The organism is Micromonospora fluostatini, from assembly GCF_050410825.1.
In the GTDB taxonomy this organism is placed as follows: Bacteria; Actinomycetota; Actinomycetes; order Mycobacteriales; family Micromonosporaceae; genus Micromonospora; species Micromonospora rosaria.
Window position 1 is genome coordinate 2,696,443 of sequence record NZ_CP191251.1, and the last position, 230,686, is coordinate 2,927,128.

The 230,686-nt window shown below is 71.5% G+C and carries 196 protein-coding genes, 1 tRNA gene and 6 pseudogenes (1 of these 203 cut by a window edge); 89 read left to right on the top strand and 114 right to left on the bottom strand.

Annotation, left to right across the window (positions count from 1 at the left end; all coding sequences use genetic code 11):
- Window positions 1-742, bottom strand: the 5' portion of a protein-coding gene (locus tag ACQUFX_RS11500; protein WP_428965997.1) for a hypothetical protein. 338 nt of this gene lie to the left of the window's left edge; the window shows 742 of its 1,080 coding nt (coding positions 1-742); its start codon is at window positions 740-742; its stop codon lies beyond the left edge, outside the window.
- Window positions 742-891 (bottom strand): hypothetical protein, encoded by a 150-nt coding sequence (locus ACQUFX_RS11505; protein ID WP_428965998.1) that lies wholly within the window; start codon window positions 889-891, stop codon window positions 742-744. Before ACQUFX_RS11505 ends, ACQUFX_RS11500 begins: the two co-directional genes overlap by 1 nt.
- 68 nt (window positions 892-959) lie before the next feature.
- On the opposite strand from ACQUFX_RS11505, the gene ACQUFX_RS11510 reads away from it, so the two are divergent.
- The 9 genes from ACQUFX_RS11510 (at window position 960) to ACQUFX_RS11550 (ending at window position 18,709) form a co-directional block, all read left to right on the top strand.
- Complete coding sequence (locus ACQUFX_RS11510) at window positions 960-2,699, top strand: cellulose binding domain-containing protein (RefSeq protein WP_428965999.1); 1,740 nt, start codon at window positions 960-962, stop codon at window positions 2,697-2,699.
- Between the two features lie 177 nt (window positions 2,700-2,876).
- Window positions 2,877-3,491 carry an HD domain-containing protein gene (locus tag ACQUFX_RS11515; RefSeq protein ID WP_428966000.1) on the top strand — a complete coding sequence of 205 codons (615 nt, stop codon included), beginning with the start codon at window positions 2,877-2,879 and terminating at the stop codon, window positions 3,489-3,491.
- A gap of 185 nt (window positions 3,492-3,676) precedes the next feature.
- Window positions 3,677-7,243, top strand: a complete 3,567-nt coding sequence (locus ACQUFX_RS11520) for a hypothetical protein (protein WP_428966001.1) — start codon at window positions 3,677-3,679, stop codon at window positions 7,241-7,243.
- A 56-nt stretch (window positions 7,244-7,299) separates the two neighbouring features.
- Complete coding sequence (locus ACQUFX_RS11525; protein ID WP_428966002.1) at window positions 7,300-7,524, top strand: hypothetical protein; 225 nt, start codon at window positions 7,300-7,302, stop codon at window positions 7,522-7,524.
- The gene (locus ACQUFX_RS11530) at window positions 7,521-10,124 is read left to right on the top strand and encodes a LamG domain-containing protein (RefSeq protein WP_428966003.1); all 2,604 of its coding nucleotides are present in this window, start codon (window positions 7,521-7,523) and stop codon (window positions 10,122-10,124) included. The genes ACQUFX_RS11525 and ACQUFX_RS11530 overlap by 4 nt, the downstream gene beginning before the upstream one ends.
- A 10-nt stretch (window positions 10,125-10,134) precedes the next feature.
- Complete coding sequence (locus tag ACQUFX_RS11535; protein ID WP_428966004.1) at window positions 10,135-11,490, top strand: ComEC/Rec2 family competence protein; 1,356 nt, start codon at window positions 10,135-10,137, stop codon at window positions 11,488-11,490.
- On the top strand, window positions 11,487-15,944 hold the full coding sequence (locus ACQUFX_RS11540; RefSeq protein ID WP_428966005.1) for a DUF6603 domain-containing protein: 4,458 nt from the start codon (window positions 11,487-11,489) through the stop codon (window positions 15,942-15,944). The genes ACQUFX_RS11535 and ACQUFX_RS11540 overlap by 4 nt, the downstream gene beginning before the upstream one ends.
- On the top strand, window positions 15,937-17,769 hold the full coding sequence (locus tag ACQUFX_RS11545; RefSeq protein WP_428966006.1) for a hypothetical protein: 1,833 nt from the start codon (window positions 15,937-15,939) through the stop codon (window positions 17,767-17,769). The genes ACQUFX_RS11540 and ACQUFX_RS11545 overlap by 8 nt, the downstream gene beginning before the upstream one ends.
- A gap of 145 nt (window positions 17,770-17,914) precedes the next feature.
- Window positions 17,915-18,709, top strand: coding sequence for a class I SAM-dependent methyltransferase (locus tag ACQUFX_RS11550; protein ID WP_428966007.1), 795 nt, complete (start codon window positions 17,915-17,917; stop codon window positions 18,707-18,709).
- Between the two features lie 139 nt (window positions 18,710-18,848).
- Here ACQUFX_RS11550 and ACQUFX_RS11555 read toward each other — a convergent pair whose 3' ends face one another.
- The 3 genes from ACQUFX_RS11555 to ACQUFX_RS11565 all read right to left on the bottom strand — a co-directional run bounded on the left by ACQUFX_RS11555 (window position 18,849) and on the right by ACQUFX_RS11565 (window position 20,718).
- Complete coding sequence (locus tag ACQUFX_RS11555) at window positions 18,849-19,436, bottom strand: hypothetical protein (RefSeq protein WP_428966008.1); 588 nt, start codon at window positions 19,434-19,436, stop codon at window positions 18,849-18,851.
- A gap of 228 nt (window positions 19,437-19,664) precedes the next feature.
- Complete coding sequence (locus ACQUFX_RS11560; protein ID WP_428966009.1) at window positions 19,665-20,309, bottom strand: SRPBCC domain-containing protein; 645 nt, start codon at window positions 20,307-20,309, stop codon at window positions 19,665-19,667.
- A gap of 1 nt (window position 20,310) precedes the next feature.
- Complete coding sequence (locus tag ACQUFX_RS11565; RefSeq protein ID WP_428966010.1) at window positions 20,311-20,718, bottom strand: ArsR/SmtB family transcription factor; 408 nt, start codon at window positions 20,716-20,718, stop codon at window positions 20,311-20,313.
- A 279-nt stretch (window positions 20,719-20,997) separates the two neighbouring features.
- Here ACQUFX_RS11565 and ACQUFX_RS11570 point away from each other — a divergent pair, with 279 nt between their 5' ends.
- Together ACQUFX_RS11570 and ACQUFX_RS11575 are read left to right on the top strand one after the other, a co-directional pair.
- Complete coding sequence (locus tag ACQUFX_RS11570; RefSeq protein WP_428966011.1) at window positions 20,998-25,164, top strand: SpoIIE family protein phosphatase; 4,167 nt, start codon at window positions 20,998-21,000, stop codon at window positions 25,162-25,164.
- Entirely contained in the window at window positions 25,161-25,460 is a 300-nt protein-coding gene (locus ACQUFX_RS11575) for an STAS domain-containing protein (RefSeq protein ID WP_428966012.1), read from the top strand. The genes ACQUFX_RS11570 and ACQUFX_RS11575 overlap by 4 nt, the downstream gene beginning before the upstream one ends.
- On the opposite strand, the gene ACQUFX_RS11580 is transcribed toward ACQUFX_RS11575, so the two are convergent.
- On the bottom strand, window positions 25,447-26,208 hold the full coding sequence (locus tag ACQUFX_RS11580) for a hypothetical protein (RefSeq protein WP_428966013.1): 762 nt from the start codon (window positions 26,206-26,208) through the stop codon (window positions 25,447-25,449). The two genes, ACQUFX_RS11575 and ACQUFX_RS11580, sit on opposite strands and share 14 nt — an antisense overlap.
- A gap of 343 nt (window positions 26,209-26,551) precedes the next feature.
- On the opposite strand from ACQUFX_RS11580, the gene ACQUFX_RS11585 reads away from it, so the two are divergent.
- The 7 genes from ACQUFX_RS11585 (at window position 26,552) to ACQUFX_RS11615 (ending at window position 35,085) form a co-directional block, all read left to right on the top strand.
- Window positions 26,552-28,600 carry a DUF2264 domain-containing protein gene (locus ACQUFX_RS11585; RefSeq protein WP_428966014.1) on the top strand — a complete coding sequence of 683 codons (2,049 nt, stop codon included), beginning with the start codon at window positions 26,552-26,554 and terminating at the stop codon, window positions 28,598-28,600.
- On the top strand, window positions 28,597-29,898 hold the full coding sequence (locus ACQUFX_RS11590) for an ABC transporter substrate-binding protein (protein ID WP_428966015.1): 1,302 nt from the start codon (window positions 28,597-28,599) through the stop codon (window positions 29,896-29,898). Before ACQUFX_RS11585 ends, ACQUFX_RS11590 begins: the two co-directional genes overlap by 4 nt.
- Entirely contained in the window at window positions 29,895-30,836 is a 942-nt protein-coding gene (locus ACQUFX_RS11595; protein ID WP_428966016.1) for a carbohydrate ABC transporter permease, read from the top strand. Before ACQUFX_RS11590 ends, ACQUFX_RS11595 begins: the two co-directional genes overlap by 4 nt.
- Window positions 30,833-31,729, top strand: coding sequence for a carbohydrate ABC transporter permease (locus tag ACQUFX_RS11600; protein ID WP_428966017.1), 897 nt, complete (start codon window positions 30,833-30,835; stop codon window positions 31,727-31,729). The genes ACQUFX_RS11595 and ACQUFX_RS11600 overlap by 4 nt, the downstream gene beginning before the upstream one ends.
- A gap of 3 nt (window positions 31,730-31,732) precedes the next feature.
- The gene (locus tag ACQUFX_RS11605; RefSeq protein WP_428966018.1) at window positions 31,733-32,401 is read left to right on the top strand and encodes a hypothetical protein; all 669 of its coding nucleotides are present in this window, start codon (window positions 31,733-31,735) and stop codon (window positions 32,399-32,401) included.
- A 19-nt stretch (window positions 32,402-32,420) separates the two neighbouring features.
- The gene (locus ACQUFX_RS11610; RefSeq protein ID WP_428966019.1) at window positions 32,421-33,518 is read left to right on the top strand and encodes a substrate-binding domain-containing protein; all 1,098 of its coding nucleotides are present in this window, start codon (window positions 32,421-32,423) and stop codon (window positions 33,516-33,518) included.
- A 121-nt stretch (window positions 33,519-33,639) separates the two neighbouring features.
- Entirely contained in the window at window positions 33,640-35,085 is a 1,446-nt protein-coding gene (locus ACQUFX_RS11615; protein ID WP_428966020.1) for an RICIN domain-containing protein, read from the top strand.
- A gap of 25 nt (window positions 35,086-35,110) precedes the next feature.
- Here the strand turns inward: ACQUFX_RS11615 and ACQUFX_RS11620 are convergent, their stop codons facing one another.
- The 4 genes from ACQUFX_RS11620 to ACQUFX_RS11635 all read right to left on the bottom strand — a co-directional run bounded on the left by ACQUFX_RS11620 (window position 35,111) and on the right by ACQUFX_RS11635 (window position 39,176).
- Window positions 35,111-36,445: an ABC transporter substrate-binding protein gene (locus ACQUFX_RS11620; protein WP_428966021.1), complete on the bottom strand. Its 1,335-nt coding sequence runs from the start codon at window positions 36,443-36,445 to the stop codon at window positions 35,111-35,113.
- A 61-nt stretch (window positions 36,446-36,506) separates the two neighbouring features.
- Window positions 36,507-37,430, bottom strand: coding sequence for a carbohydrate ABC transporter permease (locus ACQUFX_RS11625; RefSeq protein WP_428966022.1), 924 nt, complete (start codon window positions 37,428-37,430; stop codon window positions 36,507-36,509).
- 2 nt (window positions 37,431-37,432) lie between these two features.
- Window positions 37,433-38,344: a carbohydrate ABC transporter permease gene (locus tag ACQUFX_RS11630; protein WP_428966023.1), complete on the bottom strand. Its 912-nt coding sequence runs from the start codon at window positions 38,342-38,344 to the stop codon at window positions 37,433-37,435.
- Between the two features lie 190 nt (window positions 38,345-38,534).
- Window positions 38,535-39,176 carry a ThuA domain-containing protein gene (locus ACQUFX_RS11635; protein ID WP_428966024.1) on the bottom strand — a complete coding sequence of 214 codons (642 nt, stop codon included), beginning with the start codon at window positions 39,174-39,176 and terminating at the stop codon, window positions 38,535-38,537.
- Between the two features lie 246 nt (window positions 39,177-39,422).
- On the opposite strand from ACQUFX_RS11635, the gene ACQUFX_RS11640 reads away from it, so the two are divergent.
- Together ACQUFX_RS11640 and ACQUFX_RS11645 are read left to right on the top strand one after the other, a co-directional pair.
- Complete coding sequence (locus ACQUFX_RS11640) at window positions 39,423-40,949, top strand: RICIN domain-containing protein (protein WP_428966025.1); 1,527 nt, start codon at window positions 39,423-39,425, stop codon at window positions 40,947-40,949.
- Window positions 40,950-41,043: 94 nt separating this feature from the next.
- Window positions 41,044-42,549 (top strand): family 43 glycosylhydrolase, encoded by a 1,506-nt coding sequence (locus tag ACQUFX_RS11645; protein ID WP_428966026.1) that lies wholly within the window; start codon window positions 41,044-41,046, stop codon window positions 42,547-42,549.
- A gap of 124 nt (window positions 42,550-42,673) precedes the next feature.
- Here ACQUFX_RS11645 and ACQUFX_RS11650 read toward each other — a convergent pair whose 3' ends face one another.
- Together ACQUFX_RS11650 and ACQUFX_RS11655 are read right to left on the bottom strand one after the other, a co-directional pair.
- Window positions 42,674-43,852 carry an IS701 family transposase gene (locus ACQUFX_RS11650; protein ID WP_428966863.1) on the bottom strand — a complete coding sequence of 393 codons (1,179 nt, stop codon included), beginning with the start codon at window positions 43,850-43,852 and terminating at the stop codon, window positions 42,674-42,676.
- A gap of 303 nt (window positions 43,853-44,155) precedes the next feature.
- Window positions 44,156-44,716: a TetR family transcriptional regulator gene (locus ACQUFX_RS11655; RefSeq protein WP_428966027.1), complete on the bottom strand. Its 561-nt coding sequence runs from the start codon at window positions 44,714-44,716 to the stop codon at window positions 44,156-44,158.
- 96 nt (window positions 44,717-44,812) lie between these two features.
- On the opposite strand from ACQUFX_RS11655, the gene ACQUFX_RS11660 reads away from it, so the two are divergent.
- The 4 genes from ACQUFX_RS11660 (at window position 44,813) to ACQUFX_RS11675 (ending at window position 49,748) form a co-directional block, all read left to right on the top strand.
- Window positions 44,813-45,721 (top strand): oxidoreductase, encoded by a 909-nt coding sequence (locus ACQUFX_RS11660; protein ID WP_428966028.1) that lies wholly within the window; start codon window positions 44,813-44,815, stop codon window positions 45,719-45,721.
- Window positions 45,722-45,887: 166 nt separating this feature from the next.
- Window positions 45,888-47,735 (top strand): SpoIIE family protein phosphatase, encoded by a 1,848-nt coding sequence (locus tag ACQUFX_RS11665; protein ID WP_428966029.1) that lies wholly within the window; start codon window positions 45,888-45,890, stop codon window positions 47,733-47,735.
- A gap of 302 nt (window positions 47,736-48,037) precedes the next feature.
- Window positions 48,038-49,189, top strand: coding sequence for a PP2C family protein-serine/threonine phosphatase (locus ACQUFX_RS11670; protein WP_428966030.1), 1,152 nt, complete (start codon window positions 48,038-48,040; stop codon window positions 49,187-49,189).
- 121 nt (window positions 49,190-49,310) lie between these two features.
- Window positions 49,311-49,748, top strand: a complete 438-nt coding sequence (locus ACQUFX_RS11675; RefSeq protein WP_428966031.1) for an ATP-binding protein — start codon at window positions 49,311-49,313, stop codon at window positions 49,746-49,748.
- A 163-nt stretch (window positions 49,749-49,911) separates the two neighbouring features.
- Here ACQUFX_RS11675 and ACQUFX_RS11680 read toward each other — a convergent pair whose 3' ends face one another.
- The 4 genes and pseudogenes from ACQUFX_RS11680 to ACQUFX_RS11695 all read right to left on the bottom strand — a co-directional run.
- The gene (locus ACQUFX_RS11680) at window positions 49,912-50,889 is read right to left on the bottom strand and encodes a hypothetical protein (protein WP_428966032.1); all 978 of its coding nucleotides are present in this window, start codon (window positions 50,887-50,889) and stop codon (window positions 49,912-49,914) included.
- A gap of 103 nt (window positions 50,890-50,992) precedes the next feature.
- Window positions 50,993-52,366, bottom strand: a complete 1,374-nt coding sequence (locus ACQUFX_RS11685; protein WP_428966033.1) for a DUF6357 family protein — start codon at window positions 52,364-52,366, stop codon at window positions 50,993-50,995.
- Entirely contained in the window at window positions 52,357-53,010 is a 654-nt protein-coding gene (locus ACQUFX_RS11690) for a hypothetical protein (RefSeq protein ID WP_428966034.1), read from the bottom strand. The genes ACQUFX_RS11685 and ACQUFX_RS11690 overlap by 10 nt, the downstream gene beginning before the upstream one ends.
- Window positions 53,011-53,150: 140 nt before the next feature.
- Window positions 53,151-53,375: pseudogene (locus tag ACQUFX_RS11695) on the bottom strand (IS5/IS1182 family transposase); the annotation flags it as partial.
- A gap of 172 nt (window positions 53,376-53,547) precedes the next feature.
- On the opposite strand from ACQUFX_RS11695, the gene ACQUFX_RS11700 reads away from it, so the two are divergent.
- Together ACQUFX_RS11700 and ACQUFX_RS11705 are read left to right on the top strand one after the other, a co-directional pair.
- Window positions 53,548-53,946 (top strand): hypothetical protein, encoded by a 399-nt coding sequence (locus ACQUFX_RS11700; RefSeq protein WP_428966035.1) that lies wholly within the window; start codon window positions 53,548-53,550, stop codon window positions 53,944-53,946.
- Window positions 53,946-54,167 (top strand): helix-turn-helix transcriptional regulator, encoded by a 222-nt coding sequence (locus tag ACQUFX_RS11705; protein ID WP_428966036.1) that lies wholly within the window; start codon window positions 53,946-53,948, stop codon window positions 54,165-54,167. Before ACQUFX_RS11700 ends, ACQUFX_RS11705 begins: the two co-directional genes overlap by 1 nt.
- Before the next feature lie 2 nt (window positions 54,168-54,169).
- On the opposite strand, the gene ACQUFX_RS11710 is transcribed toward ACQUFX_RS11705, so the two are convergent.
- From ACQUFX_RS11710 to ACQUFX_RS11730, 5 genes are all read right to left on the bottom strand, one after another.
- Window positions 54,170-54,547, bottom strand: a complete 378-nt coding sequence (locus ACQUFX_RS11710; protein ID WP_428966037.1) for a DUF5956 family protein — start codon at window positions 54,545-54,547, stop codon at window positions 54,170-54,172.
- A 152-nt stretch (window positions 54,548-54,699) separates the two neighbouring features.
- Window positions 54,700-55,185: a hypothetical protein gene (locus ACQUFX_RS11715; protein WP_428966038.1), complete on the bottom strand. Its 486-nt coding sequence runs from the start codon at window positions 55,183-55,185 to the stop codon at window positions 54,700-54,702.
- Between the two features lie 256 nt (window positions 55,186-55,441).
- A complete protein-coding gene (locus ACQUFX_RS11720; protein WP_428966039.1) occupies window positions 55,442-56,212 on the bottom strand; it encodes a phosphotransferase in 771 nt (256 codons plus the stop codon).
- 46 nt (window positions 56,213-56,258) lie between these two features.
- Entirely contained in the window at window positions 56,259-56,678 is a 420-nt protein-coding gene (locus tag ACQUFX_RS11725) for a mycothiol transferase (protein WP_428966040.1), read from the bottom strand.
- Window positions 56,656-56,838 (bottom strand): mycothiol transferase, encoded by a 183-nt coding sequence (locus tag ACQUFX_RS11730; RefSeq protein ID WP_428966041.1) that lies wholly within the window; start codon window positions 56,836-56,838, stop codon window positions 56,656-56,658. Before ACQUFX_RS11730 ends, ACQUFX_RS11725 begins: the two co-directional genes overlap by 23 nt.
- Window positions 56,839-57,288: 450 nt before the next feature.
- Here ACQUFX_RS11730 and ACQUFX_RS11735 point away from each other — a divergent pair, with 450 nt between their 5' ends.
- The 6 genes from ACQUFX_RS11735 (at window position 57,289) to ACQUFX_RS11760 (ending at window position 62,597) form a co-directional block, all read left to right on the top strand.
- Window positions 57,289-57,498 carry a hypothetical protein gene (locus tag ACQUFX_RS11735; protein WP_428966042.1) on the top strand — a complete coding sequence of 70 codons (210 nt, stop codon included), beginning with the start codon at window positions 57,289-57,291 and terminating at the stop codon, window positions 57,496-57,498.
- Between the two features lie 124 nt (window positions 57,499-57,622).
- Complete coding sequence (locus ACQUFX_RS11740) at window positions 57,623-58,405, top strand: transposase family protein (RefSeq protein ID WP_428961346.1); 783 nt, start codon at window positions 57,623-57,625, stop codon at window positions 58,403-58,405.
- Window positions 58,406-58,775: 370 nt separating this feature from the next.
- Complete coding sequence (locus tag ACQUFX_RS11745) at window positions 58,776-60,104, top strand: cellulose-binding domain-containing protein (protein ID WP_428966043.1); 1,329 nt, start codon at window positions 58,776-58,778, stop codon at window positions 60,102-60,104.
- Window positions 60,101-61,327 carry a DUF2786 domain-containing protein gene (locus ACQUFX_RS11750; protein ID WP_428966044.1) on the top strand — a complete coding sequence of 409 codons (1,227 nt, stop codon included), beginning with the start codon at window positions 60,101-60,103 and terminating at the stop codon, window positions 61,325-61,327. The genes ACQUFX_RS11745 and ACQUFX_RS11750 overlap by 4 nt, the downstream gene beginning before the upstream one ends.
- A gap of 218 nt (window positions 61,328-61,545) precedes the next feature.
- On the top strand, window positions 61,546-61,914 hold the full coding sequence (locus tag ACQUFX_RS11755) for a histone-like nucleoid-structuring protein Lsr2 (RefSeq protein WP_428966045.1): 369 nt from the start codon (window positions 61,546-61,548) through the stop codon (window positions 61,912-61,914).
- Between the two features lie 263 nt (window positions 61,915-62,177).
- Window positions 62,178-62,597, top strand: coding sequence for a hypothetical protein (locus tag ACQUFX_RS11760; protein WP_428966046.1), 420 nt, complete (start codon window positions 62,178-62,180; stop codon window positions 62,595-62,597).
- Between the two features lie 155 nt (window positions 62,598-62,752).
- Here the strand turns inward: ACQUFX_RS11760 and ACQUFX_RS11765 are convergent, their stop codons facing one another.
- Both ACQUFX_RS11765 and ACQUFX_RS11770 read right to left on the bottom strand, forming a co-directional pair.
- Window positions 62,753-63,124, bottom strand: a complete 372-nt coding sequence (locus ACQUFX_RS11765) for an ArsR/SmtB family transcription factor (protein WP_428966934.1) — start codon at window positions 63,122-63,124, stop codon at window positions 62,753-62,755.
- Between the two features lie 591 nt (window positions 63,125-63,715).
- Window positions 63,716-64,417 (bottom strand): PRC and DUF2382 domain-containing protein, encoded by a 702-nt coding sequence (locus ACQUFX_RS11770; RefSeq protein WP_428966047.1) that lies wholly within the window; start codon window positions 64,415-64,417, stop codon window positions 63,716-63,718.
- Window positions 64,418-64,591: 174 nt separating this feature from the next.
- Here ACQUFX_RS11770 and ACQUFX_RS11775 point away from each other — a divergent pair, with 174 nt between their 5' ends.
- Window positions 64,592-64,960 (top strand): DUF4190 domain-containing protein, encoded by a 369-nt coding sequence (locus ACQUFX_RS11775; protein ID WP_428966048.1) that lies wholly within the window; start codon window positions 64,592-64,594, stop codon window positions 64,958-64,960.
- Between the two features lie 120 nt (window positions 64,961-65,080).
- Here ACQUFX_RS11775 and ACQUFX_RS11780 read toward each other — a convergent pair whose 3' ends face one another.
- Window positions 65,081-66,118 carry a lysylphosphatidylglycerol synthase transmembrane domain-containing protein gene (locus ACQUFX_RS11780; RefSeq protein ID WP_428966049.1) on the bottom strand — a complete coding sequence of 346 codons (1,038 nt, stop codon included), beginning with the start codon at window positions 66,116-66,118 and terminating at the stop codon, window positions 65,081-65,083.
- Between the two features lie 689 nt (window positions 66,119-66,807).
- Between ACQUFX_RS11780 and ACQUFX_RS11785 the strand changes: the two genes are divergently transcribed.
- On the top strand, window positions 66,808-67,371 hold the full coding sequence (locus ACQUFX_RS11785; RefSeq protein WP_428966050.1) for a dihydrofolate reductase family protein: 564 nt from the start codon (window positions 66,808-66,810) through the stop codon (window positions 67,369-67,371).
- Between the two features lie 138 nt (window positions 67,372-67,509).
- Here the strand turns inward: ACQUFX_RS11785 and ACQUFX_RS11790 are convergent, their stop codons facing one another.
- The 3 genes from ACQUFX_RS11790 to ACQUFX_RS11800 form a co-directional block, all read right to left on the bottom strand.
- Window positions 67,510-67,908: a MerR family transcriptional regulator gene (locus ACQUFX_RS11790; RefSeq protein ID WP_428966051.1), complete on the bottom strand. Its 399-nt coding sequence runs from the start codon at window positions 67,906-67,908 to the stop codon at window positions 67,510-67,512.
- A 35-nt stretch (window positions 67,909-67,943) separates the two neighbouring features.
- A complete protein-coding gene (locus tag ACQUFX_RS11795; protein WP_428966052.1) occupies window positions 67,944-69,428 on the bottom strand; it encodes a SulP family inorganic anion transporter in 1,485 nt (494 codons plus the stop codon).
- A gap of 352 nt (window positions 69,429-69,780) precedes the next feature.
- A complete protein-coding gene (locus tag ACQUFX_RS11800) occupies window positions 69,781-70,188 on the bottom strand; it encodes a four-helix bundle copper-binding protein (RefSeq protein ID WP_428966053.1) in 408 nt (135 codons plus the stop codon).
- A gap of 127 nt (window positions 70,189-70,315) precedes the next feature.
- Here ACQUFX_RS11800 and ACQUFX_RS11805 point away from each other — a divergent pair, with 127 nt between their 5' ends.
- Both ACQUFX_RS11805 and ACQUFX_RS11810 read left to right on the top strand, forming a co-directional pair.
- The gene (locus tag ACQUFX_RS11805; RefSeq protein ID WP_428966054.1) at window positions 70,316-70,762 is read left to right on the top strand and encodes a hypothetical protein; all 447 of its coding nucleotides are present in this window, start codon (window positions 70,316-70,318) and stop codon (window positions 70,760-70,762) included.
- On the top strand, window positions 70,759-71,859 hold the full coding sequence (locus ACQUFX_RS11810; RefSeq protein WP_428966055.1) for an L-dopachrome tautomerase-related protein: 1,101 nt from the start codon (window positions 70,759-70,761) through the stop codon (window positions 71,857-71,859). The genes ACQUFX_RS11805 and ACQUFX_RS11810 overlap by 4 nt, the downstream gene beginning before the upstream one ends.
- 13 nt (window positions 71,860-71,872) lie before the next feature.
- On the opposite strand, the gene ACQUFX_RS11815 is transcribed toward ACQUFX_RS11810, so the two are convergent.
- Entirely contained in the window at window positions 71,873-72,331 is a 459-nt protein-coding gene (locus ACQUFX_RS11815) for a hypothetical protein (RefSeq protein ID WP_428966056.1), read from the bottom strand.
- A gap of 3 nt (window positions 72,332-72,334) precedes the next feature.
- Window positions 72,335-73,648: a molybdopterin oxidoreductase family protein gene (locus ACQUFX_RS11820; RefSeq protein ID WP_428966057.1), complete on the bottom strand. Its 1,314-nt coding sequence runs from the start codon at window positions 73,646-73,648 to the stop codon at window positions 72,335-72,337.
- Window positions 73,649-73,951: 303 nt separating this feature from the next.
- Between ACQUFX_RS11820 and ACQUFX_RS11825 the strand changes: the two genes are divergently transcribed.
- Both ACQUFX_RS11825 and ACQUFX_RS11830 read left to right on the top strand, forming a co-directional pair.
- The gene (locus ACQUFX_RS11825; RefSeq protein WP_428966058.1) at window positions 73,952-75,904 is read left to right on the top strand and encodes a LodA/GoxA family CTQ-dependent oxidase; all 1,953 of its coding nucleotides are present in this window, start codon (window positions 73,952-73,954) and stop codon (window positions 75,902-75,904) included.
- Window positions 75,901-76,998, top strand: coding sequence for an FAD-dependent monooxygenase (locus ACQUFX_RS11830; RefSeq protein ID WP_428966059.1), 1,098 nt, complete (start codon window positions 75,901-75,903; stop codon window positions 76,996-76,998). Before ACQUFX_RS11825 ends, ACQUFX_RS11830 begins: the two co-directional genes overlap by 4 nt.
- 59 nt (window positions 76,999-77,057) lie before the next feature.
- Here ACQUFX_RS11830 and ACQUFX_RS11835 read toward each other — a convergent pair whose 3' ends face one another.
- Complete coding sequence (locus ACQUFX_RS11835; RefSeq protein ID WP_428966060.1) at window positions 77,058-78,149, bottom strand: peptidoglycan recognition protein family protein; 1,092 nt, start codon at window positions 78,147-78,149, stop codon at window positions 77,058-77,060.
- 489 nt (window positions 78,150-78,638) lie between these two features.
- The gene (locus ACQUFX_RS11840) at window positions 78,639-79,790 is read right to left on the bottom strand and encodes a M14 family zinc carboxypeptidase (protein ID WP_428966061.1); all 1,152 of its coding nucleotides are present in this window, start codon (window positions 79,788-79,790) and stop codon (window positions 78,639-78,641) included.
- A gap of 315 nt (window positions 79,791-80,105) precedes the next feature.
- On the opposite strand from ACQUFX_RS11840, the pseudogene ACQUFX_RS11845 reads away from it, so the two are divergent.
- Window positions 80,106-80,330, top strand: a pseudogene (locus ACQUFX_RS11845) (DUF6244 family protein); the annotation flags it as partial.
- A 134-nt stretch (window positions 80,331-80,464) separates the two neighbouring features.
- On the opposite strand, the gene ACQUFX_RS11850 reads toward ACQUFX_RS11845, so the two are convergent.
- From ACQUFX_RS11850 to ACQUFX_RS11940, 19 genes are all read right to left on the bottom strand, one after another.
- On the bottom strand, window positions 80,465-81,469 hold the full coding sequence (locus tag ACQUFX_RS11850; protein ID WP_428966062.1) for a methyltransferase: 1,005 nt from the start codon (window positions 81,467-81,469) through the stop codon (window positions 80,465-80,467).
- Window positions 81,470-81,515: 46 nt separating this feature from the next.
- Window positions 81,516-82,367 carry a PhzF family phenazine biosynthesis protein gene (locus tag ACQUFX_RS11855; RefSeq protein WP_428966063.1) on the bottom strand — a complete coding sequence of 284 codons (852 nt, stop codon included), beginning with the start codon at window positions 82,365-82,367 and terminating at the stop codon, window positions 81,516-81,518.
- Between the two features lie 31 nt (window positions 82,368-82,398).
- A complete protein-coding gene (locus tag ACQUFX_RS11860) occupies window positions 82,399-82,890 on the bottom strand; it encodes a PhzA/PhzB family protein (RefSeq protein ID WP_428966065.1) in 492 nt (163 codons plus the stop codon).
- A 64-nt stretch (window positions 82,891-82,954) separates the two neighbouring features.
- Window positions 82,955-84,793: an asparagine synthase (glutamine-hydrolyzing) gene (asnB, locus tag ACQUFX_RS11865; RefSeq protein WP_428966066.1), complete on the bottom strand. Its 1,839-nt coding sequence runs from the start codon at window positions 84,791-84,793 to the stop codon at window positions 82,955-82,957.
- 38 nt (window positions 84,794-84,831) lie between these two features.
- Window positions 84,832-85,449: a phenazine biosynthesis FMN-dependent oxidase PhzG gene (phzG, locus tag ACQUFX_RS11870; protein ID WP_428966067.1), complete on the bottom strand. Its 618-nt coding sequence runs from the start codon at window positions 85,447-85,449 to the stop codon at window positions 84,832-84,834.
- Window positions 85,446-85,793, bottom strand: coding sequence for a hypothetical protein (locus ACQUFX_RS11875; protein ID WP_428966068.1), 348 nt, complete (start codon window positions 85,791-85,793; stop codon window positions 85,446-85,448). Before ACQUFX_RS11875 ends, phzG begins: the two co-directional genes overlap by 4 nt.
- Complete coding sequence (locus ACQUFX_RS11880) at window positions 85,790-87,694, bottom strand: anthranilate synthase family protein (RefSeq protein ID WP_428966069.1); 1,905 nt, start codon at window positions 87,692-87,694, stop codon at window positions 85,790-85,792. The genes ACQUFX_RS11875 and ACQUFX_RS11880 overlap by 4 nt, the downstream gene beginning before the upstream one ends.
- Window positions 87,691-88,314, bottom strand: coding sequence for an isochorismatase family protein (locus ACQUFX_RS11885; protein ID WP_428966070.1), 624 nt, complete (start codon window positions 88,312-88,314; stop codon window positions 87,691-87,693). Before ACQUFX_RS11885 ends, ACQUFX_RS11880 begins: the two co-directional genes overlap by 4 nt.
- Complete coding sequence (locus ACQUFX_RS11890; RefSeq protein ID WP_428966071.1) at window positions 88,302-89,510, bottom strand: 3-deoxy-7-phosphoheptulonate synthase; 1,209 nt, start codon at window positions 89,508-89,510, stop codon at window positions 88,302-88,304. Before ACQUFX_RS11890 ends, ACQUFX_RS11885 begins: the two co-directional genes overlap by 13 nt.
- Before the next feature lie 1,026 nt (window positions 89,511-90,536).
- Complete coding sequence (locus ACQUFX_RS11895) at window positions 90,537-91,781, bottom strand: IS701 family transposase (RefSeq protein ID WP_428966072.1); 1,245 nt, start codon at window positions 91,779-91,781, stop codon at window positions 90,537-90,539.
- 231 nt (window positions 91,782-92,012) lie between these two features.
- Window positions 92,013-93,410, bottom strand: coding sequence for a xylulokinase (xylB, locus tag ACQUFX_RS11900; RefSeq protein ID WP_428966073.1), 1,398 nt, complete (start codon window positions 93,408-93,410; stop codon window positions 92,013-92,015).
- 360 nt (window positions 93,411-93,770) lie between these two features.
- On the bottom strand, window positions 93,771-94,550 hold the full coding sequence (locus ACQUFX_RS11905) for a DJ-1/PfpI family protein (protein ID WP_428966074.1): 780 nt from the start codon (window positions 94,548-94,550) through the stop codon (window positions 93,771-93,773).
- Between the two features lie 772 nt (window positions 94,551-95,322).
- Window positions 95,323-96,114: a cupin domain-containing protein gene (locus tag ACQUFX_RS11910; RefSeq protein ID WP_428966075.1), complete on the bottom strand. Its 792-nt coding sequence runs from the start codon at window positions 96,112-96,114 to the stop codon at window positions 95,323-95,325.
- The gene (locus ACQUFX_RS11915; RefSeq protein WP_428966077.1) at window positions 96,111-97,076 is read right to left on the bottom strand and encodes a DUF6807 domain-containing protein; all 966 of its coding nucleotides are present in this window, start codon (window positions 97,074-97,076) and stop codon (window positions 96,111-96,113) included. The genes ACQUFX_RS11910 and ACQUFX_RS11915 overlap by 4 nt, the downstream gene beginning before the upstream one ends.
- The gene (locus ACQUFX_RS11920) at window positions 97,052-98,152 is read right to left on the bottom strand and encodes a Gfo/Idh/MocA family protein (protein WP_428966078.1); all 1,101 of its coding nucleotides are present in this window, start codon (window positions 98,150-98,152) and stop codon (window positions 97,052-97,054) included. The genes ACQUFX_RS11915 and ACQUFX_RS11920 overlap by 25 nt, the downstream gene beginning before the upstream one ends.
- Window positions 98,153-98,240: 88 nt before the next feature.
- The gene (locus ACQUFX_RS11925; RefSeq protein WP_428966079.1) at window positions 98,241-99,545 is read right to left on the bottom strand and encodes an ABC transporter substrate-binding protein; all 1,305 of its coding nucleotides are present in this window, start codon (window positions 99,543-99,545) and stop codon (window positions 98,241-98,243) included.
- A 78-nt stretch (window positions 99,546-99,623) separates the two neighbouring features.
- Window positions 99,624-100,526, bottom strand: coding sequence for a carbohydrate ABC transporter permease (locus tag ACQUFX_RS11930; RefSeq protein ID WP_428966080.1), 903 nt, complete (start codon window positions 100,524-100,526; stop codon window positions 99,624-99,626).
- On the bottom strand, window positions 100,519-101,445 hold the full coding sequence (locus tag ACQUFX_RS11935; protein WP_428966081.1) for a carbohydrate ABC transporter permease: 927 nt from the start codon (window positions 101,443-101,445) through the stop codon (window positions 100,519-100,521). The genes ACQUFX_RS11930 and ACQUFX_RS11935 overlap by 8 nt, the downstream gene beginning before the upstream one ends.
- A gap of 250 nt (window positions 101,446-101,695) precedes the next feature.
- A complete protein-coding gene (locus ACQUFX_RS11940; protein ID WP_428966082.1) occupies window positions 101,696-102,757 on the bottom strand; it encodes a LacI family DNA-binding transcriptional regulator in 1,062 nt (353 codons plus the stop codon).
- Between the two features lie 211 nt (window positions 102,758-102,968).
- On the opposite strand from ACQUFX_RS11940, the gene ACQUFX_RS11945 reads away from it, so the two are divergent.
- Window positions 102,969-104,027: a LacI family DNA-binding transcriptional regulator gene (locus tag ACQUFX_RS11945; protein ID WP_428966083.1), complete on the top strand. Its 1,059-nt coding sequence runs from the start codon at window positions 102,969-102,971 to the stop codon at window positions 104,025-104,027.
- A 283-nt stretch (window positions 104,028-104,310) separates the two neighbouring features.
- Here the strand turns inward: ACQUFX_RS11945 and ACQUFX_RS11950 are convergent, their stop codons facing one another.
- Window positions 104,311-105,264, bottom strand: coding sequence for a formylglycine-generating enzyme family protein (locus tag ACQUFX_RS11950; protein ID WP_428966084.1), 954 nt, complete (start codon window positions 105,262-105,264; stop codon window positions 104,311-104,313).
- A gap of 224 nt (window positions 105,265-105,488) precedes the next feature.
- Window positions 105,489-106,361 (bottom strand): GntR family transcriptional regulator, encoded by an 873-nt coding sequence (locus tag ACQUFX_RS11955; protein WP_428966085.1) that lies wholly within the window; start codon window positions 106,359-106,361, stop codon window positions 105,489-105,491.
- 177 nt (window positions 106,362-106,538) lie between these two features.
- Here ACQUFX_RS11955 and ACQUFX_RS11960 point away from each other — a divergent pair, with 177 nt between their 5' ends.
- From ACQUFX_RS11960 to ACQUFX_RS11990, 7 genes are all read left to right on the top strand, one after another.
- Entirely contained in the window at window positions 106,539-108,038 is a 1,500-nt protein-coding gene (locus ACQUFX_RS11960; RefSeq protein WP_428966086.1) for an FGGY-family carbohydrate kinase, read from the top strand.
- A 48-nt stretch (window positions 108,039-108,086) separates the two neighbouring features.
- The gene (locus ACQUFX_RS11965; RefSeq protein ID WP_428966087.1) at window positions 108,087-108,959 is read left to right on the top strand and encodes an ABC transporter permease; all 873 of its coding nucleotides are present in this window, start codon (window positions 108,087-108,089) and stop codon (window positions 108,957-108,959) included.
- Entirely contained in the window at window positions 108,956-109,762 is an 807-nt protein-coding gene (locus ACQUFX_RS11970) for an ABC transporter ATP-binding protein (RefSeq protein ID WP_428966088.1), read from the top strand. Before ACQUFX_RS11965 ends, ACQUFX_RS11970 begins: the two co-directional genes overlap by 4 nt.
- The gene (locus ACQUFX_RS11975) at window positions 109,759-110,760 is read left to right on the top strand and encodes an ABC transporter substrate-binding protein (RefSeq protein ID WP_428966090.1); all 1,002 of its coding nucleotides are present in this window, start codon (window positions 109,759-109,761) and stop codon (window positions 110,758-110,760) included. The genes ACQUFX_RS11970 and ACQUFX_RS11975 overlap by 4 nt, the downstream gene beginning before the upstream one ends.
- Window positions 110,761-110,795: 35 nt before the next feature.
- Window positions 110,796-112,352, top strand: a complete 1,557-nt coding sequence (betC, locus tag ACQUFX_RS11980; RefSeq protein ID WP_428966091.1) for a choline-sulfatase — start codon at window positions 110,796-110,798, stop codon at window positions 112,350-112,352.
- A 154-nt stretch (window positions 112,353-112,506) separates the two neighbouring features.
- Entirely contained in the window at window positions 112,507-112,890 is a 384-nt protein-coding gene (locus ACQUFX_RS11985) for a YidH family protein (RefSeq protein WP_428966092.1), read from the top strand.
- A complete protein-coding gene (locus tag ACQUFX_RS11990; RefSeq protein WP_428966093.1) occupies window positions 112,887-113,219 on the top strand; it encodes a DUF202 domain-containing protein in 333 nt (110 codons plus the stop codon). Before ACQUFX_RS11985 ends, ACQUFX_RS11990 begins: the two co-directional genes overlap by 4 nt.
- 70 nt (window positions 113,220-113,289) lie before the next feature.
- Here ACQUFX_RS11990 and ACQUFX_RS11995 read toward each other — a convergent pair whose 3' ends face one another.
- On the bottom strand, window positions 113,290-114,039 hold the full coding sequence (locus ACQUFX_RS11995) for an SDR family NAD(P)-dependent oxidoreductase (RefSeq protein ID WP_428966094.1): 750 nt from the start codon (window positions 114,037-114,039) through the stop codon (window positions 113,290-113,292).
- Window positions 114,040-114,130: 91 nt separating this feature from the next.
- Here ACQUFX_RS11995 and ACQUFX_RS12000 point away from each other — a divergent pair, with 91 nt between their 5' ends.
- A complete protein-coding gene (locus ACQUFX_RS12000; RefSeq protein WP_428966095.1) occupies window positions 114,131-114,730 on the top strand; it encodes a TetR/AcrR family transcriptional regulator in 600 nt (199 codons plus the stop codon).
- Window positions 114,731-114,829: 99 nt separating this feature from the next.
- Here ACQUFX_RS12000 and ACQUFX_RS12005 read toward each other — a convergent pair whose 3' ends face one another.
- From ACQUFX_RS12005 to ACQUFX_RS12030, 6 genes are all read right to left on the bottom strand, one after another.
- On the bottom strand, window positions 114,830-115,840 hold the full coding sequence (locus ACQUFX_RS12005) for a hemolysin family protein (protein ID WP_428966096.1): 1,011 nt from the start codon (window positions 115,838-115,840) through the stop codon (window positions 114,830-114,832).
- Window positions 115,840-117,156 (bottom strand): hemolysin family protein, encoded by a 1,317-nt coding sequence (locus ACQUFX_RS12010; protein ID WP_428966097.1) that lies wholly within the window; start codon window positions 117,154-117,156, stop codon window positions 115,840-115,842. The genes ACQUFX_RS12005 and ACQUFX_RS12010 overlap by 1 nt, the downstream gene beginning before the upstream one ends.
- Window positions 117,157-117,536: 380 nt before the next feature.
- Complete coding sequence (locus ACQUFX_RS12015) at window positions 117,537-118,403, bottom strand: energy-coupling factor transporter transmembrane component T family protein (RefSeq protein WP_428966098.1); 867 nt, start codon at window positions 118,401-118,403, stop codon at window positions 117,537-117,539.
- The gene (locus tag ACQUFX_RS12020) at window positions 118,400-120,163 is read right to left on the bottom strand and encodes an ABC transporter ATP-binding protein (protein WP_428966099.1); all 1,764 of its coding nucleotides are present in this window, start codon (window positions 120,161-120,163) and stop codon (window positions 118,400-118,402) included. The genes ACQUFX_RS12015 and ACQUFX_RS12020 overlap by 4 nt, the downstream gene beginning before the upstream one ends.
- A gap of 5 nt (window positions 120,164-120,168) precedes the next feature.
- Window positions 120,169-121,116 carry a hypothetical protein gene (locus ACQUFX_RS12025; RefSeq protein WP_428966100.1) on the bottom strand — a complete coding sequence of 316 codons (948 nt, stop codon included), beginning with the start codon at window positions 121,114-121,116 and terminating at the stop codon, window positions 120,169-120,171.
- A gap of 35 nt (window positions 121,117-121,151) precedes the next feature.
- A complete protein-coding gene (locus ACQUFX_RS12030) occupies window positions 121,152-122,912 on the bottom strand; it encodes an HAD family hydrolase (protein WP_428966101.1) in 1,761 nt (586 codons plus the stop codon).
- A 128-nt stretch (window positions 122,913-123,040) separates the two neighbouring features.
- Here ACQUFX_RS12030 and ACQUFX_RS12035 point away from each other — a divergent pair, with 128 nt between their 5' ends.
- The gene (locus tag ACQUFX_RS12035; RefSeq protein WP_428966102.1) at window positions 123,041-124,063 is read left to right on the top strand and encodes a LacI family DNA-binding transcriptional regulator; all 1,023 of its coding nucleotides are present in this window, start codon (window positions 123,041-123,043) and stop codon (window positions 124,061-124,063) included.
- Window positions 124,064-124,192: 129 nt separating this feature from the next.
- Here the strand turns inward: ACQUFX_RS12035 and ACQUFX_RS12040 are convergent, their stop codons facing one another.
- Window positions 124,193-124,366 (bottom strand): hypothetical protein, encoded by a 174-nt coding sequence (locus tag ACQUFX_RS12040; protein ID WP_428966103.1) that lies wholly within the window; start codon window positions 124,364-124,366, stop codon window positions 124,193-124,195.
- A gap of 215 nt (window positions 124,367-124,581) precedes the next feature.
- On the opposite strand from ACQUFX_RS12040, the pseudogene ACQUFX_RS12045 reads away from it, so the two are divergent.
- Window positions 124,582-125,706 (top strand): annotated as a pseudogene (locus ACQUFX_RS12045) (IS701 family transposase); the annotation flags it as partial.
- A gap of 24 nt (window positions 125,707-125,730) precedes the next feature.
- Here ACQUFX_RS12045 and ACQUFX_RS12050 read toward each other — a convergent pair.
- Window positions 125,731-126,551 (bottom strand): annotated as a pseudogene (locus ACQUFX_RS12050) (IS5 family transposase).
- A 254-nt stretch (window positions 126,552-126,805) separates the two neighbouring features.
- Entirely contained in the window at window positions 126,806-127,366 is a 561-nt protein-coding gene (locus tag ACQUFX_RS12055) for a hypothetical protein (RefSeq protein WP_428966104.1), read from the bottom strand.
- A gap of 140 nt (window positions 127,367-127,506) precedes the next feature.
- Here ACQUFX_RS12055 and ACQUFX_RS12060 point away from each other — a divergent pair, with 140 nt between their 5' ends.
- A complete protein-coding gene (locus ACQUFX_RS12060; protein WP_428966105.1) occupies window positions 127,507-127,905 on the top strand; it encodes a VOC family protein in 399 nt (132 codons plus the stop codon).
- A gap of 325 nt (window positions 127,906-128,230) precedes the next feature.
- Here the strand turns inward: ACQUFX_RS12060 and ACQUFX_RS12065 are convergent, their stop codons facing one another.
- Together ACQUFX_RS12065 and ACQUFX_RS12070 are read right to left on the bottom strand one after the other, a co-directional pair.
- Window positions 128,231-128,980 (bottom strand): Atu4866 domain-containing protein, encoded by a 750-nt coding sequence (locus ACQUFX_RS12065; RefSeq protein WP_428966106.1) that lies wholly within the window; start codon window positions 128,978-128,980, stop codon window positions 128,231-128,233.
- Between the two features lie 101 nt (window positions 128,981-129,081).
- Window positions 129,082-129,735 (bottom strand): NADPH-dependent F420 reductase, encoded by a 654-nt coding sequence (locus ACQUFX_RS12070; RefSeq protein WP_428966107.1) that lies wholly within the window; start codon window positions 129,733-129,735, stop codon window positions 129,082-129,084.
- 85 nt (window positions 129,736-129,820) lie between these two features.
- Here ACQUFX_RS12070 and ACQUFX_RS12075 point away from each other — a divergent pair, with 85 nt between their 5' ends.
- From ACQUFX_RS12075 to ACQUFX_RS12090, 4 genes and pseudogenes are all read left to right on the top strand, one after another.
- On the top strand, window positions 129,821-130,237 hold the full coding sequence (locus ACQUFX_RS12075; RefSeq protein WP_428966108.1) for a winged helix-turn-helix transcriptional regulator: 417 nt from the start codon (window positions 129,821-129,823) through the stop codon (window positions 130,235-130,237).
- 186 nt (window positions 130,238-130,423) lie between these two features.
- Window positions 130,424-130,588 (top strand): annotated as a pseudogene (locus ACQUFX_RS12080) (aldo/keto reductase); the annotation flags it as partial.
- A 94-nt stretch (window positions 130,589-130,682) separates the two neighbouring features.
- Window positions 130,683-130,877, top strand: a complete 195-nt coding sequence (locus ACQUFX_RS12085; RefSeq protein ID WP_428966109.1) for an aldo/keto reductase — start codon at window positions 130,683-130,685, stop codon at window positions 130,875-130,877.
- Between the two features lie 134 nt (window positions 130,878-131,011).
- Window positions 131,012-131,656 carry a putative immunity protein gene (locus ACQUFX_RS12090; RefSeq protein ID WP_428966110.1) on the top strand — a complete coding sequence of 215 codons (645 nt, stop codon included), beginning with the start codon at window positions 131,012-131,014 and terminating at the stop codon, window positions 131,654-131,656.
- 226 nt (window positions 131,657-131,882) lie between these two features.
- On the opposite strand, the gene ACQUFX_RS12095 is transcribed toward ACQUFX_RS12090, so the two are convergent.
- Window positions 131,883-132,521: a TetR/AcrR family transcriptional regulator C-terminal domain-containing protein gene (locus tag ACQUFX_RS12095; protein ID WP_428966111.1), complete on the bottom strand. Its 639-nt coding sequence runs from the start codon at window positions 132,519-132,521 to the stop codon at window positions 131,883-131,885.
- Window positions 132,522-132,678: 157 nt separating this feature from the next.
- On the opposite strand from ACQUFX_RS12095, the gene ACQUFX_RS12100 reads away from it, so the two are divergent.
- The gene (locus tag ACQUFX_RS12100) at window positions 132,679-134,139 is read left to right on the top strand and encodes an MFS transporter (protein ID WP_428966112.1); all 1,461 of its coding nucleotides are present in this window, start codon (window positions 132,679-132,681) and stop codon (window positions 134,137-134,139) included.
- A gap of 159 nt (window positions 134,140-134,298) precedes the next feature.
- Here the strand turns inward: ACQUFX_RS12100 and ACQUFX_RS12105 are convergent, their stop codons facing one another.
- The gene (locus tag ACQUFX_RS12105) at window positions 134,299-134,736 is read right to left on the bottom strand and encodes a hypothetical protein (RefSeq protein WP_428966113.1); all 438 of its coding nucleotides are present in this window, start codon (window positions 134,734-134,736) and stop codon (window positions 134,299-134,301) included.
- A gap of 126 nt (window positions 134,737-134,862) precedes the next feature.
- Between ACQUFX_RS12105 and ACQUFX_RS12110 the strand changes: the two genes are divergently transcribed.
- From ACQUFX_RS12110 to ACQUFX_RS12125, 4 genes are all read left to right on the top strand, one after another.
- A complete protein-coding gene (locus ACQUFX_RS12110; protein ID WP_428966114.1) occupies window positions 134,863-135,324 on the top strand; it encodes a hypothetical protein in 462 nt (153 codons plus the stop codon).
- Window positions 135,325-135,564: 240 nt separating this feature from the next.
- Window positions 135,565-135,690, top strand: a tRNA-OTHER gene (locus tag ACQUFX_RS12115).
- A gap of 56 nt (window positions 135,691-135,746) precedes the next feature.
- Window positions 135,747-137,906 carry a hypothetical protein gene (locus ACQUFX_RS12120; RefSeq protein WP_428966115.1) on the top strand — a complete coding sequence of 720 codons (2,160 nt, stop codon included), beginning with the start codon at window positions 135,747-135,749 and terminating at the stop codon, window positions 137,904-137,906.
- 220 nt (window positions 137,907-138,126) lie between these two features.
- Entirely contained in the window at window positions 138,127-138,738 is a 612-nt protein-coding gene (locus ACQUFX_RS12125) for a class I SAM-dependent DNA methyltransferase (RefSeq protein WP_428966116.1), read from the top strand.
- Window positions 138,739-139,012: 274 nt separating this feature from the next.
- Here ACQUFX_RS12125 and ACQUFX_RS12130 read toward each other — a convergent pair.
- Window positions 139,013-139,408 (bottom strand): annotated as a pseudogene (locus ACQUFX_RS12130) (NADPH-dependent FMN reductase); the annotation flags it as partial.
- 288 nt (window positions 139,409-139,696) lie between these two features.
- On the opposite strand from ACQUFX_RS12130, the gene ACQUFX_RS12135 reads away from it, so the two are divergent.
- The 3 genes from ACQUFX_RS12135 (at window position 139,697) to ACQUFX_RS12145 (ending at window position 142,475) form a co-directional block, all read left to right on the top strand.
- Window positions 139,697-140,110 carry an ankyrin repeat domain-containing protein gene (locus ACQUFX_RS12135; protein WP_428966117.1) on the top strand — a complete coding sequence of 138 codons (414 nt, stop codon included), beginning with the start codon at window positions 139,697-139,699 and terminating at the stop codon, window positions 140,108-140,110.
- A 135-nt stretch (window positions 140,111-140,245) separates the two neighbouring features.
- Window positions 140,246-141,364, top strand: coding sequence for a hypothetical protein (locus ACQUFX_RS12140; protein WP_428966935.1), 1,119 nt, complete (start codon window positions 140,246-140,248; stop codon window positions 141,362-141,364).
- A gap of 118 nt (window positions 141,365-141,482) precedes the next feature.
- Window positions 141,483-142,475: a MerR family transcriptional regulator gene (locus ACQUFX_RS12145; RefSeq protein WP_428966118.1), complete on the top strand. Its 993-nt coding sequence runs from the start codon at window positions 141,483-141,485 to the stop codon at window positions 142,473-142,475.
- Between the two features lie 41 nt (window positions 142,476-142,516).
- Here ACQUFX_RS12145 and ACQUFX_RS12150 read toward each other — a convergent pair whose 3' ends face one another.
- Window positions 142,517-142,984, bottom strand: a complete 468-nt coding sequence (locus tag ACQUFX_RS12150; RefSeq protein ID WP_428966119.1) for a hypothetical protein — start codon at window positions 142,982-142,984, stop codon at window positions 142,517-142,519.
- Window positions 142,985-143,072: 88 nt separating this feature from the next.
- The gene (locus tag ACQUFX_RS12155; protein ID WP_428966120.1) at window positions 143,073-143,798 is read right to left on the bottom strand and encodes a hypothetical protein; all 726 of its coding nucleotides are present in this window, start codon (window positions 143,796-143,798) and stop codon (window positions 143,073-143,075) included.
- A gap of 509 nt (window positions 143,799-144,307) precedes the next feature.
- On the opposite strand from ACQUFX_RS12155, the gene ACQUFX_RS12160 reads away from it, so the two are divergent.
- From ACQUFX_RS12160 to ACQUFX_RS12180, 5 genes are all read left to right on the top strand, one after another.
- On the top strand, window positions 144,308-144,466 hold the full coding sequence (locus ACQUFX_RS12160; RefSeq protein WP_428966121.1) for a hypothetical protein: 159 nt from the start codon (window positions 144,308-144,310) through the stop codon (window positions 144,464-144,466).
- 245 nt (window positions 144,467-144,711) lie between these two features.
- Window positions 144,712-144,867, top strand: coding sequence for a hypothetical protein (locus ACQUFX_RS12165; protein WP_428966123.1), 156 nt, complete (start codon window positions 144,712-144,714; stop codon window positions 144,865-144,867).
- Window positions 144,868-144,956: 89 nt separating this feature from the next.
- Window positions 144,957-147,542 carry a hypothetical protein gene (locus ACQUFX_RS12170; RefSeq protein ID WP_428966124.1) on the top strand — a complete coding sequence of 862 codons (2,586 nt, stop codon included), beginning with the start codon at window positions 144,957-144,959 and terminating at the stop codon, window positions 147,540-147,542.
- Window positions 147,539-148,546 (top strand): lantibiotic dehydratase C-terminal domain-containing protein, encoded by a 1,008-nt coding sequence (locus ACQUFX_RS12175; protein ID WP_428966125.1) that lies wholly within the window; start codon window positions 147,539-147,541, stop codon window positions 148,544-148,546. The genes ACQUFX_RS12170 and ACQUFX_RS12175 overlap by 4 nt, the downstream gene beginning before the upstream one ends.
- Window positions 148,543-149,643, top strand: coding sequence for a thiopeptide maturation pyridine synthase (locus ACQUFX_RS12180; RefSeq protein ID WP_428966126.1), 1,101 nt, complete (start codon window positions 148,543-148,545; stop codon window positions 149,641-149,643). Before ACQUFX_RS12175 ends, ACQUFX_RS12180 begins: the two co-directional genes overlap by 4 nt.
- A gap of 47 nt (window positions 149,644-149,690) precedes the next feature.
- Here the strand turns inward: ACQUFX_RS12180 and ACQUFX_RS12185 are convergent, their stop codons facing one another.
- From ACQUFX_RS12185 to ACQUFX_RS12210, 6 genes are all read right to left on the bottom strand, one after another.
- Complete coding sequence (locus tag ACQUFX_RS12185; RefSeq protein ID WP_428966127.1) at window positions 149,691-150,311, bottom strand: response regulator; 621 nt, start codon at window positions 150,309-150,311, stop codon at window positions 149,691-149,693.
- Complete coding sequence (locus ACQUFX_RS12190) at window positions 150,308-151,525, bottom strand: sensor histidine kinase (RefSeq protein WP_428966128.1); 1,218 nt, start codon at window positions 151,523-151,525, stop codon at window positions 150,308-150,310. The genes ACQUFX_RS12185 and ACQUFX_RS12190 overlap by 4 nt, the downstream gene beginning before the upstream one ends.
- Before the next feature lie 19 nt (window positions 151,526-151,544).
- Window positions 151,545-152,300, bottom strand: a complete 756-nt coding sequence (locus ACQUFX_RS12195) for an ABC transporter permease (protein ID WP_428966129.1) — start codon at window positions 152,298-152,300, stop codon at window positions 151,545-151,547.
- Complete coding sequence (locus tag ACQUFX_RS12200) at window positions 152,300-153,208, bottom strand: ABC transporter ATP-binding protein (protein ID WP_428966130.1); 909 nt, start codon at window positions 153,206-153,208, stop codon at window positions 152,300-152,302. The genes ACQUFX_RS12195 and ACQUFX_RS12200 overlap by 1 nt, the downstream gene beginning before the upstream one ends.
- Before the next feature lie 217 nt (window positions 153,209-153,425).
- On the bottom strand, window positions 153,426-154,397 hold the full coding sequence (locus ACQUFX_RS12205) for a hypothetical protein (protein WP_428966131.1): 972 nt from the start codon (window positions 154,395-154,397) through the stop codon (window positions 153,426-153,428).
- Window positions 154,398-154,430: 33 nt separating this feature from the next.
- Complete coding sequence (locus tag ACQUFX_RS12210) at window positions 154,431-155,138, bottom strand: VOC family protein (RefSeq protein ID WP_428966132.1); 708 nt, start codon at window positions 155,136-155,138, stop codon at window positions 154,431-154,433.
- A gap of 161 nt (window positions 155,139-155,299) precedes the next feature.
- On the opposite strand from ACQUFX_RS12210, the gene ACQUFX_RS12215 reads away from it, so the two are divergent.
- A complete protein-coding gene (locus ACQUFX_RS12215; protein WP_428966133.1) occupies window positions 155,300-155,554 on the top strand; it encodes a hypothetical protein in 255 nt (84 codons plus the stop codon).
- 18 nt (window positions 155,555-155,572) lie between these two features.
- Here ACQUFX_RS12215 and ACQUFX_RS12220 read toward each other — a convergent pair.
- Window positions 155,573-156,450, bottom strand: a protein-coding gene (locus ACQUFX_RS12220; RefSeq protein WP_428966897.1) for an IS5 family transposase whose coding sequence is annotated in 2 segments (ribosomal slippage) — window positions 155,573-156,054 and window positions 156,054-156,450 — 879 coding nt in all. Because the reading frame shifts where the segments join, the coding sequence is not laid out codon by codon here.
- Between the two features lie 267 nt (window positions 156,451-156,717).
- Between ACQUFX_RS12220 and ACQUFX_RS12225 the strand changes: the two genes are divergently transcribed.
- The 4 genes from ACQUFX_RS12225 to ACQUFX_RS12240 all read left to right on the top strand — a co-directional run bounded on the left by ACQUFX_RS12225 (window position 156,718) and on the right by ACQUFX_RS12240 (window position 160,445).
- A complete protein-coding gene (locus tag ACQUFX_RS12225) occupies window positions 156,718-157,248 on the top strand; it encodes a MerR family transcriptional regulator (protein WP_428966134.1) in 531 nt (176 codons plus the stop codon).
- A gap of 93 nt (window positions 157,249-157,341) precedes the next feature.
- A protein-coding gene (locus ACQUFX_RS12230) for an IS5 family transposase (protein ID WP_428966936.1) occupies window positions 157,342-158,135 on the top strand; the annotation gives its coding sequence in 2 pieces (ribosomal slippage) (window positions 157,342-157,675 and window positions 157,675-158,135; 795 coding nt in all).
- Window positions 158,136-158,303: 168 nt separating this feature from the next.
- Window positions 158,304-159,536 carry an IS701 family transposase gene (locus ACQUFX_RS12235; protein WP_428966135.1) on the top strand — a complete coding sequence of 411 codons (1,233 nt, stop codon included), beginning with the start codon at window positions 158,304-158,306 and terminating at the stop codon, window positions 159,534-159,536.
- Between the two features lie 228 nt (window positions 159,537-159,764).
- Window positions 159,765-160,445: a hypothetical protein gene (locus ACQUFX_RS12240; RefSeq protein ID WP_428966136.1), complete on the top strand. Its 681-nt coding sequence runs from the start codon at window positions 159,765-159,767 to the stop codon at window positions 160,443-160,445.
- 193 nt (window positions 160,446-160,638) lie between these two features.
- Here ACQUFX_RS12240 and ACQUFX_RS12245 read toward each other — a convergent pair whose 3' ends face one another.
- Window positions 160,639-161,136 (bottom strand): YcxB family protein, encoded by a 498-nt coding sequence (locus tag ACQUFX_RS12245; RefSeq protein WP_428966137.1) that lies wholly within the window; start codon window positions 161,134-161,136, stop codon window positions 160,639-160,641.
- 149 nt (window positions 161,137-161,285) lie between these two features.
- Window positions 161,286-162,002, bottom strand: a complete 717-nt coding sequence (locus tag ACQUFX_RS12250) for a hypothetical protein (protein ID WP_428966138.1) — start codon at window positions 162,000-162,002, stop codon at window positions 161,286-161,288.
- Window positions 162,003-162,219: 217 nt separating this feature from the next.
- Here ACQUFX_RS12250 and ACQUFX_RS12255 point away from each other — a divergent pair, with 217 nt between their 5' ends.
- Together ACQUFX_RS12255 and ACQUFX_RS12260 are read left to right on the top strand one after the other, a co-directional pair.
- A complete protein-coding gene (locus tag ACQUFX_RS12255; RefSeq protein WP_428966139.1) occupies window positions 162,220-162,798 on the top strand; it encodes a histidine phosphatase family protein in 579 nt (192 codons plus the stop codon).
- Between the two features lie 91 nt (window positions 162,799-162,889).
- Window positions 162,890-163,456, top strand: coding sequence for a sugar O-acetyltransferase (locus ACQUFX_RS12260; RefSeq protein WP_428966140.1), 567 nt, complete (start codon window positions 162,890-162,892; stop codon window positions 163,454-163,456).
- Window positions 163,457-163,632: 176 nt separating this feature from the next.
- Here ACQUFX_RS12260 and ACQUFX_RS12265 read toward each other — a convergent pair whose 3' ends face one another.
- Window positions 163,633-164,868 (bottom strand): RCC1 domain-containing protein, encoded by a 1,236-nt coding sequence (locus ACQUFX_RS12265; RefSeq protein WP_428966141.1) that lies wholly within the window; start codon window positions 164,866-164,868, stop codon window positions 163,633-163,635.
- A gap of 131 nt (window positions 164,869-164,999) precedes the next feature.
- A complete protein-coding gene (locus tag ACQUFX_RS12270) occupies window positions 165,000-165,152 on the bottom strand; it encodes a hypothetical protein (RefSeq protein ID WP_428966142.1) in 153 nt (50 codons plus the stop codon).
- A gap of 259 nt (window positions 165,153-165,411) precedes the next feature.
- Here ACQUFX_RS12270 and ACQUFX_RS12275 point away from each other — a divergent pair, with 259 nt between their 5' ends.
- The gene (locus tag ACQUFX_RS12275; RefSeq protein ID WP_428966143.1) at window positions 165,412-166,014 is read left to right on the top strand and encodes an MOSC domain-containing protein; all 603 of its coding nucleotides are present in this window, start codon (window positions 165,412-165,414) and stop codon (window positions 166,012-166,014) included.
- Between the two features lie 200 nt (window positions 166,015-166,214).
- On the opposite strand, the gene ACQUFX_RS12280 is transcribed toward ACQUFX_RS12275, so the two are convergent.
- From ACQUFX_RS12280 to ACQUFX_RS12295, 4 genes are all read right to left on the bottom strand, one after another.
- Window positions 166,215-166,787 carry a GTPase family protein gene (locus tag ACQUFX_RS12280; protein ID WP_428966144.1) on the bottom strand — a complete coding sequence of 191 codons (573 nt, stop codon included), beginning with the start codon at window positions 166,785-166,787 and terminating at the stop codon, window positions 166,215-166,217.
- Window positions 166,788-166,957: 170 nt separating this feature from the next.
- Window positions 166,958-167,305 (bottom strand): hypothetical protein, encoded by a 348-nt coding sequence (locus ACQUFX_RS12285; RefSeq protein WP_428966145.1) that lies wholly within the window; start codon window positions 167,303-167,305, stop codon window positions 166,958-166,960.
- Between the two features lie 20 nt (window positions 167,306-167,325).
- Window positions 167,326-167,907, bottom strand: a complete 582-nt coding sequence (locus ACQUFX_RS12290) for a hypothetical protein (RefSeq protein ID WP_428966146.1) — start codon at window positions 167,905-167,907, stop codon at window positions 167,326-167,328.
- Window positions 167,908-168,029: 122 nt separating this feature from the next.
- Complete coding sequence (locus ACQUFX_RS12295) at window positions 168,030-169,145, bottom strand: MerR family transcriptional regulator (protein WP_428966147.1); 1,116 nt, start codon at window positions 169,143-169,145, stop codon at window positions 168,030-168,032.
- 247 nt (window positions 169,146-169,392) lie between these two features.
- Here ACQUFX_RS12295 and ACQUFX_RS12300 point away from each other — a divergent pair, with 247 nt between their 5' ends.
- Window positions 169,393-169,725 (top strand): DUF6204 family protein, encoded by a 333-nt coding sequence (locus ACQUFX_RS12300; RefSeq protein WP_428966148.1) that lies wholly within the window; start codon window positions 169,393-169,395, stop codon window positions 169,723-169,725.
- A gap of 79 nt (window positions 169,726-169,804) precedes the next feature.
- Here the strand turns inward: ACQUFX_RS12300 and ACQUFX_RS12305 are convergent, their stop codons facing one another.
- From ACQUFX_RS12305 to ACQUFX_RS12345, 9 genes are all read right to left on the bottom strand, one after another.
- The gene (locus tag ACQUFX_RS12305) at window positions 169,805-170,302 is read right to left on the bottom strand and encodes an NAD(P)-dependent alcohol dehydrogenase (protein WP_428966149.1); all 498 of its coding nucleotides are present in this window, start codon (window positions 170,300-170,302) and stop codon (window positions 169,805-169,807) included.
- Window positions 170,303-170,693: 391 nt separating this feature from the next.
- A complete protein-coding gene (locus ACQUFX_RS12310) occupies window positions 170,694-171,572 on the bottom strand; it encodes a GNAT family N-acetyltransferase (RefSeq protein WP_428966150.1) in 879 nt (292 codons plus the stop codon).
- 362 nt (window positions 171,573-171,934) lie between these two features.
- Entirely contained in the window at window positions 171,935-172,606 is a 672-nt protein-coding gene (locus ACQUFX_RS12315) for a DUF3618 domain-containing protein (protein ID WP_428966151.1), read from the bottom strand.
- Window positions 172,607-172,629: 23 nt separating this feature from the next.
- Window positions 172,630-173,043, bottom strand: a complete 414-nt coding sequence (locus ACQUFX_RS12320; protein WP_428966152.1) for a phage holin family protein — start codon at window positions 173,041-173,043, stop codon at window positions 172,630-172,632.
- Complete coding sequence (locus ACQUFX_RS12325; RefSeq protein WP_428966153.1) at window positions 173,040-173,468, bottom strand: hypothetical protein; 429 nt, start codon at window positions 173,466-173,468, stop codon at window positions 173,040-173,042. Before ACQUFX_RS12325 ends, ACQUFX_RS12320 begins: the two co-directional genes overlap by 4 nt.
- 453 nt (window positions 173,469-173,921) lie before the next feature.
- Window positions 173,922-174,497, bottom strand: a complete 576-nt coding sequence (locus tag ACQUFX_RS12330; RefSeq protein ID WP_428966154.1) for a hemerythrin domain-containing protein — start codon at window positions 174,495-174,497, stop codon at window positions 173,922-173,924.
- A 445-nt stretch (window positions 174,498-174,942) separates the two neighbouring features.
- Window positions 174,943-176,151, bottom strand: a complete 1,209-nt coding sequence (locus ACQUFX_RS12335; RefSeq protein WP_428966155.1) for a putative manganese transporter — start codon at window positions 176,149-176,151, stop codon at window positions 174,943-174,945.
- A gap of 99 nt (window positions 176,152-176,250) precedes the next feature.
- Window positions 176,251-177,084 carry a manganese catalase gene (locus ACQUFX_RS12340; RefSeq protein ID WP_428966156.1) on the bottom strand — a complete coding sequence of 278 codons (834 nt, stop codon included), beginning with the start codon at window positions 177,082-177,084 and terminating at the stop codon, window positions 176,251-176,253.
- A gap of 83 nt (window positions 177,085-177,167) precedes the next feature.
- A complete protein-coding gene (locus tag ACQUFX_RS12345) occupies window positions 177,168-177,839 on the bottom strand; it encodes a sensor histidine kinase (protein WP_428966157.1) in 672 nt (223 codons plus the stop codon).
- A 75-nt stretch (window positions 177,840-177,914) separates the two neighbouring features.
- Here ACQUFX_RS12345 and ACQUFX_RS12350 point away from each other — a divergent pair, with 75 nt between their 5' ends.
- The 5 genes from ACQUFX_RS12350 (at window position 177,915) to ACQUFX_RS12370 (ending at window position 186,101) form a co-directional block, all read left to right on the top strand.
- Window positions 177,915-178,532: a response regulator gene (locus ACQUFX_RS12350; protein WP_428966158.1), complete on the top strand. Its 618-nt coding sequence runs from the start codon at window positions 177,915-177,917 to the stop codon at window positions 178,530-178,532.
- A 530-nt stretch (window positions 178,533-179,062) separates the two neighbouring features.
- Window positions 179,063-181,414 carry an AbfB domain-containing protein gene (locus tag ACQUFX_RS12355; protein ID WP_428966159.1) on the top strand — a complete coding sequence of 784 codons (2,352 nt, stop codon included), beginning with the start codon at window positions 179,063-179,065 and terminating at the stop codon, window positions 181,412-181,414.
- On the top strand, window positions 181,411-182,805 hold the full coding sequence (locus tag ACQUFX_RS12360) for a glycoside hydrolase family 27 protein (protein WP_428966160.1): 1,395 nt from the start codon (window positions 181,411-181,413) through the stop codon (window positions 182,803-182,805). Before ACQUFX_RS12355 ends, ACQUFX_RS12360 begins: the two co-directional genes overlap by 4 nt.
- Before the next feature lie 318 nt (window positions 182,806-183,123).
- On the top strand, window positions 183,124-183,945 hold the full coding sequence (locus ACQUFX_RS12365; protein ID WP_428966161.1) for an IclR family transcriptional regulator: 822 nt from the start codon (window positions 183,124-183,126) through the stop codon (window positions 183,943-183,945).
- Between the two features lie 473 nt (window positions 183,946-184,418).
- Window positions 184,419-186,101, top strand: a complete 1,683-nt coding sequence (locus tag ACQUFX_RS12370) for a fibronectin type III domain-containing protein (protein WP_428966162.1) — start codon at window positions 184,419-184,421, stop codon at window positions 186,099-186,101.
- Window positions 186,102-186,213: 112 nt separating this feature from the next.
- On the opposite strand, the gene katG is transcribed toward ACQUFX_RS12370, so the two are convergent.
- The 6 genes from katG to ACQUFX_RS12400 form a co-directional block, all read right to left on the bottom strand.
- A complete protein-coding gene (gene katG / locus ACQUFX_RS12375) occupies window positions 186,214-188,490 on the bottom strand; it encodes a catalase/peroxidase HPI (RefSeq protein ID WP_428966163.1) in 2,277 nt (758 codons plus the stop codon).
- Window positions 188,491-188,513: 23 nt separating this feature from the next.
- Window positions 188,514-188,942: a Fur family transcriptional regulator gene (locus ACQUFX_RS12380; RefSeq protein WP_428966164.1), complete on the bottom strand. Its 429-nt coding sequence runs from the start codon at window positions 188,940-188,942 to the stop codon at window positions 188,514-188,516.
- 381 nt (window positions 188,943-189,323) lie between these two features.
- Window positions 189,324-191,138, bottom strand: coding sequence for a family 43 glycosylhydrolase (locus ACQUFX_RS12385; RefSeq protein WP_428966165.1), 1,815 nt, complete (start codon window positions 191,136-191,138; stop codon window positions 189,324-189,326).
- Window positions 191,139-191,227: 89 nt separating this feature from the next.
- On the bottom strand, window positions 191,228-192,661 hold the full coding sequence (locus ACQUFX_RS12390) for a glycoside hydrolase family 43 protein (protein WP_428966166.1): 1,434 nt from the start codon (window positions 192,659-192,661) through the stop codon (window positions 191,228-191,230).
- 582 nt (window positions 192,662-193,243) lie between these two features.
- Window positions 193,244-194,323: a putative sugar O-methyltransferase gene (locus ACQUFX_RS12395; protein ID WP_428966167.1), complete on the bottom strand. Its 1,080-nt coding sequence runs from the start codon at window positions 194,321-194,323 to the stop codon at window positions 193,244-193,246.
- Window positions 194,324-194,674: 351 nt separating this feature from the next.
- Window positions 194,675-197,665, bottom strand: a complete 2,991-nt coding sequence (locus ACQUFX_RS12400) for a family 16 glycoside hydrolase (protein ID WP_428966168.1) — start codon at window positions 197,663-197,665, stop codon at window positions 194,675-194,677.
- 321 nt (window positions 197,666-197,986) lie between these two features.
- Between ACQUFX_RS12400 and ACQUFX_RS12405 the strand changes: the two genes are divergently transcribed.
- Entirely contained in the window at window positions 197,987-198,826 is an 840-nt protein-coding gene (locus ACQUFX_RS12405; protein ID WP_428966169.1) for a trypsin-like serine peptidase, read from the top strand.
- Between the two features lie 47 nt (window positions 198,827-198,873).
- Here the strand turns inward: ACQUFX_RS12405 and ACQUFX_RS12410 are convergent, their stop codons facing one another.
- The 14 genes from ACQUFX_RS12410 to ACQUFX_RS12475 all read right to left on the bottom strand — a co-directional run bounded on the left by ACQUFX_RS12410 (window position 198,874) and on the right by ACQUFX_RS12475 (window position 219,732).
- The gene (locus ACQUFX_RS12410; protein ID WP_428966170.1) at window positions 198,874-201,315 is read right to left on the bottom strand and encodes an ATP-binding protein; all 2,442 of its coding nucleotides are present in this window, start codon (window positions 201,313-201,315) and stop codon (window positions 198,874-198,876) included.
- Window positions 201,316-201,562: 247 nt separating this feature from the next.
- Entirely contained in the window at window positions 201,563-202,234 is a 672-nt protein-coding gene (locus ACQUFX_RS12415) for a 4Fe-4S single cluster domain-containing protein (protein ID WP_428966171.1), read from the bottom strand.
- Entirely contained in the window at window positions 202,231-203,430 is a 1,200-nt protein-coding gene (locus ACQUFX_RS12420; protein WP_428966172.1) for a hypothetical protein, read from the bottom strand. Before ACQUFX_RS12420 ends, ACQUFX_RS12415 begins: the two co-directional genes overlap by 4 nt.
- Entirely contained in the window at window positions 203,427-204,005 is a 579-nt protein-coding gene (locus tag ACQUFX_RS12425; RefSeq protein ID WP_428966173.1) for an FHA domain-containing protein, read from the bottom strand. Before ACQUFX_RS12425 ends, ACQUFX_RS12420 begins: the two co-directional genes overlap by 4 nt.
- Window positions 204,002-205,963: an AAA family ATPase gene (locus ACQUFX_RS12430; RefSeq protein WP_428966174.1), complete on the bottom strand. Its 1,962-nt coding sequence runs from the start codon at window positions 205,961-205,963 to the stop codon at window positions 204,002-204,004. Before ACQUFX_RS12430 ends, ACQUFX_RS12425 begins: the two co-directional genes overlap by 4 nt.
- Window positions 205,960-207,303 (bottom strand): hypothetical protein, encoded by a 1,344-nt coding sequence (locus tag ACQUFX_RS12435; protein ID WP_428966175.1) that lies wholly within the window; start codon window positions 207,301-207,303, stop codon window positions 205,960-205,962. The genes ACQUFX_RS12430 and ACQUFX_RS12435 overlap by 4 nt, the downstream gene beginning before the upstream one ends.
- Before the next feature lie 70 nt (window positions 207,304-207,373).
- Window positions 207,374-209,647, bottom strand: a complete 2,274-nt coding sequence (locus tag ACQUFX_RS12440) for a serine/threonine protein kinase (RefSeq protein WP_428966176.1) — start codon at window positions 209,645-209,647, stop codon at window positions 207,374-207,376.
- Window positions 209,644-210,822, bottom strand: a complete 1,179-nt coding sequence (locus ACQUFX_RS12445; RefSeq protein ID WP_428966177.1) for an OmpA family protein — start codon at window positions 210,820-210,822, stop codon at window positions 209,644-209,646. The genes ACQUFX_RS12440 and ACQUFX_RS12445 overlap by 4 nt, the downstream gene beginning before the upstream one ends.
- A gap of 4 nt (window positions 210,823-210,826) precedes the next feature.
- Window positions 210,827-211,666 (bottom strand): hypothetical protein, encoded by an 840-nt coding sequence (locus tag ACQUFX_RS12450; RefSeq protein WP_428966178.1) that lies wholly within the window; start codon window positions 211,664-211,666, stop codon window positions 210,827-210,829.
- A gap of 2 nt (window positions 211,667-211,668) precedes the next feature.
- Entirely contained in the window at window positions 211,669-212,058 is a 390-nt protein-coding gene (locus ACQUFX_RS12455) for a hypothetical protein (protein WP_428966179.1), read from the bottom strand.
- Between the two features lie 28 nt (window positions 212,059-212,086).
- Entirely contained in the window at window positions 212,087-212,881 is a 795-nt protein-coding gene (locus ACQUFX_RS12460) for a hypothetical protein (protein ID WP_428966180.1), read from the bottom strand.
- Between the two features lie 95 nt (window positions 212,882-212,976).
- On the bottom strand, window positions 212,977-216,447 hold the full coding sequence (locus ACQUFX_RS12465; RefSeq protein WP_428966181.1) for a CHAT domain-containing protein: 3,471 nt from the start codon (window positions 216,445-216,447) through the stop codon (window positions 212,977-212,979).
- Between the two features lie 48 nt (window positions 216,448-216,495).
- Window positions 216,496-219,408 carry a CHAT domain-containing protein gene (locus ACQUFX_RS12470; RefSeq protein WP_428966182.1) on the bottom strand — a complete coding sequence of 971 codons (2,913 nt, stop codon included), beginning with the start codon at window positions 219,406-219,408 and terminating at the stop codon, window positions 216,496-216,498.
- Between the two features lie 132 nt (window positions 219,409-219,540).
- Window positions 219,541-219,732 carry a hypothetical protein gene (locus ACQUFX_RS12475; protein WP_428966183.1) on the bottom strand — a complete coding sequence of 64 codons (192 nt, stop codon included), beginning with the start codon at window positions 219,730-219,732 and terminating at the stop codon, window positions 219,541-219,543.
- A 238-nt stretch (window positions 219,733-219,970) separates the two neighbouring features.
- Here ACQUFX_RS12475 and ACQUFX_RS12480 point away from each other — a divergent pair, with 238 nt between their 5' ends.
- The 6 genes from ACQUFX_RS12480 to ACQUFX_RS12505 all read left to right on the top strand — a co-directional run bounded on the left by ACQUFX_RS12480 (window position 219,971) and on the right by ACQUFX_RS12505 (window position 230,110).
- Window positions 219,971-222,871 (top strand): helix-turn-helix transcriptional regulator, encoded by a 2,901-nt coding sequence (locus ACQUFX_RS12480; RefSeq protein WP_428966184.1) that lies wholly within the window; start codon window positions 219,971-219,973, stop codon window positions 222,869-222,871.
- Window positions 222,872-222,906: 35 nt separating this feature from the next.
- Window positions 222,907-225,426, top strand: a complete 2,520-nt coding sequence (locus ACQUFX_RS12485; protein ID WP_428966185.1) for a caspase family protein — start codon at window positions 222,907-222,909, stop codon at window positions 225,424-225,426.
- Between the two features lie 37 nt (window positions 225,427-225,463).
- Window positions 225,464-225,694, top strand: a complete 231-nt coding sequence (locus ACQUFX_RS12490; protein WP_428966186.1) for a hypothetical protein — start codon at window positions 225,464-225,466, stop codon at window positions 225,692-225,694.
- Between the two features lie 159 nt (window positions 225,695-225,853).
- A complete protein-coding gene (locus ACQUFX_RS12495; protein ID WP_428966187.1) occupies window positions 225,854-226,885 on the top strand; it encodes a hypothetical protein in 1,032 nt (343 codons plus the stop codon).
- 136 nt (window positions 226,886-227,021) lie between these two features.
- Complete coding sequence (locus tag ACQUFX_RS12500) at window positions 227,022-229,916, top strand: CHAT domain-containing protein (RefSeq protein WP_428966188.1); 2,895 nt, start codon at window positions 227,022-227,024, stop codon at window positions 229,914-229,916.
- An 11-nt stretch (window positions 229,917-229,927) separates the two neighbouring features.
- Window positions 229,928-230,110, top strand: coding sequence for a hypothetical protein (locus ACQUFX_RS12505; protein WP_428966189.1), 183 nt, complete (start codon window positions 229,928-229,930; stop codon window positions 230,108-230,110).
- 149 nt (window positions 230,111-230,259) lie between these two features.
- Here ACQUFX_RS12505 and ACQUFX_RS12510 read toward each other — a convergent pair whose 3' ends face one another.
- Entirely contained in the window at window positions 230,260-230,646 is a 387-nt protein-coding gene (locus ACQUFX_RS12510; RefSeq protein ID WP_428966190.1) for a VOC family protein, read from the bottom strand.
- Between the last annotated feature and the right edge of the window lie 40 nt (window positions 230,647-230,686).

Consider the following 230,686-nt stretch of genomic DNA (forward strand, 5'->3'; position numbering starts at 1 on the left):
CGAGCGGATTCTGCACCCGGATGCTCCAGCCCTCCTCCTGGGCGCGCTTGTAGGCGAACCAGTCCCCGCCCTGCCACCGGCAGAACGCCATGAAGGCGAGCCAGCCGGCGGGCACCAGCAGCAGCGGCCACCCGGACCGCAGGTACCCCCACAGGGCGGGTGGGCGCAGCCGGTAGCCGCCCTGCCGGAGCAGCACCAGGGTGAGCGGGAGGACCACGACGAACCCGGCCGACCGGCTCAGCGCCAGGAAGAAGCCGACCGCGCCGACCAGCAGCCACCGGCGTTTCTCCGCGTAGTAGAAGGTCGCCAGCGCCAGGCAGAGGAAGAGCGACTCGGTGAGCGCCGCGTGGAACAGGAAGGCGGTGGGCAGCAGCACCAGGTACCGCACGAACCGGCGGGCCGCCCGGTCGCCGTCGCGGTCGGTCCCCTGCTCGGCGTCGGCGTCACGGGAGTCGGCGACGCCGGTGGTGGCACCGGTCAGCAGGTGCTCGCCGAGCCGGTGGGCGTAGTAGAGGACGCCGAGGAAGGCCGCGTTGGCGACGAGCAGCAGCGCGAGCGCGGTGTCGCCGCCCAGCAGCGGGGCCAGCGGTCGGGCGAGGAACGGGTACAGCAGGGGGAAGGCGAAGTCCCGCCACGGCTCGTCCAGCGGCAGCCGGGCCAGGTGGTCGTAGATGAACGAGTCCCAGGCGAACCAGAGCGAGAACCACCGGTGCGGCGACACCTCCCGCTGCTGCTCGCGCATCAGCACCTCGTCGGCGGCGGCGCCGAGGGGATCTCGTCGAAGGCGGCGAGCGCGAGCACCCCGACCAGACTGAGGACGATCTTGGTGCCGACGAAGACCGCCAGCACGGACGGCCAGGGCGCGGGGATCCGCGTGAGCAGTCGGCCCACCCGGCCCGTCCCGACCATCCGTGAAGTTCGCGGTGCCGAGGTTGTGCCGTTCGGTTCTGGCGTCGGCCGTGGCCGGCGTCCTCGTCGTGGCCGGGTTGGTGTGGACCAGCCCGCAGGCCAGCGCGGCGACGGTAGCGGCGTTCCCCGGCGCCATGGGCCCGGCGATGTACGCGACCGGCGGCCGGGGCGGCGACGTCTACCACGTCACCAACCTCACCGACAACGCCAGCAACCCGCAACCCGGCTCGTTGCGCTACGGCATCAACACCACGCCGAGCAGTGGGCGGACGATCGTCTTCGACGTGGCCGGCACCATCAAGCTCTCCCCGCCCGGTCGGCAGGGTTGGCTGTCGTTCGGCGCGAGCAACCTGACCATCGCCGGCCAGACCGCGCCGTCGCCGGGCGTCACGATCATGGGTCAGGCGACCAAGGTGACGGGCAAGAACGTCGTCATCCGTCACCTGAAGTTCCGGCCCGGTCAGGACCAGGCCAACCCGGGGTCGGCGACCAACGACGGCATCTGGATCACCGGCGACAACATCATCGTCGACCACGCCTCGGTCAGTTGGCACGACGACGAGGGCATCAGCGCGAGCGATGGCGCCGGCCAGGTCTCGGTGCAGTACTCGATCGTCTCCGAGGGGTTGAACTACGCGGCGCACAGCTTCGGCGCGCTCGTCGGCAGCGACGTGAGCGGCTCGAACATCGCCTACACCCACAATCTGTTCGCCCACAACCGCAGCCGGCTGCCCCGGTTGGGCAACGAGGTGGGCGCGGTGAACCATGTCGAGTGGAGCAACAACGTCGTCTTCGAGGGCGCGGGCTACAGCGGCGGCAACCAGCTCGTCAACGCCAACTTCGTGGGCAACACCTTCCTCCGGCACAACAGCAGCAGTCCCGCGGCGTACGTCGGGGCGGCCGGTACGGCCATCTACCAGTCGGGCAACAGGATGGACTACAACGGGGACTCGAACCTGACCAACGGCCAGGACGCCTCCTGGGACCACTTCACGTCGGTCCCGACGAAACGGACCTCGCGCTTCAACGTCCCCCACGTCGTCACCGAGTCGGCGGCCACGTCGCTGCCGAAGGTCCTGGACCGCGCCGGGGCGTTCTGGTGGGCGCGCGACGCCCATGACACGCGGATCGTCAGCGAGACGCGCTCGACCACCGGGACGCTGGTCAACTATGCCAACGCCACCGAGTGGAACAACCTGTGGAACGCCGCGCAGGTGAACCGGGCCAGCGGTTGGGACACCGACCGGGACGGCATGCCCAACGCGTGGGAGAGCGCCAACGGGTTCAACCCGAACAGCGCGGACCACAACGGCGACGCGGACGGCGACGGCTACCGCAACATCGAGGAGTACCTCGACTACGCCGCCCAGGGCAGTGGACCGCTTCCGACGACCCCACCCACCACTCCTCCGACCGCCACGCCCCCGACCACCCCGTCGGCCACTCCCCCGACCACCACGCCGCTCACCACGCCGCCGACGACCCCGCCGGCGGGGAGCGGGTGCACCGCGACCTACCGGACCGTCAACAGCTGGGCCGGTGGCTACCAGGGCGAGGTGACGGTGAAGGCCGGCGGTTCGGCCGTCACCGGTTGGACGGTCCGGTGGACGCTCGGCACTGGCCAGGCCATCAGTCAGATCTGGGGCGGCCAGCTCACCACGAGCGGCACGAGTGCCACCGTGGTCAACGAGAGCTACAACGGCGCGTTGCCAGCCTCGGGCTCGACCACGTTCGGCTACCTCGGGACGGGCACGCCGACGACGCCCACCCTGACCTGCTCCGGTAGGTGAGAACGAGCCCGCCGCCGCGGGGCGCGGCGGCGGGACCGCCCGGAGAACCGGGGCGAGCCGCACGGCGTGCGGAGGCTCGCCGGCACCACGTACCGTCGCCGGGGCCGGCTGGTCGACCGGCGACTGTCGGCGATGGCCGCCCGGCGGGCTCGTGACCGTGAGGGCAGGTGTGACCCCGTGACGATCCAGCGCACGACAGCCGTCCCGACCGATGAGCAGATCCGGGCGTTGCACGAGCGGTACGCGCCGACCGAGGCGGCCTTCGACCTCGTCTACACGCACTGCCGGATCGTGTGCGCCGTGGCGGAGCAGCTCCTCGACCGGTACCCCTCGGCCCTGGACGTCGACCTGGTGCGGGCCGGCTGCCTGCTGCACGATGTCGGCGTCTACCGCCTGTTCGACGCGGCGGGGCGCCTGGACCACGGGAACTACGTCCGACACGGGGTGCTGGGGCACGGGCTGCTCCGGGCGCTCGGCTTCCCGGAGGTCGTCAGCCGGTTCTGTTCGCACCACACCGGGGTCGGACTGAGCCGGGACGACGTGGTGCGGCAGGGTCTACCGCTTCCCGTCGACGACTATCTGGCCGAGACCGTGGAAGAGCAGTTGGTGATGTACGCGGACTCGTTCCACAGCAAGACGACCCCGCCCACCTTCGTGAGCGTGCGGTCCTACTCCGCCGGGGTCCGACGGTTCGGTGCGGACAAGGTGGCCCGGTTCGCGGCGTTGGTGGACATGTTCGGCGAGCCGGACCTGGGGCCGCTGGCCCACCGTCACCAGCAGCCGATCGTCTGAGGCTCACGGATCACAGTCATCGTCGCCGATACCTGGACAGACCGCCGAAGTCGGTCCTACCTCACGAGGGGTCGCCACCGCTACGGCGCTCCGCACAAGTCCACTGTCGACTTTCTGGAGGTTGGGAATCCCATCTCGTTTGTAGGGTGGGCCGCGCTGCCCGTCCACCCCCAGGAAGATGCCCCATGCGTCTGCTCGCCGTACCCGTCCGCATCGACGCACTGTGGCTCCCGGCCCAGCGGACCGTCGCCGGCCCGGTCGCCGACTTCACCCGCCTGCCCTACCGTGACCCGGTCACCGGGCGGGACGTGCACCCCGACCAGCCCTTCCTCAGCGAGGGGATCCTTCCCGCCCCCTTCGAGGAGGAGCTGACCCTCCGGGCCGGGGTGCACCTGCACTGGGCGCTGCCCGACGCCCTGACCCGGCTGGTGCACGGCCCGCAGGGAGGGCAGCCGCCCCGGGTGCCGGACCGGTGGCTGGTGACCCGCACCGACCCCGACGGACGGCGGGCCCGGTGGGTGGTGGAGAGCGACGCCCTCACCGACGGGTCGACCTCGTCGGTGCCGTACCCCCTCTCCCCCGAGGACCCCGCGGGCCCGTCGGGTCGGCCGTGGCGACGGCTGGGGCGGGTGCTGCCCCTGGGGGCGTGGCCGGGGCCGGAGACCGACCGGGTGGCCCGGCTGACCGCCCTGGGGTACGGGGAGCCCACCTTCGCCGCCTTCTACCCCCACTCGGCCAGCGTCTTCGGGTTCTTCGACCCGCAGGGCGCCCGGCCTGCGGCCGGTACCCGCTACGACCTGCTCGGCTGGTACTCCTCCCCCGCCCAGGACGAGCTGGCCGACGCCCTGGCCCGGCCGGGTGCCGGCACCTGGGCGCAGCGGGTGGCCGACGAGCTGGGTTGGGCGGCGGGGCCCGAGGGGACGGCCCCGGAGCGGATGGTCTGCGTCGGCCGGTTGACCCTCGACCCGGAGGGTGAGCTGTCCCTGCTGGAGACCCGGACCACCGGGACCGGGGTCTACCTCGGCGACAGCGCCACCGAGGCCCTCGCCGCCCATCTTGGGGCGGAGCTGCCCGGGGTGAGCGCCGACGAGATGGAGCAACTCCTGGAGGCGATCGATGTCGCCGACCGTCTGGAGTCCGCCACCCTGGACCTGCCGGAACGGCTCGCCGAGGCCCGGCACACCGCCGCCTTCACCCCGGTCGCCGCCGGGACCCGGTGGACGGTCCGGCCGCAGGACGCCGTCCCCGGCGTCGACCCGGCGGCCCTGCTCACCGCCGCCGGGCCCGCCGGTCTCGCCCCGCTGGGGGCCGCCCCGGCCCGGGAGGTGGCCGACCTGCCGGCCGAGCTGGGTGACCTGCTGGTCGCCCTGAACGCGGCCCAGACCGCGCACGAGGGGGCCCAGGCGCAGGCCACCGGGCTGCGGCAGCGGCTGTTCGCCGACTGGCACCGGTACCTGACCTGCGCCTACCCGCCGCCGGAGAACCGGACGGACTACCCCGACCCGGACCTGGCAGCCGCCTACCTGCGCCGGGAGATGGCGGCCCTGGACGCGCTGCTCGCCGAGACCGGGGAGTTCCCCCCGACCGGGCCGGGGGACACACTGGCCCACCGGCTGGCGGCGGCCCTGAAGGCGGTGGAGGCGGTGGTGGCCCGGGTCAACGCGGCGCTGCCGGAGGGGGCCGGGTACCGGCTCCAGCAGCTCCCCGACGACTCGTACCAGGTGCCCAACGAGCCGGTGGTGCTGCTGACCGGCGCCGAGGCGACCGGGTCGGACCGGTACGGCAGCGACGACGAGCACCCCGAGGGTCTGCTGCCCTGCGTCCTGGTGGAGGCCCCCGGGGCGGCCGGGGCGCTGACCGACGCCGAGGGGGTGGCCTCCGCCGGTGACCTGGTGGACGCGGTCCTCACCGGGCTGTCCGAGCCCCATCCGGCGTTGCGCCGGTGGACCGGGCAGCCGTGGCATCCCCTGCTGCTGCACTGGGAGGTGGAGTTCCTGCCGGCGGCCCCGGGGACCAACCTGGACCCCACCGACCGGGACTACGACCCCGAGGTGGTCAGCCTCAACTACCGGCTCCCGGCCGGGGAGGTGGAGCTGGAGCCCCGCCCCGGGCACCGGCTGACCGAGCGGGCGGCGGTCACCTACAGCGGCAGCACCGTGCTCTCCACCGCCACCCGTCCGCTGCTCTCGGCCCGGATCCTGCGGTACCTCGCGGGCAGCCCCCTGGCCCGGTACAACGAGGAACGTGTGGCGGCCGGGTTGGGGCCGCTCACCCCGGAGCAGGTGACCGGGGAGCCGGGGGCGCTGCTCGCCTGGTGCGCCGAGGGATCGGCCGATCCCCGGTGGGGAACCCTGGCTGCCGCCTACGCGCATCTGGCCGCGCACGAGGGGAGCAACCTGGCGCAGAGTCTGGGTGGGTTCAACGACGCCCTGCTGATGCGGCGGTTGACCCGCCAGCTTCCCGTCCTCGACCCTCTCGGTTTCCCGTCCGGGCAGTTGCTCGCCGCGCAGGTACGGGACCGGGTCGGGGAGCAGAACCGGCAGGGTCCGGTGCCGCTGGCCGACTTCAACCCGCTGCGGGCCGGTTGCCTGCGGTTGCTGCGGCTGCGGGTGGTGGACTCGTTCGGTGTCGGGCACGACCTGTCGGTGGACCAGCCCGCCGCCACCACCCGGCTGCGGGTGCCGGACCGGCCGGGCTGGATCGCCCTGCCGCCTCGGGTGGCGCAGCCGGCCCGGCTGCGGCTGCGGCTGCTCGACGCCGGGCAGCCGGCCCGGCCGGTGAGCGGGCTGGTGGAGTCCACCCCGGTCTGCGGGTGGCTCCTGCCCGACCTGCTCGACGACGGGTTGCGGGTGCACGCCGCCGCCGGGGAGTGGCTGGGCAGTCTCCTGCCCGACCCGGATCCGGACCGCCCGGACCTGGCCCGGTGGCTGCCCGCTCCCACCCGGGGGGTGCCCGCCGTGGAGCAGATCGGCAACCCGGGGCTGCGGGCCGTCGTCGACCGGCTGCGGGGGTACGGGGCCGACCGGCTCGGGGAGCTGTTCGGTTCCCTGGTCGAGGCGCTGGAGGCGGTGGGTGAGGAGGGGGAGGGCGGCCATCAGGTCCGGTCCCGGCTCACCGGCCGGCCGATCGCGGTGCTGCGCCTGAGCCTGGGGCTGGAGCTGCTCGGCCCGCCCGCGATCCACCAGGACTGGAACGTGTTCCGGCAGGACCTGGGGCGTACCGGCCGGGAGACCAACGGGTTCCCGCTGGTGCGGTTCCCGGTCCGGGTGGGGGCGTACGGGCGGCTCGGCGACGGGGTGCTGGGGTACTGGCGGCATGAGCCCGACGGGAGCCTCGGCGTCGAGTACCACGACGTGCCCGACATGGCCGCGGCCGGCACGGACCCGCCGGTCCGGCTCGCCTTCGGGCTGCCCGAGGAGACCCTGACGGTGCTCCTGGAGCCGGCCGGGGCGCTGCACGCCACCACCGGGATCCTGCCCACCGTCTCGGTGCGGCTGGACCCGGCCCATCACCACGATGCCCTGGCCCGGTTGGAGACCGGTTTCCTCGCCGCCCCGGTGTTGACCGACGCGGCCGGGGTCGGGCTGGTGCTGCCCGCCACCGAGCCGGGTCGCCGGTGGACGTGGCGGGAGCGGGCGGGTGACGTCTGGACCGAGACCGAGGATCCGCCGGCCCCGAACCCCGGCTTTCCCACCGATGTGACCCTGCGGGAGGGCTGGCTCGCGCTGCCCACCGCGACCACCACCCGATGAGCCACCACCTGACGAGTCACCGCCCGGATGACCCGGCCGGATCAAGGATGCGAGCGATGCCCCCGATCACCCTCTCCCTCACCCTCGACCAGACGAACGTGATCCTGGAGGCCCTGGGTCAGATGCCCTACGTCCGTGTGTACGAACTGATCGAGAGCATCGGCCAGCAGGCCGGGGCCCAGCTCCACCCGGAGGGGGGCCCGGCCGGGGCCCGACCGACCGTCCCCGGCGCCGCCTCCACCGGCTCCGCCGCCCCCGTCGTCCCGGGCTCCCCGGCGTGAGCGCCGCCCTGCTGCTGCACTGGCAGCTCGACGACCTGGCCCCCGGTCCCCTGGTCACCGGCTCCCCCGCCGCCCCGGCCACCGGGGAGGTCGAGGGCAGCCCGCAGGTCCGCGCCGACGACCGGTTCGGCAGTTGCCTGACCCTGGCCGGGGGCTCCGACGCGGTGGTCAGCACCACGGGGGTGGCCCAGCCGGTCACCAGCATGGCCTGGGTACGGGTGCCCCCGATGCCGTCGAACTCGATGGCTGTCGTCTTCGGTCAGCGGGGCCACTTCGTGCTGTGGCTGCACGACGACGGCCGGATCGTGTACCAGGGCTCCACAATGAACGGGCCGTTCCGGCTGGAGGCCGGGCCGGGGACGTTCACCTTCGACCAGTGGCACCACCTGGCGGTGACCAGCCGGGACAGCACCACCCGGATCGTGCTGGACGGGGTGGTGGTGGCCGAGGACGCGATGCCGGGGCCCATCCAGCCGAGCGGGGAGCCGTTCGCCCTGGGCCGCGACCCCGATTCGGTCAGCTCCCACCTGCCCCTGGACGCGGCTCACGTGCGGGTGTACGACGGTCCCCGGTCGGTGGCGGAGATCGCCCGGGACATGGCCGCCGACGAGGCTCTGCTGGCCACCTTCGTCCGGACCCATCCCCTCACCTTCGCGCTGGTCAACGTCGACGACCAGCCGGTGCTGTACATCGACGACGCCCCGGGCGGGCAGACCCTCACCCTGCGGGTGAGCAACTCCTCCCGCCAGGACCTGGCGCTCTGGTCGGCGCCCGGACCCACCGGCCCGGAGAGCCACCACCTGTCGGTGGCCTTCCGCCAGGGGGTGCTGGCCGCGGACTCCCGGCCGGCCCTGCGGGTGCCCGGGTGGGAGCTGTTCGTGGCCGGCTCCACCGGCTGGCTGCGCGGGCCGGAGGGGCTGACCCTGCCGGCGGGGACCTCCCTCGACCTGCCCCTGACCGGGCTGCGGGCCGACGGGGTGGGCGGCACCCGGGGCAGTCGGGTGGAGCTGGGCTACCGGCGTATGGGGTACAGCGGGGAGCCCAGCGAGCTGGCCGGGGTCCGGCACCAGGTGCTGGAGATCGTCAACCACCGGGGCCGCCCCGAGGTGCCCCTGCACCTGGGGTTCGTCGGCGGGGACCGGGTGCTCAGCGACGGGCGGACGCCCCGCGACCTGCGGGTCCGGGTGGCCAACCTCTCCCGGGAGATGCCCGTGCCGCTGACCGGGGCGGACGGGACCGCCCCCACCGAGCTGGTCCTCTCCTTCGAGGTGCAGGGTGAACAGGAGACCCGGGACTGGGCCCTGACCACCGCCGGTACCGCCGGCACGGTCACCCTGCGGGTCGCGGGGTCCGTTCCCGGGGGCTGGCATGTGCACCGGGAGATGTTGGCGGACCGGGCCCAGTGGACCCTGATTGCCCAGCAGGACACGACCATTCCGCCCGGGGAGTGCCTGGAGCTGACCCTGGAGGAGGTGCAGGGGCTGCCGGACCCCGGCCACGCCCCGGTGGTGCTGGCCTACCGCAACCTTCCCGGGTTCCGGGACGGTCAGCTCAGCGCCGAGGTGGAGCGGGCGCCGTTGGTCTTCTCCGCCCGTCACGCCGGGCTGGGCACCGCCGCTCCGCAGGCCCGGCTGCACGTCGTGGACGACACCGGTGACGCCCACGGGGGCAGCGTCATCGTCGGCCCCACCGGCCAGCCGAACCTGCGGCTGGGCTACGACACCGGGTACTCGTGGATCCAGTCCCACGGCGCCGCGCCGCTGGCGATCAACCCGGTGGGTAACAAGGTCGGCATCGGCACCACCGCGCCCCGGTCCCCGCTGACCGTTCAGGCGGTCACCGAGCACCTGCAGTTGCGGCGGGAGGCCCAGAGCGGGGGTGCGGTGGTGTTCCTGGAGCTGTTCCAGGACCAGACCCCGGCCGGGGTGGACGTCTACCCCAGCATCCGCTTCCACCACTCCCACAAGTTCTGGCACCGCATCGAGGGCCGCCCCGACGGCTTCGCCTTCAAGGAGGGCGCCTCGGACGAGCTGACCGGTGTGACGACCGGGGCGCTGAACGCCAGCACCGTGACGACCCCCCGGCTCCAGGCCGACGAGGTGCGGGGCACCCGGCTCGCCGCCGGCCAGTCGGTGCTCACCGCCGGCTCCGACCACCTCCAGCTCCGCCGGGAGGCCCAGGGCGGGGGCGGGGTGCTGTTCCTGGAGCTGTACCAGGACCAGACCCCGGACGGCGTGGACGTCTACCCCAGCATCCGCTTCCACCACTCCCACAAGTTCTGGCACCGCATCGAGGGCCGCCCCTACGGCTTCGCGTTCAAGCAGGGCGACTCCGACGACCTGAGCGACGTCCGGGCCGCCCGGGGGATCTTCCAGGCTCTGACCGTGGACGGGGTCACCGTCGGCGCCAACGAGCTGCGGGCCCTGCTGCGGCTGGCCGCCGGGCAACTGGAGTTCGACCTCTACAACGTGGTGCAGAACGAGTTCGCCTACGCCGCCGACTTCAGCCCCTTCGACCATGACCGTCGACACGTCTTCACCTGGCGGCGCAAGGACGAACGGGTCAGCCAGGGCCGCTGGCGGATCGCCTTCCCGAGCTGAGGAGCGCACCATGACCGACCCGAACCCCCCGGCGAAACGCAAGCGGCGGAACGCCGACTCCTGGCTCGGACTGAACGACGGGGAGACGATCCTCGACGAGAACCGCGAGGAGTCCAAGCGGAAGCGGATCAAGCTGGAGCGGGACCACGCGAAGAAGCTCCGGGAGGAGGCCGCCGCCCTGTCCAAGCTCTGGGAGGACGAGATCAGCAAGCGGCCGCCGGCCACCCCGGGCACCCGGGGGGACCGGAAGTTCTACGCCCGCATGGTCAAGATGGGGCAGGGGGACTGCATCGCCCTGAGCACCCCGGGTGGTCGGCTGATCCTCGTCGACTGCGGCTCCTCGTCGAAGGAGATGGCGGAGACCAAGGAGAAGCTCTACACCAAGCGGGTCCGGGCCTGCCTGGAGGATCCGAAGTTCCTCGGCCCGAAGCAGACCACCGACGCCTTCGGCAAGCCCGTGAAGACCCCGAAGGCCCAGTTCGTCGACGTCCTGGTCTTCACCCACTCCGACGAGGACCACTACAACCAGCTCGCCACGGTGCTCGCCGACAAGCCCAACAGGGTCGAGGTCGGCCGGGTCTACCACAGCGGGGAGTTCGCCTACTACGGTACCGCCAGCCGCTGGGTGCGGTCCCACGTCAGGAACGAGACCCTGATCCGCAAGGTGGTCCACAACGCGGTCGACCCCACCAAGCCCCTGAAGGACGGCGAGGAGGCCGGGGAGATCACCCTGGAGGGGATCGCCGTCAAGGCGGGGAAGACCGCCACCGACATCGACTGCCTCGACGCCCAGGGCGGCATCCGGATCGTCGCCGAGACCGACCCGGCCTGCACGGTGACCATCCTGGCCGCCGGGGTCACCAACGACTACGTGAAGGACAAGGACGCGGCCCAGGGCAAGAACCGGGGCAGCGTGGTGCTCCTGGTGGAGGTCTTCGGCAAGAAGCTGCTGCTCTGCGGGGACTCCACCCGCAGCACCGAGCACCACCTGATGACCCGGGGGAAGTACGCCGCCCGGAACCGGGCCCGGCTCACGGGCGTCGACATCGTCCACATCGCCCACCACGGCAGCGACTGCACCTCCTCCTCCCTGGAGTTCGTGAACCTGCTGGACCCGAAGGAACGGGCCCTGATCAGCGCCGGGAAGGAGGGGGTGTCCAGCCACCACCTGCCCTCCAAGACCGTGGTCGACCGTTACGTGAAACGGTTCGTCGACAGCGGCCGGGAGAAGACCCCGCCCCACTCCGGGTGGGCCTGGGACTCCGAGAACTACGAGCCCCCGAAGTCCCTCCAGTTCCCCTTCAAGGCGCCGGTCTACATCACCGGGTCCCACGGTGACCTCGACATCACCTGGGAGCAGGCGTGACCCCCGAGGCCCTGGAGACCCTGCTGGCCGGGGTGCCCTCCGGTCGGCTCGACCTGCCGGTCGCCGCCCTGGACCCGGCGACCGCCGCCTACCTGGGTCGGTTCCTGCCCGCCGGCGGGCTGGCCCTGACCGGCTGTGTCCGTGCCGAGGCCGCCAACCCGGTCACCGTCACCGGTACCGGCTCCCCGGGCCCCTTCGACCGGGCCGAGGTGACCCTCCGGTTCACCCTGACCGGCGACGTGGTCAGCCGGGTCGAGGTGATCGTCCGGCCGGGCGCCGACTGGTCCCTGGCCGACAGCTTCCCGCCCCTGCGCGGGACCCTGCTGGACACCCTCCGCTTCGACGGGGCCGTCCTGCGCCTGGACACCGACCTGATCGCGGAGACCGGGGAACCGCCCGACCCGACCGCCACCCCGCTGACCTTCGAGGGCGACCTGCTGGTCCGGCCCGGGATGGAGCTGGTCGGGCTGCTCTTCCCCGGGCAGAGCCATCCCCTCTCCGGGGAGATCACCATGACCTCCCTCGCCCCGCCCGGAATCACCCCGGCCACCCTTCTGGTGCCGAGCGTGGCCCTGTACGGCCCGGCCGACGCCGGCCTCGACCTGGGCCTGTTCACCCTCACCAAGCTGCGGTACGGGCTGTTCGGCCTGCCCGAGCTGAACTACAACACCCTCGACCACCAGGTCCGGGGGGCGCTGGTCATCGCGGCGGGCATCCCGGTGTCGGCGGGCAGCATGACCGGGCTCACCGAGGACCACAAGATCACCATCGACGCCCGCCTCGCCTCCTGGAGCGAGGAGCTGGTCCTCACCGCCGACTTCAGCGGGTTGGGGCCGTTGACCCTGGCCGACATCGCCGGTCTGGTCGGGCTGGAGACCCTGCCGGTGCCCTTCGGCATCGACGCGGGGGCCGGGATCACCCTGGGGGCGGTCACCCTCGCGGTCGACCCCACCGCCGCCAACCCGGTCGACTACCTGACCATGACCCTGTACACCGAGGCGGACTGGGTGGTGATCCCCGGGCTGCTCACCCTCCAGCAGATCGACCTGACCGTGCGGGTGGTCTCCCCCGGCCCCTCCGCGCAGGTGTCGGTCCTGGTCAGCGGCCTGTTCGGGATCGGTGCGGACGGCACCCTGGAGCTGGTCGCCGACTCGGCCACCCGGCGGATCGGTGGAGGGCTGCGCGCCGACGACCCGCCCCTGCGCATCCGGGAGGTCTACCGGCACTTCACCGGTGCCGAGCCCGACCACGTCCCGGACCTGACGGTCACCCGGTTCCAGGCCGGGGCGGTGGTGCCCTCGGCCACCGTGCCCGTCTCCTTCGACGGGGAGATCGTCCTCGACGGCGTCTGGCGGATCACCGAGCAGGTCGCCGTCACCCAGGTCGGCTTCGACCTGCTGCACGACCCCACCGGCACCACCTTCCACGCCCGGGCGGGGCTGCTGCTCGGCGGGGTCGCGGTGATGGTCCGGGCCGGCTACGACCCGGCCCCCGAACGGCGCTGGGAGTTCGCCGGGGAGACCGGCCCCGGGCAGGAGATCCCCGTCGGGCGTCTCTTCGCCGACCTGGCCGACCGGTTCGGGGGACTGACCCTGCCGGCGCCGCTGGCCGAGTCCGTCGTGGACAACCTCGCCGCCGAGATCTCCACCGGCGCCGGGCGTCTCTTCCTCACCGGGCGGACCCGGTTCCCGGTCGACGGCACCGAGGTGGCCCTCACCCTGGCCGTGGACACCGCCCGCCGGTCCGTCGCCGGGACCCTGGACCTGGCCGTACCCGTGCAGGGGGGCACCTTCCACCCCACCCTGGAGCTGCACTTCGCCCAGGACCCGACCGCCCGCCGGCTCGCCGCCTCCTACCGGCACCTGCCCGCCGACCCGGTGCCCGACCTGAAAGCCCTGGTGGGGGCCCTCTCCCCCACCGCCGCCGCGCACGTGCCGAAGGGGATCCGGCTGGACCTGCGGCAGGCCCTGTTCGCCCTCTCCGGCAACGGCACCCGCACCGGGTACCTCTTCGGGGTGGAGGTCGCCGCCACCCTGGACCTGGGCCGGCTCCCGGTGGTCGGGGACCACCTGCGGGGCACCACGATGGGGGTGGACCCCCTGCGGCTGCTCGCCGCCACCACCGCCCTGCCGGCGGCGGAGGCCGCCGCCCTCGCCGCCCTGCTCCCGGCGGGCTTCGCCCTGCCCGCCGGGGACCTGGCCGCCGGGTTCACCGTGGACGCCACCCTGCTGCTCGGGCCCTTCACCCAGGCCCTGGCGGTACCGGTCGGCGGCCCGCCGGGGGTCACCCCGGCACCGGCCACGGGCGGTCCCGCGCCGGTGCGGACCGGCGACGACGCCACCTGGCTCACCGTGCAGCGGTCCATCGGGCCCCTGCACATCTCCCGGGTCGGCCTGGCCTGGCGGCAGTCCCCCGGCCAGGAGGCCCGGATCGCCCTGCTGCTGGACGCCTCGGTCACCGTCGCCGGGCTGACCCTCTCGCTGAGCGGCCTCGCCATCGGGGTCTCCGCCACCAACCCCCTCTCGATGCCCACCTTCGACCTGGCCGGAATCGGGCTGGCCTACGACAGCGGCCCGCTGCGCATCGACGGGGCCCTGCGCAAGGACATGATCGAGTACGAGGGAGCCCGCTACCCGGCCTACAGCGGAGGGCTGAGCGTCCGGACCCCGACCTTCTCCGTCGGGGCCATGGGCGCCTACGTCCAGCTCCCCGCCGGGCCGTCCCTGTTCGCCTACGCCTACCTCAACGGCCTGCACGCCGGTCCGCCCGCCCTGTCGCTGCGGGGGCTGGCCGGCGGGTTCGGGTACAACCGGCGGTTCGTCGCCCCCGCCATCGACCAGGTGGCCACCTTCCCCCTGGTGGCCGACGCGATCACCGGGCCGCCCCCGGGCACCACCCTCGCCGACGAACTGCGGATCCTCGCGGACTACCTGCCCCCCTCGGTCGGGGACTACTTCCTCGCCCTGGGGCTGCGGGTCAACTCCTTCGAGATGGTGGACGCCTTCCTGCTGGTCGCCGCCGCCTTCGGGCACCGGTTCGAGCTGGACGTGCTGGGGATGGCCACGGTGGTGCTGCCCGCCCCGGACGCGGGGGCGGGACCGGTCAGCCCGGTCGCCCAGATCCAGCTCGCCATCCGCGCCACCCTGGTCCCCGACGACGGGTACCTGGCGGTGGAGGCCCAGCTCACCCGGGCCTCGTACCTGCTCGCCCCGGACTGCCACCTGACCGGCGGGTTCGCCTTCGCCACCTGGTTCACCGGGGACCATGCCGGGGACTTCGCCCTCACCGCCGGCGGCTACCACCCCCAGTTCCCGGTGCCCGCCCACTACCCCACCGTGCCCCGGCTCGGCTTCGCCTGGCAGGTCACGAAGCAGTTCAGCATCTCCGGGGCCGGGTACTTCGCGCTGACCCCCACCACCCTGATGGCCGGGGGCCGGGTCACCGCCCTGTGGCAGGACGACTCCCTGCGGGCCGGGTTCGACGCCTCGATGGACTTCCTGATCTCCTGGCAGCCGTACCACTACGAGGCGTCCCTGCACGTCAGCATCGGGGTGTCGTACACCTTCAGCCTCTTCGGCACCCACACCCTCAGCGTGCAGGTCGGCACCGACGTCCAGTTGTGGGGCCCGGACTTCGGCGGAACCGCCGCCATCGACCTGGGCATCGTCACCGTGCACATCGCCTTCGGCTCGACCGGCGGGGCGAGACCGGCGCCGGTGAGCTGGGACCGGTTCCGGGAAGCCCTGCTGCCGCCCCGGGACCGGGTCCTCGGCCTGTCGGTACGGGCCGACACCCACCGTGCCGCCCCCGACGCCGCCGCCGAGGATCTGGGGATCGTCGACCCGGCCACCCTGGTCGTGTCGACCACCAGCGCCATCCCGGCCAGCGGCGCGGTCCGGGGCACCCGGGAGCGGGAGGTGGCCCTGCCCACCGGCGGAGGGCGGACCGCGTTCGGGGTCGGCCCGGCCGACCTGGCCCCCGGCGCCGTCACCGCCGTGCACCGGATCGTGGTCACCCACGAAGGGCTCCCGGTCGAGGACCGGTTCGACTACACCCCGGTCCGTCAGGGGCTGCCGTTCGCCCTGTGGGGTGGCCGGCTCGCCCCCCAGGTCACCGACCCGGCCCTGATGGAGGACCTGGTCACCGGGTACGAGCTGCGGCCCCGGCCGCCCGCTCCGGCCCGGGCGGTCCGGGTGGACCGCTCCGCCCTGACGGCCGACACCCCCGTGTACACGCGGGAGGTGATCACCCTGGCGCCGCCGCCCCGGCGGCCGGTCGTCGCGGACGGGCCGGCGGCGCGGGCGAGCACGATCCGCACGGCGATGGCCGACCCGGAAGTCGCCGCCACCCGCAGCGCGGTCGCCGCCGCCCTGCTCCCCTCGGCGGTGCTCGACCCCGCCGGCTTCGACACCACCCAGTTCCACGCGATCCCCCAGGTGGCAGCCCATGTCTGAGTCCCCGGTGACCTTCCGCCGCGAGCACCGCCCGGTGCTGACCGCCGGCGACTACCAGGTCACCCTCACCCACCGGGTCAGTCTGGACCCGGTGGACTTCACCACCACCCGCCGGTTCACCGTCGCCGGGGACCGGTTCGGCCTGGCCCCCGCCCTCATCCGGTCGGTGTTCCCGCCGGAGGGCAGCGTCGGGGACCACGCCACCGTGCTGCCGCACATCGTGCTGGAGCGGGCCACCCTGCCCTGGGAACGCAGCCCGGGGGGAGCCGGGCCGCAGACCCCACCCTGGCTGGCCCTGCTGCTCTTCACCGAGCAGGAGGCGCCGCCCGTCTCGACGGTGCCCCTCGGGCAGGTGGGGGCGGGTCCCTGGCTGCCGCCGGCCGCCGCCGCTGCCGAGTCCCACGAGTCGGCGCAGGAGCCGGTCACCGTCATCGACGTCCCGGCCGCCCTGCTGGCCGACCTGCTGCCCGGGTACGCCGACCTGCCCCTGCTGGCCCACGTCCGCGCCGACGGGGACGACCCGGCCGACGCGGCGGTGGTGGTCGGCACCCGGCTGCCGCCGGCCGGGATGACCAGCGTGGTGCACCTGGTCTCCCTGGAGCACCGGTTCACCCCGGCCACCGACGGGTCCTGGGTGCTGGACCGGGGGCCCGCCCCGGTCGGGGACACCGTCCGGCTGGTCAGCCTCACGAGCTGGCGGTTCGCCTCGGTGAGCGCCGACCACACCTTCGCCACCCTGGTCCGGGACCTCGCCGAGGAGAGGGCCGCCCTCCGGTTGCCCCCCGCCGGGCAGCCCGCCGCCGACCGGTACCTCGCGGAGGGGTTCGTGCCCGCCCGGCACCGGCTGCGGCAGGGCGGCAGCAGCATCGGCTGGTACCGGGGGCCCCTGGTGCCCGGCCCCACCGACGGGGGGTGGGTGGCCCCGGTCCGCACCGGGGACGCGCTGCTGCGCTTCGACCCGGAGCTGGGCATGTTCGACCTGGGCTACGCAGCCGCCTGGCAGCTCGGCCGGCTGCTCGCCCTGGGCAGCGGGGACACCGCCACCGCCCTGTACGGGTGGCGTCGCCGCCGGGACCAGCAGGCCGCCCGGACCCAGCGCGCCGCCTGCAACGCCGACGCCGGGTACCCCCTGGCCGTGGCCCCGATCGACGACACCCTCCCGCCCGGGGTGCGGGACTGGTTGACCGGGCTGACCCGGCTCGACGGGGTGCCCTTCGGCTACCTGGTACCGGACGAGGGGTTGCTGCCAGCCGAGTCGATCCGGTTCCTCGGCGTGGACCAGACCTGGGTCCGGCACCTCGTCGACGGCGCCGTCAGCGTGGGCCGGCTGGGCCCCGCCGACGAGGCCCGCGACGCCGCCGCACCCCTGCCGGTGGAGTTCCCCACCCTCACCGGGGCCCTGATCCGCTCCCAGGTGGTGTCGGGCTACCCGGGGCTGCTCGTCGACGGGTACGCCGACCGGGCCGGCACCGGGCACCTGACCCCCTGGGTGACCCGCCGGCTGAGCCCGGAGGTGCTGCTCTTCCTCTTCGAGGGGGAACTGGCCCGGCTGGACCTGCACCAGCCCCCGGAGGCCCAGCACCTGGCGGTGGAGCCGCACTCCCCCGGCAACTACGGCAGGACCCTGCGGGCCCCGGGAGGCTCGGAACGGGTACCCGATCCGGTCGGGCCCCTGCCCCTGGGCCCCCGGGGGACGATCTCCCCGACCGGGCTGGCCGCCGCGATCGCCGGGTCCCTCGGAGTGCCAACGGCCGAGGTGGAGTCGGGGGACCTGGCCCTCCAGCTCACCGAGACCGCCGAACGGGTCACCTTCCTACGCCCCTGACCGTGGACAGCCTTGGCCGGGTGTGATCTTCGGTGCGCCCCGTGGTCCGTTTCCGTGCGCAGGATCGGCACGTCGTCGACAGTTCCGGCAGGATGGTGCGATGGCAGACGCGGATCGACGCGCCCTCGGTCGGCTGTTCAACGAGGTGCCGGAGCTGTACGACCGGGTGAGGCCGGGATACCCCGACACGTTGTTCGCGGACCTCTTCAACGTCACCGGCATGGGCGTGGGGCCACGGGTCCTCGAGGTGGGCTGCGGTACCGGCCAGGCGACGCGTTCGCTGGCGGCGCTCGGGTGTTCGGTGACCGCCGTCGAGCCGGGCGCGGGCATGGCCGCGCTCGCGCGGCAACGGCTCGCCGCCTTCGACGACGTCACCGTCGAGACGTCGACGTTCGAGGAGTGGGACGACCGCGGCGCACGCTTCGATGTCCTGGTGGCTGCGTCCGCGTGGCACTGGGTCGACCCGTCGACCGGCTGGCCGCGAGCGCACGGCGTGCTCCGTCCGGGAGGCTGGATGGCGTTGCTCGGCCACGTCGTTGTCCGCCGGCCCGGAGAGCCGGAGGTGTACGCCGAAACCGCCGATCTGCACGAGCTGTTCTCCCCCGGCAACCCCGACTGGGGTCATCCTCCCCCCGAGGACGACGTGCGCGGCACCGATGACGGTTGGGGACTGGTCGAGGACCCCGGCGGCTTGTTCGGCCCCACGATCGTGCGGTGGTACCCGACCGTCCAGTGGTTCGACGGGGACGGCTTCGCCGATCTCCTCCGCTCGCTGTCGCCGTACCGCCGGCTCGATCACGACGTCCGTGAGCCCCTGCTCGACGCCGTCGCCGGGCGCATCCGCACCCGGATGGGCGACCGGGCAGCACGCCGTTACCTGAGCGTCCTGCGGGTCGGACAGCGCGCCGAGCGGGCTCCAGGAATGACGGCGACGTGGTAGAAGTCTTGACCGGCCGTAGCGGCACCCTTCGAGGCACCCTCCCTGCCGATATCGCCACCCGCTGAACCGGGCCTCAGCCGGGCACGCTCCGGAGCGGATGTCCGTTGGACGACTGATGCCTCCGACCCTGGTTGGTGGTTTACCGATAGGCCGGGGGGCGTTCGGTGGGCATCGCCTGGACCACGTCGAGGCCAGAGCTGTTCAGCAACCTGTCGACGGCGGCCTGGTCAGCGCCTATCCCTGCCCAGTGAGTGTCGACATCACTGGTGAAACACCAACGGCGATCGGCCGGCCAGACGAAGGCGGGGACCGGAGCGGATTCGCCGTCGAACGGCCCGCAGCGGCCGTCGATGTAGTCCGCGAGCCGGCCGGTGAACAGGACGTACCGGCGGTGTGGAACGGTTACCAGCGGTCCATGCCGTTCGGTCGCCGACAGGGCGCTTCCGGCGACACCTTCCCAGACGCAGAAGAAGCACTGGTCAGGCGTCGTGGTGAATTCCGCGAGGACGTGCAGCGCACGTCGCGCCTGCGGTGTCGACAACTCGCGTCCGACCGGAACATCGGCGTCGGTCTCGCGCTGATCTGGTGAGGTCGGATCAGGGATGTACCGCAGGCGGGCGTACGCCTCATAGTCAGCGGGCCCGAATGTGATCAACTGGTCCGCCGGAGTTCGCGAACTCGCGAGCCAGGCCGCCGCAGCCGTGTCCGCCGTATACCTCAGCACCATGTCTCGTGCGGTCCCCGTCGTCGTCGACGCGTTCGTGCTACCGCCGCTCTCACATTCCCCGGAGGGGGTACCGTCCACGCACGCCTACCCACGATAGGTGATGCGTTCGCCCTGAACCTGGATACGGCGTTGGTGAGATCGACACGCCGGGACCGACCCAGGCGACTGGCGATTCTCATCGGGGGTGCGAGCGCCAGGGATGTCGGTCAGCCCACCGCACCGGGGATGTCAGGTCGGGTCGGGTGCGTAGAACCTGGTGGTGGCCTCGACTGCGGCCGCGACGTGCTCCGGGTCGCCACCTGCGGCCAGGTGAGCCTCGCCCCAGGCCGCGGCGCTGCGCCGGATGAACTCGCGCCCCTCGGGCGACCTGTGGATCCCCTCGTGGTCGATGGTCTCGCCGTCGGCCAACAGCCGGGCCAGGGCGAGGAGAGCCAGGTCCCAGCCAACGCCGCCGGCGCCGGGGCCGTAGGTCGGGAAGAGGGGCTCCCCGACGACCGCTGCGTGGATCAACTCGAATTCGGTGTCGCCGGTCGGGCCCGGGGCCAGGCGCACTTCCACCTCACTCGTGCCGGGCCACGCGTCGGCGTCCGGCCCGTAGAGCCAGGACACCTTGAGCAGACGCGGTGGCTCGCACCGGAGGATCTCGCCGTGCTCACCACCGTCCAGCTCGAACTTCCCGCCGAGCCGCAGTTCCCCGGTGACCGCTCTCAACCAGCGACGCAGCCGCTCGGGGTTGGTGACGGCGTCCCAGACGTCGTCGATCTGCGCCGCGTATCGACGCCGCACCTCGATGGTGTACGCGTCGCCGGCGGGCACGCTGCCCGCGCCCATTACCCGGCGAGCTGCTGCCAGCTCGTCCAATACGTCCTTCATGTCATGCTCCCTTCGCTGATGGATCGGTGTCGCCGGCACCGCACCCGGATCCAGTCGACCGGCTGGGCTCCCTACCAGCCGAAGTGCGAGCTGCGCGCCTGCCCCGGGCCAACTCGGTACCCAGCGCGTCGACGCGCTGTTCCCAGAACCGGCGAAACCGGTCCAACCACGCGTCGACCTCGCGCAGCGCCACAGGCTCGACGGCGTAGAACCGGCGAGCGCCCTCAGCCCGCACCGACGCGAACCCGCCGTCACGCAACACGCGCAGATGCTGCGAGACAGCCGGCTGGGAGATGGCGAACTCAGCCCGGATCACGTCCGTGATCACGCCAGAGGTCAGCTCACCCTCGGCGAGCAGCTCCAGAATGCGCCGGCGCACCGGGTCGCCGAGGATGTCGAACGCGTGCACAGCGCCGATCATGCCAGCCTGAGCTTATATGTACCCCGAAGCCAGTTTTCCGACGAAGCCGACAACGCGACCGTCATCGGGGTTGGCCAGTCCGCCGAGCCGCCCCGCATCGATACCCGCCTACGCCGCCGGCGTCGCCGGGCCGGCAGGCTGATCTTGTTCTACGATGGCGCGAGGCATCTGCGCCGTCGGCACGTTGACGCCGAGGTCGGCACCGATCCTGAGCGGTCAGCTGGTCGCCGCCGGGTGGGGCGTGCGGTTCGAGGGAGTGTCGCGACGATGAGCAGCGCTGAACGACTGCCTCTGAGCAGCGCCGACGTGTTCGCTGGCGACGGCGAGATCGGCAGTGACCTCACGAAGGTGGACTGGGCGTCGACTCCGCTGGGGGAGCCCACCGGCTGGCCGCAGAGCCTGCGCACAGCGGTGAACATCCTGCTGTCGTCCCGTTTCCCGATGTGGATGGCGTGGGGTCCGGAGCTGACGTTCTTCTGCAACGCCGCGTACCGGCGCGACACCCTCGGCCGCAAGTACCCGTGGGCGCTGGGCCGACCGGCGGGTGAGGTGTGGGCGGAGATCTGGCCGGACATCGGCCCCCGGATCGACCGGGTGCTCGGCACCGGGGTGGCGACCTGGGATGCGGGGTTGCTGCTCTTCCTGGAGCGGTCCGGTTACCGGGAGGAGAGCTACCACACCTTCTCCTACAGCCCGCTGCGCGACGACGACAACGCGCTCGTCGGCATGTTGTGCGTGGTCAGCGAGGACACCGAGCGGGTCGTCGGGGAACGGCGGATGACCACGCTGCGTGACCTCGGATCCGATCCCAGTGTGGTGCGTACCGAGGACGAGACGTTGGCCTTCGCCGCCCGGCAGCTCGGCCGCAACGGCCTCGACCTGCCCTTCACGGCGATCTACCTCCTGGCGGGTGACGGCAGCGCCCATTTGGCCGCGGCCGCGGGCATACCCGCGGGTCATCCCGCAGCCCCCGGCACGATTCCGGCCGACGAGCCGACCCCGGTGTGGCCGGTGGCGGCGCTGGCGCGGGGTGAGTCGGTCCTCGTCCCCCTCGACGGCGCTGCGTTCGTGGGGCTGCCGACCGGTGCCTGGTCCCAACCGCCCACCCAGGCTCTCCTGGTGCCGCTGCTGCAACAGGGCGGCGCCCCGTACGGCTTCATGGTCGCCGGCCTGAACCGGTACCGGCCGCTCGACGGCGGGTACCGGGGCTTCGTCGAACTGGCGGCGGGACACGTGGCGGCCGGGATCGCGAGCGCCCGCAGCTACCAGGCGCAGCAGCAGCGGGCCGAGGAGCTCGCCGAGCTCGACCGCGCCAAGACGGCCTTCTTCTCCAACATCAGCCACGAGTTCCGCACCCCCCTGACACTGATCATGGGTCCGCTGGCGGAGCTGCGGGCCCGCCTCGGCGACACCGACGAGGGGGTACGCGAGGAGTTGCAGGTCATGCACCGCAACGGGCTGCGACTCGGCAAGCTGGTCAACACGCTGCTGGACTTCTCCCGGATCGAGGCCGGGCGGATGCAGGCCCGCTACGAGCCGGTGGACCTCGCCGCGGTCACCGCAGACCTGGCCAGCGTCTTCCGCTCCGCCGTCGAACGCGCGGGTCTCACCTTCGAGGTGGACTGCCCGGCGCTGGCCGAGCCGGTGTACGTCGACCGGGGCATGTGGGAGAAGATCATCCTGAACCTGCTCAGCAACGCTCTGAAGTTCACCTTCGACGGCACGATCCGGGTGCGGCTGCGGGGCGAGGAGGGCCGGGCCGTGGTGACCGTCGCGGACACGGGGATCGGGGTGCCCGCCGAGGAGATGCCGCGGCTGTTCGAACGGTTCCACCGTATCGAGAACGTCCGCTCCCGATCGAACGAGGGCAGCGGCATCGGCCTGGCGCTGGTGAAGGAACTCGTCGGGTTGCAGGGCGGCGACCTCACCGCCGACAGCACCCTCGGGGCGGGCACGACCTTCACCATCGCGCTGCCCTTCGGCAGCGCCCACCTGCCGCCGGGCGCCGTCGCCCGCACCCAGGACCACGACGTCCTCGCCACCGCCGAACCCTTCGTCGAAGAGGTGCTGCGGTGGCTGCCACCGGAGTCTCCGACGGGTGCGGAGCCCTCCCTACCCCACGACGAGGACGTCGCCCGGAGCCTGCCGGCACCGACGGCCGCAGGGTCCACCAGCCCGGCGCACATTCTGGTCGCCGACGACAACGCCGACATGCGGGAGTACCTCACCCGACTGCTGCGCGCGGCCGGTCACCGGGTCGAGGCGGTCGACGACGGCCAGGCCGCCCTGCAGGCGGCCCGCGTCACCCAGCCCGACCTGGTCGTCAGTGACGTGATGATGCCCCGCCTGGACGGTCTGCAACTGGTGGCAGCCCTGCGTGCCGATCCCCGGACGGCGGGGACGCCGGTCCTGCTGTTGTCGGCGCGGGCCGGGCAGGAGGACTCCATCGAGGGGCTGGAGGCGGGAGCCGACGACTACCTGGTCAAGCCGTTCGCCGCCGCCGAGCTGCTGGCCCGGGTGCGGACGAACGTGAAGTTGGCCCGGCTGCGCAACCACCACGCCCGGTGGCGCACCGCGCTGGTCGACTCGCTCCAGGAGGCCTTCTTCGTCTGCGACGAGGACGGCACCGTCGTCGAGATCAACCCCACCTTCACCGACATCCTCGGCTACGGCCCCGAGGGGCTCCCCTACGCCCCCGTCCACCCGTGGTGGCCGAGCCGGGAAAGCGAGCCGGAGGCACACCAGCAGGTCGCCGACGCTCTCACCCTGCTCGTCGGTCACGCCAGCGGCACGTACACCATTCCGGTGACGCACCGGGACGGGCACCGGCTGTGGGTCGCCGCCGCCTTCAACCAGGTGCAGGACCCGGACACCGGCCGGCGGGTCATCGTCGGCACCTTCCGCGACGTCACGGCGGAGCACTACGCGGTGCAACGGGAGAGCGCGCTGGCCGCCCTGAGCATCCGGCTGTCCCGGGCGGACAATCTCACCGATGCCCTGCACGGGGTCCTGGAGGAGCTGCAGGGGCTGTGGCGGGCCACCCGGGTCCTCGCGGTCGTCTTCGACGGCTCCCACACGCCGACGGTGGCCACGACCGACCCGCACCAGCGGTGGGACACGCTCACCGAGCAGCGCCGGCGGATCCTCACCGACCTGCGGGACCGGCCCCTGCTCACGACGGTCGCGGACCAGACCACCGGGGTCGGGATCGCCGTCGAGCACCCCCACGGCACGATGGCGCTCTGGATCGACCTCGGTGAGCGGCGCCCGGTGACCGAGCAGGACGAGACCCTGCTGGCCCTGCTGGCGGGTCACCTCGGTCAGGGGCTGCACCGGGTGCAGCAGATCGACCAGCAACGGGAGACCGCCCTGGAGTTGCAGCGGGCCATCCTCGGTCCCGCGCAGCTGCCCCGTGACTTCGCCGTGCGGTACGCGCCGGCCACCCGGCCGCTGAAGGTCGGCGGTGACTGGTACGACACCATCGAGCTCGTCGACGGGCAGCTCGGTATCGTCGTCGGGGACTGCGTCGGTCACGGGCTGCAGGCCGCCACCGTCATGGGGCAGTTGCGCAGCGCCTGTCGCGCCCTGCTGTTGCAGGACTCCAGCCCGTCCCGGACGCTCACCGCGCTCGACCGGTTCGCCGCCCAGGTGCCCGGGGCCCTCTGCGCGACGGTCTTCTGCGGCGTCCTCGACCCGGCCACCGGGGAGCTGCGCTATGCCAGCGCCGGGCATCCTCCCGCCATCGTCACCGCTCCCGACGGCAGCACCCGGCTGCTCGACCAGGGCCACTCCCGCCCCCTCGGGGTGCGGGGCAGAGACGAGCGGCCGGAGATCGAGGAGCTTCTCCCGGCGCGGGCGATCCTGATGCTCTACACCGACGGGCTCGTCGAGCGCCGCCGCCAACCGCTGACCGCCGGCATCGAGCAGGTCGTGACGGTGCTCCAGAACGGACGCGACCAGCCCATCGAGACCCTCGCCACCGAGGTCATGCACCGATTGACCCCGTCCGGGGGTTACGACGACGACGTGGCGGTCCTGCTCTACCGCCACCCCGGCCCGCTGGAGCTCGACTTCGCCGCCGAGAGTGCCGGTCTCGCACCGGTGCGCACCGCCCTGCGGGGCTGGCTGAACCGCTGCGGGCTCGATTCCACCAACGCCTACAACGTCCTGGTGGCCGCCGGGGAGGCCTGCGCCAACGCCATCGAGCACGGCCACCGCGACAGCCCCGGTGGGCGGATCCGTTTGCGGGCCACCGCGACCGCCGACGGTCTGCGCCTCAGCGTCACCGACAGCGGGCGCTGGAAGGCACCACAGCCGGGTGAGGACACCCATCGGGGACGCGGCCTGGTCCTGATGCGTGCCCTGATGGACTCCATCACCGTCACCTCCGGCGCCACCGGCACCACCATCGACATGCAGGCGAGGATCCCATGACCACCGCTCTGACCCTCACCACCGGCCAGCGGCCCGACGGCACCCCCGTCCTGACCGCGACCGGCGAGGTCGACATGAGTAACGCCGCCGACTTCGGGGCCGCCCTCACCCGCGCCGTGGAGGCCGCCCCCGGCCGGCTGACGGTCGACCTGACCGCCCTGGAGTACCTCGACAGCGCCGGACTCGCCGTCCTGTTCCCCCACGTCGACCGGATCCACCTCGTCGCCAGCCCACTGCTGGCCCCCGTCCTGACCATCGCCGGCCTCGCCGACCTGATGACCGTCACCGAGGTGTGACCGGTGTAGTCCCAGAGCTGGCGGCCCACAGCCTCACATCACGGCACGCCTCTGCGGCGACGAGGACGCTGCCGTGGATCCACGCACTCCAGTTGTGCACGTCGCCGTCGAGGCCGAGCCAGTGCCAGTCGCGGCGCTCGGCGAACGGAGTCAGCACGCGCCGGTCGACCTCGTGCCGGATGCGCGGGCGCACGCCCGGGGTGTGCTGGTCGAGTGGCCCGCCGAGCAGGTGGTCGATCCAGGCGAGCTGGGCGGCGACCTCGCCCGCGCCGAGGTCGAGGAACGGGTCGGTCACGGTCGGCAGTACGGCCCCGTGGCGGGTGCGGGTGTCGTCGTGGGCGGGCCAGCACCAGGAACTCTGCTCGCAGAGCGACACGACGCCGTCGACCACCTCGTCGAGCCAGTCCGGGTCGAGCGTGGCGGCGGCGAGGACGCTGGCCCGGGTGAGCCGTCGCTGCCGGGCGAAGACCAGCTGTTCGTAGGTGTCGCGGTCGCCGTCGCGGAAGTATCTGGCGTAGTGCCGGGCCGGCAGCGCAGGCCAGGGCCGGCCCAGGTCATGCTCGGCGTGGGCGCGCAGATGTCTCAGCGTGGGCGCGTCCAGCCGCGACCCGGCCCAGGCGGCTCGCTCCTGCGCCGGGGGTACGGGCATCGACCTCTCGGGGGGCTCGAGTACCCGTTCGAGCAGGGCGGGTCCGACACCCGGCCAGGCGGCGGCGAGCGGACCGGTGAAGCGGTCGGTGGCGGGCATGGTTCCCCGGTGAACGGCAACACGGACGTGACCCGTCGCGACCGTACCAGGATCGAGCGTTATCGATAACAGGTTCGGCTACAGCAATCGGCTCCATACGAAAGTTCCGCCCCCGAACCCGGCCGGCGTCATCGTCGATTGCCGACGGAGAACACCATGTCGGAGCGGCGGTGGGCGCCCGTTCGTGATCGGACATGCCCACCTGAGCACGGTGATGGCATTGACATGTGTCGTTGTGAACGCTTTACTTCGGAAACCCAGTTGTGCCCTGTCCGACACACAACTGGCGACGTCTTCCGTTCGCCCACTCCCCCTGCGGTGGGCCGAGGCGACAGGACCGCCGATGATGTCCGGCACGCCGAGGGCCGTGGTCCCCACCCGGACGGTCCCAACCGCCACCGGGGCCTGGAGCCGCCGCGACTGGCTGGCCCTCGCCGACCGGCTGCTCGCCGCCGCCCGGGCGCACGCCTCACCGGGGCACGCCCTGATCACCTTTCCCGGCCCACCGGGCGGGTACGGGCGGGCCGTCGACGGGCTGGAGGGGTTCGCCCGGACGTTCCTGCTGGCCGGCTTCCGGATCGCCGGTGCGCAGGGGGCGGGTGTCGACGAACTGCTCGACCGGTACGCGGCCGGGGTCACCGCCGGCACCGACCCGCACTCGGCGGAGCGGTGGGTCCGACTGGACGAGCACCCCCAGGCGAAGGTGGAGGCCGCCTCGCTGGCCCTGATCCTGGACCTGACCCGGCCGTGGCTCTGGGACCGGCTGCCCGCCGCCACGCAGGAGCGCGTGGTGCGGTACCTCGCCCCGGCGGTCGGCGACGACACGTACCCGAGGATCAACTGGGTCTGGTTCCGCCTGCTCGTGCAGACCTTCCTGCGGTCGGTGGGCGGGCCGTACTCGCGCGACGAGATGGTCGAGGATCTCGCCACCCACGACAGCCTGGTACGCCCCGACGGCTGGATGTCCGACGGCCCCGAGCGCGCCTACGACCACTACGTCGGATGGGCGCTGCACCTGTACCCGACGCTGTGGGCGAGGATGGCCGGCGCCGGTGACCTGGCGGCCGGTCGCCGGGACACGGATCGGGCGAACCTCGACCGCTTCCTGCGCGACGCGGTCACCCTCGTCGGCGCTGACGGATCACCGCTGATCCAGGGCCGGAGCCTGATCTACCGGTTCGCCGCCGCCGCCCCGTTCTGGGTCGGCGCCCTCGCCGGGGTGCCCTCGGTCAGCCTCGGGCAGCTACGCCGGGCCGCCACGCGGACCGTACGGCACTTCGTCACCCACGGCGCTCCCGACGCGGACGGCCTGCTCAGCGTCGGCTGGCACCGGCCGTGGCCGCGTCTCGCCCAGGACTACTCCGGGCCCGGATCGCCCTACTGGGCCTGCAAGGGACTGCTCGGCATCGCGCTGCCCGACGATCATCCGGTGTGGCGGGCGCCGGAGCAGCCACTGCCGGTCGAGGAGCGCGACACCGTGCGGGCCGTCCGCGCCCCGGGCTGGCTGATCTCGGCCACCCGGTCCGACGGCATCGTGCGGGTGGTCAACCACGGCACCGACCACGCGGTCGAGGGCGCCAGCGTCGGCGACTCACCCCTCTACGCCCGGCTCGGCTACTCGACCGCGACCAGCCCGGTGCTCGACGAGGGTGGCTGGGTGAGCCCACTGGACCAGTCGGTCACCCTGGTCGACGACGCCGGTCGGGTCACCCACCGCGCCGGCATGCGCCTGGTGGCCCTGCGGGTCGGTGGGGACGGCGTCGGCGTGGCCGGATCGCGTACCCTCGCCCACTGGCTCGACCCGGACCCCGACCAGCGCGACCACGGCAGCGGGCGTGCCGGCCGGTCGTGGCCGGCCGGTCACCTCACCGTCCTCTCGCTGGTCCGGGGTCCCTGGGAGCTACGCCTGGCCCGCGTCGAGGACCTCGCCGAGGGAGTCGACCCGGCCGGGCTGCGGCTGGTCGTCGGCGGCTGGGCGGTGCCGGACGGGGTGGCCTCCACCGCCTGCGGCGGCGTGCTCCGCGTGACCGGAGCGGGCCTGACCAGCCGGATCGAGAGCGTCCTCGGCACCGGTACCCCCGGCAGCACCCCGGTCGCCGCCGGTGGGCCGCTGGGCGGCGGCTCGGTGACGGTGCCGTGGCTCGCGTACCCGGCCCGGACCGGCACCTGGACCGGGTCGCTCGTCGAACTGTCCGGCGGTGCCGCGTCCGCGCAGCGGCAGGCGTGTCGGGCCGTGCTCGACACCGTGGGTGCGCACCTGACGGTGCAGTGGCCGGACGGACTGCGCACCACGACCCTCCTCGACACGGACCCGGCCACACCGACCGGTCAGCCGGCCCGGTGCCAGCGTGGGCCCACCCCCAGGGCCCCTGATCGCAAGGAGCAGGGATGAAACGCGCGATACCCGCCGTGGTCAGCGCCGCGATGGCGCTGACGCTCGTCCTCGCCGGTTGCGGGGGCGAGGACGAGCCGGTCGACCCCGACGCCCCGGTCACGATCACCCTGGCGGGGTGGAGCCTGGCCTCCACCCCGGAGTTCAAGACGCTCGCCGACGGTTTCACGGCGACCCACCCCAACGTGACGATCGACCTCAAGGAGTACGACGCCACGAACTACGACACCCAGATGATCGCCGACCTCGCCGCCGGCACCGCGCCGGACGTGTACGTGTTGAAGAACCTCAAGAACTTCGCCACGTACCAGAGCGGCGGCCAGCTCCTCGACGTGTCCGATGCCGGGTCCGCGCTCGGCTCGCTGCCCGCGCTGGCCCCCTACCAGGTCGACGGCAGGACCTACGCGGTCCCGTACCGGCAGGACTCCTGGGTGCTGTACTACAACAAGGAGCTGTTCGACACGGCGAAGGTGGCCCATCCGGACGGAAGCTGGACCTGGGACGACTACGCCGTCGCGGCGAAGCAGCTCACCGCCGGGCTGAAGGCCGCCGGCTCCACCGCGACCGGCGCCTACCAACACGTCTGGCAGTCGACCGCGCAGGGCTTCGCGCTCGCCCAGACCCCCGGCGCCGACCTGCTCTCCGGCGACTTCTCCTACCTGAAGCCGTACTACCAGCGGTCGCTCGACCTGCAGGCCGCCGGCGCGCAGCCGACCTTCGGCACCGCGAACACCAACAAGCTCACCTACCAGGCACAGTTCGGCAAGCAGCAGTCGGCGATGCTGCTCATGGGCACCTGGTACGTGGCCACCCTGCTGAACCAGCGCAGGACCGGCGACGCCGACACGTTCGAGTGGGGCATCGCTCCCGCGCCGCAGTACGACCGGTCCACCGCCGGCACCTCCGCCACCCCGGTCACCTTCGGTGACCCGACGGGCATGGGGATCAACCCGAAGATCAGCAAGTCGAAGGTCTCCGCCGCCCAGGCGTTCCTCGCGTACGTGGCCGGTGCGGAGGCCGGCACGGCGCTGGCGGGCATCGGCATCACTCCCGCCCGGGTCTCCGCCCCGATCACCGAGACGCTGTTCGCCCTCGACGGTGTGCCCGACGACGACCTGTCGAAGTTCGCGTACGGCACGCACGAGATCCGCCCGGAGAACCCGGTGTCGAGTCACACGGCCGCCGTGCAGAACGTGCTCAACGACCTGCACTCGGCGGTCATGTCCGACAGCAAGAGCCTCGACGAGGCCATCACGGAGGCGCAGGACCGCGCCAGGCACGAGGGCCACACCCGGTGACCCACCCGGCGGTCGGTCGCGGCCGGGTGTGGTTCCGGCCGACGCGGCGGCGCCCCGGGCGCAGCCGGCTGGTGTGGCGCAACACCCTCGCGGGCTGGTCGTTCATCCTGCCGAACTTCGTCGGTTTCGCCCTGCTCACGCTGGTGCCGGTGGTGGCGCTGGGCTATCTGGCCTTCACCGACTGGAACGTGTTCGGGGTGGCCGAGTGGACCGGCGGCGCGAACTTCCGGCGGATGTGGGGGGACCCGAGCTTCTGGACCGCGCTGCGGAACACCCTCTACTACACCGTCTTCCACATCCCGCTGACCATGGCCGCGGCCCTCGGCCTGGCGCTGCTGCTCAACCGCAGGCTCCGCGGGGTGGCGTTCTTCCGGACCGCCGCCTTCTTCCCGTACATCACGTCGATCGTGGCGATCGCCGTGGTCTGGAACCAGTTGTTCAGCCCGGAGTACGGGCCGGTGAACGCGTTCCTGCGGGCCGTCGGCGTCGACAGTCCGCCCGGCTGGACGACGTCGGCGGACTGGTCGATGCCGGCGGTCATCGTCGTCGGGACCTGGCGCGAGATGGGCTACTACATGCTGCTGTTCCTGGCCGGCCTGCAGACCGTCCCCGCCCAGCTGTACGAGGCCGCCACGATCGACGGTGCGAGCGCGTGGCAGCGGTTCCGGCACGTCACGGTCCCGGGGCTGCGGCCCACCACCTTCTTCGTGGTGGTGATGCTGACCATCGGCAGCTTCAAGGTGTTCGACCTCATCCTGGTGATGACCGAGGGCGGCCCCGGCCAGTCCACCCTGGTGCTGTCGCAGTACGTCTACCAGAAGGGCTTCGTCGAGAACCAGTTCGGTTACGCCTCGGCGGTCTCGACCGTGTTGTTCGCGATCTGCTTCGGGGTCACGGCCATCCAGTTCTGGGTCAACAACCGGCGGGAGCGCTCATGACCGCGACCCGTCGCACCGCGCTCCCCGCACCCGTCACCACCACCGGGCCGGCCGGCTCCGCACCCGGTCGCCGTGTCCCCTCCGGTCGGCGGGTCGCGGGATATCTCGTTCTCGTCCTCGTGGTGGCCGCGCTGCTGGTGCCGTTCTACTGGATGGTGATGTCGTCGCTGAAGACCAACAGCGAGGTCTTCACCATCCCGATCCAGTGGGTCCCGGAGACCCTGGTGTGGCGGAACTACGTCGACATCTGGCACCGGTCGGAGATGACGACGTGGCTGCGGAACACCCTGCTGTTGTCGGTCGGCGTCACCCTGCTCCAGGTCTTCACCGGCAGCTTCGCCGCCTACGGCTTCGCCCGGATCCGCTTCCCGGGCCGCAACCTGCTCTTCCTGGCCTACCTCGGGACCATCGCCGTCCCGTGGCAGTCGTACATGATCCCGCAGTTCATCCTCATGTCCGAGCTGCACCTGTCGAACACGTTGTGGGCGATCGTCGCACTCCAGGCGTTCGGCGCGTTCGGGGTGTTCCTGATGAAGCAGTTCTACGAGACGATCCCCGAGGAACTCAGCGAGTCGGCACGGGTGGACGGCCTCTCCGAGTTCGGCATCTACCGGCGGATCATGCTGCCGCTGTCCCGCCCGGCGCTGGCGAGCCTGACGCTGCTCACGTTCGTCACCACCTGGAACGACTATCTCGGCCCGCTGATCTACCTGCGCAGTCCCGACCTGCGCACCATCCAGTTGGGGCTGCGCACGTTCATCTCGCAGTACAACGCCGAGTACGCGCTGATCATGACGGGTTCGGTGCTGTCGGTGCTGCCCGTGGCGGTCATCTTCCTGCTCGGGCAGCGGCACTTCGTCGAGGGCATCGCCACCACCGGGCTGAAGGGCTGACCGATGCGCCACGACACCATCCAGGCCGTCTTCGACGGGGTGTACACCGCACTGGTCACCAACGTGCTGCTGGTGGCCGGCGGTCTGCCGCTGGCGCTGCTCGCGGTCACCACCGACAGCACCCGGGCCTGGCCGCTGTACGCGCTGGCCGCTCCGCTCTGCGCGCCGGGGGTGTGTGGGGTCTTCGCGGTGATGTCCGCCTACACGGCCGGTCGGGCCGACGGCCCGCTGCGCACCTTCGGCCGCGCCTGGCAGGCCACCGCCCGGCCGGCGATGCTCTGGGCCGCCGCGGCGACCGCCGTCCTGGTCGTCCTCGGGGTGGACGCGTACGCCCTCTGGGGGCACCGGGCCGGAGCGCTCGCGCTGCCGGTCCTGGCCATGCTGGCCGTCCTCACCGTCGCCACCACCCTGCTCGGACTGGTGGCCATCGCGGAGCAGCCCGCCGCGCGGCTGCCCCGGGTGGCGCGGGCCTGCCTCTACCTGGCGGTGCGCCGCTGGTACCTCACCGGAGTGTCGCTGTTGGTCCTCGCCCTGCTGGCGCAGCTCGTCGTGCTGCGCCCCGCGATCGCCCTGGGGGTCGCCGCCGCGCCGCTGCTGTACGTGGTCTGGGCGAACAGCCGCTTCTGCCTGCGCGTGGCACTGGACCCGCCGGCCGGACCCCGAACCACCTGACGCCGGGGGTGAGGTGGGCATGACGGCAGGGCGGCTCTTCGGTACGCAGCGGCAGGAGCGGCTGCTCGCCGCACTTCGGCTCACCGGAGCCGTGCGGGTCCGCGATCTCGCCCGCGAGTTCGGCGTGAGCGAACTGACCATTCGCCGTGACATCGCCGCCCTGGCCCAGCGGGGCCTGGTGTCCAAGGTGCACGGTGGTGCGGTCCTGCCCGTGCGGGGCGGCCCGGACCGGCAGCCGCGACGTGCTCCGACGCGGTTCACCGTCGGCATGGTCGTCCCGTCGCTGGATTTCTACTGGCCGTCGATCGTGGGCGGGGCGCGCGCCGCAGCGGCGGCCCTCGGCGTCGACATCCGGCTGCGCGGCTCCAGCTACGACCCCGAGGAGGACCGGCGCCAGATCAGCCTGCTGATCGCCGGCCACCAGGTCCAGGGGCTGCTGCTCGCCCCCAGTCTGGAGGACGACCGCGCGGAGGACATGCTCGACTGGATCGGGCACCTGCAGGTGCCCACCGTCCTCGTCGAGCGTCAGCCACGGCGGTGGACGCCCGCCACCCGGCAGATCGAATGGGTGCGCAGCGACCACGCACTCGGCCTGGAGATCGCCGTTCACCACCTTCGGCGGCAGGGGCACCGGCGGGTGGGTCTGGTCGTGGCCCCCGGCAGCCCGACGTCGGCCCACCTGCTCCGTGCCGGGCAGGCGGCGACCGCCGATCCGGCCGTGTCCGAGGTCCTCGTGCTGGCCGAGCGGGTGACGCTCGGCCCGACCGGTGACCGGGATGCCGTCGGCCGGCTGGTCCGGCGGTTCCGGCACGCCGGGATCACCGCGCTGATCATCCACAGCGACTCGCACGCGATGGCGATCGCGCAGGTCTGCGCCGAGCACGGCCTCACGATCCCCGACGACCTGGCGATCGTCTCCTACGACGACGAGGTCGCCCACCTCGCCGATCCGGCACTGACGGCGATCCGGCCACCGAAGAGTCACGTCGGCCGGCTCGCGGTGGAGCTGATGGTCTCGCGCCTGCTCGACGGCGAGCGCCGCCCGGCGTACCGGGTGCTCCTCGCCCCCGAGCTGGTGGTGCGGGACTCGTCGCGGCCGTGCTCCCCGCTGCGCTGACGGGCGCCGGCGACGTTCAGCTCTGCACGTTCGTGGATGAACGGGTGCGACCTGTGGTGCGCCGGGTCCGGATCGATTACCAAGAGGTTACCCACGTGTGAACCGGTTCCGGAGGTGCGCAGTGAGATCCAGCAGACGACTCCTGTCCCTCGCGATGGCGCTCGCCGTGACGGCCGGAACGGTCGTGGCAGCGGTCGCCGGCGACGTCCGCCCCGCCCTGGCGGCACCGGTCACCATCACCAACGGCACCCAGTTCACCGACACCAGCGGCAACGCCCTGCACGCCCACGGCGGCGGCGTCCTGAAGGTCGGCTCCTACTACTACTGGTTCGGCGAGAACCGCCACCCGAACAACACGTTCCGGGCGGTGTCGGTCTACCGCTCGACCGACCTGCGCACCTGGGAGTTCCGCAACAACGTGCTCACCCAGTCCTCGGCCGCGGAGTTGCAGTCGGCCAACATCGAGCGGCCGAAGGTCATCTACAACGCCAGCACCGGGCGCTACGTCATGTGGATGCACAAGGAGAACGGCACGAACTACAGCGAGGCGCGCGCCGCGGTGGCCTCGTCGGCCACGGTCGACGGCAGCTACACCTACCACGGCAGCTTCCGCCCGCTCGGGCACATGTCGCGGGACATCACCCTTTACAACGACGGCGGTACCGCCTACATGATCTCGGCCGCCGACGAGAACTACGACCTGCACATCTACCGGCTCACCCCGGACCACCTCAGCGTCGCCAGCCTCGTCGGCAACTTCTGGAACGACGCCCACCGGGAGGCCCCCGCTATGTTCAAACGGGGCGGCACCTACTTCATGCTGACCTCCGGTGCCACCGGCTGGAGCCCGAACCAGGCGAAGTACGCGACCGCGTCGAGCATCTCCGGCCCGTGGAGCGGCTGGAGCAACGTGGGTGACGCCACCACCTTCCGCTCCCAGCCGGCGTTCGTGCTGCCCATCCAGGGCACCACCACGACGAGCTACCTCTACCTGGGCGACCGCTGGGCCGGCGCCTCGGGCGGGCCGGTCAACGACTCGCAGTACGTCTGGCTGCCGATCATCTTCCCGTCGGGCACCAGCATGAGCCTGAGCTGGGCTCCGTCGATCACCGTCGACACGGCCACCGGCACGGTCACCGCCAACTCCCCCACGTACCACCGGGTGACGAACCGCAACAGCGGCCGGGTGATGGACGTGGTGAGCAATTCGACGGCCGACAACGCCGAGGTCAAGCAGTACGCCTGGAACGGCGGCGGCAACCAGCGCTGGGAGTTCCAGGACGCCGGGGGCGGCTACCTGCGGCTGGTCAACCAGAACAGCGGCAAGTGCCTCGACGTCGCCTCCGGATCGACCGCCGACGGCGCCAACGTCATCCAGTACACCTGCGGCACCGGCACCAACCAGCAGTGGCAGTGGGTGGCCACCGACGGCTACCACCAGCTCCGCGCCCGGCACAGCGGCAAGTGCCTCGACGTCGTCAACGCCGGCACCGGCGACGGTGCCGACATCCAGCAGTACGCCTGCGGCGGCGGCAGCCACCAGCAGTGGTCCCGCACCGTGGCGTGACCGGGCGGCCGGAGGAGGCGGTGGGTCACCGGAGGGTGAAGCCCTGATCCCGACCGTACCGGACCGAGACGTCCTGCCAGGCCAGGAGTCCGTCCTGGAGGGTGGTGCCGCCGCCGAGGTACGCCCTGCCGCCGGTGTCGCCGAAGACGCTGTTGGCGTAGACCTGGAACGGCAGGTACGACCAGCCGGGGGCGACCTGCTTCGCGGACTCGGCGAGGACCTTGTTGACCTGTTGGCCGCCGAAGTACGGGAATCTCTTGTCGAGGAACTGCGGCGAGTTGAGCTGTGCGGTGGTGGCGGGGAAGGCCCCGTGGTCGGTCCTCGTCTGGGCGCCCTCGGCGACGGTGGCGTACCGGAGGAAGGCGTAGGCGAGGGTCTTGTTGGTGCCCTGCTCGGGGATCGCCAGGGAGCTGCCGCCGTGCTCGGCGGTGACCGCACCGCCCGCCTCCCACTGGGGCATGGGGGCGACCCGCCACTTGCCTGCGGCGGCCGTGACCCCGGACTCCAGGTTCGCGGGCATCCAGGCGCCGATGACCAGGGTCGCGATGGTGCCGTCGCCCAGGCCCTGGTACCAGGCGTCGGTCCAGCTCGTGACGGGCGCGAGCAGCTTGCCGTCGATGAGTCGTTGCCAGGTGGCGGTGAAGCGCCGGGTGGCGGGTTCGGCGAAGTCGATGCCGACCGTGGTGCCGTCGACGCGGTACGGTCTGCCGCCGGCCTGCCAGATCATGCTGGTGGTGAAGCCGGCTTCCCCGGTGTCGGCGGTGATGTACGCCTCGGGGTCGGCCCGGTGCAGCTTCTCGGCCTGGGCGACGTACTCGTCCCAGGTGGTGGGGACGGTCAACCCGTGCCGGTCGAAGACCTCCTTGTTGTAGAACAGGGCCATCGGGCCGGAGTCCATCGGCAGGCCGTGCACGGCGCCCCCGGAGCGGACGGCGTTCCACGGGCCCGGGGTGAAGGTGGCTTCGAGCGTGCCGGCGCCGTACCCGCTCAGGTCGGTCAGCGACCTGGCGAGCACGAACTGCGGCAGCGCGAAGTACTCCACCTGGGCGACGTCGGGCACCCCGGACCGGGCGGCGATCGCGTTCTGCAGCGCCGCGTACTGGTCGTTGCCGGTGCCGGCGTTGACCAGGTTGACGGTCACCTTCGGGTACCGCTCCTGGAAGTCGGCGACGACCTGCTTGAGGGTCGGCTCCCAGGCCCAGACGGTGATACTGCCGCCGGTGGCCAGGGCGGCCTCGATGTCGGCGTCGGAGACGCTGGCCGGTGGTCCGCCGTCGTCGTCACCGGAGCCGCAGCCGGTCACCAGGAGGGAGGCGGAGAGGACCGCGCTCAGCAGGAGCGTTCGGCGGGGTACGAACATCCTTGATCGTTCCCTTCGTGGGTCGGTGGGGTCGGTGCGGGGCGACGTCGTCGGGCGCGTGCTACTCCTTGACGCCTCCGGTGGAGAGGCCGGCCTGCCAGTACCGCTGGAGCAGCAGGAACGCCGCGATCAGGGGCACGATGGTCAGCAGCGAACCGGTGATCACGAGGTGGAAGACCGCCTCACCCCCGGCGGTGCCGGCCTGCTGGCTCCAGGTCTTGAGCCCGATGGTGAGCGGGTACCAGTCCGGGTTCTTCAGCATGATCAACGGCAGGAAGTAGTTGTTCCAGGTGGCGACGACGTTGAACAGCAGGACGGTGACCGTGCCGGGGGCCAGCAGGGGCGCGCTGACGGAGAAGAAGGTCCGGAACTCGCCGGCGCCGTCGACCCGCGCGGCCTCGACCAGCTCGTCCGGCACCGCGTCGGCGGCGAAGATCCACATCAGGTAGAGGCCGAACGGGGAGACCAGCGACGGGGTGATGATCGCCCACGGGGTGTTGGTCAGGCCCAGCCGGGAGAACATCAGGAAGGTCGGCACGGCCAGCGCGGTGCCCGGCACCGCCACCGCGCCGATGACCACCGCGAAGATCGCCTTCCGGCCACGGAAGTCGTACTTGGCCAGTCCGTAACCGGCCAACGCGGCCAGCAGGGTGGCGCCGCCGGCCCCGACGCAGACGTAGAGCAGGGTGTTGAGCAGCCAGCGGAGGAAGATGCCGTCGTCGTAGGCGAGGGTGTCGGCGATGTTGTCGACCAACGCGAAGTCCTCGGCCGGGGCCAGCCCGAAGGAGTCGAAGAGCCCCTGCTGGGTCTTGGTCGCGTTGATCAGCAGCCAGGCCAGCGGCAGCAGCGCGTAGACCAGCACGAGGCCGGTCAGCACGGTCAGCGTCACGCTGCCACGGCGGCGGGTGGGGCGTCGTCGCACCCGTGGCGGGCGGCGACCGGCGGCCCGGGTGGCGGTCCGGGTGACGCCCGGGGTCAGGGCCATGCTCAGGCCGCCTTCCGGATGCCACGGAGCTGGACCAGGTAGGCGACGACCATCGTGACGACACCCATGATGATCGCGACCGTGGCCGCGTAGTTGACCTGTTGACCGGCGAAGGACAACGAGTACGCGTAGAGGTTCGGCGTGAAGTACGTGGTGATCGAGTTCGGGGCCAGGGTCTGCAGGATGCTCGGTTCGTTGAACAGGTGGAAGCTGCCGATGATCGAGAAGATGGTGGCGACCAGCAGGGGGCCGCGCAGCGCCGGCAACTTGATCGCCGCGATGATCCTGAGCTGACCGGCCCCGTCGATCGCCGCGGCCTCGTACAGCACGGGATTCACCACCCGCAGGGCGGAGTAGAGGATCAGCATGTTGTAGCCGACGAACTCCCAGGTGACGATGTTGCCGATCGAGGCGAGGATCAGGTCCGGGGAGAGTGGGTCCGGCAGCGCCGTGCCGAGCGCCTCGTTGAGGTTCCCGACCAGGCCGAACCGGGTGCCGTACAGGAATCCCCACATGAGGGTGGCGACGACCGCGGGCACCGCGTACGGCAGGAACACCGAGATCCGGAAGAACGCCGCCCCGTACAGTCGCCCGCTGTCGACGGCCAGGGCGATCAGCAGGGCCAGGAACAACATGATCGGGACCTGCACGGCCAGGAACAGCGTGACCCTGCCCAGCGCCGACCAGAACTGCGGGTCGGTCAGCGCCTTGGCGTAGTTGTCCAGGCCGACGAAGGTGGTGCCGCCGACCAACTGCGTCCGGAACACGCTCAGGTACAGCGAGTAGGCGATCGGTGCGAGGAAGACCAGCGCGAAGACGGCCAGGAACGGGGCGGTGAACTGCCAGCCGGCCCGCGATCTCCGGGCGCCGGTCGTCGTCGGCCGGCGGCGGTGGGTGGGCCCGGTCGACGCCATCGGCACGCTCCTTCCGACGGATCGCCGGACGACCATGGCTACGGGGACATCGGCGGCGCGGTCCGGTCCGTGGACGCCAACCATAGGACATCGTCGATGTCTACGTAAACTCGCGTGGCGGTCCGGTGAGCCCTCTCGCCTGCGCCCCACCCATCGGTCCCCGCTCCGACACCCGGGGAGCGGGGAGTCGTCAGGCAGGGTCGCCGGTCACCCACCCCAGCGCGTGCCCGAGATGGGCGCGGAACGCGGGCTCGGTGTACGCCTCGGTGGTGTGGCCGAGCGCGGTGTAGAAGGACCGGCCCCCGAGCCGCTCGTGGCACCAGGCCAGTGGATGGTCCGCGCCCATGCCGCCACCGTCGTACGTGGACTCGTCGACGCGCAGCAGGATCCGGGCGTCGGGGTACGAGCGGAAGTCGTACCACTCGTCGACGCGCGACCCGGACGCCGGCAGGTGGGCGGTCGCCGGATGTTCCGGGTCGACCACGGTGACCGTGGCGGGCTGCACCTCCGGATGCCTGTCGAACCAGGCGCCGACCAGGTCGCCGTAGAACGGCCAGCCGTACTCGGTGGCGGCGGCGGAGTGCACGCCGAGGAAGCCACCGCCGCCGCGCACGTACCCCTCCAACGCCGTCCGACCGGTGTCGGTGAGCACCCGGCCGTTGGTGTTCATGAAGACGACCGCCGCGAATCGCGCCAGGTTGCTCCGCGTGAAGGCGTCCGGGTCCTCGGTGGCCTCGACACCGGACCGCAGCTCGCGGATGCACCGCACGCCGGCCGGGATCGAGTCGTGCCGGAAACCCGTCGTCCGGGAGAAGACCAAGACCGGCTTCATCCGACGTCCGTCCTGGGACCGCTCACCACCCGCACGATGCCACCCGCGCTCCGGACGGGCAACACGACACGGACGACCGCCACCACGACGACGGGGATGCGCCGGCCCCGCTGTTCGAGGCTGCATGTTCCTGAACGGGTCGGTTCGGAATCTGGTTTCTCGGTGGCGCTTCCGTTACCGATGTAACCCATACGACATCAGCCTGATGGTCGAGCCGGGGGGCAGGTTCCAGGGATTGGACACTCGATGACACGGTTCACCTCGTCCGACGGTCCCGCAGAACGATCCCCGCGGCGCACCCGGTCGTCGCGCCGGCTGCTGATCACCCTGGTGACCGCGCTGACCGCGCTGGGTAGCGTCGTCGTCGCCACCTCGTCGCCGGCCACCGCCGCCACCCGCCAGTTCCGCGGGATGAACTGGGCGGTGCTGGGCGACAACTTCAGCACCGGCCCGCTCGTCGTGGAGGGTCTGAGCGCGTCCGACAGCAACGCGACGGTACGGGCCAAGGCCAACGCCCTCTACGACGACATGGCCGCCACCATGGGGGTCAACACGGTCCGGCTGCCGATCAACACCCACACGGTGGGGACGGCGTGGTGGAACGCCTACCGGGGGGCCATCGACGCCGCCACCGCCCGCGGATTCAAGGTCATCCTCGCCTACTGGGAGGACGGCGCCGCCTCCGGCGGCCGGATCACCAACCTCGCCGCGTGGAACACGATGTGGTCCACCGTGACCGACACGTACGGCTCGAACCCCAGCGTGTACTTCGAGCCGATGAACGAGCCGCACGGGTACAGCTCGTCCGAGTGGCGCGACCTCGCCGCCACCTGGCTCAGCTACCACTACTCGGCGGTGCCCGGCCGGGTGCTCGTCGGCGGCACCGGCTACAGCCAGGACCTGCGGGACGTCTGCACCGACCCCCGCTTCGACTCGACGCTGCTCTCCTTCCACCACTACGCCTTCTTCTACAGCCCGATGACCTACGACGCCTTCCGCAGCCACATCCAGACCCGCCTGGGCACCTGCGCCTCCCGCGCCGTCGCCACCGAGTTCGGCGCGCCCATGGACAACGGCCTCAACTACGCCGACCCGAACAGCACCGACAACTTCGTGCGCCACATCCGCGCCATCGCCCAGGTGCTGCGGGACAACCAGATGGGCAGCACCTACTGGCCCGCCCTCGGCGGCAAGCCCGGCACCATCGGCTACGACTGGTACTCGATGTTCTCCCTCAGCGGCAGCGGCACCAACCTGAACCTGACCGTCCGCAACACCTCCGGGGCCGACCGGATCCGGTACGGCTGGGGTGACACCGTCGGCGGCGGCCCCACGACGCCCCCGCCGACGCCGGGCACGGTCTACCGCATCGACGTGCGCCACAGTGGCAAGGCCATGGACGTCCAGTCGCCGAACACCGACGACGGTGCGCGCGTGGGCCAGTACACCTACGCCGGCAACGCCTGGCAGCAGTGGCGGTTCTCCGACGCCGGCAGCGGCCACTGGCGCATCGTCAGCCGGCACAGCGGGAAGTGCCTCGACGTGGTGAGCGCCTCCACCGCCGACGGCGCCGAACTCATCCAGTACACCTGCGGCACCGGCACCAACCAGCAGTTCCAACTGGTCGCCACCGGCGGCTACTTCCAGCTCAGAGCACGACACAGCGGCAAGTGCGTGGACGTACCGGCCGCCTCGACCGCGAACGGCGCGATCCTCAAGCAGTACCCGTGCAACACCGGCGCCAACCAGCAGTGGTCGCGCACCGCCGTCTGACGGCCGCCTCGACGTGACGCACATCCCCCGGTGCCGGGCTCGGGCGCGGCACCGGACGGAGCCGTTCCCGCGCGACCGCCGGAAGGACCGCATCATGCGCCGACGTCCACGATCCTTCGTCACCGCGGTGGTCGCCGCTGTCGTGCTCAGCGTGAGCCTGGTGGTCCTTCCCAGCCCGAGCAGCGCGGCTCCGGGCGGGTCGTTCCAGAACCCCGTCGTCGGTACGCCGAACAGCGCCGACCCGTGGCTCGGCTACCACAACGGCAACTACTACTACGCGGCCACCACCTGGACCGGGAACATCTACATCCGCAGGTCACCGACCCTCGGCGGCCTGCGGACGGCAGCGGAGACCCGGGTCTTCACGATGTCGCAGCCGAACGCGACCTCGAACATGTGGGCGCCCAGCCTGCACCTGCTCGACGGCCCGAACGGGAAACGCTGGTACCTGTACTACTCGGCCGGCCCGGGTGCCTGCTGCGGTGGGCAGCGTCAGCATGTGCTGGAGAGCGCGGGGACCGATCCGATGGGCCCCTACACCTACCGGGGCCCGCTCGTCCTGATGCCGAACAACGGCTGGTCGATCGACGGCAGCGTGCTGACGGTCGACGGGCTGAACTACTTCGTGTTCTCCGCGTTCACCAACAACTCCGGGTTCGAGAACGGCGGCCTGCAGGCCCTGTACGTCACGCGGCTGACCAACCCGTGGACGCCCGCGACGGTGGGAAGGCTGATCTCCGAGCCGACCCACTCCTGGGAGCGCCAGGGCAACCCGGTCAACGAGGGCCCCTACCCGCTGCACCGCGGCGGCCGTACCTTCCTCACCTACTCGGCCAGCTACTGCGGCACCCCCGACTACACGATCGGGGCGCTGGAGCTGACCGGCGCCGACCCGCTGAGCCACAGCTCGTGGAGCAAGCTGCCCACCCCGCTCTTCCAGCGCGCCGACGCCAACGGGGTGTACGGTCCCGCCCACCACTCCTTCTTCACGTCGCCCGACGGCACGGAGGACTGGATCGTCTACCACGCCAACTCCTCGTCCTCCCAGGGCTGCGGTACCACCCGCACCAGCCGCGCCCAGCGGATCTCCTGGAACCCGGACGGCACACCGCACCTGGGCGTCCCCGTCGCCACCTCGACGGTGCTGGCCGGCCCGTCCGGCGAGCTCGGCAACGCGGGCGCGGTGCCCGTCGCGCGGTTGCAGTCGTTCAACTTCCCGGACCGGCACGTCCGGCACCAGAACCACGCCGTCCGGATCGACCCGACCGTGAGCCCGGCGTTGGACGGGCAGTTCCGGGTGGTCCCCGGACTGGCGAACACCGCAGCCGGGTACGTGTCGTTCGAGTCGGTGAACTTCCCCGGGCACTACCTGCGGCACACCGACTACGTCCTCAGGCTGGACCCGAACAACGGCTCGACGACCTTCCGGGCGGACGCCACCTTCCGGCAGGTGGCCGGACTGGCGGACCCGTCGTGGTCGTCGTTCCAGTCCTACAACTTCCCCGACCGGTACGTCCGGCACAGCAACTACGTGCTCCGGATCGACCCGATCAGCACCGACACGGGCCGCGCCGACGCCACCTTCCGCCGGACGTCCTAGTACTCCAGCCGCACCTGATGAAGTTGGAGTCTTCGCTGGTAGTGGGCTGTTCTGGCGCGGCACTGGTGTCGGCGTCGCCATCGTGACCATCGATGGATGTAGTCGAAGGGTCGGACGGTGGTGATCAGGTGTGCCAGGAGACGTCGGACCTCACCGAGAGTAAGAGGAATGAGGCCATCATCGGATTCGGCGCCCCCTTTTTGGCCTGCGCGGCGGTGATGGCGAGGTAGGCGTGGGCGCACAGAACGAGAGTTATGTGCCGGTACCAGGCGTCGTACCTACGCACCTGATAGTGATCGAGGCCGACCTCGGTCTTGGCGGTCTGGAAGCACTCCTCGATCGCCCAACGGGTCCCGGCGACCCGGATCAGCTGCTCGTCTTGGGTGCCCGCGGGGCCGAAGCACAGGTAGTAGGCCAGGTCCGTGGGGTTGGTGATGCTGCGTCGGATCAGCAGCCAGTGGCCGAATCCGTCAACCGTGCCGGGCAGGGAGGCCACGGCCCAGTCATAGAGTCGTGGTCCCTTGGCGCCGTCGCCGCAACTGCGCCGCTTCCACGCCAGGCCCGGCGCGTTGGCGGCGAGGACGTCCGGGCGGGAGCTGCCCATCGTGGTCGGGACCCGCTGGTTGCAGGGCACGGCAAGCACGTAGCCCATCCGGTGCTGCTGCAGCCAGGTCCGGAACTTCGAGTCCTGTCCGTAGGCCTCGTCCGCGGTGACCCACCTCGCCGACAGGCCGGCGGTAATGGCGCGTTCGAGCATCCGCAGGCCCAGAGCGGGTTTCGTGGCGAACCCGATGTTCGCTGCGATGCCGGCTTCCTCGCGGCGGGCGGGGTCGTCGCACCAGCCGCGGGGCAGATACAACTCCCGGTCGATCAGCGTGCGCCCGGCCGGGCTGGCATAGGCCAGGAACACCCCGAGCTGGCAGTTCTCCGTCCGCCCGGCCGTGCCCGAGTACTGACGCTGCACCCCGGCCGACTTGATGCCCTTCTTCAGGAAGCCGGTCTCGTCGACGATCAGCACCCCGTCGTCGTCGCCGAGGTGCTCGGACACGTAGGCGAACAGGTCATCGCGGACCGCGTCCGGGTCCCACGCCGACCGGTTGAGCAGCCGCTGCATCCGATCCGGCGTCGCGTCGCCCGCGGCCTCGGCCAGGGTCCAGCCGTTCTTGCTGGCCAGGGGTGACAACAACCCGATCAGGTAGGTCAGCGCCTGCCGGCGCGGCTCCGCCCGCCCGAACCGGTGCGCGAACCGCGCCAGCAGATCATCCAGACCCGCCCGCCAGCCCACAATCTCATCGATCAACACAAACACGGAAGCCTGCCCGCACTGCGACTGGCCACAACAGACAGACAGTGCGACCACGCAAACCGCCCACCGAATAGCATCGACATCCGCAGCTGCGTGGCGGACTCAACTCCGACATCGATCATGCCGATGAGCTGCTGAAACTTCAGATGAGGCAACTGCGGCTGGAGTACTAGTCCTCCCGCCGCGCTTTTCTGATCTGGCGTTTCGGCAGCTCATCGGCGTGGTCAACGGTCGAGCTGCGCCGGCCTCGCCGCCACCGAACCCGGATGGCTGGAGCGGTGGGCGCGCTCGGGACAACGGTCACGGGGCGGTCAGGCGGCGGACGGCTTCGACCACAGCCGCCCGGCGGCGGTCCGGCTTGACCAGGTCCAGGAACTCGGGCTCGCGTAGCTGCCACATGTTGGCCAGGGCCAGCACGAGGGCGAGGATCTCCCTCGGGGCGATGCGGTCGGTGACGACGCCCCGGCTCTGGGCCTGCGCGATCAGGGCGACCTTCTCGGCCATCGCGGCGGTGGTGGAAGCTCGCCGGGCGGCCGGGTCGCCGCGCTCGAGCTGGTACCAGGCCACGAAGCGCAAGACGTCGGGGTGCGCGAGACCGGCGTCGCAGAGGCGGCCGGCGTACTCACCCAAATCGTCGGCGTCGATGGGGACGGCCGAGACAGTCTGCTCGACGATCAGGTCGAAGACCGCATCGAACAGGCCGTCCTTGTTCTCGTAGAACGAGTAGACCAGCCCGGCGCTGATGCCTGCCCGCTTGGCCAGCCGGTCGACCCGCGCGCCGGCCACGCCGTGGGCGGAGAACTCCTCCAGCGCCGCCTCCAGCAGCAGGCGGCGCTTGGTCTCGGGATCCCGCGTTCGCATGCCCCAAGCATGCTTAATGAACATTCATTTGACAAGTCGAGCCGACCCCCCTACCTTCACGCTTGCTGAATGAATGTTCATTACGAAGGAGTCGTGATGGCCACCTGGACCCCCACAACGATCAGCGACCAGGCCGGGCGGGTCGCCCTGATCACCGGCGGCAACAGCGGAATCGGCTGGCAGACCGCCCGTGTCCTGGCTGTTCGCGGTGCCCGCGTCGTCCTCGCCGGACGCGATGCCGGCAAGCTCACGGCCGCCGCCGAAGCGATCCGCGCCGAGGTCCCGTCGGCCGCGGTCGACACGCTCGTGCTCGATCTCGGCAACCTCACGTCGATCGGCGCCGCGGCGGCCCGGGTCGTCGACCACGGTCCGCTGGACCTGCTCATCAACAACGCCGGCGTGATGAACATCGCCGAGCGGCAGACCACCGCCGACGGATTCGAGATGACCTTCGGCACCAACCACCTGGGCCACTTCGCCCTCACCGCCCAGCTCATGCCCGCTCTGCGCGCCGCCCCGGCCGCCCGGGTGGTGACGGTCAGCGCGATCGCCGCCCGCTGGGGCAGCGGTGAGCTGACCGACCTGATGAGCGAGCAGAGGTACCGGCCGATGGGCGCCTACGCGAAATCCAAGCGGGCCAACATCGTGTTCACCGTCGAACTCGCCCGCCGGCTGGCCGGCACCCCGATGACTGCCGTCGCCGTCCACCCCGGGGCCGCCATGACCAACCTCCAGCGACACTCCCAGGGCCTGGCCGCCCGGCTGCTCCTGCCGATGCTCGGGCGGCTGGCGATGGGTTCGCCCGAGGGCGCTGCCTGGCCCTCGCTCTATGCCGCGACCAACCCTGCGGTCGAGAGCGGCGCCTTCATCGGGCCGGCCGGACGCCGCCAGGATTCCGGCACGCCGAAGCCGGCCCGCCTACCGCACGGCGCCGACGACCGGGCCGTCGGCGCCGCCTTGTGGCGCGACAGCGAACGCCTCACCGGCACCCCCTTCGTCGTCTGACCGGCATCGCCACGCGGAGACGCTGGACTGGCGGTAATGGCGTGTCACCGGCACTTCGCCGCGCCGTCAAGACTCACCCCGGCCCGGTCCGGGCTGCCCGTTCGGCCTCGACCGGGTCCGTCTCCGACGTCGCCACGACCGCTGATCGGTGCTGGCCGGACCAGGCGTGCGGTTGAATGCCGGTGGGTACGACGGGGCGATGGCGATGCGGGACGGGGAGGTCCTCCTCGGCGAGCCGGACGAGGCTGCGCGGCTGTCGGCGGTCCGGGCGACCGGGCTGGGCGCGGTGCCGGACCTGGACATGGATCGGTTCGCGGCGGTGGTGGCGCGGGTGCTCACCGTGCCGGTGGCCCTGGTCGCCCTGGTCGACGACGCCCGGCAGCTCCTCCCCGGGGCGGTCGGGCTGGCACCGGCCTGGCAGCAGCGGCGGGAGACCCCGCTGAGCCCCTCCTGGCAGCGGGCGGTGCTGTCCGGGGAGGAGCTGGTGGTCACCGATGCCCGCCTCGACCCGAGGGTCCGCGACAGCCCCGCGATCGGGGATCTGGGAGTGGTCGCCTGCGCCGGGATGCCCCTCACCGACGGTGCGGGGCAGGTGCTGGGAACGCTCTGCGCGATCGACGACCGACCCCGGGAGTGGACCCGCGACGAACTGGACCTGCTGGCGGACCTGGCAGAGGTGTGTTCGGTCGCGCTGAGAGCGCGGGCTGCCGCAGCGGTGGCCGAGGAAGCTCTGACGAGTCAGCGGCAGGCCCAGGCCGCCGCCATGGAGTTGTCGGCCCGGGTCGACGCGGCCCTGCGGCGCAGCGAACTGCTGCTCACGGCGAGCCAGGAGTTCACCGGCACGGTGACCCTTCCCGACGTCGTCGCCACCGTCAAACGCCTGATCGGCGGGGAGTTCCGGGCGGCCCACGTCAGCGTCGCCCTCCGCGACGGGGTCGACGGGGTACGGGTGTTCGGGCTGGAGGGCCTCCCGGCGGAGCTGGCGTCCCGGGCGCGGTTCCCGGTGACGGACCGGGTGCCGGTCTCGACGGTGCTGCACACCGGCCGGCACCTCGCCTTCGCCGACCGGGCGGGGCTGGTGGCGGCCTATCCCGGTCTGCGGCCGGTCGTGAAGGCCGCCGGCTGGGAGGCGACGCTCTTCACCCCGCTGCTCGGCCCCACCGGGGTGATCGGCGCCCTCACCATCGCCTGGGAGCACCCCCGGCCCCTCGACGTCGAGGAACGGGCCGTCATCGTCAGCGTCGCCGGCTACGTCACCCAGGCCGTGCAACGCGCCCGACGCCTCACCGACCGGGTGGAGGCCGCCGCGATCCTCCAGGAGGCGATGCTCACCCCCCTACCCACGATCGACGGTCTACAGGTCACCGCCCGGTACCAGCCCGCGCACAACCTGGACCAGGTCGGCGGAGACTGGTACGACGCGGTGGTCACCCAGACGGGGTTCCTGAGCCTGGTCATCGGGGACGTCACCGGTCACGACCTGCGCGCGGCGGCCCAGATGTCCCAGCTCCGGTCGATGCTGCGGGGTTACCTGGTCGACCGGCACGAACCCCCCTCGGCTCTGCTGCGTCGACTGGACCAGGCCAACGTCACCCTCGGGGCCCGGAGCATCGCCACCGCCCTCGTCGCCCATTTCCAGCACCGCCCCGGCCACCCCGTCACGATGAGCTGGTCCAACGCCGGACATCCGGTGCCGATCCTCATCCACCCTGGGGGGACGGTGCACACCCTCACCGGCCGGGACCCCCTCCTCGGCGTCACCCTCCGCACCCGACGCACCACCCGGAAGGCCGTGCTTCCGCCGGGAGCGACCCTGCTGCTGCACACCGACGGGCTCGTCGAACGTCGCGACCAGTCCCTCGACGAGATGACCGCCCGCCTGCACAAGGTCCTGACCGCCCATGCCGCCACCGGCCTGGAGGACCTGGTCGACACGGTTCTCGACACCGTGCCCCCCACCGACCACGAGGACGACATCGCTCTCCTCGCCCTGCGCACCCCCGACCCGACCTAGTTGACGGCGCCCCGGCGGCTCGGCCAGCCACGGACCACAGCCCTCCGACGGACCCGTCCCGGACAAACGCCACGAAGGCGCTTGCGCGCATCGTGCTTGCGGCTGGTCCTGAGGGCTCGGAGATAATCGGGTGCACTGGCGTTTCGCGCTGCGCGGTCGTACGCGTCCGGAGCCGGGTAGGGCGCACATGGCCGGGAGGAAGCAGGCAAGGGTCGATGATCGGTAACCGTACGGTGCAGCCCACGGCAGGCGCCCCTTCCTCGTCGGAGACAGGACCGATGCCCCCACCGAGTGCCCCTCTGGTGTTGCTCATCGAGGATGACCCTGGTGACGCGCTGCTCACGCAGGAGCATCTCGCCGACAGCGCGGTGGCGACCCGCTTCGCGCAGGCCAGCAGCCTGGTCGAGGCGTCGGCGCTGCCCGCCACGCCCGACTGCGTTCTGTTGGACCTGCACCTGCCGGACAGCCAGGGCTTGGAGGCCCTGCGCCGGGCGCTCGACCGGTGGCCGGACTCCGCGGTGGTGGTGCTGACCGGGCTGGACGACGCGGCCACCGGCACGGCGGCTGTCGCCGCGGGCGCCCAGGACTACCTGGTCAAGGGGCGTGTCGACGGGGCGGTCATCGGTCGGACGGTCGAGTACGCGATCCAGCGTCAACGCGCCCACACCGCCGAGCGTCAACTGCGGGAGAGCCGACTGCAGGCACGGGAGAACGACCGCCTGCAACGGGGACTCCTGCCGAAGCCCCTGACCACGGATCCTTCGCTCACCGTGATCAGTCGGTATGTGCCGGGGCAGCAGCGCTCGCTGCTCGGCGGTGACTTCTTCGACGTGGTGCAGGAGGAGGACGGAATCCTCCACGCGGTCATCGGTGACGTGTGCGGCAACGGTCCGGACGAGGCCGCGATCGGCGTCGGCCTCCGCGTCGGATGGCGAACCCTGACCCTGGCGGGCCTGAGCAAGGCGCACCGGATGCGGCTGCTCGAACAGGTGCTGGTCGCGGAGAGGCCGCACGACGCGATGTTCGCCACCGCCTGCACGGTGCGCATCGCCCCGGACCGGTCGCACGCGATCGTCGCCAGCGCCGGCCACCCCCCACCGCTGGTGATCACCCCCAACGGCGCCTACTCCGCGCCCGTCCGTCACCACCTCGGGCTGGGGATGTTTCCTGGACTCGGCCGCTGGCAGGAGTCCCGCGTCGAGTTGCCGACCGGCGCTGGTCTGCTGCTGTACACCGACGGCGTCTACGAGGGCTACGGCGACGACGGCACCCGTCTGGGCGAACAACGCTTCGTCGAGCTGGCCTCCCGTCTGACCACGGTCACCGACCCTGCCGACTATCTCAACGCTCTGCTCGCCGAGGTCCAGCGCGGTGACAACGGCCGCCACAGCGACGACACCGCCCTGCTCTACCTCACCTGGTCAGCGCCGCCGGCAGAAACCCGCCCCCGATGACTTCGCCACCCAGAACGTCGCACGTCACCCGAGATCCAGCCCTTCACGGCTGCTTATCCCTGCCAGGGCGGGAAACAGGACTGAGGGACAGGCGCGGTTCCGACCCGGGAGGGGGCATCTCGTGACACGACGACACAACCCGGTCACCTCGCTGCTGTCCACGGCCTTCACGGCAGCGGATGTCAGCACCCTGCGACACCGCGTCAGTGCCGTCGCCCTCGCCGCCGGCCTCACCGGTGACGATCTGCACGACTTCCTCATCGCGGTCAACGAGCTGATCATCAACGCCGTTCAACACGGCGGCGGACACGGCGAACTCGACCTGTCGCACGACAGCAGCACGCTGACCTGCCACATCACCGACCAGGGCAAGCCCGGCTCGCTGCCGGAGATCACCCCGGCCCACCCCGACGCCACCCGGGGTCGCGGGCTCTGGATCGCCGACCAACTGGCCCAGCTCCACCTCCGACACGGCACCGACGGCTTCACCGCCTCGATCACCGTTGACCTACCCACCGCGCCCCACCCCGGCCGGGCCGGCGGTCACCCCCACGGCTGACACCGTCGGTGGTGCGCTCTGGTCGTGATGAGCACGCCCCACCGAAACACGCACCCAAGCCTGGCCGGTGACCACCGGTGGCCGAGGGAACTCGTGACCGACAGCCGACGGTCGCTGTCCGCACCGCCGGCTGTCGTCTGACCACGCTCACGGGGGCACGACGCTACTGGGAGAAGCCGCGCCCCCGGGCCTTCTCGGTCGGCTTGTAGTCGGGCAGTTCCTTCGGCGTCGAACCACCGGTGATCTCGTTGCTGTCGCGGATGAGCCTGGTCTTGTCGGCGTTGCCGGTGAGCTGGGTCAACGCCGTCCTGATGTGCCCGACCTTCTCGTCCACGTCGACCGCGCTGCTCGTGTCCTTCTGGGCCGGGATCGCGACCGTCACCGGGGTAGCGTGCTCGGCGGCGACCGCCCTGACGATCGCCTCGCCGTCGGTGGCGGTGTTGACCTCGGCGGCGGTGACCCGCACCCGCACCGAATTGGTCGCCGACACGTACTCCCGCTCGACCGTCAGGCGACCCAGCACGTCGGTCGCCGGGATGCCCAGCGACGCCACCTCCCGGGAGTACGCCAGGTGCGGGGCGCAGTAGCGCTGCACCTTATAGGTCTCCAGCCAGTGCTGCATCCGGACCACATAGATGCTGGTGGGCTTGGCGAAGGAGGCGGCCAGGGCCTTCGGGTCGAACGGGAACAGGCCGGCGATCGGGAGGTCGAGGGTGGCGCAGACCGCCGTCTCCACGTCGAGGTCGACGTTGCCGACCCGCAGCGCCACCGACCGCCGCTCCAACTCGTCGGTGACCCGGCCGATCTCGGCGCCGACCTCCGCCGCCGACTTGCCCTTCATCGCCCCGGTGACGCTCGCGGCGATGTGAGCGCGCGCCTCGTCGAGCCGCTTCTTCGTGGTCGCCCCGTCGGTGTACTCGGTGTCGAGCCAGTCGACCACGAGACGCTTCCGCTGGAAACCGGTCGCGTAGATGTTGGCAGAGGGGCGCGTGTCACTGCGGAAGGCGATCGGGAACGATCCGCCGGCACCCAGCCGGAAGTGCCGGAACAGCGAGTCACCGACGATCAGGACATCGGGCACCTCCCCGGTCCCGGTGCTCGCGCCGGTCAGTGCGTGCCCAGGCAGACGATAGGAATCCATGGCAGGGGACGCTAACCGTCCGCCCACCCGCTGCCCACCGTCGAGTCGCCTTCCCTACAAGCCGATTCGAGCCGGACCGGTGCCGAGTGGGTTCCCGCTGGGCCTACCGGGCGTCGCGCCGACGACGCGCGCGCTCGAACTCGGCGACATCCGACATCCAGGGACCGTGCTGTTCGAGGGCGGCGCAGCCGCCGCGGACGAAGGCGCTCACCAGGTTCCGGTACCCGCCGATGCCGTCGACCAGGCTGTACTCGACCTGGTACTGCGGATCCGACCCGGCTTCCCCGTGTCGCACCGTCGTGATCCGGGCGACGGAGTCCGCGTAGAAGTGCAGCTGGATCCCCTCGCCCATCTCCTCGTCCTCGATGGTGAACACCTCGTTGTCGGCGGCGGAGCGGTCGGCGACGAACGCCCAGAACTCGGCGGAGGCGGTGCGGGGACCGTCCCGTAGCCACCTCTTCTCGCCGCCCTTGTCGTCGGTGAACGTCAGGGCCGTCTTCCTCGCACTCGCACCGGGGTCGGCGTGGTCGTCGGCGGTCTCCTCGTCGTCTTCCACCGGGGTGCTCCTGGCGCGGTCCGCAGCCTCCGAGCACATCAGGAAGCTCACCGTACGCACCGCGTCGTCGACGAGGTCGGGGTGTGCGCGGCGCACGGCCGCGTCGACCGTCGCCGCCATCCGATCCCAGTCGCGCTTGTCCGTGGCCCGGTTTCCCCGCCGCGGATCGAGGCCGATCCGCATCCCGGCGCAGGCCTGCTCCGCGGTGGCGATAACCCGCATGACCTGGGGCAGCAGCGCGGGGTCGACGGCATCGGGCAGCCGCCGTGGAATCGTCGCGCCGTGCAGGTACTGGCCCGTGTACCTCAGGATCGCGGCGTCGAGCGGCCCGAGGAGCACTCCGCGCTCGGCGCGACGGCGGTCCGCGTGATCCTCCTGGGCGCGTTTCGCGCTCGCCTCCTCCGTCGCCGCGCGCATCGCCTCGCAGACCTGGCCGCGCTCCAGGAGGTCGATGTCGGCGCCATGGGCGACCAGCCGGCTCCTGTCCCACGGGATGCGCCGGAAGAGCGCGTCGACGTCTGCGGGCGGGGAGAGCAGGACCGGGTCCAGGAGCGCGACGGCAGCGTCCTCGTCGAGCCGGCCCCGGGTTCCGGCGGCGTCGCACAGCGGGAGGAGCGCACTCCACAGCAGGAGGTGTCTGGCCAGGTCCTCCCGGATCACCGCACGATGGGCTTCCCCGATCGAAAGCGTGAACGTGCGAGGCTCGTGGTTGGCGTCGGCCCCGGCGGCGAGCATCAGCTTCAGCTCGCCGTCCTCGCGGATGACGTTCGGGATCCAGCCGCTGCCGCTCCGTGTGAAAACGATGTCTCTCATGGCTAAGGTTGCTCCACAACGGCACCGGTCGGGCATGGTCGCTGTCGGGTCCACGGCGGGTGTCACGGCGCTGGTGCCGCCCGCCCTGCACCGTCTGGTCACGACCATCGTGCACACTCGGCGGCGAGGCGCGGGTCGGTGCGCACCCAGACTTCGCCCCCGGCGGCCCCGGCCGGGGCGTCGACCCGTTCGAGACCGAGGACATCGATCAACTGGAGCAGTTCGGCTCGTTCGGCCCGGTCGTCGTCGACATCACGCGAGTCGAAGAAGACGTAGTACCGGTCGCTCGGGTCGACGATGCCCGAATCCGCCCAGATCCGGGCGACCTCTTCGATCGCCGCTGCCTCCGTCGTGATCGTGGCGGCACGGGCGGCACCACGGGTCTCCGGTGACGCGTCGAGGTCCGAGAGGTCGGGCAACCACTGGCCGAAGCGGTCGAGGCCGGCATATCCGTTCTCGAAGAACAGCATCGCGCTCGGCAGGTAGCGGTTGGGCCTGTCGACCCGGAGGTGTTCCGACCGGGGTCGGTCCGCATGCTCGGCCCGGGAGATCACCCCCAGACGGGGCATGAGCACCAGACTCTGCCCCGCCGGTTCATCCCTGATGGTGTAGGTGTCAGACTCTCGACCACGGAAGAAGGCAGAGAACGCCACGTAGGCCTCCTGAGGGTCACCCACCGAGACCTGTTGATCGTTGCCATCGCCGACGGTGAAGACGAACTGCTTCGGTCCAGGCTTGTAGGGGCGGGCCATGTGCGTCCTTCGTTCACGTGTGCTGGCTCCACCAGTTCAGTGGATCATTGCGGAGGTGCCTGCGGCCCTGGTCACCGGTGTGCTGGGCGCGCTGGCCCGGCGCGAGCGACCAGCCGCGGTCATGCCGTCGCGGTACCAGCCTCGGCGAGAGCCGCGACCAAGCGGGTGTGGGCGTCAATGCCCCTGCGGATTCGTCGAGTAGCGGCGGCGCCTGCTCCGGGACCGCCAGACGGTGCTCCCAGTCGAATGAGCGTGCCATCGACGACGGCAATCTGGTCGACCCGACGATGACCTACCGGAGCGAGGGCCAGCAGCGGGCCGAGGGTGTCGATCACTCGGTGGGCGGCGAAGTATGGCACGCGAAACCGTGCGGCGAGGTCGAGCACTCCCGCATATGGGGGCTCCCGATCCGTTCCGCTGTTGATGTGTGGACCGGAGGTCGAGCAGCCGTCGCGAGCGCCCGAGGCAAGGCGCCCACGACCTCCAGCATGACAAGCCAGCTTGTCGTAATGTCAAGCAAGCTGTACCTTGGCCTGCATGAAGACGTTAGGGGTACGTGATGCGGCCGCGGTGACAGCCGGGACGGTGATGTTCTTCGCCGGCGCCGTGCTGGCCGGGGTGTTGTATGCGCTCAGCGCGTTGCCGAGGTGGGCGGGATGGTCGCTGGCAGTCGCGGCGATCGCCGGGCTGATACTGCTCGTGGGGACCACGGTGAAGGCGTTGCTGCGCGGGGACACCGAGGGCGTGGAGCGCCAGGACGCGGCGCGAGCGTCGATGGTGGCGGTAATGGTGATCGTGGTGGCCGGGTTCGCGTACTCGCTCCTGGAAGCCTTTGCCGGGCTGCCGCGGATGACCGCCGCGGTGCCGGCTGCGACGGCCGGTCTGGTGTGGATGATCGCGTTCTCCTGGGGACACTTTGGCGGTCAGAAGAGGTGATGACCAACCGGCTGCCGGTGCTGCGCGCGGAACGTCGGTGGAGCCAGGCTGAACTGGCGAAGCGGATCAACGTGTCGCGTCAGACCGTGGTGTCACTCGAGAACGGCAGGTACGAGCCGACTTTGAAGATCGCAATGCGCTTGGCGGCGACATTCGGCGTGGCGATCGAGGACATCTTCACTCCCGACCCGGACGACCTCGCGCTCATCCGAGTCGAATGAGGTTATGTCAGCCAATTTCCACTCACTACCGTCTTGCTCCCGGCCTGCCGCCTCAGCAACCGGTGTCGCCGTAGATCTCGCCCAGGATCGTGCGGACTTGGCGGGCGATGTCGGCGGGATGAGGCGTCGAGGTCGCCCTGCTCGGCTGCCGTCCGTGGTCGGGCCTGGTGGTCGTCGCCGGCCGGGCTACTCGTCGTGATGACGGTCGTGTGGCGGTCCGGCCGGTCGGGGCAACGGACGAGGCGGGCCGGCCCTGCGGTCCAGCCGACCAGGGCACCCCAGCCGCTCTCGGGCAGTTCGAGGTACTCACCCGTTGGCGCGTTCGGCGACAACGCGACATCGTCCCACCTGGCGGCGCTCGCCTTGTCGTAGTCGTCCATACGTCTCCTCCCACGGCGATGGGCTGGAGCCCACAGACGTGGCGGGCACCAGCCGATTGTCCCCCAGCGGGAGCCGGCTGCCACGGAAACACGCTCTCATCGATCACCCATCCTCCACCGGTCCTGGCGGTAGAGCTCTCCGGAGTCGAGGGTCAGTCTCGGGGTGACTCGGATCGCACCCGAGGGTCCAGCGCCATCCACTGTTCGGCAACCCCCTGCGGAACCTCACGGACGAGCAGGTCACCCCGCTTGCCCTGCCGCGGATACTGCGGAGGAATGAGGCGCTTGTCGAGGAGGTTTGCGATCGCGTGAAGGGCGCAGAAGCCAAGGAGAAGGGCGTAGGGGGTCGGAGAGAATGCCAGGTTCCACCAGTACCAGCCATGGGCCACCGCGCCGCAGGCCAAGGTGATCAGGCGTGCCGGACCGAGAACCAGCGCGTCGAACCGCTGCACGGCCTGCGCCCTTCTCACCCGCTCCGCCGCCTGCCGACCGAACGGCAGCGCCACGGCAGCAGACCGTCGCACCAGCGACAAGCGCCAGGGGCGGACCGTCACGGGCACGGCTGGTTCGCCGTCAGTGAGGGAAACGGAAGGGATGCGCAGCGAGGCGACCGCCTCCCGTGGAATGACAAGATCCATCGAAAGTGTCCATCCCTCGAATCGGCCAGGTGCCGCAGCGAACCACGGTAAACGTAGGGTCATAGCCCAGTTGGGAAACTGCTGGTCATGGTGAGGACGCCCGTGAAGCCCTGGTCGGCGTGGGCGTGCCGGATCGGTGCGGACACGTACCTGTGCCACCTCGCAGGCCACGCGCTGCCGGCGGCAGATCCGTGGACATGACCGTGGTCAGCCTGTGCCCGTGGGCAGGTACGGGGCCGTGCACGTTCTCTCGTGGCTATGCGTCCGGGAAGTCAGCCAGCTCTTTGACCGCTGTCTCCAACGCCACATCGATCCCGTGTTCGATCATCTGCTGGTAGGCCGGGTCGCCCGCTGCCGCGGTGCGTCGGATGCCCTGGGCGGAGGCACTGACCCGTTCGCGGACGATGTCGATGAACTGGCCTACCGGACCGTCCCACCCGTAGGCGTCCAGGAACAGCCGCGCACGTCGTGGCCTGTCCGCGAAGGCCGTGAATCCCTCCGCCCGCACCACATGGCGGGCATGGAGCGGCACCCAGCCGAACGCGGTGAAGGCCAGGTCCCACTCCGGCGTGACCGGCGCGGCGAGGTCCCAGTCGAAGAAGCCGACGAGACGTCCACCGGCCCAGGCCGCGTTGTAGGGCGCAGCATCGTTGTGACCGACGATCAGACCCGGCCGCCAGGTCTGTCCTTCGCGCCACACCGCGTCCGGCGGGGGAACGAAGCTCGCGACGGCGGCATGGAACGCGCGTAGCCACCCCGCGATTTGGCGCAGCGCGTCATCGCTGTGCACCCACCCGGGCCACGGCCGTGCGGCCCCGACGACCTCACCAGGCAGGTACGAGAGCACTTCCCGGCCGAACTCGTCGAAGCCCAGCGCCCGTGGTGCCCGATCGAAGCCCACCTCTTCCAAGTGCCGGAGCAGCGCATGCACGGACGGCGTCCAGCGGCCAGGGACGCGGCGGACGGTGCCACCGATGCGAACCGCTCCACCGGTGTTCCCGCCCGGAAGGCGCTGTTCCTCACTCACAACCCCACCCCTTGTCGAGAACGACGAGACCCACACGCCTATACCGTCAGGCGAACTGGCGCGCGGTGGATTCGAGCTTCTCGCGGTAGGAGGCCCACCACGCCTCGTCGCCCTCGACCATGTTGTCGCCGGGCCGCCGCCAGCCGACCTGGCCATCGACAAGCTCGCGCACGATGTCGGCGTGCCCGGCGTGCCGGTTCAGCTCGGCCAACACGTGCACGAGGATGAGGTGCAGTGTCACCGGCTTGTGTTGCCACCACCGCACCGAGCCGGGCGCGTGGATCGGGAGCGTCTCGATCGTGGCGTCCGCGTGAGCCCAGACCCGGTGCCACAGGCCGATGACGTCGTCACGGGACTCGTCGGCCGCGGCCCACATGTCCGCGTTCGGCTCCGCGTCGTCGTCCAGGCCCGCCACAGGTTCGGGAAAGGGACGGTCGAACACCTCACCGAAATAACCGGCGGCCACCAAATGCCACGTGCTTGACCAGCCCGAGCAGGTTCGTCCCCGTCGGCACGAGCGGTCGCCGCACGTCGTACTCCGACAACCCGTCGAGCTTCCCGAGTAACGCCTCGCGCGCCTCCCGAAGGTACCGATGAAGGTTCGCCTTGGCGTCGAGGTCAGTCATGCCGCCCAGGATCCCACCACCCCGGCGCCCGGTACACCCGCGTTCCAAACTGCGGCTCCGGGCTCGACGCCGAACGCGAGGCAGATGCTCTTTGCCCGCATGCCGATGGGTGCGGTGCCGAGGACGTGCAGGAACGGCCCGATCAGCTCCCGCTGCTCGTCGGTGATATCGCTCGGATACGGCTTGCGATCACCTATGACCGGGCTAATGCCACGGCCTCCCGACGGTCACGACGAACACCCACATTGCACAACATCGACTCGCAGCTATCAACGCAATGGATAGATCAAATAAAAGATCGCCAAACCGCCCTCCCAGAGTTCAGGCGACGGCACAGGCGGTTGCGACATCCACCCCGACCCCGCCAAGGTATCGACATCGACCAATGGGCCGAGCCCGCGCTGGCAAACCTCGGCGCGACCGATCGGCCACTTGACGGAAGGTGGTCCGATGAAGACGACGGGACGGCTGTGGATGCGCTCGGTGGCCGTTGGGGCTGTCATCAGCGCCATGACAGTCGGCACGGCCGGCTCGGCCTCGGCGGCCGGATACCAGAACGACTACATCGTCTCCTTTGACACGATGGCCATCTGCCTGTCGGCCGCGAACGGCCGGAACGCCCAGCTCCCCGCGAATACGCCTCCGGACACCTACTACTGAGCCCTTTTCAACGTGACCGCGCAGGTCAGGAGTGGTGGGCGCAGCCCGGTGATCGATGAGGGCGAGGCTCCAGGTAAGACAGCAAATCGACCAAAACCCGATGCCCCAACCGGGAGCCTCGCCTGTGCTGTCTTACCCCTCCGCGATCTCGTTGTCCAGCCGGACCCTGAACCACCTCGCCGACCGCATCCGCCAGCACCGTAACCAGCGCCGATCCCGATGGCGACGCCTCGACCCGGGCCGACAGGCGCTGCTCGCCCTGGCCCACCTCCACAACGGCGACACCTACACCCGCCTCGCCGCCGGATTCGATGTCAGCATCGCCACCGCCTGGCGCTACGTGCAGGAAGCAATCGCCCTGCTCGCAGCCGCCGCCGACACCCTGACCACGGCCATGGACCGGATACGCCGGCTGGCGTACGCGATCCTGGACGGCACCCTGATCCCGATCGACCGGGTCGCCAACCAGAGGCCGTACTACTCCGGCAAGCACAAGCGCCACGGCGTCAACGTGCAGGTCATCGCCGACGCGGCCGGCCGACTCGTCTGGGCCTCACCGGCACTACCCGGCTCAGCGCACGACCTCACCGCCGCCCGCACCCACGGCATCCTCGAAGCGCTGACCAGCGCGGACGTGATGACCTTCGCCGACAAGGGCTACCAGGGAGCCCGGGGCAGCGTACGCACGCCGTTCAAACGGCGCCGCTACCGCCCGAAGCTGTCACGCCGGCAGAAGGCCGTCAACAGCGCCCACGCCACGATCCGCGCCCGAGGCGAGCGGGCGATCGCCGCCCTCAAGACCTGGAAGGTCCTGGTCAGGCTGCGCTGCTGCCCACGACGAGCGACCCCGATCGTGCAGGCCATCCTCGTTCTGCACCACGTCGAAGCCAACCGCTACGCAGGATGAAAAAGGCTCACTACTGCGCGCACAACAATGCCCCCAGCGGCAGTGCTTACGCTTCGTTGTGGTTCCGGCACTGGGTCGACTGATGCCCGACAGTAGCCGCCAGCACTCCAGCCTGGCTTGACGCGTCGAGCCAGGCGGAGAACGGGTGCGGCCACCGCATGATCATTGGGAGTTGTGTGGACTCCGGGAAATCATGCGGTGGCCGCAGGCCATAGCGCAGATCTGGCCGCTGGTGAGCGACGTTGCCGGGCCCTGCTACGGGGCGCGTGCGGTTGCCTGGTGGTCGGGGTCGACCCACCCAGCCGGCAGCAAACCAGCGCCCTCGATGCATCCCACGCTGCGCCGTCGCGCACCCAGCCCCACCTGCACGGTGACCTACCAGAAGCAGTCGGAATGGCCGGGCGGTTTCGTCACCGACATCACGATCAAGAACACCGCCACGACCGCCGTCAACGGCTGGGCCCTGGACTTCACGTTCCCGGGTGACCAGAGGATCACCACGCTCTGGAGCGCCACCCACGCCCAGTCCGGCTCCGCCGTCACGATCCGCAACGCCAGGTGGAACGGCACGATCGCAGCCGGCGCGAGCGTCTCGATCGGCTTCCAGGGTACGTGGAGCGGCAGCAACACGGCCCCACGAGCTTCTCCCTCAACGGCACCCCCTGCCTGTGAGCAAGGGCCCCTTGTTATCGCTTTTTCACATAGGAGAATTTCGATGGGACCGTTCGGGCGCGCTGAGGGCAGTCAACTGCCGCCCGGCGTCCGGACAATGGCGTTGCGCCCACTTGGCGACGCCGATATTCTCGCCGGCATGGAGATCGTGACCCGCACCGACCGGCCCGAACTGCACGAGGCGGCGGCGGTCGTGTTCCACGAGCGCTGGCCAGAATTCATTTTCCACGACGACGTGCCGAAGAGATACATGGGCCGGGTCAAGGAGCATTTCGCGCGGTATGACGTCATGGTGCTCGATGAGGGTTCCGTCGTCGCCGGTGGATGGGGAGTGCCGATGGCCTGGGATGGCGCCGTCGACGACCTGCCGGCCGGCTACGACGACGCGCTGGTCCGCGCGGTCGACGGTCGGGAAGCAGGCGTCGAGCCCACAACCCTGAGCATCATGGCGGTCGCCGTCAGCTCGTCGCACGACAAGCGCGGCATGGCCGGTGTCGTGCTTGAGGAGTTGGCGCGACGGGCGCACGGCGACGGACTCGCGCATGTGGTCGCTCCGCTCCGACCGACGTGGAAGCACCGGTACCCCATGGTGCCGATGGCCGAGTACGCCGGATGGACGCGCGGGGACGGACTTTCCATCGATCCCTGGATCCGCACCCATCAACGCATGGGAGCCCGCGTGCTCCGCCCAGCCCCGAGGTCGATGGTGATTGAAGGAACCGTCGCTGAATGGGAAAGCTGGGCGGACATGCTGTTCCCGGTCACCCGGGAGTACGTGGTCCCTGGCGCACTCAATCTCGTGCTGATCGATCGGGAACGGGACCTCGGCGTATACGTCGAGGAGAACCTGTGGGTTCAGCACATGGCTCCTGCTCACCCGCACCGCCGTGCCCCCACACCCACCGCCCCACCCGGTGGAACAGCTACGGCCTCACCCAGGCACTCACCTGGCCCCCATCCCACTGCGTCCGTATCGGGCCGCCGGCCGGAAACCGTCGGCCCGGACTCCGTAGCCTTGTGCTGGTGACATCGGTACGGGAGCGGATCAGGGCGATTCTCGCCGGGACGGTCGACTACGAAGCGGGGCTGGACGCGCTGACCGTCACCCCGTCGGCCGAGGTCGACCCGGAGCTGGTGGCCGCGAAGGACGAGGCGTGCGCACGGCTGTGGCGGGGCGGGTGGCAGCCGGCCGAACTGCACCGGGTGGTCGCCCGGCGGGGCCGGCCACAGCAGGCCGACCTGGTGACCGACGCGGTCGCCGCGCACCTGCGACAGTTTCCCCCGGCCACGGTCGACGGGCGGTGGTGGGCACAGGCGGACACCCTCGGCGCGCGGGTCTGGTGGACCGGCGACGCGACGTACCTCGACGAACTCGCGGCCCGCTGGCGGCTCGACCGGGTGGCCGTACTCGATCTGGTGTTGGGCCTGCTCACTATCCTGGCCACCCTCCCGCGGATCGAGGTGCTCGTTCCCCCGCCCGGGTCCGCCGCCACGCAGACCGACGGGTCGGACGCCGTCGGGTCGTCCCGCATCGACGCCCGGCTGCTGGACCGGGTACGCGCCCTGCTCGCCAAGGCGGAGTCGACGAACTTCCCGGCCGAGGCGGAGGCCTACACCGCCAAGGCACAGGAACTCGTCACCCGCCACAGTCTGGACGAGGCGCTGCTGGCCGCGCGGGCCGGTGACGCGACGCCGGTGGTGCCGTACGCGCGGCGGGTGGGCGTGGACCACCCGCACGAGAAGGAGAAGGCGGCTCTGCTGGACGCCGTCGCCCGGGCGAACCGCTGCCACACGGTCTCGTCACCGGAGCTGGCGTTCAGCACCGTCTTCGGTTTCGACACCGACATCGACGCCGTCGACCTGCTCTACACCTCCCTGCTGGTGCAGGCGCACCGGGCGATGGCTCGGGCCGAGCCGCCGGGCGGCAAGGCCGGTCGGGGTCGCCTGAAGGCCTTCCGCCAGTCCTTCCTGGTGGCCTTCGCGGTCCGGATCGACGAACGACTGGCCGACGCGGCACAGCTCGCATTGGCACAGGCCGGCCGGGGCAACGGAGACGACGGCACCGAACCGGCCGACCTGCTGCCGGTGCTCGCCTCCCGCGACGAACAGATCCGCGAGACCATGCACCGGGTCTTCCCCCACACGGTCCGCGTCCGGGCCACCCGGGTGGACAGCCGCGAGGGCTGGGACTCCGGCCGCCAGGCCGCTGACCGTGCCGCCCTGCCGACCGATTTCAACCGGGGTCGATAGCCCTGCCGAGGTGGGGCCGGCAGTACGCTTCGCCGGGCGTGATCGAGCTTGTCGAGCGCTGCACGCTCTTGGCTCTACATAGGACAGAACCCGCACCACCATCCATCACCCAGAGCGACCAGCTCTTTCCCGAGGGCTATTCGCTGCTCATCGTTTACGGTGAGCGTCCCACCGGGTAATGCGGCGCGAACCCATCGGTAGTACAAGGAAGTTTCGACGTGGCCAAGCAGATCATCCAGAAGCTCATTGACGACCTGGACGGCGGGGACGCCGACGAGACCGTCAGGTTCGCCCTGGACGGAGTCCAGTACGAGATCGACCTGTCGGCGGCCCACGCGCAGAAGTTGCGTGACGCTCTGGCCCCGTACACCGCGCACGGCACCAAGGTCGGCCGGGGCGGCATCGCCAACGGTCGACCGGCCCGCAGCAGCACCAGAGCCGGTCACAGCCGAGGGCGCGTCAGCACCGACAGGGAGCAGAACAAGGCGATTCGGGACTGGGCCAAGAAGGCGGGCAAGGACATCTCCGACCGGGGCCGCATCCCTCAGGAGGTCGTCGACGAGTATCACGCCAAGGCCGGTCGCTAGCCGGCGCCGGCCCGGATCGACTCCCGGCACCGGTCACCCCACGGCTTCTCGTCGCGGACCATACCCGGCTCGGTCCACACCTTGCCCCTACCGACTCAGAACCGGGCTTCCCGGGCTGCGGTGGGCACGACGCTGTTGGGTTAGGGTGGCGCCATGCCGACCGTGCCGAGAGGGTACGCACCCGGACGGAGCGCGCTCACCGGGACGGGCATCGATTCCGGCCGCGTCAGGCGAACCTTCCGTCCGGTGGATTCCTGCGGCTGGTGCTCTGGCTCCTGGGCCTTCCACTGCTGCTGATCGGTCCGCTCATGGTGTACGCGGCCGTCGCTTTCGCCACCGGCGAGCCCAGCCTGAACCGCTGGATCATGGGGGTCGCCGGGGTGGGGGTCACGATCTCCTGCGTCAAGCTGGCCAGGTACGAGTCACGACTGCACGAACGAGCCCGGCGGGAGTTGCACCGGCTGGAGGCCGTGGGCGTGGCCGCCACCGCCGAGATCACCGCCGTGCGGCCCACCTCCCTGGGCGAGGAGAGCGGAGTCGAGCTGAGCCTGCTGATCAGCGGGCCCGCGTTCGAGCCGTTCGAGTCCACCTCACAGTGCAAGGATGATCCAGCCCTGGTGGTCGGGGCCCGACTCAACGCCGTGGTCGACCCGACCGACCGCCTGTACGCGATTGTGCCCTGACACCCGGCCAAGCGACAGCGAGTACGGCTGGTGCGTCAGGGCGGTGCGGTCAGGGCCGGAACCGAGGCGGGAGGCCTCGACCCCGCCCGGAGGATCGCCCGGTGTCGGCTGGTCCGGACGGACCCCGTGCCAGCGCCGTTTCCTGCGACACCGGGTCAGCGGGTCTTCTTCGTTGCTCGTTTCCGGGGAGGCGTCAACAGGTCCGCGATCGCCGTGATCGCGGACGGCACGAGGCGGTAGTACGCCCAGACGCCGCGCTTCTCCCGTTCGAGCAGGCCAGCCTCGGTGAGGATCCGAAGGTGGTGGCTGACGGTCGGCTGGGAGAGTCCGAGCGGCGCGGTGAGGTCACTGACGGACGCCTCCCCCTCGGGAGATGCCTGGATCAGGCTGAGCAGGCGCAGCCGGGCCGGGTCGGCGAATGCCTTCAGCACTCCCGCGAGCCGCTCGGCGTCGGCGCGCTTGATCGGTTCGCCAGCAAGGGGCGAGATGGCCGGCGTCGTAGTCTTCGCAGTTCCCACGTCTTGCATCGTTGCAGCAACACCACCTGCTGGCGGCGCAAACGAGGGGTAGATCACCGTAATGTCGTGTGGAGAGCCGCCGCGTCCGCCAGGTCGGCATGATCAAGCACCAGGGGTGCCGGAATCGTGTGAGTGGTGATTGTCGGCGCACGGTGGCGTCTGCTGACCTGCTCCGAGCGCCCCAGGTTCTGCGGCTCGACCCTGCTCTGCCCGTCTCCCACCACCTCGACAACCGTGGGCAGGCGTCACCACCGACGGCCACCTGAACGGTGCTCGCACATCGACACTCCTCGCCGAACCGGGCGCGGACCGAGACTGCACCGACGCCAGCAGGCCGGACAGGCCCGCCGCACGGCGGTGGAGCGGATGCAGCTTCTCGACGATCTCGTCGCCAGCCTGCCGGGCAGCGGCCCTCCCGCCGGCGGACAGGCGACACGGGCGGCCGACCGTAGGGCCAGCCCCCACGGCACACGCCCGTCGGCTTCCCGGCAGCCGCATTGCCTGAGTCCGGTCCGACCTGCCTGCCTGTGTTGGGCGGGCGGGTGTTGACCCGCCCGCCCGTGGCCACCTGCTGGCTCTCAGGCAGCAGAACGCCGACCGTCACCGCTGGCGGCGGCTGGACTCCGGGATGTTCGCCTGGACCTCCTCGTGGCTGACCTGCTCGTCGATCGGCTGGTCCTCGACCACCTCGTTCTTGGCCAGGCGGACCCGCTCGACCGGCACCCGGTCCTTGGCCACCACCGGATGCTCGGCGCGCAGCTGCATCTCCTGCTGCGCCTCGCCCATCTCGGCGCGAACGCGGCCCGCTTCCTCGGCGGTGATCGGCTCGCGCTCGACAAACACCTCGTCGTGCTCGACCGGCACGGTCGTGTGCACGTTCTCGGTGACCACGTTCTTGCGCAGTACCGCCTTGCCCGCAGGCTGGCTTTCCGTGCCCACCCGCAGCCGCTCCTCGGAGCGGATCAGCTCCTCACGGGCCTGCGGCGCCTGCTGCGGCTGCATCCGGTAGTGCGCGTACAGCTGCGCGGTCTGCTCGGCGCTCAGCGGCTTGTCGTTGCCAGGCTCCACGCTCGGGGCGCTGTGGACGGTTGCCTTGTCGTAGGCGACCATCAGCTTCCCCTGCTGCATCTGCGCGTTGCCCAGTGGAGCCATGGGCTCGGGGCCACCACCGGTTTGCACGCTCACCCAGGCCGGGTACCCCGCAGTGGCCCACACCTGGCGGACCTTGCCGATCTTGGCACCCGACTGGTCCTGGACGTCCTGGCCGTACAGCGAACGCACCTGCTGTTCAGTGAGTTGCACGGGTCGTCCTCCCTTCGCGTGTCACCGCCCCGCGTACCCGACGAGCCCTCGTCCATTCGTCGCCTGGGGCCTACCCGACGCGGAGGAGCGGAACCGCGCGGCCGACCAGGCATAACGGCCGCGAATGTGGGCATCCACCCCCGCCCTGCGACAATTGCGAGGGAAGGAAGCGACGTGAGCACTCATCCCACCCAGCCTGCGGCAGCCGGTCCCGGCGCAGCGGCGAAGACAAGTTCCGCGGCTGCCTTCGCCCTGGTGTTCGGGGTCGCCGCCGTGGTCTGCGTGCTGACCGCCATCTTCGCCCCCGTGGGACTGGTGCTAGGGATCATCGGGCTCATCCTCGGCATCGTGGCACTACGGATGACCCGACGTCCCGGCGTCACCGGCCGTGGCGTCGCGATCGGCGGCCTGGTCCTCAGCGTGATCGCCCTCCTGGTAGCCATCGCGTTCGCCACCGGTGTCACTACTTTCCTCAACAACAAGCAGGCGGTTGACCGCCTGGAACGCCAGGTCGAGCAGCTCCGCGACAGGCTGCCTCACTGAATCACCACAACGGCGGCAAATTGCGCATTCTGACTGCCTCCGTCCCGTTGCTGCTGACGGGGTGGATCGGGTGCAGGCACACGGGCCTAGGTGGTGTGCTCGCCGGCGCGGATCTGCACTTCACCCGTCGAGCGCTGACGCCCCCGTCGTGGCAGTGACGTGCTCAGCCGGGTGGGCGTCGGCAGCCTGCCGGCGGGTACGACGGAGCGTCACCGCGGCGATGCCGCCGACCGGGATGATGAGCCAGCAGGAGAGCAGCCGGTAGATCAGAACAGCGGCAGCCGCCCGACCGATGTCCGTCGTGCCCGCAGCGATGAGTCCAGCAGCCAGGGCCGTCTCGATGACCCCGATACCCCCGGGGGTGAGGGGCACCTGCCGCACTATCTGGACACTGAGGTAGACGCCGGTGAGCGCCGCGATGCCCACCGGCAGGTCGAGCGCTCGAACCGTGGCAATCAGGCACGCCAGGTCCGCCAGCCACTTGATGGCGGTGTACCCGAGCGCGGCCGTCCAGTCATGGACGCGGAACCCGGCACCCACCCGCCATCCGTCCCGGGCTGAGTTCAGCACGGACCGCAGGTAGCGGCTTGCCCGGCCACCGGTGACGTCGGTTCCGCCAGGTGACGGCCGGCTGATCCATCGACGCCCGGCCAGAACGGCTACGGTGGTGAACGCGGCCAAGCCGACGACGACGACGACCAACGGCTGCCAGTTCAGGGAGATCGCAGGATCGCGGGTGACGACGATGGCTCCGCCTCCACCGACGTACAGCAGGGTCAACCCGCCGATGGACGCCAACCCCGACACGATGACGGTGGCGGCGGCCGCTTCCCGCGTGGCACCAGCCTGCTCGTACTTCCGGATGGTGAACGTGGTGGCCACCGCCGGCCCCGCGGGCACGCTGATGGAGAGCGCCGTGCCGGCCAGGACGATCGCGAGAGCGTGGCCGCGTCGCAGCCGCGCGCCGAGAGGGTGCAGCAGGCGCCGCTGCTGAAGCGCGAGGGCGCTGATCGACACGAACTGCAGCACACCGGCGAGCAGTATCCAGCGAAGGTCGGCGCCGGCCAGCGCGCTGCCGACGTCACCAGCAGCGGGAAGGCGTCCGCGCAGGCCGATCACGGCGACGCCCACCACCACGGCGACGACGAGCAGACGCACCAACGGCCTGCGCCAGGCTGTGGCGGCAGGTCCTGGGTCACCGACGGACCTTGGCTCCGGTGCAGCCCGTAAGGCTGTCGTGCTACCGCCCTTCGGCCTTCCTGACCGCGCCGACGGTGGAGGGCGATGCGTTACCATTCTCCGATCCTCGCAAACGGCCGGCCCCAGCTTCCGCCCGGACCGGGGCAGCTCGCAGACTGCTGATGTACCTGGTAGATGCGCAGATCGAGGTACGCCAGACACAAACAGCCGCCGCGCTGGAGCCGGTGTCGAAGCCGGCCACCGCCGCTCGCTGATCCGGGGCGATCTGCCCGCTGGCCTGGTAGCGGGCGGCAGGCTTGTCGAAGGGGGTCGCCACGGCCGGGGAAGCGGTCACCGCCTACCGGCGCGCCCTGGCCCTCGTCCGCCGAACCGGCAACGGACCGGATGGCCGACGGCCCCAGGGACCTCGGATGAACACCGGAACTCCGCAGCTCGTCATCTCAGGAGGGCATCGAGCCGTTCGGGACGAGACTCCGGATCGAGTTCCATGACGATCCCGACGGACGGACGCGAGTCGAGATCCGCCAGTGGCTCCCCGAACGCCTGGCGCACCCCAGCGGGGAGGGTGGGCGCCAGGCGTTCACCAAGCTGGACGCCACACTGACGAGTGTCCAGGCTGTTGCAGCTCATCATCGAGAGGTGGAGGCATGGCCAAACTGATCTACGTGACGAACGTGTCGCTTGACGGCTACATCGAGGACGAAAGCGGCGCCTTCGCCTGGTTCCCACCCGACGACGAGGTGTTCGCGTTCACCACCGACCTCCTGCGGTCGGTGGGCACGTTTCTCTACGGGCGGCGACTGTACGAAGCGATGGCCGTCTGGGAGACCGACACCGCTCTGGCCGCGCAGTCCGACCTCACGGCCGACTTCGCGCACGCCTGGCAGGCGCCGAGCAAAGTCGTGTACTCCACCACCCTCGCCGCGGTGTCGACTGCCGACACCCGACTCGAACGCCGTTTCGACCCCGCCGCGGTACAGGAGCTGAAGGCCACGGCCACCAGCGATCTCACGGTAGGAGGTGCCGACCTCGCGACGCAGGCTTTCAAGGCCGGACTGGTCGACGAGTGCCGGCTGTTCGTCCTGCCCGTTGTCGTCGGCGGGGGCAAGCCAGGGCTACCGACCGGCATGCGCGTCGACCTTGAGCTCCTCGATGAGCGCCGGTTCCGGAACGGCGTCGTGCACCTCCGCTACCGCGTTCTCGGACGGTGAACGACGGCTTTCGGTGCGGTCACACTGAACATGACCACACGCCTGACGTCGCGCGGCGAGCCGACGCCCGCGATGGAGCCCGCCCCCGGAGGCGCCGGCCCTGTCGTGGCGGCCGGCGCCTCCGGGGGCGGGCTCGGGTCAGCTACTGTGCAGCTCGATCTGGTCCTGCATCTGCTGAGCAAAGCCTTCGGCGGTGGCCAGTTGCTCGCGTAGCGCGTCCACCCTTGCCTGGGCGGCGGTGTGGAACATCGCGAGCCGCTCGCGCAGCGCCGCCCTTTCGGCGCCGGGTGTGGTGTCGTGGGCGAGGCCGTCGAGGATGGCGAGCAGGTCACGCATTTCGTCGAGGGTGAACCCGAGCGGTTTCATGCGTTTGACGACGGCGAGGCGAGCGAGGTCGGGTTCGGTGTAGAGGCGGAATCCGCCCTCGCTGCGCGCCGACGGCAGGACCAGGCCGGCTTCCTCGTAGTGGCGGATGGTGCGGATGCTCAGCCCGACGCGTTCGGCGGCCTCGCCGATCTGCATGTGCCGTCCGGTCATCCCCTCAGTCTGCCCGGGCGGTGGTGCCGCGGTCATCAGTGTCCGACCTTGAGTGTGCCGGCGAGGGTGTTGTGCATGACGGCGCTGGGCTCGTTAAGACCGACGATGTCCACGGTCTTGCCCCGGGCGGCGTACTTGGTGGTGATGGCGTCGAGGGCCGCGACGGAGGAGGCGTCCCAGATGTGCGCCTGGGACAGGTCGATCACGACGTTGTCCGGGTCGTCGGCGTAGTCGAACTGGTAGACGAGGTCGTTGCTGGAGGCGAAGAACAACTGGCCGTGCACCGAGTAGATGCGGGTGGTGCCGTCGGGGTCCAGCACGCTGGTGACCTCGGCCAGGTGGGCGACCCGGCGGGCGAAGATGACCATCGCGGTCAGCACACCGAGCAGGACGCCGATGGCGAGGTTGTGGCTGACCAGGGTTGCGGCGACGGTGGTCACCATGACGATGGTCTCGCCCCACGGCATCCGCTTGAGTGTGGCCGGCGCGATGCTGTGCCAGTCGAACGTCGCCACCGACACGATGATCATCACGGCGACCAGGGCGGCCATCGGGATCAGCGCCACCACGTCGCCCAGCGCCACGACGAGGACGAGCAGGAACACGCCGGCGAGGAACGTCGACAGGCGGGTACGGGCACCTGAGGCCTTCACGTTGATCATCGTTTGGCCGATCATCGCGCAGCCGCCCATGCCGCCGAAGAACCCGGTCACGATGTTCGCCACACCCTGGCCCCAGGACTCGCGGGTCTTGTTGGAACGGGTGTCGGTGATGTCGTCGACGAGCTTGGCCGTCATCAACGACTCCAGCAGCCCCACCAGGGCGATACCCAGCGCGTACGGGGCGATCAGCTGGAGCGTGGCCAGGGTGAACGGCACGTCGGGCAGCCCGAACACCGGCAGGCTGTCCGGCAGTGTGCCCTCGTCACCGACGTTCGGCACGGTGAGCTGCGCGACGGCCGTGAGCACCGTGAGCGCGATGATCGCCACCAGCGGGGCCGGAACGGCGGTGGTGACCCTCGGCAGGAACACCATGATGGCCAGCGCGACGGCGACCATCGGGTAGACCAGCCACGGCACCCCGATCAGGTGCGGCACCTGCGCCATGAAGATCAGGATGGCCAGGGCGTTGACGAAACCGACCATCACGCTGCGGGGGATGAACCGCATCAGCCTCGCTACCCCGAGCACGGCGAGCAGCACTTGGATCAGCCCGCCGAGGATGACCGCGGCGATCAGGTAGCCCAGGCCGTGCTCCTTGGCCAGCGGCGCGACGACCAGGGCGACCGCCCCGGTGGCCGCCGTGATCATCGCGGGCCGGCCACCACAGAACGCGATCGTGACCGCCATCGTGAACGACGCGAACAGTCCCACCCGAGGGTCAACCCCCGCCAGAATCGAGAACGAGATCGCCTCCGGGATCAAGGCGAGCGCGACGACCAGGCCAGCGAGAACCTCGGTACGCAGGACCTTCGGCGACAGCCACGACGGACGGCCGACGGCCGACAGCAGCGCAGACATGCAGCTCATTTCCGATCAGGGGCACCCACCCACAGGGCGCGCGTGACGGTGCCCCGTGACGAGCGCCCGGTCAGGTTCGGGGGGCGCAGCCGGTCGCTGCGCCCCCGCGCACGGGCGTCATCGACCGCGCAACGTCGAAGCTGCCCAGGGGCCCGTGTGGGCCGCGCCCCGGCAACAGCACCCGACCCTACCCTTCCGTGAGAGGAGAGTTAAGGCGCATTGGCGTGGTGATCGTCACCGCGTGGTAGGGCAACGGCCGCCGGCCCCGATCCACCGCTGGACACGATCAACTACGCGGCTGCCACGGAGACCGCCAACGACGTCATCGACGGCCGGCACCGCCCGCGTGCTGTCAGCTGATCCTGGCGAGCAGGTCCCGGCAGGCCTGCTCGCAGGCGCGGCACGCCTCGGCGCAGACCCGGCAGTGCTCGTGCGTGTCGGCGTGACCGGCGCACTCGTCCCCACACGACCGGCACGCCGTGGCGCACGCCTCCAGCAGCGTGCGGCTGATGTTCGCGTCGTAGCCGGTGTGCCGGGACAGCACCCGGGCCGTGGTCGCGCAGATGTCGGCGCAGTCCAGGTTCGTCCGGACACACGTCGTCAGGTCGGCGACCATGTCCTCGCTCAGGCAGGCGTCCGCGCACGCGGTGCAGGCCTGGGCGCAGTCGTTGAGGGCGTCGATCGCCGCCGCGAGCTCCGCGCGGTCCAGGTTGATCGCCTTCGGGTACGTCTCCAGCATCGCCATCGTGCCGCTCGGCATCAGCGGGTCCCCTCTCCCGGTTTCCCGTGCTCTACCCGAAGACGCCCGACGCACACCACCGGAGCCGGTTCAGGACCAGGGCCCGTCCCGTCGGTGTCATCAGCGGGTAAACGGGTAGCAGTCGACGATGACGCCCAACAGCAGAGCGTTGATCGCCGGCGCGGCCGGCGCGTCCGCGTTGAACGCCGTCACCTACCTGGACATGGCGGTGCGGGCCCGGCCGGCCAGCAGCGCGGAAGAGGACAGCGCCGGCCGACTGGCCGACCTGGCCCACGTCGGCCCCGGTGACCAGCAGACCGCGGAGACCCGGAAGTCCGGGCTCGGAGCACTGTCGGGCGACGCCACCTCCGTGGCCACCGCCGGGATCTCCGCCGCAGCGGGTGGCCGGCGACTGCCGACGGGGGTGTCGGCGGTGGCGCTGGCGGGGCTGGCGATGATGGCCTCGATCAGCCCGATGACGGCGCTGAAGGTCACCGATCCGCGCTCGTGGTCGGCGGCCGACTGGATCACCGACCTGGTTCCGCACCTGGCCTACGGCGCGGTCACCGCCGTCGCCCTCACGGCGCTGCGATGACGGCCCCGGTGGGCGACCAGCCGGCCGGCGAGCTGGAGGTCGTGCACACCTTCACCGGGCCGATGCCCACCGGCGTCAGCGTGTCGCACACCGGTCGGATTTTCGTCAACTTCCCCCACTGGGGCGACGAGGTGCCCGCCACGGTGGTCGAGCTACGCGACGGCGCGGAGGTGCCCTTCCCCGACCAGACGTTGAACAGCCCCTCGGCCGACGACGACCCGGAAGCCTTCGTGTCGGTGCAGAGCATCGTCGTCGACCCCGCCGACCGGCTCTGGGTCCTCGACACCGGCAGCCCGATGTTCCAACCCACCCGGCCCGGCGGACCGAAACTCGTCCGGGTCGACCTGGACACCGACACCGTCGCCCAGGTGATCACCTTCCCCACCGACGTGGCGCTGCCCAGCACGTACCTCAACGACGTGCGGTTCGACCTGCGCCGCGCTGACGCCGGGATCGCCTACATCACCGACTCCTCCGACTCCGGCCCCAACGGGATCATCGTGGTCGACCTGGCCAGCGGTGCCTCGTGGCGCCGCCTCCACGAGCACCCGTCCACCAAGGCCGAGCCGTTGGCCACATTCCGGCCGGTGGTCGAGGGCCGACCGTTCCTCGAACGCCCCTCCGACGGGGATCCGAAGCCGGTGAGCATGGGTGCCGACGGCATCGCCATCTCCGCCGACGGCTCCCGCCTGTACTACTGCCCGCTGGCGTCCCGCCGCTGGTACAGCGTCGCCACCGACGCCCTCGCCGACCCCAGGGTCAGCGCCGACGAGGTGGCCGCCACCGTGGTCGACGAGGGCGACAAGGGCGGCGGCTCCGACGGGCTGGAGACCGACGACGCCGGCCGGCTCTACCTCACCTCCTACGAGCACAACGCGGTGCTGCGCCGCCGCACCGACAACGAGTACGAGACGGTCGTGCACGACCCGCGACTGCTGTGGCCCGACACCATGTCCGTCGCCGCCGACGGGCACCTGTACGTGACCGCCAACCAGTTGCACCGCCAGGCGACGTACCAGCGCGGCGAGGACCTGCGCCGCAAGCCGTACGTCCTGTTCCGCACCCGCATCGACGCGGGCCCGGTCCTGCTGCGCTGAGCCCCGACGCTGATCACTGGGCGACGACCAGCGCCTGGGGTGCGGCCGCCTTCATCCGCGTACGCAGCCACTTGAGCTGGATGGCGGTCTCCGCCTCGCAGCGCCGCACGACCGCGAGCAGGTCCTCGTCGCGGGCGCCGTAGGCGGCCTGACCGACGACGGTCCACGCGATGTCGCACTCGGCGGCCATCAGGTACAGGTCCTGCAGGTCACGCAGGAGACCGATGCCGCCCGTACGGGTGCCGGTGAACAGTTGGGAGTGCAGCCGGTCGGGTTCGGCGGGAGCCTCCTCGGCATAGCGGGCGGCGAACGGGTGCAGCTGTTCGGCGTGTGTCTCGCAGCGCCGCGCCTGTTGCTGGCACAGGTGCTGGATGTCGGGTTCCTCGGCGTGGGCGTCGGCGACCTCCCGGAACGCGGCGGCCAGGTTGACCTGCGCGCGGTGCAGCAGACCGAGGTAGTGGGCGAGGTGCATGGCTCATTCCTTCCCGCTGGTGGCCTGCGCCGCCGGTCCGCCGACGGTGGGCGGCACGTCGGCGTCCGGGATCGGCGCACTGCCGCCGACCGTCGGCGCCGGCGAGGGCACGTCCCGCCCGTCGGCGAGTCTCGTCACCGCGACGGCGGCGACCTTGAACAGGGGTTGCTTGGAGACCGGGTCCCACGCGGTGACGGTCAGCTCGTTGGCGGCCCGCGGCGTGCGATGGTGCGGGTCCTGGTCGAAGTAGCCGTAGTGGAACGGCAGGAACACCATGCCGGGACGGATGCCGCAGAGCCGGGCGCGGGCCTCGATGCCGCCCCGGGCCGAGGCGACGCCGACCAGGTCGCCCTCGGCGATGCCGAGCCGAGCGGCGTCGTCCGCGTTGAGCTCGACCCACACCTGCGGCGCCGCCTGGTTGAGCTGCGGGGCGCGGCCCGTCTTCGTACGGGTGTGGAACTGGTAGACGGTGCGACCGGTGGTGAGCAGCAGGGGCCGCTCGTCGTCGGCTACCTCGGGTGAGGGCTGATAGTCGACGGCGTGCAGGAACGCCCGCCCGTCCGGTTGTGTGGCCCGGTACTCCGGCTCGGTGAACTGCGCGCCCGTGGCGAGGTCGTGGCCGTAGGTCTCGCAGAAGTCCGGGTCGGTGTGGAAGCGCCCGTCGGTGTAGAGGCGCTCGGTGCCGTCGGGGTGCGCGTCGGTGCAGGGCCACTGGATGCCGGAGCCGCCGCGCAGCCTCTCGTACGTGATGCCGGTGTAGTCACAGGGCCGGCCCCGCGAGCACTCCTTCCACGCCTCGAACACCTCCTCCGGCCCGGTCCACCGGATCAGGGGCTCCCCGTCCTTGTCGCGGAAGTCCATCCGGCAGGCGTAGTCGAGGAAGATGTCCAGGTCGGACCTTGCCTCGCCGGGCGGGTCGACGGCCTTGTCGGAGATGTGCACGGTCCGGTCGACGCTGGTGAACGTGCCGGTCTTCTCACCCCACGTGGCGGCGGGAAGCACGACGTCGGCCAGTTCGGCGGTCTCGGTGAGGAAGAGGTCCTGCACCACCACGAACAGCTCCGGCTGCGCGAGGATGCGGCGGATGCGCGACAGGTCGGGCAACGAGACGGCCGGGTTGGTGGCGGTGATCCACAGCAGCTTGATCGAGCCCTGCTCGGCGTACCGGAAGATCTGCATGGCGTGCGTCGGTGGCGCCCAGTGCGGGATGGTGTCGACCTCGACGTTCCACAGCCGGGCCAGCTCGGCGATGTGGGCGACTCGGGCGCCGTGGGCACGGAAGCCGGCCGTCCGACAACTCCGCCGTCCGGTACTCACGCCATGAGCAACGACCCAACCCCAAGACCGCCACGACCGGACATGAAACCGCCACGCATCCATCGATGGTCACCATGGCGACGCCGACACCGGTACCGCGCCTGAACTTCCCACTACCAGAGAGGAATCCGACTCCACCAGGTGCGGCTGGCGTATTAGGCGAACAGCGTTACCGACATCGTGCCATGCGCCAGGTGTTGCGGCTTAGCGTCGGGCACATGGCATGTCGCCGTTCGCCGAATGCCAGCCCCGCAGCTCGCTAAGCTCGTGGTTGTTCCCTCAACTGAGAAGTGGGAGACACCAATGGCAGAAGAAATCGTCCGCGCGGCTGTCCACCCGGCGATCGGTGTGGCGCGGGTAGGTAACAGCGAAAGTGAGTATTTCATCGGTCCGGAGATGTCCGAGCCCTCACCTCATGAGCCGGGCTTCTACCGGGACCAGTCCGGGGCGATCAAACGTCAGGCCGCCCGGTTCCGGGTGTACGGATACAACGCCAAAGGTCAAGTGGTCAAGGAGATCCTCCCCCAGGGAGGCACGTCGCTGCGCTGGAGCGTTGAGCTGGCCAACAAGAAGGCCGCCTGGTACCAGTTCCGGCTGGCGTTGGACATCCCCGAAGCCGAGCAAGCCAAGAACGCCGAGCTGCGCAACGCCGACGTGCCGCGCGCCAAGCGCGACCAACTGGAGATCAGGCCCGGTCCCCGCGAGGTCAGTGGTGTCAATGTCAGCACGGGCGCCGTCTTCGACACGGGAACGTTCATGGGCATCCCGGTGTACCTCGGTGATCTGCGCACCGATGAGGAAGGGCGGCTGCTGGTCCTGGGCGGCAAAGGCGCCGCCGGCCCGTACGACAAGAAGTACGAGACGCTGAAGTCGTATGCCAACAACGACGGTTGGCACGACGACATCTCCGACGGACCCGTAACCGCGAAACTCACCATCGACGGCCGCGAGGTACCGGTGGACCCGGCCTGGGTCATCGTCGGACCACCCGATTACGCACCCGGCATCAAGAGCGTGCGCACGTTGTACGACCTGCTGTTCGACATGCACGTCGCCAGCGGCGTGCTGCCCTTTCCCGACGTGTCGTTCCACGACCACATCGCGCCCGTGCTGCGCCGGATGAGCGAGCTTCAATGGGTCAACCACGGGTTCGCCACCCGGTTCGGCTGGGGCGGGGCCGACTATTTCCTCGACGACTCCGTCATGGCCAAGCTCGCCCGGCCCGATCAGCAGTACGCGGAGCTGCGCACCCAGATCTACACGGCACTGCGCCACATCGACCGGGACGGGATCTCCCCGGTACCGTGGCCGTGGATCTACGGCGATGCCATGGCGGTGCCGCCCCGCTCGGTGCGCCAGCACTTGGCGTTGTCACCCACGCAGTACCGCATGTTCCGCTACTGGGCGGCGGGCAAGTTCGTGCCGGGCAGCCCGCCCACCTCCGGCAAGCAGTTCCGTGACGTGGCGCTGGATCTGCAGCCGGAGACGCTCGACCGTGCCGCACTTGATTTCTGCCTGGCCGACGCGTTCCACCCGGGTTGCGAGGTGACCTGGCCGATCCGGCATCCGTCGATGTACCAGGGCCGCTTCCGCATCCGGCACCGACCCAAGGGCTGGCAGGAGCCGTTCTACGGGCCCTGGATGACCCCGCAGACCGCGATGGGGGTCGACGGCCCCCTGTACGCCCAGGCTCCCGGCGACCTCACCCGCTGGATGGCCGTGCCGTGGCAGACCGACACCTCCGAGTGCCGTTCCGGTTACGCCAGTCAGGAGGAGATGGGCTTCACCGCCGGGTTCGACCCGTACCTGCCGACGTGGTGGCCCGCGACCGTGCCCAACCATGTGCTCACCGAAGCCGACTACCGCACGGTCATGGACACCCGCCAGGACATCGAGGTGCGGCGCAAGGCCTTCGAGCAGCGGGCGGTGTGGTTCCGGGCGCTACACGGCGACGATGAGCAGCAGCACAAGCAGATGGTGGAGAACTGGTCCAAGCTCGGCATCGTGGAGACCCGCGACGGCCCTGACGACGGCGAGTTTCCCGCCACCATGCGGGTGGAGTCCGAGCCACTGCTCGACCTCGACCAGGTTCCGTACACCCGCAACCTGATCGCCTTGCACGTGCCCGAAACAGCCGGCGGTGCGACGGTTTCCGACGACGAGGTCGGATACGTCATCGAGCAGAGCCCGTTTCAGTCCGATGAGGTGCTGACGGCCCACTTCGACAAGGTCAGCCCGTACCGGGACCAACCGTGAGCGAAGGCGGCCCGGCAGGCGGTTCCTGGTACGACGTCGTGGTGGCCGGCGGCGGTCCCGCCGGAGCCGCCGCCACCGCGGCCCTGGTCCGCGCCGGCCGCTCGGTCCTGCTCGCCGACGCCGGCCACCGCACGCCCCGGGCCGGGCAGGCCCTGCCCGGGGCGGCCCGCCGCATGCTGAACGAACTTGGCCTACCCACTCCGGACGCGGCCGGCGGCCACCAACGGTGCCTGGCCAACCTGTCGGCCTGGAACTCGGACACCCTTGCCTGCGTCGACACGATCCTCGACCCGTACGGGCACGGCTGGCACCTGGACCGGCCGCTCTACGACCGCCAACTGCGCGCGGCCACCGTGGCCGCCGGAGCCCGGACCCTCGACGACACGCGGGTCACCGAGGCCCTGCGCGAGCCGGGCGACGCCTGGACCCTGCGGCTGCGCAGCGCGATGGGAGCACGTTGGGTGAGGTGCGCGTGGCTGGTCGAGGCGACCGGCCGGGCCGGCGCCATCGCCCGTCGTCACGGCGGCCACTACCGAACCACCGACCGGCTCATCGGTGTCGAGGTCCGTGTCCCCGCAGCCGATTCTGCCCTGGCCGCCTCGCTGGTCGAGGCGGCGCCCGACGGGTGGTGGTATGCCGCGCCCGCCGCGAACGGGCACGGGGTGCTCACCTACTTCACCGATGCCGACCTGGCACCGGCGGACCTGCACCGGCCGCTCCGGTACCGGGCGCTGCTGGCCAGGCACCACCATGTGACCGCTGCTGTTCAGGAGGTCGCAGAATGGGCCCCACCGCGGCGGGTCGCGGCCCACAGCATCCACCTCACCTCCCCGTACGGCGACGGGTGGATCGCCGCGGGTGACGCCGCCATCGCCTTCGACCCGCTCTCCAGCCAGGGCATCCTCACCGCCCTCTACACCGGGCTCGCCGCCGGCCGCGCCGTTGACCGGCACATCCGCGGCGAGCGTGACGCCCTACCCGGGTACGCCGCGAACCTTGCCAGAATCCGGGCAGCGTATCGCCGCCACCACCGCGACGCGTACCGAAGGGAACAGCGGTGGATCTCGCGCCCCTTCTGGCACCGACGCCGGTAGTCATCTGCGCGAGCCTGCACACGGGCGGAGACGACCAACGACCGGCCCTCGGCTCCGCCCTAATGAGAGGCGTCCCGGAAGGCCTCGCGGATCACGCCGCCAGTGATGACACACCAGGTCCTGATGTCCACTCCGCCAGTGGCGGGCAGACCGTGCAGCTTCTGTAGGTCCTTGACGGCGTTCTCGGTGGCGCTGTCGAACTGGCCGTTGACGGCGACCCCCGAATATCCCTTGGGGATGAGGATGCTCTGCAGCGCCCTGACCACATCGCCAGTGGCGTGCTGGTCCAGCTCGGGTGCGAGGGTCTCCCAGGTTTCGGCGGTCACGGTCCCGTTCGGCGACACCTCGAGACCGTGCTTGTGCTGCCAGTCCTTGATGGCTGAGGTCATCTCGGGGGACCATCCCCCGCCATCCGTCAGCGGGATGGTGTAACCGGCGTTGCGCAGGAGGTACTGGGCCACGGCACCCACCGGGCCCCCCATGCACGTTCCGCCGACGTTGTCGTAGATGTCGGGCCAGGTGCGCTCCGGAACCTCCCCGATTGGTGTTCCGAGGTGGGCCGCCACCTCCCGGCGCAGCTGGGGGAACTGGCGGTAGAAGCTGATGCCGGGACATTGCGTGTTGCGGAAGTCCCAGTGGCCGAAGATGTTGTGCGCCTTGATCTGGTACTGCCGGCAGATCGTGACGCACAGGTGCACCAGCGAGTCCCACAGCTTCTGCGTCGGGGTCTCCTCGATGTAGAAACCCTCGTTCTCGATGCCGATCGAGTCGTGGTTGCGGCCGGGGCAGTGTGCTGATCTTACCTGGGCCAGGCCGGTCTCCAGCGTCTCGAGGCTGCGCGCCCGTCCTTCAAGCACATGACCACCCCGGCTGATCGTGAAGTGGTGCCCGGAGTCGGGGTAGTCACGCACATCCTGGTGTTCTCTTTGGATGTCCCGTGCCAGCTTCATTGCCCGCTCGCGGGAGAAGTCGGTGGTGTTGTGCGCCGGCTCCCCGGTGTGGTGAACGATGATCTTCCGGGTGGTGCCTTCGAGCAGCTCCACGCCGGGGGGCTTCGGCGGGCGGGCGCCCCAGCTACCGCAGTCGATGATCCAGGGGAACATCGTGCTGGGCGCGGCGTCCGCGAGGTCGGGTTCGCGCTCGATGACCATTGATCCTCCATGATCTCCAAGGTGAGTGGCGAGTCACGAGACTGACGAGAACCACCGTGTTGATGAGCGACGATCTGGGGGCGGCGCACCCTGTTCGGGCGGGTCCTGCTTTGCGGATTGGCCCCGACGATCCTTCCTCCGATGATCGTCGGACGACGCCGAACGACCAGGTCCAAGGTACCGAGACGACGGTTTGACCAGGGATGATTCGCAGAAGATGCCGACCTGCGTGGTACCGGCCGCTGCGGGGCCGGTGTCGAAAGACCCACCAGGTGAGCTTCCTGGGAGAACATCGCCGACGACCACGACTGGTGCGACCGAAGCCGTCGAGGATTACTCCGATCGGGCGCACCCGCGGTAGCGGATCGCGGTGTGACGCAGGGTGCCGGCGGCCTCACGACGCCCGGAGGCCACCCCCCATCGCTGGGAGGTGGCCTCCGCGTGTGATCACCCGGTGCGGCTGGCTGCCGTACCGGCTCTACGGCTTCATCACCAGTACTTGGGCAGCTGGTAGAAGTCGGCGTGGTTCAGGTTGTCGACCGACCCGTCCGCCATCCGCTCGGCGATCCCGACGATGCCGGCCTCGACGGCCTTGGTCAGCTGGCCCTTCTGCTTCTGGCCCCAGGCGTGGGACTGGCCCCGCACCTCGAACAGGACGGTCGCGCTGCCGTTGAGGGCGAACGCCGACCGGGCCTGCCCGGCGTAGTCGCGGTCGAAGCTGTACCCGTCGGAGACCTGGTAGTGCACGTACTGGCTGACCCCGCCGACGAACGGCGAGTTCTGGGCGTTGCCGTTACCACCGTGCTGGATCATGCCCTGGGCGGCGGCGAGCGCGTGCCGACGGGAGCTGTCCTGGTCGAGCAGCGGCCAGTCGGCGTACCGCGGGTTGCCGTCGACCTCCGAGCCGAGCGGCGGGAAGTCCAGGGCCACCGTCACGTACTGGTCGCTGTCGTTGTTCTGGTTGCACGGGCCCATGTGGTGCAGGTCGACGTAGGCGTGGACCTTGCCGAACTCGGTGCGCAGGTTCACGTACAGGTCACGCAGCGCCCGGGACTCGTTGGTCACGAACATGCCGGGAAGCGTCTCGTTCGCCGGCCGGGTCGCCGGCGACGGCTCGGCGGTGAGGTCCGCGCTGAAGTCCCGGTTGACGTCGAAGCCCTGTGCGCCGTTGCTGTAGTAGTACGGCGGGTTCGTCCCGGCCAGCTGCGGGAACTTCTCGACCGCCTCGCTCCACGGGAAGTCGTTCTGCCGGCGGTTCAGCTCCGCAGCGTCGGGGTTGAACTTCGGGACGGCGACGATGGTCAGGTTGTCACGGATCAACTGGGCCTGCGGGCTGCCGCTGGATCCGAGGGTCTTGAGCATCTGCAGGACCGCCTCGGTGCCGGTCTTCTCGTTGCCGTGGATCTCGCTCGTGATCAGCAGCACGCGGTCACCGGTACCGACCCGCGCCGCGTAGATGTCCCGGCCCCGCTGGGACTGTCCGATGACGTCCACGTCGACGCGGCCCTGGCTGGTCGCCTCGATCTGGGCGAGTTGCTTGCCGAGTTCCTCGTAGTTCGTCCAGCCGGAGGCGGACGGATTACCGGGCAGGTTCTCGCAGTTGGCGTTTCCGTTCTCCGCTGCCGAGGACGGTGCGAACAACGTTACGGCACACATTGTCGCGACAGTTGTCGACAGCAAAAGACGTCGGTTCATCAGATCTCCTCTACGTGCAGAAGGTCAGCGCCCGGTGCATCATTCGAGCGTCGGCCGGCTGCCCGGATCCCTCGGTCAACCCGCCTCCTTCCGAGTGACGTATCGCCTGCGTACGGTGGGTGGCCACCACCAATTGGGTACGGCAAAACTAAAGTGATCGGTGAATTGGATCGGCCCCGGTCGGAGCATTTGAGGCAATCTTGAGGTTCATGGCGGTCGAGGTGGTGTGATCCCGGCTGGACCTCACGGCCCGTCTGCGGTGTGGGGGTAGTCCAGGGCGGACACGGCAGCCTCACCGGCGCGGTCGAGGAAGCGGCCACAGTCACCGGAACGGTTCCCCGGGCGGCCCCGCGGGAGACCGTCGCCGCGCTGGCCCCGGTCGGACAGGGCGTCGCCGCCGCCCGGAAGGCCACCACCGCGACGATCACGCACATCGACCACACCCGACAGCTCGTCGGCGCGGTCCTGCACGGCGGGCAACCCGGCCCACTCCTCCAGCCCTCGACGGCAGCAAACAGGCCCTGGTGCGGCTACGAACCGGCGTGTTCACCCCTGCCCCGGAACGGACCTCCCCGCTCCCACCGCCTTTCCCCGACTTGGCCGATTACGCATGACCAGACTCAGTCACACAGGGGGCGGGCCGCCGCGACCAGGGCGACCGTCTCCATGGGCAGGTCGGCCTTCCGCTCGACGTCCAGGCCGGCCCGGTCCAGCAGCGCGGTGATCCGTTCCCGGCTGCGGTGCCCGCCACCGGTAGTCATCAGCAGGTGCAGGTCCCACAGGGAGGGCAGCACGGTGGGGTTCTGGTCCTCGACGAAGCGGTCGAGGAGCAGCAGCCGGGCGGAGGAGTCGGCCATGGCGCGGCGGCAGTTCTCGAAGACCGTGACGACCGCGTCGTCGTCCCAGGCGGCCAGCACCCGGCAGAGGATGTAGACGTCCCCGCCCTTCGGGACGTCGGTGAACATGTCGCCCCCGACCAGCTGGACACGGTCGAGCCCGACCGTGGCGGCCAGGTGCTCACCGGCCTTGGGCATCATGTGCTCGCGGTCGAGGAGCGTGCCCCGGGCGTCCGGGGTGGCGCCGAGGATCGAGGCGAGCAGCTCACCCCCACCTCCGCCCACGTCCACGACCATCTTGCCGGAGAAGTCGAAGACCTCGGGCACCTGGTGGAAGAACATGCTCGCGGCGTTCAGCGTGTGGTGGAATCGTCGGGCGGTGTCCGCGTGGTGACCGAGGTAGTCGTAGAACGGCTGGTCGTAGGCGACCTCGAAGCCCGAGCTGACCGTACTGATGGCGTGGTGGGCGTGCTGCCAGGCGACGTAGAACTCCTCGCCGTAGAGCAGGCACATGTCGCGCAGCGAGTCGGGGCCGTCGAGCAGCGCCGCGCTCACCTCGGTGTTGCGGTAGCCGGTCGACCCGTTGCCGGCGAAGACGCCCGTGGCCACCAGGAGGCGCATGAGGCGGTGGATGCCCTCCTCGCTCGCCCCGGTGGACTCGGCAAGTTCGGCGCTAGTGGTACGGCCGGCCTCGATATGGTCCGCCAGCCCGAGTTTGACCGCCGTGTAGAGGGCCTGGGCCCTCCATCCACCGGTGATCATCTGGATCACCTCTCGGGTGGCGTGCACGTTGACTGTCATATCACCCTCACTGCATCAGCGTGGTTCTTCGCGGCTATGCGTAGAGCGTTCCCCGGGCGACGACGACGGCGGACCCCGCCACCTGGACCGACTCGATCCGGTCCGGCGCTCCCCCGGCCCGCGCCCGCATCGTCGAGGGACGGCCGATCTCGACGCCCTGGCGGATCTCGATCCACTCCCCGAACGGGATCAGGCCGTGCCGGGCCAGGTGCACCGCGAGCGAGCCGGCGGCCGAGCCGGTGGCCGCGTCCTCCACCACGCCGTACGCGGGCGAGAACATCCGTAGTCTCCATCGCGTGCCCGATCCGGCGAAGCAGTTGGCGGCCATGTCGGGCAGCCGGGCGAGGATCCTCTGGTCCGGCTCGAGGGCGGAGAGCGCGGCCACGCTGTCCAGTCCGACGAACACGTGTCGCGGCCCGTTGTGGTAGACCTCCACCGGCAGGGTGCAGGCGGACGCCGCCAGACCGAGACCGGCGAGCAGCTCGTCGGCGCGGTCGTAGGGCTCCCAGGTGGGGATGGGTTGCCACATCCCGGCCGCGCCGACCCGGCCGTCGTCGGCGCGGTCGAGATCGAACGTGACGGTGCCCATGGCGGTCTCCATCCGGATCTGCTTCCCCGGTGTCGACTCGCCGAGCGCGATGGCGGTGCCCAGGGTCGGGTGCCCGGCGAACGGCAGTTCGTTCACCGGGGTGAAGATCCGGACCCGCACGTCACCGTCGCCTTGTGGAGGGAGGACGAACACGGTCTCCGACAGGTGCATCTCCTGGGCGATCTGCTGCATGCGCTCAGGGGAGAGCGCGGCGGAGTCGACGAAGACCGCGACCGGGTTTCCCTCCAGCGGGGTGTCGGTGAAGACGTCGACCACCACGTACTCGTACGTACCCATGGGGCTCCCTCTACGACGGTCGGTCACCCCCTCAGGTGGGGATGCCGCCCCGGTTGATCGTCGGCACCTCGATCCCCAGCGCGCGCAGCTGCTGGAACGGGTTCATGAACTCGCGTTGCTGCTTGATCTTGCCGTTCTCCAGCAGGAACGAGTGGATGAAGTGGTTCGTGTAGTAGCCGGGCGGGTAGGCCGGGTACAGGATCTGCCCTTCACCGTCACACTCGACCCAGAACCTGTTGGGGTCCTGCGTGTCGAAGATCTCCACGTTCTTCCACTCCCAGTCGGGGAACATCCGCAACGACCACTCGCCGTGCGCCTTGAGCTTCTCGTGGCCGTGGGAGGCGACCGGTTGGCCGGTGTCGCTGGTCCACAGGCCGGCGCTGCCGTCGGGGGTGAACAGCAGGTACCGCGTCAGCCGGTTCTCGCCCTTGCGGCTCATGTAGTCCGCGACGACGGCACGGTGACGGTCCCGCAGGTCGACGTCGGTGGCGAACACCTCGTACGAGGCCTCGTCGATGGTCATGCCGGATCCCTTCGCTCGTGGATTGCGTGCTCCGCTGTGCTGGCCCGTCGACTGGCGACCGGGGTCAGAGCCGGAACTGGGGGCGGTAGATGTCCAGCCAGGTGCTCAGGTCGAGCACCCGCTCCATCCTGTTGCGATATTCGAGGGACATGGTGGCCGAGTCCCGCCGGGTGAGGTCTTCCAGCTCGCTGCGGTCAACCAGCTCGAACACCGGGTCGTCGGTGCTGAGCAGTTCCTTGCACTGCTGGATCAGCGAGCCCGCGTACAGCGGATCCAGCGTGCCCGGGTAGGGAGACTTCACCCGGTTCAGCACCGACGAGGGCAGCAGGTCGGCGGTCGCGGCACGCAGCAGGCTCTTCTCCCTGCCGTCGAAGGTCTTCAACGACCACGGGGTGTTGTAGACGTACTCCACGAGCCGGTGGTCGCAGAACGGCACCCGGACCTCCAACCCGACGGCCATGCTGATCCGGTCCTTACGCTCCAGGAGCATCCGGACGAAACGGGTCAGGTGCAGGTGGCACATCACCCTCATCCGCATCTCGTGGTCGCTCTCACCGTCGGCCCGCTCGACCTCGGCCACCGCCTGCGCGTAACGGTCACGGATGTAGCCGCGCAGGTCGAGGGCTGCGGTGAGGTCGGCGTTGAACCGGTCGGGCGCCTGGGCCCGCGCGCCGCTGACGGGGACGGCCATCCACGGGAACGTCTCCGCGGCCTGCGCCTGCGGCTGGTGGAACCACCGGTACCCGCCGAAGACCTCGTCGGCGGACTCACCGGACAGGGCGACCGTGGAGTGCTGACGGATGGCCTGGAACAACAGGTACAGGGAGGTGTCCAGGTCACCGAAGCTGATCGGGCTGTCCCGCGCGGTGATCACCGCGCGGCGCACCGCCGGGTCGGCGATCGTGGCCTGGTCGAGGACGACGGCCTGATGCTGGGAGCCGACGCGGGCGGCCACGTCGAGCGCGTACGGGGCGTCCGGGGTGGCACGGAACTCGTCGGCGACGAAGTCGTGGTCCCGTCCGACGAAGTCCACCGTGAAGCTGCGCACCTGCTCGCCGCGCCGGCCGAGGTTCGCGGCGGCCAGGGCGGTGATCACGCTGGAGTCCAGCCCACCGGAGAGCAGGGTGCAGCGGGGCACGTCGGAGACGAGCTGACGGTCCACGACGTCCTCGAGCAACTCGCGGATGGTGGCGACGGTGGTCGTCAGGTCGTCGGTGTGCGCCCGGGTCGGCAGGGTCCAGTAGCGGCGTTCCCGCAGTCCGGCGCGGTCGACGGTGACCACACCACCGGGTACCACCTCGCGCATCCCCCGCCACACCGCGGCGCCGGGGGTCTGGGTGAAGCTGGCCAGCTCACGCAGCCCGTCGAGGTCGACCGTCCGGTCGGCCAGCGCGTTGGCGAGGATCGCCTTCGGTTCGGAGCCGAACAGCACCCCGTCGTCGGTACCGGCGACGTAGAGCGGTTTGACGCCCAGCCGGTCGCGGATCAGCACCAGCCTGTCGACCCGGGCGTCCCAGACGGCGAAGGCGTACATGCCGTTGAGCCGGTCGGCGACCGCCTCGCCCCACTCGAGGTAGCCGTGCAGCACCACCTCGGTGTCGCTGCGGCTCCGGAACCGGTGACCGCGACGGAGCAGCTCACCGCGCAGCTCGACGAAGTTGTAGACCTCACCGCTGTAGGTGATCGCCACCGCGCCGTCGTCGGTGTCCACCCACATGGGCTGGCTGCCACCCTCGACGTCGATGACCGCCAGCCGGCGGTGGCCGAGCGCGGCGCGCCGATCGAGCCAGACGCCGTCGGCGTCCGGACCTCGGCAGGCCATGGTCGCGGTCATCGCGTCCAGCTCCGCGCGGTGCGTGGTCAGGTCCCGATCGAACGAGACCCAACCCGTGATGCCACACATCGATCTGCTGTCCTCTCGCGTGCGCCGCCGGGACGGGGTCAGGGTTGCAGCCGGGCGGCCCGCCAGCCGGTCCCGTCGCGCTCGTAGAGCAGCCGCTGGTGCAGGCGGCCGGGGTCGGCCTGCCAGAACTCGACCGATTCGAGTTCGAGCAGGTACCCCAGCCAGGCGGCCGGGCGTGGCAGCGGCACGCCGTCGCGGCCCAGGTGCGCGGCCTGCCTTCGCAGTTCGTCCTCGTCCAGCAGGGGTGCGCTCTGCTGTGCCGCCACCGACATCGGGTGGGTGCCGACGGGCCGGGCGGCCCACAGGGCGTCGGCCTCCTCGTCCGGTAGCGGGCCGGTGGGGCCGGTCACGACCACCTGCCGGCCGGCCTCGCGCCAGTAGAGAACGCCGGAGGCCCAGCCGTTCTCCGCCAGCTCCCGGCCCTTGCGGCTGGTGGCGTGGGTGGTGAACACCAGACCCGAGTCGCGGATCCCGAGGACCTGCACGATGCGGGTGGAGGCGCGGCCCCGGGCATCCGCGGTGGCCAGCGCCAGCGCGCCCGGCTCGCGGACGCCGTCAGCGACCGCCCGATCCCACCAGGCCCGCAGCAGGCCCACCGGTTCGACGGGCGGGGCGGAGAACTCGTCGGTGCCCAGGGGCCGGGACGGGGCGCTCACGACGCCTTCCTGACCGGCTCGAAGGCCAGGCCGCCGCCGAGTACCTCGCCGGAGTGGAGCCCCTCGACGACGGCCTCGACGTCGGTCGTCATCCGCAGGCTCGGCGGGTATCCGATCAGCTCGGTGGCCCGGTTCGGCGGCATCGGCGCCGTCAGGTCGGCGGTCGACTCCCACAGCACCACCGCGCCCCAGCGGTTGGTCTGCCGGTCGGAGATCCAGAACTTCAGGCGCAGCCCGTGGATCTGCTCCCACGGCTGCACACCCTCGTCACGCAGGTAGGCGCGGAGGGAGTCGATGGTCTGGTCGGACCCGGACAGGTCCCACCAGGAGATGGTGGCTTTCATACTTTCAGTACCTCCTCGGTCTGCGTCAGCGGCGTCAACAGCTCACTCAGGACCCGTTCGCCGTCCTGGGTGAGAACCGACTCGATGTGGAACTGCACCGAGGTGAAGGACGGCCCGCGCAGGGCGTGCACCTCGCCCGTGCCGGGGTCCAGGCTGACCTGCACGGCGCCGACGCCGGGACAGTCCACCTGCTCGGTCCGCCCGTAGGCCTCATAGGAGTTGTAGAAGCCCACGCGCTCGCGGGAGCCGAACAGGTCGATCTCGCGCTGGGTGCCCTGGTTCGGGACCGCCCGACGCCGCAGCGCGAACCCGAGGTGCCGGCACACCAGCTGGTGGCTCAGGCACACCGCCAGGAAGGGGACGCGCCGGGACAGCAGGCGCTCGATCGCCGCCGTGAGGTGGGCCATCCTCGGGTCGTCGGCGTCCCTCGGGTCACCGGGACCGGGACCCAGGATGACGAGGTCGTGGTCCTCGAAGCGGTGGGGGGCGTCGAAGGGGGCGAGGTGCACCGTCAGTCCGATGGCCCGCAACTGGTGGGCCAGCATCGCGCTGAAGGTGTCCTCGGCGTCGACGACCAGCGCCCGGCGGCCGGTCAGCGCCGGCTGGGGGTGCGTGCGCGAGCCGGTGTCGGTGAGCCAGAACCGCGCGATCGTGGTGTTGCGTCTGCTCAGCGCCTCGCGGATCAGCGGGTTCTGGTGGAGGCGGTCGCGGGCGGCCAGCGCCGAGAGCAGGCCGGCGGCCTTGGTGCGGGTCTCGGCGACCTCGGCGGCGGGGTCGGAGTGCCGGACCAGGGTCGCCCCGACCCCGACCTCGACGCGCGCGTCGTCGTCGCGCTCGGAGGTGGTGATGTCGGCGGTGCGGATGAGGATGGCGGAGTCCAGCGTCCGCGCGCCGGTGGTGTCCCGGCCGATGAGAGCCGCGATGCCGCCGTAGTACCCGCGGCCGCGCGGCTCGTAGCGGGCGATCACCCGGCAGGCGTTCTCCAGCGGGCTGCCGGTCACGGTGGGCGCGAACATCGTCTCGCGCAGGATGTCGCGGGGGTCGAGGTCGCTGCGCCCCTCGATGACGTACTCGGTGTGCGCGAGCCAGGCCATCTCCCGCAGGAACGGGCCCACCACCCGGCCGCCGCCCTGGCAGACCCGGGCCATCATCTTCAGTTCCTCGTCCAGGACCATGTACAGCTCGTCGGTCTCCTTGCCGTCGGTGAGGAAGTCCATGACCTCCGACAGGACCGGCCCGGTCGGTGGGTAGCGGTAGGTGCCGCTGATGGGGGTCATCGCGGCGACGCCGTCGCGCAGGCTGATGTGGCGCTCGGGGGTGGCGCCGACGAAGGTACGGGTGCCCGTGTGCACGAGGAAGGTCCAGTAGGCACCGGTCTCCCGGGTGAGCAGCCGGCGGAACAGGCTCAGGGCGCTGCGCGTGGAGTAGCCGGTGATGGTGGTGACGAACGAGCGTTTGATGACGAAGTTCGAGCCCGCTCCGGTGCCGATCTCGTTGTCGAGCACCGCGCGGACGGTGTCGGCGTAGGCGTCGTCCTCGGTGTCGAACCAGCCACCGGTCAGGGCGATCGGCTCGTCCGGTAGGTGTCGCAGCGCCTCGGCCGTGCCGATCCGGCCCTGCTTGGTCACCGACATGGTCAGCAGCGGGGAACCGTCCGCGGCGGCGGCGAAGCCGCGCTCGGTGATCTGCTGGTGGGGCACCAGGACCAGGGCGTCGTGGCGGGCCTCGCCGGGCCGTCCGGCGTGGTCGGCCAGCGGGATGTCGGCGAGCCGGGCGGGGGTGCTGACCTGCCCCAGCAGGATCTCCAGTCGGTCCGGGCCCAGGGTGTCCGGCCGGTGCAGCAGGGCGAAGGCACCGGGTTCGGGTCTCAGCACGTGTTCGAGCAACTGCTGCGGGTTCATGCGAAGACCTCCTCGGTGGTGGTGACCACCGAGCAGCGGGTGGCCGCGTAGTCGAGGGCCAGCCGGTGGTAGTCGGCGGAGAAGTCGCCGAGGGCGTCGGCGACCAGGAACGACTGGATGTCGTTGGTGAACGCCTCCATGGCCGTCGCGAGGACACCGACGTGCGCGTACACCCCGCAGATGATGAGCTGGTCACGGTCCTGCTCCCGCATCTGCGCCAGCAGGTCGGAGCGGAAGAACGCGCTGTAGCGCCACTTGGTGAGCACCCGGTCCGGTGGCCGGGGTGCGAGGTCGGCGACGATCGCCCGGTCGCGCGGATCGACGCTCATGCCCGGGCCCCAGAAGTCCTTCAGCAGGCCGCGGTCCTGCTCGGTCATGCCGCCGGGCTGCGCGGTGTAGAACACCGGGACGCCGAGCGCGGCGCAGCGCTCCCGCAGCCGCACGCAGTGGCGGACCAGCGTGTCCCGCACCGCCGGGGCGAAGGGCGCGAGGAAGTACCGCTGCATGTCGTGCACGAGCAGTGCCGCCCGCTGCGGGTCGGGAGTCCACGGTGCGGTGCTGACAGGCAGGTCACCGGCGGTCGGAAGGGAGTAGGCGGGGATCGGCGCTATGCCCGGCACGGTGTCTCCTCGGCCCGGTTCGTCATCGGCTGCGGCTGCCAGGCCGAGACCACCGCCACCGCCTGGCGGGGGTTGAGTCGCGGGTCGCACAGCGTCGTGTACCTCTCCCCGAGCCGGTCGGTGGCGTCGTGGGCGTCGACGCATTCGGTCACGTCGTCGGGGGTGGTCTCGAGGTGCAGGCCTCCCGGTGTTCCGCCGGCCGCGCGGACGGCGAACTGGAACGCCGTGACCTCCCGGATGATCGTCTCCACGACGCGGGTCTTGCGTCCCTCGGCGGTCGTCACGGTGTTGCCGTGCATGGGGTCGACCAGCCAGACCACCGGGTGTCCGGCGGCGCGCACGGCGCGGACCAACGGCGGTAGCAGCTCCATGGTCGCGTCGGCCCCCATCCGGGCGATCAGGGTGAGCCGGCCCGGTTCCCGTTCGGGGTCGAGCCGCGCGCACACCGCGAGCAGGTCGGCGGCGGTGGTGCGGGGCCCGACCTTGCAGGCGACGGGGTTGATCACGTTCGCGAGCAGCGAGACGTGCGCCCCGGTGGCCTCGCGGGTGCGTTCGCCGATCCACGGCCAGTGGGTGGACGTGAGCGCGGTCCGGCCCTGCGGGTCCCGGCGGAGCATCGGGATCTCGTAGTCGAGCAGCAGCGCCTCGTGGCTGGTCCACACGGCGGGCTCGGTGCGGGCCTGGGGCGTCGGCGTGAGGTGGTCCAGGAGGTGGCTCGCCGCCTGGTAGCCCGTCAACAGGCGCTGCGGGTCGGGCCGCCGTGCGTGGGGGGTCGGTTCGGGGCCGTTGACCATGTGCCCCCGGTAGACCGGAAGCTCGACGCCGTCGACCCACTCGGTGGGCGCCGACCGGGGCTTGGCGTACTGGCCCGCGATCCGGCCCACCCGCACCACGGGTTGGTGGGTGATGGCGCTCATGGCGCCGGCGAGCACGGTGAGGAGCGCCTTCTTCCGCTCCACGTCATCCGCGGTGCATTCGGCGGGGTCCTCCGCGCAGTCCCCCGCCTGCACCACCTGGGCCTGCCCGGCGGCGACTCTGGCGAGCAGTCCGCGGAGCCTGGTCAGCGAGTCGACCTCGACCAGCGGTGGGAGGGCTGCCAGGACCGCTCGGATGTGCTCGACATGTGCCGGGTCCTCCCATTCGGGCTGCTGCCGCGCAACCAGGGTCTGCGAAATCTCGAGCGAGGTGACGTTCAAGTTTTCTCCAAACCACGACCATGTTGCCAACTCGTTTCCCGCACCATCAATGGTGTCCGCCCGGGGTGTCCGTCGCGGATCCGTCGAGGTGGCAGGGATTGCGCGAGGTGCTTGATTCCGGGCACAGTGAGTCGAAGCTCCGCGTCGACGACGGGATCGCCGAGGTGAGCCGATCAGTGGTGGGGCGGGTACGGGTTGTCCCGGGCGTGCGAGCCACGTGTCGTTCGGCTGTTCACGCACGGTGTCGCAGAAGCGTCCGTTCAGTTCGTCGCGGGGTCCTGATGTCTGCGCAGTCCCCGTCGACTGTCACCGCGACGGGCTCCTGAAGGGCGACGATGCCGTCCAGGTCTGGGGCGATGATCCTCTCGCCCGAGCGGGTGGGCACCGCGTCTGGGCTGGTGGCGCCCGTGGCGGTGGGACCGGCCGAGGGCGGTCCGGCGGTCCGTGTCGTTCGTGGCCGGCGAAGTCTGCGGATGATCCTGATGCCGCCGAGAGAGACCTGTCGTCGCTTCGGCGCGACGGGAAGGCATGGCGTCGACCAGGGAACACGACGAAACGTCTATGGTGGCGACGGTTAATGTGCGGAATGCTCTTTCCATGACATCCCCCTGAATTCGAGATGTCCGTCACGTTGATGCAGCGCACTGCGGCGCTCTTGGGTCTTTCTGTTCGCCCCCTTGACAGGATGGTTCAACCGCCCACCGGCGGGTATGGCTCAATAGCCCCCGCTTCGCCATCCCGATCTCGTCATGACAAACATACAACAATGCGTAACTGGTTCGTGTCAAGGTCTACGTAAGTTTGTCGACCATCGATGCCCTAAAGTACCAGCGAGAAGTATGACCAGAATGTCCCGCGCGGCACCGACCCCCACGGGAAGCTGGCTGCGCACGACGCCGGGCCCACCCGGGGGACCGACTCCCGCGCCATGGGATTTCGGCACCTACAGTGGCGGATCTTCACCGCCTGACCGACTGCCGGCACCCGACCCGGGGCACGAGGTCACCGATCCAGCCCAATCAGCATTTATTTACGCAGATGCCTTATCTCCCCCGCCTGGTCAGGGACGGCGGCGGCGTCCTCCGTCCGGCGGGGCACCCGGCCGGCCGCCTCGTCATCGGCGGCACGGCCGAAGACGGTCGCGGCGTCCGCGTACAGGACCGCGCGGAACGCGTGGGCGAACATGCACGCGGTGACCGTGTGCTGCCAGGCCGTCCAGGTCCGCACCTGGTACTGGTCGATGCCGATCAGCCCGCCGCCCCGCCCGTCACCTTCCTTGATCCTCCCGACGGTCTCCGCGACGCGCAGCAGGACAGGCGCGGACGTGTGCGAACGGGCATGGGCGAGGAAGTACGCGACATCGCCCGGATCGCTGACCGAACGCCGCACCAGCAGCGTGTGCGCGAATCCGTCGGCGGGACTCTCGTCGCCGACCCGCAGATCCCCGCCCAGGCCGACCAACGCCCAGTCGTCGTGGCGTTCGCCTCCGCCGCCCCGCACCCGGGTCCGCCGCTGCCACTCGCCGCCGGCGATCCGGGTGAGCACCTGACCGGCACAGGTCACCGGCACGGTTCCGGAAGCCACGCTGCCCTGCGCCAGCGGCAGGGCCGCCGAGACCGCCACCACGTACGACAACGCGTTCTTCGCACACCAGTTGCGGACCCGCGGGTGCTGCCCGTACTCGACGTCCGTGCTCACCCACCCGAACGGGACAGCCGCGTCGACCGCCTCGGCCAGCAGGTCGACAGCCTGGTCGAGTCTCGTGGCGAACCCGACACCAGCGGGAACGCCGGCCCTGCGGCAGCGCCCCGGATCGTCGGCCCACTGCTTTGGCAGGTGTAGGCGACGACCGATGTACGCGTGCCCGACCGGGCCGGCGTACGAGAGCATGACCACGACCTGACAGTTCTCGATCCGGGTGGTGGCGGCGCAGTACTGCGGGGCCACCCCCACCGACTGGTCACCCTTCTTGAGGATCTGCGTCTCGTCGAGGAACAGCACCCCGTCCGGATCACCGAACCGCTCCACCACATAGGCACGGACCTCGGCCTGCAGGGCGTCGGCGCTCCACGCGCCCCGCGACAGAAACGCCTGCATCCGGCCCGGGTGGCTGTGCCCGGCCCGGTGAGCCAGGGTCCAGCAGTTCTTCTTGTCCAGGTTCGACAACAGGCCCTCGATCAGATCATGGAAAACCTCACGGGGCTCCGGCCGGGCGAACAAGTGCCCCACCCTGCCCGTCAACTCCCGCAGCCGCAGCTCCCAGCCCGACACCCAGACCAGCCACCTTCGAACGTCACATCCCGCCATCACCCGCCGTCAACCCTCCGCCGGCAGCCCGCGCCGGTCGAGGCGGCACGAGCGGCAGGGCGGCGGGATCACCCACCGTCAGGACGCCAGTACCTCCGCCAATGACGACGGTCGACCACCACAGCTCGACAAGGGCGCCTATCGGCGCCGGTACCAGGTCGACCGCGGCCGCAAGCGGCGCACACGCCGTCGGTGTCACGTCAGCAGCGGTAGCGCCTGTCGACGGACGTCGACGTAGCGCTCGTACACCTCGGGGGTGTCGGCGGCGGTGACCTCCTCGGCCTCGACCGGCCCCGGCGGCGGCTCGGCACCGCCGGACAGCGCCCAGGCCGCCTGCCGCGCCGCGCCGAGCGCCACGTACTCGGCCGGGCGCGGCACGCTCACCGGCGCGCCGAACAACGCCGGCGCGACCGCCCGCACCGCGCGGGACTGCGCCGCGCCGCCGATCAGCAACACCCGGTCGACGGGGACCTGCTGGGCACGGAGCGCGTGGAGGGCGTCGGCGATGCCGCCGAGCATGCCCTCCACCGCGGCCCGCGCCAGGTTCGCCGCCGACGCGTTCGCTCGCGTCAGGCCGGTGAGCAGACCGCGCGCGTCGGGCAGGTTGGGGGTGCGTCCCCCATCCAGGTACGGCAGCAGGGTCAACCCGCCCGCGCCAGGTTGCGCCGAGAGCGCCAGCTCGTCCAACTCGGCCAGTGACCGGCCCAGCAGGTCGGCGACCGTGACCAGTACCCGGGCCGCGTTGAGGGTGCACACCAACGGCAGGAACCGGCCGGTCGCGTCGGCGTACCCGGCCACCAGCCCGCTCGCGTCGGCGGTCGGTACGTCACTGAGCCCGTACACGCACCCCGAGGTGCCCAGCGAGACCACCACGTCACCCGGCCGCAGGCCGACGCCGAGCGCCCCGCCCATCGTGTCACCGGTGCCGGCCGAGAGCAGCGCGCCGGAGGCGGTCTCCCCGACCACCTCGGCCGGCCCGGCGACCCGGGGCAGCGCCACGTCCCGACCGAAGGCGAGCCGCACCAGGTCCTGCCGGTACGCGCCGGCGGCCGGTGACCAGTAACCGGTTCCGGACGCCTCACCCCGGTCGGTCGTCGGCTCCCCGCCGTCCACGCGCAGCCGGTGGGTGAGCCAGTCGTGCGGCAGCAGCACCATGCTGGTGCGGGCCGCGAGCTCGGGCTCGGCGCGGGAGAACCAGCGCAGCTTGGTGACCGTGAAGCTGGCCACCGGCACCAGCCCGACCGCGTCGGCCCACGCCTTCGGGCCGCCGAACTCGCCGGTCAGGTCGACGGCGGCGCGCGCCGAGCGGGTGTCGTTCCAGAGAATGGCGGGACGCACCACCTCGCCGGCCTCGTCGAGGCAGACCATGCCCTGCTGCTGTCCGCCGACGCCGATCGCGGCCACACCGTCCAGCAGACCGGCGCTGGCCTGCTCGTACGCGGCCCACCACAACCGTGGATCGACCTCGGTGCCATCGGGGTGTGGGGCGCGGCCCCCGCGGAGCACCTCGCCGGTCTCCGCGTCGCAGACCACGACCTTGATCGACTGGGTCGACGAATCGACCCCGGCGACGAGGGTCCTTGCGCCACTCATGGCGATGCCTCCGTAGCTCGGTGAGACCCGACCCTACGTCCAGCAAGCGGATTAGTTCAATGGCCGTACAAATTTCGACGTCGCGGTGGCGGCGCTTTGGTGCAGGCCGCAAGTCGATCTGGATACCGGTGGCGTACGCGGCCGGCCGCCGGTCAACAGTCGGAAGGTGGTCACGATCCGGATCCTTCCAGTAAGGTCCGTCCCGGCATCCCGGGCGGGAGCACCGGGGCAAGGGCCGCCACCGCCACGAACGCCACGAACCCGTTGGTGGCCACTCCATAGGCAGCATCACGTCCGCGCGGAGAGGGAGCGGTCGTGGTCGAAGTCCGACCTGATGGCGGACTGAATGTCGTGGACGGACTATCGGGCCGCGGCCTCCAGCAACTCCAGCGCCAACTGTTGCAACTGTGGCCCGGCTTTCTCGGGGCTGCCAGTGTCGAACGGCGGGTCTGGGTCGTATTCCACCGCGAGCTGCAACGCCTGCGCGACCCGGTCGTCGGTCAGCTTCGCAGCCAGGTGCAGGGCCATGTCGATGCCTGCGGACACCCCGGCAGCGGTGATGATCCTGCCGGATTCCACGAACCGGCCCGGAGTGTAGATCGCACCGAAAGTGGACTCCAGATAGGACCGCGACGCCCAGTACGTCGTAGCCGGCACCCCGTGCAACAAGCCGGCCGCGCCCAGGATCAGGGCGCCCGTGCACACCGAGGTGGTCCAGGTCGTGCGCTGGTGCAGGCGACGCACCCAGTTCACCGTCTCGGCATCCTCCATCGCGGCGATGACACCCCGGTCGCCCGCGCCGGGCACCAGCAGCACGTCCGCGTGCCGCACCTGGTGCAGCGCCCGGTCCGCGACCAACCCCAACACCCCCGTATCCGTCCGTACGGGCCCGGCCCGCTTCGCCACCGTGACCACCGACGCGTCCGGCACCCGACACAACACCTCGTACGGTCCGACGGCATCCAGCGCCGTAAGACCGTCGTAGAGCAGTATCGCGATGCGCGGCCCGCGACCGCCCGACGCGGCTCCGTCGGGCGCCGCAGCGGCCGGCGGAGCCAGGCCTGCCGCGGCCAGCCCTGTGCCCACTCCACCGGCAACGGCTGCTCGCAGGACCACGCGCCGCCCACCATCTACGTCCATGAGCCTGGCTCCTTCCGAAATGGTCGTCGACGAGTGGTCGGGTCAGCATGCGATCCGGTTCCTGGACAACGGCCTTGATCCGTGGGAGGAGCACCGAAGCGGGCGGACAGGCCGGTGCGTCTGGTCCCACTGCACCGTGAGTTCCACGCCCGTCCCCCACACCTCGTCACAGCGAGTCGAGACATCCAGGCTGGCCGTCCGCAACTGCGGTGATCCGGGCGGTGCGGCGGCTGACGGCGGCATCGAGCCACACCTGGCACCCGAGGCGTCGCCTGGAGAGATTGGTGCTGCGGCGAACGCATGACGTGTACGGCCCGCCGCGGCGCCAGCGAGTACCGCAGGCGGCCGTCGCCGTTGAGGACGAAACCGATCTCGGCGATCTCGTCGCGGCCGTCGCCGTCGACGTCGACGATCCGGGTGTTGTGTCCGTCGGGGAGGTCCTGGTTGCCGCGCAGGAACTTCCACTGCTGGTGGAGCCCTCGTCGGAAAACGTATTCCACTACATCGCCACCCAAAACTCAATGACACTCGTCGATAAAATGCCTGGCGGGCGGGGCACCACCACGAGCGACGGCGACCAGGCGGCACGCAACGGCGACCGGCCGGCGGGCGGCCCGGCGGACACTCCGCCCGTCCCGGCCAGGCCGTCGCCGCCCCGGGCACCGGCCCACCCACCCCACCGACCCGACCCACCCACCGGATACGTCAGCGCAGCCCGACGGGGATCCCATCGAGGCCCGTCGTCATGCCCGCCCCCGGGCCGGACCCGGCCTCAGTCGGCGAGCCCACTCGGATAACGCATTCCGAATGGACTGTCCCCATCCGCCCCCGCTCGACCGACCACCGGACGGGCCAGGTCATGGGTGACCAGGCGACCGCACATGCCCCACCGGGCCGGCCCGCTCGGCGGCGACTCGAGCAGCACCGAGCGCTCCAGATGGCCGCCGTCGCCGCCCTGAAGCGCGTCAAGGATCTCCTCGGTGTGCCGCACCTGCCGCTCGACCGTCTCCCGCCAGAGTTCCCGCCAGGCCGCGACCCGAGGGCGCACCAGCGCGACGGCGGTGCGGTACAGGTCCCTCAGAGGTCCGAGATCGCCCTCCTGCGCGCTGGCCACCAGGCGCAGGAACCCGTCGAGAGCGAGATCCCGCCGCTGGCGCACCGCCTCGTCGAGCTCGTCGGCACCGGCGTCAGGTGGCAGCGTGGCCGCCGCCGCGTACCGGGCCGGGTCCGCCACCACCTCGGGTGGGAACGTCATCACCGCGTCGCCGGCCTCCGGCAGGCCGGCGTTCTGCATCACCACCACGACCTGCAGGTCGCTGTGGTTGACCGCGCGGTGGATGGTGCCCGGGGTGAACCACACCGTCGACCCCGCCCACAGCGGGGTCTCCCGGAACCCCGACGCGTCCAGCGTCTGCAGCGCGCCCGCACCGCCGATCACCACGTAGGCCTCCGTGGAGGCGGTGTGCAGGTGCGGGGTACCGCCGGCCAGGCCGTCCGCGCACCGGCCCGAGTACACCGAGAGCCGGGTCACGGAGGTACCACCGGGGAACTCCGGCAGGCTCATGCCACCACACCCCGCACCGGTGACGCCGTCCGCATCCGCGCGAGGACGGCGCGCGCCTGGTCGGCCAGGACGACGGTGCCGTCGTCGCCCTGGTCCCCCGACGCGACGAGGACGGCGTACCTGAAGGTGACGGTCTCCCCCGCCGCGAGCGCGAGTTCCTCGCTGAAGAAGGGCGCCGGGCACAGGCAGGCGAACTCCTCGCTGCGGGTGAACCACTGCGGGGGGTGGTGGGGGTTGCCCGCGTCGTCGACCATGACGATGGTCGACGAGCGCCCGGTCTCGTCGTGACGGCCCCGGAAGGCGAACCAGTCGGCCCGGGTACCGCGCAGGTCGTCGGCGCCGGTGCCGTCCGGTGACTGGACGGTGCCGCCGGTGAACGACCGTGGGCCACGCCAGAACAGGCCGCCGTACCCGGCGTTCTCCCGGCCCTTCGTGGTCGGGGAGCCGATGTCCAGGGTCGCGCCGGACACGTTCGTCATGGCCGTCTCGAAGATCAGCACCCAACTGACGCCGTCCAGGACGGTGGCACTGAGAGACCGTTGCTCGTCGATGACGGCCCGGCCGTCCTGGGAGATCCAGTCCAGCCGGTGGGCGATGTCCGCCCGACCGTCGACCACCGACAGATCCGTCATCTCGCGGTGCACGGCGCTGCCGTTGTTCTCCAGTTGCACGTAGAAGCTGCCGTGCACGTAGGTCGGGCCGCCCCAGAAGTTGTGCTCCCCGACGTGCGGCAGCGACCACGCGATGCCCTTGTGCCAGACGTGGTCGTGCGGCCGGAACAGCGACACCACGTCACCGGACAGGGTCCGGACCGGGTGCAGGTACGGCTTCGGTGACTCCAGGCGTGCCGTGTCCGGCCGGTACGTGTAGGTGAACAGCGGCAGGTCACCGGCCGACACGGTGACGTCGCGGCCCAGCGCGTGGTCGACGTGGAGGGTCATCGGACGGTCACTGCCGGCCATGGGGCTCCTGTTCCGTTCATCCGCTGGGCGAAGGGGCTGGCGGAGTCGATCTGCCCGCGGTGGACGCGTTCCCCGGTGAACGCGGACGCGTACAGGGCGGCGATGAACTCGACCGTCCGACGGGTGTCGGCGAGGGCGACCGGCGGCGGCACGCCCGCGTCGAGCGCGTCGTAGACGGCGGCGAGCTGCCCGGCGTGCCCGCTGGTGGCGTCGGTGCGCGACCTCCCCCACTCGGTCTCGATCTCCGCGTGCCCGGGTGCCGCCGTCACCGTCCAGTCGTCGTCGCGGTAGCCGTAGAGGTGTTCGAGCTCGACGGTGGCGCGCTCGTAGTCGACCCGCAGGGCCGAGGTCTGCCGCGGCGAGACCACGGAGTTGACCACGGAGGCCACGGTGCCGTCCGCGAAGGTCACCAGCGCCATCGACACGTCCTCGGTCTCGATGTGACGGGCCCGGCGGGCGGCGACGGCGGTGACCGTCTCCCAGGGCCCGAGCACCGACAGCAGCAGGTCGAACTGGTGGATGCCGTGGCCCATCGTCGGGCCGCCGCCTTCGGTCTCCCAGCGCCCCCGCCAGGGGACGTCGAAGTAGGCGTCGTCGCGGTACCACTGGGTGGTGCAGGTCGCCAGCAGCGGGCGGCCCAGGTGCCCGGCGTCGGCCATCGCCCGCAGCCGCAGCGCGCCGGCGCCGAAACGGTGCTGGAAGACCGTGGCGACGTGCGCACCGGACGTCCGGGCCGCCACGGCGAGAGTGTCGAGCTCGGCCAACGACAGGGTCGGCGGTTTCTCCACCAGGACGGTGACTCCGGCGTCCAGGCACCGCAGTGCCAGCGGCGCGTGCGATGCGGGTGGTGTGCACAGGTGCACGAGGTCCACGGGCGCGTCGTGCAGCAGGTCGGTCAGGGCCGGGTAGACCGTCGGCGAGCCCCAGGCAGCGGCGAAGTCACGGGCCCGGTCGGGGTCCACATCGACGACCGCGGTCAGCTCGGCGCGGTCGTCGTGCTCGCGCAGGGCCTGGACGTGGGCGGCGGCGATGCTTCCGGTGCCGACGATCGCCGTTCGGTATCTGGCGTGGGCCATGACGTCCTGCTGCTCCTTGTCACATGCGTCAGCTCGGTGCAGGTCGGGTGTGGGGTGGGCGCGCAGGGCGGGGCGCCCACCCCCGGGGTCAGGCCGCCTTGATCTCCGCCTGCAGCTCGGCGATGAACCTCTCGGCAGCCTGCTGCGGGGTCAACCGGCCGAACAGGACCTCCTCGGTGTGGCGCTTGAGGATCCCCTCGATGCCACTGGCCCCGTTGGGGGTCACCCGCGGCGGCTCGCTGACCGTGACGGAGTCGAGGAACTCGGCGGCGGCCTTGTCGGTGGCCGTCAGCTTCGGCGTGATGGCCGTCCGGATCTTCGGGTTGGCCGGCACGCCGCGATCGGTCAGCAGAACCTCGGCGGCCTGCTGGTTGTTGGCGAGGAAGTCGACGAACAGGGCGGCCTCCGCCGGGTGCTCCGACCGCGACGAGACGGACCAGAACATGGACGGCTTGTAGTACGCGCCTGCCGTCTGCGCCTCACCGGGCAGCCTGAGCAGCTTGAGGTTCTTGCCGCTGGCCGCGGCCAGCGAGGTGAGCTGGGTGTTCCACCAGGTGGCGAACGCCGACGTGTTGGTGGCGGTGCCGGACTGGTCCAGGCCGGCACCGGCGCGCTCGATGGTGACCGACGGCGCGGGCGCGACCCCCTCCTTGGCGAGATCGGACAGGTACTGCCAGTAGGAGGCCAACACCTGCGGCGGGACGGCGACGTTGCCCTCGGCGTCGTACAGGGAGGCGCCGGCCTGGCGGGCCCAGATGTTGACCCCACCGGCGTCGAAGCCCCACGACTGGACACCGGTGACCGTGCCGCCGCTGGCCTTGGAGACCTGCGCGCCGATGCTCTTGAGGTCGTCCCAGGTCCAGGTGGAGTCGTCGGGCAGGGGCACGTTGTACTGCGCCAGCAGGTCGGTGTTGACGACGATCGCGTACGTGGACAGCCCGGCCGGCAGCGCGTACTGCTTGCCGTCGATCTGGCCGGTGCCCAGGGCGTTGGGGTCGAAGTCGGCGGTGGACAGGTGCTTGCTCGCGGTGCCGAGGTCGAGCAGCGCGCCGCGCTCGGCGTAGGACGCGAGGTAGAGCTCGTCCATCTGGATGATGTCGGGCGCGTCGTTGGCGGCGACCGTGGTGGCGAGGCTGTCCCAGTAGCCGTTCCACTCCTTGAACTCACCCTTCACGGTGATGTTCGGGTGGGCCTTCTGGAACAGGTCGATGACCTGCTGGGTGCGCTGGTGGCGGGCGTCGGAGCCCCACCAGGTGAAGCGGAGGGTGACCGGGTCCTTGGACAGTTCGCCCGAGGCGTCGCCACCGCCGGTGCCGCAGGCGGCGAGGGCGGCCGTGGCGGCCATGGAGACCGCGAGGGCCAGCGCGGCCCGGCGGGACGGGGTGTATCGCATGGAATGTCCTTCCCAGGGTGGCGGACGTTTCTGTGGAGGGGTGGCGTGCGGGGACCCGTCTGCGCACGGAGAGCCTGGCTACTTGATCCCGGTGGTGGCGATGCCCTTGATCAGGAAGCGCTGGCCGATCAGGAAGGCGAGGAAGATCGGGATCAGGGAGACCACGCTCATGGCGAACATCGAGCCCCAGGACGTGGCGACCGTGGAGTCGACGAAGGAGCGCAGCGCGACGGGGACGGTGTACTTGTCGGGGTCGGTCAGGTAGATCAGCTGGCTGAAGAAGTCGTTCCAGGTCCAGATGAACGTGAAGATCGTCGTGGTGGCCAGCGCCGGCAGCATCAGGGGCAGGATGACCGACAGGAAGATCCGCGGGTGCCCGGCGCCGTCGATGCGGGCCGCCTCGTCCAGCTCCGTGGGCAGGCTGCGGATGAACTGGACCATGAGGAAGACGAAGAAGGCGTCGGTGGCCAGCATCTTCGGCACGATCAGCGGCAGAAAGGTGTTCACCCATCCGACCTGGGAGAACATGATGTACTGCGGCACGATGATCACGTGGATCGGCAGCATGATCGTGCCGAGCATGATCGCGAACCACCAGCGCTTGCCGGTGAACTCCAGCCGGGCGAAGGCGTAGGCGGCCATCGAGCAGGACACGAGGTTGCCGATGATGGCGCCGAGCACGACGATCGCCGAGTTGACCATGTAGTGGCCGAACGGCGAGGCGAGCGCCTCCCAGCCCGAGCTGTAGTTCTGGGCCTGCAGGCCGTCCAGGACGAGCCCGGGGCTGCGGAAGATCTCGTCGTTGGGCCGCAGCGAGCTGACCACCATCCACAGCACCGGATAGAGCATGATCAGCGCGAGCAGGATGAGCCCGACGTGCTTGAGCAGGGTGCGCGCGGTGACGGCCGTCGGCCGGGGGCGAGGTGACCCGGCGGTGGAGCGGGCGGCGGGCCTGGTGGGGAGTTCGTCGAGATCAGTCATCGTAGAAGACCCAATGCTTGGCGGCCCAGAAGTTGACGGCGGTGAAGGCGCCGATGATCACCAGGAGCAGCCAGGCGAGCGCCGAGGCGTACCCCATGTCGAAGTTCTGAAATCCGCGCTGGTAGAGGTAGAGCGTGTAGAACAGCGTCGAGTCGGACGGTCCGCCGCTGCCGCCGGAGACGACGAACGCCTGCGTGAACGACTGGAACGCGTGGATGATCTGCAAGACCAGGTTGAAGAAGATGATCGGCGACAGCAGCGGCAGCGTGATCTTGCGGAACTGCGTCCACTTGGCGGCACCGTCCACCGACGCCGCCTCGTAGTACATGGCCGGGATCTGGCGCAGCCCGGCCAGGAAGATGATCATCGGGGCACCGAAGGTCCAGACGTTCAACACGACCAGCGTCGACAACGCGGTGTCGGGATCGGAGATCCAGCCGCGACCCTGCACGCCGAACAGGTTTAGAACCTGGTTGACCATGCCCTCGGCGCCGAAGATCTGCCGCCACAGCACGGCGATCGCCACGCTGGAGCCGAGCAGCGACGGCAGGTAGAACGCCGAACGGTAGAACGCCATGCCCCGCAGGCCCCGGTCCAACAGCAGCGCCAGCCCCAGCGCGCAGGCCAACTGCAACGGCACGGAGACCAGCACGTAGGTGAACGTCACCCCGAGCGCCCGGTGCAGCCGCTCGTCGGCGAGCATCCGCTCGACGTTGTCCAGTCCGTTGAACTGCGGAGCCTCGATCAGGTTGTAGTCGGTGAAGCCGAGCGCGAACGACGCGGCGATCGGACCGGCGGTGATGAACAGCAGCCCGGCGAACCAGGGCAGCAGGAACAGGAAGGCGGCCCGGTTCTCCCGCTTCCGCGGAGGGGCGCCCTGGGAAGCGCGGAGCCGCTGAAGCTCGCCGAGAGCAGTCACACGACCCTCCTTCACGGGAGCAACGGTCAGGCATCGGCTTACGGTGTGGCCGCCCTCGATGCGTGGGAAGCTGCGGGAAAACGTATTCCGGGCAGTCTGCATCCCGGCGGAGACGCCGTCAAGTGTTTCCGGCGGATGACCGTGAACCTTCCTCGGACATGCCCCCGGCATGTGTCCGAGGAAGGTCGAGGACCCCGGCGCTCACCGTGCGGTCATGCCTTCCGACCTGGTGGGAACCACGCTCAGGGGGTCAGCGGACCCGGGTGCTGTCGCGCACGACGATCGCGCCCCGCACGGTCTGCCGCCTCGGCCCCTCAGCCCGCCGACAGGCCGGCCCCCCGGGGCCGGAGCGCAGCACCAGCGCAAGCCGGATCGACTCGGCGCCGATCTCGGCCAGTGGCAGCGCCACGGTGGTCAGCCGGGGAGTCACGTCCACCGCGAGCTGAATGTCGTCGAAACCGGTCACCGAGACGCGGGCGGGCAGGGCGACCCCACCGGCCCGGCAGGCCGACAGGGCGCCGACCGCGATCAGGTCGTTCGCCGCGACGATCGCGTCGATGTGGCCGAGCCCTTCCTCGATCAGCCTGGCGGTGGCTTCGAAACCACCCTGTCGACTGACCTCGCAGTTGACGACGCGCACATCCTGCACGTCCACGCCACCCGACAGCAGACCCTCGACGAAACCCGAGGTACGGGCGCTGACGTTGGCCTTGTCGCGCGACCCGGCGAGGATCACCACCCGCTGATGACCGGTCTGCGCCAGGTAGACACCCATCGTCCGGGCAGAACCCCGGTCGTCGACAGTGATCGAGTCGAAGGGCATGTCGGTGTCACCGAAGATGACCACCCGGCCGCCGTGCTGCTCGTAGGCGAGAAGCTCGTCGAGCAGTCGTCCGCCGAGCGCACCGGCCTCGAACCGGCTGGAGGTCAGCACGAGAGCCCGGGGGCGCAGCGCGCACAGCGTCCGCACCGTCTCGTACTGCCGGTCCGGAGTGCCGCCGGTGGAGGAGACGCTGACGAACGACCCCACCGCGCGGGCCTGCCGTTCCATCGCGGCGACCACGATGCCGATCGTCGGCGTGGTGAGGTCGTCGGCGACCAACGCGATCGAGTCGCTCGTGCGCCGCATCGCGCGCGCCGACATGTCGGAGGTGTAGCGCAGCTCGGCGGCGGCGGCCAGCACCTTCCGCTCGTACTCGGGGGCAACGGTGCGGGAGCTGCCGCCGAGCACCCGTGAGGCCGTCGCCACCGACACGCCGGCCGCCGCAGCGACGTCGCGCAGCGTGACGGTCGGCCTGGAAGGATGCGGCACCGGCAGAGTTCCCCTCGAACCACAGAGCGCGTGGAACAGCTGCCCGACCCGGCAGCGCGCCCAAGAATAGCCATGCACACCAACCCACCGTGACCAGGCAGGACGCACGGCACGCCACGCCGTCATGTTTCACGCTTCCGGGCGGAAACCGCGTTTCATCAGGCATTTCACGATGGATCATCGTGGCACCGCCGGTGGCACAATCGTCGGCGTGAACGATGGCCCCCGGGCGGACACGAGCCGCAGACCCGCGACGCTGCACGACGTGGCCCGCGCGGCCGGCGTCTCCTACGCCACGGCGTCCCGGGCCCTCAACGGCAGCGACCGTACCGTGCGCGCGGAGAACGTCGCGCGCGTACACGCCGCCGCCGCGCAACTCGGCTACTCCCCGCACCTGTCGGCACAGGCCATCGCCAGAGGATCGACCAGCACCGCCGCCCTCGTCGTCAGCGACCTGGACGATCCGTACTTCTCCTCCATCGCCGCTGGCGTCACCGAGGCCGCCGAGGCCGCGGGCCTCATCGTCACCATGGCCATCGCCGACCGCTCCCCTGATCTCGAACTGCAGATCATCCGCTCACTACGGGGCCAACGCCCCCGCGCGATCGTTCTAGCCGGCAGCCGCATCGCCGGCGTCGACACCCGCGCCGAGCTCATCAACGAACTGACCGCCTACCGCACGGCGGGCGGCCGGATCGCGTTGATCAGCCAGCAGGACCTCCCCTTCGACACTCTCTGCATCGACAACTACGGCGGAGCGAGAAGACTGGCGCTGGCGCTGGCGGAACAGGGCCACCGAACCTTCGCGCTCATCCACGGCTCCGACATCATCCGCAGCTCCCACGAGCGCCGCGCCGGCTTCACCGACGGCCTACGGGAGGCCGGCCTCGCCGTGGATCGACGACACTCGGTCGAGGTCGCGTTCGCCCGGGAGGGAGGCGCGGCCGGGGCCCGCACGCTGGTCGCACAGGGCGTCAAGGAGATCGATGTCGTCTTCGCGGTCAACGACATGATGGCCATCGGCGCCATGACCGCCTTCCGCGACGCCGGAGTCACTCCGGGCACAGACATCGGAATCGCCGGCTTCGACGACATCGGCCCAGCCGTCGATGTCGTGCCGGCCCTGACCACGGTCCGCATACCGCTCCGCGAGGTGGGTCGCACAGCGATGCGGGTCGCGCTCGCCGACGAGGCCGCCGGCATCGTACGGATTCCCACCGAGGTGGTCCTGCGGGAGAGCACGCCCCTGCGGCGAAGGAACCGGGGCTGACCGACACGGGATGACGGCATGGGCCTCGACTACAGCTACCGCGTGTTCGTGCACCGACGCGACGCCGGCCGCCTGCTCACCGCGGTCGCGGCGCTCTGCCAGTCGCACGGACGGACGACAACGGTGGTCCTACCCGACGGCACCTCGGTGGCGCTGCCGGCCACCTACGGCTTCACCGCCGGCCGGGACGTGGACCTGGCCGCTGAGGTCGCCGACCGCAGCCCCTCGACCTTCGACCTCTCGCTCTGCTTCCCCGAGGACGGTTCGCGGGTGGCAGGCCCGATCACGTGTCCTGGGGCGGCTCGGCGTCCAGCGCGCAGCGGAAACCGGTGTGGCCGGTGCTGCTGTCGGGGGTGTTGGAGGTGCGGGCGGCGACCCGGTAGCGGTTGCAGTACGACTCGTGGCAGAGGTAGCTGCCGCCGCGCACGACCCGGGCCTGGCCGGTGACGGGGCCTCGCGGATCGGTACGGGTGGCGGGACGATCCTCGGCGTGCCAGGTGGTGCTCCACCAGTCCGCGCACCACTCCCAGACGTTGCCGCTGGTGTTGTACAGGCCGTAGCCGTTGGGCCGGTAGGACTTGACGGGCGCGGGGCCGACGTGGCCGTCCTCGCGGGTGTTGTGGGTGGGGAAGGTTCCCTGCCAGATGTTGCACCGGTGCTGACCCCGAGGGGTGAGCTCGTCCCCCCAGGGGTAGGTCGCCTGGTCGAGGCCGCCACGGGCGGCGTTCTCCCACTCGGCCTCGGTGGGGAGCCGCTTGCCGATCCAGGTGGCGTAGGCGGTGGCGTCGTTCCAGGAGACGTGGGTGACCGGGTGGTTCTGCCGGCTGGTGAGGTCGGAGCCCGGACCGTCGGGGTGCCGCCAGTCGGCGCCACGGACGGCCCGCCACCAGGGGGCGCCGGGGATCGAACCGTCCAGCACGTGCTGCTCCGCTTCGGCGGTGAGCAGCAGGTGGAACACGAACGACCAGCCGTAGCGCTCGGCGTCGGTCACGTAGCCGGTGGCCTTGACGAAGGTGGCGTACTGGGCGGTGGTGACGGCGGTGGCGTCGATGAGGTAGGGCGAGAGGGTGACGGTGCGGACCGGACCTTCCCCGTCCGCGGGAAACTGGTCGGGGTCGTCGCCGCCCATCCGGAACGGCCCGCCGGGAATGGCGATCATGCGGCGGGCGGTCTCCCGCCGGTCGCGGGTGGGCACCGCGAAGGGCAGCGCGGTCGTCGGGTCCGCCGGGACCCCCACGTCGGCGGTGTGGGGGTACCGGAGCTGGCTCGTGGAGGGTCCGCAACAGGGGTTCATGATCCATTTTCGCTGGTCGGGGTGCTGTTCAGATCCCGCCGGTCACCGGCGGGCTCGGGGTGCGGTCGTCCACCGACGGCCCGTGCCGCACGCGGCCCCGCAGCCCCGTGCCACTGAGAACTGTCGCCGACCGCAGCCCGGGACGCCGTCTCCGGCCGTGCCCATTGTCAGCCGCGAACGGGTTCCCGGCTGCCGGGGATGCCGCCACCGGCGCCGTCCCCGGCGGGACGGCCCCCGGTCAGCGCGGTGAGCCCGAAGGTGCCCGCCCGGCGACTCGCGGAGAGCGCCGGATCGGCCGAGGCCGTGAGGCAGAGGACGTCGGGCCGGAAGACCAGGCGGCCGGTCGCGACGGCATAGGACCCGGCCGCGTAGAGCTGGCAGTCGATGACCAGCAGCGGCGCGCCGGGCGGGACCTCCAGTTCGGCGGCGAGCGCCTCCCCGGCCGCCTCGGCGGTGATGGTGTGGTCGCTGCGGATCAGCCGGATGTCCTCGGTCTCGCGGAGGAACGTGGTGATCCCGTCGGTCAAAGCGTTGATGCGCACCTGGTGGCCGTCGATGGACGCGGGCAGTCGGTGCTCCAGGCGGGCGGCGGCCCGGCCCTCGACCTCGTACAGCCGGACGGCGCGGTACACGGCGGCGTCGTGGTCCACGCCGAGTCGGGCGATGTCGTCGGCGTCGGCGGTCTCGCGGATGATGTTGACCGCGCGGACGGCGAAGTCGGCTCCGGCCTCGGCGAGGAAGTCGGACAGGGAGAGGATCAGGTCCACCGGGTAGGCCAGTGAACCGGCGTGGGCGGCCCGGGTGGGGGCGGTGATCAGGGTGCCCACCCGGCGACGACGGACGATCTCGCCGGCCGCCTCCAGTCGGCTCAGTGCGTCCCGCAGGGTGGTCCGGGAGGCGCCGACCAGCTCGCAGAGTCGCTGCTCGGGCGGCAGGCGGGTGATGCCGGTGCGCTGGTACTCGGTGATCAGCCCCCGCAGCGTCGCCTCTGCCTCGTCCACCCGGCTACGCCGGCCTTCCGCCTCCACCGCAGTCGCCATACGCCCCTCCATCGGATTGGTCATACCTTATAGACCTTTCCACTGTCTCGCAACGACCCCCGCCCCGAGCAGGGCATCCCCACCCTTGACAGCCTTTCCGCATTGGTCATATCTTACCGCTCAATTGATCAGACTTAACAGCGCTGAAACCTGTCGGCGCAGGTGGGAGACGGTGGGATGGCGGAGGCCCTGCTCGGCATCGACATCGGTACGTCGGGAGCCAAGGCCGTCCTGACCCGTCCCGACGGCACCGTGCTGGCCACCGCCACCCGGTCCCACCGCCCCACGCTCCCCCGCCCCGGCTGGGTCGAGCACGACCCCGAAGGGGACTGGTGGGGCGCGGTGGTCGACCTGTCCCGCCGCCTGCTCGCCGAACGACCCGAACGACCGGCGGCGGTCTGCGTCAGCGGAATCGGGCCGTGCGTCCTGCCCACCGACGAGCGGTACCGGCCGCTGCGTCCGGCGATCCTCTACGGAGTGGACACCCGGGCGGTCGCCGAGGCCCGGGACCTGACCGACCGCCTCGGCGCCGAAGCCGTCCTGCACCGCGGCGGGTCGCTGCTCACCAGCCAGGCCGCCGGCCCCAAGCTGTCGTGGCTGCGCCGGCACGAACCCGAGGTCTGGCGCCGCACCCGGCGGTTCCTGATGGCCAGCTCCCTCGCCGTGGCCCGACTGACCGGCGAGTACGTCCTCGACCACCACTCCGCGAGCCAGTGTCAGCCGCTGTACGACCTCACCGCCGGCCGGTGGTACGAGCCGTGGTGCGACCTGGTGGCACCCGGGCTCCCGCTGCCACGGCTGGTCTGGCCCGGCGAGACGGTCGGCACCGTCGACGCCCGGGCCCACGCCGAGACCGGCATCCCGGTGGGCACCCCGGTCGCGGCGGGCACCGTCGACGCCTGGGCCGAGGCCCTCAGCGTCGGGGTCCGCGCGCCCGGCGACACCATGCTCATGTACGGCACCACGATGTTCCTCGTCCAGATGCTCGACCGACCGGTCACCGACGCCCGGCTCTGGGCCACCCGGGGGGTCACCCCGGGCAGCACCAGCCTGGCCGGGGGCATGGCCACCTCCGGCGCGGTCACCGACTGGTGGCGGCGGATCACCGGCGAGCAGGGGTTCGACCGGCTCGCGGCGGATGCCGCCGCCGTCCCGGCCGGAGCCGACGGCCTGGTCACGCTCCCCTACTTCGCGGGAGAACGCACCCCCCTGTTCGATCCCGACGCCCGGGGTCTCCTGCTCGGCCTGACCCTGCGACACGACCGGGGACACCTCTACCGCTCGGCCCTGGAGGCGACCGGGTACGCCGTCCGGCACCACCTCGACACCTTCGCCGAGGTCGGGGCCGCGCCCCGCCGCCTGGTCGCGGTGGGCGGCGGGGTACGGGGCGGACTCTGGACCCAGATCGTCTCGGACATCACCGGCCAGCCGCAGGAGCTACCGCAGCAGACCATCGGCGCCTGCTACGGAGACGCCCGGCTCGCCGGCGAGGCGATCGGGGTCGTCGACCCCGACACGACCTGGGCCCGGACCGGGACCGTCATCACCCCCCGCGCCGAGCACGCCCACACCTACCAGGAGCTGTACCGCATCTACCGGGCCGCGTACCCGGCCACCCGGGACCTCGCCCACGACCTGGCCGCCCTACAGCTCACCGACGGCACCGGCCCGCTCTGAGGCCGTCCTGCCACGTTCCCTTCCCCCGCTGGTGACTCAGGAGAGAACATGCCCGATGTCGTCTTCGCGTCCGGCCGGCAGCGGCCGGACACCGGACCTCCGGCCGCCCCGGCGGGCGCCGGGACCGCACCACCACCACGCCGGACGGCCCGTCGTGCCCTGCACCGGCTGCGCGGCGCCCTCCTCGGCCTGTCCGGCTTCTGCGGGCTCATCCTGGTCTGGCAGCTCACCGCCATGGCCGAGATCGTCGGCAACGGTCTGCTGCCCACCCCGTTCGAGGTGTTCGAGGTCATCTGGACCGGCCTGGGCAACGGACTCGCCACCGACGTGCTGATCAGCAGCCGCCGGGTGGTCCTCTGGGTCTCGGTCGGCATCGCCGCCGCCGTACCGGTGGGTTTCCTGCTCGGCTGGTTCCCCACCGTCCGCGCGGCGCTGAACCCGCTGGTCAACTTCTTCCGGGCGCTGCCCCCGATCGCCCTGGTCCCGCTGGTGATCGTCTACTTCGGCATCGGGGAACTGGCCCGGGGCATCATCCTGATGTACGCCGCCTTCTTCGCCACCGTGGTCATCGTCTTCGAGGGCGTCGCCGGCATCGAGGACAAGTACGTACGCGCCGCCCAGACCCTCGGCGCGACCCGCCTGGAGGTCCTGGCCCGGGTGGTGCTGCCCTTCTCCGTGCCGCACATCCTCACCGCGGCCCGGGTCTCCCTCGGCATCGGCTGGGCGTCCCTGGTCGCCGCCGAGCTGGTCGCCGCCCAGGACGGTCTCGGCGCGGTGATCCAGAACGCCGGCAACTTCCTCGACATCCCCCGGGTCTACGCCGGGATCATCCTGATCGGCTTCTGCGCGCTGGTGATGGACGCCGTCCTGCGTCTGCTCTCCGCCCGGCTGGTCACCTGGCAGGACAGGGGAAACCGATGACGACAGCGGTCAACACCGGCGGACTGACCCTCGACGGGGTCGGCAAGCGGTTCGGACGGGGCGCGGCCGCGGTGACCGTCCTCGACGACGTCGCCTTCGACGTGCCCGAGGGGGAGTTCGTGGCCGTCGTCGGCCCCAGCGGATCGGGCAAGACCACCCTGCTCAACACCGTGGCCGGGTTCGTCGACCCGGACGTCGGGCAGATCCTGGTCAACGGCACACCGGTCACCGGGCCGGGCCCGTCACGGTGCGTGGTCTTCCAGGAGTACGCGATCTTCCCGTGGCTGACCGTGCGTCGCAACATCGAGTTCGGGATGCGGCTGCGAGCCCGGCGCCGGCCCGCCGCCGAGCGCCGGCGGATCGCCGACCGGTACCTGGACCTGATGGGCCTGACCGCCTTCGCCGACGCCCTGCCCAAGACCCTCTCCGGCGGTATGCGCCAACGCGTCGCCCTGGCCCGGGCCTACGCGGTGGACCCGGAGATCCTGCTCATGGACGAGCCCTTCGCGGCGTTGGACGCGCAGACCCGGGAGACCATGCAGGAAGCACTCCTGGAGATCAACCAGAAGGAACGCCGGACCGTCCTGTTCGTCACCCACCAGGTGGAAGAGGCGATCTTCCTCGCCGACCGGGTCGTGGTGATGTCCGCCCGACCCGCCCGGGTGCAGGAGATCGTGCCGGTGCCGTGGCGGGGCCCCCGCCACCACGAGCTGAAGACCACCCCCGAATTCATCGAACTCCGCCGGCGCATCGAGGCGATGCTGCGCGGCGGCCACCCCACCCCCGAAGGACAGACAGCATGACCAGACGAATCCTTGCCGCGGTGACCGGCCTCGTCCTCGCCCTCACCGTCGCCGCCTGCGGCTCCGACGACGACGCCGCCGGGGACACCCGGACCGTCAAGGTCGGCTACATCGCGGGCCCCGCACCGGGCATGCACCTCCTGTTGGCCAAGGAACGCGGCTACTTCACCGAGCAGGGCCTCGAGGTCGAGACGATCCCCTTCCAGACCGGCATCTCGCTGTCCAACGCGCTGACCGGCGGCAGCATCGACGTCGGCGTGATGGGCGCCGTGATCGCCAACTTCCCCGCCCGCGGTCAGGGCAAGGTCTTCCTGCTCAACAACCTGGAGGCCAACATCCAGCAGATCTGGGCCGCCCCCGGCAGCGGGATCAGCTCGATCGCCGACCTGCGGGGCAAGCGGGTGGCCACCACCACCGGCACCGCCGCCCACCTGCTCCTGCACGTCGCCCTCGCCGAGAACGGCATGACCACGAAGGACGTCGAGCTGGTCAACCTCGACATGCCGGCGGTGGCCAACACGTTCGTCACCGGAGGCGTCCCGGCCGCCGCGCTCTGGGCGCCCTTCGACAACCAGATCAAGGAGAAGCTGCCCGAGGCGACCATGATCGGCACCGCCGAGCAGTTCCAGCCGAAGTCCGCCATCGCCGGCGGCTGGGTGGCCAACAACCGCTTCCACGCCGAGCACCGCGACACCCTCGTCCAGCTCACCAAGGCCTGGCTGAAGGCCAACGACGACATCGTCAACGACCAGCCCGCCGCGCTGGCCGCAGGGTGCCCGAGCTTGGCGGAGTTCATGACCGCCGAGGTGTGCACCCAGATCTACCAGCAGGCCCGCAGCTACCCGAACAGCGAGTGGTCGACCCTCTACGCCGACGGCACGGTGGCCGGCTGGATCGGCCGGATGGAGCAGGTCTTCGTGGACATCGGGGCGCTGCCGACCTTCGTGGAGCCCACCCAGTTCCTCGACACCTCCATCTTCACCGACGCGACCGCGTGAACCGTTCCGCCCGATCCACCGTCGAGGGAGACCGCGTGACCCCGCCCGGCAGCCGGCCCAACATCCTCCTGCTCATGGCAGACCAGCTCAGCGCCTTCGGCACCGGCCCGTACGGCAACACGGACGTCCTGACCCCGAATCTCGACGACCTCGCCGCCCGGGGCACGGTCCTGTCCAACGCGTACTGCAACGCGCCGCTGTGCGTACCGTCGCGGGCCGCGCTGATGACCGGCCGGCTGCCCAGCGACGTCCCCTCCAACGACAACGCCGAGGAGTTCCCCACCTCGGTACCGACCTTCGCGCACACGCTGCGTCGCGCCGGCTATCGCACCATCCTCGCCGGGAAGATGCACTTCGTCGGTCCGGACCAGCTGCACGGCTTCGAGGAGCGGCTGACCACCGACATCTTCCCGCCGGACCTGACCTGGACCCGCCCCTGGGAGGAGCAGGGCGACCCACCCCGGCTCTCCGGCGCGCAACAGAACGGCGGCCGGGAGTACCTGGACATCCTGCGGTCGTCCGGGACGCTGCCGTGGACCTACCAGATGCACTACGACGAGGAGGTCCGCTTCGCCGCGCTGCAACGGCTGCGGGAGCTCTCCCTCGCCACCGACGACCGGGCCGACGAGCCGTGGCTCATGGTCGCCTCGTTCACCCAGCCCCACGACCCGTACGTGGCCCCGCCCGAATACTGGAACCGGTACGAGGGACGCCCGATCACGCTGCCCGACCCGCCCCCCACGGACGTGCCGCCGCACCCGCTGGACGTCTGGGTCAACTCCTACCACGGGGTGGACCGGGGCACCGTCACCGACGAGACCACGTACCTGGCCCGACGCGGCTACTACGCGATGACCAGCTACATCGACGACGTCGTCGGCAGCTTCATGAGCGAGCTGGAGCGCTTCGGTGTCCTCGACAACACGGTGGTGGTGTTCACCAGCGACCACGGCGACCAGCTCGGCGAGCACGGGATGTACTTCAAACGGACGATGCGGGAATGGTCGGTGCGGGTACCACTGATCATGGCTGGCCCCGGCGTCGCGGCCAGCCACCGGGTGCGGACCCCGGTGTCCCTGGTCGACCTGCATCCCACCCTGGCCGACCTCGCCGGGACCCGGCCACCGGAGTGGGTCAGCGACCACTTCGCCGGCACCAGCCTGGCCACGGCCGTGCGGGAACGGTCCGAGGTGGTCGCCGGGCATCCCGGGGTGGTCATCGAGAACTCCGCCGAGGGGACGCTGCGCCCGGTCCGGGCGGTGGTCCGCGACCACCACAAGCTCGTCTACGCCCGCGACCTGCCCGACCAGCTCTACGACCTGCGCGCCGACCCGCAGGAGCTGACCAACCTGGCCGAGGAGCAGGGGCACGACGAGGTGCGGCTCCGGCTGCGGGAGCGGGCCCTCACCGGATGGGACCCTGAACTGGCCGAGAAGGAGATGGTGGCCAGCCAACGGATGCGGACGTACCTGGGTGAGGCGTTACGGCACGGCCGGCACACCTCGTGGGCGTACGAACCCAGGGTCGACGCCGCCCACCGGTGGATCCGCAGCACCGACGACGACCCGTGGGATCCGTTGTGCGGTTTCTGACCCGGTGCCGGTGGGCGGCACACCGCCCACCGGGCCGGCAGGATCAGCGGGCGGCGGGCCGCCTCGCCGGCCTGGGACGGGATGGGCGGCACGCCGGAAGCCGAGATGACCGGTGGTGCTGACGGACGACCCGCCGGGCCACGAGGGAGGAGCCATGTCGACGAGCGGGTCGGGCCTGCGGAACCGGCGACGGTTCCCCCGGCGGGTCTACGGCCACGGGACCGAACCCGATCCGAGGTTCAGCCTCGCCAACGAACGCACGTTCCTGGCCTGGATCCGCACCTCCCTGGCCCTCGTCGCCGCCGGTGTCGCGCTCACCGCGATCCAGGTGCCCGTCTCGGCGGCCTTCCGCTTCGCCGCCGCGCTGCTGCTCGCGCTCCTCGGCGTGGCCGCAGCCTGCCAGGGGTGGATCGGGTGGATGCGGACCGAGCGGGCGCTGCGGGAGCACCGGGCGCTCGCCGGGCCGTCGCTGGGCGTGCTGCTCGCCGCGGGCGTGGTGACCACGACCGTGCTCGTGGCGGCGGGCGTGGTGTGGTGAGCCCCAGCGCGCCCTTCGACACCGGGCTCCAGGCCGAGCGAACCCTGCTGGCCTGGCGTCGGACCTGCCTCTCCCTCGCGCTGGGTGGCGCCGTCGCGACCCGCGTCACGGTCGACCGGCTCGGCGCGGTCGCGGTCCTGGCCGGCCTGCTCGCCCTGACCGTGGCGGTCGGCGCCTGGGTCACCGCCACGGTGCGCTACCGGCGCGCCCACCACGCACTCACCGCGGAGCGGTCCCACCTCGGTCTCGGTGGAGCGACCATGGCGGCCACCACCGGTTCCGCCGTCCTGCTGGCCCTGCTCTCGGTGGCGCTCCTGGTCACGGGCTGATCCCCTCCGGCGGCGGAAGGCCACCAGGTGGCGTGACGGCCCTCGGTCGTCACGCCACCGGCCCCTGGTGTCAGATCTGGTTCTCACCGCCGTCGACGTACAGGTTGGCGCCGAGCATGAAACTGCTGTCAGCGGAGGCGAGGAAGGCCACGGCGGCCGCGACCTCGTCGGTGCGCCCCATCCGTCCGATGGCGATCCGGGCCGCCTCGTTGGCCTTGAACGCCACCGCGTTCTCCTCACCCACCAGTTCGGTGATGCCGGACGTGTCGATCGGCCCGGGTGAGATGGCGTTCACCCGGATGCCGCGAGGCCTGAGCTCGTTCGCCCAGGCGCGGGTGAACGTCCGCAGGGCGGCCTTCGACGCCGCGTAGGCACCGAAGCCGGCGGTGCCGCGATCGGCGGCGGTGGAGGCGTTGATGATCACCGAAGCGCCGTCGTTCAGGATCGGGAGCGCCTTCTGCACCGTGAAGACGGTGCCCTTGACGTTGACCCCGAAGATCTGGTCGATGTCCTGCTCGGTGATCGTCTCGATGGTCGCGAACGAGGCGGTGGCCGCGTTGGCGAACAGCACGTCCAGTCCGTGGCCGCGAGCCGCGACGCTCTCGTAGAGCCGGTCCAGGTCGTCCGGGTTCGTGATGTCGCCCGGTACCGCCGTCACGCCCGGGCCGATGGCCCGCACGGCCGCGTCCAGCTCGGCCTCGCGCCGGCCGGTGACGAACACGTGCGCGCCCTCGGCCACCAGTCGGGCGGCGGTGGCCCGGCCGATCCCCCGGGTGCCGCCGCCGGTGACGACGGCGGTCTTGCCTTCCAGCCTACGCATCGCTGACCTCCCACAATTTCGGCACCGATCGGTGCCGAATGCGACCGTAGCACTTCGGCACCGATCGGTGCACAAGAGGTACGATGCGGAGGTGGAGAAGGCGCAACTGGGTCGGCCGCGGGCGTTCGACGCCGAGGCGGCGCTGCAGAAGGCGATGACGGTCTTCTGGGCGCAGGGCTACGAGGGAGCCAGCCTCGTCGCCCTGACCGAGGCCATGGGCATCTCCCGCAAGAGCATGTACGCGGCCTTCGGCAACAAGGAACAGCTCTTCCACAAGGCGCTGCAACGCTACGAGGAAGGCCCCGGCGCCTACGTCATCCAGGCGCTGCGGGCACCCACCGCCCGCGAGGTGGCCACCGTGTTCCTCACCGGCTCGGTCCAGGCCAACACCCGACCCGGATGCCCCGCCGGCTGCCTCGGCGTGCAGGGCGCGCTGGTCGTCGGCGAGACCGGGCAGGCCGCACGGGACACCCTGGCCGCCTGGCGCGCCCGAGGCCAGATGCACCTGCGCGACCGGTTCCACCGCGCCGTCGAGGAGGGTGACCTGCCGCCCGAAGCCGATCCGGACCTGATCGCCCGTTTCGTCATGACGATCGCGAACGGCATGGCCGTCCAGGCGACGGGCGGCGCGACCCGCGACGATCTCCAACGCGTGGCCGACGCCGCCCTACGGCACTGGCCACCGACCTGACAGGCCCCGCTGACCGCCGGCAGCTCGATCGAGCGATCCGCGAGTGTCCGCATGGCCCAGCCTCCGGGCCCGTTCGCATACCGGCGGCCGGGTAAGGGGTCAGCGGACCCCGGAGGGGGCTCGGAGCAGCCGCTCGACCACGTCGGTCAGGGTGGCCACCGCCGGGCCGTTCGGGGTGGTGACCACCACGAGGTGATGGCGGGTGGTCCGCATGGTGGCCAGGGCCTCGTAGGCGAGCGTCGAGCCGTCGAGCACGAGGACGTCGCGCATCACCTCCTCGGCGGTCTGGTCGTCCGGCTGGTCCATGGTGTCGCGCACGTGGACCACGCCGACGGCCGCGCCGTCGCGCAGGACGACCACCCGCAGGTGACCGGTGTCGCGGGCCACCGCGCGGACCGTCAGCACAGTGTCGGCCGTCCCCACCGCGGTCAGGCCACGCTCCGGGCTGGTGAGGTCGGCCAGGGTGAGTTGGTCGAGGTCGAGGGCCTCGGTGAGTTGCGCGGAGTACGACGCGTCGAGCGCGCCGACGTTGGCCGAGTGCTCGACCAGGTGGCGCAGATCGGCGGCGTTCTGGCCGGTGGCGATGGTGTCCCGGGGCTCCACGCCGACCCGGCGCAGGCACCAGTTGGCGCTGGAGTTGAGGGCCCGCAGCATCGGGCGGGTGAACCACATGAAGGCGCGCATCGGCAGCGCCAGGGCGACGGCGGTCCTCTCCGGGTGGGCGATCGCGTACGACTTGGGGGCCATCTCCCCGATGACCAGGTGCAGGAAGGTCACGACCAGCAACGCCAGGGCGAAACCGGCCGCGTCGGCCGTCCAGCCGGGTGCGCCCCAGGACAGGAACAGCGGAGTCAGCGCGTAGTTGACAGCCGGTTTGGTGACCGCCCCGAGCCCGAGCGCGCAGGCGGTGATACCGAGCTGGCACCCGGCCAACAGCACCGTCAGCTCGTCGAAGCTGCGCACCGCCGCCCGGGCCGACCGGCTGTGTTCGGAACGCGCGTCGAGGCGGTGCCGACGCACCGCCAGCAACGCGAACTCGGCGGCCACGAAGAAGGCGCTGAGCACGATCAGCACGACGGTGACGGCCACCACCACCCACGGGTTACCCATCAGTGGTTCTCCTCCGTCCGCAGCAGGACCAGCGACGGGACGTGCCGCTCCAACTCCAGCACCTCGAGTGTCAGGGCGACCTCGCCGAGGCTCAGCCGGGCCACGGCGCCGGGGGCGGGCAGTTCGCCGAGCAGTTCGATGACCAGGCCGGCGAGGGTCTCGCTGTCCGATTCGGGCAGGTCATGCCCGATGGCGCGCTCGACCTCGTCCAGCGGCAGCGTGCCGACCAGTTCCCAGGCGCCGTCCACCGCGACCAGACCGGCTGGCGACGTGGGTGCGGGGACGTCGTGCTCGTCCTCGATCTCCCCCACCAGTTCCTCGGCAAGGTCCTCCACGGTCACCACGCCGGCCAGCCCGCCGTGCTCGTCGAGCACACAGGCGAGCTGGTCCTTCCGCTCGGCGAGGGTCTGCACGACCCGGGGCAGTGGCATCGAGGTCGGGATCAGCACCGGCGGCCGCATGATGTCGGCCACCGTGCCGGCACCGTCGCGGTCGACGGTGAGCAGGTCGGCGAGGTGCACCACCCCGATCACGCCGTCGCGGTCGTCGAGCACCGGATAGCGCGAGTGGCCGCCGGCGATCTTGGTCCAGAGTGCCTTGGTGGTCAGGTCAGGCTCCACGACATCCACCCGGGTCCGCGGGACCATCGCGTGGGCGGCGTCGCGGTCAGGGAAGTCGAGCACCCGGTCGAGCAGCATCCACAGCTCGGCGGGCAGGTCCCCGGAGTCGCGGGAATCGCTGACGATGTGTTCGAGGTCGCGGCGGCTGGCGGCGTGTTCCACGTCGTGCACCGGTTCCAAGCCGAACAGGCGCAGCAGGGCATTGGAGGACTTGTCGAAGAAGGCGATCAGCCACCCGAACACCCGGAGGTAGATCTGGGTGGATCCGGCCAGCCAGAGGGCCACCGGCTCGGGCCGTGAGATGGCGAGGTTCTTGGCGAACAACTCGCCGAACAGCATCTGCACGAAGGTCGAGAGCAGCAGCGCGGCCACCGTGCCGACGGCGACGCCGACGCCGGTCGGGACACCGACCCCGCCGAGGGCGGTGCCGACCGACTCACCGATCAACGGTTCGGCGACGTAGCCGACCAGCAGGGCGGTCACGGTGATCCCGAGCTGGGCGCCGGACAGCATGAACGAGGTCCGGCGGGTCACGTCCAGTGCTCGCCTGGCGGCGGCATCACCCGCTGCGGCCCGGGCCTTGAGCCGCGACCGGTCCACGGCCATGTACGCGAACTCCTGCGCCACGAAGTAGCCGGTGGCCGCAGTGATCGCCAACACCACCAGCAGCCCCAGGAGGAGGCTCAGCACCCACACGGGGCCACGCTCCTGACGGGGGTGGCGCCACACATGTCAGGCCCGCAGCGGCGGGCCAGTGGTCTCGGACGGTGGCCGTCGCCCATCGGGTCGTGCTCCTCCTCGTGTCAGCAGTGATCGCAGTGTGGCATGGCTACCTGGCAGAAACCTGACAATTCCGGGCCTGACTGTCCCCGACCCTTCTCCTGATCCTTTCGAGGCCGCGGCGGGGCGATCCGGTGCAGGCCCACCGGTCGGCAGCCAGCCGCGTGGAACGCCCCGCAGTTGCTCGTCCCGTTCCGTCGACGCGGCCACCCTGGTCGCCTCGTACCTGGCGACGACCGCCCGCAGATCGTCTTCGGAGTGGTGGCTGACCCGAGGAAGCCCACGAGGCCAGGCGGTCACCGCTGCGGTTCGAGGGCGGCGCCGGCCCAGAAGGCGACCACGACGACCGCGAGGGTCGCGACGAGCAGCAGACCATCGGTCCAGGTGAACCTCAGAGCGGCGAGCCGCAGCCGGCGGCCCGCGGGGTTGGCGCCGCCGGTGAGCGTGAAGCCGCGGGTTTCGAGGGCCTCGACGGTGGTCCGGGTGCGTTTGGCGGTGTTGAGGAACAGCGGGTAGAAGGACTGCACGGCGACAGCGCCGATCCGGCGCATGGTTCTCCAGCCGAGCAGACCGTGCCCCGCTGGTGGGGCTCCGCGCAGCCGGTGCCCGTCGATGATGGTCTGCAGTTCGTCGATCAGGAGCGGGATCATCCGGTAGGCGTAGGAGACCCCGAACCCGATGACCGCCGGCGCCCGCAGCGCGGCCAGGCCGTCGGAGAGCTTCTCCGGGTCGAGCGAGACGAACGCGGCCATGCTCGCGAGCGAGATGATGGCGAGTTTCAGGGACACCTCCACCAGGCCCTCGATGGCGCTGGTGTTGCCGCCGAAGACGAAGACCATGACGCCGAGGTAGGCGACCTGACCGAGCAGCCCGAACAGGAACAGGCCCAGCAGCAGCGGCCCGATCCGGGCGGCGAGGGCGCTGCCGAGCGCGACGACGCCCAGGATGATCAGGGTCGGCTCGGAGTAGGTGAGCCAGGGGGCCACCGCGAGCAGCACGTACCAGCCGAGGACCGCCCGTGGGTCCCGGCGGGCGAGGAAGCCGCCGCGGGTGGCGTAGGCGACCCGCATCAGCTCGACCTTCACCCACTCCACCGAGGCGCGGTCGCGGCCCTTGCGCCTGCGGTCCCGTTCGGTCGTGGCGTCGGCTACGGCGGCGGTCATGGGATGTCCTTGCTGGTGGGGCGGAGCCGGTCGACGAGTTCGGGCACGCTGAGGGGTACGGGTGACAGGCCGAGGGCGTCGCCGAGCTGGGCGACCTGGGGTGGGACCAGGCGGGCCCGCCGGAGGGTCCGCGGGTCGGCGAAGAGGGTGGCGGGGTCGGTGTCGGCGATGATCGTGCCCTGGTCCAGCACGACGACCCGGTCGGCCCACTCGGCCACCAGGTGCATGTCGTGGGTGGCCACGACGGTGCAGCGGATCTGTCCCGACAGCGCCGTGAGCAGGCCGATGACGTCGTCGCGGGAGCGCAGGTCGAGGGAGGACGTCGGCTCGTCGAGCAGGAGCAGCCGTGGTCGCATGGCCAGGGCGACCGCGAGGGTGGCGCGGCGCTGCTGGCCGCCGGAGAGCATCCGGCCGTCACGATCTTGCAGGTCGGTGAGGTTCATCCGGGCCAGGACCCGGTCGACGATGTCCTGCGTGTCGGGCAGCCGGCGACCGGCCGGGAACATGGCGACGTCGCCTCGGATGCTGTCCTGGAGGAACATCTCCTCGGGGCGCTGCACCAGGTAGCAGACGCTGGTGGCGAGCTCGGCCGCGGTCATCGACCGGGTGTCGTGACCGTCGACGACGACGCGGCCCGCCGACGGCACGGCCAGCCCGGCCAGCACCGAGAGCAGGGTCGACTTGCCGGCCCCGTTCGTCCCGACCAGCGCGACCCGCTCGCCGTCGTACAGTCGCAGCGACAGCCCGTCGACGACCGTGGAGCGGCCTCCACCGACCGCGATGTAGCCGTGGGTCACCGCATCCAGCTCGGCGACCAGGTCCCGGGCGTGCCGCGCGGGACGGATCGGTGGCGGAGCCACCCGGTCGGTGCGGTGTCCGCCGAGCAGCTCGGCGGCCGCCGCGACGGTCAGCGGCGCCGGCCGGTGCCCGGCGGCGACCGCGGGGACCAGGGCCCGGGTGGCGGCGACGACCTGGGGCGCCGGAATGTCGGCGGCCTCAAGATCCTCGATGCGCGACAGCGCCTCGGCCACCGGCAGGTGCCAGCGGACCGCGCCGTCGGCCATCAGCACCACCGACCTGGCGTACCGGGCGACCAGCTCGGCGTGGTGCTCGATCACGATGACGGTGATCCCGAGCTCGGTGTTGAGCCGGGTCAGGTGCTCGTAGATGGCGGTGGCCCGCTGTGGGTCGACCTCGGCGGCGGGTTCGTCGACGACCAGGATGGTCGGGGCCAGCGCCAGCGCTCCGGCCAGCGCGGTCAGGTGTTGCTGGCCGCCGGAGAGCTGCCAGGTGTAGTGCCCCGCGAGATGTGAGATGTCCAGCGAGGCCAGGGCGGCGTCGGCGCGCCGCGCCCAGTCCGGGTGCCCGAAGTTGATCGGGGCGAACGCGACGTCGTCGCGGACCCGGGGGCGGACGAGCTGGTTGCCGAAGTCCTGGAAGACGTAGCCGACCTGGTTGGCGATCTCGCCCACGGTACGGTCGGCCGTGGGCCTGCCCTGGATGCGGACCGTCCCGGAGATGTCGCCGTTCCAGAAGTGCGGGATCAGGCCGTTGAAGGTCTTGCACAGGGTGGTCTTTCCCGATCCGTTGCCGCCGACCACGGCCACGAAGTCGCCGCTGCCGATGGTGAGGTCCACGCCCCGCAGCGACTCGGCGGCGGCTCCGGGGTAGCGGAAGCGGAGGTTGCGTATCTCGATCGCGGGCAGGTCCGGCACGGGGTCGCTCGCCCGCTGCTCGTCGACGGCCGTTGGTGTGGTCATCGGGTTCAGGCCCGGTCGGAGCTGCGGGGCTCGACGGTCGCGGCAGACCTGCTGCGAAGCGCCTTGATCACGATGAGGGCCCCGAAGCCGACCGCCGCGGCGATCAGGATCGCGATCCAGAGGTAGAAGTCCCCGAACTGGTCGATGTAGTCGGGCTCGAACGCGCCGAAGGTGCCGATGCCCTCCCGGCCGACGAACTCCTCCCACTGGGCGAACATGGTGATCGCGCCGGCGACCAGGACGACGAGCGCGCCGACGACCCAGATGTTGACGCCCCAGGGGCCCCGCATCGCCGGCGGGTTCTGCGGGTCACGCGGACGCAGGCCCATGATCGGCTCGATCTTGCCGTAGAGGCGCGGGGCGAGCCACATGGCCGGGAGCGCGCCGAAGAGGGCGCCGGAGAGGATCACCGTGATGACGATGTCGGATCCCTCGATGAACAGCAGCGCGGAGTAGAGCCCGTCGGCGTCCTCCAGGGTCTCGGGGTCGATGCCGACCACGACCTTGAGGATGTCGACGGCGGCGCCGGTCAGCTTGTCGATCAGCACCATCACCACCGGGGCGACGGCCAGTTGCTTGAGGCTGCGGGGGTTCCTGACCAGCGTGCCGGCCACGAAGATCGCCAGCGCGGTCTGCAGGAACCCTTCCAGCTCGCCGAATCCGCCGAAGTCGCCGAGCAGCATGTCGGCAAAGACCAGCTCGCCCAGCGGGGCTCCCAGCGCGACCCAGAACGGGTTCAGCAGGGCGGCGAGGACCACCGCGATGAACGCGAAGTACGACACGCCGATCTGGAAGGGACCGGCTTCGAGCTCGGGGATGATCTGGCAGACGAGGTCGCCGACGCCGTACAGCGTCATCGACAGCACGAGGATCATCAGCTTCTGGGAACCGGACAGCTCGCCGCCGCCGGCCAACCTCCCGCGAAAGTCGTTCGCGGTGTCGGGAATGGACATGTGCCGTGCCTTTCCGAGGAGGGGTGTGGGGGGTGCTACGGGCGGACGCGCCCCGGCGCGCCGTCGCGCGGGGTGCGGGGGCGCAGGTGGAGGGCGTCGATCAGGTCGCCCATCTCCTCGACGACGAGGTCGGGGCGCTGGGGGGAGGTCGGGTCGGCGAGGATCGCGTCGATCTCCGCGTCGGCGGTTCGTCCGCCACGGACGATCACCGCGGTGCCGACGCCACCGCCGCGGGCGGAGACGACGTCGTTGGCGGGCTTGTCGCCGACGAAGACGGCCCGGGTCGGGTCGGCGCCGAGCGCCCGGCAGGCGGTGACGGCGACCAGCGCGTCGGGCTTGCGGCGGCCGAGTTCGTCGGAGTAGACGCTGGCGCCGACCAGGTGACCGAGCCCGAACGTGGCGAGCTTCTCACGCACGCCGCGTCCGCTGACGGTGTTGGAGACGATGCCGATCGGTACCCCCGCCGCGTGGGCTGCCTCGCAGAGTTCCACCACCCCGGGGCGCACGGTCGAGACCGACTTGGCCCGGCCCCAGGCGATGCTCAGCGCGTGGGCTTCGGCCCGCAGCCAGGAGCGCACCCCGCTCGTCTCGCCGGCGATCCGCGCCTCCACCAGGGGGCCGGCGAGGTCGACCCAGTAGGTGTGCGGGTCGATCTCGGGAACGGTGCCGTCCTCGGCCTGCGCGTGGCGGGTCTTCTTCCACCTCTTGTGCGCCGCGATCGTCTCGACGACCACGTCCTCGGCGTCGGTGTCCGTGAGGTGCCAGCCGGCCCGGCGCAGGCCGGTGGCGAGGTGGTGGGCGAAGGCACGGCGGCCGTCGGCGTCGCTGGTGGAGGTCGAGATGACGCCACCGTGGTCGAGCAGGAGGGCGCTCGGGAGCGTGGTCTCGGCCAGGGCGTCAGGCGTGGGCGCGGTGGTGGAGGTGCCGGGCGCGGTGTCGAATGACCCGGGCATGGTGTTGGAGGTGCCGGGCGCGGTGTCGAATGACCCGGGCATGGTGGCGAACGTGCCCGGCACGGTGGCCCGGAGCAGGGGGACCAGGCCCTCCGGCGTGTCGAAGACGGCGTCGGGCACGTCGGCGACCGGAAAGGGGACCCGGTCGGTGGAGTGGTGCCGGGTGAGCATCACCGCCGCGACCCCCGCCCGCCGGGCGCAGGTGACGTCCCGGTCGAAGGTGTCCCCGACGTACCAGGTGCGCGGGGCGGTGGTGCCGAGCGCGTTCGCCGCGAGCTCGATGATGTCCGGGTTGGGTTTGCGGATGCCGACCTCGTCGGAGTAGACCTGCACGCCGAAGCGGTCGGTCAGCCCGTGGCGGTCGATCAGCGTGCGGTGGGCCCGGCCGCCGTGGGCGTTGGAGACGATCCCGACGGGGACACCGAGTGCGGCGGCGAGGTCGAGCAGGTCGGGGATGCCGGGGCGGATGGTGTGCTCCGCTGTGGCCAGGGTGATCCACTCCTGGAGTTCCCCCGCTTCCCCGACGAGCACCTCGCGGGCGGCCGCGGGCAGCGGGGAGGCGTAGAAGTCGCGCCAGATCTCGCGGTGGGTCAGTTCACGCGGGTGCAGCCGGCGGCTGGAGGCGTTCTTCCAGTCGCTGATCGCTGTCTTGCCGCCTTCGAGGACCGGCACCAGCGTGTCCGGGCTGATCGTGTGGCCGGCGCGGGCAAGCAGCGCGGAGACGTGCGCGGCGAACTCGGCCACCGCCTCGGGCCGCTTGCGCGTCTGGAAGACGACACCGCCGAAGTCGAGCAGGAGGGCCTCGGGTCGGACGGTCAGGTCGGGCGTCGAAGGTGGGGTCACGATTGAGGAAGGTAGGAACGGAAGGTTGCGGGGTGGGAGCCCCGCACACGCCCCGAAGGTGAACGGCATGTGAGCATCTGGAACGTTCCAGTCGAGCCGGATGGCCGGTGGAGGGTAGAAAGGGGGACGTGAGCACCTCCCGGGAGGCGGCGGCGACCGCTCGCCGCAAGCGGCCTACCATCCTCGACATCGCCGAACGAGCGGGCGTGTCGAAGTCACTGGTCTCCCTCGCGCTGCGCAACGACCTCGGCGTCGGGGTCCAGACACGGGAACGGATCCTCCAGGTCGCCGAGGAGATCGGCTACCGGCCGCACGTACTCGCGCGGGCACTGCGCGAGCGCCGCACCATGCGGCTCGGGGTCGCGCTGACCAGCCTGGAGAACCCGTACCACACCGAGGTCTTCGCCGCCGTCGAGGACGCCGCCGACGGGGCGGGACTGTCGGTCCTGCTGGCCCACGGCAAGCGGGCGGGCGGACACCTGGAGGAGCGGATCAACGCGCTGCTCGACCTCAACCTCGACGGCATCGTGGTGATCTCCTCCTGGGCCGACCCCGCGATGCTGCAGACCGTCTCCCGGCGGGCCCCCGTGGTGATGATCGGACGGTCCCTGGAGCCGGTGGACGGCATCGACTCGGTCAACAACGACGACGAGGCGGGCGCGGCGCTGGTCGTCGGACACCTGGCCGCCCGAGGCCACTCGAAGATCCTGCACCTCACCTCGTCGCTGCGGCCCGCCGGACTGGCCCGACGCCACGGCTACGAGGCCGCGATGCGGGCCCACGGGCTCGAGGCCCACATCCGGGTACTCGCCCGCACGCGCGGCGGGGCGCTGCAACCCGATCTCGACGCCGCCCTGGCGGACGGGTACGACGCCGTCTTCGCCCGCAACGACGTCGAGGCCGCCGACGTCCTCGACCACGCGTGGGACCACGGCCTCGCCGTGCCCACCGACCTGGCGGTCGTCGGATACGACGACTCGATGCTCGCCCGCCGCGCCCGCCCTCGCCTCACCAGCGTGCACCAACCCCGCCAGGCCATGGGCGCGCGCGCCGTCGAACTGCTCATCGAGCGGATCGACGGCCGACTGGAGGACCGCCACGAGGTGCTCTCCCCCCATCTCGTCATCCGGGAAAGCGCCCCCCAGGCGTGACCCGTCAGCCGGATCGCCGGCAGGCCGGCCTGTGGAGGCCTGCGGTGTCGGAGCCGCCCCAGAGACGTGGAGAGACGACGCCGGGCCGGCCGGGCGCTGTGAAGCACCCGACCGGCCCGGCAGAAGAGGTCAGCCCGCGCGGCGGGCCACCAGCCAACCGGCCACCGCCAGCGCGGCACCGAGAGCGACCACCACCAGCGAGTCCACCACCACCAGGCCGACGAGCACCAGCACCGCCCCGCCAACCGACAGCGCCAACGCCTTCGGATCACGCCGACCCGCCCGCTGCACGTCCTTCACCACGTCGTTTCCTCTCCTTGGACCGGCGACGCAGGGTCAGATCTAGTACTCCAGCCGCAGTTGCCTCATCTGAAGTTTCAGCAGCTCATCGGCATGATCGATGTCGGAGTTGAGTCCGCCACGCAGCTGCGGATGTCGATGCTATTCGGTGGGCGGTTTGCGTGGTCGCACTGTCTGTCTGTTGTGGCCAGTCGCAGTGCGGGCAGGCTTCCGTGTTTGTGTTGATCGATGAGATTGTGGGCTGGCGGGCGGGTCTGGATGATCTGCTGGCGCGGTTCGCGCACCGGTTCGGGCGGGCGGAGCCGCGCCGGCAGGCGCTGACCTACCTGATCGGGTTGTTGTCACCCCTGGCCAGCAAGAACGGCTGGACCCTGGCCGAGGCCGCGGGCGACGCGACGCCGGATCGGATGCAGCGGCTGCTCAACCGGTCGGCGTGGGACCCGGACGCGGTCCGCGATGACCTGTTCGCCTACGTGTCCGAGCACCTCGGCGACGACGACGGGGTGCTGATCGTCGACGAGACCGGCTTCCTGAAGAAGGGCATCAAGTCGGCCGGGGTGCAGCGTCAGTACTCGGGCACGGCCGGGCGGACGGAGAACTGCCAGCTCGGGGTGTTCCTGGCCTATGCCAGCCCGGCCGGGCGCACGCTGATCGACCGGGAGTTGTATCTGCCCCGCGGCTGGTGCGACGACCCCGCCCGCCGCGAGGAAGCCGGCATCGCAGCGAACATCGGGTTCGCCACGAAACCCGCTCTGGGCCTGCGGATGCTCGAACGCGCCATTACCGCCGGCCTGTCGGCGAGGTGGGTCACCGCGGACGAGGCCTACGGACAGGACTCGAAGTTCCGGACCTGGCTGCAGCAGCACCGGATGGGCTACGTGCTTGCCGTGCCCTGCAACCAGCGGGTCCCGACCACGATGGGCAGCTCCCGCCCGGACGTCCTCGCCGCCAACGCGCCGGGCCTGGCGTGGAAGCGGCGCAGTTGCGGCGACGGCGCCAAGGGACCACGACTCTATGACTGGGCCGTGGCCTCCCTGCCCGGCACGGTTGACGGATTCGGCCACTGGCTGCTGATCCGACGCAGCATCACCAACCCCACGGACCTGGCCTACTACCTGTGCTTCGGCCCCGCGGGCACCCAAGACGAGCAGCTGATCCGGGTCGCCGGGACCCGTTGGGCGATCGAGGAGTGCTTCCAGACCGCCAAGACCGAGGTCGGCCTCGATCACTATCAGGTGCGTAGGTACGACGCCTGGTACCGGCACATAACTCTCGTTCTGTGCGCCCACGCCTACCTCGCCATCACCGCCGCGCAGGCCAAAAAGGGGGCGCCGAATCCGATGATGGCCTCATTCCTCTTAGAGGTCCTAACAAAGTCGTGCGACGTGTCGGTACGTGATGATGCAGGTGGCGAGGGCGAGGAAGGCTTCGTGGATGTCGTCACGGCGTTCCCACCGGATGCGTAGGCGTTTCATGCCGTGGTACCAGGCGATGGTTCTCTCGACCACCCACCTGGATACGCCCAGACCGGAGCCGTGGGGTTGACCGCGGCGGGCGATCCGCGGCCGGATGCCCTTGGCGCGTACGGCCCGGCGGTACTTGTCGTGGTCGTACGCACGATCGGCGAAGAGCTGGTTGGGGTGCTGGCGGGGTCGGCCACGGCGGCCCCGGACCGGCGGGATCTTGTCGATCAGCGGGAGCAGTTGGGTGACGTCGTGGCGGTTGCCGCCGGTCAACGCGACGGCCAGGGGGATGCCGGCGCCCTCGGTCAGGACGTGATGCTTCGAGCCCGGGCGGGCGCGGTCGACCGGGCTCGGGCCGCTTTTGGGCCACGCCGGGCGGCCCGCACATGCGAGGAGTCGATCACGGCGCGAGACCAGTCGAGTTTCCCGGCCGCCTGCAGCTCGGCCAGCAGCAGCTCGTGCAGCCGCTGCCACACTCCGGCCCGGTTCCACTCCTCCAGGCGCCGCCAGCAGGTCATTCCCGAGCCGAATCCCAGTTCTTGGGGCAAGAACTCCCACTGGATGCCCGTGTGCAGCACGAACAAGATCCCGCACAGCACCTGCCGATCCGGGATCCGCCTGCGCCCCGGGTGCCGAGGATTGCGCTCAGGCTTGGGCAGCAACGGCTCGATGCGCTGCCACAGCCCGTCCGGCACGATCCACGGCGGCTGCTCACCACGCCTCACGGCCCGACATCGTAGATCGTCCTCTAGAGAGGACGAAAGACCCAGAGATCATTTTGTTAGGACCTCTTACTCTCGGTGAGGTCCGACGTCTCCTGGCACACCTGATCACCACCGTCCGACCCTTCGACTACATCCATCGATGGTCACGATGGCGACGCCGACACCAGTGCCGCGCCAGAACAGCCCACTACCAGCGAAGACTCCAACTTCATCAGGTGCGGCTGGAGTACTAGGAGGCAGCCCCAACCCGTTGATCAGGGGTCAGCGGTGAGGAACACGGAAGGGTAGCCCTGCTCCACGCAGAGCGGAACACCACGATGGCGGGCCGTCAGCCGGGCCGCGTCCCGCGCCGGGTACTCGACCTCCACCACCACACACTCGCCGAAGCGGACGTAACGCCCATGAATGATCACGTCGCGACGCTGCCACCAGTCGACGGCGGCACCGATCTGGTCGTTCCACGCGTCCAGCCGCCACGCGGGATACGCGGCGTCGACGAACCGGACCGCCACCCGCGGCACCACCGCCCGAACCTCAGCCTCGACGCCGGCCGTGGGAACCCGGTGCACCAGCAGGAACCCACCCGGCAGGTCAAGGGACACCCCGGCATACGCGTCCGGCCACCGACGCGGGCCCAGCATGTCGACGATCTCGGCAGCCGTCATCAACTCCTCCTGCCCGGGCCAGTACGACTGGTCAGGCAGCGGGGCCCGCGACACGGAGGGCCGCGACAGCGCCGGGACAGCGGACGTGGCGCCCTCAGCCACGACCAACACCACGGGTACCGCCAGCAAGGCGGCCAGACGTCGTCGCACGGTCGGACTCCTCCGCTCCGGACAGCCGCCACCCACGGCAGCACGCACCAGGGACAACGACCCGACCGGACATCAGGCATCTCCCCATCCCAACCTCACCGGCCGGAACTCGGGAACCATCACGTGTGCGACAGTGATCCATGCCGTTGAGGACACACCACCTGAGAACGTCGATCGCCGTATCCGACATCCAGCGGGCGGTCGCGTTCTACGAAGGCAGACTCGGCCTCCAACCGCTGCACTCCGGCCCCAGCGCCACCATCACCGACGGCAGCCGCGTCTACGGCTCGGGTGGCGTAGCGGCACTGAACGTGTACCAGTCAGCCACCGCCGGAAAGACACCGGCGACACTGGCCACCTGGTACGTGGACGACCTCGACCAGATCGTCGACGAACTGGTCTCGTCCGGCGTCGAGTTCATCCGCTACGACCACCTCGACCACGACGCCAGAGGGATCACCACCCGGGCCGGCGGTGGACGCATCGCCTGGTTCCAGGATCCAGACGGCAACACCTTCGCCCTCGAAGCCGACGCCTGAGAATGCCTCGCGGTCGAAGCGTCATCCACGGTCGAAGCGGGCGGCCAGCACAGCGGCATGCCGGTCGTACAAGACGGTGAACTGGGACGTCAGACCTCTTCCAGCACGCACCTGCTCTCACCCCTGTATCGCCACCCACGCCGTTTCGAGTTCATGTGGTCCCGCAGCAGCCTCCAGCACTCCAGCCGTGGCTGACGTATGGGTCGGCGGAGGTCGTGGTGAGGTCGAGCCGTGGGCCAGGACGAAAGGCCCCGCCGATGAGCCGGACGACGCCGCCCGGCTCATCACACGCGGCGATGAGCACCCTCCAGCGGGGCGCCCGGCATCAGGCCTGCCGACGGCGCATCGTGTATCCGGCATGGTGCAGGGTGTCCCCCTCGAACTGACCGAAGGCCCAGAACCCGAGGTCGTCGAGGTATTCGATCCGGTCGCCGGTGATCCAGTAGCGGCCCTGGTACGCGTGCGGGCGCCCGCCCCGGGTCTCGTCGTAGCGGCCGTCGGCGGTGAGTTCCTGGTGCAGGAAGTCCGACGTGTCGATCCAGACGCCGACCCGGTCCGGATCGACGCGGCCCATGCCGCCGTCGTCGGTGCCGGTGGCCGCCGAGCCCTTGCCGGGGGTCAGCACGGCCCCGTCCCAGACGAGCGGCACACCGTCACGCAGGACGGCGCGCAGCCGCCCCGGAGCCGTCAGTGCGACACCCACCGCGGCGGTCAGGTCCGGCGCGTCGGCATCGTCCACGACGACGAGGTGCGCCGGGGCACCCGGGCCGAGCGTGCCTGGACCCTCTGCGTGCACCGTGCCGGTGAGTGCGGCGGTCAGGTCGACGACGGCGGGCAGGATCGTCGTGCCCGTGGCGGGCACCACCACCATGCCGTCGTCGGCGGCGGCGGTGACGAGCCCCGGGCCGACGCCGACGATGAGCCCACCGCCGATCAGCACGTCGGCGTGCTCCAGGGTCCCGATGACCGGGTGGAGCGTGTGCACGGTGGCGTCCGTCAGCAGCAGCGGCCGTCCCCCGCTGGTCAGCACGGCGTCGAGGTCGGTGGCGGTGAAGGTGACAGGTGCGTTCGTCATGTGTTCCACCTTCGCTCTGGCGCGGGCGTTGCAGCAGGTCGCGCCCTTCCTGGTAGTGCGGGGACCAGGCTCGTGGCGGCCGGGCTGCCGACGAGCGGCGCTCAGGGTTGGGGCGAAGGGTCGTCCGCTCCGGACGACGGGACCGCGGGGATCGCCGACTGCGGGTCGACGCCGGCGAACGCCAGCGCGATGACGAACCCGGCGACCTCCTCCAGTTGGCGCGCCCGGTCCAGCCCGCCGACCACGGCGGGAACGCCTCCGACGTCGCGTACGAGCGAGCCGACCACCTCCAGCGCCCGCGGCTCGTCCCCGCACATCGCGACCGTGACCGGTGACGACGCGGGTGCCGTCCACCGCGTCGAGGGGAACAGGTGGAACGCCTTGACCACGTGGGCGCCGGGGGCGAGGTCGGCGACGTGCTGCGCGATCGCGCGGCCGGACTCCGTCCGCAGCACGCCGACGCCATGCTCGACCGCGTTCGTCGGATCGATGAGCGGTACACCGGCGAGCGACCCGGCGGGTGCACCGGCTGCCGTGAGGGTGTCGGCGACGCCCTCCCAGTGCACGGCGAGCAGGACGACGTCGGCGTCCACGGCGACGTCGGGTAGCCGCCGGGCCCGGGCCCCGGACGCCTTCGCCGCCACTTCCGCGCGCTCGGGCGAACGCCCGCCGATGCTGATGTCATGTCCGGCCCGGGTCCAGCCGAGGGCGAGCGCCGTGGCGAGGGTGCCGGTGCCGAGAATTCCGATACGCATGGCGTCAGACCCTAGGAAATCCGATGCGTACCGATCAGAGCGTCACGCACCGCCCGGTGCGCGTCGGCCGTGACACGATGGCCGGATGTCTCGTGACACCGACGACGGCTGCGTGGATCTCGTGGCGGACTGTCGCCTGCGGATGGGCACGGACCTCTTCACGCACATGTGGGACCCGGTGGTCCTGGCCGCTCGCGCCGCCGGCCCGCACCGTCGTCGCGCGCTGCGGGCGAAGATCGGTGGCATCAGCGACAAGGCTCTCACCGAGGCACTCCACCGGCTCGTCACCAACGGCCTGACCGAACGAACGTCGTACGCCGAGGCGCCCCCTCGGGTCGACTACGCGTTGACCCCCCTCGGCCGGACCTTCGCCGACGGGCCGATGCGCGCACTCGCCGAATGGATCATCCGGTACGGCGACGAGCTTTTCGAGGCGCAGGAACGAATGCGAGATGCCGGGGCCGGTCGGGCGTCTCATTCACCTGTCAACTGCACCACGTAGCCGGCACACGTGAGGTCGCCGCGGTCGGGAGCCCGTCCGTCCGCGAACCGGACCGAGGTCATGGCGCCGGAGCCGGGCACGGGGAAGAGGTCAGTCGACGGTTTCCCGTGCAGCGGGGCATATCGACAGCGCAGACCTTGATGTCCACGATGCCGTTCTCGTCGTGCCGACTACGGAGGTCGGTCTGTGTGCGGTCGGGCCGAGCTCCGCGACGCTGGGCTCATCCGCCACCTCGGCATCTCCGGGGCCCGTCCGGAGCACCTTGCCGAAGCCCGGACGATCGCGCCGGTGGTGTGCGTGCAGAACCGCCGCAGCGTCGACGCACCCGGCGAGGACGACTTGCTCCGCGCCTGCGGGCAGCTCGGCATCGCGTTCGTGCCCTTCTTCTCCATCGTCGGCGAGGCCCGCACGGCGGCAACGTCCCGGGCCGAGCACGAGGAGGTGCGTGCCGTGGCGCGCACACGGCGTTTCCCCTGCCCAGGTACGGCTGGCGTGGGTCCTGCAGAAGGGTGCGCATGTGCTGGCCATCCCCGGTACCGGAAGCCCGGACCACCTCGTCGACAACGTGGCGGCCGGCGCGATCCGCCTGACGGAGCAGGACCTGCGCCTTCTCCACCGGATCGACCCGTCCACAACCTGAGGTCGACCACGTCGACCAGCGCGCTGCGCCGGACCTGACCGTCTGAGGTACCCCTGTTTTGAGGGTTATTCAGCACTGACCAGCCAAGACCGACGAAAAGTCTCCACCGATTGATCAACGATACGGTGGTCGGCATGACGGTTCCCGAGGAGAGCCAGACGATCGACCTGAGCATCGCCGAACTCCGGGAGGTGGCCGGCTACGCGGCGGCATGCGCACGGCCCGCACTGGCGGTCTTCGAACGTGGACGTCCGGACGACCGGCGCCCCCGAGACGCGGTCGACGCCGCGCAGGCGTTCGCCGACGGAGCCGACCGGACCAAGGCGATCCGCGACAGCGCCTGGGCGGCACACCGGGCGTACCAGGAAGCCCGCGACGCAGGACAGGCCGCGGCGAGCGAGGCCGCGCGGGCCGGCGTCGCCGCGGCCAGCGCGGCGTTCCTCCACCCGCTGGCGAAGGCCACCCAGGTCCTGCACATCCTCGGCGCAGCCGCGCACGCCGCTCGCGCCGTCGAGCTCGATGCCGGCGACGACCGTACCGTCGGCGCCGACGTCATCGCGACGGCACACGGGCTGGCCAGCGCCGTCGTGGTGCGCGTCCTGATGCGCTACCCCGACGCCCCGGGCGGTCGCGGCCGCGCCGGAGAGCTGCTGCGAACGCTGGACGCGTCGTTGCGACGGCGGGGCGACCCCCTGCCACCCGGCGAGCGCGCCGGCGTCTCCCCCACGTTCCGCGAGGATGCGGACCGACGGTTTCCGCAGCAGCCAGACAGCCGGTAGCGTCTGCCGCCCGGATCCCGTCGACGCCCTGGTCGAGGGGTCGGGTCTCGCCCCTCGCCGTAGCCGGGCACCCCGGGCACCCCTGCGGCCGGAGGGCCTGCCTGCCATGGCGTCCCGGCGCTGGCACGCATGGGTCGCACGTCGCGCTCACGGCGACGGGTGAGCGCAGTACAGCCGAGCCGGGGTTGTCCTCCTGAAACGGGCCGGGCCGGCTGCCCTGGTGTGATCAAGGGTCGAGGTGTATACCGATCTGCGTCGTGATGGCAGCGATCAGAGCGTCGAACTGCTCGTCGGGGGTAGGGGTCGGGAGGGCGGCGGCTTCTCGGAGCGCGGGAATGTCGAGGTCGGCGTGGTCGTCGAGCCAGGCAGGGGGGATGAGCGGCCGGTCGGTGGCACCGGCCCGGTCGGCGGGCTGATCGACGATGAGCGCGAAGGACAGCACGAGCAGCGACAGGTGGCGGTGGATGCCCAGCGCTGCCGGGGTACTGAGACCGATGTCGCGCAGGAGTTGGAGAAACCGGTCGAGGTTGGTCAGCCGGTTCGCGTGAATCGATGCTGGTGGCGTGTCCTCGTCGATGGAGACCAGCAGGGCGCGGGGCCAACGCCGGTACACGGCTCGTAGCGAGTGGGCGTAGCCGGCGACCGAGGCCTGCCAGGTCTCGGCGTGCATGGGTGGCGGGTTCCAGGCATCGAGCATGAGGTCGATGGTGAGGTCGATGACCTGGCGACGGTCCTCGACGTAGTTGTACAACGCGCGAACGGTCACGCCCAGCTCGGCAGCCAGGGCGCGCATCGTGATCTCTCGGAATCCCTCAGCCCCGGCCATCTCCAACGCCGCGGCGGCGATGATCTCGCGAGTCAGCACGGGACGCCCCTTACGGGTCGCCGGTCGGCGGCGCGGAGAGCTGGACACGGGCCCATCGTACGATCATCCCACTAAACTTCACGCCTGTTGACTTTTGCGTGGGAGCGACCTCACGCTGGACCCGCCACTGCTCGCCGCTTCGAGAACCGGAGACCGCATGAGCATCACGACGTCCCGCCGCCTGCCGCCCTTCAGCGGGGTCCTGGCCCTGGTGATGGCCTGCGCCGGCCTGGTGGTCATCGACATCACGATCGTGGCGCTCGGGCTGCCGCTGATCAGCGCCGACGTCGCCGGAGGCGGCTCGGCCGAGTCGGTCGTGGTGACCTACATGGTCGCGATGGGCGCACTCACTCAGGTGATCGGAAGCCTGTCGGACCGATGGGGGCGGCGACTGCTGTTCCTGACCGGAATCGCCGTGTTCACGCTCGCCTCTCTGGCGGCGACACTGGCACCAGGCCTGTGGTTCCTGACCATCACCCGCGTGATCCAGGGCGCGGGCGCAGCAGCGATCATGGTCAACGGACTCCCGCTGCTGCCCGCCCGCTACACCGGCGAAGATCGCAACCTCGCCATCGGCGCGTGGGCATCGTTCGCGACCGCGGCCGGGCTCATCGCCCCGACCCTGGGCGGACTGCTGATCAACGCCTTCGGGTGGCGAGCCGTCTTCGCGATCAACGTCCCCCTCGGCCTCACCGCCTACGTCCTGGCCGTACGCGTCCTCCCCCGTACCCCGCACCCGGCGTCCGGTACCCGGCCGGACTGGGTCGGCAGCATGCTCCTCATGGTCGGGCTCGGCGCGGCCACCACGCTCCTGCTCCGACCCGCTACGACCTGGGACAGCCACGACACCACACTGCTGGCCGGCGCCGTCCTGGCGCTGCTCGGATTCCTCGCCGCGCAACTCCGTGTACCGTCACCCACGCTGGAACTGCGGATGTTCGCCCGCCCCGCGTTCACCGGAGCGGCGCTGGCGGTGCTGCTCTCCCGGGTGCTGACCATCGGCGGCACCGTCTACCTCGCGCTCTACCTCGCTGACGCCCTCGACCTCAGCCCCACCACCGCCGGTCTGCTCATGACGCCGGTCTTCATCGCGCAAATGATCACCGGCCTGATCGGCTCGAAGATGCTGAGTTACTGTGCGCCTGGCCTGGTGATCGGCCTCGGCTACGCGCTCAAGGCCGCCGGACTGGCCGCCCTCGCGCTCATCATCACTCCCGGAACGCCCTGGTGGCTCCTCCTCGTTCCGCTGCTGGCGTGGGGAGCCGGCGGCGGGATCGCCGGAGCACCCGTCATGGCCGTCGCGGTGAACGTCACCGCGCCCGAACGAGTCGGTATGGTCGCCGGCACCATCTCCACTCTCGCCGCTGTGGGCGCGGGCGTCGGCACGGCCGTTCTGGGCACGATCTTCACGGCCCACGGCGGCGCAGGCCCACAGGCCGTCACCGACGGCACCCGGGCCGTGCTGGTCACCTGTGCTGCCTTGTCCGCGACCGCCGTGCTCACGACACTGATCCTGATCAACCCGCGCCGGGTGCCCCGCCCGAAGCCGAGCGGCGCCGACGCGCCGAGCGGATCGTCCCCGTCGCCCAGATCACGCACGGCCGGGTCCAGGTCGTAGGTCCGGGCCTGCGGATCCACCCCAGACGTGTGGGGACGGCATCCAGGCTGCGGTGGGCGGGGTGAAAGCGCGCATCACGTGGACGAACGAAACGCCCCGGACCGGACGGCCTAACCGAGTTGCTCCGGGCCCTGATCGACATCGGGGCTTGGGTGGTGCTCAGGCTGGCCGGTCGGGGTAGTCGCGGCCGGCCAGCCAGATGGTGAGATCCCTGGCGATGCGGTTGGGGTCGTTCTCGACCGTACGGTCGTGGTGGCGTTGGTGGGGATCATGGCGTTCGACTTCGTAGGTGCCGTCGTCGAGCAGTGAGACGGACGCGTACCAGGCTGAGTCCTCGTCGGCGGGGTTGATCGCGACGAAGGTGTTGTCGCGCTGATTCAGTCCTTCGATCAGCATGAACAGGGCGTCTTCTGAGGGGTCGCCGATGTGGTCGCCGTCCTCGGTGTCAGCGTGGTAGTAGTCGGCGTCCACCCGCGTTCCCCTTGCTCTGGTGACCATCCGGCCCAGCATCCCACGGTGGCTTCCGGAATCGACCGGTCGATGCGCGGCATGGGCGGTGACCAGGGTCCGGGCGTCGGCGCGGTCCAGAGCGGGCACCACGCGCACCGACGGGGCGTGCCGTCGGCCACCACAATCGCCCACGCCACGATCGCCCCTGCCGTCGTGCCGAGGCACGTACGATCCAGGGCGTCATCGCGAGACGAGCCCACACAGGAGCAGGCGATGATCATCGATGAAACTCTCGCCCGCATCAACCACGGCGTGCAGTTGCACCATCTGCAGGGCCAGCGTGAGGCTGCTCGCGACGTCTTCGCACAGATCTGGGACGACATCGACGGAGAGCGAGGCGATCCGTTGCACGTGTGCGTCCTCGCGCACTCGATGGCCGACGTGCAGGACGACGTCCACCAGGAGCTGGTCTGGGACCAGCGGGCGCTGACCGCGGCCGGCTCGCTCACCGATGCCCGGGTCGCGCAGGCCGGGGTGCCGATGTCGGTGGCGGGCCTGTATCCGTCGCTGCACCTCAACCTGGGTGAGTGCTACCGCAGGCTCGGTGACCTCACCCGCGCCCGCGAACACCTCCAGCATGCGCAGGCGGGGATCAGCGCGCTCGGCGATGACGACTACGGGCACCTGATCAGGGGTGGCATGGATCGGCTGGCGCAGCAGTTAACCTCGGAGTAGGCCCGCCAGACTGCGCACGCGCCAGGGTCGCCGCAAGGGCCGTTCACCGTCAACGGCGACGTCGCCGGAAGCGCTCCAGCGCGGGGTCGGGCCACCCGACAAGCTGGGGCAGGTACTTCCGGAAGTCCGGCCAGCCTGGAGTTGCTGGAGCCGCTCGCTGCGGCGCGCCGGCCATCATCGCGGCAGGGGCACCGAAACCCGCTGGCCGTGCCCGTCCGGCCGGTGCGATGATCGACACCTGGGTCGCTAGCTCAAAGGCAGAGCGTTCGACGAGTAGCGCGTCCGCCCTCCGCCGGTGCGGTCATGGACGCGCTTCCTTCTCCTTGCTGGATCGAGGGGTTCGGGGTTCGAGTCCCCGGCGACCCACTGTGCCGTAGCCGCGGACCGGCAACCGGCGGCGTCGGCCAGGAACGGAGGACCACGTGATCGAGAAGCTGATCATCCAGAAGACCCTCCGGGTGCCGGCGAGCACCGGCGCGGCCGGCGACGGCGCGCCGGTGGCCCGCCAACTGGACGCGGCGTTGCTCGACGTCGGGTTCTCGGCCTCGTCGGCCCTGCTGGAGCACGTCGGCGGCCTGGCCCCCGCGCCGGCGATGGACCTCGCCGCCACGGTCGTGTCCGCGGTGCGTGAGCTCGTCGGCGACCACGTCCAGCACAACTCCTACTTCGTCGGCTTCCCCGACGACGTGCCGGACACCGTCGAGTTCTGGACGGACCGGCTCCGGGCGGCCGTGCTCACCGACGGCGGCACCGCGACCGACGGGTACCTGCGCGACGCCGCCACCTCCGGCGGGGTGAACCTGCTCGACCTGCCGGGCTACGGCACCTACCAGCACACGTATGCCGAGCTGCTGGCCGCACACGACGAACTGCTGGCCACGGCCGGTGACCGGGTGACAGTGCTCGGTCTCGGCGACACCGTCGAGGTGGAGGCGGCGCGGCTCTACCTGGCCCTGGCCGGCAGCGCTACCCCCCACGGCGAGGCGGACCTCGCGATCCTCAGCGAGCTCGCCGTCGCCTGCCTCGACGACGTGCAGCCGGCCGAGATCCCGGTGCGGGAGAACCGGGCGGTGCTCAACGGGGTCCGGCTGGTCCTCGGCCGGCCGCTGGTCGCCGTGGACACGACGACCGACGTGCTGCGCCTCGCCTGCCACGTCTCCGGCGGGGACGTCTCCCTCGGGGCACCCACGCGGTTCCGGGCCTTCCCGCGCCGGGAGCGGCGGATCCTGCTGGCCGCGCTGAACGAGGTCGTCGGCGCGAACCAGGACAAGCTCGCAGACGTCGTGCGCCACGCGGAACGGTGGAAGCGGCTCGGCGAGCGGCTGCACCCGCACGAGTACGACCAGTGGCCGCACGCACGGGAGGTGTTCACGGTCGCACGGGGCGAGCGGCGGGTACGCACCCTCGCCGGTCGGGCGGAGGCGGCGATCCGTACCGGAGCCATCGGCCCCGCCGCGTCGGTGCTGTCGGCTGCGCCGGGTCTGCTCCTGCGATCCGCGGACCGGCTGCTGCGGCTGGCGTCGGCGGCGGAGCAGCGCGTCGTGCTCGACGCCGTCACCGGAGCGCTCGGCTCGGCGTCCGGCCGGGTGCTGTTTTCGCTGCGGGAGCACGTCGACAACCGGCTGACGCCCGCCTCCGCCCGGGTGTACGTGAACCGCTCGCGGGGCGCGTGTGTCGGGCCGGACCGGCGGCCGCCGCTGCCCGCCGGGTTGGTGGCCGAGGTGTCGGCGCGGCTCGACGCGGAGATCAGCGCCCGGCTACCGGAGTCGCCGCGACCGGTGGTGGTGGACCCGGCGGTGCTCGACGTCGCCCTGCCGCTGTCGGGCAAGGCGACCGAAGGCGGATTCGCGGTGCTGCCGAGGGGCTCGCGGGGGTCGGTCTCCGGTGAGCTGCTGCGCTTCTTCACCTACTGGCGCCAGACCAGCCGTCGCACCGACTACGACCTGTCCGTGCTGCTGCTCGACGACGAGTTCCACACCGCGGGTCACGTGTCCTGGACGAACCACCGCCACGAGGGTGTGGTGTACTCCGGCGACGTCACCGACGCGGCGAACGGTGCCACCGAGTTCATCGACGTGCCGCTGACGCTTCCCGGGCACTACGTGGTGCCGCAGGTCTACATCTACGCGGGTGAGTCGTTCGACGAGGTCGCCGAGTCGATGTTCGGGTACCAGACCCGGACGCGGGACCAGCAGGGCACGCCGTTCGACGCCCGGACCGTACGGGCCCGGTCGCAGTTGCGCGGCCAGGGCCGGGTCGCGCTGCCGGTGGTGTTCGCCAGGGGCGAGCAGGGCTGGCAGGCCGTGTGGCTGCACCTGTACCTGCCGGGTATGCCGTCGTTCAACCGGGTGGAGGACAATACCTTCACCACGGCCGACCGGGTACGGGCGTTGGTGCAGCGGCGACACCTGACGATGTCCTACCTCGTCGACCGGTGGCGCGCACGGGCCGAGGTGACGATGTGGGACGGCCGGTTGCCGCAGGAGCCGGTCACGTTCATCGGCATCGACGCGCCCGGGGATCTGCCGGACGGATCGGAGATCTATACACTGGATCGGCTCAGTGAGCTGATCCCTGAGTAGTCGGCGGCAGCCGAGGCCATGCGGGCGCTTCCTTCTATTCTGTTCGATTCGGAACCTCCGCCATGCGGAGGACTGGTACAGCGCCCGTGCTCTCCTCGGACTGGCCCGGGTCCGGTAGGCGGCGGGGAACTCTCCCGCCTACCGAACAGATGGGGACAACCGCAGTCTCCTCCTCGGCGGGATACCCGGCCAGGAGGCGTTCGACCTCGGGGGGTCACTCATGGTGGACTTGGCGCACGTCAGGCAGGCATACGCGTCCGTCGCGGACCTCTACATCGACCTGTTCGGCGCGAGCCGGCACGTCCACGTCGACGACCTCGCGTTCATCGGGCGGCACCTGACGCAGCGGTCAGGCCCGGTGCTCGACCTGGGCTGCGGACCGGGCCACCTCACCGGTCACCTGCGCTCGCTCGGCGTCGACGCCCACGGCATCGACATGGTGCCCGAGTTCATCGCCCACGCGAAGGCGACCCATCCCGACGGCACGTACCACCTCGGGTCGATGGAGAAACTCGACGTGGCGGACCACACCGTCGCCGGCATCCTGGCCTGGTACTCGCTGATCCACCTACCGCCGCAGGATCTCGGTGACGTGCTCGGCGAGTTCCGGCGGGCGATGGCCCCGGCGGGCAGGTTGGTGGTCGGCTTCTTCGACGGCGACGAGGTCAGCACCTTCGACCACAAGGTGACGACCGCCTACCGCTGGCCCGTCGACGACCTGGCGGAGCGGCTCTCCCGTGCCGGCTTCACACCGGTCGCGCACCTACGGCGGCCCGGCGACGGCACGCATCGGCCCCACGCCGCGCTCGCGGCGGTCGCAACCGACGCGTGAGAAGGTGGCCCACGCCGAGGGTGGGTGACGCGGACGGCACCGTTGGTCCGCGGACGTCGTCGACCGGCGAGGACGCCAGGCGCAGACCGGGCCGCCCCGACCACGACCGACCGGCGGGCGGGGCACGGGCGGCGGCTGGATCCGGCGTACGTCCCGCAGCGACCGGCAGCGTCAGCGCTGCCTGACGGACAGGCCCTTGGCAAGGCAGGTGGTTCCGTCAGGACCGGCGAGCGGCATCGGCTGGTAGCCCTCGCCGCGATAGAGGTCGAGGTTCCACCTGCTTCGCGTGCTGGACCGCCCGGGTGCCCGCCGACGTGTTGCCGTAGCTGACGAAACCGATCGACTTCCACGCCCATTCGCGGCTGAGGTAGTCCACCGCGTTCTTCAGGGTCGCCGGCATCCCGTAGTTGTACTCCGGCGTGACCGCGATGAACCCGTCCGCCGCGTCGACCATCGCGCTCCACCGCCGGGTGTGCTCGTGCCGGTAGACGCCCGACGACGGATGCTCCTCTTCGTCCAGGAACGGCAGGTTCAGATCGCCGAGGGTCACCGGCACGAGCTCGACGCCGAGCTCTGCGGCACGAGGGGTGATCGCCTCGATCAGCCACTGCCCCACGGCGGGGCCGAGTGCGCCGGGGCGTGTGCTGCAGACGAGCACCAGGACACGCATCGCTTTCGTTGATCGACCACATCCGCCGGCCTGATCGCCGATGGATGAACATGCTCGTCCCCGCAGAGCCCCGAGTGCTGGCGACGTCCCGAAGGCCAGGTAGGCGGCGAGAAGGCCGTCGGGGCCGGTCGAGGTTTCGCGGATCCGCCCGTAGCGCAGGTCGTGGTCAGAGCACGAGATGGCCCCCGGTGGGGAATCTCTACCGTCCGCTCGCCGAAGCGGCGTCGGTGGGTACCCACGGGCCCGGCGCGGCGCCCGTGACGAATCCCGCCGCTTACCCTGACACCGGTGAACGTCCGGCAGCGCAAGAAGCTCACCGCTCGGCTGATGGCGTCGCTGCTGCGTGGCGATCCCTCGGCCGTGCTGGCGCTGCTGCGCGCGGGGGCAGACCCGAATGCGGCAGACCGGGACGGCACCACCCCCCTCTACCTGGCCGCGGTACAGAACGAGCGTGCGGCGGTACGGATCCTCCTGGCTGCCGGCGCGGACCCGAACCTCGAAAGTGGACGCGGCGATGAGGGGACACCGTTGACAGCAGCCGCAGCGTGGGGGCATTCCGATGTCGTCCGCGAACTTCTCGCACGGGGCGCAGATCCGAACCTCCGCGAGGACCACGGCAGCGGCTTGTCGCCCCTCGAATGGACCAGTCGGAACGGCCACGCCGAGACGGAAGCGCTACTCGCAGCCGCAGGCGCGACATGACCGTCGGCAGCAGGTGAGCGACGAGGAAACGATGTCCCCCGGTGACAGGCGCCGCGCGGCAGGACTGCGTGCTGCTCGACGACGGCGCGTGCCAGCGTGAGTCGACATCACTGGTGGTGAGATCGTTAGCCGGTGATGGAGGCTGCGCGGCATGAGTTGGACCGGATGCGGAGTTCGTCGACCGTGTGGCAGGAGCTGCGCTATGAGCGGGCCACGGGCGCCGACGGCTACGACTACGACGGTCACGCCGCGCGGCGGGCGATGGTGTTGTGGGCGTTGCAGTACGACCGGCGGGCAGAGGATCTCCCGCTGGTGCGGTGGATGGCCGAGCAGGAGGCGATATGCCGAGGTGAGGCGCCGTTCCAGGGGCTCAGCGAGGAGACCGAGCTGGCCGGCTTTCTGCTCGCCGAGCAGCAGTGGGTGGAGGACGTGTGGCTGCACTGGGAGATCAAGCGGGCCAACTTCGACACATGGTGCGGCTACGACGTTGAGCACTTGTTCGCTGCCGGGGTGCGAGCCACCGTCGATGTCGTTCGCGCCAGTGAGCACACCGGCCGAAACGATGTGCTGGGCCGCCTGCTGACCGGGGATGGCCAGCCGGCCGTGTCCGAGGAGGACATGGCGCAATGGCGGCAGAGGAAGCGGTTGCGTTTCCCAGCCGACCCGAGCGCCGAGGATCCGCTGTGCTGGGTGCACCGCGCCACACTGATCGGTGACGGCCCGCTCGCCCGCCGGTGGCTGGACCGGTGGGCATCCGGTCGCCAGCGCGACAAGAGCACGCTCAGCCAGCTTCGGTACTGGTTGGCGGATCTGGGTGCCTTCGCGGAGGCAGCCGTGGCGCAGCGGGAGAGCCTGGTGTTCGCCGACAGTCCGTGGGCGTCCGCGTCGGCGTGGCAGTCCCTGGCCCAGCTGGAACGCCAGGCCGGCGACCACCATGCCGCGTGGGAGGCGCTGCGGGAGTGCCGCCGAGTCCTCGACGGCGTGGCCGGCTGGACGACGGCGGGCCTGGGGCGGATGTACGTGCAGGAGCTGTTCCTCCTGGCCGGTGCAGCAGACCGCACGCTGGCCGAGGTGGTCTTCGTCGAGGCGGACAGGCAGGCGGTCCAGGTGCCTGGACTACCCCTGGTGGTGTTGCAGGCCGCCACCGATGCCGCCGACAGACTCGGCGACCAGCCCAGGACGGAGTACTACCAGAACCTCCGCGACGCCGAGCGACAGCGCATCGACGACCAGACAGGCCCGGCCCGCTCCTGATACCGGCCACGTCTCCCAGCCTCGCCTTTCGGACGCCTCGCTTGCGGCGGCGGGTCAGGACGATTCCTGGGTGAGTCGGCTTGTGTCTCAAGCGGCTTGAGATCGCATCATGGGCGTCGTGGACATGAACGAGCTGTACGCCATCGGGGATGTCGCCCGGCGGACCGGCCTGAGCGTCAGTGCCGTCCGGTACTACGCGGAGGCCGGGGTCGTCATGCCGGTCACCACCACCCCGGCCGGTCACCGTCTGTACGACGTGTCGGCCATCGCCCGGCTGGAGCTGGTCCGGACGCTGCGGGAACTCGACGCCAGCCTGGACGAGATCCGGCAGGTGCTGGCCGGCGAGGCGACCCTACGTGACCTGGCCGCCACCCACCTGGCCCTGCTGGCCCGGCAGGAGGCGCGGCTGCGCAGCCGCCGCGCGGTGCTGTCGACCATCCTGCGGCAGGACTCCACGGCCGGGCAGGTCACGCTGATGCACAAGCTGGCCGGCATGACGGACGAGGAACGTGACCGGCTGATCGACGAGTTCTGGACCGAGGTCTCCACCGGCTGGGAACCGCCGACGCGGATGGTCGAATGGTGGGGCAGGGCCCGACCGGAGCTGCCCGACCATCCCACGGCGGCCCAGTTGGAGGCGTGGATCGAGCTGGCCGAGCTGGCCCGGGATCCCGAGTTCCGGCAGGCCGTCCGCCGGGAGCTGTACGAGGCGTGCACCACCGGGGCCGGGCCGCTGATGTCCTCGGCACCGATGCTGGACTCGCTGGAGGCGGCCACCCCGATCGGTGAGGCGGCGATGGAGGCGGCGCGGGAGGGGGTGCCGCCGGACTCGCCACGAGGGCGGGAGGTCGCCGACCGGTGGATCGGGTGGCTGACCGGCATCTTCGCGACCCCGGAGAACCCCGGGATACCGGACACCCCCGAGTTCCGGATCGAGACGGCCGACCACATGCTGGCCGGCGCGGAGTGGGACCGTACGCCGCCGGACCCCGCAGGACCGCTCGACCGGTACATGGCGCTGGTCACCGCCGTGAACGACGTGCCGCCGGAGCGGTTCCCGTACGAGTGGCTGGCCGCCGCGCTGCGCGCGTCCGCCCAACCGGCTCGCTGATCAGCTGTCCGGCGCCGGCCGGCACCCGGTGGCCCCTGCCCCTACGGGGTGAGCAGCCGTTGGATCCGCTCGTACTCGGCGGCCATCTCGGGTGCGGCCAGGAAGTCGCCGAGATCGGGTGAGACCTGGAAGTCGACCTGTTCGACGGAGCGGAGGGCGAGTTCGTAGAGTTCGCCGCGCCGGCCGGTCTCCAGGTACGTCGTCCAGTGTTCGAGCGCGGCTAGGGTGATCAGGAGTTCGGGGTCCATGTCGCCGTCGGTGAGAACACCGTCGTCGATCCGCGTCATCAGCTCCCGTAGCTCGCCCGCGTCGGCCGTCCGGACGTCCTGCCGGGCGATGGTGAGCGCCGCCACCGCGTCCTCGTCGAGCTCACCCTCGGCGGCGATGTCGAGCAGCCGCTCGTCGCGGACGAGAAGGGCCACCGTCTCGGCCCCGAAGACGCGGAGCCGCTCGTCGCCGGTCGTGTCGATCAGGTGTCGTATCGCGGCTTCGAGTTCGTCGTATCTCACCGCCGCAGTCTAGGAACGAGCCGGGCCGGAGTCGCGGGCCCTCGTCCCCTCGGCGGCCGTCGTGATCATGGAGCCCTGGTGCTGACGGCTACGTCGGTCGGTGCTGCCCGCGTCGGTCGGCACGGCGGTCGATAGTCTCCCGCAGTGTGTACCACGCGAGCGGTGCCAGGGCGCTCGCCACCAATGCCTGCGCCGGCAACCACAGAGCGCCGCCGACGACCGCCGCGACGAGGCCGGTCACGAAGGCCGACAGGAGGGCGGCCAGCGCGTACCCACGGCTGCGGGTCCTACCGAACAGGTGCTTCGGCCGATCCGTCCGCAGCCTCCACAGCCCATGGAACTGCAGCACCATGAGGACGAACGCCGGCGGCAGCAGCGTGGACACCGCCAGAGCTCCCGGCGTCCACGGGTCGCGCACGTACTGGCCGTCGACGCTGATCACCTTTTCGTCCCACAGGCCCAGCTCGACGGCCTGCCCCTCACTGACCTTGACGGACGCATATCCGTCCTCCGTCGAGGACGTACGCTCGCCGCCGCTGGACGGGAGATACCGGACCTTCTGCGACACGCTGGTGCCGCTGTAGGGGCCCCCGGTGCCGACGGAGTAGTTGATCTCGAAGACGGTCGCCGGCTTCTGCACGAGCCTGCCCGCACGATACGCGGAGTACGCTTCCGACTCCGCGTACAGACGAGGCCCGGCCCAGGTCAGGACGATGGCGGCGAGCACGCCGGACGCGACCGCCACCCAGACGCGGAACCGGACCTCTTCCCGGTCGATCGGCGGAACACCGCCGCGCTCTCTCACCGAGGCCATGCCACCACGCTAGTCACCGCACGCCACCACTCGGAACCACACGGTGACAGTCACCTGACGTGTTTCCGTCACCCGGTCGCTGGAGGACCACCCGCCGGCGCGAGGGGCCGGCCGGGCCGGCCTCTCCCCCGGCGGCGGGCACCCACCCGGCGGCCACCATCAGGGCACCCCGACACCGACACGTGGGGTTTATGTCACATCACCCTGGGTGTAGCGGTCGGTCGGGTGGCTCTCGCATGGTCGTGCCCGTTGGCGGGCGCTCGACCACGCTCGCACCGGCCAGCCCTGGCGCACCGGTGCCGCGCGAGGAGCATCCGGTGACCTTCGGGCGACGACACGCTCGATGGCCTCGTACAGGTCTGCGGTAGGTGCCGCGCCCGCGCCGGCCGGCGCGGGCGGCTGGAGCAGACGCATCCGTAACCGCCGCGACATCGATGATTATCGTCTACTGACTACTGTGGGAACTTGCAGGGTCACCCACAGTGGGTGACCTGGGGAGGGAGTTCGTCATGGACACCGTGGTGACGGAGACGACCGAGTTCGCCGATCTCGACATCGTCAACCTCGATCTTCCGATCGACGAGGAACTCGCCGCCGTGAGCGTCGGCGGCCTCGGCAACACCGAGGTCGGCGCGTCCGGCCACTTCGGGCGGAGCTGGCTGATCTGAGCCCGGCCGGCTCCGGCAGGCGCCGACGCCCAGACCGACGAGATCACCAGATCCGCGCCGCTGACCGGTTCCGCCCCTGACAGCTGACGCCCCTCGGGCTCGACGGCGAGCCGGGACGCGGTGATGCGTGCGACCGGAGCGGACGCATCCGTCACGGCAGACACATCAACGGACACCGTCGAACGGCTGCCCGTGGCATCTATTCGAGACCACCCACGGTGGGTGGTCCGGGAAGGGAGTCCGTCATGGACACCGTGGTAACGGAGACGACCGAGTTCGCCGATCTCGACATCGTCAACCTCGACCTTGCGATCGACGAGGAACTCGCCGCCGTGAGCGTCGGCGGCCTCGGCAACACCGAGGTCGGCGCCTCCGGTTGGCTCGGAAGCTGGCTGATCTGAGCCCAGGCGGCTCCGGCGTGCCACCCGGTCACGCCGGAGCCGTCAGACCGGACACCGCCGAGACCGACCCGTCCCCGTGCGAGGTTCATGTGCCCGCTCCGCCCACCGCCTCCACCGGCCCCGTCGTCGTCGTACGGGTCGCCGCGCTCCCCACCCGGGCCCTGGACGACACCGCCGTACCGGCGTCCTGGGCGATGGTCCAGGCCGTCCTCGCCAGCCGTCGCCGCGTGGCCGAGGCCGGCGCCAGGCTGGCCGACGAGGTCCACGGGTTCATCGCGGACCCGGCCCTCGCCGGAGCACGGCCGGAGTTGGTGGCCCTGCGGCGGGCCCTGCACAACCGCCGTAGGCCCGGCCACCGGGCCTGGCCCGGCCGCCACGCCGACCTGCTGCCCGCGCGCTTCCGCGCCGACCTGACCGACTGGACCGTCGAGCTGACCCGCTCGGCCGCGCTGACCCGGCAGCTTCCCGACCTGCTCGACGCCGAGCAGACCCGGAGCCTGCGGGCCCTGCGCCGCTGGAGCGCCACCGAGGTCTTCGAGTTCGGACTGCTGCAGTCCAGCGAGGATCTGCTGCACGCGCTGCTGCGGTGGCGCGACCAGCCCGAGGGCATCCCACCCCGCGCCCAGGTGGCGCTGCGGCTGGCGAAGTACCTGGCCCGGACGGTGGCCAAGACCAGCCCGCAGGCCACCTTTATGATGAGCGGACTGTGCCGGTGGTCCGACGTGCCGACCGCTGTGCAACCCACCGGCCGGTGGGCCTGGCGCAGCGTCGTCGAGCCGAACGTACCCCTGCTCCAGGCACTCACCCGCCGCCTCGCCGACGGTGCGGCCGCCGGCCGGCTCGTGGTGGTCACCACCCCGGCCGCCGACGTGGCCGACGGGCGGATCTGGTTCGCCCACCCGCGACGCGAGCGCATCCAGGGCCTGCTGCTCACCCCGCCGGTCCGCACGGCGATCGACGCCGTCGGCGCCGGAGCACCCCTCGCGGAGGTGGGGCGCCGCCTCGCCGGTGACGCCGCCGTGACGTTCGGCCGGCTGGTGGAGGTCGGACTCTTCGAGATCCAACCGCCCTTCGCCGACCAGGCTGCCGACCACCTGCATGACCTGCGCGTCTGGCTCGGCCGGGAATCGCCGGCGGCCGGTCCGCTACGGGCCCTCGCCGACGCCCTCCACGCCTACCCGGCCCCCGGCACCGACGCCTCCCGCCGCCGGGAGCTGCACCGTCGGATCCGGACGGAGTTCCAGGCGGTGCACGGCCCCGCCGGTGACACACCGCTGCCGGCCCGGAACCTCTTCCGCGAGAACGCCGTCTTCACCGCCGAGCCGGTCCGCCTCGGCGGGGCCCGGTGGCGCCCGGCAGTAGCCGACCTGCACGTGATCCACCGACTCCTGGCCCTCTTCCAGCACTCGACCGTCGTCCGGTTGGTGGCCCACCGGGTCGTCGTCGACCGGTACGGCGCGGACAGCCGGGTCGGTCTGCTCGAACTGCACCGGGAGCTGTCCCGGCTGGCCGTCGACGCCGAACCGGGCACAGCGGTGGCGGAACTCGCCGGGCTGCTGCTGCTCCGCCCGGGGGAGCCACCCGACCCGGCCCGCAGCACCCTCGCCGAGGTACGGCGGCTGCACCGGCTACGGCACGAGGCGCTGGCCGCCCTCTGGGCGGGCCCGGAGAGCCCGCCGCACGGCGTCACCGTCGACCCGGCGCGGGTGCGGGCGTTGGCGGACGGGTGGCCGCCCTGGGTACGGCCCGCCCCGGCGTTGGCCTGTTTCGTCCAGCAGGTGCCCGCGACCGACGGGCTCCGGCTCGTGCTCAACGGCGTCGGCGCCGGCCACGGAGCCGTCCGCAGCCGGGTGCACCGGCTGCTGGCGAAGGCCGCACCGGCCGGCGCCGACCCCGGGGAACTGCTCGGGGCCACACCGACGCCTGACCCGGCCGGCTACCTCGCCGAGATCACCGGACTCTTCGGCAGCAACGTCAACCTGCGTTCCCCGGCGGTGGACTTCGAGATCAGCCACCCGGGCACGGTGAGCGCCCGCCCCCCGCAGCGGCGGATCGCCCTCGACGACCTGGTCGTGACACCCGACGGGACCACCCGGAGTCTGCGCCTGCGGCGGCGCAGCGACGACCGTGAGGTCCGCATCGCCCACACCGGCATGATGGCCGGGAGCCGACTCCCCCGACTCGCCCGCTTCCTGATCCACCTCTTCGGTGACGTGCCGAACGCCGCCGCCCCGACCGCCCAAATCTTCGCCGGCACCCCGGAGCACCAGCCCGGGGCGGTGCGGCGGCACCCCCGACTGTCGATCGGCCGGGTGACGGTCTCCCGGGCCTCCTGGCGGGTCCGCGCCGACCTCGTGCCCCGCCGCGCCAAGGGCGTCGACGACGCCGGGTACCTGCTGACCCTGGCCGCCTGGTTCACCGACCACCGGATCCCCCAACGGACGTACGTGACGGCGACCGGGCCGGCGCCGCCGGACACCCCGCCGGTGCCGGTCAAGCCGATCTACCTCGACCTGGCCAACATGCTGCTGGTCCGCCTCTTCGAGCGCCTCCTCCGCGAGCCGGGCTCGGTCCTGGTCTTCACGGAAGCCCTGCCGCAGCTCGCCGACGCCCCCTGCTTCGGCCCCGAGGGCAGGCACGTGACCGAGTACGTCGTCGAGATCGGCCCCGCGTGACCCCGCCCCCGACCTGGCTGTCGTTGCACGCCTTCCACCACGGCGACCACACCCGGCTGATCACCGGAGCGGTCGCCCCGCTGGTCGCCTCGTTGCAGACCGACGGCCGGCTCGCCCAGTTCTTCTTCATCCGGTACTGGGAGGGCGGGCCGCACCTGCGGCTCCGACTGCTACCGACCCGTACGGAGCACTCGACCGAGGTCGCCGCACGGGCCCGGTCGGCCCTGGAGAGGCACCTGGCCCGGTTCCCCTCCCCACCCTCCGCGCCGGCCGGGCGGTACGCGGCCCTCGCCGAACGGTACGCCCGGCGCGAGGGCCTGGCCGACCACGACCGGCGGATCCGCCCACCCGACGTGGTGGAGGCCGTGCCCTACCACCCCGAGTACCCGGTCTTCGGCGGCCGGGCGGCGACCCGGGCCGTCGAACGCCACTTCACCGACTCCAGCCGGCTCGCCCTGTCGGTCCTGGCGCACCGCGCACCGCAGCACCGGTCACGGTTGGCGGTGCTCGCCCTGGCCTCGGCGCTCGCCGCCTGGCAACCCGACCGGCACCGACTGGCACACCTGTTGACCCGCTCCCGGTCCTCCTGGGAACCCGCCGAGGGCTGGGGGCCACGGCGGGAGAGCTACCAGCGGCAACGGGCGGCGCTGCGGCGACTGGTGTCCGGCTGCTGGCCGCCGGCACCCGGCCCACCACCGCCGCAGGATCCGGATCCGCTCGCCGCCGCGTGGTCCGACTCCATCCACCGGCTCCGCACCGAACTGACCGACCTGCGCCGGGCCGGGGACTTCCACCCCGACCTGCGGGCGGTGGCCACCCGCTTCGCCGCCGGCACCGGGCCGACCCACGACGAGCAGCGACTGCTCGTCGTGCTGCTGCGCTGCGTGCACCTGCTCTGCAACCGGCTGGGACTCGGCGTCGACCAGGAGACCCAGCTGCACTACCTCGTCTGCGCCGCCTGCGCCGACCTCGGTGAACCGCCCCCTGAACAGGAGACCTCATGACGCGCACCCCGCCGCACCGGGAGGAACCCGGCTGGCACAGCATCCAGATCCGGTACCACGCCGAGAACAAGGACGGCCTGATCCTGGACGCCGTCCGCCCCCTGCTGACCGCGCTCGCCGACGTCGTCGACCAGCCCCACCTGCTCCGGCACTGGCGTCGCGGCCCCCACCTGCGGATCAACCTGCGGACCACCCCGCGGCTCTGGGCCGAGGTGGTGCGCCCCACCGCGCAGCGCGACCTCACCGCCTACCTGCGGGACAACCCGTCCACGGCGTCCCTGCGGGAGGACGAGCACCTGGCGGCGCACCGGCGGCTCGCCGTCCGCGAGGCCGACCACGGCGCCCTCACCCCCTGGTACCCCGACAACACCGTCCAGTTCGAACCCTACGAGGACCGCCGGCACGTGCTGGACAGCCCCGCCCTGGCGGACCTGCTGGCCGACGGGTACGCCCGCAGCACCGCCCTGACCGTCGACACCCTGGCCGCCGTCCGCAGCGGCGCGGTGGACCGGGTCGGGCACGCGCTGGACCTGATGTTCGCCTTCGGCCACCTCAGCGTCCCGCCGATCTCCCGGGGGTACCTGTCGTTCCGCTCGCACGTCGAGTCGTTCCTCGGGTACACCGCCGACCCCGACGCCGTCCGCAGCACCTTCGACGAGCGCTACCACCGCCACCGCCCGGCGCTGCGCGACCGGCTGCACGCCACCCGGGCCACGGTGGAGGGGAGCCGACCGGACCCCCTGGTCGAGGCGTGGCTGGAGATCGTCCGACGCCAGAAGGCGCTGGCCGAGCCGCTGTTCACCAGCGGCGCGATCGACCTCGACCACCTCGACCAGCAGGACATGGAGCTCCGGCACCGGATCGAGTTCCACGACATCCTCCGGGAGACCACCGCCCACCGCAGGGAGGTGCTGTCGCAGGTCTGGTTCCGCTGCCACCGGCTGGCCATCAACCAGCTCTACTCCCACCTGAGCCGGATCGGCATCGTGCCGACCCAACGCTATCTGCTCTGTCACCTGGTGGCCCGCACCGTCGAGGAGGAGTACGACATCTCGCCGGTCGCCCTGGCCCGGCAGTTCGTCGACGACCGCCGGTGAACCGGGCCGGCGGGCGCGGTGACGGGACACGCCCGGCGGACGGGCCGCTACCGGAGCAGACCGCGCCGGTAGCCCTCACCGACGGCGGCGGCCCGGTCCCGGACGCCGAGTTTGTCGTAGATGTGCTGCAGATGCGTCTTGATGCTCGCCTCGCTGATGAACAGGAGCCTCGCCGCCTCCCGGTTGGAGGCGCCGTCGGCGACCAGGTGGAGCACTTCCCGCTCCCGACTGCTCAGCGCCAACCCGGTCGGTCTGCGGACCCGGCCCATGAGCTGACCGGCGGCCGACGGCGCGAGGACGGACTCACCGCGATGGGCGGCCCGGACGGCGCGGATCAGCTCCTCGGGTGGCGTGTCCTTGAGCAGGTAACCGGTGGCGCCCGCCTCCACCGCCGGCAGCACGTCGGTCTCGCTGTCGAAGGTGGTGAGCACCAGGACGTGGATCGGGAGCGCGGTCCGGGCGAGGGCGGCGATCGCCTGCACACCGGTCATCTCCGGCATCCGCAGGTCCATCAGCACCACGTCGACACGCAGCCGCACCGCCTCGTCCACCGCCTCCCGGCCGTTGGCGGCCTCGCCGGCCACCTCGATGTCGGGCAGGCCGGCGAAGGCCCCGCGAAGTCCGTTACGGACGATCGGATGGTCGTCGGCGATCAGGACGCGGATCACGGTGCCACCACCGAAATCGCCGGCACCCTTACGCTGACCGCCGTGCCCTCGCCAGGAGCGCTCTCGATCTCCATCACACCTCCCACCCCCCGGACCCGCTGCGCCATGCTCGTCAGGCCGAACCCCTGAGCCGAGTCACCGGTCATGCCCCGCCCGTCGTCGCGCACATCCAGCAGGACCACGTCCGTCAGGTAGGAGAGGGTCAGCCCCACCCGGGACGCGCGGGCGTGCCGGACCACGTTGTGCAGCGCTTCCTGCGCGACCCGGAACAGGGTGACCTCGATGGCCGGGCTCACCGCGACCCGGTCGCCGGTGACGTCGAACCGCACGGTGACGCCGGTGTCGTGCGCCCAGCGCCGGGCCAGGTCCCCCAGCGCCTCCGGCAGGTGGGCCGCCTCCAGTTGGCCCGGCCGTAACGCCTGCACCGAACGGCGGGCCTCGTCCAGGCCCTCCCGGGCCAGGGCCAACGCCCGGTTCACGTGCTCACGCGCCTGCGGCGGCGAGTGCCAGACCCGCTGGGCCGCCTGCATCTGGGTGATGATGCCGGTCAGGCCCTGCGCCAGCGAGTCGTGGATCTCCCCGGCCATCCGCTGCCGCTCGTCCAGCGCCCCCGCCTCGCGGGCCTGGACCAGCAGTTGAGCGTGCAGTCCGGCGTTCTCCTCCAGCGCCGCCTCCAGCCGGGCGACCATCTGCTGACGTCGCGTGTGCTGCTCGGTGCTCTTCTCGGCCAGCACGATGCCGGAGCTGATCGCCGCGGTCTGGATCACGATCACCCCCAGGTAGGTGCCGAGCGACTGCACGGACGCGGCCGGCAGCTCGGAGGCGATGGTGTTGATGGAGACCGAGGTACCGAACACGGCCGCCACCCCCCACGGCCACGGTCGTAGCTGGTACGCGTGGAAGAACCCGGTGATGGCGAAGAGCAGGAAGATGACGTCACGGGCCATCAGCGCGACGCAGAGCGTGAGCAGCCCGACGAAGTAGACCAGCATCGGCAGGGTCCGCTTCCGGCGCTCGCGCGGCACCCGGGTGTGTCCCAGGTACACCCACCCGGCGGACACGCCGACCAGGCCCAGGGTGACCGCGTGGTCGTGCCAGCTCCGGCCGGGCTGTGCCAGGGCGATCGCCGTCGAGGTGGGCAGCAGCACCCAGGGCACCCCGACCAGCAGCTTCTCGTACCAGCGGTCCCAGTCGGGGCCGGCGTCACCGCTCATCGACGCTCGCACCTTCGGCTCATTCCCAGCGGAACAGCTTCGCCGCCGCACCACCGGCCACGACCACGAACAACGCCATTATCCCGAGGCGCAGCAGCGGCGGCGAACCTGACGCCCCCGCCACCGCATCACCCGACCAGCCCGCCAACAACGACTGCGCCCCGGGCGGCACGTAGTCGCCCAACCGCATCAGGACATCCGGCAGCAGGAAACGCGGCAGGAAGACCCCTCCGGCGAACATCGTCACCAGGTACACGACGGTCGCCAGCCCGGAGGCGACCCGAGAGGTCGGCGCGACCGCGGCGATCAGCACGCCGACCGCCAGCACCGCGCCGAAGCCGAGCAGGAACGCGACCGCGAACCCGAACGGGTGCCGCGGCAGTGGCACGTCGAGGACCAGCCACGCCGAGACGACCAGCAGCACGGCCGCCACGACCGCGGCGCCCAGGGCGACGATGAGCTGCGCCGCCAGCACCGCGCCGGGGTGGACCGGGGTGGTGGACATCCGCCGGAGAATGCCCCGCTCCCGGTAGGTGGCCACCACCAGCGGGATGTGCTGCAGCCCGACGATGCCGAGCCCGAGCACCAGCGCGCTCGGCGCCCAGAGCTCGACGAACCGTACCCCGCCGAACTCCTCCGACGGCTCCCGCAGCGCGGGGACAGCGCCGAGCCCGAGAAGGATCGCGGTGGGGAACAGCACCCCGAAGACGGCCGCCATCGGCTCCCGCAGGAACAGCTTCGCCTCGGCGACGGTGAGCGCGTACAGCGCAGCCACTACGACCGCCTCCGTCGGGTGAGGGTGACGAAGGCGTCGTCCAGGCTGGCCTGCTCGACCCGGAGGTCCTCGGCGACGACGTGCTGCTGGGCCAGGACCGAGGTGACCGCCTGCAACAGGTTCCCGGTACCGGTCACCAGCACCTGCTGCCCGTGCCGCCGCACGCCGGTGACCTCCGGCAGGTCGGCCAGCAGCCGCTCGTCCAGGCGGGTCGACGGCCGGAACCGCACCCGCTGCTCGGCCGCGGCGGACGCGACCAGGCCGGCGGGGGTGTCGAGCGCGACCACGCGCCCGGCGTCGATCAACGCGAGCCGGTCACAGAGCCGCTCCGCCTCGTCCATGAAGTGCGTGACGAGGATGATCGTCACACCGGAGTCGCGCACCTCGTCGATCACGTCCCAGGTGTCCCGCCGGGCCTGCGGGTCGAGCCCGGTGGTGAGCTCGTCCAGCACGGCGACGGTGGGACTGCCCACCAGGGCCAGCGCGACCGACAGCCGCTGCTGCTGACCGCCGGAGAGCTGCCGGTACTGGGTGTCGTGTTTCCCGGCGAGCCCCAGCATGTCCAGCAGCCGCCGCCCGTCCGCCGGCTCCCGGTAGAACGAACCGTACAGCTGCATCGCCTCGGCCACCGTCTGCCTGTCCGGCAGCCGGTGCTGCTGAAGCTGGACCCCGACCCGTTCCCGCACCTCGCGCCGGTCCCGCCGGGGATCGAGGCCGAGCACCGTGAGCTGGCCACGATCGGGAGTACGCAGACCGCTCACGCACTCGACCGTGGTCGTCTTGCCGGCGCCGTTCGGACCGAGCACCCCGAAGATCTCGCCCGCCTCGACCGCGAACGACACGTCGTCGACCGCGACCCTGTCGCCGTACCGCTTGTGGAGGTTCTTCACCTCGACGACGATCCCCATGGCGGCAAGCGTCGCCCGCCGCCAGCGGTTGCCGGATCGCCCGGCCGGCACCGGGGTCGGTCGATGCTCGCATCAACCGATCGGTGGATGCCGACGCGGTGGTCCAGCAGCGCGAGCCCAACCCGTACGTGGCGGCGCAGCGGGAGCCCCTGACCCGTCGGGGCGCCACGGTCGCGGCCGGCACCGCCGCGATGACGTCGTCCACCACGACGGGGGGTCAGGTGGCGAGCCGGCGGCACGCCTCCCGACTGTGCGGCAGGCCGGCCGCCGTGAAGACGAGCCCGCAGCTGCCATTGGTCGGCGCCCAGAGTGGGGCGTTGGCGACCAGCGCCCGCAGGAGCGCGCGCTGCGGCTCGGTCAACGGCCGGCGCTCGCCGTAGGGCGTCGGGAACGCGAAGCGCACCAACGCGCCCCAACCGTCGTCGAAGCCCGCCCAGCTGTCCCGACTGGCCACCCGGCACGCGGCGGCGGCGATCTCGTCGAAGTCGGTGGCGACGCGGATCGCGGCGGCGACGAGCTCGAACTGGTGCACGTCCGCAGGCGGCGGCTCCGCCAGCGCGGCCAGAATCACCGCCCGGCTGCGCGGGTCGTCCTCGTGGGTCAGCGCGGCCCGCAGCCGGGTCGCCGGGTCCGGGTCGGTGAGCCGGGCGCGGAGGTCGACGCCGAGGTCACCGAGCAGGCGCGTCCACTCCGCCCGCGCCCCGGTGTCGCGGGCCCGCCATCGCCGCAGGAGCGCCGCCAGGCCCTCCCGCCGGTGGGTCAGCGACGACACCCGCGCCATCGCCACGAGGTTCTCCGCACGGAACAGGGCCCGCTCCGGCGGGGACGCCGCGAGCAGCGGCAGCACCACCGGGTACGCCTGCGCCACCGCCTCCGCCAGGTCCGGCAGCAGCTCGGCGACGTGGCGATCGTCGGCGAGTCTGGTCACGCTCAGGGCGGCGTCACCGAGGAACTCCAGCAGCGCCTCGACCGTGTCCGGGTGCGCTCGCCCGTCGGCGAGCAGCGCGGTCACGGCCCGTACGGCCGGCGCGGTGGCCGTCTCCGGGTAGCCCTGGTGCAGCACCGCGACGTCGAGGTGGTCCAGCGCGTCGGCGCGGGCCTCGGCGTCACCGGAGGCCAGCGCGGCCAGGTGCCCGGGGGTGTCGGTCGCCCGGCCGTACGCGTGCCGAAGCCGACCCCAGTCCGTCACCTCGATCCGCCGCCCGCCCCGGCCGCGTGGTGCTCAGGTCCCACGTACGCAGAACTCGTTGCCGTCGGGATCGGCCAGCACGACGGTGCCGTCCGCGGCGACCTCGAGCCGGGTGGCCCCGAGGGAGACCAGCCGGGCGACCTCCGCGTGCTGGTCGCCCCCGGTCGGGGCGAGGTCGAAGCGGTGCCGGTTCCGCACCTCCTTCGGGCCCAGCGGAGGCCCTCCCCACGCGACCTTGGTGCCGCCGTGCGGGGACTGGATCGCGGTCTCCTCGTCCTGGTCCCACACCAGCGGCCAGCCCAGCGCCTCGCTCCAGAAGAGTCCGAGCTGGCGGGTGCCGTCGCAGGCGAGTTCCCCGAGCGGGCCGCACCCGGCGAGGAAGGCGTTGCCCGGCGCGATCACGCAGAACTCGTTGCCCTCGGGGTCGGCGAGGACGACGTGCCCCTCCTCGGGGCGCTGCCCGACGTCGAGGTGACCGGCGCCGAGCCCCACCGCCGTCGCCACGATGTGCTGCTGGTCGGCGTGGCTGGCGCTGGTCAGGTGAAGGTGCATCCGGCGGTACGGCCCCGTCGGCTCGACACCGCCCGGGGCGAACCGGATGCCGAGCTGGGTGTCCCCGCCGGGCAGGAGCAGACCCCCGGCGTCCTCGACGGCCTCCCGGCCGAGCATGCGGGCCCAGAACTGCGCCACGCGGGCCGTGTCGTGCCCGTCGAAGGTCACCGACAGCAGTCGCGAGAGCATCCACCGACGGTAGACACGGGCCAGGGCGGCGACAAGGCAATTAGCCGGACGGCCCCGGGTGGCGGGACCTCCCTATGCTGATCTTGAGCGTCACCGGTCCCCGGACCAGGTGACGCCGACGCTCAACCATCGAACGATGGACGATGAACGGGAGAGAACAGATGAGTTTCATGCGTCGACCTCGGGTGCGCAGCCTCCTGGCCACGGCCGCAGTGGCCGGCGGTCTGGTGCTCGGCCTGGCCACGCCCGCGCAGGCGGACTACACCAGCCCGATCTACCCGACGTTGAAGGCGTGCAACGACGCCCGGCCGAAGTACTCCTCGTCCTGGACCAGGCCGCAGGCGTGCTACGCGATGTACAACTGGGACGGCACGAAGGTCATCGGGTACGCCTTCCTGGTCAAGACCCGGTCCTAGGGCCTGTGTCGAAGTCGGTCACAGCCACTCGTTGATCGCGGCGACGTGCACGGTGGCTTCGTAGCGCACGGCGAGTTTGTCGAAGCGGGTGGCCACGGCACGGTGGCGTTTGAGGCGGTTGATGCCGCACTCCACGGCGTGACGCTGCTTGTACCGCTGCTGGTCGAAGGCCGGTGGCCGGCCGCCCTTCGACCCCAGCTTGCGCCGGTTCGCGTCCTGGTCGGCCTTCGACGGGATCGTCGCCCTGATGCCACGTCGGCGCAGGTAGCGGCGGTTGGCCTTCGACGTGTACGCCTTGTCAGCGAGAACCCGGTCCGGGCGGGTCCGGGGCCGGCCGCCGCCGAGTCGGGGCACCCGGATCCCGTCGAGCACCGCCATGAACTGCGGGCTGTCCCCACGCTGCCCGGCGGTCAACACGATCGACAGCGGCTTCTGTCCCTGCTCACAGGCCAGGTGCACCTTCGTGGTCAGCCCACCCCGTGACCGGCCGAGCGCGTGATCGGCCGGTTCGACCGTGACCCCGCCCGGCGGCTCGGCCTGCAGATCCCCCTTTTACGCGCCCCAGCGGCGTGCTGGTGCGCTCGGGCGACCGTCGAGTCCACCGACACGTCCCACACGACACGTCCGGCCACGTCAGCGAGGGCCTGCAACGCGGTCAGGATCCTCGCCCAGGTCCCATCACGCTGCCACCGCCGGAACAGCGCATACGCCGCAGCCCAGGACCCGTAACACTCCGGAACGTCCCGCCACGGGGCACCGACCCGTATCCGCCACCGGATCCCATCAATGAGCTGCCGTTTCGTCCATGTCGACGGTCGACCTGGCCTACGCCCCACAGGCAGCAGCGGCTCCAGCGCCACCCACTGTGCGTCGGTCAGGTCATGCCGCCTCGTCACCGCTAGGGTGTCCACGAGGTCTCCGGTGTTCGGGTTCTGCTTGGTCGCTGAACCAGATACCGGAGACCTCACTATGTCTCGAACACCGACACGCCAAGATCCTCAACCAACCACTCAAGCCCCGGCACCGACTTCGACACAGGCCCTAGTTCCGGCAGGTACGACGACCACGGGGCCTGCGGCGTGCACTCGCCGCAGGCCCCGTCCGCCACAGCCGGGACCGGAGCTCTTGATTCTCACGTCGCTGGAGACGCCGTAGTGGCGGCCATGGACACGCTCTACTCGATCGGGGAGGTCGCCCGACGTACCGGCCTGAGCGTCAGTGCGATCAGGTTCTACTCCGACACGGGGATCATCACCCCCACCGGGCACACCGACGCCGGGCACCGGCGCTACGACATCCGGGCGGTGGCCCGCCTCGAACTCGTCCGCACCCTCCGCGATCTGGGCGCCAGCCTCGACGACATCCGTCCCCTGTCCGCGAGGCCCCGACGCCGCTACCAGCGCGCCAGCCTCCACCTGGCTGCACGCAGCCGTCAAGGCGCTGAGCTGACCGGCCCGGCGGCACCCCGCCGCAGCACGTCAGACACTCCAGGGCGCCGACCAGGCAGGCCAGCCGTACCCGGTAGCGCTGGCCCACCGACAGGGCGGCCAGCTCGCGGTCACGGTCGGTGCAGGCACCGAGCGCCTCCAGGGCGACGTCCACCCGACGTTCGGCGTCCCAGGCGTCGAGGCACCGTCAGCGGGCGGTGCGTACCTTCTGCGACCACAGTCCGGAAGACACGCCCACGAGACTAAGAGGTCCTAACAAAATGATCTCTGGGTCTTTCGTCCTCTCTAGAGGACGATCTACGATGTCGGGCCGTGAGGCGTGGTGAGCAGCCGCCGTGGATCGTGCCGGACGGGCTGTGGCAGCGCATCGAGCCGTTGCTGCCCAAGCCTGAGCGCAATCCTCGGCACCCGGGGCGCAGGCGGATCCCGGATCGGCAGGTGCTGTGCGGGATCTTGTTCGTGCTGCACACGGGCATCCAGTGGGAGTTCTTGCCCCAAGAACTGGGATTCGGCTCGGGAATGACCTGCTGGCGGCGCCTGGAGGAGTGGAACCGGGCCGGAGTGTGGCAGCGGCTGCACGAGCTGCTGCTGGCCGAGCTGCAGGCGGCCGGGAAACTCGACTGGTCTCGCGCCGTGATCGACTCCTCGCATGTGCGGGCCGCCCGGCGTGGCCCAAAAGCGGCCCGAGCCCGGTCGACCGCGCCCGCCCGGGCTCGAAGCATCACGTCCTGACCGAGGGCGCCGGCATCCCCCTGGCCGTCGCGTTGACCGGCGGCAACCGCCACGACGTCACCCAACTGCTCCCGCTGATCGACAAGATCCCGCCGGTCCGGGGCCGCCGTGGCCGACCCCGCCAGCACCCCAACCAGCTCTTCGCCGATCGTGCGTACGACCACGACAAGTACCGCCGGGCCGTACGCGCCAAGGGCATCCGGCCGCGGATCGCCCGCCGCGGTCAACCCCACGGCTCCGGTCTGGGCGTATCCAGGTGGGTGGTCGAGAGAACCATCGCCTGGTACCACGGCATGAAACGCCTACGCATCCGGTGGGAACGCCGTGACGACATCCACGAAGCCTTCCTCGCCCTCGCCACCTGCATCATCACGTACCGACACGTCGCACGACTTTGTTAGGACCTCTAATACTCCAACGTCACTTGGCTTCGGCGTTGGGCGTGGCGTAGGCATGAGGACGGCCACCGCGTTGATCATCGATGGTTTGTGAGGACAATCGAAGATCGTGCGGTGGCCGCGGGCCACAGCGTAGACCCCGCCGGGTGGCGGGTCATCCTGGACGAGGCGATGAGGCGTGTCGCGGGCCGGTTCGTGCGGGCCGAGCCGCGGGCGACGGCCGGGCAGTTCGTAGCAGGGCTGCTGTCGGAGGCCGAACGAAAGACCTGCTGGTCGCTTGCGGAGCGGGCGGGTCACGGGGATCCACAGGCGATGCAGCGGCTGCTGCGCACGGCGGTGTGGGACGCCGACGCCGTCCGCGATGACCTGCGTGAGTGGCTGATCGAGCAGCTCGGCCATCCCGACGCGGTGCTGGTGACCGACGAGACCGGGTTCTTGAAGAAGGGCGTGTGCTCGGTCGGGGTGCAGCGGCAGTACACCGGCACCGCCGGCCGGATCGAGAACAGTCAGGTCGCAGTGTTCCTGGCCTACGTGACACCTGCCGGCCGGGCGATGATCGACCGCCGGCTCTACCTACCCGAGACGACCTGGTGCGACCAGCCCGACCGCCTCGCCGCCGCCGGGGTCCCGGACGACGTCGAGTTCGCCACGAAGCCCGCTCTGGCCCGGCAGATGATCGCCGCCGCGTTGGATGCCGGAGTCCCGTTCGCATGGGTGACCGGGGACGAGGTCTACGGCGCCGACCCCGCCCTCCGCGACAACCTGGAACATCGCGGGATCGGCTACGTCCTCGCGGTCGGCTGCGACCGACGCGTGCACGTCAACGACGGCCGCACCCTGATCCGCGTCGACGACCTCGCCGAGCGGATCCCCACCGCCGAGTGGCAGCTGCACAGCTGCGGACCCGGAGCGAAAGGACCACGCGACTACCTGTGGGCCTGGATCACCACCGCCACCCAGCCCGGTGAACACCGGTGGCTGCTGATCCGCCGCAACCGCACCACCGGCGAGCTGGCCTTCTACCTGTGCTGGTCACCCCGCCCGGTGCCGCTGCACACCCTCGTGACCGTCGCCGGCTCCCGCTGGAGCATCGAGGAGCTGTTCCAGACCGGCAAAGGCCAGGTCGGCCTCGACCACTACCAGGTCCGCGGCTGGACCGGCTGGCACCGGTTCATCACCCTGGCCATGCTCGCCCTGGCCGTCCTGACCATCCTCGCCGCCCAGCAGCCCGACACCGACCCGGAGATCATCGCGCTGACCGTCGCCGAGATCCGCCGCCTCCTCAACGCCTTCGTCCTCGCCGCATCGCTCCCGCCAGAACACACCCTGCACTGGTCAATCTGGCGACGCACATCCCAAGCCCGAGCCCGCCGATCCCACTACCAGCGCAGACAGGCCAAGTGACGTTGGAGTACTAACAGCGCTCCCCGGCGCTGCACGGACGTCCCGCCACCACGGGCCCCGATAGATGATCAAGGAGGCGGCGGCACGCACGCCTGTTCCTCCGGTCCCGGACACCGCGCCCACCAGACCCGCCATGTCGCCGTGTCCGCTTGGTGACTCAGCGTGGCATCCACTTCGGACGGCTGCTGCAATCGAACCGTCAGCGCCCCCCAGCGAAGGAAGAGGCGCATGTTCGAGGCCGTCGAGCAGTTCATCGCCAACCCGGGACACTTCCTCCAACGCAACGCCCTCATCCCCAAGGTGAACCTTGGTGCCCTCCGGATCGAACACTTCACCCTGCGCCCCGCGCCCGACGTCCACTGCCTGGGCACCGACGGCAGCGCGATCCCCGCCTGGGAGGTGGTCCTCACCCCGCCCACCACCGTCGCGTCCTTCCAAGCCTTCTGGGTGCCCTACTCCGGCGAGCGGGGATACTCCGACAGCTTCGCCAGCGCCGACTGCCGGTTCGTCCTGACCCCCACGCTCGACGGCTGCACGATCGCCTACCGGCAGGAAGCCGACCGCCTGCGGGTCGGGCACTACAACTTCACCCACGACCCCGCCGACACCGGCACCCGGGTCATCGACCAGGCCACCATCGACGCCCGCGTCGCGGCCGACTTCGCCGCGCCGGGTCCGGTACGGCGGCTGCGCAAGCCGGACTACAAGCTCGCCACCGACCTGCGCGGCGGCGAAGGCGTGCAGGTCACCGTGGTCGGCGTCCGCCAGGACTCCGACGACCCCCTCGGTCACTCGCCGGCACCCAGCGCCACGGTCTTCCCCTGGAACTTCCTGTACCAGAAGCGCCAGATCCGCGCCGACGCCCGCGGCTGGAACGACCTCCAACTCAGCGGCGTCCACACCTTCTAGCCACCCTCCCCCGGGTCGTCACCCACCACGCGCACCCCGCACATCCCGCCACCGACCCGAGGTCGGTGCCGACCCGTGAGCCGCCCGCAGGCCCCGACAGCCACCGCGCCGCCGCCACGGGACCGTGGCGTACCGCTGTCGCGCCTGCCGCCTCGACGCGGTGCGCCCGCCCGGGATCACCGCGTCGAGGGGGTCACCGGGTGCGGAGCAGCCCCCGTCTGGTCAGGTAGGCGTGCAACGTCTCGGCGTCCTCGGCGGACATCAGGTGGCGCGGGATCACGGTCGCCGGCATCCGGTCCACGTACACGATCCAGAACTCAGGAGTAGGCCTGACCTGGGTGACCCCGTCCCAGGCGATACCACCGGACTCCGAGCCGCTGCGCATCATGATGTTGTTGTCGGAGATGTCGTAACTGCCCTCGACGGCGTACCGGCTGGAGCGGCGTCGGGCCCGCAGGCGCACCCACGGCGCGTACAGCATCGACAGGACACCACCCAGGACCAGCGACAACCACAGCGACGAGAACTGCTCACCCCGGGCGAACCCCCGCGAGACGACGAGACCGATCACCCCGACCGCCACCAGCACCCCGCCAACATAGCCGTACCTGCGCAGCCGAACACTGCTGAGCGCAGCGGCCACCCGACCCGGATAGTCGGGATCGGCGGGGACGTCGAAACGAATGTGCACGCCAGAACGATAGTGCCCCCACCCGACCCGACAGCGCCGGACGCCCGACCCGCCGGGGCATTCAGGTGTCACCGCCGAGGTCTCACGAACCCCCCGACCGCGTGTCCGGTCCTCGGCGCCGCGGTAGTCGGTACCGCCGTTGCGGACGGCTACCCCGCTACCCGCGCGGAGCGGCGTGACGCTCGCCCGTTCTCCCGTACCGCGAACCACGCCAGCGGGCCCAGGACACTCACGCCCATCGCCACCGCCGGCAACCACCACCCGTCGCCGCCGATGGACAGTGCGACGACACCGGCCCCGAGGGCCACCAGGGCGGCGGCGATCATGTACCCACGGTTGGACTCGTCGTCGAACGGGTACTCCCACCGCTCCTTGCGCAGCCGCCGCAGGCGGTGGACCTGCAACACCGTGAGCACGATCGCCGGCGGCGGCAGCAGGAACACCAGCAGGGCTCCCGGCGTCCACAGGGCGCGCACGTACTGGCCCTCGACGGTGACGAGGTGCCCCTGCCACAGGCCCAGACGAACGGTCCGCCCCTCATCCAGAGTGAGGAACTCGTCCCGGTCGCGCAGCAGGGACACCTGCTCGCTGCCGCCGGGCAGGCGATACCGGACCTGCTGCGAACTGCCGCCGACGAGACTGCTGGTGGCGCTGGGGTAGTCGACCGCCACGACCTCTGCCGACTGCGGCACGAGCGTGCCCGCACGGTGGGCGGCCTGGGCCGCCGTCTCCACGTACCAGCGGTGTCCCAGATAGGTCAGGAGGATGACGGCGACCATGCCGGACATGACCGCCACCCAGACGCGGAGCCGGACCTCTCGCTGGATGATCGGCGGTACGCCCGCACGCCGCGTCGCCGACGTCATGCCCGCCATTCTAGTTACCGGCCGCAACCACTAGGAACCGCAAGGTCACATCCCCGTCCACGACGGCCCCGGCTGCGTCGATGGGAGCCACCAGTGCGGCCGGCACGTCCGCTCGGCAACGGACGAGAGGCCCGGCTGGTGGCGTCGCCCGCAGTGGGGGTGCGCCGGTCACCTACCGTGGGCCGTCGCTGATCCGACGCCGAAGGAGATGACGCCGATGGGTCGCACCCGGCTGTACCTGGTACGCCACGGCGAACAGGATCCGGCCTACGGTCACGCCCCCGACGGCGGCCTCTCGCCCCACGGCAGGGACCAGGCAGAACGACTGGGCCAACGGCTACGCACGGTGCCGTTCACGGCCATCCACCACAGCCCGCTGCCCCGAGCCGCCCAGACGGCCGCCATCGTCGCCGGCCACCTCCCCCGGGTGCCGACACATGCCTGCGACCTCGTGACGGACCGGACACCGGTGCCCTCCCCCGGTCAGCGCGACAGCTACCCCGGCCGGTGGCACACCTGGCTCGACGGCGTGCCCCCGGACGAGCGCGACGAGAACGCCGTCGCACTGCGGGCTGCCGTCAACCACTTCGGCGTCACCAGCGCCAGCGACCGGGACGAACTGCTGATCACCCACAACTTCGTCATCGGCTGGTTCGTCCGCCACGTCCTCGACGCCCCGACCTGGCGGTGGATCGGACTGCACCAGGACAACTGCGCGATCACCATCGTCCAGTGGGCATCCGGCCGCCCTCCGGTCCTGGTCAGCTACAACGACACCGGGCACCTACCGCCGTAGCCCCCGACATCCGGCGAGAACACCACGAGGGTTCCGTCTGCGGCCGGTGGGTCGTCACCGCAGCTCTGGCTCGCCGTGCCAGCATCGCCCGGTGCGCAACGAGCAACGCCTACCCACACGGACGCCCGAGTCGCGAGCCTTCGCCGAGCGCGTACCGCTCGTCATGAAACTGACCTCGCGCCTCAACGCGCTACCGTTCGACGACCTCGACGGCCGCACCACGATCCTCGCCGAGATCTTCGGTCGACCGGTACCCGGGTCGCTGTCCATCCTGCCCCCGTTCTACTGCGACTACGGGCTCGGCACGTCGTTCGGCGAGCGGGTGTTCATCAACCAGGGGTGCTTCCTCCTGGACTACGGTGGCATCACGATCGGTGACCGGGTCCTGATCGGCCCCCGGGTGACCCTGAGCACGGCTGGACACCCCGTCGAGCTCGACGAGCGATACGACTTCATCACGCACGCCCCCATCGTCATCGAGGACGACGTGTGGATCGGCGCCGCAGCCACGGTCGTCCCCGGAGTCACCATCGGTCGGGGCTCGGTCGTCGGCGCGGGCGCCGTGGTCGCACAGGACGTGCCGCCGCTGAGCGTGGTGACGGCACCCGGTGCTGTCGTGCGGAGGCGTCTGAGCCCGGCAGCTCCTGCCACCTCCTGACGGTCGCGGCGTCACCGGCACACGTCGACCCGCGCGGACACCAGCGACCGGCGCCGACGGCTGCCGGCACCGGTGACGACGATCCGTTTCCGGGCGTCACGTGTGCAGTGCCGTCGACCCGCGCCGCCGCCGGGTCGGCGGCGCGGGTCGACGGCACAGTCGTCCGGCGGTGCGGGTCAGGCGGGCAGGGTCACCTGGGCCGGGGTCGTCCGGCCGGTGGTGGTGCCGTCGCCGAGCTGCCCGAGGAAGTTGTCACCCCAGCACCACAGGGTGCCATCGGTACGCGTCGCGCAGGTGTGGTAGGAGGCGGACAGACCGCCCGTCCAGGTGGTGACGGTGCCGACCTGGGTGGGGGCCGGCCGGTGGGTGGTGCTGCCGTCGCCGACCTGCCCGTAGGTGTTCCTGCCCCAGCACCACAGGGTGCCGTTGGTGCGGGCCGCGCAGGACGTGTCGATGCTCGCGTCGACCCGCGCCCAGGTGGTGGCGGTACCGACCTGCAGTGGCGTGGTCTGGAAGCCGCTGCCCCCACCCACCTGGCCGTACCCGTTCTCGCCCCAGCACCACAGCGTCCCGTCGGTGCGGACCGCGCAGGTGTGGACGTACCCGGCCGTCACGCCGGACCACGTGTTCGCGGTGCCCACCTGCGTGGGGGTCGACTTGAAGCTGAGGATGCCGAGCCCGAGCTGACCGTCGGAGCTGCTGCCCCAGCACCACAGGGTGCCGTCGGTGCGCACGGCGCAGGTGTGGGCGTAGCCGGTGGTGACGCTGGCCCAGGTGGTCGCCGTGCCGACCTGCAGCGGGGTGGTCGACATCAGCGGAGTCGTCCCGACGCCGAGCTGGGTGTGGCCGTTCAGGCCCCAGCACCACAGGGTGCCGGCGGTCCGGACCGCGCAGGTGTGGTTGTTGCTGGTGCTGACGCTGGCCCAGGTGGTCGCCGTGCCGACCTGCACGGGGCTGTTCCGGGTCGTGGTCGTCCCGTCGCCGAGCTGGCCGTTGTTGTTGGCGCCCCAGCACCACAGCGTTCCGTCGGTGCGGACCGCGCAGGTGTTGGTCCTGCCGGCGTCGACCCGCGCCCAGGTGGTGGCGGTACCGATCCGGACCGGACTCGTCCGGCTCGTGGTGGTCCCGTCGCCGAGCTGGCCGTTGAAGTTGTTGCCCCAGCACCAGAGTGTCCCGTCGGTACGGACGACACACGTGTGCAGGTCGCCGGTGGCGACCTGGGACACCGACGCGGCGGCGAGCGAGGCGCTCGACGTACCCCGGTCGGCAGAACTGCCGCCGGCCGTGGCCGCGCCGGCCGTGAAGCCGACGGCGAGCACGGTGACCCCGACAGCGGCCGCCGCCGCGGCGACGACGGTTCGGGCTGCCCGCCGCCAACGCGTCCGCAGCCGGCCCTCCTGATGTTCGTTCATGTCCTGATCTCTCCAGACAAAGTCGGTTCTGTAGACTGGAGGCGGCGCTGCCCCGGCAGGTCGCGTGCGACCTGCAACTTCATAGCGATGAAACTCTACATTGACATTGGTCAGTATTGATCGTCGGGACGTCACCGGAACTTTCGTCGTTGGTCGAAATCACCCCATACCGCCCGGCTGCTGGTCGAGGTCGGCGACATCACCCGGTTTCCGGTCGGGTCCAGGTCGATCCCCGGCAGGGCACCGCCAGCGTCGACGCGCCCGCCGGCGGGCAGGTCCACCACCGGCTCTCCACGCCGGGACCGGCAGACAGGTGGGCCAGATCCGGACATACCCTCGCTCAGCCGCGGCAGACGATCGTCGCGTCGTCGGCGGCGACGCGGTGGCGGATCTCGGCATCCCTGATCCGGTGAACCCCGACATCGCCCATGCCGGCGCGGCGTACGACAGCGCCAGGGAGGGTGAAGGGAGCGTGCCTGACCCGATCTCGTGTTCCGAGAACTGGGTGGACGCCGCAGATGTGCGGAGAGCACAGTCTGAGCCATGGAGAACGCCGTCACCGTACGTCATCGATCGATGGACGAGATCTTGGAAGGACTGCACCTCGTGCGGCAGTCCCCCGGAGGCACCGGCACCCTGGCGTTGGCCGTCCGGCGGCCGGCCGTTGACGCCCGTGAAGTGCTGTCCCAGGCCGAGCTGGACCCTGACGCCGGACTCCTCGGCGACAGTTGGAGTCAACGACCCAGTTCCAGGACGGCAGACCGGTCACCGCACCCCGACATGCAACTGAACGTCATCAACTCCCGCTTCGTCGAGCTGATCGCCGGCACCGACCGTGACGCCTGGGCGCTCGCCGGGGACCAGCTCTACGTCGACCTCGACCTGAGCGTCGACGCTCTGCCAGCCGGGTCACGCCTGGCCATCGGCGACCAGGCCGTCATCGAAGTGACCGACCAGCCACACACCGGTTGCGCCAAATTCGCCGCCCGGTTCGGCCGCGACGCCCACAAGGTCGTCTGGACCGAGGAAGGCCGACGACTACGGCTGCGCGGCCTCAACGCCCGGGTGGTCGTCGGCGCCACAATCACGGTCGGCGACACCATCCGCCACCTTCACGCCGCCCCCAGTCAGCCCGCAAAAAGCTGATCGACACGGCCCCTGTGCACCGGACGCGGCGGATACGGATACCGCTGCCGTCAGGCCATGACCCACGCCCACCGGCTCGGGGAAACTGTCGTAATCGGCATTCGGCTGGCGGCGTGAGCATGAACGGCAACTGGCTACGCGTCTCCCCAGACGAACTGGAGCAGGCCAGGGCTGACCTCGGTGGGCCTGGAGTGACCATTTTAGGATTGGTTGCTGCTGTGATAGATCTCTGGGATTGCATCCATGATCCGGCGCACCGTCTCAGCAATGTCCAGACCGGTCCCATCGATGCCGATGTACCGGTAGTCGGCTTCAGCCGCCTCCCGGATAGTCCGGTCCTCCGGTATCAGGTCGACCATGTCCCGCCACTCCTGTGTCGTCTGCTTCGCTCGGGTGGCTCTCCGGTGGTCACGCACATCCTTGTCGACCAGTAGTTCCACCAGGAACACCGCTGTCGGCTGCGGCAGCACCCGACGGAAGGCGAGGTAGTCGGCGTAGTCGCGGAGGAAGCTTCCGGCGATGACGTTGGGGTAGCCCGCAGCCCAGAATTTCTCCACCAGACCTGCGACGTTACGACGAAGCAGGTCGAAGAACTCGTCATCCATCAAGCAGGGGTTGGTCTGACCGATGTCCTCTGCGTCGATACGGGCGCTGCGGGGCGTGTGGGGCACCAGAGCACGAACGATGGACGACTTGCCAGCCCCTTCCTGGCCTTGCACGAGAACGAGGCACCCTCGCAGCGCCGGAGATGCATGGGGTTCCACAGTGGGCACGAACCGAGTATGACCGTCATGAACGAGCCCAGTATCCGCAGGGCACGACGCGGGCCACGTCGTGCCCTGCTGCTTCCGTCCCGCATCGGGACGCACGATCGGCGGCAGGTGCGGACGCTGTGGCCCGTCGCCGCACACGCGACCAGGCCGTGGCTGCGGCGTCCCGGGGATCAGCCTTCCAGGGTGTGGCGACGGAGCCGTCCGTCGTCGGTGGTGCTGAGCCAGGAGCCGTCGCCGAGCGGTTCGAAGTCGTACCGGTCCGCCGAGGGCGCGTCGAGCCGGCGGCGGATCTCGCCCGTGTGCGGATCGACCAGGTACCGCTCGAACCACTCCTCCTCGTCCTCGGTCTCACCGGCGACGGTGACCACGGCGGTGGAGTCGTCGACGTACCCGCCGGCGTACTCGACGAACGCGTCGAACGGCTCGTAGCCCAGCGCCTCGATCGGTACCCGCGCCACCACGGCACCGTCGGGATAGCTGTGGAACGCGGCGTCCGTGTTGTCATGGTCCACCGTCATCAGGTGCCTGCCGTCCGAGGTCATCGAGACCAGAACAGGTTGCCCCATTCGTACTCGAACAGCTCGATGCGGTCGCCGTCGAGCCGGCCCCGGTAGACGCGGGTGCCGTCCTGCCCCTCGCCGACGTCGAGCACCATGTGCACGCCGTCCGGGTGTGCGATGTGTTCGCCTCCGTGGCCCACCGAGTCGAGGGGCGTCTGGGCCAGGATGTGGCCGGTGCCGGCGTCGACCGCCAGCCACGTGTCGGTGTCGGTGTCTGCGCCGTTGCGGGCCAGCCCGTCCGGGCGGTAGATCCACACGACCGTGCCGTCGAGCGAGAAGTCGCATCGGTTGTGGGCGTTCGGCCGCTGCGTCGCGGCCGGCGGGAAGTCGAGCTGCCACACCGTCGCCCCGGCCCGGTCGACACAGTCCACGCGATCCGGTGTCGCGTACACCGCGCGGCTCAGGTCGGGTGCCACGGCGCAACTGTCAGGCGTCGCGTTCTCCGCGTCGGCGACGGGGAAGGTGACCGTGGGAACCGCGTCCGACGCCGTCGCCGCACCGGCCGAGAAGTCGTACGCCTGCACCAGACCGGCCGCGATCCGGGTGACCACACGAGACATGACCTCAACCTAGCCTGGTCGACACGGGCGGGCTGCGGCGTCACGGCGACCCTCGATCAGCCATCCGCTCACCGGCGAGCGCGCGCCGGATCTGCGCGTCGCACCGGGTGCCGCACGGTGGTTCAGGCGACGAGCAGGCGGAGGCCGAGTTCCGCGGTGTCGAGGGGAACGATGTCGCGGTTGCGCTCAGCCCACCTGCCGGAGAAGAGGTCCGCACGCAGGGCGCTGACCGCCCTCTGCTCGGCCTGCGGTCCGACTCTGGTCCAGACCGACACCGCACGGCGGACATGTTCGTCCAGGTACGCCTCGGGCCGGCGCCAGTGGGCCTCGAAGAAGCCGTCAGTGCAGTCCCACGGGATCAGCACCGGCTCCGCGCGTCCTCCGATCGCGCGGGTGAGGTCTGCCAGTGAGGGCCAGCCGACGAGAAGGTCCGCGAACTCGGGCAGGTAGTCGCGGGTGAGCCAGAACCGCTGACGCCACCCGGTGTCATCGGCGTCGTAGGTGAACACCACCACGCGGCGGGCCACCCGCCGCATCTCACGAAGCCCCGCGACCGGGTCCGGCCAGTGATGGACGGTGCTGACCGCCATCGCGGCGTCGAAGGACTGGTCCTCGAACGGCAGGCTCTCCGCGGCGGCGGCCACACACGGCGCCGCGCCCACGGGCCGCTGCGCCCGCATGACCGCCGACGGTTCCACCGCCGTGACGTCCCGGTCGGGCGGCTCGTATGAACCGGTGCCGGCCCCCACGTTCAGCACCGTCCGTGCGTCCCCCAGCGCATCCCAGAGGCGCGCGGCGATCCGCGGCTCGGTGCGCCGCGTCGCGGGATACGCGGGCCCGATGGCGTCGTACAACCGCGCGCCGAACAATGCCAGCTGTTCCTCTGGCGTCGTCCTGATCCCCATTGCTCGTGCCTCCAGTTCCCTGTCTATGGCCGTCACCATGGCGACAGCACGGTCGCGCTGGCCCATCAGCAGGCCGCGCAGTCGGCACAGGTGCGCGACCGCGTCGGTGGCCGGATCGTCGACGAGGGTCGCTATCTCCCGCAGTCCGAAGCCCAGCCGCCGGTAGGCGAGCACCTCCCGCAGCCGTCCCACATCGTCTGCGGAGTAGGCCCGGTGTCCCACCGCGGTCCGCGTGGACGGCCGCAGCAGACCGATCTTGTCGTAGTGATGCAGTGTGCGGACGCTGACGCCGGCCAGCTCCGCCACACGTCCCACGGTCAGGTGCTCCTCCACACCACCGACTATCTGACCTGACGCCGCGTGAGGAGCAAGCTCGCCGTTGCCTGGTGATCGAGATTCCGTTCGTGGGTGACCACCGGAAAATGCTCTGCCGTTCCTGAAAACTGCCGTTAGGGTCGTCGGCGGCGTTGTGATCGGCCAGCGGCATGGCAACGGTGATCTGTCCGCAGTCCTTTCCTGCCGTGTCAGCCGCCGACCGCCGGTTGTCGCGACACCCAGCCCGATCCGGAGGTTCCCCACCGTGGCTGCCAAGACATACCAGGTCATCGTGCGCGGCACGTTCGCGCCACTCGATGACGAGCAGCGGGCCAGTTTGCTCGCCAAGGCTGACGATCACGACGTGTTCCGGGCGAAGTTCACCGAGGAAGGCACCGTCACCTACGAGCGGTCCCTGCTCGCGTTCACCTTCCGCTGCCTGGTCCCGGCCACCGTGGAGGAGAAGGAATCGGCCGTGATCGGCCGGGCGGAAGCGCTCGCCGCCGCCGCTGTCCGGGGGCTCGGCGCCGACTACCGCAACCTCGACTCGGTGTCGACCGACCTCGACAGCATCAGGGTCCGCCGACGGGGTCGCTGACCACAGGTCACGGCGGGCCGGCCGCCGGCGGGTGAGGGTGGCAGGTCGTTCTGTCTCCGCTCCCGCCATCCACGCCGGGTCAGACGGTGATGGCGATCTTGCCGGCGTGCTCGCCGGTCCTGAGGTAGGCGATGGCGTCGGGGGTGCGGGCGAGCGGGTAGGTGCGGTCGACGGCCGGGGTGAGGGTGCCGGAGTCGATGAGGTCGGCCAGGGTACGCAGGTCGGCGGCGGGCTCGGTGGACAGGAGACCGGTCAGGCGCTGCCCGACGAAGGGCGACAGCAGCATCGCCCGGATCTGGCGGTCGGCGCCCTGGAGCACGCGTCCGCCTCCGGGCCCACCGACGAGGACGAGCGTGCCACGGGGGGCGAGGGCGCCGCGGAGCCGGGCCAGGGGTCGGTTGCCGGCCGTGTCGAGGAGCAGGTCGTACCGGTCGGTGCCGGTGGTGACGTCCTCGCGGGTGTGGTCGATGACGTGGTCGGCGCCGAGGGAGCGGACCAGGTCGGTCTTCGCGGTGCGGCACACGCCGGTGACGTGGGCGCCGTAGGCCTTGGCGAGCTGGACGGCGAAGGTGCCCACGCCGCCGCCGGCGCCGGTGACAAGGACCTGCTGGCCGGCGGTGAGCTGGCCGGCGTCGCGCAGTCCCTTCAGGGAAGGTCACCAACCCACCGCGCTGTTCGGGCTGGCCCCGGCATCCTGATGACGGCCGCCGGCGACGGGGCGGACTGGCTTGCCGGTGCCACCTTCATCCCCGCACTCGCGCTGGCCCTGGGCACGCTCAGCCGCGCGCACCGGCTCTTCCAGGCGATCTATCCGCCACTGTGGTACGCCGTCGTGAACGACATCGCCGTCCTCGACTGCATGGGCACGCTGGACGGTGGTCCTTCACCAGCGCTGGTGGGCGTCGCCACGGCGCTGCTCCCCACCGCCGTCCTCACCGTCGCCGCCGCCCGTCACCTACGCGGGTCGTTCAAGAAGCCCTGGCGCGGCTGCGCAGGTAGCGGGCCCGGCGGCCGGCGTCGTGGAAGCCGAGCCGCCGGTACAGGGCGGCGGCCGGATTGGTGTCGTTGACGCAGAGCCACGCCGTCCGGGCGCCGTCGGCTGCCAGCGACCGCAGCGCGCTCGCCACCAGGTGGGCTCCGGCCCGCCGGCCCCGCCAGGCGGGGATCACGCCCACCTGGTCGATCCAGTTGTCGATGACGTTGAGGAAGCCGATCGCCGTGCCGTCGGGAGCGCGCGCGATCAGCGACAGGTCCGGCCGGTAGCCGTCGTCGCCCCGCAGTTCGTCCAGCCATTCCTCGATTCCCGGCTCCACGAAGCCGGGCCGGTCCGCGAAAGAAGCCCGGTAGGTCGCGAACAGCTCGGCGTCGAGCGTCACCGGCCCGGTGGTCACGCCGTCGGGAGGGGCGACCTCCGGGAGGGCGGTGAGATCGTGCCGCAGTACCCGTTCTGCGAAGGTCGGCTCGAAGCCGCGCGCCGTCAGGAGGGCGTGCGCGCCGGGACTCCACGACTCGCTGGTCACGAGCAGGTCGGCGTCGCCGGCCTGCTCGTGCACCCACCTCAGCAGCCGGCCACCGAGGCCCCGCTCCCGCCAGGCGGGATGCACCAGGCCGGTGCTGGTGGCCGGCTCACTCGTCGTGCCGACGCTCACGGCCGCCACCAGGCGGCCGTCGTGCCAGGCACCGAGGGTACGGGTCTGCAGCAGGCGAGCCCGCAGCAGCGGAGGGCTGGTGAACAGCGGCAGGCCACCGTCGGCGGTCAGGCACGCCTCGGCCAGATCGGTCAGCGCCGCCAGGTGTTCCTCGCCGAACGCCTCCCAGGTCAGCGCGCCCGCAGCCGAGTCGATCATGCCTTTTCCCTTTCCCTGCCGCCGATCGCCGAGCGGCCGGCCGTGGCGGCTGACGCCAGGGCCGGCGAGGTGAAGCCGGTGGGCAGCAGTAGGCCTCGTCGGCAGGGCCGCTGTCAACGCGATTTCCCGCCGCCGCGACCGGGGAGCGACAGCAGAGAGGGTGACGGCAGTGGGCCGGCACCGTGGCGTGGTGGCTGGGTCAGAAGTTCTGGCAGCGGGGCCAACCTGCCCGGCTGGCCGACGGCTGGCGCATGCCGCACCAGCTACGCCCGACCGAGGCGTAGCTGGTGCGGCAGACGGCGGGACGAGGAGCACCGGTGCGCTGGATCAACGTCTCGTGGTCACCAGTTGACGGAAAGCGACTAGCGTCGTAGGTCGTCCCGGCTTTCGCGTGCCTGGCCCTGGAGGTGGTGGGCGACTGCCGTTCCCTGGTCCCGTAGTGCGGACGCGCTGTCGCCCGCCTTCGCCATGACCGACTGCGCAGCCTGTTGTGCTGGTTGACGCAGGTTTTCCTGCATCTGGTGGGCCGCCTGGCCGGCCTGCTGCTTGATCTGGCCGGAGTGCCGCATCGCCCGCTGTTTCGCCTCTCCGGCAAGTCGCTGTTCGGTGCGGCTGGGTGGGACGAGTGAGGACGCGAGCAACCCGACGCCGAAGGCGATCAACCCGACCGCGGGGGGGTTGCCTTCGGTCTTCTCCCGGGTGACGTGCGGTGCCGCCTGCGCCTGGTGGGCGGCGGAGGAGGCGACGTGGGCCACCCGGTCCGCAGCGCCGGAGACAGCCCCGGAGGCCTGGTGAGCGGTGTCGGACACCCGGCGGCGGGCCTGGGCGGCGGGGTGACCGCCGTCGGGCCCGGCCTTGGCGGCGGAACCCATCACCCGGTCCTTGACGCGGCTGAAGCGGACGCGGGCCCGTTCGATCCGTTCGGTCGCGACCCTGCGTGGGTTGGCCTTGTCGGCCAACGCGTCCACGTCGGTGCTCAGCTCCACTCTGGTGGCATCGATTTCCTGGCGGATCTGGTCGGGGTCGTTGGACATGACGGCTCCTCTCTCGCCTCGGTTCAGCGGCCACGGAGGGCGTTCGGTAGCTCCCGGGCGGTTTCCTGCGTGCGTGGTAGTGGCCGCAGCTGGCGCATCTGCGTGCGGGCCCGCGCGACGAGAACGCCGCCGATCACCGCCCACACCACGCCGACGATCAGGGCGGCCCAGCCCTGGTCCATCACATTGGACAGGCCCCACCACAGCGCGCACGACAGGAAGATCAGGGTCAGCAGGCCGGCGATCGCCGCAGCGGTGAACATCGCCGCGACCCTGCCGGCTGTCCTCACCTCCTGGCGGACCTCGGCCTTCGCCAGTTGTACCTCCTGCCGCACCAGCGTGGAGAGGTCCCGTGTGATCTCGCCGAGCAGCTCCCCGATCGAGGCTTGGGACCGCTCGGCGGTGGCCCCGGCCGTGTGTGACCGCGAATCGCTCATCGGTGCACCTCGCTACCGGGCAACCGGGCCGCCCCCGCCGCCTGGTCGGCGGCCGGACCGAGACGCGGCGGCGCCGCCGGCGGCATCCCCTCGGGTTGCTGGCCCTGGCCGGGTCGGTGACCATCCCCCTGACCGCCCCCCTCGTCGCCGGCCGAGGCGACGTTGCGGGTCAACCGCCCCACCAGCAGGCCGGCCACGACGGCACCGGCGAGGAAGACAACCGGACGCTCGCGTGCGTAGTCGCGCACCTCGTTGACGAGGTCACCTGTTTGCCGCTCCTCCAGCCAACCTGCGGTCTGCTCGGCGACACTCGAGGCCCGGCGCACCATCTCACCGGCCAAACCATCCTGGTCGCTGTTGCTGGCCATCGACTGCAGTTGCGAACCCAGCGTCCGGAGACCGTCGACGGCGCGTTTCTGTTGCACACCTGCCTGCTGCCGCAACTGATCGGAGACCTCACCGACGAGGTTCCGCGCCTGGCGGCCGGTCTCGTTCGCGACCTGCCTGCCGCGCTGCCGCCTCCCGCGCGACCTGGCCGCCGGACTGCGCCGCCTCATGACCGACCCTGGCGGCCTGCTCCCGCGCCTGCTGCGGCTTGCTGCTCGTACCGGACGGTGCTCCGGCGCGGCTTCCTGTCCCTGCCGTCATCCGTACCTCCGGTGACCCCAGTCGTCCCGCCCTGGACGGGACGGGTGCCGCGCTTACCCACCCGGATCGAGGACATGCACCCGGAACGCCGGGCCCCGCCTGTGGTCGTGTCTCCACGGCGCCCAGAGGGGCACGGCAAAGAACGCGATCTCGGGGACGACGTCGCCGGCTGGCCTCGACGGCCACCACACAGCCACGTCGTCGAGTCGAACATCCCGTCGTCTCCGGGATCATTCCCCGTCTCGGTGCGACTCGCGCCATTCGCGCACGGCGTCACGGATCCGGTCGAAGACGGCCAGGGGCGGGCCGGCCACCAGGTTCGCCCGGGCCGACTCCCCGGTGTGCGGGTGGGGCCGGGTCGGTGCCGTCGCCTCGGCGGCGCGGAGCGCACCGGCCATCCGTCCCAACTCGGCGGCGGTGAGGCTGCCCCGCAGTGCCGGGAACTCCTCGGTCTCCTCCCTCGTGGCGTGTGCGACCACCGCATCGGCCAACCTGGCCAGCCGCTGGTCGAAGTCGGGATGGTCGGTTCCGAGGTCGTAGAGGGCGGCGAGTTCGTGCTTGGCCTCGTCCTCCTCGTGCCGGAGCGTCTCGGTGACCGTGTCGCCCCGGTCGATCCGGCGTCGTGCGCTCGGGTGCACGACTATCTCCTCCGCGCTCTCGTGCACGGCGAGCAGCCGGACCAGGTCCTGGAACAGATCCCGTTTCCGTGTCCCCTCGGCGCGCGCGATCTGGCCGAAGAGGGCCTTGATCTGCATGTGTTGTTCGGTCAGAAGGTCGAGCACATCCTGCTTGACGCCTGCGGTCACCGTGGTTACCCCTTCGCCAGTGGGTGTTGGCCCCGTGCGCCTACCCCGCGCAGGGCTTTCCATGTCTTCTCCGTGTTCCCGTCCTGATGGGCGGTTCCGGCGGGCCCGGAGGTCGTGGCCACCGGTGAGGCAGGCCGCGCGGGATGGTCGGTCCGTGCGGCGGTGCGTCGGCCCGCGACCGAGCGCGCCTGCGGGAGCAGGGCGCGCAGCGCGGGCAACCCCCCGTCGCCGACCACGGCGATCGGAAGGAGCACGGTGAGGGCCAGCAGGCCGGCGGAGAGCCAGGGTGACAGTCGGGTGAACAGCACGACGGCGGTCAGGACCGTGAGAACCGTCAGCTTCACCCGTACTCGACGCAGCAGGACGAGGTCGTCCGCCCGGCGGTCGGAAACGTGGTCGGCTGGTTCGCCTCGGTACCGGGGTAGGTTCCGCATTGTTGCCTCCTTCAGCCCAGGAGTGTCAGGAGCCCCAGCCCCACGAGGACGGCCGGGATGGTGGTGACGACGGTCGCCACGCCGGCGGCGCGGCGGTGCAGGGCCGCCAGGGGGATCAGGGCGTCGCCGTCCTGGCTGATCGCGTTCGCCACGAGGGTCGTCACGGGCAGACCACCGGTGACGAAGATGCCGGTGAAGACGATCTGGACGGCGCATCCGGGGACGAGGCCGATCAGGGCCCCGACGAGGACGCCGGCCACCCCGGCGAGCGCCAACTGCGAGCCGTCGAAACCGGTGGCGGTACTGAGGACCTGCCATCCGAGGTAGGCGACGGCGACCCAGACGGTGATGAACGAGGCTTCGTGCGCACTGTGCCGCATCGCCTCGCGCCGGCTTCCCGGCGTGGCGGTGGCGAGGCTGTCGTCGGCGATCCGGCCCCGCCCGGCGGCGAAGACGACCAGCGCGACCAGCGTTCCGCAACAGCCGAGGGCCAGGTAGGGATCGATTCCCCCGAGCGCGCCGGTGAGCTGGTGCGGGTCGACGGCGTGGAACACGACCGGCACGGAGATCAGGAAGGCCGGCGTGGTGACGCCCCAGAACGCCACGGACACCGTTGCCGGCCGCGGCAGCCAGGCGGGGGGTGCCAGGGTGGCGGCCGGGGTCGCCGGCCCGGGGTGGGTGGCCGGCGGCGGACCGGTACGGGCGGCGACGCCGACGGGGTCACCGGTGGCCCGCGACCGGGACACGCCGACCGGCGACACGGGCACGTACGACGACTCGGCGGGCTGCCGTCGGCGCGGGGGCCACGCCGCCGCTCGTAGGGTCCTTGCCGGTTCGACACCGAGTAGGTCGACGGCGTATCCGGTGGCCAGGCCCACGACGAAGAGGAGAGCGTGGATCGTGAGTGCGAACCCGGGATCCGCGGCGATCACCACCCAGGACGAGTCGCCCATGGTCGCCGCGAGAGCGGCGACGACAGTCCCGAACGAGACCTTCCCGCGCACGTACAGCGGCATGAGAATGATCGCGCCCCCACACCCGGGGCTGACGCCGAGCAGCGCGCCGACCAACGGGCCCCACCGGGGGTGCCGGGTCAGCCCGTCGGTGAACCGGTCGCCGTACCGCCAGCGCAGCCAGCCGAAGAACGCGACCATGACCGCCACGTAGACGCCGACCTGCATGAAGGCGTCCGCCAGGGGTCGGGTGAGGAATTCGATCACGATGTGCCTCCCAGGGCGTGCCGCGCCCGGTCCGCCGGCTGGGCGGCGGACCGGCGCGGCGGTACGGGGTGACCGGAGGACCGGCCGCCCCCTGCCGGATCAGGCGCCCAGCGGCGGGGTGCAGTGCAGACGCGGGTCACCCGGGGGCAGCACCGGCGCCGGCCCGTGTGCCGTGGGAGTCGGCTGGTAGCTGAACTGCCCCTTGCCGTCCGGGGCCGGACCGGAGGCCCACCGTCCCTCGGCCGCCTCCTGACCGGCGGAGAAGTCGATGTACTGGTAGGCGAAGGCGTTCTCCTGCTCGGTGTCGGGGAACGCCTCGGGGACCGGCATCTCCTCGAGGCCGTCCTCCTTGAGTTGCTCGATCGCGGCGAGCCACATGTTCTGGTGCATCGTGTCGCGAGCGAGCAGGAAGCGGAGCATCTGCTTGACACCGGGATCGTCGGTCATGTTGAACAGCCGGGCGACCTGGAGCCGACCCTGCGCCTCCGCGGTGACGTTGAGGTGGAAGTCGGCGAGCAGGTTTCCGCTGGCGGTGATGAAGGCGCCGTTCCACGGCACCCCGTTGCTGTCCGCCGGCAGCGGGCCCCCGCCGGAGTGGATGAAGTGCGCCGGATTCGACCCGGAGTAGATGGCCGTCAGCATCGGGTTGTCCTCGGCGGCCGCCTCCTGGACGGACAACGGCGCGCTGTCCAGCAGGCGGGCGATCATCGTGCAGATCATCTCGACGTGACCCATCTCCTCGGTACCGACGTCGAGCAGCAGGTCCTTGTACTTGCCGGGCAGTCGACAGCTCCAGCCCTGGAAGAGGTACTGGTTGGCGACGGTCATCTCGCCCCACTTGCCGCCCAGCACCTCCTGGAGACGGCGGGCGAAGGCGGCGTCGGGAGCGTCCGGCTTGGCTTCGAACTGCAGGTCCTTGACGTGGCTGAACACGGTGGTCCTCCTCGTGGAAGTGGCTACCGTGCGCTGGTACCCGCCGCGCTGGCCCCCCGGGGTCAGTCACTGGCCCGGCGGGGTCAGTCGGTGACACCCTCCAGGCCGACGGCGGTGTGCGGCGCGGGCAGGACCACCCGCACCGCGACCCCCGGGACACCGCCGAACGCGGTGATCGTGCCGCCCTCGGCGGCGACCAGGCGCCGCACGATCCACAGCCCGAGTCCGGTGATGCCCGGCGGCGGTGCGGTCCGGCGCAGCGCGGCCAGCAGAGGCCGGCACGACTCCCCCTGATCCGTCACCACCAGCACGAGTGCCCGTCCCCGAACCGAGGCCGACACCTGGACCCGACCATCGGCGGGGCCGTGGCGCAGGGCGTTGTCCACCAGGTTGCCGATGATCTGCCGGACGCGGTGGGCGTGGACCAGCCGGCCGCGAGCGCCGCCGCTGAGCCGGAGCGTCACCCGGTGCGCGGCGTGGCCGGCAACCGCGACGGGCAGTACGTGGCACAGCGGGACCTGCTCGTCGACCGGCTCCGCCAGGCCCTGCATCGTCGACACCGCCCGCCGCAGCAGACCCTCCAGGAAGACCGCCTGCTCCTGGGCCAGCGCCGCGACCTCCCGGCGATGCGCCGGGCTCAGCGTTCCCGGCTCGCTGGCCAGCACCGCGGTCGACGAGCGCAGCGACTCGATCGGCGACCGCAGCTCGTGGCAGAGCGTCCGCAGCAACAACAGGTTGCCGGTGGAGTGGTCCATCGCCGGTGCGCAAGGCATGAGCAGGCCACGATCGGGAAACGGCTCCCCGTGCCCGACTCGGTGACCCTCCGGATCGTGCTGGTCGATGACCACCCTCTCTTCGTCCGTGGCCTTGAACTGCTCCTCCCCGCCAGTACCCAGGGACGGGCGCGGATCGTCGGCTCGACCGGGGACGCCGCTGCCGCCGCCGCCCTGGTGCGCCGTTCCGCACCCGATCTGGCCCTGGTCGACCTGCACATGCCCGCACCCGGCGGGATCCGGGCCATCGCCGCCATCCGACGTACCACCCCACGGGTACGGGTCGTCGCGATCTCCGGGCTGGACGAGATCGACCTCATGGCACAGGCCATGCGGGCCGGCGCGGACGGTTACCTGCCGAAGAGCAGCGAACCCGAGGAACTGCTGCCGCCGCTGCTGGCGGTCCTGAACGGGTGGGCGGTGCTACCGCCCCGACTGCTGACCGCCCTGCTCCGGCCGGGACACCCGGGCCCACCCCCGACGGCCTCGCTCGACGGGGAGGAACGCCGGCTCCTTCAGCTCATCGCCAAGGGCCACCGGACGGTGGACATCGCCGAGGAACTCCACCTGTCCGAACGTACGGTGAAGCGGATGACCGCGTCGTTGCTGCGCAAGCTGCGGGTGTCGAGCCGGACGGAGGCAGCCGCCCTGGCCGGCACCGCCGGCCTGATGTGAGCCTGCGGCGACGAGCGCCACGGTCAGGACACCACCTCCGGGGAGACCCTGCCGGTACCGGTCGGGGTGCTGGTCAGTGCCGGCCCCGGCATGTCCGCGCTGATCGATGCGCCATCGCCTGGGCGAGGAGACTCGCCGATGGCGTCGTCGGTGGCGCGCTGACGCCGAGCAGCCCGCGCCAGCACGGCTGCGACCCCCGTCGCCGTCAGGACCAGCACCGCTGCCTGCCACAGGTTCCCTCGACCGTTACGCCGCCTACGCCTCACGATGACCCCCTCCGTCCTGCTCCACTCCCTTGCCCCCATCGTGCGGACGGAACGGCGTTCGCGAGGGCGGGTTCGGACTTTTCGACCTGGACGTGTCACCGCCACCGCTGGCTGCGGCACCGCAGCGGTACGGGCGGGACAGGAGCGACAGTCGGGGATTGACGGACACGACCGACGTCTCTAGCTTCAACAGGCAGAGACAGGCGTCAATGCATTTCGTCGACGACGAGCCCCCGGCCACGGCCCGACCCCTGCGGAGACGGCATGACCCCCACGGCCCACCACCCCGCCCGCGCCCTGCTGACCCTCCTCGCCCTCGTCGCCGGCCTGCTCGTCGCGCCCACCGGCCCGGCCCGGGCGGTACCCGGGAAACCGCCCCCGCTGACCACCCCCTGGACCAGCCAGGCGCTGACCGGCACCCCGCTGCCGGAGTACCCCCGCCCGCAGATGACCCGCCCGGACTGGCTCACCCTCAACGGCGAGTGGCAGCTCCGGCAGTCCGCCACCGACGACCCCCCACAGTTCGGCACCGACCTGCCCGACCGCGTCAACGTCCCCTTCCCGGTGGAGAGCGCCCTGTCCGGCGTGCAGCGGGCCGCCAACGACAACCGCCACTACCTGTACTACCGGCGCACCTTCACCGTGCCGCCGGCCTGGTCCGGCCGACGGACCCTGCTGCACTTCGGTGCCGTCGACTGGCAGAGCACGGTGTGGGTCAACGGCCGGCAGGCCGGCACCCACACCGGCGGCTACGACGCCTTCGCCCTCGACGTCACCCCCCACCTCACTGGCGGCAGCAACGAACTCGTCGTCAAGGTGTGGGACCCCACCGACAGCCGGCAGCACGGCAGCCTGCCCCCGATCGGCAAACAGACCGAGACCCCGGACGGCATCTTCTACACCCCCGTCTCCGGGATCTGGCAGACGGTCTGGCTGGAGCCGGTCCCGACCGCCTCGATCAGCCGCGTCGACCTCACCCCCCACCTCGCGACCAACACCGTGCGGGTCCGGGTCCACACCCGGGGGGACGTCAGCGGGCACAGCGTGCTCGCCGAGGCCCTCGACGGCGGCACCGTCGTCGGGACCGCCACCGGCGGGTTCACCGAGTTCAGCGTGCCCGTGCCCCACGCCCGCCGCTGGTCCCCCGACGACCCGTACCTGTACGACCTGCGGGTGACCCTGCGCGCCGCCGGCGGCGCCCCGGTCGACCGGACCACCCACTACGTCGGGATGCGGGAGATCACCACCGGGATGGTCAACGGGGTGCTGCGCCCCAAGCTGAACGGCCAGTTCGTCTTCCAGCTCGGCACCCTCGACCAGGGCTACTGGCCCGACGGCCTCTACACCGCCCCCACCGACGCCGCGCTCGCCTTCGACCTGCAGAAGCACAAGGACCTCGGGTTCAACATGGTGCGCAAGCACATCAAGGTCGAACCGCAGCGCTGGTTCTACCACGCCGACCGGCTCGGCCTGCTGGTCTGGCAGGACATCCCCTCCCTGACCGCGCAGAACGTCGACGCCACCGACGCCCAGCAGGCCCAGTTCGAGGCCGAGGCCCGCGAGATCGTCGACGAGCACCGCAGCAGCCCCTCCGTGGTGGCCTACACCGTCTACAACGAGGGCTGGGGAGAACGGGCCCTGGCCGACACCCGCCGGGTCGGACAGAACGTCAAGAACCAGGACCCCACCCGGCTGGTCAACGTGCACAGCGGGCACAACTGCTGCCAGTCCCTCGGCGACCCCGGCACCGGGGACATCGACGACTGGCACGTCTACCTCGGCCCGGCCGCCCCCTCCCCCTCGGCCACCCGCATCTCCGTGCTCGGCGAGTTCGGCGGCCTCGGCCTGCGGGTACCCGGCCACGAGTACAGCCCCAGCGGCAACTTCTTCGCCTACGAGTGGCAGCCGAACCCGACCGCCCTGACCGACCGGTACCTCGGGCTGGTGGCGGGCACCCGGAACCTGATGATCGGCAAGGGGCTCAGCGCCAGCGTGTACACCGAGATCACCGACCTGGAAGGCGAACTGAACGGCTTCCTGACCTACGACCGCCGCGTCGTCAAGATGGACCAGGCCCGGGTCCGCGCCGCCCACCTCGCCCTGATCGAGCACTCGACCCGGCTGGGCAGCACCGCCCCGGTCGCCCTGCCGACCCACGCCCGACGCTCCCTCCAGGTCACCACCCCCGGCCACACCAACCGGTACCTGCGGCACCGGGACAGCCTGGCCTTCACCGACGTCGTCGACGCCGCCAGTCCCGCCCTGCTCAGACAGGACGCCACCTACACCGTCCGGCCCGGCCTGGCCGACCCCGGCTGCTACTCCTTCGAGTCGGTGAACTACCCCGGCCAGTACCTGCGGCACAGCCACTCCCGGGTCCGCAACGCCCCCGACGACGGCACCGCCCTGCTGCGCGCCGACGCCACCTGGTGCGCCCGGGTGGGACTGACCGGCAGCGGGGTGTCCCTGGAGTCCTACAACTACCGGGGCCGGTACCTGCGGCACCACGACGCGCAGGTCTGGCTCAGCGACGGCACCGGCGGGGAACCCTGGAACCAGCCGGCCCTGTGGGCCGAGGACAGCACCTGGGCCGTCGCCGCCCCCTGGGCCCCGTGACCGGCCCGCCGCGCCGGGCCGCCCACCCGACCCCGACCCGGGCCGGGTGGGCCGACGGCCCCGCCACCCCACCCATGGGGTGGAACAGCTACGACGCGTTCAACTGGTCGGTGACCGAGGCCGACGTCCGCGCCAACGCCGACTACCTGCGCGACAACCTGCGGCGGTACGGCTGGGAGTACGTCGTCGTCGACTGGGCCTGGTACTACCCCGGCCGGCACGACGACAGCCCCAACCAGGACGCCGACCTCCAGCCCCGGCTGCGGATGGACCGGCACGGCCGGCTCCTGCCCGACACCACCCGGTTCCCGTCGGCCACCGGGGACCACGGCTTCCGGCCGCTGGCCGACTACGTGCACGCCCAGGGCCTCAAGTTCGGCGTGCACCTGATGCGCGGCGTCCCCCGCCAGGCGGTGGCCGACCTCGTCCCGATCCTGGGAACCGACTGCCGCGCCGACCAGATCAGCGACGGCACCACCGCGGACTGGCTCAACCTCACCTGGGGTCTCGACATGTCCCACCCCGCCGCCCAGGCCTACCTGGACTCCGTCGTCGACCTGCTGGCCACCTGGGGCGTCGACTACGTGAAGGTCGACGACATCGCCGCGCCCACCTACCGGCAGGCCGAGGTCGAGGGGTACCGGCGGGCGATCCGGCGCGCCGGCCGCCCGATGGTGCTGAGTCTGTCCCCCGGTCCGACGCCGCTGGCCAGCGGCCCGCACGTCCGCGACACCGCGCACCTGTGGCGCGTCGTCAACGACCTGTGGGACAACTGGCCCTCCCTCGACGCGCTCTTCGACCGGCTCCGTGACTGGACGCCGTACCGGGCGGCCGGCGCCTGGCCCGACCCGGACATGATCCCGATCGGCCGGCTGTCCAAGCACGGGCCGGCCGGCCCACCCCGCTACTCGAACCTCAGCCACGACGAGCAGCGCACCCTGATGACCCTCTGGGTGATCAACCGGGCGCCGCTGATGTGGGGCGGCAACCTGGTCGAGAACCGTCCCGCCGAACTGGCGTTGATGACCAACGCGGACGTGCTCGCCGTCACCCGGTCCAGCACCGGAAACCGCCAACTCCACGGGGGTACCCGGCAGGTGTGGACGGCGGACGCGTCGGACTCCGACGACACCTACGTGGCCCTGTTCAACCGGGAGAGCGGCACCGCCGACGTCACCGTCGACCTGGCCGACCTGGGCATCGGGGCGGCCACCGCCACCGACCTGTGGTCCGGCCACGACCTCGGCCCGGTCGAGGGCACCTTCACCCGCACGATCCCCGCCCACGGGGCGGGCCTCTACCGGCTCACCCCATCACCCGGTCCGTCGGCGGGGGCGGCCCCCGCCGTCAGGGCACCGCGTCCGTCGACCGGTGCCGTCGGCACCATCTGACACCCGCCGCCCGGCCACGCGGCCCGGCCACGCGGACCGGCCCGTCGGTCACCGCCGCCGCCCGCGAACGACAACGACGAACGGGCCGACAATTCCGAGCCGGACTCCGATTCACGATCGCCCGGCACCAATTCGGTCGGAAGTCCGACTCCGCACCCGGCAGGCACCATTGATTCCGGCTGCCCGTCTCATCAAAAATGGGCTTCTGCACCGTGCTCGACCCTGAAGCGGGAGTCGTTCTGTCGATGCAACTTCCATATTCGCGGACAACAGGGCCGACCCGTCCGGCCGCACCCCCGACGCGGCCCGGCGCGGCAGATGGGTGACCGGAACGTCGGCGACACCGGCACCGGGACTCCCGGAAACATCGCGAAGAACCTGCTCGCCCGGTCCCTGAGCGTCATCGAGTTCCTCGGGGCGTCGGCCGCCCCGCCGCGCTTCTCGTCGATCGCCCGGGCCACCAGCATTCCCAAGAGCACCCTGCACCGGCTGCTGACCGCGCTCACCGACGCCGAGATGGTGGTCCGGCTCGGTGACGCGTACCGGCTCGGCCAGCGCCTGGACGCGCTACGCCGGGCCGGCGACGACCCGCTGCCCGACCCGCTCCGGCACGTCCTGCTCCCCCACCTGGTGCGCCTGCACTACCGCACCGGCCTCGTGACCTACCTGGGCGTTCTCGACCTGGACGCGCTCGTCGTCTGCGAGACGGCGTACACCGTAGGGCAGGAGGGCCTGGCCCCGGGACGCGGCGGACGCCTGCCCGCGCACTGCACGGCCGCCGGCAAGCTCCTCGTGGCCTACGACTCCCGGTTGGTGGAGCAGTACGCCAGCCGCCCCCACCTGCCGGGCTGCACCCGGTTCAGCATCGGCGACGGCCGGCACCTACAGGACGAACTGGCCCGGATCCGGCACGCCGGCACGGCCGACGCCGACCAGGAGTGGCGGCTCGGGCTGCGGGAGGCGGCTGCTCCCGTCTTCGGTGTCGCCGCCCGCCCCCTGGCCGGGCTGGCGCTGCTGTGGCCGCACGACACCCCGGACCCCGGGCCGGACGTGCTGTCGGCGTTGCGCCGGGCCGCGTTCGCCGCCTCCCTGGCGCTGCGCCGGGCGCTGGCCGACGGAGCCGCGTCCACCGCCGGGTGAGCCCCGCCCCACCTGCGGCAGCGCCCGCCCCGCGCGGGCGTCCTCGTCGGCCGGCGCGCCGCGGCGCGACCCCGCGTCGGCGAGCGGCCTCCCCCGACCCGTGGCGGCACGACAGGCGTGCCGTCACGCCCCGTTTCACAATGTCACCGCTGACGCATGGCCCGGCGTTAACTGTTCCGGGCGGCGGAACAGTTCCTTGCCCAGGCACCACCACGGTCATAAATTCTCACCACGAGAGGCCACCACAAACCGGTCGGACGCCGTTTCCCTGCCGTGGGTACAGAATTCCATTCCACCCCGCACACGGACGCCCGAGCCACCCTGAAATCGGTTCGCGAACCACCCGGCCGACGTTTTCCGTACCGCCTCACACGCCCGCACGACGGCGACCCGGTGGCGGCCGACCGGATGGACGCCGACACCGACGGCAGCCGATCACGACCGTCGCGCGCCCCACGAGACCGAGGAGAGCCATGGGCAGCACCACACCCGAGCAGGGCCTGGTCATCGCCACCAGCAGGTGGCTGGACGGCAACGAGTACTGGGCGAACCTCGAGGTCAGAATCAGGAACCACACCCGGGAGGACGTGGTCGACCCGTCGATCGCCTTCTCCTTCGACGCACCCACCAAGATCCGCAACAACTACGGCCTGGTCTTCACCCCGGCCGAGGAGCCCGTCACCGCGGTCGAGGGACGACTGGTCGCCGAAAGGAAGATCATCAAGGCGGGCGCGGAGCAGTCTTTCCGCCTCGCGGTCCAGGACGGCGGACCCGGCGCCGGCCAGGACCCGGACCTGCTACCGGTCCGGTTCCTCGTCGACGGCAAGATCGCCGACCCGCCGGCCGACGACGAGCCCCCGACCGACCCGACCGGACTGGCCGTCACCGGCACCACGCCGCACAGCGTGCGACTGGCCTGGGAGGCGTCGCAGGACAACATCGCCGTCGCCGGCTACGAGGTGGCCTACCAACGGCCCCTCTCCCCCGGGCCCCGGCGCCGCGCCACCTCCGGCACCGTCGTCACCGCCGACCCCTGGGCGACCGTCGCCGGCCTGGACCCGGAGACCACGTACAGCATCCAGGTACGGGCGGTGGACGTCTCCGGGAACACCTCCGGCTGGTCGAGCGCCGTCCCGGCGACGACGAGCGCCCCGCTGCCCGACGCCGGGCCGTGGGACGCTCGCCGCGCACCCTTCGTCGACTACACCGCGTGGCCCAACCCGAAGCTGGCCGAGTACGCCCAGGGTGTCATCGACGAGTTCCACGACGAGCGGGCCGTCATCGACGCCTTCTTCACCGGCTTCCTGGTGACCGTCCCCGGCGGCGACAAGAAGGTCTACTGGGGCGGCTACCGCGACTACGGCGAGGCCACCTCCTCGGAGTTCGGCAAGGACGACTTCGCGGCGTTCCGGGCCGCCCACGGCGGGAAGGTGATCCTCTCCTTCGGCGGCGCGTCGAACGCCCCCCTGGAGGCCGAGGAGACGGACGTCCAGAAGATCGTCGACACCTACCACGCGATCATCGTCAACTACGGGATCAGCCACCTCGACTTCGACTTCGAGGGCGCGTTCATCCACGACTACGCCGGCCAGGAGCGGCACGTCGCCGCGATCGCCGAGGTCCTCCAGGCTCATCCGACCCTGCAGGTCTCCTACACCCTGCCCGCCGACGGCGCGCCCGGCTCGTTGGAGGGCTTCAACGACGGCGGCGTCGCCCTGCTCCACCGGCTGGCCGCCGCCGGCATCCGGCCCGCCCTGCTCAACGGCATGCTGATGGAGTTCGGCCAGACCTCCCCCGCGGACGCCTACGAGTGCTGCGTCGTCGGCCTGCGGGGCATGCACGCGCAGATCTCGGCGGCGTGGCCGCAGTGGAGCGACGCCGAGGTGTGGCGGCGCATCGGCGCCTGCCCGATGTACGGCCGGCACATCAACGGCAAGGTGTTCACCCTGACGAACATGCGGCAACTCGTCGACTTCGCCCTGGACCACGACCTCGGCTGCGTCTCCGGCTGGGACGCCACCCGCGACCTCAACCAGGGACGCCTGCCGGAGTGCCAGGACCTCACCGGCAACGACGTCAGCAAGTGCACGTACGTCGAGCAGCGGTCCCACGAGTTCCTCCACGTCCTGTCCGCCTTCCAGCCGAAGACGTCCTGACCGGTCCCGGCGCCCCGGCGCACCGTTCCGGCCGGCGCTGACAGCGCACCCACGACGGGACGGGCCCCGGTCGATCACCACGATCGACCGGGGCCCGTCGGGTCACGCCGGATCAGACGAGGTCGTACCGGTCCAGCTCCATGACCTTGGTCCAGGCCGCGACGAAGTCCGTCACGAACTTCTCCCGCGCGTCCTCGCTGGCGTACACCTCGGCGAGGGCCCGCAGCTGCGAGTTGGAGCCGAAGACGAGGTCGACCGCGGTGGCGGTCCACTTCACCTCGTCGGTGGCCAGGTCCCGGATCTCGTACACGTGCTCGTCGGACTCCGACGCCCTCCACCGGGTGCCCGGGGAGAGCAGGTTGGTGAAGAAGTCGTTGGTGAGCACGCCGGGCCGGTCGGTGAGGACACCGTGCCGGCTGCCGCCGACGTTGTTGCCGAGGGCCCGCAGGCCGCCGACGAGGACGGTCATCTCGGGCGCGGTCAGGTCGAGCATGAAGGCCCGGTCGACGAGCAGCACCTCCGGCTGGGTCTTCTCGCCGGGCCGCAGGTAGTTGCGGAACCCGTCGGCGCGCGGCTCCAGGACCCGGAAGGAGTCGACGTCGGTCTGCTCCTGGCTGGCGTCGGTGCGGCCGGGCCGGAACGGCACGGTCACCTCGACCCCGGCGTCCCGCGCGGCCTTCTCCACCGCCGCGGAGCCGGCCAGCACGATCAGGTCCGCCAGCGAGATCTTCGCGCCGCCGGCCTCGTTGAAGTCCCGCTGGATGCCCTCCAGGGTCGCCAGGACCGTCGCGAGCTGCTCGGGCTGGTTGACCTCCCAGCTACGCTGCGGCTCCAGGCGGATCCGCGCCCCGTTGGCGCCACCGCGCTTGTCGGTGGAGCGGAAGCTCGCGGCCGACGCCCAGGCGGTGGAGACCAGCTGGGCGGTGGTGAGACCGGACTCCAGGACCTTCGCCTTCAGGGCGGCGACGTCGTTGTCACCGACCAGCTCGTGGTCGACGGCCGGGACCGGGTCCTGCCACAGCTGGGGCTCCGGGACCCACGGCCCGAGGAAGCGGCTGACCGGGCCCATGTCGCGGTGCAGCAGCTTGTACCAGGCCTTGGCGAACGCCAGCGCGAACTCGTCCGGGTTCTCCAGGAACCGCCGCGAGATCTTCTCGTACTCCGGGTCGACCCGCAGCGACAGGTCGGTGGTGAGCATCGTCGGCTTGTGCTTCTTCGACGGGTCGTGGGCGTCCGGGATGATCGCCTCGGCGTCCTTGGCGACCCACTGCTTCGCACCGCCGGGGCTCGTGGTCAGCTCCCACTCGTAGCCGAAGAGGATCTCGAAGAAGCGGTTGCTCCACTGGGTGGGCCGGTCGGTCCAGGTCACCTCCAGACCGCTGGTGATCGTGTCACCGCCCTTGCCGCTGCCGTGGGTGCTCAGCCAGCCCAGGCCCTGGGCCTCCAGCGGGGCCGCCTCGGGCTCGGGACCCACGTGGTCGTCGGCGACGCCGGCGCCGTGGGTCTTGCCGAAGGTGTGGCCGCCGGCGATGAGGGCGACGGTCTCCTCGTCGTTCATCGCCATCCGGGCGAAGGTCTCCCGGATGAAGTGCGCCGCCGCGAGCGGGTCGGCGTTACCGCGCGGGCCCTCCGGGTTGACGTAGATCAGACCCATCTCGGTCGCCCCGACCCCGCCCGCCATCTCGGTCTCGGAGACGTAGCGCTCGTCGCCGAGCCAGGTGTCCTCCGGGCCCCAGAAGATCTCCTTGGGCTCCCAGACGTCCGCCCGGCCGAAGCCGAAGCCGAAGGTCTTGAAGCCCATCGACTCCAGGGCGACGTTGCCGGCGAGCACCAGCAGGTCGGCCCACGAGATCTTCTGGCCGTACTTCTGCTTGACCGGCCACAGCAGTCGGCGGGCCTTGTCCAGGTTGGCGTTGTCCGGCCAGCTGTTGAGCGGGGCGAAACGCTGACCGCCGTCGCCGGCGCCACCGCGACCGTCCTGGATGCGGTACGTGCCCGCCGCGTGCCAGCTCATCCGGATCATCAGGCCGCCGTAGTGGCCGAAGTCGGCCGGCCACCAGTCCTGCGAGGTGGTGAGCACCTCGACGATGTCCCGCTTGAGCGCCTCGACGTCGAGCGTCGCGAACTCCTTGGCGTAGCTGAAGTCCGCCCCCAGCGGGCTGCTCTTGGCCGAGTCGGCGTGCAACACCGACAGGTCGAGCTGGTTGGGCCACCAGTCCCGGTTGGTACGCGGACGACCTCCGGTCTTCGGCGTCGGCGAGTCGATCGCGGGGTTCTCGCTCTCGCTGCCGTGCGCGGTGACGGAGTCGTGCGCGACCGGGCAGCCGGCCGCCGCCTTCTGGTCCACGCCCTGCGCGCTGACGGGGGTGTTGTCCTGGGTGTCGCTCATCTACTTCCTTCCGAACTGGCGGATCACTGGGAGGTGCGGTCGGTCGCACAGTCGGGGCAGGTGCCCCAGTAGACGACCTCCGCCTCGTCGACCGTGAAGCCGTGGTCGTCGGAGGCGGTGAGACAGGGCGCGTCGCCGACGGCGCAGTCGACGTCGGCGATGGTGCCGCAGGAGCGGCAGACGACGTGGTGGTGGTTGTCCCCCACCCGCGACTCGTACCGGGCGGTCGCCCCGGCCGGCTGGATGCGCCGCACCAGACCGGCGTCGGTGAGCGCCCGCAGCACGTCGTACACCGCTTGGTGGGAGACCGTGGGCTGGTCCGCCCGGACCAGGGCGATCACCGTCTCGGTGTCGACGTGCGGATGGTCGCGCAGCGCGGCGAGCACCGCCACCCGGGGACGGGTCACCCGCAACGAGACCGCCCGGAGCTGGGTCTCGAAGTCGGCCGTCATGCCTCGAACATAGTCCACTGTTCTGGAATGCTTCAAGTTTTCGGCGAACCTGACCGGCGTGTCGCCGACGCGGACCGGGTCGCCCGGCGCGGCGGATTCCGACACCCACACCCGGCAGCGCACGCCCCGCCCACCGGGGCCACCACCGGACGAACAGCCGCACCGGACCCGGGGTGGCGCAACCCGGGACGGGCGCCACCGGACGGCGTCCGCAGCCCCCACGCGCCCGCGCGGGGACGCGGCGCGAGCCCGCCCGACGTCGACCACGACCACATGGTCACCGCTGCGGGTGAACGACTGTCGACATCCCGGTGCGCCGGACAGCGGTCGGCCCGGTGACGGCTGCTGCCGTCACCGGGCCGACCGGTCGCTACCCGGGGCTCAGGCCCGCGACCACTGCATGCTGGTCGCGGAGCCGCAGGTCCGCTGCTCCAGGGCGGCGCCGAGGGCGGTCGAGCCGCCGACCACGTTCAGGCACTTGTTGCTGTTCAGGTTGACCAGGTTGTAGTAGCCGTTGCCCGCCGACCGCCAGGTGAAGACCTGGTTGGTGCCGCCGTGGCAGGTGTACTGCACCACCTGGGCCCCGTCGGCGGTGGAGAAGTTGAGGATGTCCGCGCACTTGCCGCTGTGCACGCTCTGGAGGGTGACGTTGCCGTTGCCGGCGTCGTTGAACCGCCACTGCTGCCAGGGGTTGCCGTTGGCGTTCCACTGCCCGATGACGGCCAGGTCCTGGGTGTTGGGCGACTGGACGTCGATGACCTGCCCGCTGTTGCGGTTGGTGACCCGGTAGGAGGCGGGCACCGGGTTGGTGCCGGCGCTGAACTGCCACCAGTTCACGTTGAACAGGTTCCCGCTGCCCCCGGTGAAGCGCAGGTAGAGGTCCCGGGTGCCGGTGGCCCCGGAGACGCCGCAGGAGGTGGTGGTCCAGTTCTGCCAGCCGCCGGTACCCCCGACCTGGCAGGTGCCGACCAGGGGGCCGGTGGCGCTGTCCAGGCGTACCTCGATGGCGCCGCCGGAGGCGGCGGAGGCGGTACGGGCGGTGAAGGAACCGGCTCCGGTACCGAAGGCGACCCCCTTGACCTTGATGTGGTCGCCGTTGCCGATGTACGCGACGGCCATGCCGCCCTCGCTGGCGGGTTCGGTCTCGATCCCCTGTCCCCAGGCGATGGTCTCGGCCTCCTGCCGGGTGTACGGGTTGAGGGTGCCGATCTGGGGTGCCCCCTGGGTGGTCATGTTCATCTGGGGGATGGTGCCGTTGCTGTTGTAGGTGAACTTCTCGACGGCGACCGAGCGGGTGTAGCCGCTGCCGCCGGGGAGCGCCCCGTTGTGGTAGAAGAAGTACGATCCGCCCTGGTAGTCGATGATGCCGGGGTGGTTGGTGAAGCTGGCCCCCTGACGGGGCATCACGGTCCCCCGGTAGGTCCAGGGCCCGGTGGGTCCGGGGGCGGTGGAGTAGCCGATGAACTCGGAGCAGCACTCGGCGGCGAAGACGTTGTAGTAGGTGCCGTTGCGCTTGTAGACCCAGGGCCCCTCCTCGTAGAGGGTGGGGCGGCTGGCGTTGCCGGTGCGGGTGCCGAACCCGGCCGTGGTCAGCGGGATCTGGGTGGGGCCGCCGGAGAACGAGATCATGTCCGGGTTCAGGCGCACGTACCACAGGTTCGGGTTGCCCCAGTACAGGTACGCCTGCCCGTCGTCGTCGATGAAGGCGTGCGGGTCGATCTCCCCGTTGCCCACCAGGGGCCGGCCGATGGCGTCGCGGAACGGTCCGGTGGGGCTGTCGGCGACCCCGACCCCGATCACCATGCCACCACCACGCTGGCGGACCGGGACGTACCAGTAGAACTTCCCGTTGCGGGGGATGACGTGGCCGGCCCAGGCGTTGGCGTCCGCCCAGGCGAAGGTGGACAGGCTCATCGGGACGCCGTGGTCGGTCCAGTTCACCATGTCGGCCGACGAGAAGACCCGCCACTCGCGCATGGTGAAGTAGGTCGAGCCGTCCTCGTCCCGCCCGGTGTAGACGTAGACGCGGCCGTCGTGCACCATCGGCGCCGGATCGGCGGTGTAGATGTGCTGCACGATCGGGTTGTCGGCCCGGGCGGGGGTGCCCGGGAGCAGGGTCGAGATCAGGATCAGGCTCACGAGCCATGCCAGGTACCGCGTGATCCTGGACGTGGCCGTCGAGCGGGCGACCGTCATGGACCTCTCCTCGTGCTGGTAGGGGGTTGGGGGGCGAACCGGCTGGTCGGCCAGCGGAGCCGCCGGTCGGGTCGGGTGCCTCGGTGGCGTCAGTAGCCGACCCGGAAGGTCGCGTCCGCCCGGCCGGTGGCATCACCGATCTCGTGGATGTAGAGCTGGTTGCCCTGGTGCCGCAGGTACCGGGTGGGGAAGTTGTGGGACCGGAACGACGACCAGCCCGAGTTGGCCAGGCCGGCGACCCGGTGGAAGGTGGCGTCGGCGCGGAAACCGGCGGTGTTGTCGTTCGCCGCGAGCACCACGCTGTAGTTGGCGTGCCGCAGGTACCGGCCCGGCTGGTTGACCGACTCGAACGACACACCGGCCGGGTCGGCGAGGCCGGGCACGAGTCGCCACTGCGAGTCCTGGTAGGGGTCGAACGGCATCGCGTCGATGCGGCCGACCCCGTTGGCGTGCCGCACGTACGAGCCGGGCAGGTTCCAGGACTTCAGCCGGTTCCAGGCGGTGGTGCCGCCGTACCGGTTGAGCAGGTTGGTGCGGTCGGTGGCGCTGATCGGGTGGATCGAGTTGTGCTTGGCGTTCAGCGGTGGCGTGTAGGTGCGCTGGTCGACCGGGCTCCAGGTGCCGGTCACGAGGTCACCCTGCCAGGCCAGGAAGACGCTGTTGGGGCAGAACGTGTCACCCCACAGCCACCACGTCGCGGAGGTCAGCGACTTGACCAGGGTCGGCGCCTCGATGCAGCCGCCGCCGGTGCCGTTGGTGTAGCGGGTGAAGCTGCCCGGGTTCAGCGAGGTCGACCGGGCGCCCTGCAACGTGGAGGGCGAGTTGTTCTTGTAGTACAGGTAGTTCGTGCCGTTGACGTTGGTCACCAGGTGCGAGTCGATGACCCCGGCGGGTCCGCCGTCGAAGAGGACCACCGGGGAGGTGACGTTCACGAAGTTCGACGTGTAGACCACCATGATGACCGAGTAGTCGCGGCCGGTCGGGACGGTCGAGAAGGTGATCCCGTACTGGTTGCGGCCGGCGTCCCAGTAGATCGACGGTGCCCAGGTGAACGAGGTCGGGTTCGGCCAGTTGACGTTCAACAGCCGGTCCGACGACCAGTTCACCAGGTCCCGCGAGGTCCAGATGTGGATGTTCGGGTTCGGCGCCCAGAAGTTGCCGCCCACCGGGATGTCGGTGGCCGCCAGCACCCAGGTGCCGTCGTTGAGCCGGAACAGGAACGGGTCACGGATGCCCCGGGTGCCCACCGTCGGCGTGAGGATCGGTTGGTTGTTGTTGAGCGGTGTCCACTCCAACGCGTCGGAGCTCACCGCCAGGTGCACACTGTTGACGTTGCCCGCCCCGCTCAGCGACTCCTTGAAGTAGGCCATCACGTAGGCGGAGTCGGCGGCCATCGCGGGTGCCGGCGCGACGACCGCCGCCACCGACGTGAGCAGCACGGTCACCACCGCCAGTACCGTGGCGCGCAGCGACCTCGGTCGTCTTCTCGACCACCCTCGGACGACACCGTGGTAGTGGGACATGTTCCACCCTCCTTCCGGACCATCCCGCCGTGGGCACGGCCACGGCGACCCCGTCGGCAGCGGCGGGCGAGGAGCGGGCACCGGGGCGGCGCCGGGCTGCGTGGCGCGCGCCGAGCCACGGCGCGCAGCGGTCGGTCCCGCACCCGGCCGGGCGCCGGTCACCGCGGCACACCCTCCCGTGCGCGAACCGGCGCGGCCGGACCAGGCCACGGGGAGCGACCAGTCAACTGTTGTGAACGCTCTCACCGCCAGCCGATCTCGCACGGCCGGGCCCCGTCATGCGCCGATGACAGTGATCCCCGCCTCACACCATTCAAGTGTGAACGTTAACATCGGCGCTCGTCAAGATTTGGCACCACGGATAGCCGAGCGGCACCGCACCCCCTCGACCGCACCACCCGCCGACCGCCGGGCACACGGGAGGGCACCTCGTCACGCGGCAGACCGGACGACGCTCCCCCGGCCTGCCGGCAGCGGCACGCCGGGGGCAGCCCCGGGATCCCTACGCCGACTCCGGCCTACCGGGCCGGCCCGCCGGGGCGCGCCACCACCACGGCGGGCCGGCGACCCGCCCTCAGCCGGTCAGGTCGGCGACAGCCCCGTCCCCCGACCGTCCGCGCCCGAGCGCACGAACAACAGGAAGTGGTCGCGCAGGCCCGTCAACTCCCGGACGTCGTCGTCCCTGATGATCGGCTCACTCGCCGCCAGGCTGTACCCGTGCTCGGCGAGCACCGGGGAGAAGTCGAGGCGCGCGTAGTCGTCCTCGTGGCTCAGCAGGTCCGCCCCCTCGTTCGGCACGATCAGCAAGGCGGGCACCTCCAGGCGGGCGAGCCTCCCGATCCAGGCGGTGATCGCACTCATCGGCATCTCCGAGAAGGAGTGGACGTTGACGGCGAGGTCGGGTCGGGCGGCCGCCGCCTTCTCCTCCCACTCGTCGAGGTCCAGGACGACCGCCTTGTCGTCGACGCCGCGAAACCGCAGGTACTGCCGGCTCAGGAAGGTCGACTCCGCGATCGCGTCGACGCAGAGGTACCGGTGCAGCCCGGGGCACGCCTCCACCATCCGGTGGGCCAGCCGGCCGTAGCCGGCCCCCACGTCGAGCACCGTGTACCCCTCGCGCGACAGCAGGCCCCAGTGCCGGTCGAGGAAGTAGATCTCGTTGACGGAGTCGAGCAGGTCACGGCTCACCAGCGGCAGCGACCGGTAGCCGAACGTCCAGCAGCCGAAGGCACCGTCCTCGGCCAGCCGCCCCAGCAGTCCGCGCTCGTCCATCGCGGCGACGTAGCGCGCGTAGAGATACGTCTTCAGCCTCGGGTTCTCGCCGAGCTGCCGCAACTGCCAGACATAGGCGTTGTCGCCTCGGAAGTAGCGCAGGTTGAAGTCACGCTGCCGGGTGTTGTGACGCCAGAACCGGCCGGGCCGCAGCGGTGACACGAGCGCCTGGTAGCGCCGACGCAGGTCGGTCAGTTCCTCGTTGTCGTCGACGAGCACCCGCGCCATCTCGACCGGCACCGGCTGGGCGGGGTTGTGGGTACCCGCCCATCTGCGCAGGCGGTAGCTGGTGATCGAGGACGAGGTGCGGACCGCCGTCAGCCCGAGCGAACGGAGCACGTGACGCGCGGACGAGAGCAGGAGAGGCTGCCGGTGCACAGCTTGCTTCATGCCGCCATCCTGACAGCATCGAATGACTTCCGTCTATATATGTGCGCCGTTCCCCATTCCGTCGTCACCGTCAATTCTGCTATGTCGGGTGGCAACCGGCGTTTCTCCGCCGGATCCCTTGTTGCCGCAGAAAACACGACATTTGATCACGGCGGGTCAGGGCAGGTGCGGCGCGACCCCGCGCGACGCAACGCGGCGGGCACCGTGGCCGCAGCCCGCTCCTGCGTCGTCGGGCCCGCTGGCGTCCCGCGTGCCGGGTCCACCGAGGGCGGGCCAACGGGAGCGCGGTGGGTCCCGACCGGTGTCCGGCCGGCACCCACCGCGCGTCCGCAGGTCGTGCTCAGCTTCCCGTCAGCTCAGTGGCTCGATCCAGATGTTGCGGTACTCCACCGGGTTCTGGTGGTCCTGCAGGCGGATCGACCCGGTCGCCGGCCCCTCGGGGATGTTGCCGCCGGTCGGGCCGGTGATCGCCACGTCGTCGTGGACGAGCACCCCGTTCCAGACCAGGCTCACCCGGGCGTTCTCGACCTTCGCCCCGGTGCCGTCGTAACGGGCGGCCCGGTACTCGATGTCGTAGGTCTGCCAGGTCCCCGGCGGGGTCGCCGCGTTGACGTCCGGCGCCTTCTGCAGATAGATGGCCCCGGCCTCGTTGGTGTCCAACGTCGGGTCGCCGTACGAGTCCAGGACCTGGATCTCGTACCGCTCCTGGAGGTAGACGCCGCTGTTGCCGCGAGCCTGCCCGGTGACCTCCGGCGGGAGCACCGGCACCTTGAACTCCACGTGCAGCGTGAAGTCACCGAAGGCCTGGCGCGTCCGCAGGTCACCGCCGCTCACCCGCATCGCGTCGCCCTCGACCCGGGGCCAGGAGGCGGAGCCGCCGTTGGTGTGCTGCCACTCCGACAGGTTGCCGCCGTCGAACAGGACGATCCGCTCACCGGGGCGACGGACCGTGATCAGGTCCAGGTTGACGTGCCCGGTGTCGGTGGCGTCCACCCGGTACTCGATGGTGTTGGCCCCCTTGCGCAGGGTCAGGCGCTCGGTCTTGGTCGCCCACTCCTTCCAGGTGACCGTGCTGGGCAGGACGGTCTGACGTACCTTCCGGCCGTTGACGTGGATGCTGATGGTCTTGTCGCCCACGAACGGGTTCGGGCCGTTGCTGTAGCGCAGCCCGACCTCGTACTCACCGGCGCGGCTCACCTCGGTGTGGATCGTCGTCGAGGCGTTCAGCGCGCCGTACCCGTCGACGAAGCCGACCCCGGAGAAGCCCGCGTGCTCGGTGTCGATCGCCGCGCCGCCCTGGCGGCGGCCCTCCTCGAACTCGTAGAACACCCGGTCCGGCTGCGCGCCGGGGATGTTGTTGAGGGTGTACCACGCCTCGGTGCTCCAGAGTTCCTCGCCGTTGTTGGCGGTGAACGAACGCGGCGAGCGCAGGTACACCACCCGGTCACGCTGGAGTCCGTCGACGGCGAGGGTGACCGTCCTGCGGTCGTCGGACACCTTGACCGACTCGACGCTGAGGGTCTCCTGGTCGACCTTCGGCCCGCCGTACGTCGGCGTCGCGGCGTAGCGCCACTGCTCGACGCGGTACCGCTGGGAGATGTTCTGGACGGTGTCGGTGGAGAGCGGCCGGGTGTACTCGATCTTGAAGCCGTTCGGGGTGGCGCTCATCGACTTCATGTCGAAGGTCCGGGTCCCGTTCGGGGTCAGCTTCTGCAGGCCGTGGCGGAGCTTGCCGGCCTGGCCCCAGTTGCCGTCCGCGCCGAGCCCACCGACGTAGATGTCACCGTCCGGGCCGAGGGTGACCCGGTTGACGCCGGCCTCCAGGCCCTGGGTGTGCCGGAACACCGCGCCCTGGTACTGCCCGTGGACCTTCTCCAGGTACGCCCGTTGCAGGCCACCGTAGGTCACGTCACCGATCAGCAGTTGACCCCGGTACGGGCCCTTCTTGAGCAGCACGGGGGTGCTCGGCGAGTTGGCGATCTCGTTCTGCGGCAGCCAGAGCACCGGCCGGGTCACCGGGTTGGCGTCGAAGCGACCGGCCGGGCTGGTGTAGTGGTTGTAGAAGCGGTCCTGCTCGATGTGGACCAGCTTCGAGGCGGGCACGTACCCACCCTGGTTGTCGGTGACGAACAGCCCGTTCTCCGGGCCCCAGCCGATGCCGTTCGGGGTCCGCAGGCCGCCGGCGACGTAACTGACCTTCCCGGTCCGCCGGTTCACCACGACGCTCGTGCCCCGGTCGCCGACCGGCTGCGGGTTGGTGGTCGCGCCGCCCCGGTCGATGGCCACCGACAGGTTCAGGTAGAAGTTGCCGCCCTTGTACAGCAGGCCGAACGCGAACTCGTGGAAGTTGCCCCCGTACGGCCAGGTGGCGACCGTCCGGTGCTCGTCGGCGACCTCGTCGCCGTCGGTGTCCCGCAGCTCGGTCAGCTCGTGCTTCTGCGACACGTAGATGGTGCCGTCGACGACCGCGACGCCCATCGGTTCGGTCAGACCGCTGGCCACCCGACGGTAGGTGACCCGCTCCGGGCCGGTGGCGCCGGTCACCTCGTCGACGATGTAGACCTCGCCGGTGCGCTGGTCGGTACCGCCCCAGGTGCTGATGACGAGCCGGCCGTCGGCGGTCCACGCCATCCCGGAGACCTGCGGGGTGAACCCGGCGGGCCGCAGGTCGGTCAGGGTGTAGTCGGGGTGCACCGAGTCCAGCGGCAGGCCGTCCCCGGGTGAGTCGTCGATCCCCTGGCAGGCCTTGAAGCCGGGGGCGGTCACCCGGACCACCCCGGCGTCCGTGCTCAGCGCCGAGGTCGGGACGACGACGAACCCGTCCGCGCCCGGCGGCTGCCACGAGAGGGTGAGCTGCTGGCCGCTGCCCGCCTCGAAGTGCTCGATCCACAGGGTGTGCGGGCCCTCGGTCAGGGTGACGGTGCCGTCCTTGGAGGTCGGCCCGTGCAACCCGTCGTGGTCGATGACGACCGCGCCGTCGAGGTGCATCCGCGAGCCGTCGTCGCTGGTGAGGCGGAACGTGTAGGTGCCGGCGACGGGAATGTGCAGGTTGGCGTGCACGTGGGCGACGAAGTTGTCCGCCAGGCCGAAGTCGGCGGTGCTCGTCCAGTCGACGACCGGCATCAACTTGTCGACGTTGGGCGTCTGCCCGGGCTTGAGGGTGCAGATCTCGCTCAGCGGTACACGGACGTCGTAGGTGCGCAGGGTCACCCCCGGCTCCTGGGGCGGCAGGTTCGCGGCCCGGGCCGGGTCCGGCGACGGCACGACGGCAGCAAGCCCGATGACCAGTGCGGCACCCACCATGGTGCCGAGGTGGCGGGCGCGTGGGGAACCTAGGGGCATCCCGTTCTCCCTTTCGACGATGCTCCAGACACGCGTCGACCCTGCCGTCCGGGGGACGCGGGGCGGCAGAGGTGAATCTCGATCGCGACTGGGAGCATCATCAGCCACATTCATCGGAATATCTAGTTCTTTCCACGACGCAACCAGAACTTCTGCCTTTTCGGACAGAAGTCGGGTTCAGTTGAGGAAAACCCGGGCCGGTGCCGGCCGGCGTCCGAGCGGTTCCGGCGTCCGGGAATCGACCGGACACCCGGGCTCTCCCGCAGCCTGGTCACCGCAGGCGTACCCACAGCGGGCACACCCCGGCCCAAGGAGAACCCCATGTCACGACAGAGATGGGCGGTCGTCGCGCTGGCCGCCCTGGCGCTCGGCACCGCAGCGCCTCCGGCGGGCCCGGCGGTCGCCGCGCCGAGCCGGGACCGCGCCGTCACCACCAGCGCCGACAACCGGGTACCGGTCGCCGACACCACGACGTATCCCGCCAGCGCCACCGTCCTGCTGACCTTCCCCGGCGGCCGGTGCACGGGCTTCATGATCAGCGCCCGTACGGTGGTGACCGCCGGCCACTGTGTCCACAGCGGCGGGTCGTCCGGCACCTGGCGGACCAACGTCGTGGCCTACCCGGGGCACACCGGCACGACCGCCCCCTTCGGCGCCTGCGCCGCGGCCCGGCTCTTCGCCCCCCAGGGCTGGACCGGCGCCAGCAACGCCCCCGGCGGCGGCGACCCGACGCAGAACTACGGCGCCGTGCAGCTCACCTGCGGGGTCGGCACCACCACCGGCTGGTTCAACCCCGGATACACCACCCGCCCGGTGACCGGCTCCTGCACCACCACCCACGGATACCCCGCGGACCGACCCGGGCAGTGGACGAGCAACGCCGTCATCCGCGCCGAGACCGCCGGCCTCCTCTACGCCCCGCACGCCTTCAGCGGCGGACAGGACGGCAGCCCCGTCTTCTACACCCCCGACCCGGACGACTGGTGCCCGACCCCGCCGCAGCTGGTGATCCCGTGCCCCTGCCCACCGCCGCCGTTCACGGCCCAGACCGCGCTGGGCATCCTGGTCAGCGGCCCCGGCGGCACCGGGCCGGGCCTGACCAACAGCATCGCCACCCGGTTCACCGCGCAGGCCGTCAGCAACCTCATGCAGTGGCGGTGACCTCTCGACCCACCACGACCGGGGCGGACGGCCGACGTCCGCCCCGGTCAGGCCGACCGCACCGCCGCCGACCGCAACCGCACCCGGACCTGCTCGGCGTCCGCGTGACCGAGCTGGTCCAGGATCTCCCCCGCCCGGCACCAGGCGACCCGGGCGGACTCCGGCGCGCCGGCGGCCGCATGGCTGTCGCCGAGATGGGTCAGGGTCGTCGCCTCGTAGTAGCGCTCCGCCGCCTCCCGCCACCGGGCGAGCGCGTTCTCGTAGCACCGGATCGCCTCCGCCTGCCGGCCCAGCCGGAAGTGCACGTAGCCGAGGCTGTCCCAGGTGTGCGCCTGCCAGTACCGGTTACCGACCTGCTGTTGCAGCGCCAGCGCCTGCTGGCAGTGCTCGAGCGCCTGCGGGAAGTCCCCCAACTGGCTGTGGTACCAGCCGATGTTGTTCAGCGCGTTCGCCCGCCCGTTGGTGTTCCCCGCCACCGCGAACAGCTCCAACGCCCGCCGGGCCTGGTCGAGCGCCTCCCGCAGCCGTCCCTGCCGTTCGGCCAGGATGCCGAGGTTGAGATGCACCCGGGCGGCCCCGACGGCGTCGTCGAGCTCGGCGTAGAGCCCGAGCGACTGGTGCAGGTGGAACGAGGTCTGCTCGTGGTCCTCCCGCCGCAGACACGCCACGGCCCGGTTCCGGTGGGCACGGGCCTGGCCGTCCCGGTCACCCACCCGCGCCGCGGCGGCCAACGCCACCTCCTGCACGACCAACTGCTCCTGCCACGCCCCGATCCGGTCCAGGTACGTGTTGACGGTCCAGGCGAGCTGCCAGGCATGCGTGTCGAAGCCGGCCCGCGCCGCGAGCGCGACGAGCGCCAGCAGCACGCGGTGCTCCCGCACGAGCCACCGCCACGCCTCGGCCCGATCGGCCAGCCCGGTGACCACCACCCCCGCGCGCACCGCGGCCAGGTCGAGCGGGTCCCGCTGGTCGTACAGCAGCGCCGCCGCCGCGTACGCGGTGTGCAGGTAGTGGTCGAGAAGCCGACCGAGCGCCGCCCGGCGTCCCTGGTCCGGATCACGCCCGGCCACCTGCTCGGCCGCGTACGCACGCAGCAGGTCGTGCAGGACGAACCTGCCCGGCCGCTGCTCGGCGACCAGGTTCGCGCCGACCAACGCCGCGAGGGTCCGCTCCGCCCCCGCGACGGGCATCCCGGCGAGACTGGCCAGCGCGGGGGCCGACACCTCCGGCCCGGGATGCAGCCCCAGCAGGCGGAACGCCCGCGCCGACGCCCGGTCGAGGCCCCGGTACGACCACGAGAAGACCGCCCGCAGGTCCACGCTCGCGTCCCCGCCGGTGAACCCGTCGAGCCGTCCCGGCCCGGCCAACTCGTCGGCGAGCCGGCCGAGGCTCAGACCCGGCCGGGCGGCGGCCCGCCCCGCCACGATGGCCAACGCCAACGGCAGTCCCGCCGCCGCGGCGACGATCCGGCCCGCCGCGTCCCGCTCGCGCTCCACCCGGTCCGGCCCCAGCCGGCCGCAGAGCAGGTCGTACGCCTCCACCCCCGACAACGGCTCCAGCACGACCGGCTGCGCGGCCTCGATGGTGACCAGCCCCGGCAGGTGACTGCGGCTGGTCACCACCACCAGGCACCCCGGCGAGTTGGGCAGCAGCGGCCGGACCTGCTCGGCGGTGCCGGCGTTGTCCAGCACCACGAGCACCTGCCGGTCGGCCAGCAGACTGCGGAACAGCCCGGACCGGCCCGCCAGCCCGGCCGGGATCCGCGACGCCGACACCCCCAGCGCCTCCAGGAACTCCCGGAGCACCTCCGCCGGCTCCGGCACCGGCCCACCCGCGTCGAACCCCCGCAGGTTGACGTAGAGCTGCCCGTCCGGAAAACGATCGGCCACCCGGTGCGCCCAGTGCACCGCCAGGGCCGTCTTGCCCACCCCGGCCGTCCCGCTGACCACCGCGACCGGCACCGAGCCCGGCGAGGTGTGCCGGTGCGCCAGCACCGCGGCCAACCCGGCGAGCGCCGCCCCGCGCCCCACGAAACCGGGTACGGCCGCCGGCAGGTGCCGAGGTGTCACCTGGTCGGACGGGGCCACCCGGTGCCCCGACGCCTCGCCACCCCCGCCCCGCCGGGCGAGTTGGGTGTGCGCGGCGACCCGCAGCCGATCCTCGCTGCGGCCGGCGTCGGCGATCCGCAGCAGCCGCCAGTGCGCCGCGTCCCACCGGCTCAGCTCCGTCAGCTCCGCCGGCAGCCGGATGCCGGCCCGCTCGGCGTGGGTCAGGCAGGCCTGGACGAAGGCGGCGACGAAGGGCCACTCGGGCAGCGACTTGGCGTTGAGCTTGTCGCTGAGCGTGGAGCGGGCCAACGGCACCCGCAGCGCCGTCGACACGGCCACCAACGTGTTCAGCGACGGTGCCCCGCAGAGCTGCCGCAGCCGCTTGAGCTCACCGGCGAACGAGACCAGGGCCGCCTGCGCCTCCCGGCCGGCTTCGCTCATCCCGCCACACCTTCTTCACTCCGGACGATCTCACCGGGTCACTGAGGATTGTCAGCCCTCCGGCCGGAGGTACGGGGCGGCCCCATGCCGCGATGTCACCAGATATCGGGAAAACGTGTCTTCGCAGGGCGACGCCGACAGCGCGACCCGACCACGGCGACGGCCCGCGCGGGCGGGCCACCGCCCGGGACCACGCCCGGACGTCGCCAGGCGCGCTCAGCCGCTGTGCTCCGCGCTCGGCTCGCCCTCACGCCTGCGGAGGAGGCGCGGGTCGCCACGTCACAGCCTCCGGGCCGAGGCCCTGGCGGCGTAGCTCGCGTTCCAGCCGGGGCAGCGTGCCCCGGTGCGGCGTACCGATGACCCAGATGCCGGTGTGGTCCGGCCGGACCTGCAGGGGCGCGTGCTCCGGAGCATGGTCCAGGTATGCGGCGTAGCGCCGCCGACCGAGGTCGGTCTGCGGCACCATGCGCTGGTTCGCCGAGCCACGCCAGATCAGCCCGGTCGGTCGTGCGGCCTCGAATCGTCCGGTGACGAGGACGTCCGCGAGGCTCGCGGTCTCCCGCTGTGTGTCGTCCAGCTCGTTCCACTCGTAGCCGGTGTAGAGCATGATGTCCGGAACAGGTTCCAGGCCGGATCGGGTGCGGTCGACCCCCGCCAGGAACGATCGCAGCGGCTCCGGCTGCGCCAACGGCTCCCCGCCGCTGACCGTGATGCCCTCGGCGCCCGCCACCACGGCTTCGCGCCACACCTCGAGAAGGTCCGCCACCGCCATCTCGACGCCGGCCCCCGGATCCCAGGTGTCGAGTGACATGCAGCCGGCACAGGCCAACGGGCAGCCCTGCACCCACACCCCCAACCGACGGCCGGGGCCGAGCGCGGTCACCGGAAAGTGGGTCCGGCTGACCCGGATCGTGCTCACGGCGTCCCGCCGCTGGACGGGCGCCGGCCCCGACGCTGCTGGACGGCCTCGGTGAAGCTGGGGTCGCCGACGGTACGGGTCAACGCCGCGAAGTACGCCTCCTCGGCTGCCGCGTACGAGGCACGGATCGTCCGTTCCTGCTCCACCACGTTCGCCTCGGACTCCTGGTACGCCGGGTTCACCCGATGCGCCGTCACCCACCACAGGCGGTCCAGTCGGTCGCGCCGGTCGCGCTGCCGGACGTACGCCTCCTGGAACGGATGGCGCCGCGCGAGACCGAGCATGAACGACATGGTGCCGATGACCAGCATCACGGCGATGAACATGATCACGATCGTGGTCGGCGTCAGGTGCAGCCGCTCCACTCTGGTGGCGTCGGCGGCCAGGATCACGCCACGCAGCAGCCCGAGCAGGACCGCCACCACCAGCCAGGGCGCGGCCAGGGCGACGACCACCCCACCGAGCCGACGCTCGCCGCCGGTGGCCAGGCGGGCCCGCAGCAACACGGCGGCCAGGTACGGACCGAGCACCAGGAAGACCGCCGTCGACAGGCTGAGCGGCAGGACCAGATCCGGTACGTCCGACGTGGCGCCGAGGAAGTAGCCGTACACGTGGTACTGCACCGGAACCTCGGCCGCGATCAGGCCGAGGAGGATGAGCAGTCGCCAGAAGAGGCCGAGCGTGTTCGTCTCGCCCTCCCACAGCGCGTCGTCCGGGCCCACCGTGGGGAGGTCGTCGACGTCGACCTGGGCCCGGCGCTGACGACGCCGTACCGTCCTGGCCTCGAGTTCGGCCTCACGCACGGCGACGCCGCGCATCATCGCGCGCGCCGCGGTCATCAGGTCGTCGGCCTCGTCGCGCCGCCGTCGGACGTGGGCGGCCCGCGACTCGGTGATGGCCTGCTGATCCCGGACGGTCCCGACGGCGACCTCACACTCGTGCCGCAGGACACGCACGAACCCGGGATCGAAGAGGTCGGAGGTGGGGACATCCGGCCCCCCGAACGACCAGGTGTCCAGCATCGTCGTCCGCCCGTCCGCGACGCCACGCTGCTCGGCCCTGCTCACGAGGCTCGCCGTGGTGGTGCGGGGGTCGACCAGTGGCTGCGGCAGCGGCGCGACGGTGCCGGTCGCGGGAGCACGCACCGCGACCAGGGCCGCCCGCAGCCGCTCCGCCAGACGTCGGAGGACGTTCATCGTGAACTCCTCTGCCGGTTCGAAGGGAGCCTGACCGTGCCCTCGGCGTCACGGGCGAGGCGCACCCGATCCCCCGCCGTCAGGGGTCGGCGCACCGGTTCGACCTCCTCGCCGTTGACGAAGGTGCCGTTCGGGGTGGCGAACGGCTCGATCCACGCGGTGCCGTCCGGTTCCACGCCGACGACCGCGTGCCGGCGGGAGACGTTCGGGTACGGCCGGAAGAGCCGCCCGTACGGGCCCTGTCTACCCAGTTCGGCCCGCCCGCCCGGCTCGACCTCGACCTGCCCGTACTCGAAGACGACGAACAGGGCGGGCGGCGTGAGCGACCGGCGGCAGTCGGGATTGAGGCACTCGGTGTTGGTCTCGTTCGCCGGGGGCGAGCCGCAGTTCCAGCAGGTCGCGGCGACGCACTCGTCCTCGTCCCCCCGACCGTCCCGCGCCGGTGGCCACCCGGCGTCGTCGCCGGCCGCGCCGGACGCCGACGACACGTCCGGTTCCAGCGCGCAGATGTGCTCCGGGCAGAACGCCGCCTCGGGGCCGTGCAGTTCCCCGCCCTCCGGGCACCGCTGTCTCACGGCGCGCCCAGCCGGGTCACGGTCGCCCGCACCGCCGGCAGGACGGAGTCGTCGCCCTGGCTGATCGCGGTGACCTGGACGGTACTGGCCGGCGGCAGGTCCTGCGGAAACAGGAAGCGGGCCAGCGGGTTGACCAGATTGCTCTCCAGGAGGTTGCCGATCCCCCGGCCGCCGTTGTTCCGGTCGGTGGTGCAGAGGTCGCTCAGCTCCTGGCGGGCCTGGTCGGTGAGCTCCAGGTTGATCTGCAGCTCCTGCTCGACCCGCCCGGTGATGTTGGCGAGCTGAAGCTCGAAGATCTCACGGGCGACCTTCTCGCCGATGAAGTCGAAGACGACGATGTTGTCGCCGAGCCGGTTGAGGAGCTCCGGTCGGCCGATCGTCACCGAGAAGTGCTCCCGGATCGCCGCCTTCACCTTCGCCTCGAGTTCCTGGTAGGGCATGCCCGGATGGACGATCTGCTCCCGGGTCCCGGTCCTCGGGTCGGTCACGATGATCCCGAGGTTGGAGGTGAAGATGAGCACGCACCCTGTGAAGTGGGTGGTGATGCCCTGCCCGTCGGTGAGCCGGCCGTCCTCGAGGATCTGGAGGAACTTGTCCAGGACCAGGGGGTGCGCCTTCTCGATCTCGTCGAAGAGCACCACCTGGAACGGCTTGCGGCGGACGGCGCCGGTCAGCTCACCACCGGCCTCGAAGCCCACGTAGCCCGGCGGTGCCCCGACGAGCCGGTCGGCCGCCTGGTCGGCGGAGAACTCGCTCATGTCGAAGCGCAGGTACGCGTTCGTGTCCCCGAAGAGGATCTCGGCGACCTGCTTGGCCATCTCCGTCTTGCCGACGCCGGTCGGCCCGGCGAAGAAGAGCACCCCGCGTGGCCGGGTGGCGGTGCTGGTGGCCTGCGCGCCCGACAGGCCCAGCGCGGCCCGCTTGAGGATGTCGAGCGTCTTGCCGATGGCCCGGTCCTGCCCCTTGATCCGGCCGACGATCATGCGTTCGCCTTCGACGATCTGCTCACGCACGCTGCTGCGGCGCCAGGGGTCCTCGTCCACCCCGAGCTTGTAGATCCGCGTGGCGTCACCGATCCGGTCGGCGCCGATACCACGGTCCCGCGCCAGCTTGGTGATCGCCATCATCGACCGCAGGGTCATGCCGTCGGTCCGCTTGGCGAAGGTGTCGGCGAAGGCCCTCGGCTCGAGCGGGGAGTCGGGCCGGGGCGCGGGTAGCGTCGGCGCCAACAACCCGGCGAGGACCGTCCGGTCGTCGAGCGTCGGCATGCTGACCGCGACCGTGCGGATCGGCTCGATCCCGGCGGTCAGCCAGGCCGGCAGGTCCCGCTCCCCGTCCACCAACCAGATGACCGGATTGAACAGTGGCGTGGGCCGGGGGCCGGGGAGGGAGAACGGCGTCGCGATGAGCGCCACCTTCTGGCAGTACAGGAAGAAGTCACGCTCGACCGGGTCGAGCTGACCCGGCGCCCGCGCGATGCGCGCCGCGTAGTCGATGACGAACGCGACCCGGGCCCTCGGTGTGACGGTGGCGGGCGCGCTCCCGGCCCGGGCCGCCGACGACGCCGGCTCGGCGTCGAGGGGCGGCTGTTCGGGTACCCCGACGACCTTGGCGAGGTGGGCGCGCAGCTTCTCCAGCGGCGGTCGGCGGCCGACCGCCCGGGGACCGAGCAGGCTCTCCGCCACCAACCGGCTGTCCGGAGGGTAGGCGGTGATGCCGTCGACCGGGTCGTAGCAGATGAGGCTCTGGAACCCGCTCGGCTGCAACGCCTGCCACAGCACCGCGAGCATCGGTGCGGGTCGCGGCGCGGCTCCGGGCACCCGGACCAGGAACTGGTCCCGCAGGTTGCCGTGCAACACGTACTGCGCGTGCACCGCCAACGTTCCGGCGAGTTCGTTGGCGAACGCGGGGAAGCCCGGCAGGAACATGTCGCTTCGCGGCGCGCCGTCGGCGCTCATCGGCCCGCCTCCTTCGCCCTGGTCCCCGGTGCGGCCGTGTCCGTCGTCCCGGCGTCGAAGACCGGCGCGTCGCGGTGCCGGTGCTCGGGCCTGCGGCCGTGGTCCACGCAGACCTGCGCAGCGCCGGTGCCGTTGTCGATCCGGCCGGCGAGGGTCGTCAGGTGCTCGGCGAAGTCGTCGCAGCGCGCCCGGTCCCGCAGCTCCGCCTCGTCGCCGGTCGCGGCGAACTCCCGGAGCACCCGGCCGTGGATCGTGCCGTTCCCGTCCACCCAGACGTCGGCGGTGTGCTCGCCGTGCCAGTCGGCGCGGCTGACCCGCACCCCGGCCGTGTGCGGGGTGTCGACCTCGGCGTCGACCGTGTAGCCCTCGTCGCGCAGGACCCGCGCAACCATGTCGCGGGTGAAGCGCTGCCGCACCATCTCCCCGGCCCACAGGATCATCGCGGTGCCGTCGCGGCGCAGCTCCGGTGTGAGATCCGCGGTGCCGTCCACCACCTCGCGCAGTCTCGCGACCGTCCCCCGCAGCGGATCCGGCGGAGCGTTCCACGTCAGCGCCACGGCCACGTCGCGGTCCTCGAGGGTCGTCAGCCACTCCGCCGCGAGCCGGCGGCGGGTGTTCCTGGCGTTGGCCTCCCGCACCGTGGCCCGCAGGGCGCGGAGGTAGCTGGCACTCTCCCCGGGGTGGGCGGCGGCCAGCGCGGCGATCCGGAGCACCTCGGTCCGTTCGTCGGCGTTCGCGTCCGGGTCCAGCCCGGCGAGGACGCGCTCGACCTTCTGGCTGACCGGGCCGGACCCGACCGCAGCGGGGTGCGCCTCGGGCGCGTGCCGGCGGGTGAGCGCCTCCCGGTGGGCCCGGACGGCGGCGAGCGTGTCCGGCGTGGCGGCGGCCGGGGGCAGGGCGGCCACCATCGCGGCCAGTTCCCGCTCCGCCACGGCCACGTCCACCTCGCGCTGCGCCGCCAGCAGCGCCCGCTCCGTCTCCTGCACCCGCCGTCTGATCTCCTCGACCGGGTGGCCGGTCAGGTCGACCGGTGGCGGAAGGCCCACGTGCGCACCGCTGCCCGCCGCCCGCCGCTGCACCAGCCGGATCCGGGCGTTGAGCCCGACGACGTCCGCCGCGGCGCACCGCCAGCGCACGGCGTTCGCCTCGGCCTCGGCCAGGGCCGCCAACTCCTCCTCGAGCCGCGCGCCGTACTCCCCCACGGCGCGGACCGCGCCCTCGGCCACCGATCCGGCCGCGTCGACCAGCAGGACCGCCGCGTTGGCAGCCGCGAGGACGGCGGCCGCGCCGGCGGCGGCCACGACCGCGACGGGCAGAACGACGACGCCGGCTGAACTCATCTGGACCACCTCATGGCTGTACCTGACGGACGGCCCGACCGTCGCGGTCCGGGCACCGGCTGACCTGCGGTCACGTCTCGGCCGCCGCGATGTCGGCCCGTTCCCGTTCCACCTCGTCGAGCCAGGCGAGGTACCGGGCGATGGTCCAGACGACCATCAGGACGGCGACCGCCACCGGCGTGACGACGGGCGCGTACGCGGTGACCAGCCCGGCGCCGACGAACAGCCCGCCCACCACCGCCAGCGCCAGCCAGCGGCCGGTCACCCGCCGAGCCAGCCGGCCGACGGTGACCGCCGCCGCGACGAGCATCGAGTACGGCCGGAACCGCCCGCCGATCGTCCAGGCGAGCAGGGACTCGACGGTGAGGGCGACGGCGACCGAGGCGACGACCGCGAACCACGCGTCCACGATCGCGGCGTCGGACACCACGTCGGCGGCGTCGCCGAGGCCCACCAGCATGACCAGCACCACGGCCATGGCACAGACACCGCCGACCGCGAGCGACAACGCCCGGGGCCGGTTCTGCCGCCGGGACCACTCCCGCACGGCCTCGGTGCGCCGCAGCCACTCGCGGCGCACCCGGGCGGCTTCCTCCTCGGCCGCCTTGCGGTCGGCGGTGCTCTCGGCGAACGGCGCCAGGACGTACGCCAGCCACAGGTGTCCCGGTTGGGCGACGAGCGTGGAGAACCAGGACTCGTGGGTCTCCCGCGCGCGCTCGACCAGGTCCCGGCGGACGGCGTGGCGCTGGTCGTCGGTCGCCACGCAGGCCAGCAGGGTCAGGGCATGGAATCGGGGTGCCTCGTCCTTGAGCAGCCGCCGCAGCTCGGCACGCGCGTCGGGATCGGTGACCGCCGCGAGGGACGCGGGCGAGGTCAGCCGCACGTGCTCCTGTCGCCAGCGGTCGCGGACCTCCCGTAGCCCCTCGCCGCCGCTGAGCCCCGGCGCGGACGAGCCCGTGGACAGGACGGGCAACAGATCGAAGGTCCACAGGTCCCGCACGACGTCCGCGCTGCCGCCGACGGTGCCGAGGGCCCGGTGGGCCAGGTCGTACAGCCGGTCGACGGCGATGTTCTCGTTGCGGTAGACCGGCGGGCGGGCCGGATCGACCGTCTGCAACCGGTCCAACAGCCTGACGTTCGGACTCGTTCTCCGGCCCCTGCCGGGCGGCGTGGGCACGTCGGGGAACTGACGGAGCCATCGCCCGAGCCGACGGTCGGGTTCCAGGTCGTCGCCGAACAGCAGGGCGGCGGCGGTCTGCCAGGTCTCCGTCATGGCCATGGCGAGTTCCGGCCGGTACCAGTAGTCGACGTCCAGGTACCGGTAGGGCAGCCCGGCGGGGGTGGGTCTGCCCGGCCCCGGAGGGGTCGACGTCGTGGCCACCGCCGGCGACTCACCGGCCAGCCAGCGCCGAAGCTGGTTCTCGTCCCACCGCTCGTCGGGGTCGGGCGTGAGCAGCCCCCGACAGAGCAGACGGAACCGCTCGTCGGAGAGCGCGGACACGTCGAGCGCACCGGTCGTGTACCGGACGTTCAGCGCGACGTCGTCGCGCAGGCCCGCCAACATCTGCCGGCCGGTGGCCAGCTCGAAGAGGCTGATGCCCAGCGACCACCAGTCGTACGCGGCGGAGATCACGCCACCGGCGATGAACTCCGGGGGCCGGTACCGGACCGAGCCGGCGTCACGGTTACGGGTGAACTCCTCGACATCGTCGACGTACCGGCTGATGCCGATGTCGACGAGCACGACCTCGAACGGGTCCAGGCCGCGTACCAGGATGTTCGACGGTTTGAGGTCCCGGTGGACGATGTTGCCGGCGTGCAGTTCGGCCAACGCCTCCGTCACCTGACGCACCACGGCGGTCAGCAGGTCCCGCCCCAGCCCGTCCGGGTGGCGTCGACGCAGGTCGGCCGCGGTGTGCCCGGCCAGGTACTCCATGATCTCGTAGCTTCGGCGCTCGGCGGTGCCAACCTCGAACATCCGGACGAGGTGACGACTGCGCCGGGACCGCAGCACGTAGCCGGTGACGCGCTGGTCCGGGGTCCAGCCCGTCCGGTAGAGCTTCAGCACCCGGTCGAGCCCGGTGGCGCGCTCCCGGACCACGTAGAGGTCGCCCTCGCCACCCGAGGACAGCTCGCGCAGCACCGTGAACCGGGCACCCAGCTCGTCCGGGAGCCTCCGGGACCACGGCGGAACGTCCTGGCGCCCCGGCCGTACCCGCCCGGGGTCCTGTTCGGTGTCCGGCTCGTCGTCGCGCGACCAGGTGGCGCCGGAGCCGCCACCACCGGCCCCACCCCGGCCGGGGTCGAGGCGGGTGGCGTCCTCGGGTGGATGCGGCCCGGTCACGACGTCGGGCAGGTCAGCTCGACGACCACGGCCCTGTTCCGGGCCGCCGCCGAGGGAACGAGCGCGCCGTCGCGGTTGCGGTCGTTCCTGAAGTACCTGCCGCCCGGCCCGTCACCCCGGGTCCTGATCCGCTCGGCGTCGATGCCGAGATTGACCAGCTCTGCCTTGATCGCCGCCGCCCGCTGCCTCGACAGCTCCTCGTTGCGGGCGCGCCGCCCCTCGCTGGAGGTGACGCCGACCAGGAGGACCCGCTGGCCACCGGTGCTGAGCTGGTCGGCGAGCTGCCGCAGCACCTTCCTGCCCTCCTCGGGCTCGCGCAGCCTGGCGGTGCCGACGACGAAACCCACCGAGTCGCTGTCCGCCAGTACCGTCGTGCCGCAGCGGCCGAACTGGACCGGTTTCGGCAGGGCGACCACCGAGACCGGAACCGGGTAGTCCACCGCGGTACGGCGGGAGGCGGTGGGCAGGTCCTCGACGCACGTCGCCCCCGCGTCCTTGACCACGGTGTGCCAGATGGCGGTCACCCGCTTCCGGAGTTTCTCGTTCAGCTCCGGCTGCGGGTCGGCGGTGTTACCGACGCCGACGAAGACCACGGCGCGGTCGGACAGCTTCGGCATCAGCTCCTCCGCGGTGAGGAAGGCCGACACGTCGGCCGGCTCGGCACCGAACATCGCCACGTTGGTGAAGCTCAGCGGTCCGGTGGTGGGCAGTCCCGAGTCGATGAACACCACGGTGCCCCCGGCCGGCGTGACCCGCCCCGCCTCGGCCAGTGCGGCCAGGCCGTCGGCCTCGGCCACTTTCGGCTGGAGCCGCTGGACCACCGCGAGCGTCTGCGTGACGAAGTTGTCGAGGTTCCGCGCGTTACGGGCGTCGTTCTTCTCCTCGCTGCGGAACGTCGCGGCGAGCGCGACGCTCGGCTGGCCGTCCACCCGGATGACGTGGATCTTCCGTCCGGATTTCGCGGCCACCCGCACCAGGTCGAGGATCTCGGTGGGCAGGTCGGGCTGAGGAGTGTTGCCCCGGGCGCCGACGACGAGGGTGACCGCACCCCCGGTGGCCGACGGGCAGGTGAGCGACGACGTGACAGCGTCGTCCGGAGCGGCGTCGTCACCGCAGCCGGCCACGGTGAACGTCAGTGCCACGGCCGCGGCACCGGCCAGGGTCTTCCTGATCATCGGGTCATGTCTCCTTCCGGGGAGTGCGGTCCTCGCCGTCACCGGGCGCGGGCGACGGCGTGCCCCGCTGGCGTCGGGTCATCGAGTGGATGAGCGGTCGCGCGTCCCGTTTCAGGCGTGCCGCGAGGGCGTGGTACTCGCCTTCGGTCCGGATCCACGCGTCCTCCTGCCGCTGCCGCTCCCGGTCGATCGCCGTGTCGAGCTGCCGCGCGCCGGCGAGGATCCATCCGCTGTCGGCCCGCCGTCTGGTCAGCGTGGCCCGTCGCGCCACCGCCCGGCCGAACTGCTTGGCCGCCGGCTCGAAGCGGAGGAAACCGGCCAGGCCGGAGATCACGCCGGTGCCGAGGTACAGGGCCAGGAACAGCAGGGCCGACAGCGTCTGCGCGTGGTCGTCGGTGCCGGGCACCTCGGACAGCGACTCGCCGTCGACCACGAACGTTCCCTCGATGCCGGCCGGCTCCGCGACGACGAGCCGGAACAGGAAGGCCATCAGACCGAGCACGGACCAGACCACGACGCACAGCCACGCCGCCAGCCGGGCGCCGGGCACGTGACGCACGCTCGTGGCCTGCCGGGCCTGCAGCCCGGCGTGGTGGGACAGGGCGATCGCGACCACGACGAAACCCGCCACCGCGGCCCAGATCATCTCCTCGCTCTCGTCGAGCGCGAGAAGCAGGACCTGGTGGAAGGTGACGACGTCCACCGCCGCCGCCGCGCCCAGGACCACCAGGGTGGCGAGGCGCACCCACCAGGGCCGGCCGGCGATCTGGGAGAAGTCACCGTGACTCACGCCGTGGTCGGCGGCGGCGCGGAACGGGCCGGCCGGTCGACTGGTGTCGGGCATCGTCAGTCCTCCGCCGGCCGTCGGCGCGCGAAGGGGCGGTAGATGGGCCGGTCCTCGTCGACGATCTGGTCGATGCTGCTCTTCACCGCGCCGTCGATCTCACGCTGCTGGCTCGCCTGGTCGTGGTCGAGCCGCTCGATCCGGACCAGCGCCTGTGCCACCGGCACCTGGAGGTGGTCGAGTTCGCCCAGCACCGCCCGGTGCCACCGCCATGCGGCGCTGAGCCACTCGACGAGCCGGTCGTCCACGTACGCGTCGACCTGCGCCGCGATCTCCGCGTCGCTGCGGTGGTCGACCATCGCCCCCACGAGCCGGTGGATGTCCGCCCGTACCCGCACGAGCGCGGGCTGCGGGGCGCGCCGCCGCTGCACCTTCGCCAGGGCGGCCTTCACCCGCCTCAGGTCTCGCGGTAGGCGTGGGTCACGCCTCAGCCTCACGGCGGCCCCCTTCCGGGTCCTCGTCCTCGGAGCCCGCCGGTGCGGTCTGCACCGGCCGGGACAGCTCCGCCACGACCTCGCCCGCGGTGCGGCCCACCCACACCGGCAGTTCCTGCCGGAACCGGGGCAGCAGCAACGCCAGTTGCCGGCCCTCGGGATGGGTCAGGCTGACCGCCTCCCAGTAGGTCGCCGCGCGGAGCAGGTAGTGCTCCCGCAGCCGCGTGGCGCGAGCCTGCGCGACGCGGAACTCGTGTTCGACCTCCTGCTGCGCCTCGGCGATGCCGGACTGAAGTGAGTCGATGGCGGAGATGCGCCGCTCGTACTCGGCCGTGGCCTTCGCGATCCGCTGCTCCCGCATCGCGACCCGTCGGCTCAGCAGCACCTCCGGGTCGATGCTCCGCTCCGTCGGGTTGCGCGGCCGCAGCTCGTCCTCGGTCAGCGGCGCCCGCGCCGCCGCGAGGGCGACGGCACCACGTTTCAGGGTCATCTCGGCGGCCACCAACTCGTGCCGCATCCGGACGACGCGGCGGACCGTCTCCGCGACCCGCTGCTCGAACACGAGCAGTTCGTCGTCCATCCGGACGAGACACTGCCGGGCCAGCTTCTCGGGATAGGGAAAGGTGATCACAGCGCCCTCGTCGAGGTACGTCGCCAGGTCGCTGTAACTGGGGATCCGACGCCGTCCGCTCTGGCGTCCGCGGAACCGGTCGACGAACCGTTCCCGACGCCGGTACGGCAGTGGGGCGGCCAGGTCGGCAGAACCACGCGACGTGCCCACCCGATCACCTCGCACCCACCGGGACTGGAGAAATCCGTCGACCATGCCTACCTCTGACGGACGGGCGCGGTCATCCGCGTCGGCGACGGCCGTCGTCATCTACCCCGGTGGCACAGGGCAGCCCAGTGGCGCGGGTCGGTCAGATCGGTGCCGTGCAGAGCCGCTGCCGGTCCGGCGGGGAGGTACGGCGGCTCGACCCGGTCCGGGTCGAGCATCCACCGGTGCACCTCGTGCACCGCCGTCGCCGGTGGCAGTCCCTCGTCGGCCAGTTTGCCGTGCAGGACGAAGATCATCAGCGCGGCGACCGGCTCCGGCACCGGCCAGAGCCAGCCGATCACCCCGGTCAGGCCGGCGTCCAGCAGCGCGTCGGCGAGCGACACCCAGCCGTCGTGCTGTCCCCCGACGTCTGCCGGCAGGATCGCCAGGCCGCCCGACTGCTGCCCCGACACGTCGCCGGCCCGGTCTCTGATCCGCGCGATGTCGAGCACGGCCGGATCGTCGGCTTCCGCCGGGTCCGTCCGACCGGCACCGGCCGCGCCAGGGGCAGCCGGGGCGGGGTCAGCCAACTCCAGCCCAGGCGCCCCGGCGGTGCGCAGCGCGCAGCCGAGGTGCAGCAGGCTCGCACCGGGACCGGCCGGGCCGGGCAGGTGGGCGAGCACGTCGGCGGGTGTGCCGGCACCGTGCGCCTGTTCGACGGTACGACCGAGGCCGGTCGACCGGGGATGGAAGATCCGGCGCAGCGTCATCGTCTCGACTGACGCCCCGTCCCGGTCGCCCCTCGGGTTGGCGACGAAGACCACGTCGTCGGTGACCGGCAACGGCACCCGCCGCGCCAGTTCCACCACCTGACGTCCCGAACCCACCCAGGACACGACCAGGTCACCGGCGGCGTACCCACTGCCGGTGCGGACCGCCGGCAGGGGCAGCCGCCCCTGCGCACCGGTCGCGGCCACCAGCACCCGACGGCGTACGGATCCGGGGGCGGCGGGCAGGGCCAGGAGCGGGTCGACGAGCGTGGCGGAGACCTCCTCCGCCCAGTCGACCGGCGGTTCCACCCCCGTGACGTCGGGTGCGTCGACCGTGCCGAGCAGGCTCAGCCGCTCGGTCGCCGCGTCCACCAGCAGGACGCCCATCCGGTGCGGGCGGCCCGGCACCGGGTGCAGGTACACCAGGGCGGCGGCTCCGACCGTGCGCAGGGCGGCGGCCACCTCGCTGACCGTGGGTGGCTTCCGGGGTGCACTCGTCGGCGTACCCGCCGGGGCGTCGGGACCGAGCAGCACGGTTGCCACGTCCCACGGCAGCGGGTCGGACGGAGCGCCTTCCGCCAGGGCCGCGGCCTCCAGTGCCTCGAACGCCTCGAGCGCCCCGCCGCCGTCGAGCATCCACCCGGCGAACCGCAGCGCGCCGGTGGCCTCCCGGACCGGGCCGCGCAGCGCGCGCAGGGCCGCGAGGCGGGACCGTTCCAGATCCGTCCCGGTGCCCCGCCGCCGGTACGCCTCGGCCAGGCGCCACCACGAACCGGCGCGCAGCACGGCGTCACGGTCGTCGGTGAGGTGCGTCGTCGCCCGGGTCAGTGACTCGATCGCCGAGGTCACCGGGTCGCCGGCGTCGGCGTCGGCGTCGGCGTCGAGTACCAGCCGTAGACCGCCGAGGAGGGCGTGCGTCCTGATCGCCTCGGCGGGACCCACCGCCCCGGCATCGAGCACCTCGGCCAGGCCGTGGGCGGCGGCCCGCAGTGCCGGTGTGTCGCCACCGAGCGCCCCGAGGACCGCCGCCAGCCGGCCCAGCACGCGGGCCCCGCCGGTGCGGGCGTACCGGGGCGGGGCGTCCGAGACCGCCTCGTCGATCCGCGCACCGGCGGCCCGCAGGGCGATCGGATCCCGCGCAGCCAGGGCCCCGGCAACGGCGACGACGCCGGCCGCCGCCCGCAACCGGAAGTGCCACGGGTACCCGTCGGGCACCGCCGCGACCACGTCCGCCAGTGCGGCCGCACCGTCGAACGAGCCGGTGCGGACAGCCACGGCGGCCCGGCACACGGCGCTCACCGCGCGGACCACCGCAAGATCGGCGGTCCCGATCGCGGGACCGGGTTCCACGTCGGGTGTCCCGGCGCCGCCGGTCCGCCCGGCCCGGACCGCGACGGCGGCGTCGGCCCGGTCGGCGAAACCGAGGGCGGCGCGGTCGGTCAACCCCCGCAGCGGTTGCCGGTCGTCGAGGAACGCGCCCAGCGCGGCGAACACCTCGATCGCGGCCGGATGCTCGGGTGGGAGCGTCTCGGCCGCCCGCAGCAGGCTGTCCAGTCCTGCCGTGAGGTCGTCGCGGTCGCCGTCGTCCCCGCCGTCGCCGGCAATGTCCCACCCACCGTCCCCGTCCGGCCAGCCGCCGCCGTCCGGCCAGCCGCTGCCGTCGGCCCCGGCGTCGTGGGCGCGGCAGAACAGCGCGACGGCGAGCAGGAACCGGTCCACCCCGGCGCCGGCCGGGTCGGTGGCCTCCAACTCGTGGACGACGGCGGTGGCCAGCGCGACGCACTCGTCGACCGCGTCGACCGGCAGCGGTGGACCGTCCGGACGCAGCAGGGCGGCCGCCGCCCGGTACGCCTCGGCCGGCTCCGCCGCCGGTGGCGCGCTGTCCCGTGTCGCTGCGGCCATCTGCGCGAACTGCGCCGCGAGTGCGGCCCGCAGCCGTTCGACGTCGACCGGGACAGCCGCCGGAGGCGGTGCCGACGCGCGGGGCGGCGCGGCCGGCTCCGGCCCGTGCTTGACCACCGCCGGTTGGTCCAGCGGCGACTCGCCGAACGTGGCGGCCATGGCCAGGTCGAGTAGCTGCTGCGGCGGCACGGGCGGGCCACCACCGCCGCCGGGGAAGCCGGCCATCCCGTCGACCGGCTGCGCCTCGTACTCCTGGATCGCGGTGGACAGTCGCCGCAACAGGCCCTGGTCCAGCCCGCCCACGCCACCGTTCATCGCCTGGATCTGGTCCCGAGCCATCTCGGCAGCCTTGAGGACGAACCGGGCAATGTTGGACAGGTCGGCGGTGACGACGGGCGCCTCGGCGAGCTGCTTCGCGCGGGCGACGGCGCGATCGGCCTCCACCAGGTACTCGGGAGCGACGCCGCCGCCCCGCAACGCCGTGGACATGTCGACCGAATCCAGGCCCTGTCCCACCCGGATCAGGTGAAGCTGGCTGAGCATGAGGCATCCGACGGCCTCGGGTTCGGGGGGCAGATGGGCAGAGCCGAGCGACTCCTCCAGGAAGCTCACCGCTCTCACCCGGTCCTGGTCGTCCCGGCCCGGTACCAGCAGGAACCGCGATCCGAGCAGCATGCCGGCCTTGTTGGCCACCAGTCCTCGGAGCTGGTCGTCCGGACCGAGGTGTCCGTACGCCTCCTCGATGGCCACGATCGCGGCGTCGAGGTCGGCGGTCCCGGTCGGATTTCCCAGCCCGCTCCGCCCGGCCCGTTCGAACAGCGCCGCGGTCAGCGCGAGGAGACTGGGCATGCGGGCCGGCCCGGAGAGGCCGGCGAGGGTCGCCCGCAGCACGGCGACCTTGTCCTGACTCGGTGTCACGCAGTCTCCTTCTCTTGTCAGCCACGGCTGGTGGGCCCGTGGGTCGGTTCACCGGCCCCAGTGGACGAACCCGGCCCACGCCACGATCTCGGCGGGGTCGGTCTGGTGTAGCTGCCGGCGCAACGGTCGCGGCATCCCCTCGGGTGGCCGCCGGCCCGGGTCGAGCATCCACAACTGCGCCCGGCGCAACGCGTCCCAGGCCGGCCGGCGTTCGGTCATCAGAAAGTGGTGGAACATGAACATCAACAACGACGTGGCCCGGTCCGGCACGCTCCACTGCGTGGAGAGCACCGACCGCACCCCACCGGCCAGGAAGGCGGTGCCGAGGCTGTACGCCTCGTCGTATCCGCGGCTGGAGACGCCGGTGTGACACGCGGCGAGCACCACCAGACCGACCTGGCGCTCCGGCGCCTCGGCCAGGACCCCGATCAGCTCCTCCGCGGTCAGCCGCTCCCGGTCGGCCAGCAGCAGATACGACGTCGCGTCCGCCGAGTCGACCTCGATGACACCGTGACAGGCGAGGTGCAGCATCGCGCCCGCCCCGGGTCGGGCACTGGTCAGCCACTCCCGGACCTGCGCCGCGGTGCCGGCGCCGGACCGGCTCGGCAGCCCGTCCGGCCGCCGCCCGACGTACCGGGCACCGGGGTAGAACGACTGGTGGACGGCGTACGCCTCGACCCGCGCGGCGGCCAGTTCCGCGCCCCTGCCGGCGGTGTCGGGGTCGCCGACCACCAGTCCGACCGGCGCGAGCGGCACCGGCGCGCGGGCGGCCGACTCGCAGAGCATCCGGGCGGACGCGGCCTGGGAGAACGCGGCGAGCTGCACCGCGTACGTGCCGTCAGGTCGTCGGGCCGCCTGCCACGGAATGCGGGACAGGCCACCCATCGGGACGAGCACCACCCTCGGCGGACGCCCGGAGCCGGACCCCGGACGGCGGGCGAGGTACTCCAGCAGCGGACCGATCGCCGCTCGCCAGGCCCAGCCACAGAGCGCGTCGAGACTGTCGACGAGCCGCGACTCCGCCTTCTCCATCACCAGCTCCCGGCAGTGGTCGACAGCCCCCGCGACGCCCGCCTCGGGCACGGGCTCGACATCGTGGAGCAGCACGGCGTCCCGGTGGGACAGGGCACTCAGGTAGCGCTCGGCGTCCACGTCACCGTCGAGCGCGAGGCCGGGCAACCCCATGAAGCCCGGTGGTCCCTGCACCGGCGCGATCACCGCGTAACCGGTGCCGGTGGATGTCGCCGGCACCAGGTAGACCAGCGCGTCGGCGTCCAGCGCCGCCAGAGCGGCCCGGATCTCGTGCAGGCTGGGCGGATCGAGCGGCCCGGCCGCCGCGTCGACATCCCGGTCCGCCGGCCCGGACAACGCCGACAACGCCTCGCGTCGTAGTTGGACCGGCACGGTGTCCGGTCCGTCCACGGCGGTCGCCGCCCGCCACCGGTCGGCGAGGTCGCTGCGGCCCCTGGCGTCGAGCCGGGTCGCGACGTCGCGGAACTCGGTCGCGGCGAACAACACCAGGGCACGGCCGGCGTCCAGCGCCTGGATGGCACCGGCCGGATCGCCCGCCGTCAGGCATCTGCGCGCGATCCGCGTGGCGTCGGACGCGGCATGGCGGGCAGCCGCCGTCGCCGCCGCCGTGTCCGACTGGAGCAGCACCTTCCACGCGTAGCGGCGCAGGCCGTCCAGCCCGGCCCTCCCGGCGCTGGACCACTCGCCGAGCACGCTCCGAAAGAGCGAAAGGTGCTCGTTGACCCCCCACCAGAAGGCGCTCTCCGGACCGCCGGCCAGATCGCGGGCCTCGGTGAGCAGCCGTTCGGCCTCCACGAGGCTGTCGCGGTGACCGGTCACTGTCGCCCGCAGGCCCAGGGTGACGGCGAGGGCCTGCAGGCCGAGCAGTCGTTCCGGGTCGCCGGACCAACTTCCGGCGTTCGAGACGGGCTCGGCGGCGGGCAGGGCCAGCGCCTGCCGGAAGTACCCGATCGCCCGGTCGATCCGGTCCACGTCGGTCTCGTGGGGCCCCCGCCACAGCTCGGCTCTGCCCAGCGCATGATAGGTGGACGCCCGCTCCGCAGGACTGAGGTCGGGCCGTTCGGCGAGCGCCTTCAGGGCGGCCACCTCGTCGCTGGTGGGCGCGGCACCCGGGCCGTCCTGGGCACCGACACTGAGGTACGTTCGCAGCCGTGTCATCGTCCTCTCGACGTACTCCACAAGTCGAGGGAGGGCACCCGTGCGGCGATGCGGCGGCACCGCGTCGAGCGAGTCCCGCAGCAGGTCGAGGGCGGTCGTCGCCGCGTCAGGTAGATCGCCCCGCCGGTCCGGCAGCAGAAGGTCGGGCCATCTGCCCATCACCTCGATCGCCGGGCCGAACTCCCCGCCGGGGTCGGCGTCACCGGCCAGCTTGCGGATCCGCTCGAGGTCGGCGGGCAGTCGGCGCACCGCAGCCTCGTCGTCGTGCAGGAGATCGTTGACGGAGGCTCCGGAGGCGCGCACGAACTGGAGTGCCGGTCCGATCTTGGCGATGACATCCGGTGGAAGGGGCACGTCGTCCAGCTTGGCCAGTCCGGCAAGCACACGGTTCAGATCAGGTAGCGGAGCCTCGTCGACGGTCTCAAGCGTGGTCTTGAAGGGGACACCCCACGCCAGGACCCGCGCCGCCGTCTTGGCCTGGGGCCACTCGGGCCACGACGGCGGGTGACGGTCGGCGATCTCCAGCAGGGCGTCGAGGTGCCGCGCGTGCCGCGGTGCGGTCCCCAGGCCGGTCCGGAGGATCATCACGATCACCGCAGCGCCGGCCAGCGCACTCCGCTGCGGGCCGTCCGGCAGGCCGAGCAGGTCCGCGATCGCCGAGTCGAGGTCGGTGTCGTCGCCCGCGCCGTCGAGCAGTCGCCGGACCGTGCGATCGCAGCGGACCAGGACCTCGACCACCGCCGGATCGTCGGAATCGGGTACGCCTGTCACCTGACCCGTCCCTTCACCCGTACCCGGGCCGCACCTGCGGCCACCCCTGTCCGGTACTGACGGACCGCTCGGGTCCGGGTCGACAGCGCGGCGGTCAGGAGGCCGTACGGGGCGCCCGGCCGGGCGGGCCGGTCACTCGGCCGGATCGGGCTCGGCAGGTGTGTCGAGCGCCGCCAGCATGCGGTTGACCCGGCGCAGCCGCTCCTGGAGATCGGCCGTCACCGCGTCCGGGTCGGCCCCGGCGCGAACGGCCGCCGTTCCCGCCGCGCGTAGTTCCGACGCGAGGTACTCGCGCAGCCCGTCCGAGGTCGATTCGTCACCCATGCTCTCCTCCTGCCCGCCGTCGAGATCGAGATGCCGCCAGCATGCCTGCGAACCGGCCGGTCGGCAGCCGGTCCGGAGCGACACGCTCGCACTGCTGCTCACCCCCGGGCACATCCTCCGACACCCCGTCCCGGGCGGGTGCCGCGCGACGCGGGCGAGTGCGACGGGAATCTCGCCCGACCACTGAGCGTGGTCGACATAGGGCACAATCGACATGCCCGAGGTGAGGGTGGTGCACGTGCCTGAGGATTCGGTGTTCGTCGGCCGCGAGAACGAGCTGAACCTGCTGAGGCGACGCCTGACCGAGGTCCGGCAGGGTAGGGCCCGGACGGTGCTGGTCGGGGGCGAGCCCGGCGTCGGCAAGAGCCGGCTGCTGAGCGAGTTCGCACTCCAGGCGCGCAAGGACGGCGCCCACGTGCTGTCCGGCGCGTGTGAGGAGCACTTCGGCGACCCGATGCCGTACGGGCCGCTGCTCGAGGCGCTGGAGACGTTCGGCCGGGAGCACGGCGAGGCGCGTGCCGCCGAACTCGGCGGCCCGGCGTACGGGAAGTTGACGGCCTTCTTCGACATCGGCAGCGACTCGATGAGCGCGCCCCACCAGGTCCTCCTGGCCGTGCGCCGGATGCTCGACGACATCGGGGCGAACGCCCCGGTCGTGCTGATCGTGGAGGATCTGCACTGGGCCGACCCGTCCACGCTCGACCTGGTGCGCCACCTGGGCCAGGCCCGGCCGGAGGGCCGCCGGCTGCTGCTCGTCGGCAGCTACCGCGCCAACCCTCCCCGGGGCGAACCGCTGTGGCAGATGTTCGCCGGCACCACGTTCCTGCGCCGCACCGAACGTTTCGAGCTTCCGGCCTTCACCTACCAGGAGATGCGGGAGTTCCTTGCCGGCGGCGGCACCGACCGGGTCGACCCCAGGCTCGCCGACCGCTGCCTGCGGTGGTCCGACGGGATCCCGTTCTATGCCGAGCAACTGATGGCCGCGGGCGCGCTGGAGGGCCGGGAGGAGGACGTCGAGCTGCCACCCGACCTCCGGTCCGTGATGCTCGCCAGGCTCGGTGACCTGAGCGAGGACGCGCTGCGGGTGCTGCGGGTGGCCGCGGTGGCCGGCCGCGCGATGAGCCGGCGGCTCCTGCGCACGGTCAGCGGGCTGCCCGCCGAGACGCTGCGCGACGCACTACAGGAGTGCTTCGACCGGCAGATGCTCGTCGCCGGCCACGAGGAGGACGTGTACCGGTTCCGGCATGCGTTACTGCGCGAGGCGGTGTACCACGAGACGGTCCGGGACACCCGGGTCGACCTGCACATCGCCATGGCCACGGTGCTGGCCGCCGACTCCCGGTTGTGCCTGACCGAGGGCTCGGCCACGGCCGAGCAGGCCAGCCACTGGTACCAGGCGGGCAGTTGGCCGCAGGCGCTCACGTACGCCGTCCAGGCCGGCCAGACCGCGGCGCGCACCCTGGCGTTCCCGTCGGCGCAGACGCAGTTCGACCGGGCGCTGCACCTCTGGCAACAGGTCGAGGACCCGGACGCCCGAGCCGGCGTGACCCGACCGCAACTGCTCGCCGAGGCGGCCGAGGCCGCCCGCTGGTCCGGGCACATCGACAAGGCCCTGGACCTCGTCCAGCAGGCGATCGACGCTCCCGACCACAGCGGTGACCCGGGCCGGCTCGGCGAGCTGCACGAGCGGCGTGCCACCTACCTCTGGGAAGCCGGCAGGCGGGCCGAGTCCGGCGAGGTGTTCCACCAGGCCGCGACGATGCTGGCCGACAGCCCGCCGTCGGCGGTGAAGGCGCGGGCCCTGGCCGGGGTCGCGCTCGCCCACCTGCAGTCCGGCCACTACCAGGAGGGCCGGCGGACCGCCGACGCGGCGCTGACCATGGCGACCGAGGTCGAGGCGGACGCCGAGAAGGGCCGGGCGCTGAACATCTCCGGCCTCGCGCTCGGCATGCTGGGCGACCCCGAGGGCGAGGCCCGGCTCCGCCGGTCCATCGAGATCGCCCGGTCGGTCAACCACATCGAGGACCTCTTCCGGGCGTACGGCAACCTGGGCCTGGTCCTGGAGCACACCGGACGGCTGCGCGAGTCCGCCGAGGTGACGAAGGAAGGGCTGGACGAGGCGCGCCGGCTCGACCTGGCCGGCAGCCGGCAGGGCACCATCCTGGCCAACAACGCCAGCGCCGCGCTCGTGCTGCTCGGCGAGTGGGAAGACGCCGAACGGATCATCACCGAGGTGACGCTGGACCGGCCCCCGGCGGAGAGCCTCTACCCGCGCCTCACGCTCGCCGAGATCAAGGTGGGGCGGGGCGCCTTCTCGCAGGCGCACAACCTGCTCGCGTCGATCGAGAACGTGGAGCACGGCGCAGACCCCCGGTTCCTCGGGCCGCTGCACGCGATCCGGGCCGAGTTGGCCCTCGGCGAGGGCGACCTGGCCCGTGCCGCCGACGAGGTGAGTCGGGGCGTGGTGGCGGTCCGCGGCGCGGAGAACACCCTGGAGCTGCTACGGCTGTGCGCGGTGGGCATGCGCTGCGCGGCCGACCGGGCGGCCACCGATCCGAAGGGCGCCGCCGCCACCGGTGACCAGCTCGCCCGGCTGGCCTGGCATGCCCGGCAACAGTCGTCCACGGCGGAGATCCAACAACTCGTCGAGCTGTGCGCGGCGGAACGGCAACGCATCCGCGGCGAGGACACCGCACAGGCCTGGAAGCGGGTCGCCCTCGGCTGGGCCGAACTCGACCGGCCGTACCCGACCGCGTACGCCCGCTGGCGGCAGGCCGCCGCGATGGCCGCCGTCGGCGACCGGGCCGGAGCCAAGGAACCCGCCCGCGACGCGTATCTGGCGGCGAAGACGCTCGGCGCCGGGCCGCTGCGGGACCGGGTCGCGGCCCTCGCCTCGAAACTCGGCCTGAGCCTGGCCGAACGCCCGCTGCCCGCGCAGCGGCCCCACAACCTGACCCTCGCCGAGTACGACACCCTGCGGCTGCTGTACGAGGGGAACGACACCACCCGGATCGCGAACGCACGGGGCGTGGCGCAGCGAACCGTGGAGACCCAACTGGGGCGGGTGTACGCGAAGCTGCGGGTGCACAGCGCCGTCGAGGCGGTCGCCCTGGCCCGCCGCGGAGGCCTGTTCGACTGACTGACCACGGACACGCTCGTCCGTCAGGGATGGGCATGAAGCGAACGGCCCTTCTGATCGGCGCGCAGACCAATGGCCTGAGCGGCGTGTTCAACGACGTCGAGGCGATGGCACAGGCCCTGACGCCACGCGGCTTCGCCGTGCGGAGGCTGGTGACGCCGAACGCGACCCGGGCGGGGATCCTCGACGCGTACGAGAAGCTCATCGCCGACGCGGACCCGGACGACGCGTACGTCATCTACTACAGCGGCCACGGCGGTCGCCTGCAGGCACCGGACGGGCAGGACCTGCAGTTCATCGTGCCGGACGACTACGCCGACTCCGGCGACGACGACTTCCGCGGCCTCACCGACGCCGAGCTGTCCGTCCTGCTCGCCCGGCTGACCGACCTCGCCCCGAACGTCACCGTCGTCTTCGACTGCTGCCACGCCGCGCACATGTCCCGGCACCACGACCGACGGGTGAAGGCGCTGCTCCGTCCGGCGCCGGGGCGCTGGCGGCCGACCTACGCCAGCGTCGAACGGCACGTCCGGGCCCTTGTCGCCAGCGGATTGCCGATCGACCGGCGCCCCCTGGTCGGCAACCCCCGGGCGGTCCGGGTGGTCGCCTGCGCGCCGTCCGAGTCGGCCTGGGAGGGCACCAACCGCAACGGCGTCCAGATGGGCCTGCTCACCGACGCGCTGTCCCGGGCGCTGCGCGAGGCGGACGGGCTGCGGGTCACCTGGTCCACGCTGCTGGACACCGTCCGCCGGCACGTGCAGACGTTCGCCCCCACGCAACGGCCCGAGGTGGAGGGTCCGGCCGGGCGTCAGCCGTTCGAGACGACCGAGGTGGACCCGCTGGACACGCTGCCGGTCGCGGCCGACGGCCCGGACCGGGTCCGCCTGCTCGGCGCGCCGCTGCTCGACGTCGAGGTGGGCGACGAGTTCGCGATCATGCCCGGCGACGCCACCGGGCCGCAGGACGGTCCGGCCCTCGGCACCGCCACCGTCCGGCACCTCCTGCCCACGGCGGCGGTCGCGCGGCTACGGCTCGCCGTCGCCGGACAGGCCCTGCCCGCCGACGCCCGCGCGCATCGCACCCGCGCGGCGGCCCCCGCGATGCCGGTGCGCCTGCCGACAGACCACCCGGTGAGCGCGGAACTGGCCCACGCCATCGCCCTGCGCCCCATGCTCCGGCCGGCCGCCCCGGACACGCACGCGGCCGTCACGGTCACCGTGGACGAGCAGGGACGGGTGGGCGTGCGGGACGAGGTCGGGCCACTGCACGCGCCGTACCCGGCGACGTCGGCGGGCATCAGCTCGGTCGTCGCCAACCTGCAGCGGATCGCCCAGGCCACCGCGCTGCGGCGGCTGGCCGGCGGCCCGGACCGGTCCCTGCTGCACGCGGCGAAGATCGAGTGGGGTCGGGTGCGCGACGGCCGGGAGGAGCCGCTTCCGCTCTCCGGAGGACTGCTCTTCGCGTACCCCGACGAGCGGATCTACATCCGGATGAGCAACGGGGGCGACCGGCCGGTCTTCGTGTCGCTGATCGACATCGGCATCTCCTCCCGGGTGGCGCTGCTCACCCATTCCGACCCGGGCGGCATCCGGCTCGCTCCCGGCGAGCACCACACCTACGGCTGGAACGAGGACCGGCAGCGGCTGACCGGGGTCGAGGTGGCCTGGCCCGACGGCGTCGACACCGGCGTGCCGCGGCCCGAGACGGTCCTCGCGCTGGTCAGCGACGGGCCGGTCGACGTCTCGGTGCTGCACCAGCAGGGCGTCCGCGACGTCGGCCACCGGCTCGGCACCGGGTCAGGGCTGGCGCGTCTCCTCGCGCAGATCGCCACCGGGGCGAGCCGCGACGTCGGCGACGCCCCCACCACGCGGGTCCGCTACGCCGTCCGGCCGATCGACTTCACGGTGAGCCCGACTCCCCCGCCGGCCGGCGAGCGGGCGACGTTCCTGCTCGACGACCGGCCGGCGCAGTCGGTCCGGCTGCTGTCGCCGGGCGGCGCGACGCCCGCCACGGTCGCGGTCCGCATCGCCGACCTGGTCGTGCACCGCAACCGCGCGCTGGGCAGCGCCGACATCCGGGTCGACGCGGTCGTGCTCACCGGCGGGTCGGACCACCAACCGGTCTACCGCGCGGAGACCATGCGGTTCAGCAGGGTGCACGACGGCGAGCGGTTGCCCCTCGACAACGTGCTGATCTACCACGGGCCGGCCGTGGACTTCCTCGACCTGGCCGTCTGGGTCTCCCGGGACGCCACCGGCAGCCTCGCGCTGAGCGCGCTCCTCGAGGAGAAGCTCACCAGCCCGGCGGTGCAGGCCGCCGGAGCCCAGGTGGCCGGGCTGGCGCTGACCGCCCCGCACGCCGCCGTCGCGGTCGCCTTGGTGGGCGCCGGTGCGGTCCTGGTGAACACGGCGTACGAACTGCTCACCGGCGTGGCGGGACCGAGCATCGGGCTGTACCGCACCTCACTGCTGGCCCAGGAGCAGTTCGGAGTCGGCCGCCACGAGCGGCACCCACAGGACTTCTCGTTCACGTTCTCGGTCGACGAGGTGGCCTGACCTTCCGCACACCACTACCAGTGAAGGGATCACGAGCATGACCAAGAAGCTCATCATCGGACAGGTCGAGTGGTTCATCGCCGACCGCGACGCGGACAGTGTGGTCGGCCTCGTCCGGGACGCGATGACCAACCGTACGTCGGTCGAGCTGCACCTGTACGACGCCGCCGGCCGCGCGGTCACCGTGTTCCTCAACGGCGCGGTCGCCGCGAGCGTGGTGCTCGACCTCGACCAGGGGCCACGCGGCGAGCCCAGCGAGATGTCCTGACCGGACGACACCGGGCCGGGTTCCGTCGTGGGACCCGGCCCGTGTACGTACCCAGCACGCCCTCGTACGTATTTCCCGGTATCTCCGCCGGCGGATCTCGTCCGGCCACTCCCTGCCCACGACCATCGATGCAACCGTCGAGGTGCGGAGGAGTGTGCCGTGACCAGTACCGAGAAGCAGCCCGTCGTGGTGGACGTCGTCCGCGAGCTGGCCCGCCAGGGCCGGCTCGCCCAGCACTTCCCGGCGGCGTCCCTCGCCGAGCGGCGGCGGCTGCGTGCCGCCGCCTTCGAGATCGCCTGGCCGCTGGTCTTCCACCGCATCACCCGACCGGTCGAGCGCAAGCGCGGTCACCGGGTCTGCGCCGTCGGGATGCAACGGCTCGCCCCCGACTGCCTCGACCACTTCCACAACGACGTCGACGCCGTTCTCGACGACCTGTTCGCGCACGCCGACCTGCCGATCGACAACCTCGAAGGCTGGCTCACGATGCGGATGCGCCGGGCGACCGTGGACGGTCACCGCCGCCGCCGGGGCCGGCGCGGCGCCCCGCAGCGGCCCCGGGTGCCGAACTGGCTGGCCGAGGCCCTGGGTCGGGACGCGTGGCTGATCGAACTGGCCACGTCGATTCTCGACTGGGTCGGCACCGAGGCGACGGCCGGCACCTCGCTGTGGCCGCTGACCGCCTGGACCGAGCGGCGGGCCCTGGCGAGCCGCGACTACACCGCCGGGGAGTCGGTGGTGGCCACCGAGATCGAGGTCGTCCTGGCCACGATGCGGCGACGGCCCACCTGGTACGACAAGAACGTGGAGCAGCCGCTCGGCCGGAAGCAGGCGCCGGTCCACCTCCCCTCCCCCAGTTCGTCCGGCGGATACGCCGAGCCGCAGCCCCTCGCCCTGGTCGAACGGCACGAGAAGGACGACGCCCTGCTCCTGGAACTGGCCACCCAGGCCATCGCCCTGATCGAGCGCCGAACGGACACCGGCGAGGACGTCCACGCCGTGGTCGCCGACGTCCTGGGCGTGGTCTTCGGCGCGCTCCCGGCCTCACACGATCTCGACCGCTGCCCCGGCGGCGACCCGGCCGGCCCGGACCAGGTCGTCACCCTGATCGGGGACCCTGATCGGCTGAGCCGCATCACCGCGACCGTGGTCGAGCTCCTGCGTCGCCGGGATCGTCCGTCAGAAGGGTAGGAGGCGGGAGATGGGGGCCAGCGATCACGACGCGACCGGACACGTCGGACAACCGTCAGCCGGTGCAGGGCTGTCGCCCTCATCCAGTCCGTGCCGGGAGCGGCCGCCGACCGGAGCTCAGAAGGGTGCCGTTGCCGTGGACGAGAACATCAGGATTCTGTGGGACGAGCTCTCCCGGCTGAACGGACCGGCGCGGGTGCCGAAGCTGATGCGGCTCGGGCAGGAGCTGCTGGCCAGGTGCTCCGGGCGGACCGGGCCGGGCCGACCCACCGCCTTCGCCGACCTGTCCGCCGCGATCGAGGTGTGGGACGAGGCGTACCGGCTGTCGGAGCCCGGCGATCCGGCGCGGGGGGAGGCGGCCGCCCAGCTCGGCTGGCTTCTGACGGCGCGGCACGCCACACACGAGGGCGGACCGGAGGACCGGGAGACCGCCATCGTCGTGCTCGGGGAGGCGCTCACGGTCGCCGAACTCCCCCCGAGGCAGGCCACGATGGCGCGGCTGGCGCTCGGTCAGTTGCTCTTCGCCCGGGCGGCCGGGGCGCGCGGCGGTTTCCCCACCGGGGTACCGCACGACGCGCGCGACGACATGGACGAGGCGATTCGGCTGTTCCGCTCGGCCCTCGACGGGCCGCCACCCAGCGCCGAGGCCGCCACCCTGGCCCGCACCCTGCTCGCCGTCGCGGAGTCGACCCGGCCACTGCTCAGCGGCGACCTCGCCGCCGTCGACATCAGCAAGATCACGGCAACGGTGTCGATGCTGCTACGGCTGCGGCGGGACGGGGTGCCGTCGACTCCGTGGATCCCGGAAGACCCGTCCGACGGTCCGGTCAGCGTCGTACCCGGCGAGGCGCACCATTCGCCGACGGTGCCGCCACAGCGACTCCCACCCGCCACCACCGTGCCCGCCGAGCCGGACTCGGCACGCCGGACCGCACGGGACCGGCTCGCGGCGCTGGTCGCCGACCACCACCTGCCCGCCTGGGAACAGGCCCACGCGCTGCTGCTGGCGGGGCCTCCGCAGCGGGCCGCCGACGACCTGGACGCGTTCGTCGAGGCAGCGGCCGACGCGGTCGACGCCGACGGGGACGACGATCCGGTGGAGTCGGGCCTCGACCGGCTGCTGTTGGCAGTCGGGCTGTGTCTGCGGGAGAGACACCACCTCAGCGGATGGGAACCAGCCGACGAGGACGCGACCGGCGGCGACCGGCGCGCCGCCGCGCAACACCTGTCGACCGCCACGGCACTCGTCCCGCCGGACCATCCGGCCGCGGCCGTGGTCGTCGAGGCGATCGGCGGTCTGCTCGACGACTCCCGGCCGCTGTCCGGGTCGATCACCCAGATCGCCGACCGCCTCTCCGGGTACGCCGAAGAGATCACCGCCCGGCCGCCCACGGTGACGGCGCTCGCCGAGCTGTGTCGTACGGTGGCTGCGCTTCGGGCCGGCAGCACCACGGACCCTGACGCCTTCGCCGCCGCCGTCGCCGCGGTGCCAGCCGAGCATCCCCTGCGGCGCACGCTCTCCACGGCGGTCGACCACGCCCGGCTGGCAGCGGCGGTACGCGTCGGCGGGCCGATCACCCCCGGCCCGGCCCTCGGCGGTCTCGCCGACCTGCTCGACGCCCTGCTCCGCGACGACAGGACGGCCCTGCAGACGGCGCTCGACGCCGCCCCGCGACGGAACTCGCCACGGCTCCGCGCAGTCCTCGGCGCGATTCACCTGCGGCTGGGACGCGACCTCGGTGCCGCGGTCACGCTGCTGTCCGAGGCGACTCGCGCGCTTGACGACGGCGGCCTCCGCACCCGCACGTGGTGGCGGCTCGCCGAGGCGTACCGAGCACGCGGCGCGACCGGAGACGACGAGCTGAGTCGGGACGCCGGCCTGACCGCGTTGCGCGGCCCGGCCCCGGACCAGCGCGACGCGGCCCGGTTCGCGACCTGGATGCTCGCCGAGGGACGAGGCACGGAGGCCTTCACCGCCCTGGAGATCGCCGCAGCCACCCCCGAGCCACCCTCGGCCGACCCGCTCGCCCTGGACCTGCTGTCGGTCCTCGTCGGAGTCACGCCGCAGGCGGCACCGCCCGTGGAGCCGCCGGGCCCGGCGGCGGTCGCCGCCGGACTCCGGGAGATCGGCGCCGCCGCCCTGCTCTACCTGCACCCCACCGACGACGCGGGACGGACCACCGGGGTGCTCTGCCTGGACTCCGCCACCGACCGGCTCGACGTGCTCGCCAACCTCCCGGTGACCGACCCGCTGACCTCGGACGACCCCGGGTGGCCGGCGATCCTGCGCCGGTGGGCGTCGGAGCACATCGTCGTGGCCGCGACCGGCGACCTGACCCGGTTGGCGCTGGCCGCGGTACGGACCGGTGACGGCCGCTACCTGGCCCAGGACGTCGTCGTCTCGCACGTGTCGTCCGGGGGTCAGGTGGTCCCCCTGGCCGCGCGGTCCTTCCGGCCCGTGGACGCCGAGCCCCTCTTCGTGGTCAACCCGCGCGGCGACCGGGACCCGGACATGGCCGAGGTGACGGCCGTGCGGCGGCTGTTCTATCCCCGGTCGGTCTGCCTCGGCCGTGCCCTGGAGCCGGTGGACGCCCCCGGCACCACAGCCGACCTGCTCACCCGCCTGCCCGGAGCCTCCCTGGTGCACCTGGGGTGCGGGCTGCGGGGCACGGAGCTTCAGCTGGCCGGCGACGACACGCTCGACGCGGCGACCATCCGCAGCGCCAGCGGCCTGGTGGTTCTCGCGGAGAACTCCGTGCCCGCCCTCCTCGACGCCGGCTTCACGGGAGTCGTCGGCTGGCAGTGGGCGGTGCCCGCGCCGTTCGCCGCGCTCGCGTTGTTCATGGTCCACCTGCAGCTCGTCGGCCGTCGGCTGCCACCCGCCGCGGCGGTCACCGCGGTACAGCGGTGGATGCTCGACCCCGACCGGGTCCTGCCGCCGTTCCTGACCAGCGCCCACCTGAACACCGTCGCGACGACCGACCTGACCAGGCCGGCCCTGTGGGCCGCACTGGTGTATCACGGCCGCTGACGGAGGACGACATGTCCGGGAATCCCCTAGAACTGCTGCTCCAGGAACTTCGCGGGGCGGTCTCAGCCCGGATCTCGGTCGGCGCCGACCCGGACGAGATGAGCGCCGAGTTGGCCCGGCGGCTCCGCCGGATCAGACGGATGCAGGAGGACCACCACCACCGCCCTCCGGACCCGCCGCACCATGACCGCTGACTACCGGGGCCACTCGGGGACGGACGGGCCACGCGCCGCCCCGCCGGGCGACCGGAGACCGGGGGCGGCCTCGTTCGCGGCCGCCGCGACCACGGCGAAGAGCCGGTTCGGCAGGGGGCGGCTGCGGGGAGCGTCGACCGGCGCGCGCGTCAGGTCGCCGCGTTCGACGGGCCGGGCGCGGATCTCGACACGCCGCCGTACGAGATCTCGTTGCCGTCCGGGTCCACGTAGACGATTTTGCGCATGCCCCCCTCGTAGTTCTCGATCCGGTGGGGTTCGAGGCCGCGCCGGGTGAGCCCGGCGACCGTGGTGTCGAGGTCCGCCGCCATGATCATCAACATCGACCGGCCCGCCCGGTCGGGCACGTGCTCGATGTAGACGTAGCTGTGCTCGCCCACCGCCCACACGGCTTCGACGTCGTGGGGGTAGAAGCTCGGCTCGACGCCGAAGAACAGCCGGTACCAGGCCAGCGACCGGTCGAAGTGTGCGACCGGGATGCCTGCGAACAGGTCCTGCGCCGCCGGCGCACCGGGCATGATCGCTCCTTCCGCGGGTGGGAATCGAGGCGTACGCCAT

Bases quoted from the DNA above. Each gene is read 5' to 3' on its own strand.
- ACQUFX_RS11520 (WP_428966001.1), top strand. From the start codon at position 3,677: ATGCGTCTGCTCGCCGTACCCGTCCGCATCGACGCACTGTGGCTCCCG.
- ACQUFX_RS11525 (WP_428966002.1), top strand. From the start codon at position 7,300: ATGCCCCCGATCACCCTCTCCCTCACCCTCGACCAGACGAACGTGATC.
- ACQUFX_RS11535 (WP_428966004.1), top strand. From the start codon at position 10,135: ATGACCGACCCGAACCCCCCGGCGAAACGCAAGCGGCGGAACGCCGAC.
- ACQUFX_RS11545 (WP_428966006.1), top strand. From the start codon at position 15,937: ATGTCTGAGTCCCCGGTGACCTTCCGCCGCGAGCACCGCCCGGTGCTG.
- ACQUFX_RS11555 (WP_428966008.1), bottom strand. From the start codon at position 19,436: ATGGTGCTGAGGTATACGGCGGACACGGCTGCGGCGGCCTGGCTCGCG.
- ACQUFX_RS11560 (WP_428966009.1), bottom strand. From the start codon at position 20,309: ATGAAGGACGTATTGGACGAGCTGGCAGCAGCTCGCCGGGTAATGGGC.
- ACQUFX_RS11570 (WP_428966011.1), top strand. From the start codon at position 20,998: ATGAGCAGCGCTGAACGACTGCCTCTGAGCAGCGCCGACGTGTTCGCT.
- ACQUFX_RS11575 (WP_428966012.1), top strand. From the start codon at position 25,161: ATGACCACCGCTCTGACCCTCACCACCGGCCAGCGGCCCGACGGCACC.
- ACQUFX_RS11580 (WP_428966013.1), bottom strand. From the start codon at position 26,208: ATGCCCGCCACCGACCGCTTCACCGGTCCGCTCGCCGCCGCCTGGCCG.
- ACQUFX_RS11585 (WP_428966014.1), top strand. From the start codon at position 26,552: ATGATGTCCGGCACGCCGAGGGCCGTGGTCCCCACCCGGACGGTCCCA.
- ACQUFX_RS11590 (WP_428966015.1), top strand. From the start codon at position 28,597: ATGAAACGCGCGATACCCGCCGTGGTCAGCGCCGCGATGGCGCTGACG.
- ACQUFX_RS11600 (WP_428966017.1), top strand. From the start codon at position 30,833: ATGACCGCGACCCGTCGCACCGCGCTCCCCGCACCCGTCACCACCACC.
- ACQUFX_RS11605 (WP_428966018.1), top strand. From the start codon at position 31,733: ATGCGCCACGACACCATCCAGGCCGTCTTCGACGGGGTGTACACCGCA.
- ACQUFX_RS11610 (WP_428966019.1), top strand. From the start codon at position 32,421: ATGACGGCAGGGCGGCTCTTCGGTACGCAGCGGCAGGAGCGGCTGCTC.
- ACQUFX_RS11620 (WP_428966021.1), bottom strand. From the start codon at position 36,445: ATGTTCGTACCCCGCCGAACGCTCCTGCTGAGCGCGGTCCTCTCCGCC.
- ACQUFX_RS11625 (WP_428966022.1), bottom strand. From the start codon at position 37,430: ATGGCCCTGACCCCGGGCGTCACCCGGACCGCCACCCGGGCCGCCGGT.
- ACQUFX_RS11630 (WP_428966023.1), bottom strand. From the start codon at position 38,344: ATGGCGTCGACCGGGCCCACCCACCGCCGCCGGCCGACGACGACCGGC.
- ACQUFX_RS11635 (WP_428966024.1), bottom strand. From the start codon at position 39,176: ATGAAGCCGGTCTTGGTCTTCTCCCGGACGACGGGTTTCCGGCACGAC.
- ACQUFX_RS11640 (WP_428966025.1), top strand. From the start codon at position 39,423: ATGACACGGTTCACCTCGTCCGACGGTCCCGCAGAACGATCCCCGCGG.
- ACQUFX_RS11645 (WP_428966026.1), top strand. From the start codon at position 41,044: ATGCGCCGACGTCCACGATCCTTCGTCACCGCGGTGGTCGCCGCTGTC.
- ACQUFX_RS11655 (WP_428966027.1), bottom strand. From the start codon at position 44,716: ATGCGAACGCGGGATCCCGAGACCAAGCGCCGCCTGCTGCTGGAGGCG.
- ACQUFX_RS11660 (WP_428966028.1), top strand. From the start codon at position 44,813: ATGGCCACCTGGACCCCCACAACGATCAGCGACCAGGCCGGGCGGGTC.
- ACQUFX_RS11680 (WP_428966032.1), bottom strand. From the start codon at position 50,889: ATGGATTCCTATCGTCTGCCTGGGCACGCACTGACCGGCGCGAGCACC.
- ACQUFX_RS11685 (WP_428966033.1), bottom strand. From the start codon at position 52,366: ATGGTCGTGACCAGACGGTGCAGGGCGGGCGGCACCAGCGCCGTGACA.
- ACQUFX_RS11690 (WP_428966034.1), bottom strand. From the start codon at position 53,010: ATGGCCCGCCCCTACAAGCCTGGACCGAAGCAGTTCGTCTTCACCGTC.
- ACQUFX_RS11700 (WP_428966035.1), top strand. From the start codon at position 53,548: ATGAAGACGTTAGGGGTACGTGATGCGGCCGCGGTGACAGCCGGGACG.
- ACQUFX_RS11705 (WP_428966036.1), top strand. From the start codon at position 53,946: ATGACCAACCGGCTGCCGGTGCTGCGCGCGGAACGTCGGTGGAGCCAG.
- ACQUFX_RS11710 (WP_428966037.1), bottom strand. From the start codon at position 54,547: ATGGACGACTACGACAAGGCGAGCGCCGCCAGGTGGGACGATGTCGCG.
- ACQUFX_RS11715 (WP_428966038.1), bottom strand. From the start codon at position 55,185: ATGGATCTTGTCATTCCACGGGAGGCGGTCGCCTCGCTGCGCATCCCT.
- ACQUFX_RS11730 (WP_428966041.1), bottom strand. From the start codon at position 56,838: ATGACTGACCTCGACGCCAAGGCGAACCTTCATCGGTACCTTCGGGAG.
- ACQUFX_RS11735 (WP_428966042.1), top strand. From the start codon at position 57,289: ATGAAGACGACGGGACGGCTGTGGATGCGCTCGGTGGCCGTTGGGGCT.
- ACQUFX_RS11765 (WP_428966934.1), bottom strand. From the start codon at position 63,124: ATGCAAGACGTGGGAACTGCGAAGACTACGACGCCGGCCATCTCGCCC.
- ACQUFX_RS11785 (WP_428966050.1), top strand. From the start codon at position 66,808: ATGGCCAAACTGATCTACGTGACGAACGTGTCGCTTGACGGCTACATC.
- ACQUFX_RS11790 (WP_428966051.1), bottom strand. From the start codon at position 67,908: ATGACCGGACGGCACATGCAGATCGGCGAGGCCGCCGAACGCGTCGGG.
- ACQUFX_RS11795 (WP_428966052.1), bottom strand. From the start codon at position 69,428: ATGTCTGCGCTGCTGTCGGCCGTCGGCCGTCCGTCGTGGCTGTCGCCG.
- ACQUFX_RS11800 (WP_428966053.1), bottom strand. From the start codon at position 70,188: ATGCCGAGCGGCACGATGGCGATGCTGGAGACGTACCCGAAGGCGATC.
- ACQUFX_RS11805 (WP_428966054.1), top strand. From the start codon at position 70,316: ATGACGCCCAACAGCAGAGCGTTGATCGCCGGCGCGGCCGGCGCGTCC.
- ACQUFX_RS11810 (WP_428966055.1), top strand. From the start codon at position 70,759: ATGACGGCCCCGGTGGGCGACCAGCCGGCCGGCGAGCTGGAGGTCGTG.
- ACQUFX_RS11815 (WP_428966056.1), bottom strand. From the start codon at position 72,331: ATGCACCTCGCCCACTACCTCGGTCTGCTGCACCGCGCGCAGGTCAAC.
- ACQUFX_RS11825 (WP_428966058.1), top strand. From the start codon at position 73,952: ATGGCAGAAGAAATCGTCCGCGCGGCTGTCCACCCGGCGATCGGTGTG.
- ACQUFX_RS11835 (WP_428966060.1), bottom strand. From the start codon at position 78,149: ATGGTCATCGAGCGCGAACCCGACCTCGCGGACGCCGCGCCCAGCACG.
- ACQUFX_RS11855 (WP_428966063.1), bottom strand. From the start codon at position 82,367: ATGGGTACGTACGAGTACGTGGTGGTCGACGTCTTCACCGACACCCCG.
- ACQUFX_RS11860 (WP_428966065.1), bottom strand. From the start codon at position 82,890: ATGACCATCGACGAGGCCTCGTACGAGGTGTTCGCCACCGACGTCGAC.
- asnB (WP_428966066.1), bottom strand. From the start codon at position 84,793: ATGTGTGGCATCACGGGTTGGGTCTCGTTCGATCGGGACCTGACCACG.
- ACQUFX_RS11875 (WP_428966068.1), bottom strand. From the start codon at position 85,793: ATGAAAGCCACCATCTCCTGGTGGGACCTGTCCGGGTCCGACCAGACC.
- ACQUFX_RS11880 (WP_428966069.1), bottom strand. From the start codon at position 87,694: ATGAACCCGCAGCAGTTGCTCGAACACGTGCTGAGACCCGAACCCGGT.
- xylB (WP_428966073.1), bottom strand. From the start codon at position 93,410: ATGAGTGGCGCAAGGACCCTCGTCGCCGGGGTCGATTCGTCGACCCAG.
- ACQUFX_RS11905 (WP_428966074.1), bottom strand. From the start codon at position 94,550: ATGGACGTAGATGGTGGGCGGCGCGTGGTCCTGCGAGCAGCCGTTGCC.
- ACQUFX_RS11910 (WP_428966075.1), bottom strand. From the start codon at position 96,114: ATGAGCCTGCCGGAGTTCCCCGGTGGTACCTCCGTGACCCGGCTCTCG.
- ACQUFX_RS11915 (WP_428966077.1), bottom strand. From the start codon at position 97,076: ATGGCCGGCAGTGACCGTCCGATGACCCTCCACGTCGACCACGCGCTG.
- ACQUFX_RS11920 (WP_428966078.1), bottom strand. From the start codon at position 98,152: ATGGCCCACGCCAGATACCGAACGGCGATCGTCGGCACCGGAAGCATC.
- ACQUFX_RS11925 (WP_428966079.1), bottom strand. From the start codon at position 99,545: ATGCGATACACCCCGTCCCGCCGGGCCGCGCTGGCCCTCGCGGTCTCC.
- ACQUFX_RS11930 (WP_428966080.1), bottom strand. From the start codon at position 100,526: ATGACTGATCTCGACGAACTCCCCACCAGGCCCGCCGCCCGCTCCACC.
- ACQUFX_RS11955 (WP_428966085.1), bottom strand. From the start codon at position 106,361: ATGGCGACTGCGGTGGAGGCGGAAGGCCGGCGTAGCCGGGTGGACGAG.
- ACQUFX_RS11960 (WP_428966086.1), top strand. From the start codon at position 106,539: ATGGCGGAGGCCCTGCTCGGCATCGACATCGGTACGTCGGGAGCCAAG.
- ACQUFX_RS11965 (WP_428966087.1), top strand. From the start codon at position 108,087: ATGCCCGATGTCGTCTTCGCGTCCGGCCGGCAGCGGCCGGACACCGGA.
- ACQUFX_RS11970 (WP_428966088.1), top strand. From the start codon at position 108,956: ATGACGACAGCGGTCAACACCGGCGGACTGACCCTCGACGGGGTCGGC.
- ACQUFX_RS11975 (WP_428966090.1), top strand. From the start codon at position 109,759: ATGACCAGACGAATCCTTGCCGCGGTGACCGGCCTCGTCCTCGCCCTC.
- ACQUFX_RS11985 (WP_428966092.1), top strand. From the start codon at position 112,507: ATGTCGACGAGCGGGTCGGGCCTGCGGAACCGGCGACGGTTCCCCCGG.
- ACQUFX_RS11995 (WP_428966094.1), bottom strand. From the start codon at position 114,039: ATGCGTAGGCTGGAAGGCAAGACCGCCGTCGTCACCGGCGGCGGCACC.
- ACQUFX_RS12005 (WP_428966096.1), bottom strand. From the start codon at position 115,840: ATGGGTAACCCGTGGGTGGTGGTGGCCGTCACCGTCGTGCTGATCGTG.
- ACQUFX_RS12015 (WP_428966098.1), bottom strand. From the start codon at position 118,403: ATGACCGCCGCCGTAGCCGACGCCACGACCGAACGGGACCGCAGGCGC.
- ACQUFX_RS12020 (WP_428966099.1), bottom strand. From the start codon at position 120,163: ATGACCACACCAACGGCCGTCGACGAGCAGCGGGCGAGCGACCCCGTG.
- ACQUFX_RS12025 (WP_428966100.1), bottom strand. From the start codon at position 121,116: ATGTCCATTCCCGACACCGCGAACGACTTTCGCGGGAGGTTGGCCGGC.
- ACQUFX_RS12060 (WP_428966105.1), top strand. From the start codon at position 127,507: ATGCCGTTGAGGACACACCACCTGAGAACGTCGATCGCCGTATCCGAC.
- ACQUFX_RS12065 (WP_428966106.1), bottom strand. From the start codon at position 128,980: ATGACGAACGCACCTGTCACCTTCACCGCCACCGACCTCGACGCCGTG.
- ACQUFX_RS12070 (WP_428966107.1), bottom strand. From the start codon at position 129,735: ATGCGTATCGGAATTCTCGGCACCGGCACCCTCGCCACGGCGCTCGCC.
- ACQUFX_RS12075 (WP_428966108.1), top strand. From the start codon at position 129,821: ATGTCTCGTGACACCGACGACGGCTGCGTGGATCTCGTGGCGGACTGT.
- ACQUFX_RS12090 (WP_428966110.1), top strand. From the start codon at position 131,012: ATGACGGTTCCCGAGGAGAGCCAGACGATCGACCTGAGCATCGCCGAA.
- ACQUFX_RS12100 (WP_428966112.1), top strand. From the start codon at position 132,679: ATGAGCATCACGACGTCCCGCCGCCTGCCGCCCTTCAGCGGGGTCCTG.
- ACQUFX_RS12110 (WP_428966114.1), top strand. From the start codon at position 134,863: ATGATCATCGATGAAACTCTCGCCCGCATCAACCACGGCGTGCAGTTG.
- ACQUFX_RS12125 (WP_428966116.1), top strand. From the start codon at position 138,127: ATGGTGGACTTGGCGCACGTCAGGCAGGCATACGCGTCCGTCGCGGAC.
- ACQUFX_RS12140 (WP_428966935.1), top strand. From the start codon at position 140,246: ATGGAGGCTGCGCGGCATGAGTTGGACCGGATGCGGAGTTCGTCGACC.
- ACQUFX_RS12155 (WP_428966120.1), bottom strand. From the start codon at position 143,798: ATGGCCTCGGTGAGAGAGCGCGGCGGTGTTCCGCCGATCGACCGGGAA.
- ACQUFX_RS12160 (WP_428966121.1), top strand. From the start codon at position 144,308: ATGGACACCGTGGTGACGGAGACGACCGAGTTCGCCGATCTCGACATC.
- ACQUFX_RS12165 (WP_428966123.1), top strand. From the start codon at position 144,712: ATGGACACCGTGGTAACGGAGACGACCGAGTTCGCCGATCTCGACATC.
- ACQUFX_RS12180 (WP_428966126.1), top strand. From the start codon at position 148,543: ATGACGCGCACCCCGCCGCACCGGGAGGAACCCGGCTGGCACAGCATC.
- ACQUFX_RS12190 (WP_428966128.1), bottom strand. From the start codon at position 151,525: ATGAGCGGTGACGCCGGCCCCGACTGGGACCGCTGGTACGAGAAGCTG.
- ACQUFX_RS12200 (WP_428966130.1), bottom strand. From the start codon at position 153,208: ATGGGGATCGTCGTCGAGGTGAAGAACCTCCACAAGCGGTACGGCGAC.
- ACQUFX_RS12210 (WP_428966132.1), bottom strand. From the start codon at position 155,138: ATGCTCTCGCGACTGCTGTCGGTGACCTTCGACGGGCACGACACGGCC.
- ACQUFX_RS12215 (WP_428966133.1), top strand. From the start codon at position 155,300: ATGAGTTTCATGCGTCGACCTCGGGTGCGCAGCCTCCTGGCCACGGCC.
- ACQUFX_RS12225 (WP_428966134.1), top strand. From the start codon at position 156,718: ATGGACACGCTCTACTCGATCGGGGAGGTCGCCCGACGTACCGGCCTG.
- ACQUFX_RS12235 (WP_428966135.1), top strand. From the start codon at position 158,304: ATGAGGCGTGTCGCGGGCCGGTTCGTGCGGGCCGAGCCGCGGGCGACG.
- ACQUFX_RS12240 (WP_428966136.1), top strand. From the start codon at position 159,765: ATGTTCGAGGCCGTCGAGCAGTTCATCGCCAACCCGGGACACTTCCTC.
- ACQUFX_RS12250 (WP_428966138.1), bottom strand. From the start codon at position 162,002: ATGACGTCGGCGACGCGGCGTGCGGGCGTACCGCCGATCATCCAGCGA.
- ACQUFX_RS12255 (WP_428966139.1), top strand. From the start codon at position 162,220: ATGGGTCGCACCCGGCTGTACCTGGTACGCCACGGCGAACAGGATCCG.
- ACQUFX_RS12265 (WP_428966141.1), bottom strand. From the start codon at position 164,868: ATGAACGAACATCAGGAGGGCCGGCTGCGGACGCGTTGGCGGCGGGCA.
- ACQUFX_RS12275 (WP_428966143.1), top strand. From the start codon at position 165,412: ATGGAGAACGCCGTCACCGTACGTCATCGATCGATGGACGAGATCTTG.
- ACQUFX_RS12285 (WP_428966145.1), bottom strand. From the start codon at position 167,305: ATGACGGTGGACCATGACAACACGGACGCCGCGTTCCACAGCTATCCC.
- ACQUFX_RS12290 (WP_428966146.1), bottom strand. From the start codon at position 167,907: ATGTCTCGTGTGGTCACCCGGATCGCGGCCGGTCTGGTGCAGGCGTAC.
- ACQUFX_RS12310 (WP_428966150.1), bottom strand. From the start codon at position 171,572: ATGATCGACTCGGCTGCGGGCGCGCTGACCTGGGAGGCGTTCGGCGAG.
- ACQUFX_RS12315 (WP_428966151.1), bottom strand. From the start codon at position 172,606: ATGTCCAACGACCCCGACCAGATCCGCCAGGAAATCGATGCCACCAGA.
- ACQUFX_RS12320 (WP_428966152.1), bottom strand. From the start codon at position 173,043: ATGAGCGATTCGCGGTCACACACGGCCGGGGCCACCGCCGAGCGGTCC.
- ACQUFX_RS12345 (WP_428966157.1), bottom strand. From the start codon at position 177,839: ATGGACCACTCCACCGGCAACCTGTTGTTGCTGCGGACGCTCTGCCAC.
- ACQUFX_RS12355 (WP_428966159.1), top strand. From the start codon at position 179,063: ATGACCCCCACGGCCCACCACCCCGCCCGCGCCCTGCTGACCCTCCTC.
- ACQUFX_RS12365 (WP_428966161.1), top strand. From the start codon at position 183,124: ATGGGTGACCGGAACGTCGGCGACACCGGCACCGGGACTCCCGGAAAC.
- ACQUFX_RS12370 (WP_428966162.1), top strand. From the start codon at position 184,419: ATGGGCAGCACCACACCCGAGCAGGGCCTGGTCATCGCCACCAGCAGG.
- katG (WP_428966163.1), bottom strand. From the start codon at position 188,490: ATGAGCGACACCCAGGACAACACCCCCGTCAGCGCGCAGGGCGTGGAC.
- ACQUFX_RS12380 (WP_428966164.1), bottom strand. From the start codon at position 188,942: ATGACGGCCGACTTCGAGACCCAGCTCCGGGCGGTCTCGTTGCGGGTG.
- ACQUFX_RS12385 (WP_428966165.1), bottom strand. From the start codon at position 191,138: ATGACGGTCGCCCGCTCGACGGCCACGTCCAGGATCACGCGGTACCTG.
- ACQUFX_RS12390 (WP_428966166.1), bottom strand. From the start codon at position 192,661: ATGTCCCACTACCACGGTGTCGTCCGAGGGTGGTCGAGAAGACGACCG.
- ACQUFX_RS12395 (WP_428966167.1), bottom strand. From the start codon at position 194,323: ATGAAGCAAGCTGTGCACCGGCAGCCTCTCCTGCTCTCGTCCGCGCGT.
- ACQUFX_RS12400 (WP_428966168.1), bottom strand. From the start codon at position 197,665: ATGCCCCTAGGTTCCCCACGCGCCCGCCACCTCGGCACCATGGTGGGT.
- ACQUFX_RS12405 (WP_428966169.1), top strand. From the start codon at position 197,987: ATGTCACGACAGAGATGGGCGGTCGTCGCGCTGGCCGCCCTGGCGCTC.
- ACQUFX_RS12410 (WP_428966170.1), bottom strand. From the start codon at position 201,315: ATGAGCGAAGCCGGCCGGGAGGCGCAGGCGGCCCTGGTCTCGTTCGCC.
- ACQUFX_RS12420 (WP_428966172.1), bottom strand. From the start codon at position 203,430: ATGAACGTCCTCCGACGTCTGGCGGAGCGGCTGCGGGCGGCCCTGGTC.
- ACQUFX_RS12430 (WP_428966174.1), bottom strand. From the start codon at position 205,963: ATGAGCGCCGACGGCGCGCCGCGAAGCGACATGTTCCTGCCGGGCTTC.
- ACQUFX_RS12435 (WP_428966175.1), bottom strand. From the start codon at position 207,303: ATGAGTTCAGCCGGCGTCGTCGTTCTGCCCGTCGCGGTCGTGGCCGCC.
- ACQUFX_RS12445 (WP_428966177.1), bottom strand. From the start codon at position 210,822: ATGATCAGGAAGACCCTGGCCGGTGCCGCGGCCGTGGCACTGACGTTC.
- ACQUFX_RS12450 (WP_428966178.1), bottom strand. From the start codon at position 211,666: ATGCCCGACACCAGTCGACCGGCCGGCCCGTTCCGCGCCGCCGCCGAC.
- ACQUFX_RS12475 (WP_428966183.1), bottom strand. From the start codon at position 219,732: ATGGGTGACGAATCGACCTCGGACGGGCTGCGCGAGTACCTCGCGTCG.
- ACQUFX_RS12485 (WP_428966185.1), top strand. From the start codon at position 222,907: ATGAAGCGAACGGCCCTTCTGATCGGCGCGCAGACCAATGGCCTGAGC.
- ACQUFX_RS12490 (WP_428966186.1), top strand. From the start codon at position 225,464: ATGACCAAGAAGCTCATCATCGGACAGGTCGAGTGGTTCATCGCCGAC.
- ACQUFX_RS12505 (WP_428966189.1), top strand. From the start codon at position 229,928: ATGTCCGGGAATCCCCTAGAACTGCTGCTCCAGGAACTTCGCGGGGCG.
- ACQUFX_RS12510 (WP_428966190.1), bottom strand. From the start codon at position 230,646: ATGCCCGGTGCGCCGGCGGCGCAGGACCTGTTCGCAGGCATCCCGGTC.